Raw genomic sequence first — 227,206 nt, 5'->3', positions numbered from 1 at the left:
GTCAGCGCAACAGCGGCAGAAATGTTGTCCAGATCGACCGGCATCGGTGCCATGGGCTGGAGCTCCGCCGATCCGGCCAGCCCCCAGACGAAAATGCCGATAACAAGCACCAGCGGTATTACCTTGATTACCACCGATACCACCTGGACGCGGCCCGCCGATCGTGTCCCGAGCAGATTTACGCCAACCATCGCCCAAAGTAGGCCGAGAGCCACAAAAATGCTCACTCTCTGGTCTGGATCATCAAAAGCGAGGCTGGCAATGATTGAACCGCCAGCCAAAGACAGTGCGGCAATCGAAGTAAAACCAGCGGCCCAGTAGGCCCAGATACCAAGGAAGCCCGGAACCTCGCCCAGTACCCGCTCAATGTTGTGCTGAATCCCCTCGCCCGTTCCATCCATCAGGAAGCGGAATGTCATGGCAAGACAGATTGCTCCTGCCCCGCTGATGAGCCAGCCGATCACGGCGTTCCATCCCAGTGGCGCCAACGACGATGGCAGGAAGAAAATCCCCGCTCCGATCATCGTTCCGATGACCAACGAGATACTCATCAGCGGGCCCATCCCCCGCCGTGGTTGCGTGCTTGCCATTGATGCCCCCCAAGGCCGATCAGGCATGGCGCCTGGTCGACCTGCGCAGGCTAGGTCAGGACATCATCGCCGTCAAATTTCCACCTGGCTGCCCAGTTCCACCACGCGGTTTGTTGGCAGGCGGAAGAATTCCATCGGGGTGGCGGCATTGCGCATCATCCACGCGAACAGGCGTTCGCGCCAGATCATCATCCCCGGCTTTTCCGCGCTCAGGAGCGTCTGTCGGCTGAGGAAGAAGCTGGTCTTCATCATGTCGAACGGCCCGCCGCACATCTCGCGGCTGGATAGTGCCTTGGGCACGTCGGTCTCTTCCATGAACCCGTAATGCAGGATCACCCGGAAGAATCCGTCCTTCAGATCCATGATCTCGCAGCGCTCTGCCGGATCGATGTACGGCACGTCAGCAATCTGCACGGTGAGCACCACCACCCGTTCGTGCAGCACCTTGTTGTGCTTGATATTATGCAGCAGCGCCGAGGGTGTACCGCCGGAACCCGAGTTCATGAAGATCGCCGTGCCCGGCACACGCGCAGTGCTGGAGCGGGCGCTCTTGGCGAAGATGTCGAGCGGCAGGCTCATCTCGGTCATCCGCTCGCGCATCAGCTTGCGGCCCTTGGCCCAGGTGGTGAGGATAGTGAAAGCAACCGCGCCGATCAGCAGCGGGAACCAGCCACCGTCCAGCACCTTGGTCATGTTGGCAGCAAAGAATGCTCCGTCGACAATGAAGAACACCGCCACAATCGGGATCGCGACCCACCACTTCCATTTCCACACGGCGAGCATCAGAACCGCCATCAGGCATGTATCGATGAACATCGCCCCCGTCACGGCAATGCCATAGGCCGAAGCGAGGCTCGACGAGTTCTGGAAGAACAGCACCAGCAGGACTACGGCGACGCACAGCATCCAGTTGATCAGCGGGATGTAGATCTGCCCCTGTTGCGTATGGCTGGTGTGGAGGATCGACAGGCGCGGCACGAAGCCGAGTTGGATCGCCTGGTGCGTCACCGAGAAAGCGCCCGAAATCACCGCCTGACTGGCAATGAACGTGGCAGCTGTGGCGAGGAACACCAGCGGCAGCCGATAGGCTTCCGGAGCGAGGTAGAAGAACGGGTTCTCGATCGCCTCGTTTGCGGCGGCATCGGGCAGGCCGAGGATCATCGCCCCTTGGCCGAAATAGTTCAGCAGCAAGCAGGGCATCACAAATCCGAACCACGAAAGGCGCATCGGTCCGCGTCCGAAATGGCCCATGTCCGAATAGAGCGCTTCCGCCCCTGTCACCGCCAGCACCACCGAGCCTAGCGCGAGGAAGGCAAACCACTTGTCGGTGATGAAGAACTGGATCGCATACCAAGGGTTGAGCGCCCAAAGGATTTCGGGTGCAGCAAAGATATGTCCGATCCCCAGCATGGCCAGCACGGTGAAATAGATCAACATGACCGGTGCAAACAAAGCCCCGACTTTGGCCGTGCCGCGACTCTGCAAGATGAACAGCCCCACCAACAGCACGAGCGCAATGGGAATGACGAAGCGATCCAGCCGACTGTCGACGACTGTCAGACCCTCCACCGCCGAAAGCACCGATATCGCCGGGGTAATCATCGAATCGCCGTAGAACAGCGCCGTTGCGAAAACTCCGAGTAGGATGACCAGCCAGCCGTATCCGCTCTTGCCGATGCTCCGCGAGAGGAGCGCAACCAGCGCCAGACTGCCACCCTGCCCGTTATTGTCCGCGCGCATCAGGAAGGTGACATACTGAATCGAGACGATCAGTGTCATCGACCAGAAGATCAGGCTAAGCACACCCAGCACGTGCATATCGTCCAGCGGCAGTTCGTGCGCGCCGCGAAAAGTCTCGCGGAAAGCATAGAGCGGGCTGGTGCCGATATCGCCGAACACGATGCCGACTGCGCCGACAGCCAGCTTCAGCTTGGCCGATTCCCTGTTATCCGTGGCTGCGCTCATATGGATTTACGGCCCATTCGCTTGCTCGCCCCAACGCTACCATGCGGCGAAGGCGGCGCGATAGCAGCGTGCTGGCACGCTAGCAACATTGTGCAGCGCACAATCGCTTACTCTTCCGATGAGGCAGGAGCGGCAGGTGGCGTGGGCGGTTGTGGCGCAGCCTGCATCTGCTCCATTTCACGCATTGCGCCGAGCATACCGTCTAGCCGCCCGAGCCGCTCGGCCAAAGCCTCCCGTCCTGTCGCGCCTTCCGGCGTATTTTCCAGCGTCTGCGCCCAGATATCCTGCGCTTCGACGAGCCGACCCTGCCGGATCAGCGCCACTCCGAAGAAATAGCCGGGGCCGGGATGGTCCGGCCTGATCGTGGCGGCCTGCCGGTAGGCGTAGAGCGCGGGCGCGGTGAGCACGCCATTGGCGTGGTCGACCAGCGTGTTACCGAGAGCCAGCCAGGCTTCGAAATCCTGCGGGTTCTCCCGCGTTATGCCGGAGAGCAATTGCGAGCTCTCGATATAGCGCCCGTTCCGGGCCATCGCATCGGCGGTGAAGAGCAGGTCGGCCCTGCTGCGTTCGCTGTCGGCGATAAATTCGCGTCGTTGGGCGACGATATCGAACTCGCTCGGCGAGGTCGAAACAGCGGCAGCGGTAGGAGCGGAAGGGATATTTGTGCTGGCCTGCGTGGCGTAGCCTGCGAGACCGAACACCAAAACTGCGGCAAGACTGGTCCAGAGCGCGCGCGGCAGGCGGAAGGCGAACACGGCCACGGCAAAGGCAAGGATCGCCAGCAGTCCAACGAACAACATGACGATCATGGCGCGGCGCTCCTTCTGCCGCCCAGCCGCCGCCAGACGATCAGTCCCGCCACTAACAGCAGCAGCGCCGGAATGACGAATAGCGGCCAGGTGGTGGCGCTGATCGCGGGCTCATAACTCACGTAATCGCCGTAGCGCGCGACCAGCCAAGCGCGAACTGCTTCCGGGCTTTCCCCCGCCGCGATACGAGTGCGCACCTGGTGGCGCATATCGCCCGCCATCGGCGCGTCGCTGTCCGCAATCGACTGGCTCTGGCACTTGAGGCAGCGCAGCGTTTCCATCAGCTCGCGCGCGGCCAGTTCCTGTGCCGGATCTTCGAGCTGCTGATAGGCATAGGGTGCGGGCGGCATGGTATCCTGCGCGGCAAGCGGCTGTGCGAAAGCCAGCGCGATCAGGGCGAGGAAAATCCTCATGCCCCGGCCTTGCGCAGTTCTTCGAGCAGAAGCGGCACGTGTTCTGCCCGGATATCGCCGATATGCTGGTAAGTGATGGTGCCATCCCCCGAAACCACGAAGGTCTCCGGCACACCCGACGAACCGAGCGACAACTGCACCTCGGAAATATCGTCCTTGCCGATGCGGGTGAAGGGATTGCCGTAGGTCTCCAGGAACCGGTTCACATCTTCGGGCCGGTCGCGGATTGCGACCGCGACGATTTGCGCACCACTGCGCTCGAGAGCTTCGAGGTGAGGAGCCTCTGCCGCGCAGGGGATACACCAGCTGGCGAAGACATTCAGCAGTTTGGGCGTGCCATCGGCAAGGTCGCTGCTTGCCAGACCGGGGCGCGCTTCCACGGCGGGGGGCAGGTCGAATTCGGGGACCTTCTCGCCCACCAGCGCGCTTTGCACGAATTCGTCATTCGGCAGGGTAAGCTGATAGGCGAACAGGCCGAACAGCAGTGCCGCCAGCATGACGATGCCCCACAGGACTATCCGCAGCCGTTTCATGCCGGAACCACTTCAGGCGCATCGGGCCCTTCGTCCACCTCGCCCGGCCGCCGACGGCGCAGATCGGTCACCACACGCCCCACCAGCGCCAGTGCGCCGCCCAGCGCGATCAGCAATCCACCATACCAGATGAAAGTGACGAACGGCTTCCACCACAGCCGCAACTGCCAGCGCCCGTCCTCGCTCTGGTTGCCGACCGCGACATAGAGCTGCCCGTTCCAGCGGGTGAGCAGCGCCACTTCGCTGGTTTCCATCACCGGAGTCCAGAAATTGCGCGACTGCGGATGCGCCTCGCGCTCCGGTCCGCCTTCATAGGAGAGGTGCATGTTGGCCTGCATGGCGGTCCAGTTCTGCCCTGCCAGCGCGTTGACGCTGTCGAGCCGCCCGGTCCAGGGGCCGACTTCTACTGCATCACCAACCGCTGCTGCGACCAGCCGTTCCTGTTGGAATGCCGAATCCGCCGCCATCCCGAACACCGCCACCGCCACGCCGAAATGCGCCACGCACATGCCCCAGACCGCCAGCGGGGTCCGCCGCAGAGAACGCCCGAGCAGCGGCAGGAAACTTGCAACACCGACACCGAAGGCGGCGACCAGCCCGAGCAAGGGCAGGATCGGAATGTCATCATAGAACAGCGCACGGATCAGCACCGTCAGCATGACAGCGACAACCAGTGCCAGCGGCTTGACCAGTCGCCCGGACTCATCGCTCCGCCAGCGCAGCAGCGGTCCGACCATCAGCACCAAGAGCATTGGCAGGAAGAAGACCGCCCCCACCGGATTGAAATATGGCGGGCCGACCGAAACGCGCACGTCAAACGCCTCGGTCAGCAGCGGATAGAGCGTGCCCAGCAGCACGATCCCCAGGATAGCCGAGAGCGCGACATTGTTGATGACCAGCGCGCCTTCGCGGCTCAGAACGCTAAATCGCTCGCCTTCGGCAATGGTGTTGGCGCGGAGGGCAAAGGCCACCAGCGCGCCGCCGATATACAGCACCAGCAGCGCAAGGATGAAACTGCCACGTTCCGGATCGACCGCGAAGGCATGGACCGAAGTCAGGATGCCGGAGCGCACCAGGAAGGTGCCGACCATGCTCATCGAGAATGCGATAACGCCCAGCATGATCGTCCAGGTCCGCAGCGCATCGCGCGCCGCCAGCACGCTTGCCGAATGGAGTAGCGCGGTCGCCGCGAGCCAAGGCATCAGGCTGGCATTCTCGACCGGATCCCAGAACCACCAGCCGCCCCAGCCGAGCTCGTAGTAAGCCCAGTAGGAACCGGCGGTGATTCCCACCGTGAGGAATATCCACGCCGCCAGCACCCACGGGCGCATCACACGCGCAAAATTGGGGTTCACTTGCCGCGTCAACAGCGCCCCTAGTGCAAAGCTGAAGGCCACCGACAAGCCGACATAGCCGATGTAGAGCGTGGGCGGATGGAAGGCGAGACCGATATCCTGCAACAGCGGGTTGAGGCCGTTGCCCTCTGGCGGAATTTCCACCAGCCGCTCGAACGGGTTGGAAGATAGCAGAAGAAACGCATAAAATCCCAGCCCGACAAAGGCCTGTGCGGCCAGCGTCGCCATCATCGTGCGTTCGGGCAGGCGCCGCTCGATCAGCGCGATGGCCCCGCCCGCGATGGCCATGACAGTGATCCACAGCAGCATCGAGCCTTCGTGGTTGCCCCAGGTACCCGAGAGTTTGAAGATCAGCGGCTTCATCGAATGCGAATTGGTCGCCACCAGCTTCACCGACAGATCGGTAATCGCGAAGACATAGACCAGCGAGGCAAAGGCGATCAGGCACAGCACGCCCTGCACGGCAGCAGCGGGCCGGGCCAGCGCGGCGAAAGCCACGCCCTCCATCCGCGCCCCGGCGAACCCGGCAACCAGTTGCAGCAGGGCGAGCGCGGCGGCAAGCCACAGGGCGGCGAGACCGATTTCGGGGATCACTGAACCGTTTCCTGCACTTCCTCGCGCACTTCCGCGGTCGTCATGCCTTCCAGTTCGCGGGGCATGTAATTCTCGTCGTGCTTGGCGAGCAGCGTTTCGGCGACGAAGGTGCCGTTGGCGTCCATCCGCCCGTCAGCCACCACGCCCGATCCCTCGACAAACAGATCGGGCAGGATACCGGTGTAGGTCACAGGCACCCGCGCCTCGCCGTCCTGCACCATGAATTGCACCGTCACTCCGTCCGGTTGCGTCACCAGCGTGCCCGTCTCGACCATACCGCCGAGCCGGATCGCCTGCCCGGGCTCAGGCGGATTCTCTGCGAAATCGGTGGGAACGTAGAAATAGCTCGCCTGATCGCGCAGCGCGTAGATCGCCAGCAAGGTCGCCCCGATCAGTGCCGCCAGCGCCAGCAGGAGCAGTACCAGCCGCTGGTGTTTGGCCTTCAGTCCGCTTGTCACTTGTCCCTCGCCCCATCACGGGTCTTGTCCCGTCGTGCTTCGGCAGCCCGCATGGCGAACCAACTTTGCGCCACCAATGTCAGAGTGCCGACAACCGTCACCGCGTAGGCGGCGTAGACGAACAGCATCTGGTCGAGCGCTTCTCTCACTGGAACACCTCTCCCGTGGCCAGATCGGCCTGCATATCGGCCTTTTGCGCCTTGCGCCGCAGCCGCGCCTCGGCCTGCGTTGTCGCGAGGATAGTGCGCATTCGCGCCAAGACTACTCCGCCGAACAGCAGTGAAAAACCGAGCGTCGCCAGTAGTAGCGGAACGAGAAACACCGGATCAATGGCACTTTCGCCCATGGTGATGCTGGGCGGCTGGTGCAGCGAATTCCACCACACGACCGAACGGTTGATGATCGGCACGTTGATCGCGCCCACCAGCCCGAAAATCGCCGCGATGCGGCTGGATTGCCCCTCGCGCGCCAGCGAGGAGCTGAGCGCGATGTAACCGAAGTAGAGGAACAGCAGCACCAGCATCGATGTCAGTCGCCCGTCCCACACCCACCAGGTGCCCCAGGTTGGGCGGCCCCAGATCGATCCGGTGGCTAGGCAAATGAACGTAAACACGGCTCCCGGCACCGCGCTCGCCCGCGCAGCGATGGCGGCAAGCGGATGGCGCCAAACCAGTTCGATCAGGCTGGCCAGCGCAATCGCGGTCCACCCGCCCATGCCGAGCCAGGCAGCGGGAACATGGATGAACAGGATGCGCACCGTGTCGCCCATCAGCCGATCCGGCGGAACGTTGAAAAATCCCCACGCCAGCGCCCCGCTCGCAAGCAACAGGCCGCTCACCAGCAGCAGCGGGGTGAGCCACTTCGCGATCCTCAGGAATCGGGCGGGATTGGCGTAAAAATGCATGATCGGGCAAAATCAACTGTCGCCTCCGTTCTTGGCAGGAGGCGCGGCGGGCGGCAAGTGATTCCGGATGTCTCCCCTGGCTGTCAGCCCCTGCCGATCAGCGCCATCGCCATCGCATCGGCGACTTCATTCGAAGGACGGGCTTCTGCGTCGCTGGCGCTCCAGATCTGCTCCAGCCGCCCCGGTATCTGCGCGATCCGCTGGCGAACTTCGTTGATGTCGCAGGGCTCGCCCCGCTGGCGGCACAGATATTCCCAGGCGACATTGATGATCCCGCCCGCGTTGATGACGTAATCGGGGGCATAGACGATGCCGCGCTCGTGAAGCTGCTGGCCGTGTTCGGGCCGCGCCAGCTGGTTGTTCGCGCCGCCCGCCACGATAGCGCAATCGAGCCGGGCAATGCCCTCGTCATCGAGAATCGCGCCGAGCGCATTGGGGCTGAACACATCGCAGGGGGTGCCCATGATCTGGTCGGTCGAGACGGCTTCCCCTCCGGTCTCGCTCGCCAGCGCCTTGGCCCGCTTGGCATCGATATCGGAGAGCACCAGCCGCGCGCCGTCCTTGGCCAGCAGCCGGGCCACTCCACCGCCGACCGAGCCGCAACCCTGCACCGCCACGCGTACGCCCTGCATGGTCTGCCGGCCGAGCTTGTGCGCCACGGCTGCCTTGATGCCAAGATAGATGCCCATCGCGGTGAACGGGCCGGGATCGCCGCCCGCGTCGCCCTCGTTGGCCGGGAGCCCGCAGACATGCGCGGTACGCTGCGCAATGGCGACCATGTCCGCCTCGCTCGCGCCGACATCTTCTGCGGTGACGTAGCGACCGCCCAATTTCTCCACCGCATCGCCGAATGCCGACAGCATGGCTGGGGTCTTTGTGCCATCCGGGTCAAGCAGCACCACCGCCTTGCCACCGCCCATCGGCAGGCCCGCCATCGCATTCTTGAAGCTCATCCCGCGCGAAAGCCGCAGCGCGTCGCGCATCGCGCCTGCCGGATCGGCATAGTGCCAGAACCGCGTGCCGCCCGCGCCAGGGCCGAGGTGGGTGGAATGCAGCGCGATAATGGCGGTGAGGCCGGAGGCGCGATCATGCACCACCTGCACGCTTTCGTGTTCGTCCCAGTCGGCTTCGGTCCAGAAAGCGGGCATGGTTATTCCCCTGATGCCAATGGTGCAAGTGCCTGCAACAAGGGGAAAATGGGGCGATCGAGGGGTCTCGAACCCCCGACCTCCGGTACCACAAACCGGCGCTCTAACCAACTGAGCTACGATCGCCACACCCCTCACGCACGCATGCCGAGATGCGCGGCCATAGGGACCTGCGCCTGCCGGTCAAGCGGCTTCCGGCGCGGGAGGAGGCCTGTTGCACAACTTGCTTTTCGCGCAAAGCAAAAAGTGGTGCAGCAGCCTCTTGGCGAAAGATTGTTGCGTGGGCTTTTCGCTGGCGCCTCTGCGCCCTATCAATCGCTTGTGTCGAGTCTTTCCCCGAATCCGGAACTTCGTCCGGGCGAAACCTCCGCCCCCGCCCTGCTGCGCCACAAAGGGATGCGGCAGTTCCCCTCCCCGCGCCTCACCTTGCTCGATTGCCCGGCCTTCCTGCCCCCTGATCTGTGCGCACAATTGATGCAACTGATCGACAAGGACCGGCGCCCCTCCACGATCGCCGATGCCAACGGCGATCACTATTTCCGCACCAGCGAAACCTGCGATCTGGGAGCGGAGGAACCTGCAGTCCAGGAACTGGAGCGACGCCTGTTTGCGCTTAACGGGATCGACCCGGCACATGGCGAGCCGGTTCAGGGGCAGCGTTACGCGGTGGGGCAGGAATTCAAGGCCCATACCGACTTCTTCGAACCACAGGGTGCCGATTTCGCCAAGTACTGTTCGGTCGCCGGGAACCGCACCTGGACTTTCATGATCTACCTCAACGATGTCGAGGCCGGCGGCGCAACGCGGTTCAAGGTGGTGAACAAGGTGTTCCAGCCGGAAACGGGCAAGCTGGTCTGCTGGGACAACCACCGGGCAGACGGTTCGCTCAATCCGGCGACACTCCACCACGGGATGAAAGTGCGCAAGGGGGTGAAGTACGTGATTACGAAGTGGTATCGCGAAAGGCCGTGGGGATGATTGTGCGACAAGGCTCCTGCCACTGCGGCAGCGTGACATTCACCGCCGAGTTTCCGGACGAGCGACTGGTCGGATCACGCTGCAATTGTTCGATCTGCGCGATGAAGGGTTCTGTCGGCGTCTATATCCCGGTAGAGGCGCTGGCAGTGACCGGAGGGCAGGACAGGCTCTCCTGCTACCATTTCAACACCATGGCGGCGAAGCACCACTTCTGCGCGCGCTGCGGCATCCATTGCTTCCATCAGGCGCGGTCCGATCCGGACAAATTCGCCATCAACGCCGCCACGCTCGAAGGCGTCCGCCCTTACGAGGACTTTCCCCAAGTCCCGGTGTTCAACGGGCAAAGGCACGTCAACGATCACGGCGGCGAGCGCACGCAGGCGGGCCGGTTGCGGTTCGAGGAGACTCCCGGCGCGCCTTGGCCCGACGGGGTGATTTGATCCTCCAACGAAAAAGGGCGGCCCCGCAGGACCGCCCTTCTTGAATTTCGTTCCAGCTAAAGAGCTTAGCTCTTGCCGCCCAGCTTGATGCCGCCGAAGCGCTGGTTGAACTTCGCCACGCGGCCACCGTCCTGGATGCGCTGCGGGCCGCCGGTCCATGCCGGGTGGCTGGTCGGATCGATTTCCAGGTTCATGGTATCGCCTTCCTTGCCCCAGGTGGTGCGGGTCTGGAATTCGGTGCCATCGGTCATCTTGACCGTGATCATGTGGTACTCGGGATGGATATCGGCCTTCATGGCGTAGTCTCCGTAGCTTCGGATCGGTTCCGACCGGTCCAGCTGTGGGTTGGGAAAGGCGCGCCTCTAACGAGAGCGCCTTTCGAATGCAAGACCAAACGGCCCTGCTTGGGGCCGCAAGGCCGAACGGCCGCCCGGACCGGCCCCGCAGCGAAGCGGAGGGAACAGCCGGGAGGACGCTCGCCCGGAGGGGCGAGCGCAAGGAAAACTACGCAGGCGGATCGGCAATCATTGCGGTGAAGTTCACTTCGCAGGTCACCTTCCCATCTACACTCGCCTTGCCGGCAAACTTGCAGATCTTGCTGCGCTGCTGGACGAACTCGACATCGAGCATCAGCAGGCAGCCCGGCTCCACCGGGGCGCGAAACTTGGCACCCTCGATGGCCATGAAATAGACCAGCTTGCCGCTGTCCGCCAAGTCCATCGTCTCGATGCCGAGGATCCCGGCCGCCTGAGCCAGCGCCTCAATCTGCAAGACGCCGGGCATGATCGGCCTGCCGGGGAAATGTCCCTGAAAGAAGCCCTCGTTGAAACTGACTGCCTTCACCGCGCTGATCCGCTCGCCCTTCACCAGCTCGGCGACACGATCGACGAGCAGCATCGGGTAGCGGTGCGGCAGGGCCTTGAGAATGCGGGTGATGTCGTAGCTATCGCTCATGGCCCTGCCCCGAATTGCGGCGCTTAGCGACCGGAGGCGGCAGCCGGAGCTTCCACGGCAGCCGCCGCAGCCGCTTCTTGCTGCTCACGCAGTTCGCGCGGCAGCCACCCTGCGGGGGGCACAAGCTGGGCGGAAGGCAGCTGGGTGTTGAGCTGGTTCAGCACGGCCTGGTTCAGGTTGTGCGAAGCTTCGGCGTGCAGCACCACATCGGGGCTGATCACCAGCGTGACGCCCTGCGCGCGGGCCGCGGCTTCGATCGCAGCACCAAGCTGGTCCTGGATCTGTTCTTCGACATAGGCCTGGCTCAGCGCCACCGGGCCGAGGATCTGCTGCAATTCGGCCTGGCCCTGCTGCTGCAAGGTCTGGATCTGCACGGCCTGCTGCTGCAGCGCGTTCTGATCGGCGTTGGGCTGCGCGCGGGCGGCGTTGAACGCATTCACCATCGGCTCGATCTGCGCTTGCAGCGCCGCGCGGCGGGTCTCGGCCTGCTGCAACTGCGTGGCATAGGTGGTCTGGCGCTGGGTCTGCGCGGTCTGGTAAGCGGCGGAATTGACCACGACGGCAGGCACATTGACCACGCCAACGCGCTGGGCTTCCTGCGCCATAGCGGGCGTGGTGAGAGCGGGAGCGGCAAGCACGGTCGTAGCCAGAGCAGCGGCAAGCGCCGATTTGAACATGATTTTCATCAGAATTGGGTTCCTACATTGAACGAGAACAATTTGGTTTCGTCACCGCGCTCCTTGAGCAGCGCCGTGGCGACATCGATCCGGAACGGACCGAAAGGCGAGTTCCAGTTGACGCCGATGCCGACTGAAACGCGTGGCGAAATCGAATCGCCGACGAATTCCTCGACGAAGGGCGGCAATTGCGTGCCGAAAGGCGAATTGAGCGAGCCATCGGGCGCAATCGGGCTGATCACCAGATTGCTTCCGATCACCGTCCCGCTCGCGTCGCGGATCAACTGCGTATAGAGTTGATTGCCCTCGCCATCGCGCTGCGGGATGAACAGGCCATCGGGCAGACCGCTCTGCACCAGTGTCGGCGCGGAAATATCGAACACAGAACCAACATCGATGAATACCGACGGGCGCAGACCGAGTTCGCGGGCACCCGAACCGAGCGGAATTTCGATTTCCGCGCGGGCAAGGTAATAGGCATTGCCGCCCAGCGCATCGTCCTGGTTGCGGTCATCGCCGAGTGGCAGCAGATCAGCTTCGTCGAGCACACTGTCGCCGTTTTCATCGACGTAGAAGCGCCGCACCACGCGCGGGCCGACGCCGCGAATATCGAAGCCGCGCATCTGCCCTTCGCCGAGGAAGAAACGCTCGGTCAGCAGCACGTCCTCGTCGCCCCAGCCGTAGATGTAGCCGCCTTCGAGCGAGAGCGAGCCGATGAAGCCACTGCCAAGGTCCCAATACCTGGAGGCATTCAGCCGTGCTCGTGCATACTGGGTATCTCCGCCCAACCCGGCGAAATCGACCGAGATCGATGCGTTGGTCCCGCGCGTCGGACGAACGCGGCTGTTGAGCGTGTTGTAGCTTAGCGAAGCACCGAGAATCGATTGCAGTCGGTCGCCGATGGCATCGCACAGGTAACGACCCGCCAGCAGGGGCTCGCATTCGCGCACGCCATCACCGTCGAAATCGGAGAAGAACTGTGCCTCGTCGACCGTGACCTGCTGATAGTTTAGCGTGTAGCGGCCCAGCAGGCTGATATATTCCGAAATCGGCACACCAACGCGCAGGCCGAACCCGGTGGTCGCCTGTTCGTAGGTCGCGCTGTCGCGGTCGAAATAGCCGTTGTTGTAGTCCTGCCGGTAGATATCGAAGCCCAGCGCGATATCGCGATCGAACACCTTGGGTTCGGTGAAGCTGATATTGCCGGAGCGCGAATAGCGCGAATAGTTGATCCCCAGCCCGACCGTCTGGCCGCGGCCGCGGAAATTGTTCTGCCGGATCGAGCCGTTGAAGATGAACGATTCGAGGCTGGAGAAGCCCGCCGAAAGCGACAGTTCGCCGGTCGGCTCTTCCTGCACGTTGGCTTGCAGGATGATCCGGTCCGGCGCCGAGCCTTCGACCTGCTCGACTTCGAAATTCTCCTGGAAGTAACCCAGCGAATTGATGCGCGCGGTGGAGCGCGCGACCTGCAACGAACTGAAGGCGTCGCCTTCCGCGATGCGGAATTCGCGGCGGATCACCTTGTCCTGCGTCAGCGTGTTGCCGTTGACCTCGATCGCCTCGACATAGACGCGCGGCGCATCGGCCACGGTGAAGGTCACGTCCATCGTCCGGTCTTCGGGATTGCGGGTGATGCGCGGGCGGACATCGGCAAATGCGTAGCCGAAGGCGCCGGCGGTCTCGGTCAGCCCTTCCACCGTGTTGTCGATCTGCTCGGCGTTGTAGAAATCGCCGGTGCTCATCGTCAGACCGGCGGTCAGCGCCTCGCTCGAGAAATCGCGCAATTGGCTGATCACTTCGACATCGCCGAAGGTGTAGCGTTCGCCCTCTTCCACCACGTAGGTGATGATGAAATCGCGGCGGTCGGGCGTCAGCTCGGCAACGGCGGACACGATGCGGAAATCGGCATAGCCCTCGGTCAGGTAGAACTGGCGCAGCAACTGCTGGTCATAGGCCATCCGGTCCGGATCGTAGCTGGTATTGGAACTGAATAGCGCCAGCAGGCTGTCTTCCTGCGTCACCATTTCGTCGCGCAGGTCACCGTCCGAAAACACCTCGTTGCCGATGATGTTGATCTGGCGGACCTTGGACTTGGGGCCTTCGGTGATCTCGAAAATCACGTCCACGCGGTTCTGGTCGAGCATGACCATCTGCGGTTCGACCGTGGCGGCGAACCGGCCCTGGCGCTTGTACAGCTCGATAATCCGCGCCACGTCCGCGCGCACCCGGCTGCGGGTGAAGATCTGCCGCGGGGCGAGGTTGATTTCGGGGATGATATCCTCGTTATCGACCCGGCGGTTGCCTTCGAGGATAACGCGGTTGATGATCGGGTTTTCCTGCACCGTGATCGTCATCGTCCCGGTGCCTTCGTCGAAAGCGATCGAGAAATCGGCGAACAGTTCAGTATTGGCGAGCGCGATCAGCGCCGTATCGGCAGCAGCGGCGGTGTAGAAATCGCCCGGACGCAGCTGGATATAGCTGACAATGGTTTCGGGTTCGAGCCGCTGCGCGCCCGCCACCGCAATGGCGCGGATGACCTCGCCCTGCTGCTGTGACGCAACCGTGACAGGCACGGACGCGGGTGCCTCCTGCGCCGCCGGAGCGTTCTGTGCAGCCCCACCGTCCTGTGCAGCCAATGTCAACGGGAACCCCGCCAGCGTGGTGCAGCCCAGCAGGGCTGCGGCATAATGCTTTGCGGTGATAGTCCTGGCCTTGCTGGAACTCATTATCCGTCCACTCTAGTCGACAATTGCGCCCCAACTGATCTGCCCGCTCTGCCCTGCCCCCGCAGGAGCCGCAACCGGGCCGCTCGTATGGTCCTTAACGCGAAAAGGCGCCCTTGCCCGATGCCAGCAGGGCAATCAAGCAAGGCCTGCGCATTTTCGGCGGCTTTTGGCCGGATTTCGCGCTGAACCGTATCCCTTTCCCCGCCTAGCCGCCCCAGAAGGGCAGTTTGGCAATGTCGATCATCGTCACGAACACCATCAGCGCCAAGACAAGGGCGATGCCGGTGCGGAACGCGAGTTCCTGACTGCGGGCGCTGGCGGGTTTGCGGCGGATTGCCTCAACCGCGTAAAACGCCAGATGCCCGCCGTCGAGCGCCGGAATTGGCAGGAGGTTAATGAATGCCAAGTTAATCGAGATCAGGGCGGCGAAGAAGACGAAGGCCTGCAAGCCGAGGCTGAGCTGCTCGCCCGAATACTTGGCAATCGTGATCGGCCCGCCCAGTTCCTCGACCGAGCGCCTGCCGCTGACGATCTGCCAGATACCGGTCACCATCATGTCGAGGATCTGGCCGGTCTGATTTACTGCGAGCGTCACCGATTCCACCGGGCCCACGGAAACGAATTCGCGCGATTCCGAACCGATGCCGATCCGGCCGACCTTGTAGCTGTTGCCGAAGCGGTCGGTCTCTTCCGCGGTGGCGATGGTGATGGGGAATTCGAGCGTCTCGTTGCCGCGTTCGACCTTCACCTCGATCCGCTCGTCAGGAAACGGCGCGACCAGCGCGGCGACTTCGCTGAAATCCTCGATCGGGCGGCCATCTATGGAGAGGATGCGGTCACCCGCTTCCATCCCCGCCGCTGCCGCCGCGCCCTCTTCCACCAGCACTTCCACCACCGGCGGGGAAATGCCCTTGCCGTAGATCATGTTGAAGCTGGCGAGGATCGCGATAGCCACCAGCAGGTTCATTACCGGCCCTGCCGCCACGATCAGCGCCTTCTGCCACAGCGGCTTGGTCTGGAACGCGTCGGGCGGCGGCGGATTGTTCAGGTCCGGCACACTCGCCGGGTTCATGTCGCCCTTGAACTGGACATAGCCGCCGAACGGCAGTGCCGAGAGCTTCCAGCGGGTGCCGCGCTTGTCGGTGAAGCCCGCCAGCTCCTTGCCGAAGCCGACTGAGAAGGCATCCGCGCCGACGCCGAACCAGCGCCCGACCAGGTAATGCCCCAGCTCGTGCAGCACCACCAGCGGCCCCAGCATGGCGAGGAAGCCGACTATGTACATCCAGAACGGCAGGCTTTCGAATTCCACCTATTGAGGCTCCATCACTTCGCGCGCCCGAACCCGCGCCTCGGCATCGACAGCCAGCACGGCTGCGAGGTCCAGAGGCGCTTCGGGCGCGTATTTGTCGAGGGTTCTCGCAACAATTGCCGAAATTTGCGTGAACCTGATCTGACCGGCGAGAAAAGCGGTCACCGCCACTTCGTTCGCGGCATTGAGCACCGCAGGCGCGGCCCCGCCAGCGTGGGCGGCTTCGCGCGCCAGTCTGGTGGCGGGGAAGCGCTCCTCATCGGGCGCGAAGAAGGTGAGTTCGCCGATAGTTGCGAGATCGAGCGGCTTGCACCGCGTATCCATTCGCGCCGGGTGCGCCAGCGCCGAAGCGATGGGCACGCGCATGTCGCTGGGGCCGAGTTGGGCGAGCGTCGAGCCGTCGCGGTATTCGACCATCGAATGGATTACGCTCTGCGGGTGGACCACGATCCGCAATTTATCGAGTCCGACCGGGAACAGGTGGTGTGCCTCGATGAATTCCAGCCCCTTGTTGAACATGGTGGCCGAATCGACGCTGATTTTCGCGCCCATGTCCCAGTTGGGATGCGCCACCGCCTGCGCGGGCGTGACCGCTTCGAGCTCAGCGAGCGTCTTGGTGCGCAGCGGCCCGCCGCTGGCGGTGAGGGTGATCCAGCGCACGTCCGCGACCTGGTTGCCCTGGAGGCACTGAAAGATCGCGTTGTGCTCGGAATCGACCGGCAGCAGCGTGGTGCCGTGCTGCTCGACCAGCCGCGTCATCACCCCGCCCGCCGAAACCAGCGCTTCCTTGTTCGCGAGCGCGACGGTGTTGCCCTGTGCAATGGCGGCCATCGTCGGCGCCAGCCCCGCGCAACCGACGATAGCAGCGACGGTGATGTCGGCAGGGCGCGACGCGGCATCGCAAAGCGCCTGTGCGCCGCCTGCGGCTTCGATGCCTGTGCCGGAGAGGTGCTGGCGCAGTTCGGGGAGGCACTTGTCGTCGCCGACGACCGCGATCTCCGCGCCGAATTCGATGGCGAGCAGGGCCAGCTTCTCGGCCGAACAATTGGCGCTGAGCGCGACGACCTTCCAGTTGTCGCGATCATGGCGGATCAGGTCGAGCGTGGAATCGCCGATGGAACCGGTCGCGCCGAGGAGAGAGATGGTGCGGGTCATAGAACTACTGCCAGCCAATCTATCAAGCCCACCAATAAGAGCACAGGCAATAGTCCATCAACGCGGTCAAACAGGCCGCCATGTCCAGGGATCAGGTTGCCAGAATCCTTAACACCAGCCCGACGCTTCATCCAACTCTCAAAAAAGTCGCCAGCCTGTGCAACCACCGCGATAACAGCCCCAAGCAAAGTCGAGAAAAGTACGAAGCTCACTACTGTCTGGTCGTCGCCACGACCTTTCACCAAATTAATCGCTGCCAGCATCGCCCCGGCTGCCATCATTCCCCCGACAAGCCCCGCCCAGGTCTTTGATGGGCTGATCCTCGGTGCGATTTTCGGGCCACCGATGGTTCGTCCTGCGAAGTATGCTCCAATGTCAGTTGCAATTACCGGAAGGAGGATGCTCAGGACGGCCAGCCAACCCCTTTCTGCAAGTGCAGGTGAATTTCGCAGCAGCCAGAGGACTGCGGCTGCTCCCGCAACATAGAGGATACCTCCACCAAGCCAAACAAGTCGACCGAGAACAGATTTGGTGATCCTTTCGACAAGTCGCCACCATTCCCACAGCACACCCGAAGCAATGGCAGCGACGAATAATGTCCAAGCCCATCCGCCAGCCCAAAGCGCCACACCAGCCACAGCCACCATCACCACCGCACTCGCCGCGCGTTTGGGCAGGTCGCTCGTGCGCACCGACAGCGGGACGCGGACGGCCTTGCGGGCGAAGGCTTTCACCTTGTCGCGCTTGCGCTCCGGCGCGGGTGTGGGTTCGGGGGTCACCAGATCCTCCCCCCTTGGGGGAGGTGCCGAGCGAAGCGAGGCGGTGGGGGCCTGTCGCGCGGGCAATCCCCCTCCGTCAGCCCTGCGGGCTGCCACCTCCCCCAGAGGGGGAGGATTATATTAACGTCCGCCAAAACGCCGCTCCCTCTGCGCGAATTCTTCACAGGCCGCGCGCAGGTGGTCCTCGCCGAAGTCGGGCCAGAGCACATCCATGAACAGCATTTCCGCATAGGCCGCCTGCCATAGCAGGAAATTCGAGAGGCGCACCTCGCCGCTGGTGCGGATGAGCAGGTCGAGCGGAGGCAGGTCGGCGGTGTAGAGGTGCTTCTCCAGCGCCGCGCAGGTCACTTCACCCTCCCCCGCCGCCAGCCGGGCCGCGCGGACGATCTCCTGCTGTGCGCCGTAGTTCAGCGCCACCGCCAGCGTCCGCTCGCCGCCCGCAGTGCGGTCCAGCGCGTCTTCCAGCTTGGCGACGATATCCGGTGCAAAGGCCTTGTAATCGCCGATCAGCTTCAGCCGCACCCGGCGCTCGATCATGTCCTTCAGGTTGGCTTCGATGAACCGGCGCATCAGGCTCATCAGGTCGGAAATCTCCGCCTCGTCGCGCTTCCAGTTCTCGCTGCTGAAGGCGTAGAGCGTCAGGCATTCGAGCTCCAGCGCCCCGGCGGCTTCCACCGTGCGCTTGACCGCATCCCCGCCTGCCTTGTGGCCGAGCGCACGCGGCAGCCCGCGCGCCTTCGCCCAGCGCCCGTTGCCATCCATGATGATCGCCACGTGGCGGGGGTAATTGGCGGTCATCGGCTCGCCGTCACTGCGTCATGATTTCCTTGATCTTCGCCTCGGTCACCGAATCGATATCCGCCACGTGCTTGTCCGTCATCTTCTGGATTTCGTCCTCCAGCCGCTTGCGATCGTCTTCGGAAATTTCCTTCTTTTTCTCGTCTTCCTTCAGCGCCTCGTTCGAATCGCGGCGGACGTTGCGGATGGCGATCTTGGCCTTTTCGGCATAAGTGCCCGCCAGCTTGCTCAGTTCGCGGCGGCGTTCCTCGTTCAGATCGGGAAGCGGCAGGCGGATGGTCTGGCCGTCGGTCATCGGGTTGAGGCCGAGATTGGCCTTGGAAATGCCCTTCTCGACCGCGCTGACATTGGCCTTGTCCCACACCTGCACCGCCAGCATCCGCGGTTCGGGCGCGTTGACCGTGGCGACCTGGTTCAGCGGCATCATCGAGCCGTAGACTTCCACCACCACCGGATCGAGCAGCGCGGTATTGGCGCGGCCCGTGCGCAGGCCGCCGAGATCGCCCCGCAGGCTTTCCACCGCGCCGTGCATCCGGCGTTCCACATCGGCCTTGTCATATTTCGGCATCGTCTCAGTCCTTCTGCACTATTGTCTGCACGCCCTCGCCCGCCAGCACACGCGCCAGATTGCCCTTTTCGCGGATCGAGAACACCACAATCGGGATATCGTTGTCACGGCACAGCGCCACGGCGCTTGCGTCCATCACCTTGAGATTGTCGGCCAGCACCTTGCCATATGTGACCGTATCGAACCGCTGGGCGGCGGGGTTATGCTTGGGATCGCTGTCGTACACGCCATCCACGCTGGTGCCCTTGAGCAGCGCATCGCAGCGCATTTCCGCCGCGCGCAGGGCTGCGCCGGAATCGGTGGTGAAATAGGGTGCGCCGACACCGGCGGCGAAGATCACCACGCGGCCCTTTTCCAGATGCCGTTCCGCGCGACGGCGGATCACCGGTTCGCAGACCTGATCCATCTGGATCGCGCTCTGCACGCGGGTGTTCACGCCCAGCTTTTCCAGCGCGCTCTGCATCGCCAGCGCGTTCATCACCGTGGCGAGCATGCCCATGTAATCGGCCTGTGCCCGGTCCATCCCCTGCGCCGCGCCCGCCATGCCGCGAAAGATATTGCCGCCGCCCAGCACCAGGCAGATTTGCAGCCCGGTTTCCTTGGCCGCCTTCACTTCCTGCGCCAGCGCCTCGACCACGGCGGGATCGATGCCGAAGCCCTGCGCGCCCATCAGCACCTCGCCCGAAAGCTTGAGCAGGATACGCCGGGAATCGGGGAGCAGCATGGGGAAGTGAGTCCTCTCGGGGCAACGGAACAGCAAAGTTGCGCGGGCTTTAGAGCGCCCGGGCTGCACTGCCAAGTGCTGCGCGCCGGGTTTTCGCCACACCTGAGTCCCCGCGCAGGCGGGGACCTCGTTCGATCTCGCGGCAGGTCCCCGCCTGCGCGGGGACCCAGGGTTTGGCGAGAGAGCTTGCCTGACGCTGCGCCTCCCCTAAGCTCGTGCGCGATGGGGCGCGTTCTTTCCGCAGTGTGGCGATATCGCGGGCGGGTGGCGCTGCTGGTGCTGCTGCTCGGCCTGTTGCTGCTGGCGAAGGCGTGGCGCGATACCATGGCCGATCCTGTGGTGCTGGAAACCGAGGTCGCCTTGCCGGGAACGGCGGCTGATGCCGCGCCGGTGCGCGCGGTGCTGATATCGGACGTGCACGTGGCGGGGCCGGATATGCCGCCCGAACGGCTCGCCCGCATCGTCGCGCAGATCAATGCGCTCGAACCCGACGTTGTATTCATCGCGGGCGATCTGGTGAGCGACAAGCGCTTCGCCACGCATGTGTACACGCCTGCTGAAATCATCGCGCCGCTCGCCGAACTCGACGCAAGGCTGGGCGTGGTGGTGGTGCCGGGCAATCACGACCACTGGTTCGACTGGGAGGGCCTGCGCGCCGAACTCGACCGCCACGGCATCCGCGTGCTGCAAAACGAAGCCGCGCAGATCGGTCCGCTGGCGGTCGGCGGCGTGGACGATGCCTATACCCGGCGCGACGACCTGCCGCTGGTGGTGGAGGCGATGCGCGAACTGGAAGGCGGGCGGCTGATCGTGACACACTCGCCCGACATTACCCCGCAGGTCCCCGCCGATGTATCGCTGGTGCTGGCCGGGCACACCCATTGCGGGCAGATCAGCCTGCCGCTGATCGGTGCGCCTGCCTACATGTCGGCATATGGCGATCGCTATGCCTGCGGTGAGATAGTCGAGAACGGACGGACGATTATCGTCGGCGCGGGGCTCGGCACCAGCCTGCTGCCGGTGCGCTTCGGCACGCGCGCGGAGATCTGGCTGGTGACGCTGACCGCGCCATAGAAAAAGCCGCCGGAGCGCGAACTCCGGCGGCTTTTCTGTATCTCAGAGTCCCCGCGCAGGCGGGGGCCTCGTCGAAGTTGGCATGAGGTCCCGCCCGTGCGGGGACTCACACCGGACGATCAGCCCTTCACGGCCGCCGCGACTTCCGCCGCGAAATCGCTTTCTTCCTTCTCGATGCCTTCGCCGAGCTGGAAGCGGACATAGTCCTTCAGCACGATGGCAGTGCCCGCAGCCTTGCCCGCCTGCGCCACCACGTCCGAAATCGCGGTCTTGTTGTCCATCACGAACACCTGGCTGAGCAGGGCGTTTTCCTTGGCGTACTTCTTGATCGCGCCATCGACCATCTTCGCCTGCACGTCAGCAGGCTTGCCGGTTTCGGCAGCCTTCTCGGCAGCGATCTTCCGCTCGCGCTCGATCACTTCGGCGTCGAGGCTGTCTGCATCCAGCGCCAGCGGGAAAGCCGCGGCGATGTGCATGGCAAGCTGCTTACCGAGCGGTTCGAGCACGTCCGCACCCGCTTCGCTTTCGAGCGCCACCAGCACGCCGATCTTGCCGAGGTTCGGCGCGGCGGCATTGTGCATGTAGGGCACCACCATGCCGCTGGAGACGGCGACGTTCTTGATCCGGCGGACCTGCTGGTTCTCGCCGATGGTGGCGACGTTGTCGGTCAGCTTGTCGGCTACGGTGCCGCCATCGGGATAGGCCGCTGCTTTCACCGCATCGACATCGTTGCTGCCGAGGCCCAGCGCCACCGCAGTGGTCTTGCGGACGAAATCCTGGAACTGCTCGTTCTTGGCGACGAAATCGGTTTCCGAATTCACTTCGACGGCAACGCCCTTGGTGCCTTCGACAGCCACGCCGACGAGGCCCTCGGCCGCGGTGCGGCTGGACTTCTTCTGCGCAGTGGCGAGGCCCTTGGCGCGCAGCGCGTCAACCGCCGCTTCGATATCGCCATTGGCTTCTTCGAGCGCCTTCTTGGCGTCCATCATGCCCGCGCCGGTCTTCTCGCGCAGGGCTTTCACGTCGGAAGCGGTAAAAGCTGCCATGTCTCGTGTCCTTCTCAAATAATGGAACGGCGCCGGTCCACCTCTATCTTCCGGGGGAGGATGGACCGGCGCCTTGATCGCAATGTGTGACACGCGGGCGACAAATGCCCGCGCGGGGGGAAATCAGGCGGTAGCGCCAGCTTCCTCGGTAGTCGGGGCTTCCGCAGCGGGAGCTTCCTCGGCCAGCACTTCGGCGGGCGGCGCTTCCATCGCACCCACGTCGGCACCCGAATCGACCACACCTTCGCCACGGCCGCTCATGGCGGCCTGGGCAACGGCATCGCAATAGAGGCGCACGGCACGCGCCGCGTCGTCATTGCCGGGGATCGGGAAGGAAATGCCTTCGGGATTCACGTTGGTGTCGAGGATCGCCACCACCGGAATGCCGAGCACGTTGGCTTCCTTGATCGCCAGGTCTTCCTTGTTCGCGTCGATCACGAACATCACCGCAGGAATGCCGCCCATGTCGCGGATGCCGCCGAGCGAAAGCTCCAGCTTGTCCTTCTTGCGGGTCAGGTTCAGAATTTCCTTCTTGGTGAGGCCGCTGGCCCCGCCCGAAAGCTGCTCTTCGAGGTTCTTCAACTCGCGGATCGAGCCCGAGATCGTCTTCCAGTTGGTAAGCATGCCGCCCAGCCAGCGGTGGTTGACGAAGTGCTGGCCGCACTGGCGCGCAGCCTGGGCGATCGGCTCCTGCGCCTGGCGCTTGGTGCCGACAAAGAGCACCTTGCCACCGGCACGCACGGTCGACTGGATGAAATCCAGCGCGCGGGCGAACAGCGGGACGGTCTGCGAGAGATCGATGATGTGGACACCGTTGCGGTCGCCGAAAATGTACGGCTTCATGCGCGGGTTCCAGCGGTGGGTTTGGTGGCCGAAGTGTGCGCCGGCCTCGATCAATTGCTGCATCGTGACGGTGGGAGCCGCCATAGGGAATTCCTTTCCGGTTATGCCTCTGGATAACGGGGAACCGACAACGGCCTGCGAGAGGCCGAAAGCGGCACCGGTATGTGTGCCATCCATGTGGATTTGCTGGGAGCGCAACTTGCAGACGATCCGCAAGAGCCTTCCGGCGGGCGCGCCTTAGCGGCAGGGAGCGGCGAAATCCAGTGGAAAGATGGATGAAGGCGATGTCCGGCTATATCAACGAGAACATTGGCGGAACAAATGGCTTGACCGATTGGAACATTAATGGAACAAAAGCCTCGCAAGGCGCGATTCGGGAACGTCCCGCCGCTTTCGTGAATTTATCCAGAGGCTTTACAGCCAGTCACAAGGATCAGGCCATGCTGTTGTCGGTCGCCATTTCACTGTTCTTCGGTCTGGTTGCCGCGCTGTCGCTGGCATCCTGCCGCATGTCGCTGTCGCAGGCACTACGGCACTATCGCAGCATCCGCGCCGAACTCAGGGAACTGGATCGTGCCCTTGCAACGGGCGGGCGGCCAGCGCGCCTTCCACTTCGTCAACCGCGAGAGGCGCTCGCCCTGGCCCTGACGGCGTAGCCGCAGCAGCACGCCGCGCGGATTTTACCTTGCCGTAGCGAACAATGCTGAGCGGCATCAGCGCCAAGTAGATCACGCAGATCGCCACCAGCGTCCACCACGGTTCGGTCAGAAGGGCCGCCACGGTCAATCCGGCAAGCGCGATCGCAGGGATCCGAAAGTCGCTCGAAGGACGGATCGACTTCCAGCTCATGGTGGCCAGATTCGAGATCATCAGCACCGCGATCACCACGGTCCACAATGCAATCAGCAACGGTTCGCGCAGCCACCCGATTTCGCCATCGCTCGCCAGCCAGCCGTACATCGGCAGGAATGCCAGTCCGGCAGCCACGGGGGCGGGAATACCGGTGAGAAAACCGGCAGACTTGTGCGGCTGCTCCTCGACGTCGATCTGGGCATTGAACCGAGCCAGCCGCAAAGCGCAGCAGATGGCAAAGCCGAGCGCCGCAAACCAACCAAGCCGGGGCAAATCCTGCAAGGACCACAGGAACAGCACCAGCGCCGGGGCCATGCCAAAGCTCAAGCTATCTGCCAGACTGTCCAGTTCGGCCCCGAACCGCGATTGCGCCTTCAGCAGCCGGGCAATGCGCCCGTCGATCCCGTCAAGCAGCCCTGCCAGCAGGATCGCGAACAGGCATTTCTCCCAGTCGCCCTCGATAGCAAACCGGATGCCCGTCAGGCCCGAACACAACGCCGCCGCGGTGATCGCATTGGGCACCATCGCCCGCAGCGACAGGCCCTTGCCGCCCTTCGATTTGGTCACCCGCTCGTGTTCGCTGGCCTTGGGGCCCAGCCATGCCGGCCCGGGCGTGGCGGTCGCCTCGTCGTCAAAATAGTCTTCACCGGGTCGTTCGGAACTCACTGTGTCACACCCTCCAGCAGGCCCTGCGCGCCCAGCTCGGCCAGCACCGTTTCGCCTGCGATAACTCTTTGCCCCAGCAGCACCTTGGGTTCCGTTCCCGCCGGAAGATAGACGTCCACCCGGCTGCCAAACCGGATCAGCCCGACCCGCTGGCCCGCCGCCACCGTGTCCCCCGGCTTGATGAAGGGAACGATTCGCCGCGCGACCAGCCCGGCGATCTGGGTAAACCCTATCCGCGCGCCGTCCGCGCGCTCGACCAGCACATGCTGGCGCTCGTTCTCTTCGCTGGCCTTGTCGAGATCGGCATTCATGAAAGCGCCGGGGATATAGACGATCCGCTTCACCGTGCCTGCCACCGGCGAACGATTGATATGGACATCGAACACCGACATGAAGATCGAAACCCGCGTCAGCGGTTCGGTTCCCAGACCCTGCGATCCGTCAACATAGGTGCCCTGCAATTCGAGCGGAGGCGATACTCGCGCGATCAGCGACACCAGCCCATCTGCGGGGGATACCACCAGCCGGTCTCCCTGCGGCACCACCCGTTCCGGATCGCGGAAGAAAGCGAACACACCTGCCGACAGCAGGAGCAACGGCCAGCCGACAATTTCCCAATCGAGCAGCAGCAGGAAAACCAGCGCCAGGACGACAGCGATAATCCCGAACTTGCGCCCTTCGGCGTGAATCGGGGGAAGGCCCCACTCCGCATCGCCGCGCCCGCGATTGTCTCTCAAATCTCCAGCCATCTGTTCCGTCTAGGGCGTGTAACACGCGGTCACAACCCATGAAGCGCTCTCGCCAGATCGGCTATTCCATCGAAAAATCGAACGGCACCCCGCTTTCGCGGAACCGCACGGGGACGATTTCGCGCCCCATCGGTGGGGCGGAACGAGCCACGCAGCGCGGGCGATGACAGAGGCGACAGGTCACCCCGATCGGTGTCGGCGCGGTGCCGGAAAGGAGATCGCCATAGGCCAGCTTGCCCAGATGCGCGGTCGAACAGGCAATCGCCACCGAGCGGGTGACACTTGGCACGCCAAAGGCCCCGCCCCCACCCCGCACCGTGCGGGCGATGGACACATAGGTCTCGCCATCGGGCAGTTCGATCAGCTGCGCCTCCACCGTGTGCGGCCTGTCGAACACCGTGTGGACATTCCAAAGCGGACAGCCGCCCCCGTGTCGCGCGAAGGGGAAGCCTGCCCCGTCCAATCGTTTGGAAACATTGCCCGCACGGTCCACTCGCAGGAAGAAGAATGGGACGCCTTCTTCTCCCGGCCGCTGCAGGGTGGTGAGCCGATGCGCTGCCTGTTCGAAGCTGACGGCGAAACGCGAACATAGCGCCTCGACATCGTAGCGCATCTCCGCCGCCGCGCGCGCGAAGGTGCGGTAGGGCATCAGCAGCGCCGCCGCCCAATATGATTGCAATGCCCGCCGCACGAGCCGCTTGCCGTCCTCGCTGGTCAGGCGGCTTTCCGCCACCAGCGCGGCAATCGGCGCTTCCTGTTCGAGGATGGCGATCTGCAGCGCAGCCTGGAACCGTCGCCCCGCCTGGTCGATCCGCTCGGAGATATAGACCCGGCGGCGGTGATAATCGTGCCAGCGCAGTGCCCCGCGCAGCAGGCCGTCGTCGGTCAGCCGGAGGTCCAGCCCGTGGTGTTCGGCCAGATGATCGCGCATCGCCGCGAACGAATCGAGCTTGCGGGCGAGCGCGGCGGCGCTGTCGTCAAGCTCGGGGAAGCAGTTGCGGCGGGCGGCGAGAAAGGCGCGGGCTTCGCCAACCGGGTCACTCGGCGCCGTTGCGTCAGGAGAAGCCGCGCCATCGCCGCGGCGTTCGGCCAGCGCCAGTTGCTCCTCGCCGAAGGCGGTATGCAGCCGAAGCAGGGCCTCCGCAAAGCCGGGATAGCTGGTGGCGATATCGGACACATCGAGCGGTTCGATGGCAATATCGGCAAAGATCGGATCGCGCAGCGCGCCCTGTAATCGGGCGGTGGTCTCGTCCGCTCCGTCATCGGCCAGCGCGCCCACATCGATGCGGTAAGTGCTGGCGAGCTTGATCAGCATCTCGGCCGTGACCGGGCGCTGGTTGCGCTCCATTAGCGCGATGTAGCTGGGCGAGATATCCATATCCGCCGCCATGTTCGCCTGCGTCAGGCCAAGATCCCGGCGCAGTTTCTTGAGCCGGGGGCCGAGGTAGAGGGTCTTCGCGGCCATTCTGGCGATCTCCGTGGGAGCGTTACACCTATACAAGCATATCTTGTAAAGTTTGACAAGTTGACACCAGAACGCACGACTTCGGGCGAAAATCGGCGCAGCAAGGCTACAGCAACCCATTGGAGCAGCCATGACCTATTTCGCCGAAATCCACCGCCAGACCGGCATCAAGCACCGCGAAGGCGGTACGTGGCAGGGGATCGACCCTGAATTCGCAGCGCGCCTGCGCCTCCAGAACCGCTTCCAGACCGGGCTCGATATTGCCCGCTACACCGCAAAGATCATGCGCAACGATATGGCCGCCTACGATCGCGATCCTGCGGCCTACACCCAGTCGCTGGGCTGCTGGCACGGCTTCATCGGCCAGCAGAAGATGATCGCGATCAAGAAGCACTTCGGCACCACCAAGGGCAAGTACCTCTACCTGTCCGGCTGGATGATCGCCGCGCTGCGCAGCGAATTCGGTCCGCTGCCCGATCAGTCGATGCACGAAAAGACCAGCGTTCCGGCGCTGATCGAGGAACTGTACACCTTCCTGCGCCAGGCCGATGCGCGCGAACTGGGCGGCCTTTTCCGCGAACTCGACAAGGCGCGCGAAGCCGGAGACGAAGCTGCCGCCGCCCGCGCGCAACAGGCCATCGACGGACATGAGACCCACGTCGTCCCGATCATCGCCGACATCGACGCAGGCTTCGGCAATGCCGAGGCAACTTACCTGCTCGCCCGCAAGATGATCGAGGCCGGAGCCTGCGCGATCCAGATCGAGAACCAGGTCTCGGACGAAAAGCAGTGCGGCCATCAGGACGGCAAGGTGACCGTGCCGCACGAGGACTTCCTGCAGAAGATCCGCGCGGTCCGCTACGCCTTCCTCGAACTCGGCGTGCCCGATGGCGTGATCGTCGCGCGCACCGATTCGCTCGGCGCGGGGCTGACCAAGCAGATCGCCTACAGCCGCGAACCCGGCGATCTGGGCGATCAATACAACGCCTTCCTCGATTGCGAGGAAGTGGACATGGCGGCTGTGGGCAGCGGAGAGGTGCTGATCAGCCGCGAGGGCAGGCTGATGCGACCCCGTCGCCTGCCCTCGAACCTGTTTCAGTTCCGTGCTGGCAGCGGTGAGGACCGTTGTGTGCTCGATTGCATCACTTCGCTGCAGAACGGCGCGGACCTGCTGTGGATCGAGACCGAGAAGCCCCATATCGAGCAGATCGCCGGAATGGTCGACCGCATCCGCGAAGTCGTGCCCAATGCCAAGCTGGTGTACAACAATTCGCCGAGCTTCAACTGGACCCTGAACTTCCGCCAGCAAGTCTATGACAAGTGGTCGGAAGAGGGCCGCGATATGAGCGAATTCGAGCGCGACCGGCTGATGAGCCAGCACTACGACGACAGCGAACTGGCAAAGGAGGCCGACGAACGCATCCGCACTTTCCAGGCCGACAGCGCGAAGCGGGCGGGAATCTTCCACCACCTGATCACCCTGCCCACCTATCACACGGCAGCCCTGAGCACCGACAACCTCGCCAAGCGCTATTTCGGCGAAGAAGGAATGCTCGGCTACGTCAAGCAGGTCCAGCGCGAGGAAATCCGCCAGGGCATCGCCTGCGTCCGGCACCAGAACATGTCCGGATCCGACATCGGTGACGATCACAAGGAAGCCTTCGCCGGGGAAGCCGCACTCAAAGCCGACGGCGTGCATAACACGATGAACCAGTTCGCCGCGTAACCTGTTCAAATCAAGAGAGGAGTAATCGACATGACTCAACCCGCACTCGCCCGCCCGGTGTTCTCGACCGAGGACTTCGGCCTGATCCGCAACGCCCTCGCCACTGCCATCAAGGCGGGCGAGGACAACGCCGAAACCCGTAAGCTGGTGAACCTGCACCACCGCTTGGGACGGTTCGCGCGATGACCCTGCAGGCCTCGGCAGAACTCGATCGCCCGGTATCGGGTTGCGAGGCCTATTGCCTCCGCTCCTACCTGCGCGTTGATCGGGAACTGGTCGCCTTCATCGAGGACGAGGTGCTGCCAAGTACCGGGATCGCGGCGGACCGTTTCTGGCAGGGCCTTGTTTCCATCGCTGCGGAATTTGCCCCACGCAACCGCGCGTTGCTGGAAAAGCGCGAACACTTGCAGGCGCAGATCGACGACTGGCACCGGCAAAATCCGCAGGCGAAATCGGGCGCGCCGGAGAGTTTTCTGCGCGAAATCGGCTACCTGGTGCCAGAACCTTCGCCGTTCTTTATTGCCACCGATAGCGTGGATGCCGAGATCGCACGCACTGCCGGGCCGCAGCTTGTGGTGCCGGTGCTCAACGCGCGGTTCCTGCTCAACGCGATCAATGCCCGCTGGGGCAGTCTTTACGATGCGCTTTACGGCACCGATGCGTTGGATGGCTCGCCGCCCCCCGCCGGGCCCTACGATGCAGAACGCGGCGCGCGGGTCGTCGCTTGGGCGAAGGCATTTCTCGATGAAGCGGTGCCGCTGACGCAGGGGCGCTGGGCGGACTGGACCGGCGGCACTCCGACGCTCGCCGACCCGAAGCAGTTCGTATGCAGGACAGGCCAGAACTACCTGCTGAAAAACAATGGTCTGCATATCGAAATTGTCATCGATCCGCAGCACCCCATCGGCCAGACAGATTCCGCCCACGTGGCCGACATCCGGCTCGAAGCGGCGCTTTCCACCATTGTCGATCTGGAGGACTCGGTCGCCGCCGTTGATGCGGCGGACAAGGTTGCCGCCTATCGAAACTGGCTCGGAGCAATGCGCGGCGATCTTTCAGCGCAGTTCAGCAAGGGCGGCAAGACCGTCACCCGCAAGGCCAGTCCGGATCGCAAATACATCGACAGTGAATGCCATCCCCAGACCCTGCGCGCGCGCAGCCTGCTGCTGGTGCGCAATGTCGGCCACCTGATGACCACGCCTGCCGTGCTGCTGCCGGATGGCAGCGAGATGCCCGAAGGTATTTTGGACGCCGCGATAACCACCGCGATCGCACTCCACGATCAAGGTCGCAACAGCCGCACCGGCGCAATCTATATCGTCAAGCCGAAGATGCACGGGCCGGAAGAATGCTCTTTTTCCAATGACCTCTTCGATGCGGTTGAAGACCTGCTCGAACTCCCGCGCCACACCATCAAGATCGGCGTGATGGACGAGGAGCGCCGCACCAGCGCCAATCTCGCCGCCTGCATCCATGCCGTGCAGGACCGCATTTTCTTCATCAACACCGGCTTCCTCGACCGGACCGGCGATGAAATCCACACCTCGATGCTGGCCGGGCCGATGCTGCGCAAGGCGGGGATCAAGACAGCCGAGTGGATCGCCGCCTACGAGGATCGCAACGTCCAGATCGGGCTCGCCTGCGGATTTGCGGGCCGCGCGCAGATCGGCAAGGGCATGTGGGCCGCGCCGGACCGGATGGCGGCGATGCTGGCCGAGAAGGCGGGCCATCCCGCCAGCGGGGCCAGCACCGCCTGGGTCCCCTCGCCCACCGCCGCCGTACTCCACGCCACGCATTACCATCGCTGCAACGTCGCCCGGCGCCAGCGCGAACGGGCGGAAGAAAAGCTGATCCCGCTCGGCAAGCTGCTCACCGTGCCGCTGGCCGAGCAACCGCGCTGGACCGACGCCGAGATCACCGAGGAACTGCACAACAATGTGCAGGGTATCCTTGGCTATATGGTCCGTTGGATCGATCAGGGTGTCGGCTGCTCCAAGGTTCCCGACATTCACGATTTCGGGCTGATGGAGGATCGCGCCACGCTGCGGATTTCGAGCCAGCATGTCGCCAACTGGCTCAGGCATGGCATTGTCGACCAGTCGGCGGTGGAGGCGGCGCTGCACGCCATGGCGGCCAAGGTGGATGCGCAGAACGCAGGCGATCCGGCTTACCGCCCGATGATGGCAAACCCGCGCAGCTCGATTGCGCTGGCCGCCGCGCGCGAATTGATCGTCGAAGGGGCTAGTCAGCCTTCGGGCTATACCGAGCCGGTTCTGCACCGCGCGCGGGCCAAGGCAAAACTGGGGGCAAGGGCTCGGGCGGCCTGACCCCTCTTGCCCGCCGCGCGCCAAGGGTTAGGGTGCGCGGCATGAGCGATATCGTCCCCCACCCCGCGCCTCCCGCCGATACCCATTGCACGCCGGAACAGTACGAAACGCTGTATCGCCGCTCGGTGGAAGACCCCGATGGTTTCTGGCTGGAGCAGGCCGAACGGCTCGACTGGTACAATAGGCCCACGAGGGGCGGCGAATGGTCGTTCGATCCGGTGGAGATCACATGGTTCGCCGATGGCACGCTGAACCTGTGCCACAACGCGATTGATCGGCACCTGCCCGAACTTGCGGACCACACCGCATTCATCTTCGAACCCGACGATCCCGCCAGCCTTTCGCAAACCATCACTTATGCCGAACTGCACCGGCAAGTCGTGCGCATGTCCAATGCGCTCAAGGCGCTCGGCGCGGGCAAGGGCGACCGGGTCACCATATATATGCCGATGGTGGTCGAAGGCGCGGTGGCGATGCTCGCTTGCGCACGGATCGGGGCGATCCATTCGGTGGTGTTCGGCGGCTTCTCGCCCGAAAGTATCGCCGGGCGGATCGAGGCCTGCGACAGCCGCTTCGTCATCACTGCCGACGAGGGGCTGCGCGGCACCAAGAGCATACCGCTCAAGGCCAATGTCGACGCCGCGCTGGCCGAACCCGATCACCACACCCCGGTCGATGGCGTGCTGGTGATCCGCCACACCGGCGCAGACATTCCGATGGTCGAAGGGCGCGATCACTGGCTGGACGATCTCGCCAGCGACGATCCCTGTCCCTGCGAAGTGATGAATGCGGAAGACCCGTTGTTCATCCTCTACACCTCGGGCTCCACCGGCAAGCCAAAGGGCGTGCTCCACACCACCGGCGGCTATGCGCTGTGGGCGGCGGCGAGCTTCCACTACACTTTCGATTACCGACCCGGCGAAGTGTTCTGGTGCAGCGCCGATATCGGCTGGGTCACCGGGCACACCTATGTCACCTACGGCCCGCTGCTGAACGGCGGGACCAGCCTGATCTTCGAAGGCGTGCCCAACTATCCCGATCACGGGCGTTTCTGGCAGGTGATCGCCAAGCACAAGGTCAACATTTTCTACACCGCCCCCACCGCAATCCGCGCGCTGATGCGCGAAGGCGATGGCTGGGTAACGGCGCACGACCGCTCAAGCCTGCGCCTGCTGGGCACCGTGGGGGAACCGATCAATCCAGAGGCCTGGCGCTGGTATCATGACGTCGTCGGCGACGGGCGCCATCCGGTGGTCGACACCTGGTGGCAGACCGAAACCGGCGGCCACATGATCACCACCTTCCCCTACGCGCACGACATGAAGCCGGGCAGCGCGGGCAAGCCGTTCTTCGGAGTACAGCCGCTGCTGGTGGATGGCGAGGGGAACGAGCTCCATGGCGCTACCGAGGGCAACCTGTGCATCTCCGCCAGTTGGCCCGGACAGGCGCGCACCGTCTACGGCGATCACGCCCGCTTCCATGAGGCCTATTTCAGCACTTTCCCCGGCCGTTACTTCACCGGAGACGGGTGCCGCCGCGATGCGGACGGCTATTACTGGATCACCGGGCGAGTGGACGACGTGATCAACGTCTCGGGCCACCGCATGGGCACCGCCGAAGTAGAAAGCGCGCTGGTGCTGCATCCAAAGGTGTCGGAGGCAGCGGTGGTCGGCTATCCGCACGATATCAAGGGACAGGGCATCTATTGCTACGTCACGCTGATGGAAGGTGAGGCGGCGTCGGACGAACTGGCTGCTGAGCTCAGGCAATGGGTGCGCAAAGAAATCGGCCCGATCGCCACGCCCGATCACCTGCAATTCACCGACGGCCTGCCCAAGACCCGCAGCGGCAAGATCATGCGGCGGATCCTGCGCAAGATCGCCGAAAACGACTTTGGCGCGTTGGGGGATACTTCGACCCTGGCCGATCCTTCGCTGGTGGATGCGCTGGTTGAGGGACGGCAGAATCGTTAGGAAACCAAAGCTCGTCACCCTGGACTTGATCCGGGGTCCCGCTTCATCGGCAAAAGCAGCGGGACCCCGGCTCGGAGGCCGGGGTGACGAAAGGTGGCTAATGCATATGCGGCACTTCCGCCCCGCGCGGCACGCGGATTTTCTCCACCAGTCGGCCGATTTCGGCCGGCGGGCCCTTGGTCAGCAATGACACGCCGATAGCGAGCGCGAAGTTCACCAGCATCCCGATCACCCCGATCCCTTCGGGCGAAATGTCCAGCAGCCAGTTCTCCGCCACGTTCGCCTCCGGATTCACCAGCTTGAACCAGGCGATGTAGCTGAGCGTGAACGCCAGCCCGCCGAGCATCCCCGCAATCGCGCCTTCGCGGTTCATCCGCTTCGAGAAAATCCCCATCACGATGGCCGGGAACAGGCTTGCCGCAGCAATGCCGAAGGCGAAGGCCACTACCTGCGCCACCCAGCCGGGCGGGTAGATTCCGAGATAGCCTGCAACGAGAATCGCGGCAGTGGCCGCAAGCCGCGCCGCGCGCAACTCGCCCTTCTCGGTGATGTCGGGGCGAAACGTCTTCTTGAGCAGGTCGTGGCTGACACTGGAGGAGATCACCAGCAGCAGTCCCGCTGCCGTGGAGAGCGCCGCTGCCAGCCCGCCCGCCGCCACCAGCGCGATCACCCAGCCGGGCAGCTGCGCAATCTCCGGATTGGCGAGCACCATGATGTCGTTATCGACATAGACCTCGTTCTCGGTGTCGGTAGCGGGATTGCTCAGCAGCCTCTCGCCCGATGGCCCCGTCTCGCCTTCGGTGAACACCGGTGCTCCTTCAAACGCGGCACCGGGCCGGTATTGCATCGCCCCGTCGCCATCCTTGTCGCGCCATGCGAGCAGGTCGTTGGCTTCCCAATTGCCGAACCATGCCGGAGCTTCGGCGTATTCCGTCTCGTTCACCGTCTCGACGAAATTGAGCCGCGCAAACGCCCCCACCGGCCCCGCCGTGGTATAAAGCAAAGCGATGAACAGCAGCGCCCAGCCCGCCGATTTACGCGCGTCGCTCGCCTTGGGCACGGTGAAGAAGCGCACGATCACATGCGGCAGCCCAGCCGTGCCGACCATCAGCGCCAGCGTGATGCAGAACACGTCGATGGTGGACTTGCTGCCCGCTGTATAAGCCGCAAAGCCAAGGTCTTGCAGCACCAGATCGAGCTTTTGCAGCACGTAGAGCCCGCTGCCGTCCGCTACCTCTGACCCCAGCCCCAGTTGCGGCACCGGATTGCCCGTCACCATGAAGCTGATGAAGAAGGCGGGCACCAGATAGGCGAAGATCAGCACGCAGTACTGCGCCACCTGCGTGTAGGTGATGCCCTTCATCCCGCCCATCACGGCGTAGACGAACACGATCGCCATGCCGAAGACCACGCCCAGATCCACCGGCACATCGAGGAAACGCGAGAACACGATGCCCACGCCGCGCATCTGCCCGGCGATATAGGTGAAGCTGATGATGACGAGGCACAGCACCGCCACCACCCGCGCCACCTTGCTGTAATAGCGGGTGCCGATGAAATCGGGCACGGTGAACTCGCCGAACTTGCGCAGGTATGGTGCCAGCAGCAGCGCCAGCAGCACGTAGCCGCCGGTCCATCCCATCAGGTAGACGCTGCCGTCATAGCCCGCGAAGGCGATAATCCCGGCCATCGAGAGGAAACTCGCCGCACTCATCCAGTCGGCTGCGGTGGCCATGCCGTTGACCATCGGGCTGACCCCGCCGCCTGCGACGTAGAATTCCGCCGTGGAACCTGCCCGGCTCCAGACAGCGATCCCGATGTAGAGCGCAAAACTGACGCCGACGAACAGGTAAATGAGTGTCTGCGTGCTCATCAGTCGTTCAGATCGAAGCGGCGTTCGATCCTCCGCATGGCCACCGAGTAGATCACGATCAGGGCGAGGAAAATGTAGATCGAACCCTGCTGCGCGAACCAGAAGCCGAGCGGGTAGCCGCCGAGGCTCCACTGGTCGAGCCAGTCGCGGAGGATGATGCCGGCGCCGAAACTCGCTGCGAACCAGATCGCCAGCAGTAGGCCCAGCAGCTTGAGATTGGCGCGCCAATAGGCAGCGGCGTGCGCTTCCGCATCGGTCTCGATCGGCGATTCGTCCATCCGGCCCCTCCTCTGGTGCTCGCCAAGATTGCGCTACCAATCAGGCAATTGGCAATGACTTAGTGGCGTTAAGCCGTGGACAGCCAAACGGAGGATTGAGCCTTCGGGCAGAATCACCTACAACCGGACAAAATCAATTTGGGAGACCCGTCCGATGATCCGCCGCCCCCTGAGCCACACAATGCGAATGCTTGCCACAGCCTTGGCCGCCACCACCGCGCTGGCGCTCGCTGCCCCGGCCCTCGCCCAGCCGCGCCCGGTCGATCTCACCGAATTGCCTCCCGTCCCCACCGACTACGAGCCGGAGCGGCTGCCGTGGGGCGATTATGATTTCACCGGCACCTGGCCGATCGAGCGGATCAACGAAGGCCGCATCCTGTTCCAGCGCCCCGCTGCCTATGGCGACCGGTTCTGGGTGAATGACGAGGAATTCCAGCGCCGGGTCGATGCCGCCAACGGCAACGATGGCCGCTTCACCCAGGCGAACGAGGAAGGCATCGGCGCTTCGGGGACCGAGGGGCTCGCCGAGTGGTTCCAGAGCAACGACTTCGGCAAGCGCACCTCGATGCTCGTTTCCCCCGCTGACGGCCAGCTTCCCGCGCTCACCCCGCAGGCTATGGAGCTTTTCCGCGCCGGACGTTCGGGCTGGGTTCCCGGACAAGGCTATGACTGGGTGGACGATTTCGACAGCTGGGATCGCTGCGTCTCGCGCGGCTTCCCCGCCTCGATGTACCCGTTCCGCTACAACAACGGCATTCGCGTGTTCCAGTCCCCCGGCTATGTCACCATCGTGCTGGAAATGCTCGGAAACCGGGTGGTGAAGCTCTACGACAATGCGGAGGAAGCGCGCGCCGCCACCTGGGCGCCCAATGTCGAGGCGTGGATGGGCAATTCGCGCGGCTGGTGGGAAGGCCGCACGCTGGTGATCGAGACGACCAACATCGTCTCCGGCGATGCCGCGACCGAAGATGTCGCCCGCCGCTCCGCCAGCCCGCTCAACATGGCGACGCAGTTCACCGGCACGCTGGACGTGCCCGCCTTCAACACCGTGCCGATGAGTGCGCAGGCCTCGACGGTGGAACGGCTGACCATGACCGACGCCAACACGATCATGCACGAGCTGACCTACTCGGACCCGGAGGTCTACACCCAGCCGTGGACCACGCGCATCGCCTGGACCCGGGACGACAGCTACCAGTTCTTCGAATATGCCTGCCACGAAGGCAACTACATGCCGCGCGACTACATCAGCGCCAGCCGGGCGCAGCAGGAGCGGATCGCGCGCGGCGAGGAAGAGGCAGTGACGGCGGAGAATGACGACCGCAGCCGCTTTGCCCGCCCGTTCGACTGGGATCCCGGCACCGGCCCTCGTCCCGGCCCGCCGCCAGTGGGGTGAGGCGCCGTGGAGGTAACCACGCTATACCTCATCTGGTACGAGATTGGGAATGGCGAGGCGCTCAAGTTGAATTTCGATGGCGATGCGCATCCCGTGGCGGACTCGCTGTGGCTGGTGCGCTCGCCATTGTCGCGGTCCCGGCTATATCATGCGATCAAGCGGCAATTGCCGGTCGATACCGCGTTGCTGGTGGCGCCCTTGGACGATGATCCGGACGGCTGGCCCAAGTTCAAGGGCGGAGCACCGGGCGCGCTCGCCTGGCTCAGGAAGCACCCGCCTGATTAGCCTTATGCAAAAAAGGGGCGAGGTTTCCCCCGCCCCTTTGCGTCACTCACAGTCCGCCGGGACGATCAGTAGGCCGCTTCTGCGGCATAATCATAGCCTTCGGCACGCGCTTCCATGCCTTCCGTGATTTCCAGGGTATAGGCGCCGCCTGAACCGCCAAATCCCTGCACGCGGATGCGCAGCATATCGAGCAGGCCGGGCTGATCGGCAATCAGGCCCAGATCGACGGGCAGCATTGAATTGAGCGAGCCGGATCCGTCATCGTCGCTCATCGTTACGGCAAAGCCCAGCGGCGTATCGAAGCCGAGTTCGATGAAAGGGTCGATTTCCCCGCCGAAATCGGGATCGCCGCCTTCCATCGCGTTCATGCGGATCGTCACTTCGCCGTTGCCGCGACGGATCGCCGCCTTGGCCGCGTCGCTCAGCTGATACAGGATGCTCGACGGCATCACCGTGCCGGTGAGATAGGGCGCCGCCAATTCGCCGGTGGCAGGATCGCCGATGCCGATTACCTGCAAGGGCAATTGCGCCATAGCTTCGCGACGCTCGCGAATTCGCAGCGTATAGTCGCCGGTGCTCTCACCGTAACCCTGCGCTGCAATGGTATAGGTGCCCGCTTCGTCGAACACATGCGTAATTAGCGAATTGAGGCCGTTGCCGCCGTCGTCGTCGAAAGCGATGGTCTCGCCACGAGCATCCTGCAGTTCGAGATAGGGATCGAGCGAACCTTCGGACAACAGCGCTACCTGAATCATGTCCCCGGCATTCGCGCGGAAGGTGAACAGGTGCGGTTCACCGTTGAACGACCCGGTTTCGCGCGCGCCGTAGGTGACAGCGCGGGTCTGCGGAGCAGTGAAAGCGCTCGTCGAAAGCCGCAGGTCGAAGCTGCCGCCGTAGGTTTCGCCCGCTTCCACCCAGGTGGCATCGAAGCTGTCGACCGAAATCACGATCCGGCGGCCTTCCTCGCCGCGAATGCGCACGCGCGAATTGAGTTCGCCGCCGCTGTCGTCATCCTCGGCAATCACGTCGCCAGTGGCAGCATCAGTGACGGTGACAATCGGATCGAGATCGGACGTTGAAATCACGTCGATCTGCATGATCGAAGCAGCGGGCACGGTGACTTCGTAAGTTACCGCCTCGCCCTGCACGTTGCCCTGGAACACCCGCACGTCGCTTTCCGCCGCATCGAGGTTGACCTGCGCCATTGCCGTAGCAGGCATCATGATCATTGCCGCGCCGATAAGCAGTGCGGTCTTGGTGATTCCGAATCGCATGTAAGTCCCCCTTGTTGATCTGTTGCCCCGATACCTACCCACGGTATCACGCCGTTTCTAGCGTATCATTTCTGAATCGTTGCCGGATGCCCCGTTCACCTCCCGGTTAACCAGTGACCGGCCCGGTGAGAAATTCCACCAGCGCGCGCACCTTTTTCTGCCGCCATTGCGGGCGCGGGGCGAGCAGCCAGTAGGCGCGGCGGCAATCTTCCGGCTCCCCCAGTGTGACCAGCCGCCCGTCCGAAAGCGCTTCCTCGACCAGCGGCAACGGCAGCCACGCCCTTCCGATTCCGGCAATTGCGGAGCTGAGCACCTGCCCGGCATTGCCGACGGTCAGGACCGCACGCGCGCCTTCCGGAGGTTCATAGGTAGGCCAACTGATCCAACCCTCCGGAGCGTCAGGCGCAGCCACGCAAACCCTGCACCCGCCGGTCAGCATCGCGCCTTCCAGCTCGCCCGGGCCTTCGACCAGCCGGATCGCCAGATCGAGATTGGCTTCGGTAAAGTCCGCCTCCTCGTCTGCGGTCAATTGTATGGTTATATCCGGATAGGCCTGTCGAAAGGCTGCCAGCCGGGGCGCGAGCCATTGCGCGTAGAATTCGCGCGGCGCGGCGATGGCGTAATTGCTGCTCGCCTGTCCTGCCTGCATCGCCTGCACGCTATCCTCGAAGTTCAGGAAGCCCTGCCGCAGCGAGTCGAGCCCCGCCCCTGCCTCTTCGGTCAGTTCCAGCCCTTTGGAAGTGCGGCGGAACAACACCACGCCGAGCACATCTTCCAGTGCCCGGATCTGCTGGCCGACAGCGGCAGGCGTCACCGCCAGCTCGTCCGCCGCGCGGGTAAAGCTGAGGTGCCGCGCGGCGGCATCGAACACGCGCAGGGCGTTGAGGGGCAAATGGGTGCGTTTCATTCTATCGATCCTGTGTGCTTGCCAATATGGGGCGCTGCACGGCACCGCAAGCGGCTTGACCGCAAGGGGCGCGCCGCACACACAGGCAGCCAGTTGAATTCCTCCGGAGTTGTAGATGATCCGCACCCTGCTCGCCGCCACTTTCGCGCTGGCCGCGCTGCTTGCCGCACCCGCCCAGGCGCAGAGTATGCTGGAGGGCACGTTCGATCCGGCGATCCCGACGCTGGAGCAGGTGGCAGGCCATCGTTCGGGCGAGCAGATCACCCGTCCCGAAGTGGTGGTCGATTACCTCGAAGCACTCGCCGAAGCTGCGCCCGAGCGGGTTCGCCTCGTGCGCTACGCCACCAGCTGGGAAGGCCGCCCGCTCTATTTCGCCGTGCTCTCCAGCGCCGCCAACATGGCGCGCATCGATGCGATCCGGGCGGACGCGCAACGAATCGGCAACGGCGGCGCGCCGGGGCCGGACTCCGTGCCGGTGACCTGGCTCAGCTACGGCGTGCACGGGGATGAAATCAGTTCGACGGACGCAGCGCTGGTGCTGGCCTACCACCTGCTCGCTTCCGAGGGCGATCCGCTGGTGGACATGATCCTGGCCGAAAGCGTGGTCATCATCGATCCCTCGCAGAACCCGGACGGGCGCGCGCGCTTCACTAACAGTTTCTACGCGCAATTGGGCATCGAGGCATCGGGCAGCCGTTACAGCGCCGGGCCGGACCAGCCTTGGCCGGGCGGGCGGTTCAACCACTACCTGTTCGATCTCAACCGCGACTGGTTCGCCATGACCCAGCCCGAAACACGCGGCAAGGTGGCGGCAGTGCGCGAATGGCAACCAGTGGTGTTCGTCGATGCGCATGAAATGGGCGGGGATGAAACCTATTTCTTCCCCCCGAGCGCTGACCCGTTCAACCCCTACATCACTGCCGAGCAACGCGCCAGGCAGGGGCTGCTTGGCCGCAACAACGGAGCCTGGCTCGATCGGCTGGGGGTGCCCTATTTCACCCGTGAAATATTCGACGCCTTCTATCCGGGTTACGGCGATACCTGGCCGATGCTCAATGGCGCGGTGGCGATGACTTTCGAACAGAGCTCCGCACGCGGGCTGGTGTGGGAACGCAATGACGGCGACGTGCTTACCTACAGCGAAGGCGTGCGCAACCACTTCGTTACCACGCTGGCTACAGCGGAGACGGTAGCGCGCAACGCGGACATGTTCCTGAACGACTACGCCGAATACCGCCGCACGACCGCCGCCGGGGCCGTGGGCAACGGGGCCTATGTGATCGACCTCGCGCAGCGTCGCTGGAATGCCGAGGCGCTGGGACAGCGGCTGGTCGCGCAGGGCGTGGCCGTGGGCCGGGTGGCAGGACCGGTCTCGGCCTGCGGTCGCTCCTATCCCGAAGGCTACCTCTCGGTGTCGATGCGCCAGCCGACCGCACGGCTGATCCGCAGCCTGCTCGATGAGGATGTCGCGCTGCCCGCCGATTTCATCGCCGGACAGGAAGCGCGCCGCGCAAGCGACCTGCCGCACGAGATTTACGACACCACGGCCTGGTCGGTCGGACAGATGAGCGGGCTGGATGTGGCGCAATGCGCTTCGGCTGCTGCCGGAAGTGCGCTGGCAGCAGACGCGCCCATGCCCGATCGCGCCGAGCAGGCCGGGACCTTTGGCATTGCCGTGCCCTGGACCGACAGCGGGCAAGTGCGGCTTGTGGCGCTCGCCCTTCGCGAAGGCCTGCGCGGGCGCACCACCGATACCGCCTTTAGCGCCGGTGGTGAAGATTTCCCGCGCGGCACGGTGGTGTTCACCAATGCCGACAACGGCGGCATGCTCGACCGGCTGGTGGAACTGGCGCGCGAAATCGGCGCGGAAACCCGCCCGCTCGCTTCGGGCTGGGTCGACAGCGGACCGAACCTTGGCTCGGACAGCTTCCGCCTGCTCAGCGAACCGCGCATCGCCATGCTATGGGACGGCCGGATTTCGCCGCTCTCTGCCGGGGCTACCCGTTACGTGATCGAACAGCGCTTCGGCCTGCCCGTTGCGCCGATCCGGGCGGCGACGCTTGCGCGCGCGGACCTTGGCGATTTTGACGTTCTGATTGCGCCGGACAGCTTCGGTATAGGAGAAGCCGAACGCGGCGCGATTGCCCGGTTCGTCCAAGCTGGCGGGGTGTTGGTGAGCTACGGCGACTCGCTTGCAGCCTTCACCACCGGCGACAATGCGCTGTTCGCCACCCGGCGCGAAACGGTGTTGGGCGGCGAGCCTGACGAAGACGGGGATGGGGACGGCGATACCGCGCCCGGTACAGCCATCACCGACGAGGGAGAGTACCGCGAGGCCATCCTCGACGGATCGCGCCAGCCCGATACCCTGCCCGGTGCGCTGCTCAATACCGTGGTGGATGGCGAGAACTTCCTTGCCGCCGGGTACGACGGTGCTCCGCCAACGGTGTTTGCCGATGGCTCGCTGATCCTAACACCGCTGACGCTGACGGATGGTGTCAATGTCGTCCGCTACGCTGCCGCCGCCGATCTGGTTGCGGCAGGCTATGTGTGGGAGGAGAACCGCCGCCAGATGGCGTTCAAGCCTTACATGATCGCGCAGCCCAACGGTCGCGGCCTGGCCATCGGTTTTGCCCACGACCCGGCAGTGCGGGGGTATCTCGACGGGTTGGACCTGTTGCTGGCCAACGCTGTCATCGTCGCGCCGAGCAGGGTGAGGTAGGTTTTCCCCGGCCCGCCCGTCCGGGCGTGCCATCCTCGGTGCTATTCCCTCCGCTTCGCTACGGGGCACCTGCGGACGCGCGTTCGCGCTTGCGGTCGCAAGAGCGACCGGGAACTCTGGCCATGGAACGGGCCAAAGGCACGCAAGGGCGAATGCCCGCCTGGACCGGCCCCGAAGCGCAGCGAAGGGAACAGCCGGGAGGACGAAGCCGCGGACGCGGCTTCATGAAGAGAATCACACCTGCTCCGCCGGAGCAGCAAGAGGAAAATACGGGATCGCAACTTCGAACAGTGTCCCGTCGGCATGGGCGAAGGTGTAACGGCCTTCCATCGCGCCCATATTGGTATTGAGCTCGCAGCCGGAAACGTAATCGTGAGTCTGGCCGGGTTCGAGCGCCGGCGTTTCACCCACCACGCCTTCGCCGTCGACCACGTTCACCATCCCGTTCGAATCGGTGATGCGCCAGTGACGGGTCCGCAATTGCACCCGATCGTCCCGTCCGTTCTCGATGCGGATGTGATAGACCCAGAACCAGCGCCCCGCCCCGATCCGCGATTGTTCGGGCATGAAGTTGACCGCAACACGGACGGTGATGCCGTCAGTCACTGCGACGTGCTGGAACAGGGAAGCGATTGCATCGAAAGCCATACCCGCAAGGTAGCGCGAATTCGGGGAGCGACAAGGGGGGATACGGGGGAAAGGTTTTCACTCGCGGCTTAACTCCCCCAATCCGCGTGCTATCAGCAGGCCGTGCCGATCACGATCACCACCACCGAACTGTTCCTGCTGGCGCTGATCGTCATCTTCGGCTTGCCATGGCTGGTCTGGCGACTGGGGCGCACCGATTACTTCGCGCCACTGGTGGTGGTGCAGATCCTGTGCGGGATCCTGCTTGGCCCCGGCGTGCTGGGTGCCGTGTTCCCCAACGCCTACGGTTTCGTGTTCACGCCCGAAGTCATCACCGCCCTGAACGGGATCGCCTGGTGGGCAGTGATGCTGTTCGTCTTTGTCGCCGGGATCGAGCTGGACCTGAAGGCGGCCTGGCGCTGGCGCGGGGAAACCGGAGTGACAGCCGGACTGGCGCTGGGCATGCCGATGCTGCTGGGCTGCGGCGCGGCGTTTCTCATCCTGAAGATCGGTGCCCGCTCGGACTGGATCGGGCCGCTGGGGCGCGACTGGCAATTCGTGCTCGGCATGGGCATGGCCGCGGCCGTTACCGCGCTGCCGATCCTGGTGCTGTTCCTCGAAAAGCTGGCAATCCTGCGCAGCCCGCTCGGCCAGCGGATCCTGCGGTATGCCAGCCTCGATGACCTGTTGATCTGGGGTGTGCTGGCGCTGATCCTGCTCGATTGGGAGCGGGTCGGGCGGCAGGCGATGTTCCTCACGCTGCTCGTCCCCGCCGTATTTGCCATTCGCGCGCTGATGGCGCGGGTGGCAGAGAAGGACCGCTGGTACATCGGGCTGGTCTGGCTCGCGGCGCTCGGCTTCGCAGCGGATTGGGCGGGACTGCATTACATGGTCGGCGCGTTCCTCGCAGGGGTGGCGCTCGATGCCGAATGGTTCGGCTTGGAGAAAATGGACCGTTTCCGCGACACGATCCTCCTCACCATCATGCCGGTCTTCTTCCTTTCCACCGGCCTGCGCACCAACTGGGACGGCGGCGGCCCGGCGGTGTTCGCGGCGGCAGGCATCCTGCTGGTGGCATCGGTGGCGGGCAAGCTGGGCGGCGTGGCGTTGGCCGGACGTTATCTGAGATGGAAACCGGGAGAGGCGTGGCTGATCGGCTGGCTGCTCCAGACCAAGGCGCTGATCCTGATCATTTTTGCCAACGTGCTGCTGGACAAGCAGATCATTACCGGAGCGACCTTCACCGCCGTATTGCTTTGCGCGGTGGCGAGCACCATGCTGTCCATCCCGATGGCGACCCCTGCCCTGCATAAGCTGCGGGCGGGCCATGATTCAAATGCCGACCATGCCGCGTGAGACCCCCCCCACTTATCGTGTCACTTCGTTCGAAGTGGCCGAGCGAGCGGGCGTGAACCAATCTACCGTCAGCCGCGCGCTTTCGGGGGACCCCTCGATCACGCCGCAAACCCGCGACAAGGTGCGCGCTGCTGCCGACGCGCTGGGCTACCGCGTCGATTCCCGCGCGGCGCGGTTGCGCAGCGGCAAGACCCGCACGCTCGCCATCGTCGTCATCGCCCGCCCCGGCATGGGCGCGACCGAGATCAACCCGTTCCATTACAACCTCCTCGGCAGCACTTGCGCGGCGGCGGCGGAGAAAGGCTACCAAGCGCTGGTCTCGTTCCAGTCCGCGCCCGAACATTTCGACCGCGACTACGTCGAGACGCGGCAGGCCGATGCGGTGATCCTGCTCGGCACCAGCACCAACGATGCGGCGTGGGAATACCACCGCCCGCTGCTGGGCCGTGCGGATGTGGCAAGCTGGGGTTCCCCCTTCGCCGATCACGACCGGGTGGATTCGGACAATGTGCAAGGCGCGCGGCTGGCGATCGAGCGCCTGCTGGCGGGCGGCCATCGAGGGATCGTGTTCATCGGCAATACCGGCACCACCCAGAACCAGTTTCGCGAACGCTATCTCGGCTATCGCGCGATGCTGGCAAAGGCGGGACTTCACGCGGCGGAACCGGTGTTTGTCGACGCGCCGCTGCGGGTGGATCAGGGTCGCCACTCGCTTGATGCGCTGATCGCTAGCGGGCGCGTGTTCGACGGGATCTTCTGCGCCTGCGATGCGATTGCGCTAGGCGTGCTCAATCGGCTGCGCGAGCTTGGAATGGCGGTGCCGGGCGATGTCGGCGTGGTCGGCTTCGACGGGCTCGGCAGCGGTGCCTACAGCAACCCGCCTTTGACTACGATCGAGCCAGATTTCCGGCAGGCAGGCGTGCTGCTTGTGGAAGCCGCACTCGGCGGCGAGGCACAACCGGGCAAGGCACGCGCGCCAGTGCGGCTGGTGGAGCGCGGGAGCGTACGCAAAATCGATAGCTGAGGTCGGTCAGATTTTTCGCGTCAGCGAAAAATGGTCGGGGAGACAGGATTCGAACCTGCGACCCTCTGTTCCCAAAACAGATGCGCTACCAGGCTGCGCCACTCCCCGGACCGCTGTGGCCCTTAGGATTAGCACCGTTGCGGTGCAAGCAAGAAAGCCGATCATCGGTGGAGATCGCCCGCGCTTCCCCGCAATAGCCCTTAGGTTAAGTCTCCGCTTTGGCGCCTGATCCACGCGAAAGCGCACGGCCTTGCCGCCAATCTGGGAGGCATGATCGCCGAACTCGTCGCCCTCACACTCGCCTGCTCCGTCACCGACGGGGACACCATCCGCTGTGGGGACGAGCGAATCCGCATCACCGGGATCGATGCGCCCGAAACCCGCGCCTGCCGTCAGGGCCGGCAGTGCGTAGCAGGCGACGGGCAGGCATCGAAGCGCGCGCTGGAAGCGCTGGTGGACGGCGCGGCGCTCTCCATCGTCCGGCTGGGGCAGGACCGGTATGGCCGCACACTGGCGGTAGTCTATGCCGACGGGGCCAACATTGCCTGCGCGCAACTTGCGGACGGGCAGGCGCACTATGTGGCGCGCTGGGATGACGACGGGCTGGTGGCAGCGGATTGCCCCGCCCTCACCCACGCATGATTTCCCCAAAACGCACGAAGGCTGGTGGGCCCGGCAGGATTCGAACCCGCGACCTAGCCGTTATGAGCGGCCAGCTCTAACCGCTGAGCTACAGGCCCTTGACCAGCCATTCGTGCGCGCGTGCCCCTAAACCTTGCGCCGGTTCCCGGCAAGCGCGCTTGACCCAAGTCTATTGGGCCGCAATCGGATCTGCCCCCATGAAGGAGCCGGGATGATTGGCGAGCACGGCCGCCACTGCCGTCCACGCCGCCACGTTTTGCGCCAGTTCGCCCGGATCGACCTTGTCGAGCGTATCGTTGGCGGTGTGATGCAGGTCGAAATAGCGGCTGCCGTCCTGTTGCAGATCGATGATCGCCCCGCCCTGATCGCGCAGGATATTGAGGTCTGCCCCTCCCGTTGCGACGATTTGCGGCGCGGGCAGGACGCCGAAACCTTCCACGGCGCGCGCCAGTCGCGCGAACAGCGCCGGGTTGGAGCGGGAGAAGTTGGTCTCCAGCCGCCAGATCAGCCCGGCACCGAAATCGCTTTCCAGCCCGACGCCGATTTCCTCATCGGCATGGGCGGCGGAATAGGCGGCGCTGCCCCACAGTCCGGTCTCCTCCGCGCCCGCGAACAGCACCCGGATCGTGCGCAGCGGCTGGCCCTGCTCCGCAACCCGCAGTGCGGAAGCGGCGGCGATGGCGCAGCCCGAAGCGTCATCGACCGCGCCGGTGCCATTGTCCCAACTGTCGAGATGGCAGGCGAGCAGCACGGGCGGCAACGAGGGATCGCGCCCGACAATCTCGCCGGTTACATTGCCGCTCGGCGTCATGCCGAAGTGCTGCGGCGTGAGCAGCAGTTCGACCGACACTGGTGCGCCGCGTTCGAGCATCCGCTCCAGGTTGTCGGCATCGGGATTGCTCAGCGCGGCGGCGGGGATCGGTTCCACGCCTTCGGGCCAACTGGTCGCGCCGGTGTGCGGCAGGCGGTCATTATCGCTGCCGATCGAGCGGATCAGCACCGCCGCTGCGCCCTTCTGCGCGGCAATGCCGGGGCCCTGCCGCCGGGGCGAACCGAAATAGCCGTAATGCGATCCGTCCTGCGTGGCGCGCATTGCGTTGCCGAGATAGACGATCTTCCCCGCCAGACTGCCATCGGGAACCGCGCGCAATTCGTCGAGGCTGGCGAAATGTACAATTTCGCCGGTGATCCCCGCGTCGGGTGTCGCTCCACTGTATCCCAGCGCCGTCAGTACCAGCGGCTGCGCAAAGGCACCGATCACCCGCGCCCGCTCCTGCCCGCGCACCCAGGTGTTATGCATGAACGGCTCGTCCACGACATTGGCAAAACCGCGCGCGCGCAGCCATTCCACCGCCCAGGCCCGCCCGCGCGCCTCGTCGTCGGTCCCGGCAAGGCGCGGGCCGACTTCGGTCGTGATGCCTTCGAGAAAGTCCCAGGCGATCTCGTCATGGGCGCCCGGCTCCATGCCGTAGCGGCTGTCATAACGCTGGGCAGTTGCGGTGGCGGGAATGGCAAGCGAGAGCGCGGCAAGCGCGAGGAGAGTGTGCTTCATGCCAGGATGGCTAGGCGAGTTGGGGGACAGAAGGCAAGCAAGACTATCGACAGCGACCACCGAAAGGGCAGCGCGGCGCGCGGGTGCCAAGACTGTCGAACGTCCCGATCGTGCGGCCCCGAACTTGGTCACCGCCCGATTTAACCGACGCCAACGATTCGGAAAATATGACCATGGCCTAAAGTCTGTGTTCTCCCGGTCGCACATTGATGCGAGGCGAACCACACCGGAATATTTGCGAAACACACAGTAACGTTCTCCAAATAATATCTTGCATTAACAATACTTTGGCAATTTCTACTGCTGATAAATGCTTAACGGCAGATAACAGCTGCATTCAGCCTCCGCGCAATGTCGCAGGTTTAGCAAGTATTCAGGGATGGAGGTCCTGTAAACTCTTGAAGGAGACAAGTAATGGCTACTCGTTTTGGGACAGACGGCACCGATTTGATCTTCGGGACCGAAATTGATGATTTTCTCTATGGTTACGCTCGCGGGCGCAAGGCTTTCGATATCGGGGCCGACCGCATCGATGGCGGCAAGGGTAATGACTTCATCGACGGGGCTGGCGGTAATGACATTCTCGCCGGCGGAGAAGGCGATGACCGCATCTACGGCGGACTCGGCAACGACCGGATCGACGGCGGCAAGGATCAGGATCGCCTGTTCGGTGAAGCCGGGGCCGACCGCATCGCCGGGGGCGAAGGTCACGATCTGATCGATGGCGGCGACGGAAACGATATACTGAACGGCAACGACGGGGACGATATTGTCCGCGGCGGCACCGGGCGCGATTTCCTCTATGGCGACGATGGCGATGACCGGCTCGACGGCGGCATCGGCAACGATGTGCTGTTCGGCGGCGAAGGAACCGACGTGCTGCTCGGCGGTGCCGGGCGTGACGTCCTGAACGGCGGCATCGGCCAGGATTTCCTGAGGGGCGGTGCCGATGCCGATACCTTCGTCTTCCGAGGCCAATGGGATTTCGACACGATCATCGATTTCCAGAACGGACTCGACAAGATCGACCTGCGCGGCAACGGCCTGACCTTTGCCGACATGAACTTCGAAATGGTCGATGCCGACAGCGATGGCAATACCGACGATCTGCTGATCAAGAGCGACATCGGTGCGGTTGGCGAAATCGCGCTGCTCAATACGCCCATGGCGCAAATCGGGATCGAAGATTTCATCTTCGCCTGATCCCTCACAAACGAAAAGCCCCCGGAACGCAGCCTGCGTCCCGGGGGCTTTTTGTTGCCTGTCGCTGAGCGCGGCGCTTACTTGCTCACGTTCTCGCGGCGCTCGGCAATGCGGGCGCGCTTGCCGGTCAGCCCGCGCAGATAGTAGAGCTTGGCGCGACGCACCACGCCGCGGCGGACCACGGTGATGCTGTCCACGATCGGCGAGTAGAGCGGGAACACGCGCTCCACGCCTTCGCCGAAGCTCATCTTGCGGACGGTGAAATTGCTGTTGATGCTCCGGTTCGAGCGGGCGATGCACACGCCTTCGAAGTTCTGGATACGCTCGCGGGTACCTTCGATAACCTTTACGCCGACGCGAACGGTATCGCCGGCACGGAACGCGGGAATGTCTTTCCCGAGGGCCTGGATAGCTTCCGCTTCCAGCTGCTGAATCAGGTTCATGGCCTGTTGGTCCTAATCTTCATGCCGCGCGCCAGAGGCAGGCTGACCCGGAGTGCCCCCGTGGCGCTCCCAAAGATCGGGCCTGCGTAACCGTGTGTCTTCCTCCGCGCGGGCTTTCCTCCACGCGGCAATCCTCGCATGATCCCCCGATCGCAGCACTTCAGGGATCGTGCGCCCTTCCCATTCAACAGGTCGGGTATATTGCGGGTATTCGAGCAATCCGTCTTCGAAGGATTCCTCAGCCCCGCTGGAAGCCGCGCCCATTACGCCGGGAAGCAGGCGAATGCAAGCATCGAGTATGGCCAGAGCGGCGGGTTCTCCGCCCGAGAGGACGATGTCCGCCAGGCTGACCTGTTCGATCTGCGGCCGGGCCTCGAACAGGCGTTCGTCGAAGCCCTCGAACCGGCCGCAGAGCAGGACGATTCCGGGGCCGGAGGCGATTTGGCGCACGCGTTCCTGCGTGATCGGTTTGCCGCGCGGGGTCATGGCGAGAATGGGGCGATTCACTAAAAGCCCCTCCCGCTTGCGCGAGGGGTTGGGGTGGGCCTGTTCCTGAGCGGTTGCTTCAATCCCGACAGGCCCAACCCCGGCCTCTCCCGCAAGCGGGAGGGGAGTCAGCGAATCCAGCGCACTCGCCAGCACATCGGCCTTCAACACCATCCCCGCCCCGCCGCCTGCGGGCGTGTCGTCGACCGTGCGGTGCTTGTCAGTGGCGAAATCGCGGATCTGCACCGCCTCGCAAGCCCAGTCCCCCCGCTCCAGCGCGCGGCCTGCCAGCGATACGCCGAGCGGGCCGGGAAACATCTCCGGGTAGAGGGTGAGCACGGTGGCGGTGAAGGTCATGTCTCTTTCTGTCTGGTTGTGAACCACATGGTGACCGGAATTGAGATGCAAAGACTGAAGATCGGCCACAGAAGAATGAATTGGAAAGCGCTGTCGAAGCGTTCGAAATCAGGATCGCACCAAAATGCAAACGAGTTCTCACATGGTTCGGACAGGTAAAGTCTATAGAGACCGTATCCTATTGAAAGAAATGGCAGGGTGAGAAGGCTTGAAGCCCAGTAGCCAAATCCGGATGTCGATCTCAAAAGCCGTCGCCAGAGCACGTTAATCCAGTACGATGCCAAGACCGTCCCGACACTGATCGAAAGCCAGGTGAGGATCAATTGCGTCGAACTTAGCTCCATTTCACATCGACCATTTCTTCGCTCCGCAATCGGGCTTCAAGCCGTGGAAGAGAGAGAGAGCACGGTAGCGGCGTAGGTCATCGCATCGCCCTAACTTCGCCGGGAGCCATAAGCCAGCCCGCCCGTTATCACGCCATGGACGATTGCATCATCATCGGTGGTGGGCCGGCGGGGCTGACGGCGGCGATTTACCTGGCGCGGTACCTGCTCGATATCCGGCTGTTCGACTGCGGAACCAGCCGCGCCACGCTGATTCCGCGCACGCACAATCACGCGGGTTATCCTGATGGGGTGCCCGGTGCCGAGCTGGTCGGGAACATGATGCAGCAGGCGCTGAAGTTCGGAGTGGTGCGCGAGGAGAAGAGAGTGACCCATCTCGCCCGCGCGGACGATCACTTCATAGTCGGCACCGACGGGGGCGCCTTCACTGCGCGCACGGTGCTGCTGGCGACGGGCGTGTTCAATCGTCATCCCCCCGGCATGGCGGATGACCTGCACGATGAAGCGCTGGAGCGCGGCCTGCTGCGCTACTGCCCCGTGTGTGACGGATATGAAGTGATCGACCGCCGGGTGGGCGTGATCGGGACGGGGAAACACGGCACGGCCGAAACCTTGTTCCTGCGCGGCTTCACCCGCGACCTGACGCTGGTTTCTCCCGACAGCGCCCACGAGCTGCCCGATGAATGCCGCAAAGAGCTGGATGCAGCGGGAATCGACCGGGTGGCTGGCCCTTGCGGCGCCTACGCCATTCGCGGCGATCGGCTGGCTGTCGAGACTGCCAGGGGATGGCTCAGCTTCGAGAGCGTCTATCCAGCCCTCGGCAGCGATGTCCGGTCCGAACTGGCGCAGGCCGTGGGGGCGAAGGTGGGTGAAGGGGACTGCATCATCGTGGACCGGAAGCAACGCACCTCTGTGGCGGGGCTCTATGCTGCGGGAGATGTCACCATCGGCCTCGACCAGATCGGGCACGCGATGGGCGCAGCCGGGATAGCGGCGACCGATATCCGGAACATGCTTGCGGCAGAACGGCCTTTACGCCGCTAGGCAAAGGTATCCGGATCGATCGAAACGCTGTCTCCGATCCTGCGGGAAATAATGATCGCTCCTGGCAGCGAAGCTGCGGTGCCCGATGCAAGGACAAGGGCACAGATTACGGCCACAATTGCCAGGCTTTCGCCACCTTCAGACAAGACCGGCACGAGGATCAGAACCGTGGCGGCAATTCCCGCACCGAGGGCACCGAGTGCTGCACGCTTGCTCACGGTGGAACTGCCACCCCAGAGATGAATGCTGGCGACGACGCCCGCGGCAAAGCCGTTGAGGATCACGATGCCTATTGTCAGGGTCAATATCCCGACAAGCACTTCATTCCTCCGCGAAAGCTGCGGTCACCACCAGCTGTTCGGCATTCCACTCCGGCACGGCTTCGATCCGCATCGGGACCATGAATTTCTTGCCGTCGGGGCGCCGGATCTCGATCACGTCGCCCGCGCCGAAATCCTCGACCGCGATCACCTCCCCGAGCGGTTCACCGGCATCGGAGACCGCCGCGAGGCCCAGCAGATCGGCGTGATAATACTCGCCCTCCCCCAGCAGCGGCAGCGCGCTGCGAGGCACCGTCAGCACGGTGCTGCGCAGCCGTTCGGCCGTGGTGCGATCGGGGATCTCGGCGAACCGGGCAATCGCCCCGCCCTTTCCGTCGTCACGCAGCTTGGTGAGCGTGAAGGCGCCGTTGTTGAAGCTCTTGTGCGGCTTGAACGAGGCCAGCCCTTCGCCGAACAGCTTCAGCCGGACTTCGCCCGCCACTCCGTGCGCGCCAGCGATGGCGGCGAGAGTGACGGGCTTGTCCGTAACCAAGGGGATCAGCCCTCGGCCTTTTCTTCAGCAGCAGGAGCTTCCTCGGCAGGAGCAGCTTCTTCGGCGGCAGGCGCTTCTTCAGCTGCAGGCGCTTCCTCAGCGGCAGGCGCTTCCTCGGCGGCAGGTGCTTCCTCGGCGGCAGGTGCTTCCTCGGCGGGCGCTTCTTCCACGGTTTCTGGAGCCGGAGCTTCGGCCGCAGCCTTGGCAGCTTCCTCGGCTTCGGCAGCCTTGGCGGCCTTTTCTTCAGCGCGTTCCTTGGCGGCGTCGCCCGGTTCGCCCTTCTTCGGGTTGTTGCGTGCCGGACGCTCCTTGATGCCCGCGACATCGAGGAAGCGGGCCACGCGGTCGCTCGGCTGTGCGCCGACGCCCAGCCAGTAGCGGATGCGATCTTCAATCAGGCGCACGCGGTTCGTGTCATCCTTGGCGAGCAGCGGGTTGTAGGTGCCCAGCTGCTCCAGATACTTGCCATCGCGCGCGCGGCGACTGTCGGCCACGACGATGCGATAATACGGGCGCTTCTTGGCGCCACCGCGCGAGAGGCGGATTGAAACTGACATAGTCTATTACCTTTCCAAACTAAATTTCTGTAATCATTTCTTTTTCAAAAAGTCTTGCAGCTCGCTTGGCAGCTGACCGCCGGGCAGACCCGGCATTCCGCCACCTGGCAGGCCGGGCGCACCGCTCGGCGAGCCACCCATTCCACCCATGCCGCCGCCGAACATCGCCGCGAGGCCTTTCAGCCCGCCCATCTTGCGGATCTGCTTCATCGCGCGGCCCATTTCCTGGTGCATCTTGAGGATCTTGTTGACCTCCTGCACCGAGGTGCCGCTGCCTGCTGCCACGCGCTTCTTGCGCTTGGCGTTGAGCAGTTCGGGCTTGGCGCGTTCCTTTGGTGTCATCGAAGTGATGATCGCATCCATGTGCACCAGCACCTTGTCGTCCATGCCGCTGTTGGCCATGGCCGCCTTGGCCTTCTTCATGCCCGGCATCATGCCCGCGAGCATCCCCAGCCCGCCCATGTTCTGCATCTGCTGCAATTGCTTGCGCAGATCGTTCATGTCGAACTTGCCCGCCATCATGCGCTTGGCAAGTTCCTCGGCATCTTCCGCCTTGATGCTTTCGGCGGCCTTCTCGACCAGCGACACGACATCGCCCATGCCGAGGATCCGGTCGGCCACGCGCGCGGGGTGGAAGCGTTCGATCGCGTCGAGCTTTTCGCCGGTGCCCGCGAACTTGATCGGCTTGCCCGTCACCGCACGCATCGAGAGCGCCGCACCGCCGCGCGCATCGCCGTCCATGCGGGTCAACACTACCCCGGTCAGCGGCACTTCGCTGGAGAAGCTCTGCGCCACGTTGACCGCGTCCTGACCGGTCAGGCTGTCCACCACCAGCAGCACTTCGGCGGGCGTAGAAACACCGGCAACCGCCTTCATTTCCGCCATCAGTGCTTCGTCGACATGCAGGCGGCCCGCGGTATCGAGCAGCAGCACGTCGAAATTCTGCAGCCGCGCTGCATCGAGCGCGCGGCGGGCGATGTCCACCGGCTGCTGCCCGGCCACGATCGGCAGGGTGGCGACACCGGCCTGCTCGCCGAGGATCGCCAGCTGTTCCTGCGCCGCCGGACGGTTGACGTCGAGCGAAGCCATCAGCGGCTTCTTGCCCTGCTTTTCCTTCAGCAGCTTGGCGATCTTGGCGGTGCTGGTGGTCTTGCCCGACCCTTGCAGGCCGACCATCATCACCACGGCCGGGGGGCGAACATCGAAATTGAGCGGCACCGCATCGCCGGCACCGGCTTCGGAGCCGCCGAGCATTTCGACCAGCTCGTCGTTGACGATCTTGACGACCTGCTGCCCCGGTGTGACCGAGCGCAGCACTTCCTGGCCTACTGCCCGTTCGGTAACACGGGCAATGAAATCGCGCGCCACCGGCAGCGCCACGTCGGCTTCGAGCAGCGCCACGCGCACTTCGCGCATGGCATCGCGCACGTCCTGATCGCTGAGCGCACCGCGACCGCGCAGGCGGTCGAAGACCCCGTTCAGGCGATCGGACAGGCTTTCGAACATGCGTTCACTGCTCCACTGCCGCCTTCGGGGAGCAAAACGCACACCGAAAGCAAATGCCAAAAACGCCGGCGGACGAAACCTCGTCAGCCAGCGTGAGTCCGTAGACCCGCTCAAAACTATGCCCTGCCAGCGTGGCGGGGCGTTACTCGTCTCTATTCGATGGTGGAGCCTAGCGGGATCGAACCGCTGACCTCTACAATGCCATTGTAGCGCTCTCCCAGCTGAGCTAAGGCCCCGCGCCATCGATTTGGCCTGTCTAGCAGACAGGCATCCGACTGCCAATGCGGCCGGGAGGCAGGCCTTTATGGGCGAGCCGTTCCCGACGCAAGGGCAAATTAAGCGATCAAATCAGATTTCGTCTTCTTTCCCGTCATCGCCGGTATCGACTCCCAAATCGTCGTCGCCGCCAAGATCGACATCGTTGTCGGGCGAGACCTCGTCGTCATCGACGTCGATATCGTCCAGATCGTCGTCACCCAGGTCCGAATCGGATTCCTTCTCGACCTTTTTCTTCTCTTCCTCGAACGGGATCGGTTGCTTGGACTTCAGCACCGGCTCGGGCGTCCATTCGTTGCCGCATTCGATGCAGGTGACGGGATCTTCCTTGTTCAGATCGTAGAAGCGTTCACCGCATTTGGGGCAAGTGCGCTTGGTGCCCCATTCTGGCTTGACCATGTGTATGTCCTTAAAACTCGTCCGGAGGTTTCCGGGAAATTCGTATGCGGTCCGCTGGGCAGCGGATTCGCAGGCGGGCGCGCCTTGCCATAGGCCTATCGCACTGTCAAAGCCGCGCCGTCCATTCGCCAGATAGGTTGCCGCGTGAGCCATTCCAACCCGCCCTCCCCCAAGCGCTTTTCCGCCGCCGGTCCACTGACCGGGCGCATTGCCGTGCCGGGCGACAAGTCGATAAGCCACCGCTCGCTGATGCTCGGCGCGCTGGCGGTGGGCGAAACGCGGGTTTCCGGCTTGCTGGAAGGTGAAGACGTGCTCGCCACTGCCGCCGCGATGCGGGCAATGGGTGCGACGATTGTGCGCGAGACAGATGGCACGTGGAGCATTCACGGCGTCGGCGTCGGGTCGCTGCTCCAGCCGGAGCAGGCGCTCGACATGGGCAATTCGGGCACCAGCACGCGGCTGCTGATGGGTCTGGTCGCCAGCCATCCAATCCGCGCGGTGTTCACCGGCGATGCCAGCCTTTCCAAGCGCCCGATGGGGCGGGTGATCGAGCCTTTGAGCCAGATGGGCGCGGCGTTCGAAGCGAGCCCCGGAGGCACCCTGCCGCTGATGCTGCGCGGCATTTCGCCCGCCGTGCCGATCACCTATCGCCTGCCGGTGGCCTCTGCGCAGGTGAAAAGCGCGGTGCTGCTCGCCGGGCTCAACACCGCCGGCATCACCACGGTGATCGAACCCGTCCCCACCCGCGACCATTCCGAACGAATGCTGCGGGGTTTCGGCGCCAAGCTGGAGGTGGGCGAAGAAAATGGCGTGCGCGTGATCCGCATTCACGGCGAAGCGGAGCTGCGCCCGCAGACGATCGTGGTTCCCGGCGATCCCAGCTCCGCCGCCTTCTTCGCTGTCGCCGCCTTGCTGGTGCCGGGCAGCGACCTGCTGATCGCCAATGTCGGCCTCAATCCCACCCGCGCCGCGCTGTTCGACGTGCTGCGGGCGATGGGCGGAAGCATCGAGGAGCAGAACGTGCGCGAGGTGGGCGGAGAGCCGGTGGCGGACCTGCGCGTGCGGCATTCGGCGCTGACCGGGGTGGATGTCGATCCCGCCGTCGCGCCCGCCATGATCGACGAATTCCCCGTCCTGTTCGTCGCCGCCGCGCTGGCGCAGGGCACCACGACCACTCGCGGGCTGGACGAACTGCGGGTGAAAGAGTCGGACCGCCTCGCCGCGATGGCCGCCGCCTTGACGTTGGCTGGCGCGCGGGTGGAAGAGCGCGAGGACGGGCTGGTTATTGAGGGAACCGGCGGGGACCTGCTCCCCGGCACGCCCGAAGGCGCGGCAGTGGCGACGCACCTTGACCACCGGATCGCGATGAGCATGGCGGTAGCCGGGCTGGCGAGCCGCGATGGCGTGATGGTCGATGACACCGCGCCGATCGCGACGAGTTTTCCGACTTTTGAGAGATTGCTCGAAAGCGCTACCCAGTCCCCCTCCCGCTAGCGAAAGGGGTTAGGGGTGGGAGCGACCACCCGAGCGGTTTCAGGCCCACCCCCGACCGCTGGGGCTTCGCCCCCTCTTCGAGTCCCCGCTAGCGGGAGGGGAGGAAGTCTTACTCAAACCGGCGTCGAAAGCTTCATCAGCACCAGTCCGCCGACGATCATTACTGCCGCCACTACTCGCATCGCGGTCAGCGCTTCGCCCAACATGACGATGCCGAGAACAAACGCGCCCACCGCGCCGATGCCGGTCCAGATCGTGTAGGCGGTGCCCAGCGGCAATTGCTTCATCGCCAGCGCCAGCAGGGTGAAGCTGGCGATCATCGCGACGATCGTCACCACTGCGGGCACGGGACGGGTAAAGCCGTCCGACAGTTTCATCGAATAGGCCCAGACCACTTCGAGCAATCCGGCAACAAACAGGTAAATCCACGCCACGGCAGCCTCCTTCTCGGGCCGCCGGGCCGTCCCGGACTTGAACGCTCCGCCCCTTCGCTGGGGTGGAGCACGAGGGACGTGGCCGCCGCGCGCGCAAGATAGGGGTGATTTGGCGGTTCTCAAGACAGTGCAGGGCGGTTAGGGCCGCGAGGGTGTGCCACGCGAGAGGAACCACGCGAACCATGAGACTGCCCGCACTTGTCGCTGCCCTGTTGCTCGCCTTCGCTCCGGTCCCACTCGCTGCGCAGGATGTGGCGCTCCCCGCCACCCCCGCCGCATGGTCTGCACCTGATCGCGAGCTGATGGTGCCGGTCGAAGGCGGGCGGGTGTGGGTGCGGGTCAATGGCGACCTCGACGCCGGGGCCGAGCCGGCCATTTTCGTTCACGGCGGCCCCGGCGGCACGCATGACGTGTTCGGCGAAATTCTCCCGCTGGCGGACGAACGCGCGGTGATCCTCTACGACCAGCTCGACAGCGGCATGTCCGATCATCCGGGCGATCCGGCCAACTGGCGGGTCGAGCGGTTCGTGGCCGAGCTCGAGGCGATCCGGCAGGCGCTCGGCGTCGAACGCTGGCATGTGGTCGGCCACAGCTGGGGCGCGGCGCTGGCATTGGAATATGCCGCCGCCAATCCGCAGCACACCGCCTCTGCCGTGCTGGCTGGGACCTATATCTCCACCCCGCACTGGATCATGGGCACCAACCTGCTGATCCGCGAATTGCCCGATGCAGTGGCGAGCGATATCATCGCCTGCGAGGCTGAACGCGCTCCCGCCGAAACTGACTGCGCCGCTGCTACAAACGCCTTCTATGCCGAATTCAACGGTCGTGCGGACCGCCCCGCGACCTCTCCTCAGGCCCGCGAATACCGCCGCCGCTTCAACGGGCGCGGCTTCAACCCGGTGCTCTACAACGCGATGTGGGGCCCGAGCGAATTCTCCGCACGCGGCACGCTGGTCGGCTACGATGGCACCCCGCTGCTCGCCCGTGTTGACGGAAGCCGGGTGCTGTTCATGATCGGCCAGTACGACGAGGCGCGGCTGGATACGGTGCAGGATTTCCTTCGCCTCACGCCCGGCGCGGAAATGGCGGTAGTGCCCGGCGGATCGCACGCCTTCCCCATCGAACGCCCCCGCGAAACCGAGGCCCTGCTGCGCGGCTGGCTGGCGCGGAAGGATGCGCAATGATCATCGCCGTCGACGGACCGACGGCCTCGGGCAAGGGTACCATCGCCAGGGCGCTCGCCGCGCATTTCCGCCTGCCCCATCTCGATACCGGGCTGCTCTACCGCGCGGTGGGCTTCGAGGTCCGCGAACGTGGCGGCGATCCGGACGATCCCGCCGATGCGCTGGCCGCATGCAACTTCGCCGAGGAATTGCTCGGCCATCCCGAACTGCGCAGCGAAGCGAGCGGCGGCCTCGCCAGCCGCGTTTCGATCCATCCCGCCGTGCGCGATGCGCTGTTCGCCCGCCAGCGGCTGTTCGCCACCCAGCCCGGCGGAGCGGTGCTCGACGGGCGCGACATCGGCACGGTGATCGCGCCCGATGCCGACGTGAAGCTCTACGTCACCGCCAGTGTTGCCGAACGGGCCGCGCGCCGCTTTGCCGAAATGCGCGCGGCGGAGCGCGAAGTGACGCTGGAGGAGATCGTGGCGCAACTTGAACGCCGCGACGCGCGCGACATGGGCCGCGAGGATGCGCCGCTGGCGGTGGCGGCAGATGCCTACGTGCTGGATACTACCGAGCTTGATCGTGCTGCGGCGATTGCGGCGGCGATTGGGGTGGTTGAGGCGGCTGCCAAAGACCAGCCCTGACCCCTACCACTCCCGCTCATGCTGAGCTTGTCGAAGCACAGCCACCAAGGTTGCCCAACGGCTGGGCTGATCTAGTGGCTGCCCTTCGACAGGCTCAGGGTGAGCGGATGTGGGTAGAATCAACCCGCCCCCTCAACCTCCCTGCGCAGCCCCCGCATTAACCCCAAAGCAAACAGCCCTTCCGCCACCACGAACAGCGGCCCCACCAGCAAGCTGCGCAGATCGTCCACAAAAGCAGGCTTGCGGCCTTCGTAGTGGTGGCCAAGGAACTGCAAGGCCCAGCCGACCACGAACAGCCCGATCCCGCCACCCAGCCACGCCGTGTCCGAAATCGCCGCAATCTGGCTGCCCACGCTGACGAACAGCGCCAGCAGCAGGGTCATCAGCAGGCCCAGCTTCAGGTCGAGCCGCAGGTACCACACCGCCGCCAGCGCGCTCGCCACCACGGCAGGAGTCAGCGCAAAACCCGCAAGCGGCCATGCCGGTCGCGCCAGCAGCACTTCCAGTGCCAGCAAGATCATCGGAATGCCCAGCGCATGGGTCAGCACATTGCGCCGGTCGCGGTGGTATTCGCCATACCTGGCGATGGTCTGGGCAGCGGTCATGGCGCTTTCCTACAGCCAATCACCCGTGCGAGAAAGCGCCGCGATGTCTGTCCTTCTCACCTCCAGGCCGCACAAGTGGTTCCGGCACTACTCATCCTCCGCGACTTTTCTCCCCTTGAACCGTGTAACACCCGATCCATGTCTGCCTCTGGACTCGCGCGACAGCACCCCATTTCGCTTGCCTTTCACGCCCTTCTCGCCTAGGCGCGCGACCGTTCTCGAAGTCTTTGATCGAAGGAACCCGCGTGCAGGCATCCGGCCTTTCGCGGCAGCGGCCCTCTTGCTCCGTTGGCCCCGCAATCGTGCGGGAGACGGATAAAGACCCGGGTAAAACCCGTGGCCGGTAGCAAATGTGAAGGATACCCCAATCATGGCAACTTCTGCCAATCCCACCCGCGACGATTTCGCGGCAATGCTCAACGAACAGCTCGGCGGCGCCGATGAAGGCTTCGAAGGCCGCGTCGTCAAGGGCACCGTCACCGCCATCGAAAACGGCATGGCCGTCATCGACGTCGGCCTGAAGAGCGAAGGCCGCATCTCCCTGCGCGAATTCGAACGCGGCGAAGGTGATCATGGCCTTTCCGTCGGCAGCGAAGTCGAAGTCTTCGTTGACCGGGTCGAGAACGCCGACGGCGAAGCAATGCTCAGCCGCGACCGCGCCCGCCGCGAAGCCGCATGGGACAAGCTGGAAAGCGAATTCGGCGAAGGCAAGCGCGTCGAAGGCCGCATCTTCGGCCGCGTCAAGGGCGGCTTCACCGTCGATCTCGATGGCGCCGTGGCCTTCCTCCCCGGCAGCCAGGTCGATATCCGCCCGGTGCGCGACGTGCAGCCGCTGATGGACATGCCGCAGCCGTTCCAGATCCTCAAGATGGATCGCCGCCGTGGCAACATCGTCGTCTCGCGCCGCGCCGTGCTCGAAGAAACCCGCGCCGAACAGCGCAGCGAACTGATCGACAAGCTCGCCGAAGGCCAGATCACCGAAGGCGTGGTCAAGAACATCACCGATTACGGTGCTTTCGTCGATCTCGGCGGCATCGACGGCCTGCTGCATGTCACCGACATGAGCTACAAGCGCGTCAACCACCCCAGCGAAGTGATCGAAATCGGCCAGACCGTGGCCGTGCAGATCATCCGCATCAACCCTGAAACCCAGCGCATCAGCCTGGGCATGAAGCAGCTCGAAAGCGATCCGTGGGATGGCGTCGGTGCCAAGTATCCGGTTGGGGCAAAGGTTTCCGGCCAGGTTACCAACATCACCGAATACGGCGCCTTCGTGGAACTGGAAGCGGGCATCGAAGGCCTCGTCCACGTTTCGGAAATGAGCTGGACCAAGAAGAACGTCCACCCCGGCAAGATCGTCTCGACCTCGCAGGAAGTCGATGTGATGGTGCTCGAAGTCGATGCCGACAAGCGCCGCATCTCGCTCGGCCTCAAGCAGGCGCAGCGCAATCCGTGGGAAGAATTCGCCGATGCCAACCCGGTCGGTTCGACCGTCACCGGCGAAGTCAAGAACGCTACCGAATTCGGCCTGTTCATCGGCCTGCCGGGCGACGTGGACGGCATGGTCCACATGTCCGATATCGCTTGGGGCATTTCGGGTGAAGACGCGCTGGCACTGCACCGCAAGGGTGAAGAAGTGCAAGCCGTGGTGCTCGATGTCGATGTCGACAAGGAGCGCATCAGCCTCGGCATGAAGCAGCTCGAAAAGGGTGCTCCGGCCGAAGGTGGCCAGGCAGGCAGCCTGCGTCGCAACGAAGTCGTCACCGTCACCGTGCTCGAAGTCCGCGATGGCGGCCTCGAAGTGCAGGTGGGCGAAGATGGTGCAACCGGCTTCATCAAGCGCTCGGACCTCGGCCGCGACCGTGACGAGCAGCGTCCGGATCGCTTCCAGGCCGGCCAGCAGATCGATGCCATGGTCATCGGCTTCGACCGTTCGAAGAAGCCCAACTTCTCCATCAAGGCGCACCAGATCGCCGAAGAGAAGGAAGCCGTGGCCCAGTTCGGTTCCGCCGATTCGGGTGCATCGCTGGGCGACATCCTCGGCGCGGCGCTGAAGAAGGGCGAGTAACTCTCCCCTTCCCGCGAGGGAAATCAGAAAGGCCCGCTTGCCAATCGGCAGGCGGGCCTTTCCTACATCCGGCAACCGTGTAATCTGGCGCCACGATGCCCAAGCGCCACGCCAGTTGCCAATGCGGAGCCCTGACCGCCGAAATCACCGACAAGGCGGAAGCGACGACAGTCGTGTGCCATTGCCTCGATTGCCAACGTCGCACCGGCTCCGCCTTTGGCGTGATCGCCTATTACCCGAAGGACAAGGTTCGGCTGGCCGGAGAGGCTACCGAATTCACCCGGCCCACCGATGAAGGGCGCACCTTCACCCACGGCTTCTGTCCCGCTTGTGGCAGCACCGTCTGGGCCAAAGCCGACAAGCTGCCGACAATGATCGGCGTGCCACTCGGCGCCTTCGCCGATCCGCTGTTCGGCAAACCCGCGCGTTCGGTGTACGAGCGCAGCAAGCATTACTGGGTCGCGCTTCCGGCCAACGTGCCGCGTCATCCGATGGGGAGGAATACATGAGCACCGACATTGCGATCCACCAGTTCCCGTGCCTGAGCGACAATTACGGCTTCCTGGTCCATGACTTGGCCACCAAGCAGACCGCCTGCATTGACACGCCCGATGCCGCCGAATGCCTCGCCCAGGCGGAAAAGCGCGGCTGGACCATCACCCAGATCTGGAACACCCACTGGCATCCGGACCATGCGGGCGGGAACGAGGCGATCAAGGCGGCGACCGGCTGCACGATTATCGGCCCCAAGGCTGAGGCGGACAAGATCCCCGGCCTTGATCGCGGAGTGCGTGAAGGCAATCTGGTCAAACTCGGTAATCACACCGCGCAGGTGATCGATGTGGGCGGACACACCGGCGGACACATCGCCTACAACCTGATCGATTACGAAGTGGCTTTCGTTGGCGATGCGCTGTTCGCGCTGGGCTGCGGGCGGATGTTCGAAGGCACGCCGGAGCAGTTCTGGACCAGCTTGTCCAAGCTCAAGAAGCTGCCCGAAGATACTCTGCTGTTCTGCGCGCATGAATACACGCAGGCCAATGCCAAGTTCGCGCTGCACGCCGATCCGGACAACGAAGTGCTCAAGGAATATGCCGCATGGGTGGACACCAAGCGCGCCGAGGGGGCACCCACGGTGCCGTTCAGTCTGGAGCGCGAGCTGGAGACAAACCCCTTCCTGCGTGCCGACGATCCAGCGATGATGGCGCGCTGGGGCGGCACCACGCCGCCAGAGACCTTCGCGGCGCTGCGGGCGGCCAAGGATGCGTTCTGATCGACGCAATAGTCCTGTGCGACCATGATCCGGCGTGGGCGGAGCTGTTCGCCCACGAAGCTGCGGCGCTGCGTGATGTGCTCGCCCCGCTTGAGGTGACGCTCCACCATATCGGCAGCACCGCCGTTCCGGGGCTGTTGGCCAAGCCGGTAATCGATATGCTGATGGTTGTCGGGAGTATTGCCACTCTGGATGCCAACGCAGCGGCCCTCGAAAGGCTCGGCTATCAGGCCAAGGGAGAGAACGGGGTCACTGGACGGCGCTATTTCGTCCAACGGGGAGAGGATGGTGCGAGGCGCTTCCACCTCCACGCCTTCGCCGAAGGAGCGCCGCAGATTGCCGCGCATCTTGCCTTCCGGGACCGGTTGCGGGCCAATCCTGCCCTTGCCGACGATTATGCCATGCTGAAAGGCGCGATCCTCGCTGATGGTGCCCCCACCCGCGCGGACTACGAAGCGGCGAAGGCGGGCTTCATCACCCGCGTTATCGCCCTGCCCTGATCAGTCGCTTGCGGGAGCAAACAGGCCGCGATCGGTCATCCATTCGATGATACGTTCGGGCCAGTTCTGCAGGCTCACCAGATCGGTGGCTTCGCCCATGTTGTAAGCGTGGCCGCCCTCCTGATAGACGTGCAGCTCGACCGGGGCACCCGCTGCACGGTAGGCGAGGAACAGATCGATGGTCGGCTGCGCGCAGCATTCGTCGTCGTTGGCGACGGACAGCAACACAGGCGGCGCATCAGGAGTAATCGCTTCGTCAGCACTGTTGAGGGGGCCGGGGAACACAAGAATGCCGAAATCGGGGCGTGGGTCCAGTCGGTCGGTTGCATCGCCCGCACCCGGCGGCGTGACCGGCGGGCTCAGCATTGTCATCCGCGCCAGCTCGCCGCCGGCGGAAAAGCCGATTACGCCCACCCGCTCCGGGTCGATCCCAAACTCGCCGGAGCGCTGGCGGATAATCCGCATCGCCCGCTCGGCATCCTGCCGCGGGCTCTCGACCGTCCACGGGACACCCGGCTCACGGAACAGGCGATAGTAGAGCACGAAAGCGTCGACACCATGATCAGCAAACCAGCGCGCAACAGCCACGCCCTCGGTCGTGGTGACGAGGTTCTCGTGCCCGCCGCCCGGCATGATCAGCACCGCCGCCCCACTCCGCGCCCACGGCTGCGGGGCATAGTGCCAGATCGCGGGATCGTTGATCGAGCGGGTCCACCATTCGGCGGATTGTTCGGGAAGATCGCGGCGCTCCTCGAAGCCGGGGACGCCTTGTTCCCACAGTGCAATGCGCTCAGCGCCGGTGTGATCGGTCTGCGCAAGCGCCGTACCGGGCAAGCCCGCAACCAGCGCCAAAGCCAGACAGATAGCTGAGATCAAACGCATCAAGGCCTCCCCGAAGACCTGACGGACTGCGGGAAAGCCTGGGATGCGTCAATCGGCAAGTGCCGATGATCAGAAGTTGGCGATCACCTCGTCCGCCAGCGCGCGGTCGGCTGCGGCATTGTGGTGGCCCGCGATCAGCTTAGCCGCAGCGGCAGTGGAAGCGTCAGCGGCCTGCGCCCGCAACTCGGCAACTGCCTGGCGTTCGGCAGCGGCGATCTTGTCGGTCGCCATGCGTTCGCGGCGAGCGATCATCGCGGTGGTATCGTCCTGCGCCTTGGCGACAATCCCCTCGGCCTCGCGCCGCGCGTTGGCGAGCATGGCTTCGGCGTCCTTCTCGGCCCCGGCAATCTTGGCAGCATATTCGGCACGCAGTGCCTCGGCCTCGGCGCGAAGCTGCTTCGCTTCATCCAGATTGTCGCGGATGGCCTTGATCTTGTTGTCCAGCCCGCCGCCGATGACCTTGTGGACCTTGGCCCCCAGGAAAGCGATCAGCAGCAGTACCAGCATGGCCATCGAAACCCACTGGTAGGGCTCCAGTCCCAGCAGCGAAGGCGCGGCATGGGTTGCGGCCTCACCGTGTGCAGCGGCGAGAGTGTCCAGCATGTTAGCCACGAGCCATTACCTCCTGCACGGCAGCGCGCGCCGCTTCGGGAGCCACGCTGATATTGGCGATCCGCGCGGCGATATCCTGCGCGGCTTCGGCCGCCACGGTCTCAATTTCGGCCGCCGCTTCCGCGCGGCTGGCGGCAATGCGCGCTTCGGCAGCTTCAAGCTGGGTATCGATCCCGGCCTGCACCTGTGCGAGCTTGGCCTCGGTCGATTTCTGCGCCGCTGCCTTGGCTTCGTTCACCAGCGCCTGCGCCGCTTCGCGATTGTCGTTCTCGCGCTGACGCCAGGCAAGCTCCTGCTGGTCCGCCGCGTCACGTGCAGCCTGCGCGGCGGCAAGATCGCTGGCGATCTGGCTGTCACGCATGCCCACTGTGTCCATCACCTTGGGTAGCATACCCTTGCCGACAACGACATAGACAAGCCCGAAGATGACCAGCAGCCAGAACAGCTGGCTGGACCAGATTTCGGACATTTGGGCGATTTGGGGCATGGACGGATTCCGGGTGTAGGCAGGAAATCAGAACCTGGCCGGCCCGGCGATGATCGCCCGGCCGGCCGAATTCATCAAACGAAGAGGATGATCATCGCCACGACGAAGGCGAGCAGGCCGAGCAGTTCGGCGGCCGCGAAGCCGATGAACAGGCGGCCCTGCTGGCCGTCGGCCGCACCCGGATTGCGCAGCGCGCTTTCGAGGAACGAGCCGAAGACGTTGCCCACGCCGAGCGCAGCCATGCCCGCGCCGATTGCGGCGAGACCGGCACCAATCATCTTGGCAGCTTCGAGATCCATGAGATAATCCTTTCAAGTAAATTCGTTATGCGGGGAAGTTGAAACTCAGTGCAGGTGCTCGGCGTCGTTGATGTAGAGCGACGAGAGCAGTGCGAAAACGTAGGCCTGGATACCGGCGACGAGGATTTCCAGCGCGCAGATGGCGACCATCAGCAGGAAGCTGGGTACGCCCACCAGCAGGCCGAAACCCGCGCCGGCGTTCCAGCCGTCGATAACGAAGCTGGACAGCACTTCGAGCAGCACGTGCCCGGCCATCATCGCCACGAACAGTCGCAGGCCGAGGCTGAAGGGGCGGAACAGGAACGAGATGAACTCGATCGGCGCGATCACGAACACCATCGGCAGCGGGGTTCCGGCGGGCACGAACAGGCTGAAGAAGTGCAGCCCGTGCTTCCAGAAGCCGACGATCAGCACGATCGCAAAGCTCATGATCGCCATTACGCCGGTCACGGTGAAATGGCTGGTGAAAGTGAACGGGTGGACGCCGACAAGGCCCAGCGGCATCAGGCCGAGCAGGTTGGCGAACAGGATGAACATGAACAGGCTGAAGATATAGGGCACATACTTGCGCCCGGCCTTGCCCACATTGGCTTCCAGCATGTCGTCAATAAAGCCGGTGAAGGTTTCCACCATCATCTGCCAGCGACCGGGGACGAGCTGCTGCTTCATCCCGCCGATCATGAACACGAACAGCACCACCGCCGTGATCAGCATCCACAGCGCGGAGTTGGTGAAGGCCAAATTATAGCCACCCACCACGAACAGGTCCTCCGTACCGAGCAGCGGCTCGACGGTGAACTGGTGCATCGGATCAACCTTGGCCATTTCTGGGGCGGTTACCGGAGCCATTGCAGCTGCCACGACTGACAAATCCCTTGCGCTACTTAGTCGTCAGCGCCCGAATCAGGGCGCTGATTGGAAAGGCGGATAATATTCCTGAAGGCGACCACTATTCCGAGGACCAGGCCGCCCAGCAGGGCCCAGGGATTGATGTCGAAGAACCAGCCGATGGTCCATCCGACAACCGCTCCACCAAGAAGCCCACCGAGCAGGTCTGCCAGCGCCCGATTGCCCGCCTTGTAGCCGGAATCGGAGCCTTTGACCTGCGGCCGGTTGCGCTGTTCTTCCCGCTCGCGCGCGGCTTTCAGCCGCTCTTCGAGCGCGTCGATCCGCGCATCCTCACCGATGGGTTCCCGTGCGGGTTTCTCGTCGCTCATGCCGCCTCCTCTATGGCAAGGAAATGGCACACGCAATGAGGTGCCCGCCAAGGGCGCCGCCCCCTTAGGCGGGGGGTATGGGCGAGTCAACCGGTGGGGTGGGGGTTTCGGCGCGTTTCCATGCGACAAAGGCTATGTAGAGAGCAGCGAACAGCAATAACGTGGAAACGATTGCGTCGGGGGCTAGGTCGCTCGCAAAGCCGTCCATTTCAGTCGTCATGAGGAAAATAAAGAGCTGAACAAGATCCCAGCCGATCATAAGCGCCAGCACTGAAGAACCTACAACCACTGATCGCCATCGGGTAAGGCGAGAAAGTACGAACGAACCGATATAGATCGTGGTGGAAACGGCCCAGACGATATTTGCTTCAGGAAAATTGTAGGCGCTCGAGCCGATCCACAAATCCCGGATTGAGGACACAGCTAAGACTGCTGACAAGATTATCGTGATGGCTACCAGCACCGAAAAAACTGCAGCTTCGGTTCGAGTGCCACCCAACTCTAATCTGCCTCACGGACAGCGCGGATCGCGCAGCGGAGCCCCTGCTCCGCGCTGCTGCCAGGTACCATCGGGCGCCTGGTACATTTCTCCCGGCTCGGTGCGGGCAATCGCCAGACAACCAGCGGTGAAGGCGTATTCCTCCAGCGTCGCATTCTCCGCCTGCGCGCGTTCGGCGTAGACCGCGCGGCGGCGGATGTTGAGATCGTCCACCAGTGCCCGCAGCGCCGGCGTAGCGGCGCCGACGATGCCGAGATAGCCGTCCATCTTCTCGCCGATCTGCTGGCTGGCGCGCGCAGCGGAATAGGCCGGATCGCGCTGCGCCATGGCGGGCGAGGCGACCAGTCCGGCAGCCAATATCGCCCCGGCGGCGATGAGAATATTTTTGCGGATCGTCATCATTCAAACTCCAGAAAGCCGATCAGAAGATATCGGCGTTCGCATCAATCGTTTCCTCGGCATCCCCTGCGAGCCGGTAAATCACTTCCTGCGTGATGTTGATGTTGAGTTCGATCACGATCGGCTCGTCGGGTGCTTCCAGTGTAATGCACCCGGCCAGCGCTATCGCCCCCAGCATCGCCACCAGCCCCTTTGCGCGTCTGATCCCCGTCATCCGGGGACTATGCGCGCGGGGGCGCAGGCAAGTCAATTTCACACAGCTCATCGCATGGCCTCGCTTTCGGGGGGCTGAATATCGGGTTCATCGGTTTGGGGTGCTTCGAGCAGTTCGCGCATCGCCTCCTCGGCGGCGGCTTCGTCCAGAGCGTCGACAGTGTCCTGGTCCACCGTCTCGCGCAGTTGCGTGCCGTCATCGCGCACGAGGCCGAGATCGCGCGGGTCGCGCAGTGCGGCGGGATCGTACATGGCGCGCAAAGAGGTCATCAACTTGTAGAACGGCGCACGGATGTTGATCCGCAGCACGATCGGCAGGCCGGCAATGGCGCGGCTGACCATATTGCTTTCCGCCGTCTCCCCCTGCCGGATTCCGGCAAAGCGCACCTGCGTCACCAGTTCGCCGGTCAGCGGGCCGTTCATGTCGATTTCCATCCGGTCGTACTGCAGGTCGCGCAGGGTGCGGAAGGCGTAGTTGGCGAAGTAGCCCATGTCCTCGTAGGTGAGTTCGCCGACATAGGAGACATGGCCGCCGGGCGGGCGCGATCGCAGTTCGCCGCTGACCAGCTGGCCATTGCCGTCGGCATCGAAGATGATCGGGATTACCCCGTCGAAAGTGCCGCTGGCGGCAAGGTTGCCAAGTTCCATCCGCTCGACGAATTGCGAGGCTTGCAGCCCAGTGATTTCCATTACGTAGGCGCGGGTTTCCTGCACCCCGATATTGATCGCCACGGGACGCATGGTGAGGGTGCCGCCCATGAACGGCCAGCTGCCGCCGGTCACCTCGACGCGTTCGCCATCGATCAATTGGAAGCCGACTTCGCCGTTATTGATTTCGATCCCCGGATTGATCGCGGCAACGCGGATTCGCTGGTTGGGGGCGGTGGTTAGGCCAAGCAGGTCGGAGAACTCAACGATGCCGCTTGCCCCCTTGATCGGACCAAAGGCAGCATCGAGATCGAGCGAGGTGCTGGAAAAGCTGCCCCGGCTGGTGACGGCATCGGGGTTCCACTCGATCTGGCCTCTGCCCGTCACTGTGCCCCGGACATCGCTGACCACGCCCAGCGCAAGGCAGGTGAGGCCATTCTGCACGATTTGGCGTGCGAGATCGGGGCGCAGGCAGTGCGCGGCAGGTGGCGCGGGTTGCAGGTCGGGGCCGAAGGTCACGCCATCGATGAACAGATCGGCCTGTCCGGTGCCGCTGGTCAGATCGTGGGCAATCTCCAACCGACTGAGCACAGTATCGGTTGCCGGATGGCGCAGTACGGCATTGGCGGTGATGCGGCTGTCGGCCAGCGTCAGAGTTGCGCCCTTCGCCACCAGCGGTTCGAACCGGTCGGTCGCCTCGCGATCTTCCAATACGAACCCTGCATCAGTGAGCGACAGCACATCGGCATAACTCCAGTTGCCGCTGGCATCGAGCACGTCGAGCGGAACGCTGGCGAGGAAAATGTCGGCATCGGCGAAGGTGCCGCCCACGTCTCCGGGAGTTAGTCGCGCCTGCAGTTCGCTGATCGTGAAGCGCTGGGCATTGTCTTCCGGGCCGAGAGTGATGGCAAGATCGCGCGCGGACAGTGCGCCGGGATAGGCGAACCCGACTGCTCCGCTGCGCAAGGTAATCGGCGTCTCCGCCAGCTCGCCTGCCAGATCGAGCGAAGTCGCCCCCGCCGCGAGTTGCAGCCCGCCGCTGCCGTAGCGCAGGATCGGGCGGCCGGTGGGCGGGCACAGGGTGAGTGACTGGCGGCGCAGGGTGAGACTGGCCACGGTCAGACTGTCAAAGCCGACACTGCGGCAGCCGCTCCACAGTGCCAGTGCACCATCCGCGCTCACGGTACCGTCGATCGGTAGGACCAGCCCCTGAGCAAACCCGCCGGGTAGGGGTCCGCTGGCGAGCACCCTGCCCTCCAGCGCCAGCCGTCCGTCCCGCCCTTGCACCACGGTCATCGCCGGTACGGCAAGGCGCGCATCACCCGCCGCATATTCGCGCATCGCCAGCCGTAGCGAGAGGGCACCGTTGTGTGCCTGCTCCATCCGGCCGTCGATCTGCGGCAGACCATCGCCCCCGGTCGAAAGGTCGCCAGAGAAGCGCGGCAGTCCCTCAGCCGGGATCGCCAGCCGCGCGCGAGCCAGATTGACGAGCGTCGCCCGGCTGCCCCCGCGCAACCGCGCTTCGGGGATTACCACGCTGGTCAGGTCGCCGATCCGCCGCGCATCGAATCGCGCCACCAGCGTGCTGCCGCGCAGTTCTCGGGCAAGGTTGGCGGCGAACTTGTCCAGCAGCGGCGCGGCGAGCGTGCCTTCGCTGGCATCTGCCGCCCCGGCCAGCGCGCCTGCAAGATCGCCGCCCAGCGCCAGATCGCTGCCTGCAAGATCGCCTTCCACTTCGATCCGCGCGAACTGGTCCATCGCCCGAACCCGGCCCTCGGCGGTCAATTCGCCTGCGTTACCGGCGGCAGTCACGACATCGCTGGCGGCCAGATCGTAGAGCGCGGTCAGATCGCCTTCGCGCCAGCTGAACCGCCCTTCCCCGCCGATCCCTCCCGCGCTTATTGAGGCAATCTCACTGCGGCCCAGCGCGAGGACATAGGTGCCCTCAAATGCGGCAAATTCGCCGTCGGCCTGCCCGGCGATTTGCACCGTGCCATCCGCCAGCGCCACGCCCTGTGCCGCACAGTCGAGCGAACCGAACCGCAGCGGCCCAGCGAACTCCGGCTGCGCATCGGCGATGGAAACGCGACCATAGAGCGTTGGCGCGGCAACCGCGCAACCCGGAAGCGCCAGCCCTTCCGCCACCGCCGCCACTTCGGCGTTGAAGCCGTCCTGCAAGTTCCCGCCGCCGCCGATCTTCACGCCCACGCGCCCGTAATCGGTTTCCAGCAGTCCGCGCCCGTCCTCGATCACCACGTTCAGATCGGGAAGTTCGACCGGCCCCTCCTCCCCCGTGAACAGCAACGGATCGAGTTCGCCGAAGCTGAGCACTCCCTCGCGGTAACTGCCGTACAGGCGCGGGCGCACCAGTCGCAGCTCGTTGAGATCGGGAAAGCCGAATCGCGGGGTGATGTTCAGCTCCAGCCGCTCGATGGTCAGGTCCGGCGCGGCGGGATCGCCAATAACGATATTGGTCAGCACCTGCTGCTGCGGCGAAATGCTCTCGACCGTGTAAGTCGCGTCAATATCGTTCTGTTCGAAGGTGTCGGCGATGTAGCTGTCGGCAATCTGCTCGCGCTGGAACCAGATCGCGGCGACAAGCAGCGCCACCAGCAGCACGAACACGCCCACGCCGCCCAGCAGCCAGCGGCGCTTGCGTCCCCGGGGACGATCCTCCGCTGGTGGCACTTCTTCCTGCGTCATCGATGGTGAACTCTTGCGCGAGCGGCGCGCTAAAGGCAATGCAATGCCTGCAAGGGAGTGCTGACGGAATGTCGCAAAGTGCCGAAAATCCGCCCAAATCCGCGCCCGCCGGGGCGGCCGGCCATCGCGCGCGGCTGCGCGAGCGGCTGCTCGGCGGCGGAGCGGAGGCGCTCGCGGATTACGAAGTGCTCGAATACCTGCTGTTCGGCGCGCTGGCGCGCGGCGACACCAAGCCGCAGGCCAAGGCTCTGCTTGCCCGGTTCGGGACGCTCGCTGCGGTACTGAATGCGGAACCGGGGGCGCTGAAGCAGGTCAAGGGCGTGTCCGATGCCTGCGTCGGCCAGATCAAGATCGCTGCGCTGGTCGCCCGCCGCATGGCGCGCAGCGAAGTGGCGGACAAGCCGGTGCTCGGCAGTTGGCAGGCGCTGCTCGATTACCTCGCCATCGATATGGCGCACCTGCACCACGAACGGGTGCGGGTGCTCTACCTGAACACCAAGAACCGCCTGCTTCTCGATCATCTGGTGGGCGACGGCACGATCGACGAAGCCGCGATCCACCCGCGCGAAGTGATCCGCCGGGGGCTCGATTGCGGTGCTTCGGCGCTGATTCTCGTCCACAACCACCCCAGCGGCAATCCGGAACCGAGCCGCGCGGATATCCAGATCACCAAGGCAATTGCCGAAGCGGGGCGGCCCCTGGGAATTACCGTGCACGATCACGTGATCGTGGGACGTGAGGGGCATGTGAGCCTGCGGGCGAAGGGGGTAATTTGAGGCTTTGAGTGATCCCGACAACTCCCACGTCACCCCGGCCTCCGAGCCGGGGTCCCGCTGACTAGTCCGAGGAATAAGCGGGACCCCGGATCAAGTCCGGGGTGACGTGAAGCATTATGGGGTTACGACGAAGGCGGCAAAATCCCGTGCCGTGTGTAGAACTGCTCCATCTGCGGGGCCATTAGCAGGCCCGTCGCCATGTCCTCTCGCCCGCCAGCGTCATCCGCGTGCAAGCGCACAATCCCGCGCAGATAATGCGACTCAGCCAGATCGGGCTGAACTTCGAGCACCGCATCGAGATCGGCCAGCGCCGCCGAATAGTCGCCGAGCCGGAAATGGATCAGCGCGCGGCTGTCCAATGCCGCGGCGGGATTGCTCGCCCGCTCGACCGCCTGGGTACAGCGCGCCAGCGCGCTTTCCAGCGCCACCTGGAACAGCCCGCGAAACCAGCAATCGCCATTGAGCGCGGTGGCATTCTGCGGCTGGTCCGCCACCAGATCCTCGATCAGCGCATGGCCACCGGACACATCGCCCCCCAGCGCCATCACCGTTGCCAGCGCATCGGTATGATAGGGAAGGTCATCCTCGCCCACGGCCAGAACGTCGAGCAATTCCATCGCCGCCTGAACCTGCCCGTTTTCGGCCTGCATCGATGCCAGAGCACGGGCGTTCGCGTTGGAAGGCTCCAGGTCGTAAGCCGCCTGCAAATCGGCAATCGCTGCCTCGATATCACCGCGCGCTTCGTTGAGCCATGATCGTTGAGTGAACACCCATTCCGATGGAATTTCCTCAGCCAGATAATCGAAGTCGGCCAGCGCTGCGTCGAGATCGAAGACCGAGCGGGCAAACAGCGCCCGGTACATGCGCGGCAGGTGGTTGTCCTCGTCGGCGAATTCGATCGCGTCCTGATAGGCGGCAAAAATCGGCGCGGCGCGGGCCTGCCGCTCATCCGCGCTCAGTTCCCAGCGCCAGGTCACGTCCGACGGCGGCACCAGTTCGAGCGAATCGCTTTCCAGCCGACGAGCCGCGCGCTTGGCTGCCGGCAATTCGGTCGCGGAAATCTCGCCCAGCGTGGAAAACACTTCGCTCACCGCGCGCACCGTATCGCCTTCGATCGCGACCTCGCGGGTGATCCGGGTGTTGCCGAAGCCGCCCGCGAAATCGGAATTGCCCGCGAGCGAAAAGCCCAGCCCGCCTTGCGGCAGCACCATCGTCATCGCGCTCGCCTGCCGCAGCGGCCCTGCCGTCGCGACCGGGATATCCCGCCACGATGGCCGTGCCCGGTCCGGGTTGAAGCTGCTGAAATCCTGCGCCGAATTGAGCACGGTCCGGAGCCGCCCGTCTTCCCACTCGAAATCGGACGGGGCGATACCGTGCACGATCAGTGTGGCGACGGCTTCCTCCTCGTCGTAGGCAATCGAGAGACTGCTAACCTGCATCTCGTCCTGCTCGGAAAACTGCGCCGCCATCTGCCGCAGCGTTTCGGGATCGTCGGCATCGACCACCGCTTGCAATTGCGCGCCCGCCGCGCCGACCACGCGCATTTCCAGCGTGAAAAGCTGCGGAAAATCGACTCCGGCAGAATGATCGGCGCGCATCGTCATCGTCATCTGCGGAACGGCGGGATCGCGCGGTGTCATCGCGATCAGTCCCGCACCACCTTCGCGAAGCGGCAGCGCATGGTAGAACGGCGGCACATCGCCGATGGTGGCGAGGCGGGTAGCGGCGCTGGTGCCGTCCAGCCAGTAGTCGGTGCCGTCGATCACCGCGCGGATGATGACATGATCGAAGGCCGCAGGCAGCGGCAGCAGTTCGGGCACGGCATCGCCCATCCGCGTGCTCACCAGCACCGGCTCGGCTTCGATATCCATCGCCCGCAGCAGCGCCAGCAGCAGCACCGACTTGGCCTTGCAATCCCCGTAGCGAATGTTCCAGGTCTCCTCGGCGCTTTGCGGCAAGTAGTTCCCGCCATCGAGCCCATTGAGCAGGTAGCTCACCTCGTCCTGCACCAGCCGCACCGCCATGGCCGCGCGGGCCAGCGGATCATCGGTTGCTGCCATGATCTCGGCCGCCTGCGCCGCCACTGGCGAATCGGCCGCCAAGGCGGCGCCCGCTTCGTAATGCGGCGCCATCACCGCGCTCAGTTCGTCCCAAGTGGCGAAGCTGCCGACGCGCAACACCGCAGGCCGACGATAGCGGAACGGCGCATCGCCGGGCAGTGGATCGGGTTCGGCCAGCGGCAGATCGAGCGACAGATAGCGATAGCCGTCGCGTTCCACCGGCTCGCCCAGTTCTGCCCGGTCCTCCGCGTCCCAGTACATTTCCTCGTCCACAGGCCAACTCATCGCGACCCGCGCCGTGCCGACCTGCCACGGCGCGCTGGGGAGGAATTGCAGCGCCTGCACTTCGTCGCCCAGCGCCTGATCGGCAGTGGAAACCGAATGGGCGATCCGCAGCACGTCTCCTTCGTGCAGGCCGGGGACCGAGACAGTGGCGGTCAGTTCACCATCGAGCAGCCGGTTCTCCAGCCCCTGCTCGCGCCGCAGCACTTCAAACGTCACGCCCTGCGCGATCAGGTCTATCACTTCGCCGTCCCGAATGATCTCGAACCGGTGCACGGTGAGATCGCCCTTGTCGGGAAGCCAGGCCAGTGTTTGCGTGTTGGCCGCCATCAGCGCCTGCGGGTTGTCCACCCGGATGGCGCTATCGGAATAGGCGTAGACCACTCCGTCCTCGATCCGGTACTGCCAGTCGCGCAGCAGGTTGGCTGCCGTCCCATCCAGCTCCAACTCGGCAAGCTCCACGCTATCGACCCACTCGGGCGCAGGCGCATAAAGCGGCTCGGTCCCGGCATGGGCGGCGCTGGCCCACGCGAGCGCGAGCAGCGGCAGGGCGGCGAGTGATCTGTGCATGGTATACCCCTGTTGCAGCGCCGGATTCGCACTGCATCGCAGGGGACTATGCCAGTCAAATGCTTACGAAAGCAACGGCCTGTGCAGATGGCGGCAAGGCTGCCCTTGCCAAGCCGGAGCGAAGGCAATAGCCGCGCCGCAAACCTGCCCCTTCCTTACCGGAGTCTCCCGATGGTCCCCCGCTATTCCCGCCCGCAAATGTCCGCGATCTGGGAGCCGGAAGCGCGCTATCGCATCTGGTTCGAGATCGAGGCGCATGCGACGCAGAAGCTCGCCGATCTGGACGTAGTGCCGCAGAGCGCGGCGCAAGCACTTTGGGACTGGTGGGCAACCAATCCGGCCATCGATGTCGCGGCAATCGACGCGATCGAAGCCGTCACCAAGCACGATGTGATCGCCTTCCTCGACTGGGTCGCGCAGCAGGTCGGCCCCGAAGCCCGCTTCATGCACCAAGGCATGACCAGTTCGGACGTGCTCGACACGACGCTGGCGGTGCAACTGGCGCGCGCCAGCGACCTGCTGCTGGAGGATATGGACGCGCTGCTCGCCGCCATCGAGCGCCGCGCGCAGGAGCACAAGTACACCCCCACCATCGGCCGCAGCCACGGCATCCATGCCGAACCGACCACTTTCGGGCTCAAGCTGGCGCAGGCCTTTGCCGAGTTCTCGCGTTGCCGGGCACGGCTGGTGGCGGCGCGGGCGGAAGTGGCGACCTGCGCTATTTCGGGCGCGGTGGGCACTTTCGCCAATATCGATCCGGCGGTGGAGGAATATGTTGCGGACAAGCTAGGGCTGGCGGTCGAGCCGGTCTCCACGCAGGTGATCCCGCGCGATCGCCACGCGATGTTCTTCGCCACGCTGGCGGTGGTCGCCAGTTCGATCGAGCGGCTGGCGGTGGAAGTGCGCCACTTGCAGCGTACCGAAGTGCTGGAGGCGGAGGAGTATTTCTCGCCCGGACAGAAGGGTTCGAGCGCCATGCCGCACAAGCGCAACCCGATCCTGACCGAGAACCTCACCGGTCAGGCCCGGATGATCCGCGCCTATGCCCTCCCCGCGATGGAAAACGTGGCGCTGTGGCATGAGCGGGACATTTCGCATTCTTCAGTCGAACGCTTCATCGGCCCCGATGCCACCATCACTCTCGACTTCGCCCTCGCCCGGCTGACCGGGGTTGTGGACAAGCTGCTGGTTTATCCTGAGCGGATGCAGAAGAACCTCGACCGGATGGGCGGCCTCGTCCACTCGCAGCGAGTGCTGCTGGCGCTGACGCAGGCGGGGATCACCCGCGACAATGCCTACCGGCTGGTGCAGCGCAACGCGATGAAGGTGTGGGAAAGCGACGGCACGCTCTCACTGCTCGAACTGCTCAAGGCGGATGCGGAAGTGGCCGCAGCGATGAGCGCGGCGGAATTGGAGGACAAGTTCAACCTCGATTACCACTTCCGCCATGTCGATACAGTGTTCGCACGGGTGTTCGGCCAATAAAATCCTCCCTCTTCGCGCAGCGAATGGGGAGGTGGCGCGGCGCCGCAGGCGACGTGACGGAGGGGCCGGAGCGCAAGGCCCCTCCACCATCCTGCGGATGGTCCCCCTCCCCACGCCCGCGGCGCAGGGAGGACTTTACAAACCCTTCCCAAGCCGCGCCCTTCCGCCTAGCATTGCCGCCAACGAGAGCTGTGAAGGACAAGCCCCATGCAAATCATCCGCACCGCCATCTGGGTCCTGCTGCTGGTCGCGCTGCTGCTGTTCTCGATCGCCAATTGGGACCCGACCGTCACGGTGCGGATCTGGGACGGGATCGTGGTGGATACCAAGATTCCCGCCATCGTCATCGTCAGCTTCCTGATCGGTTTCGTGCCGATGTGGCTCTATCACCGGGGCAGCAAGTGGAAGACCAGCCGCAAGATCGCCAGCCTCGAGAACGCGGCGCGACTGGCTGCGGCAACTCCGGTGGCTAATTCAACAGCTACGACTGACACGACTCCGGCCACCCCGCCGCAGCCCGCCGAACCGGATACGCCGCTGCAACCGACCTACAGCGATGCCACCCTCGCCCAGCCTCCTTCGACGGCGGATGGCGACAAAGGGCCGCACACCGCATGAGCAATCCGGTCTATCTCGCGCTCGATCTGCCGCAGCTCGATGCGGCGAGGGCTCTGGCGGACAGGGTCAAGGGGCACATCGGCGGGGTCAAGCTGGGGCTGGAATTCTTCTGCGCCCACGGCCACCACGGCGTCCACGAGATCGCCCACCTGGGCCTGCCGATTTTCCTCGACCTCAAGCTGCACGATATTCCCAACACCGTGGCCGGCGCAATGCAGGCGATCCACGTGCTCGAACCCGCGATCGTCACCGTCCACGCCAGCGGCGGGCGGGCGATGATGGAAGATGCCAAGGCGGCGGCGGGAGAGAACACCAAGGTGGTCGCCGTCACCGTGCTCACCAGCCTCGACGATGGCGCGCTCCGGCGCACCGGCGTTGGCGGCACGGCGCACGATCAGGTGATGCGGCTGGCCGAGCTGGCCGAAGCAAGTGGGCTCGATGGCATCGTCTGCTCGGGGCACGAGGTGAAGGCGGTCCACGCACAATGGAAAAGGGGCTTCCTCGTCGTTCCCGGCCTGCGCCCGGCCGGGAAAGCTGTCGGCGACCAGAAACGCGTCGTCACCCCTCGCCAGGCGCGGGATGATGGCGCTAGCGTGCTGGTGATCGGCCGCCCGATCAGCCGCGCGGACGATCCGCTGGCCGCGGCGCGGGAGATTGAAGGGACGCTTTAGGATGGCGCAGGTCTGTCCCTTTGTCCCTTCGCAGGACATGGACATTTCGGTCGCGTTCTACGAAGCTCTCGGTTTCACCACGCAATTTCGCGACAAGACTATCGCGGTAATGGATTTCGAAGGCGCAACGATCCTGATTCAGCCTTACTGGGTGAAGGACTGGGCGCACAACTGGATGGCGCAACTGCGCGTGACCGATCTCGATGCGTGGTGGAAGCGGATTGCAGAGGTTCAAGCGACTTACAATCCGGGCGTTTGCAAGCCTCCTGAAGTTCAACCCTGGGGTTTGAAAGTGGCATTCCTTTCGGACCCGGCTGGCGTGCTGTGGCATGTGACTGAGGCTTAGCGAATCCGATGACCGACCACGCCACCCCCAACCTCCCCTCGCGCGATTTCCTCGCGACTGAGCGTTGGTACGGCAAGCTCGGCTTCAAGGCTTCGTATCGCTCCGGCCACTGGCTGATCCTCGAACGCGGCGGCGCAACGGTTGAATTCTTCCCCTGGCCCGATCTCGACCCCTACCAGAGCAATTTTTCCTGCTGCCTGCGGCTGGACGATCTCGATGCGATGGTGGCGCAATGCGGTGCGGCAGGCGTGCCCGAGGCGCGCACTGGCATTCCGCGCCTTGTCCCGCCGCAGAAGGATATCAGCGGGCTGACGATTGCCTATCTGGTCGATCCGGACGGCAGCCTGCTGCGGCTGGTGCGGAATCCGGTGGGGGATTAGCTTCTCGCCACCCGCGCAAATCCCGCTCATCCTGAGCTTGTCGAAGGACAGCCACTAGGCTTGCCCCACGGCTGGGCTGCTTGTGCGGCAGTGCTTCGACAAGCTCAGCATGGGCGGATGTAGTGATAGGTTTGGTCTCAACCTCAGGCGACTTAGCCCACCGGCTTAGGCGGTGCCGCTTCGGTAGCAGCCTGTGTCGGAGCCGCAGGCTTGCCGCCCGCCGGAGCGGGTGCCGGAGCAGCCTCGGCAGGCGCAGCGGCCTTGCCCGGCGCATCGGCGGGAGCTTCGGCAGCGACATCGGCAGCGGGCGCGGCGACATCGCCGGTCTGCTCGATCGTCCAGCCGAGCAAGGCCATATCCTCGCCCTCGCCCACGAAGATGAAGGTCTCGGTGGCGGTGCCGTTCTCGAAGGTCGAATCGTAGGTGATCTCGGTGGTGGTCACGCCATTCTCGGTGTTGATGTTGAAACCGGTCTGCTCGCCCGACATGAACGCACCGAAAGTCTCGCGCATCCGCACCATTTCGCCGTCGAACCCTTCGCGGGTGGTCGCCTCGCGCAGGCCGGCATCGGCCTGGTTGTAGATCGCTTCCCACTGATTGCCGTTGAAGGAGGAGTGGAACGCGGCGATCTCCTCGTCGGCGCTGTCCATCACGGCAAATGGATTGCACGCGGCCAGCAGCAGCGCGGCGATAACGGCGAACATTCTGCGCATGATTGGATTCCCCCCAAAGTTGCAGAAAATAGTCTGCCGCACTTTCGAACCGGAGTCGAATCCCCTAAGCGGCCCGCATGTCGCAAGTGCTCATAAAAATCTGCGGGCTGACCACGCCCGATGCCGTCGATGCCGCTGTCGATGCCGGGGCCACCCATGTCGGCCTCGTCCACTTCGAACCCTCGCCGCGCCATGTCTCGCTCAGCGATGCCGCCAAGCTGCGGGTGCGGGTGCCCGGCCACGTGAAGGTCGTGCTGCTGACGGTGAACATGGAGCCGCTCCCAACCGCCGAGGCCTTGCAGGAAGTGCAGCCCGACGTGATCCAGCTCCACGGCAAGGAAACGCCCGAATGGCTCGGCCTCATCAAGGCCAATTCGCAGATCGAGGTGTGGAAGGCGATTGGCGTGAAGGATCGCGCGGCGCTGGAAAAGGCCGAGCGGTTCAAGGATGCCGCGCACCGTTTGCTCTATGATGCGGCGGCGGGCGCATTGCCGGGGGGCAACGGACTGCTGCTCGACTGGCGGTTGCTGATGAACTATCGCCACGTCATGCCATGGGGACTCGCGGGCGGGCTGAACCCGGACAATGTTGCGGATGCGATCCGCTACACCGGGGCCGAACTGGTCGATGCTTCCTCCGGCCTCGAATCTGCGCCGGGAGTGAAGGATACGGCCAAAATACGGGCCTTCTGCAAGGCCGCGCAGGGCGCTAGGGCAGCGGCATGACAGAGAACACTCCCAATTCGTTCCGCGACCAGCCGCCCCCGAAAGCGAACAGCTTTCGACAAATGCCAGATTCGCGCGGCCATTTCGGCCAGTTCGGCGGGCGCTATGTCGCCGAAACGCTGATGCCGCTGGTGCTCGATCTGGAGCGCGAATACCGCCGCGCCCAGGCCGATCCGGCGTTCAAGGCGGAATTCGACGATCTGCTGGAGCATTACGTCGGCCGCCCCAGCCCGCTCTATTTCGCCCCGCGCATTAGCGAAGAACTGGGTGGCGCGCAGATCTGGTTCAAGCGCGACGAGCTGAACCACACCGGCGCGCACAAGATCAACAATTGCATCGGCCAGATCCTGCTCGCGATCCGCATGGGCAAGACGCGGATCATCGCCGAGACCGGCGCGGGGCAGCACGGCGTCGCCACCGCCACCGTCTGCGCGCGGTTCGGCCTGCCCTGCGTGGTCTATATGGGCGCCGAGGACGTGCGGCGGCAATCGCCCAACGTGTTCCGGATGAAGCTGCTCGGCGCCGAAGTGCGCCCGGTGACGGCGGGTCGCGGCACGCTGAAGGATGCGATGAACGAGGCACTGCGCGACTGGGTCGCCAATGTGCATGACACGTTCTACATCATCGGCACGGCGGCAGGGCCGCATCCCTACCCCGAACTGGTGCGCGATTTCCAGAGCGTGATCGGGCGCGAAGCACGGGCGCAGATGCTCAGCCGGACGGGCCGCCTGCCGGACCTGTGCGTGGCGGCCATCGGCGGCGGCTCCAACGCCATCGGCCTGTTCCATCCGTTCCTTGACGATCCCGAAGTTGCGCTACTCGGCGTGGAGGCAGCGGGCCACGGACTCGATGGAGACGAACACGCCGCCAGCCTCGCGGGCGGATTCCCCGGCGTGCTCCACGGCAACAAGACCTACTTGCTGCAGGACGAGGACGGCCAGATCACCGAAGGCCACTCGATCAGCGCGGGGCTCGACTATCCGGGCATCGGCCCCGAACACGCCTGGCTGAAGGAAACCGGGCGGGTGGAATATACCTCGGCCACCGATGTCGAAGCGCTGGACGCCTTCCAGCTGCTCTGCCGCACCGAGGGGATCATCCCGGCTTTGGAACCCGCCCACGCCATCGCCGCGATCGTGAAACGCGCGCCGACCATGCCGAAGGACGCGATCATCTGCGCGAACCTGTGCGGGCGGGGGGACAAGGATATCTTCACCGTCGCCGAGGCGCTGGGAGTGGAGATGTGATTTTTCGCTCAGCTTCCGTCATTGCGAGGAGCCGCAGGCGACGCGGCAATCCAGTCCCGATGGTTGCGCGTTTGTCCAAGGGCGGGACTGGATTGCTTCGCTTCGCTCGCAATGACGAAGGTGGGATTGTGACGGGAGTGGGGATGTGAGCGAGCCGACTCTTCGTGAAGATTGGAAAGACTTGCGTGAGAACTGGCATGATCCAGAGTATCGTCTAGGATTCTGGAAAGGTTTTATTCCGACCTTCTTGATCAGGTTTATCTTCGGAATAATTGGGGCTCTTTTCGCAATTTTCTTAGGCGGAATTCTCGTCCGTTTTCTTATCGCCGCTATAGAGTTGTATTTGTGACCCGCCTCTCCACCACCTTTTCCGCCCCGCACCCCGCGCTCGTCTGCTTCATCACTGCAGGCGATGGCGACACGGCGGCCAATCTCGATGCGCTTGTCAAAGGCGGCGCGGACGTGATCGAGCTAGGGATGCCGTTCACCGATCCGATGGCCGATGGCCCGGCGATCCAGGCGGCGAATATCCGTTCGCTCGGCGCGGGGACCAAGACTGCCGATGTGCTCGCGATTGCCGCTTCTTTCCGCGCGCGGCATCCCGAAGTGCCGCTGGTGCTGATGGGCTATGCGAATCCCATGCTGCGGCGCGGGCCGGAATGGTTTGCCGAGGCGCTTACGCAGGCGGGCATTGACGGAGTGATTTGCGTCGATCTCGCGCCGGAGGAGGACGAGGATCTCGGCCCCGCGCTGCGCCAAGCCGGGATCAGCCTCATCCGCCTCGCCACCCCCACAACCGACGCCGCGCGGCTGCCCGCCGTGCTCCACGGATCGAGCGGGTTCCTTTACTATGTCGCGGTGGCAGGGATCACCGGGATGCAGCAAGCCGCCATCGAATCGATCGAGGCGAATGTCGCGCGCATCAAGGCGCATACCGATCTGCCGGTCGCGGTCGGTTTCGGCGTGCGCGAGCCGGTACAGGCCGCCGCGATTGCCCGCGTGGCCGATGGGGTGGTGGTCGGCTCGGCGCTGGTCGAACTGGTGGCGAGGCACGGTGTCGATGCGCCGGAGCATTTGCGCGAATTGACCGCGAGGCTTGCTGAGGCTGTTCACTCCGCACGATAAACTCCCCTCCCGCTGGCGGGAGGGGCCGGGGGTGGGCCTGTCATGGCGAGCCCCACAAGCCCACCCCGCTGCGACTAAGCCTCACTTCGTTCGGCAAGTCTCGCGCCCCTCCCGCTTGCGGGAGGGGATGGATTGCGCTTAAGGAACTTCGCATGAGCTGGCTAACCCGTGTGCGCGAGCGCCTGCCTTTCGGCACGAAGCGCGAATCTCCCGATAACCTGTGGGTCAAATGCCCGCGCTGCCAGGAAATGGTCTTCGCCAAGGAGTACGAGGCGAACCTGTCGGTCTGCCCGAAGTGCGATCACCACGGGCGGATCGGGGCCGATGCGCGGCTGGCGCAATTGCTCGACGAAGGTTACGCGCTGCTCCCCGCGCCAAAGGTGGCCGAGGACCCGCTCGGCTTCAAGGATTCCAAGCGCTACCGTGACCGGCTGAAGGCCGCCCGCGCGAGCAATCCCCACCCTGATGCCTTCACTGCAGCCATCGGCACCATCGAGGGTCAGCCTGCCGTGGTCGGCGTGCAGGATTTCACCTTCATGGGCGGCAGCATGGGCATGGCTGTGGGCGATGCCTTTATCGCCGCCGCGCAGAAGGCGCTCGATGCGCGCTGTGCCTTCGTCTGCGTGACCGCAGCGGGCGGCGCGCGGATGCAGGAGGGCATTCTCAGCCTGATGCAGATGCCCCGCGCCACGGTAATGACGCGCCGCCTGCGCGAGGCGGGCCTGCCCTATATCGTCGTGCTGGCGGACCCGACCACCGGCGGCGTCACCGCCAGCTACGCGATGCTCGGCGATGTGCATCTGGCCGAGCCCGGTGCGCTGATCGGCTTTGCCGGGCAGCGCGTGATCCAGGAAACCATCCGCGAGAAGCTCCCCGAAGGCTTCCAGCGGGCGGAATACCTGCACAAGCACGGCATGGTCGACATGGTGGTGCGCCGCGCGGACCTGCGTGGGCGTCTGGCAGAGCTGCTTGGTTATCTGAGCCCGGCGCAGGCGGCGTGAAAACTCCCCTCCCGCTGGCGGGAGGGGTTGGGGGTGGGCCTGAGTCTGCACTAGGCTCGCTCCGCTCGCCCCCACCCCTAACCGCTGGGGCTTCGCCCCCTCTTCGAGTCCCCGCCAGCGGGAGGGGGATTTCGTGAAAGACTTCGCCCTTTCCGAAAACGAAGCGGTGCAGCGCCAGCTTGACCGGCTCGGCGCACTGCCGCTGCCCAAGGGCACTATCGGACTCGACACCACCCGCGCCTTGCTCGACCGCCTCGGCAATCCCGAGCGTGAACTGCCGCCGGTGTTCCACGTTGCCGGGACCAACGGCAAGGGTTCCACCTGCGCCTTCCTGCGCGCCATGCTGGAGGCGGAGGGATACAAGGTCCACGTCGCCACCAAGCCGCATCTGGTGCGCTACAACGAACGCATCCGGATTGCCGGGGAGCTGATTTCGGACGCACTGCTCGCAAGCCTGCTGGAGGAAGTGCTCGACGCTTGCGAAGGACTCAACCCCAGTTTCTTCGAAGTCACGACGGCGGCGATGTTCCTCGCCTTCCACCGCAACTCTGCGGATGCCTGCGTGATCGAGGTCGGGCTTGGCGGGCGTTTCGACGCCACCAATGTGCTCGAAAAGCCTGCCGCCTGCGGCATCGCCAGCCTCGGCATCGATCACGAGCATTTCCTGCTCACGCCCGACCCCACCGCCCCTAAAAGCCCGCTGGCCCGGATCGCTTTCGAGAAAGCAGGCATCGCCCGCCCCGGCGTGCCGCTGGTGACGATGGATTACCCGGACGAGGCCAACCAGGCCGTTTTCGCACAGGCAGAGAAGGTTGGCGCGCCGCTTTATCCCGCGGGCAGCCGTTGGCACTTTGCCGAAGGGATCGGCAAGCGCACCGGCTATCGCGATGCCAAGGGCTCGCTGTTCCTGCCCGAACCCCCGCTCGAAGGCTGGCACCAGCGCGTCAATTCTGCGCTGGCAGCCGCGATGCTGCGCCATCAGGACGTTCTTCCGGTTTCGGTTGCGTCGCTGAAAGCGGGAACACTCGCCGCACGCTGGCCCGCGCGGCTGCAAGTGCTCGGTCCCGGCCCGCTGACCGAACTGCTGCCCGCCCGGCGATTGCTGCTCGACGGCGGGCACAATCCCGATGCGGCGATGGCGCTGGCCGACTACTTTACCGAGAACAACACCGGCCCCATCGATGCGCTGATCGGGATGATGGCGCTGAAGGACGCGCGCAATTTCCTCACGATCCTCGCCCCCCACCTCGCCAGCGTGACGGCGGTGCCGATCGAGGGGAATGACCATCTTGCGCTCGATGTGCTGGAGGGATTGGCGAAGGAAGCAGGCGTGGCGCAGACTTCTTCCGCGCCCGATCTCGTCTCCGCGCTCGAAGCCCTGCCCCAGCGCAACGGCGGCACGGTGCTGATCGCCGGTTCGCTCTACCTGGCAGGCAAAGTTCTCGCGGCGAACCGCGAAGTGCCCGACTGAGCTACTCCGCCGGAACCGCCACCGGGTCAGGCGCAACCACGCCGGTATTCGCCCCCTTGCGCGTTACCCGCCACCATTCCAGCGCGCACAGCACCACCGCCACCGCACCGATCAGCGCCGTAAAGACGAAGACGTAGGCATAGCCCCGGTCTTCGATCATCTCGCCCAGCGCGCCGCGCCCCAGGGTCCCGACCAGCAGGGTGAGCGAGGACAGTAGTGCATATTGCACGGCGGAATACTTTTTCGACACGATCGAACTCAGCCACGCCACATAGGCCGCGCCGGCAATGCCGATGGCGAGGTTTTCCCACATGATCGTGAAGGTCAGCCGAGGCAGCGCATCGGATCCGAACGGAGCCATGAACTCGATCAGCGCGGAAAAGCCGATGGCATCGCTCGCCGCCTGCATGTTGGCGCCCCCGATGGCCATATCGGCATAAAGCAGATTGGTGGCCGCAGCGAGAACCGCGCCCAGGGTCAAAGTAGCCATTCGCCCGATCACCGTGATCAGATAGCCGCCGAACGCCAGGCCCGCGATAATCGCGCCGACGCCGAAGAACTTGGAAGCGAAGGCCACCTCGTCATTGGTATATTCCAGCTCGCCGAGATAGAACGGATAGGCAAAGGTACCCCAGATTGCGTCACAGATGCGGTATGTCAGCACCAGCGACAGGATCAGCACCAGCGACCAGCCCATCCGTCCGACGAATTCCACCAGCGGCATCACCAGCGCGCGATAGAGGTGATCCAACGCGTAGGAGCCGCCCTGACGCTCTGGCAAGTCCTCGGTCAGCAGGTGCGCACCCCTGGTCTTTTGCGCCGCCAGCCATCCGGCCACCAACGCCGGGACAACCACTGTAGCGACAATGATCCACGGCCCCCATTGCAGGGTGAAATCGGTCGGGTTCGGGCGATCTTCCGGCGCGTAGGTGAGCGACATGAACATGAAGATCAGCACCACCGCGATCGCAGCCGCCCACAGCAGGCCGACAATCGCCAGCGCGCGTGTGCGGATCGCGGGCTGCAATTCGCCCGCGCGGCGCAGGCTGAGCAGCAATTCGTCGTCTGCCGCCCCTTCGACCGGATCACCGACCTTGCTGTCCGGCGCCCACAGCCCGGCAATACCGATCAGCAGCAGGATACCGCCCATCACCAGATAGGTCTGCGGCCAGCCGATCCGCGCGGCGATAATCAGGCCCAGCGCGCCGCCCACCAACGCCGCCAGCCGGTATCCCATCTGGTAGATGGTCGAGAGGATATCGAGCGAGGCATCTTCATCCGCCACATCGATGCGCCAGGCATTGATGGCGATGTCCTGTGTCGCGCTCGCCAGCGCACCGATGCCCGCCAGCAGCGAGAACCAGCCCATGTTGCTGTCGGTCGGATTGCTCAGGCTCAGCGCGATCAGGATCACCCCCAGCAGGATTTGCGCGGGCACGATCCACTGCTTGCGCCTGCCCAGCTTCGAAAAGCCGGGGATTGTCACCTTGTCGATCAGCGGCGACCACAGGAACTGGAAGGCGTAGGCGAGCCCGATCAGCGAGAAAACGCCCATCGTTTCCAACTCGACTTCGGCCTCGCTCAACCATGCGTAGAGCGTGCCAAGGAACAGCGCAAACGGCAGGCCGCTGGCAAAGCCGAACAGCGCCATGTAGCCGCTCTTGGGATTGCGCAGCGAGCGGAACAGCGTTCCCCAGCCCGGTTTGGTCCCCGATTTGGTCTTTGCGGCTTCGGCCATACGATCCTCGGTCAATTGGTCTCTGCGGTGTCTAACCGTAACCGCTCGCAATGGAAGGCTGGATGAACGGGCCATCACCGACTAAGGCGCAGGGTATGTCGAAAGCACCGCACCCTGCCGGGAAACCCGAAGGCGACCGCCCCGAGGGCGACCGTATCGCCAAATTGCTCGCCCGCGCCGGAGTCGCCAGCCGTCGCGAGATCGAGCGGATGATCGAGGACAAGCGGATCAAGATCGGCGACGAGTTGGTCACTTCACCCGCCACCTTCCTCACCAGCCTGAAAGGCGTGACGGTGGACGGCAAGCCCGTCGCCGCGCCCGAACGCACGCGGCTGTTCGCTTTCCACAAGCCCACCGGACTGCTGACGGCGGAACGCGATTTCTCCGGCCGCCCGACGATCTACACCGCGCTGCGCAATGCCCTGCCCGCCAACACCCCGCGGCTGATGCCGGTCGGGCGGCTCGATCTGAACACCGAGGGCCTGCTGCTGCTCACCAATGACGGCGAGTTCAAGCGGCAGATGGAACTGCCCTCGTCCGAAATCCCGCGCACCTATCGCGCCCGCACTTTCGGCGATGTCTCGCAGGAACAGCTCGAAGCGCTGATGGAAGGCGTCGAGGTCGAAGGGATGCGGTACGACAAGATCAACGCCAATCTCGAACGCAGCACCGGCCGCAACCAGTGGATCGAACTGACGCTCACCGAAGGCAAGAACCGCGAAGTGCGCCGGGTGCTCGAATTTCTCGGGCTGGAAGTCAGCCGCCTTATCCGCATTTCCTACGGCCCGTTCCTGCTCGACAAGCTGGCGCGCGGCGCGGCGGTGGAAATCCGCAAGGAAGACATCGAGCGGTTCCGGAGTTCGATCAAGCAGGCCCGCAAGTGAGAATTATCGCCGGCGAATGGAAGCGACGGCAATTGCGCACGCCTGCGGGCGATGCCACCCGCCCCACGGCGGATCGCACCCGCGAGACTCTGTTCTCGATGCTCGTCAGTCGCCTCGGCACTTTCGAAGGGCTGAGTGTGGCGGACCTGTTCGCGGGATCGGGCGCGCTGGGGCTGGAGGCCTTGAGCCGGGGCGCGGCAAGCTGCCTGTTCGTCGAGCAGGATGCCGCCGCCGTCCGCGCCATCCGCGACAACATCGCCGCCCTGCGCGCGCAGAGCCGCTGCGAGGTGATCGCCGGATCGGCGCTTACGCTCGGCGCGGCCAAGGCCCCGCGCGATCTGGTGCTGCTCGATCCGCCCTACGGCACCAATGCGGGCGCGGTAACTATCGACCGCCTGGTGCGGCTCGGCTGGATCGGCGAAGCGACCTGGGTGGCGCTGGAAATCGGCGCGAAAGAAGACCCGCAGGTCCGCAGCATGGAAGTCGAAAGCGAACGCAAGGTCGGCCCCGCCAAGCTGGTGCTCCTGCGGATGCCCGGCAGCTAGCCTTCGGGTTGCTGCGGCGCTTCCGCTGGCAACGGGCCGTCAATTTCGCTCGCAGGCCGACCGGGCCAATAGTCGATGGGCACATTGCCGAAGTTCAATCCGGCTTCACGCGGATTGATGCAATCGTCTGCCTGATCACCTTCGCACACATCGTATTCGCGGCCATCAACCCTCACGCGGGTAGCGCGACCACGATCATCGCGCGCGATGACTTCGGCAACAGGTGTAGCTTGTCCGGCCTGGGGTTCCTGCTGGGCCTGGGGCGCAGCCAGCGCGGGAGCGGCAAAAGCCAGACCGCCTATGGCAAGGATGGCAAGGGTCTTCATCGGGTAAACTCCTTTCGAAGGATCCATTGAACCGCAAACGGACAAAGTCTGTGCAGGTTCCTTGCGCCGGTCGCCCTCGTTCCCTAACTGTTCGCCGGTGTCCCATCCCCCCGCCCCCTCCGACTCTGCCGAACTGGCGGAGATTCCCGAATGGCTCGCCAAGCTGAACACGCCGCAGCGCGCCGCCGTCATGGCGACCGAAGGCCCCGTGCTGATGCTCGCGGGTGCAGGCACCGGCAAGACTGCGGCGCTGACCCACCGCCTCGCGCACATCGTCCGCCAGCGGCTGGCCTGGCCGAGCGAGATTCTCTGCGTCACCTTCACCAATCGCGCCGCGCGCGAAATGCGCGAACGGGTAGGCAAGCTGACCGGCGGCGCGCTGGAGGGGATGCCGTGGCTCGGCACCTTCCACTCGATCGGCGCGAAGATGCTGCGCCGCCATGCCGAACTGGTGGGCCTGCAAAGCAATTACACCATCATCGATCCCGACGACCAGTTGCGCCTGCTCAAGACCCTGATCCGCGAAGCGGAACTGGATGAAAAGCGCTGGCCCCCGCGCCTGCTTGCCGGGCTGATCGACAGCTGGAAGAACCGCGGCCTCAATCCGGCGGACCTGACCGCGGTGGACAACGAAAGCTATGCCAACGGCAAGGGGCAGGAAATGTACCGCCTCTACCAGGCGCGGCTGATTGCGCTCAACGCCTGCGATTTCGGCGACCTGCTGCTGCACATGCTGACCATCTTCCGCCAGCATCGCGACGTGCTCGAAAGCTGGCAGCAGCGTTTCAAATACGTGCTGGTGGACGAATACCAGGATACCAACGCGGTGCAGTACCTGTGGCTGCGGTTGATCGCGCAGACCCGCAAGAATATCTGCGTGGTGGGGGATGACGACCAGTCGATCTATTCATGGCGCGGCGCAGAAGTGGCCAATATCCTGCGGTTCGAGAAAGATTTTCCCGGCGCGAAAGTGGTCAAGCTGGAGCAGAACTATCGCTCCACACCGCAGATCCTCGCCGCCGCCAGCGGACTGATCGCCAGCAACAGCCAGCGGCTCGGCAAGACGCTGTGGACCGAGCTTCCGGCGGGCGACAAGGTGCGCGTGATCGGCGTGTGGGACGCGCCCGAGGAAGCGCGCCGCGTGGGCGAAGAGATCGAGCGGCTGGAGCGCGAAGGCGCACCTCTGGAACAGGTCGCGATCCTCGTGCGCGCGCAATACCAGACCCGCGAATTCGAAGACCGCTTCATCCAGATCGGCCTTAGTTACCGCATCGTGGGCGGCTTCCGCTTCTACGAACGCGCCGAAATCCGCGACGCGCTCGCTTACCTCCGGGTAATCGCGCAACCGGCTGACGATCTCGCGTTCGAGCGCATCTACAACCAGCCCAAGCGCGGCCTGGGGGACAAGACGCTGGAGAAAATGTACCAACACGCCCGCCGCACTGCCCAGCCGCTCGCCGCCGCCGCGCTCGAACTGGCGGACAGCGACGAACTGCCCGCCCGGACGCGCGGCACGATTGCCGGGCTGATGCGCAACTTCCTGCGCTGGCAGGGCATGGCGGAAGCCGTCACGCCGTCGGAACTACTGCGCACGGTGATGGAGGAGTCCGGCTACGACGCCATGCTCAAGGCCGATCGCTCGGCGGAAAGCGCGGGGCGTGCAGAAAACCTCACCGAACTGGCACGGGCGATGGAGGAATATCCCACGCTCGGCGATTTCCTCGAACATGTCGCGCTGGTGATGGAAAACGACGCGGCGAGCGACGAGGAAAAAGTCACCATCATGACCATGCACGCCGCCAAGGGGCTGGAATTCGATCACGTGTTCCTGCCCGGCTGGGAAGAAGGCGTGTTCCCCAGCCAGCGTTCGCTCGACGAAGGCGGGCTGGCCTCGCTGGAGGAGGAACGGCGGCTGGCCTATGTCGCGATTACTCGCGCGCGGCGCCGCTGCACCGTGCTCCACGCGGCCAACCGCCGGATCTACGGCCAGTGGACCAGCTCGATCCCCTCGCGCTTTGTCGAGGAACTGCCCGCCGAACACGTGGCAGTGGAGACTACGCTGACCGGTGGGCGCTCGCTGTGGCAGGCGAACTGGAGCGAAAGCGAAGACCCCTTCGCGCATGTGTCGCAGTCACGCCCGGAACGCTCTTCGGCACGCGGCCCCGGCTGGCAGCGCGCGCTGGCGACCGGATACGAGACCAAGCAGGTGCGGGTAAAGGAATCCAGCCGCAGCGCCGCAAGCTTCGCCGCCAAGCCGCGCTCCGACGTGGAAGTGGGCGCGCGGGTATTCCACGAGAAGTTCGGCTATGGCCTCGTGACCGGGCAGGAGGGGAACAAGCTGGAGATCGATTTCGACAAGGCCGGGGTGAAGCGGGTAATCGATAGCTTTGTTACGGTGGCTTGATGCGCTTGGGGTTGGTTGCAGCACGCGGCCTTCGACAGGCTCAGGCTGAGCGGGTGTTTGTGCGAAACGGCAGGCACGACAGGACTGTTCGTTTAGCGACGATCCGGTGAAGAACGCTTAATCTCGCAAGCCTTTTCACATTTGCCCAGCTCAGCCTTAGCCTGTCGAAGGCCACGCGCAAACATCCGCCCCAAAGACCTATCCACCACGCGCCAATCGCGAAATTTCTTCCCAATCTCCTGCGATCAGCGCCTCTTTCTTAGCCCGACTCCAACCTTTGATCCTGCGTTCCGCAGCAAAGGCCTCGTCCCGCGTTGGAAAACACTCTGACCAGACGAGCTTCACGGGACGACGCCCAGCAGTGTAGCCTCGCAGCGTCCCACTCTGATGCTGCGCCAAACGCACATTGAGGTCGTCGGTATGCCCTGCGTACTAGCTGCCATCGTTGCAAAGCAGGAGATAGGCGTAGAAATCCATGCCCGCTGGATTAGCCTTTGCGCGTGGCCTTCCACAAGCTCAGGCTGAGCGAAGGTTAATGCGAATGTCCCCCACAATCGCACCCTGTTAATCCAATCGAGACACCCCGCCGCTACACCCGCCCCGTCAGGAGACTCCCCAATGAAATTCGTCAATCTGCCCTCGCGCGGCGGCAATTATCTTGTCGTGGCCAGCAATATCGCCTGGCTGCGGACCGGGGAGAACGGGCAGACGCTGGTCGGCATGGTCGGTGGCAGTCCGCTGCTGGTGACCGGTTCGATCGAGCACGTGGCGGGCGTAATCGGGGCGGCCTAATCCCCTCGAGCGGCGGCGGAAGGTTTCTCCGCTCCGCTCGCCATGCTACCGCGCTGCCCATGCCCTTCCGCGACATCGCCACCCTTGTCCTGCTCTGCGTGATCTGGGCCGCGAATGTCATTGTCAGCCGGATTGTCGTCACCGACATGGCCATCCCGCCGCTGTACTACGCTGCGCTCCGGTCGCTGCTGGTGGTTGCGGTGCTCGTGCCGTGGCTCAAGTGGCCGGGGAAGGACTGGTGGCGGGTGGCGCTGGTGACGACTTCGGTGAGCGGCGGCGGGTTTGCGCTGCTGTTCGTCGGGCTGCAGGATGCCACGCCCTCTTCCTCCGCCATCGTCCAGCTCTCAGGCGCACCGATGACGGTGCTGTTCGCCATCGTAATCCTGAAGGAACAGGTGCGCTGGCGGCGCGGAATCGGGATTGCGATGGCGCTGGGCGGGGTACTGCTGGCGGTCGCTTCCCCCACCGGGTGGGAGAACAGCGCCGGGCTGCTGTGGGTGTTCGCGGGCGCGCTAGTGGGGGCGCTGGGATCGGTTTACCTGAAGACCATCGAACTGTCCGCGCTGCGGCTGATGGCCTGGGCGGGGTTCTTCTCCAGCCTGCTGCTGTTTCCGCTGAGCATGGCGCTGGAAAGCGGCCAGATCGCCGCCTCGCTCGCCATGCCGTGGGAACTGGCGGGGGCAACGCTGTTTTCGGGCCTCGTCGTCTCGGTGCTGGCGCACACGCTCTATTTCCGCATCCTGCAGGCGAACGAGGCAGGCGTGGTCGCGCCGATCACCCTGCTGACGCCGGTGTTCACAATCCTGATGGGCGCGACGATCACCGGCGACGAAGTGAGCCTGCTAATGCTCGCGGGCGCGGCACTGGCAGTGGCGGGCGTGCTGGTGATCGCGGTGCGACCGAGCACAGCGATGTTCAAGGGGCTGCTAGTGCGGCCCCGGCTATAAAGCCTCAGTCGAAGCCGACGCCGAGGAAGCCCGGCATCGGGCCGTTCCACTCGCCTGCAGGCACCGGGGCATCGTCCTGGTCGCGATAGCGCTGCTTGCGTTCGTCCTTGCGGGACTCGTCACGCGGTTCCGGGCGAGCCTCGCGCCGGGCGGGAGCGGGCTTTTCGGCGCGCTCCGGCCTTGCTTCACGTTCCGGCCTTGCGTCACGCTCTGGCCGTTCCGCACGTTCTGCTCGCTCTGCACGTTCGGGCCGAGCCTCACGCTCCGGCTTCCGGCGAGCGCCACGCTTCGGCTTTTCGGCAGCTTCCGCTTCCGGCTCGTCCGCATCATCTGGCGCAGCCTGCTTGGCCGCCGCCTTTACGGCAGCTTGCGGCAATTCAACCCGCACGTCCTTCTTGCCGAACACCGGAATAACCGTGCCGGTCAGCTTCTCGACATTGTCGATGGCTTCCTGGTCGCCCTCGGCCACGAAGGTAAAGGCGCGGCCCTTGTTCCCGGCGCGACCAGTGCGACCCACGCGGTGGACGTAATCGTCCGGGTGCCACGGGGTGTCATAATTGAAGACGTGCGATACGCCCTTGATGTCCAGCCCGCGCGCGGCGACATCGCTGGCGACGAGGATGTTGATCGTCCCGTCCTTGAACCGCTGCAATTCGGCATTGCGGCTGGCCTGATCGATATCGCCGTGGATCTCGCCCGAACGGAACCCGTCGCGCTGCAACGCCTTGTTGAGCTCGCTCACGGTCGTCTTGCGGTTGGAGAAGATGATCGCGGTTTCGACCAGATCGTTGCGCAGCAGCCACTTGAGCGTGCCCTGCTTCTCGCGCGCCTTTACCGGCAGCTTGAAGGCCGTGATGTTCTCGTTGGTGCTTGCCGCGCGGTTGACTTCGATCCGCTTGGGATTGCTGAGGAAAGTCTTGGCCAGCTTGGTGATCGGCGGCGGCATCGTGGCCGAGAAGAGCAGCGTCTGCCGGGTTTCGGGCAGCTTGGAACAGATGAATTCGATGTCCGGGATGAAGCCCATGTCGAGCATCCGGTCGGCCTCGTCGATCACCAGCAGCTCGCAGCCGTTGAGCATGATCTTGCCGCGTTCGAACAGGTCCATCAGGCGGCCCGGCGTGGCGATCAGCACATCCACGCCGTCGTTCAGTGCCTTGATCTGATCGCCCATCTGCACGCCGCCGATCAGCAGCGCCATCTTGAGGTCGTGGTTCTTGCCGTACTTTTCGAAATTCTCCGCCACTTGCGCGGCGAGTTCGCGGGTCGGCTCCAGAATCAGCGAACGCGGCATCAGCGCGCGGCGGCGGCCGCTGGCGAGCACATCGATCATCGGCAGCACGAAGCTGGCGGTCTTGCCGGTGCCCGTCTGGGCAATGCCGATGATGTCCTTCATCATCAGCACGGCGGGAATCGCCTCCGCCTGGATCGGCGTGGGCGTAGTGTATCCCGAAGCTTCCACAGCCTGGAGCAATTCGGGAGAAAGGCCGAGATCGGCGAATGTTGTCAAAATATATGTTTCCGGAAAAAGAGCCTGCGCGCACCTGCACGTAAGCGTTGTGGCGCGCCCTAGGCCGCGAGGAGGCGAAAAGTCAAGATTTGCGGACGGAGGACCGCCTTTCGGCAGGCGCGCTGTGCCTAGTTGGCAACGGCCACCAGCCGGGTGAATTCCTCCACCTGGCAACTGGCCCCGGCGCGTGACTGCAACCGGTCCCGATCGACGCACAGCCGCGCATCGTCGCTGCGTTCGATGTAGAACCCCGCGTAGAAGGCCCGGGCAGAACAGCCGTCTTCCAGTTCGGCGGCGATGATCTGGTTCGCATTGGTGAAGAACAATAGCCGGTTGTCTGCCGTCGGCTGCACGCCGACCACGCCTTCGGCATCGATGCAATCGCTGTGATCGACTTCGGCATAGCGGGTGCGCATCGGGCGGCGCGGCAGATCTGCCAGCATCTGCGTGCGCGCCTGCGCAGGAGCGGGAGAAATGCGGATCACCACGCGCTGTTGCACCCGCACCTGGTGCTGGTGCTGCGGCTGGCGCGCGCGTTCAAGCGTGTCGAACGGCGGCTCTGCATCGGGATCGAAGCCGAGCACCGGCGACGGCAGCGGCACCGATTGCCCCGGCACATCGGGCGCGGCGTCCTGCGCTTCGACGCGCACGGCTCCCTGCATCGCCAGCAAAGGGGCGAGCAGCGCGGCAGGCGCAAGGAAGGCGAAAAGGCGTTTCATGTGCTAATGCGTTCAAACCCCGAGGGAATATTCCCCATCTATCCCCTGCCCTGCACCCTCTCATAGACCACGGGATTGAATGTCGGCTTAACTGATACTTGGCAAGCAGGCCCTTGGGCTGGCATCAAGCTCGCCATGAACGATAGCGATACCTTCCTCGATTCCGCCGCGCAGTTGCTCGGTCCGCGCGGGCTGGCGACCGATCCCGATCTGGTGACGCCGTGGCTGACCGACTGGCGCGGGCGCTATACCGGGCGCGCGCTTGGGCTCGCCTCTCCTGCTTCGACAGCGGAAGTCGCCGGGCTGGTCAAGCTCTGCGCAAAGCACGGGGTGCCGATCGTCCCGCAGGGCGGCAACAGCGGGATGTCGGGCGGGGCGACTCCCGACGCCAGCGGGAATGCCATCGTGCTCTCGCTGCGGCGGATGAACACGATCCGCCGCTTCGATGCCGAGGCGGGCGAAGTGACCTGCGACGCCGGGCTGATCCTCCAGATCTTGCACGAAGCGGCGGAGGCTCACGGTCTGCGCTTTCCCCTGACGCTGGGCGGCAAGGGTTCGGCCACCATTGGCGGGCTGATTTCGACCAATGCCGGGGGAACGCAGGTGCTGCGCCACGGATCGATGCGCGCGCAGGTGCTCGGGCTGGAAGCCGTGCTGGCGGACGGATCGGTGTTCGATTGCCTCACCCCGCTGAAGAAGGACAACCGCGGGTTCGACCTCAAGCAATTGCTGATCGGTTCGGAAGGCACGCTGGGGATCGTCACCGGGGCGACCCTGCGCCTGCTTCCCGCGCTGGCGGACCGGGCGGTGCTGTGGGCGGGGCTGGCCGACATCCGCGACGCGCGCAAGCTGCTGCTCCACGCACAGCGCCATGCAGGGGGTGCGCTGGAGGGCTTCGAGGTGATGCCGCAGCATTCGCTCGCCGCTGTGCTGGCGCACACGCCGGGGGCACGATCGCCCTTGCAGGACCAGCACGAATGGAATGCCCTGATCGAGCTGACCGCCGATGCAAGCGGAGCCGATGCCCTGCCCGCGCTCGCCCAGACGCTGCTCGAAAGCGCGTTCGAGGCCGGGCTGGTGGAAGACGCCACCATCGCCGCCAACGAAAAACAGGCCGAGGAATTCTGGCTGCTGCGTGACGAGATCGCTCCTGCCGAACGCGCACTCGGCCCGGCAATGCAACACGACATTTCCGTACCCGTCGCCACGATGGCCGACTTCGTGACCGAAGCCGTGCCCAAGGTCGAAGCTGCCTTTCCCGGCTGCCGCGCCGTCGCATTCGGCCACCTGGGAGACGGCAACGTGCATTTCCACGTCCTCGCTCCTGCGGGCGCGGTGGCAGGGAAGTGGGAAGCCAGCGAAGGCAAGGCGATCAGCACCTTCGTGCATGACGAAGTAACTGCATGGGGCGGATCGATCAGCGCCGAACACGGCATCGGCCAGATGAAGCGCGGCGAACTGGCGCGGCTGGCCGATCCGGTGCACCTGGCGATCCTCCGCTCGGTCAAGCGCGCGCTTGACCCGGCCGGGTTGCTCAATCCGGGCAAACTCGTGCCATTGGATGACGAGGTGCCAGTGCAACTTGCGTCGGCAAGCGGCACGCATTAAGGCCCGCCCGCATTATTACGGTATCCCGGCGGGGGAGCGATCCCTGCAGTTGGCGATGCCATCCAGACAATCCTGACCGGAGAGACCACTATGGCCAGCGCGCCCAATTCCAGCCTGCCCGTTCTTTACAAGAGCCTCGTGCCGCTCAACAGCAACGATCACGCCAGCTGGAAGGGCCGCACCACCGACAAGGCGCCGTGGGTTGCCGGCCAGCACGCCATTCCGCTGACGGTGGAGGAATTCCCCGTTGCCCAGCGCGACTATCCGATCGTATTTTCCGCCGGGGATCGCCCGGTGCCGCTGGCGCTGATGGGCCTCAACGAAGGCGTCAACGTGTTCTTCAGCGATGATGGCACGCCCGTTGGCACGCCCTATGTGCCCGCCTATGTCCGGCGCTACCCCTTCCTGCTGGCGCGCTTGCAGAAGGATTCGGACAATCTTTCGCTATGCTTCGATCCGTCGAGCGACCTGGTGGGCGAATTCGACGAAGGCCAGGCGCTGTTCACCGAAGACAAGCAACCCAGCGAACACACCCAGAGCCTGCTGCAATTCTGCGAGAAGTTCGAGGAAGCGGGCAACCGCACCCAGCTGTTCATGGACGAACTGCAGAAGCACGACCTGCTGATGGACGGGGAAATCGCCATCCAGCGTCGCGACAAGCCGGACCAGCCCTTCACCTATCGCGGCTTCCGCATGGTGAACCAGGAAAAGCTGCGCGAATTGCGCGGTGACCAGTTGCGCACGTGGAACCAGAACGGCCTGCTGCCGCTGATCTTCGCGCACCTGTTCTCGCTCGATCTGATGCGGACGATTTTCGCCCGCCAGGCCGAACAGGGCAAGGGCCCTCTGGCGGCTGAACTTGCCAACGGCGCAGCGGCGATCCCGCCTGCCAAGTAACGGCTGATCGGCCCCGGAAGCGGGATAAAATGCGAAAGGCGCGGCCCGGAAAGTGGGTGCGCCTTTTTCGTAGCACTTGCAACGAACACGGCCCGATCCTATCTGGTTTCTCGTCCGGTCGGCGCTCCCCTCATGGCCCGGCTGGATCGGTGTACTTCGGTACACCTCCTCCCTGAACCTTGGCCGCTCCGTGCATTGCGCACGGGGCGGTTTTTTCTTGGTTATTCAGCAGCCTCGGCCAGCCCGGTTGCAGAACCGGCCAATTCATCGGCGAAGCGACGCACGAGTCCGGTTACCGTCTGCACTACGTCGTCAAGTCCCGGTCCGGGATGGCGCATGTCGCGGTCGAGATAGGCGGTGCGGCACACTTCCAGTTGCAGCGCGCTGATCCCGCGCCCCGGTGCGCCATGTCGATCGAGCACATAGCCACCGGCATAGGGCTGGTTATGCGCAGCGCGGGCGCCGCTCTTTTCGAGATGATCGAACCCGGCCAGCACCAGCCGGTTGTCGCAAGACCCGCCAAAGCGATCACCTATCACGTAGTCCACCGCCGGATCGTCGCCCGTCTTCGGACCCAGCGGCGGCATCGAGTGCAAGTCGACCAGCAGCGCCGCACCCCAGCGGTCGCGCATGGTTTCCAGCGTTTGCGAGAGAATGGTGTGATAGGGCTGGTGGATCGTCTCGATCCGCTCGCTCAGCTCGGCGCGAGGAAGAGGCGCAATCCAAAGCTCGCCTAGCCCCGGCAACCGCCGTGGTACCAGCCCCAGCCCGCCCCGCGCGCGCCTGCCCACGGCCAGCCGCGAGCGAATCTTGCTGCCGCCACCGGCGACCATCTCCCAGTCGACATCGTCGGGCGAGCGATTGAGATCGATCATCGCCCGCGGGGCATGGGCCACCAGCAGCGCCGCCCCGGTATCCCGCGCCACCGCATGGCCGACCAGATCGACCAGCCGGTCTTCGAGCCGGTGCGGCGCATCGTCGGGATGGCGCAGGCGGCGCAGCAATGCGGGAGGATATTCGCGCCCGGCGTGAGGCACAGCGATAAGGACCGGAATCGCCATTGCGCGGCGACGGATCAGCGAGAAAGCGGCCAGGCCTTCGCTCCCGGGGATCAGTCCCCCTCCGCGTTCGGGCGAATCGCTGCGCGCTGTCTCGATCGCTGTCATCGTGCGCATAGCTGGCCGCGAAAGCGTCCTGTGTCAAAGCAGGTCACCTCGATCTGGCAACAAGACTTTGTTACAAATTGGTGGCTAGAGGGGCGGCGAGTCAAACACACCAAACCGAGGAAGAGGCATGATCCGGATCCTGCTGGCCGAAGACGACACGGCGATGCGCACCTACCTGAAGCGCGCGCTGGAAAAGGCCGGCTACTCCGTGATGGCCGTGGGTTCGGGGACCGATGCCCTGCCGCTGCTGCGCACCGAAATCTACGACCTGCTGCTGTCCGATATCGTGATGCCGGGGATCGACGGGATCGAGCTGGCGCAGCATTGCGCCGAATTGAGCCCGACGACGAAGGTGATGTTCATCACCGGATTCGCCGCCGTTTCGCTGCGCGCCAGCCACGATGCGCCCAAGGCGAAGATGCTCTCCAAGCCGTTCCACCTGAAAGACCTGGTAATGGAAGTGGAGCGGATGTTCGAAGACGTGGCCTTCGCCACGCTCTGACGATCAGGTAGGCACTTGCCAGCCAGCCAAGGCGGCGCTAGATGGCCCGCCTGCCGCCCCGATGGGTCGGCCACGCGAATGGTGCGGGCGTATAGCTCAGTGGTAGAGCACTATGTTGACATCGTAGGGGTCGCAAGTTCAATCCTTGCTACGCCCACCATTCGTTTCCGCTGAAAATCCGGCCCGCTCAACCCGCCAGCCGCGCGATATGCGCGTTGGCCTGGGCCTCGATCGTTTCCAGCTCGCCGATGGTCTGCTCGATCGCCTCGCGCTGCTGCCGCAGTTCGCCCAGCCGGTCGGTCACTCGCCCCACCAAGTGGCGCATCTGCCCCAGCTGCTGCTGGTCGGTATCGTAGAGCGAGAGGAATTCGCCGATCTCGCGAATCGAGAAGCCCAGCCGCTTGCCGCGCAGGATCAGCATCATCCGGCCCATTTCGCGCCGCGAATAGACGCGCATTGTGCCCACCCGCTGCGGCGCGATCAGGCCCTTGTCTTCGTAGAAACGCAGGGTGCGCTGGGTCACGCCCAGTTCCTCGGCGGCTTCGGCGATGCTTTTCAGGCTCTCGTCGCCGTTGTCCGCGAGGGGCGACCCGGTGCCCAGCGGGCTGATGTCGACATTGCTCATGCGCTTGCCCCCCCCGCTTCCTCGGCCCTGCTGGCCTCAGCCTTGGCTCGTTCCTCTGCAACCAGCGCCTTCTTTTCCAGCTTGCCCACCAGCGTCTTGGGCAATTCGTCGCGAAATTCGTAGGCGTCGGGCATTTCAATGGGACTGAGCCGCATCTTGAGGAAAGCGTGCAGCGTCGCCGCGTCGAGGTCCTCGCCCGGGTGCAGGGCAATGAACAGCTTGGGTGCCTCGCCCCGGTAATCGTCGGGAATGCCGATCGCGACGGCTTCCTTCACCGCCGGATGCTCATAGGCCGCGTCCTCGATCACGCGCGGATAGACGTTGTAGCCCGAACACAGGATCAGGTCCTTGATCCGATCGACAATGAACAGGTAACCGTCCTTGTCGAGATAGCCGATGTCGCCCGTTTTCAGCGCACCATCGACGAAAGTTGCAGCGGTTGCCTCCGGCTGGTTCCAGTAACCCTTCATTACCTGCGGCCCGCGCGCGCAGATCTCGCCCTTCTCGCCCACGCCCACGCAGCATTCGCCGGTTTCGGGATTGCGGATTTCGATAATGGTGTGCGGGAAGGCTGGGCCGGCTGAATTGTCCTTCACCGGCTGGCGGCCGAGCAGCGGATTGCTGGTGATGATTGGCGAGGCTTCGGTGAGGCCGTAGCCCTCCGACACCGGCGATCCGGTGCGCTTTTCGTATTGCTGGCGAATCTCCAGCGGCAGCGGCGCGCCGCCGGATATGCTGGTGCGCACGGCGGAGAGATCGGGCACCTTGTCGTCGGGCAGCGAGCCGAGAGCATTGTAGATCGTCGGCACCCCGAAAATCTGCGTCGGCGGCTTGCGGCGGATCGTTTTCAGCACTTCGTCCATTTCGAAACGCGGCAGCAGCACCAGTTCGGCGGCGGTATCGACGCCGAAATTGAGCACGCAGGTAAGCGCGAAGACGTGGAACAGCGGCAGCACGCCAAGGGTGCGCTCCTGCATGTCGCGCTCTTCGCCCACGTGCAGCATCATCTGCGCCGAATTGGCGGCCAGATTGGCGTGGGTGAGCATCGCCCCCTTGGGCCGCCCGGTGGTGCCGCCGGTATATTGCAGCACCGCCACATCGTCCGGATGCTGCTCCACCTTTTTCGGAGCGGCGGGATGCGCGGCCAGCGCACGGTAATCGAGGTAGCCCACACCCGCGCGCCGCTTTGCGAGCGCCGACCGCTTCAGTGTTCGCAGGCCGACGCCTTTCCAGAACGGCAGCACATCGGCCATCGGGCAGAGCAAGATCTTTTCGAGCGAAACCTTACCCGCTTCATCCGCCTTGCCCCAGGCCACTGCCACCTTGCCGTGCAGCAATTCCAGATCGGGCACCGCCACCATCTTCGCCCCCGAATCGGTGACGAGGAACTCCACCTCGCTTTCCGAATAGAGCGGGTTGATATTCACGACGGTGGCACCGGCGCGCAGCACCGCGAAATAGAGGATGACCGAATAGGGGGTGTTGGGCAGGCACAGGCCGAATCGGTCCCCCTGCCCCAGCCCTTCTGCCTGCAATCCGGTCGCGATCCGATCAACCAGTTCGCCGATATGGGCGTAGGTCCACTCGCGCCCGAGAAAATCGACGCAGACCCGCTGCGGAAACTTTGCCACCGCATGGTCGAGCAGTTCGGTCAGCAGGCGTGGGCGCAGATTGCCCTGCGCATCGAGGATGCGGCTGGTATCGAGCGGGTGCGAGGGCGCATCGACGGCAGGCATTTGTTTCCTTTCCCTGACGCTGCACTTGTCCAAAGCTGCTAAGGCTACGGGCGAAAGAGCGTCTTGATTCCATCCTGCTTAACGTATAGGTCAAGCAACAGACTTTATCGTAATCATTCGGCGCAAAAGGTCAATCGCCCCGAAACGCCCGCGATAAACGCAAAAACAAGAGGAAAGGCAAAGCCACCATGACTGATGTCGTCATCGCCGGATACGTCCGCTCCCCCTTCCACCCCGCCTATCGCGGCGCCCTCGCGAAGGTCCGCCCGGATGATCTCGCCGCCAACACGATTCGCGGGCTGATCGAACGCACTGGCGTGAAGGCTGACGATATCGAGGACATCGTGATGGGCTGTGCCTTCCCCGAAGGCGAACAGGGCTTCAACATCGCCCGCCTGGTCGGCCTGCTCGCCGATCTGCCCTTGAGCGTTGGCGGCATCACGATGAACCGCTTCTGCGGCTCGTCGATGAGCGCGATCCACTATGCCGCCGGGCAGATCGCAATGGGCGCGGGCGACGTGTTCATATGCGCCGGTGTCGAAGGCATGAGCCGCGTGCCGATGACCGGGTTCAACCCCATGCCCAATCCCGCGCTCGCCAAGAAGAGCGCCGCCTATCTCGGAATGGGTGACACGGCGGAAAACGTGGCGAAGAAGTATTCGCTCAGCCGCGCCGATCAGGAGGCCTTCGCGGTCGCCAGCCAGCAGAAGACCGGAGCAGCGATGGCCAAGGGTTCCTTTGCCGATGAAATCGTGCCCTACACCCTTCCCGATGGAACGGTGATCGACAGCGACGGCACCCCGCGCCCTGAAACCACAGCCGAAGGGCTTGCAGGCCTGAAGCTGGCCTTCGACCAGGAAGGCACTGTCACCGCCGGAACCTCCTCCCCGCTCACCGACGGCGCGACCGCGGTGCTGGTGTGCAGCGCCGACTATGCTGCGGCCAACGGCCTCAAGGTGATGGCGAAAATCAGGAGCATGGCGATTTCCGGCTGCGCACCCGAAATCATGGGCATCGGTCCGGTCGAAGCCAGCCGCAAGGCACTCGCTCGCGCGGGGCTGACGATGGACGATATCGACATTGTCGAACTGAACGAAGCCTTCGCCAGCCAGTCGCTCGCCTGCATTGCCGATCTCGGCATTCCGCTCGAGAAGATCAATCTGGATGGCGGCGCGATTGCCATCGGCCACCCCCTTGGCGCCACCGGCGCTCGGATCGTCGGCAAGGCCGCCAGCCTGCTCCAGCGTGAGGGCAAGACATATTCGCTCTCCACCCAGTGCATCGGCGGCGGACAGGGCATCGCCACCATTCTGGAGGCCGCATGATGGCTGACAATACGATCAAGAAGGTCTGCGTGATCGGCGCAGGCACGATGGGTGCGGGGATCGCTGCGCAAGTCGCCAATGCCGGCGTGCCGGTGCTGCTGCTCGACATCGTCCCCAAGGACGGCACCAACCGCAATGCCATTGCCGAAGGCGCAGTGGCAAAGATGCTCAAGACCGACCCTGCCCCCTTCATGGGCAAGCGCGCGGCCGGGCTGGTCGAAACTGGCAATATCGAGGATCACCTTGGCCGGGTCGCCGAGTGTGACTGGGTGGTCGAGGCGATCATCGAACGGCTCGACATCAAGCAGAGCCTCTATGCCAAACTCGAGGAAGTGCGCCGTCCAGGTACGGCGGTGTCGTCCAACACCTCCACCATCCCGCTGGCGCAACTGACCGACGGCCGTTCGGACCAGTTCAAGCAGGATTTCCTCATCACCCACTTCTTCAATCCGCCGCGCTACATGCGGCTGATCGAAATTGTTGCGGGGCCGCAGAGCAATCCGGCCACGGTGAAAATGGTCTCCGATTTCGTCGATCGCCAGCTCGGCAAGAGCGTGGTCGATGCCGAGGATTCGCCCGGCTTCATCGCCAATCGCATCGGCACCTTCTGGATTCAGGCCGCGGTCAACGCGGCTTTCGATCTGGGGCTGAGCGTGGAAGAGGCGGACGAGATTGTCGGTCGCCCGATGGGCGTGCCCAAGACCGGCGTGTTCGGCCTTGTCGATCTGGTCGGCATCGATCTGATGCCGCACCTGATGGCCAGCCTCACCAGCACCCTGCCGAAGGACGATCCCTACCAGGCGATTGCCCGTTCGGAACCGCTGATCGAAGCGATGATTGCAGACGGCTACACCGGGCGCAAAGGCAAGGGCGGCTTCTACCGCATGGCCAAGGGCGCCGACGGTTCGAAGGTGAAAGAGGCCAAGGACCTCAAGAGCGGCGAATATCGTGCCGCCGCCCGCCCCGCTAATGTTCGCGGACCCGCTGCCAAGGGTGACCTGAAGGCGCTGATTTCGGACAAGGGCAAGGTCGGCGATTACGCCTGGGCCGTGCTTGGCCCGACGCTCTCCTACGCGGCCTCCATCGTTCCCGAAGCGACCAAGACCGTGGTCGGCGTCGACGATGCGATGAAGCTGGGCTACAACTGGAAGGCCGGTCCGTTCGAGATGATCGACGCTATCGGCGCCGCACATCTGGTTGAACGTTTGCAGGCTGCGGGCCTGCCGGTTCCGGCGATATTGCAACAGGTTGGCGACCAGACCTTCTACCGCATCGAGAACGGCAAGCGGCAGTATTTTGGCACCGACGGCCAGTACCACGATGTCGTGCGCCCCGAAGGCGTGTTGCTGCTCGAGGATATCAAGCGCACGACCAAGCCGCTGCTCAAGAACGGCTCGGCTTCGCTGTGGGATGTGGGCGATGGCGTCGTCGCGCTCGAATTCACCGGCAAGATGAACGCGCTGGACGAGCAGGTGATGAAGCTGATCCAGCAGGCCATCGGTCTGGTGAAAAGCGATTACAAGGCGCTGGTGGTCTACAACGAAGGCTCCAATTTCTCTGCCGGGGCAAACCTCGGCCTTGCCATGTTCGCGCTCAACATCGCTGCCTGGAGCGAAGTCGAACGCTTGGTGAAGGGCGGACAGGATGCCTACAAGGCGTTGAAATATGCGCCCTTCCCCGTCGTCTCGGCTCCGTTTGGGATGGCGCTGGGCGGCGGCTGCGAGGTGTGCCTCAATTCCGATGCGATCCAAGCCCATGCCGAAACCTATATCGGGTTGGTCGAGACCGGCGTGGGGCTGATCCCCGGCTGGGGCGGCTGCGGCGAAATGCTCACCCGCTGGCTGGAGAACCCGCGCCAGCCCAAGGGTCCGATGCCTGCCGTCTCCAAGGCGTTCGAGATCATTTCCACCGCCACGGTCGCCAAATCGGCGGCGGAAGCGAAGGATCTGGGCTTCCTACGTCATAAGGACGGGATCACGATGAACCGCGATCGCCTGCTCTACGATGCCAAGCAGCGCGCGCTGGCGATGGTGGAAGGTTACACTCCGCCCGAAAAGCCCGAATACCGCCTGCCCGGCCCGAGCGGTGCGGCCGCGCTCAAGCTGGCAGTCGATTCGTTCCGCAAGCAGGGCCTGGCAACCCCGCACGATGAAACGGTGGCGGGCGAGCTTGCCCATATCCTGACGGGCGGCCACACCGACATGATGGACGTGACCACCGAGGCGCAATTGCTCAAACTCGAAGTCGAGTCTTTCATGCGCCTCGTCCGCAACCCGAAATCACAGGCCCGGGTCGAGCAGATGCTCGAAACCGGCAAGCCGCTCCGAAACTGAACCTGAAAGGATTTGTCCGATGCAAGTCTATGAAGCCCCCATCCGCGACATGCGCTTTGTGCTGGAAGAACTGCACACCGACGACGGGTTCGGCGATCTCGAAGGGTTCGAGGATTTCGATGCCGACACCACGGTGGCGATCCTTGAAGAAGCCAACAAGCTGTGCCGTGACGTGCTGCTGCCGATCAACTGGCCCGGCGACCAGGAAGGCTGCCGAATCGAAAACGGCGTGGTCCGCACGCCCAAGGGTTTTCAGGAAGCCTACAAACACTTCTGCGAAGGCGGCTGGGCGGGCCTCGGCGCGAAGCCTGAGTACGGCGGCCAGGGCGCCCCGCATTCGGTGGGCAAGATGGTCGAGGAAATGACCTGCTCGGCGAACCTCTCGTTCGGACTCTATCCCGGTCTGACCAACGGGGCGATGGTCTCGCTCGACGCCTATGGCAGCGAGGACCAGAAGGCCTTTTATCTGCCCCGCATGGCGAACGGCGAATGGTCGGGCACCATGTGCCTGACCGAACCGCATTGCGGCACCGATCTGGGGATGCTGCGCACCAAGGCCGAGCCGCAGGAAGACGGCAGCTTCCTGATTTCGGGCAACAAGATCTTCATCAGCGCCGGCGACCACGACCTGACTGAGAACATCGTTCACCTCGTGCTCGCCCGCCTGCCCGATGCGCCGACCGGGGTGAAGGGGATCAGCCTGTTCCTGGTGCCCAAGTACCTGCCCAACGAAGACGGTTCGCTCGGCAATCACAACAATGCCCGTCCCACCGCGATCGAACACAAGATGGGCCTCAAGGCGTCCGCTACCTGCCAGATGACTTTCGAGGAATCGAAGGGCTGGCTGGTCGGCCAGCCGCACAAGGGGCTCGAAGCGATGTTCGCGATGATGAACACCGAGCGCGTTGCCGTGGGCATCCAGGGGCTTGGCGTGGGCGAGATCGCTTACCAGTCGGCCGTCTGGTACGCCAAGGACCGGCTGCAAGGCCGCTCGCTTTCGGGCGTCAAGAACCCCTCTGGCCCCGCCGATCCGATCATCGTCCACCCCGATGTGCGGCGGATGCTGATGACGATGCGCGCCTATAACGAAGGCTGCCGGGCACTCACCGCATGGGTCAGCCGCGCGCTCGATGCCGAACACGCGGCGAAGGAGCCCGAAGCACGGGCGCGGGCGAAGGATTTCGTCGCGCTGATGACTCCGGTGGTGAAGGCCCTGTTCACCGATCTCGGCCATGAAAGCGCGCATCTCGCGGTGCAGGTCTACGGTGGCCACGGCTACATCCAGGAAACCGGGGTGGAGCAGTTCGCCCGCGATGCCCGGATCGCAATGATCTACGAAGGCACCAACGGCATCCAGGCGCTCGATCTGGTCGGCCGCAAGCTGCCCGACCGGATGGGCCGCAACCTGCGCGCCTTCTTCCACCCGGTGTCGCAGTTCCTTGAGGACAATGCGCAGGACGCGCAGATCGGCAAGCTGGTCGGTTCGCTCCAGCAGAGCTTCGGCGCGCTGCAACTGGCGACGGGGCACATTGCCCAGAAGGGCCTGAGCGATCCCGATGAAGCGGCGGCAGCTGCGACCGATTACCTGCGCCTGCTCGGCTTCGTGGCGATGGGCTACTGCTTTGCCAAGGCGGCCAAGGTGGCTCATGCGAAGCTGGCCGAAGGCACCGGAGAAGAGCAGTTCTACAAGGCCAAGATCACCACAGCGCAGTTCTTCTTCAACCGGCTGCTGCCTCCCGCCACGGCACAATTCATGGCGATCCGCAGCGGCAAGGCGAGCATGATGGATATGCCGGAGGAAGCGTTTTGACGGTCGAGGAGTTCAAGGCGCGGCTCAGCGTCCCGGCCATTGCCGCGCCGATGTTCCTCGTTTCCGGCCCCGATCTGGTGGTGGAGACCTGCAAGGCGGGTATTTGCGGGACTTTCCCGGCCCTTAACCAGCGCACCTCCGAAGGGTTCGAGGACTGGCTCAACGAAATCGAGGACCGGCTCGGCCCCGATGATGCGCCCTATGGCGTCAACCTGATCGTCCACCAGTCGAATCCGCGGGTGATGGCCGATCTGGAACTGTGCGTGAAGCACAAAGTGCCGCTCATCATCACCTCGCTCGGCGCGGTGCCCGATCTGGTGGCGGCGGTGCATTCCTACGGGGGCCTCGTGTTCCACGATGTGATCCAGCGCCGCCATGCCGAGAAAGCGGTCGAAGCAGGCGTCGATGGCATCATTGCCGTGGCAGCGGGCGCAGGTGGCCATGCCGGTACCTACAGCCCCTTTGCCCTCGTGTCGGAAATCCGCGAGTTCTATGACGGCGCGATCATCCTTTCGGGCAGCATGAGCCACGGCGGGCACATTCTCGCCGCCGAAGCGATGGGGGCTGATTTCGGCTATTTCGGCAGCCATTTCATCGCCGCCGCCGAAAGCATGGCGCCGGATGGACAAAAGGACATGATGATCGGCGCCTCCGCAAAGGATATCACCTATACTGACAAGGTGACCGGCGTCGGCGCGAATTTCCTCACGCCCAGCCTCGCCGCGGCGACCCTTCCCGAACATGCCGGGCAAATGTCGCTCAACGAAGAGGCGAAGGCATGGAAAACCATCTGGTCTGCCGGGCATGGCGTCGGCGCAGTGCGCGAAGTGCGCCCCGCCAGCGCGATATGCGAACAGATTATCGCCGAATATACCGAATCGAAGGCGAAAATCTGCGGTTGATTGGCACGATTGCCCCTTGCTCCCGTTGGCAGGTTCATGGGTAGCAATCAGTATCAGCTAACACCGCGCATCAACGCGATAGCGACAGTCCTGCCTTCGTGCGATGTCCACGCGGCCTACACCGGTTGGGCCGAACGGCAGTTGCCGCCGCGCGAAGCAGCCGTGTTCCGGCGAATGGAAGCTCGCGGTGGCATCGCCCATCGCTTCTCGGTGCTGGCGGGCAGCGACGCGGCGCTCGATTTCGGCAGCTTCTACATGCGGGACACGCCACCCGGCACGGCCGAGCGGATGCACCGCTATGCACAGTCCGCCCCCGATCTGGCGCTGGAGGCGATTGCCGCCCTGCCCTCAACCGAAGGCGTAACCCACCTTGTGGTCGCCAGTTGCACCGGCTTCATGGCGCCCGGTCTGGATCAGGTAATCGCCCGTCGGCTTTGCCTTTCCGCCGATGTCGAACGCGTCAGCATCGGCTTCATGGGCTGCTACGCGGGTGTGACCCTGCTGCGCACCGCCGCGCATATCGTCCGCTCGCAACCGCAGGCGCGGGTGCTAGCCGTATCGGTAGAACTCTGCTCGCTGCACTTACAGGAAAGCGTCGATATCGAAAGCCTGCTGGCGATGGGTCAGTTCGCCGATGGTGCCGCCGCAGCGCTGGTGAGTGCCGAGGGTGATGGGCTTGCGCTGGGAGCGGGACTTTCCGCCGCGCTGGAGGAAAGCGATCACCTCATCACCTGGACCGTCGGCGATACCGGGTTCGAAATGCAGCTTTCCGGCGCAGTGCCGGGGCGGCTGGCGGAGGCGCTGGACGATCCCGCACTGCAAGCCAGGATCATCGGCAATGCGCCACCGGCGGCATGGGCGGTGCATCCCGGCGGGCGCTCGGTGCTAGATGCGGTGGAGCGCGGGCTAAGCCTGCCGGCCGAGGCGCTGGTGACCTCACGCGCGGTGCTGAACGACTGCGGCAATATGTCCTCGGCCACGGTGCTCTTCGTGCTCGAACGGCTGATGCAAGAGAAGCCGCAAAGCGGCGTCGCGCTCGCCTTCGGCCCCGGTCTGGCAATGGAGGGCCTGCGGTTCGGCTGGACAGGTGGCACAGATGCTGACTGAACGCCTCCAGGCCCGCGAACTTATGGACGACGCGGCGCTGCCTGAGTCCACCTATCGCGCCGTGCTGATGGACCTTGCCAAGGTCAACCGGGTCACGATGGCCTATCGCCCGACGCTGCAATTCCTCGAACGCGCGCTGGCAAGACGCAAGAGCTTCCGGCTGCTCGATGTCGGCTTCGGAAATGGGGATATGCTGCGCGAAATCGCGCACTGGGCCGAGCAACGGGGGATAAAGGCCGAGCTTCTTGGCGTGGACCTCAATCCCCGCAGCGAAAAGGTCGCCCGCGACGCGACGCCATCCGAATTGCCGATAACCTACCGCGCCGGGGACTATGCCGATCATATCGGCGGTGATTGGGATGTCGTCGTCTCCAGCCTTGTCGCGCATCACATGACCCATCCGGAACTGCTGCTGTTCCTTCGTTTCATGGAGAGCGAGGCGCGGATCGGCTGGTTCGTCAACGATCTTCACCGCCATGCCTTCAGCCACGCGGGTTATCCGGTGCTGGCCTTCCTGATGGGCTGGCACAAGATCGTGCGGCTGGACGGGCGCACTTCGATTGCGCGTGCCTATCGGCCCGAGGAATGGGCACCGATCCTGGCCGAGGCGGGCATCACACAGGCGCAGGTGAAGCGGTATTTCCCCTTCCGCCTCTGCGTGTCGCGGGTGCAGTGATGGACTCGCCGCTGATCCTCGGCGCAGGCCCCGCCGGATGTGCAGCGGCCATCGTGCTAGCGAACAATGGTGCGCAGCCGCTGCTGCTCGACCGCGACGAGGCGGTGGGCGATCCGCTGTGCGGCGGGTTCCTGAGCTGGCGGACGCTGGAGCAATTGCAGGCGCTCGGTATCGATGCCCTAAAACTGGGAGCGCATCGCGTCTCGCACTTGCGCCTGTTCGATGGCGAGCGCGACGTTGTGCTGCCCCTGCCCCATGCCGCTGTAGGCCTTTCGCGCCACGCGCTCGATACCGCCTTGCGCGAAGTGGCATTGGCACGCGGCGCAATGATCGCTTTCGACCGGATCGGCGGGCTGACCAACGGGGTGGCTCAGGGCCAATCCCAGAAATGGCGTTCCGACAGTATTTTCCTCGCCACCGGCAAGCACGACCTGCGCGGCCATTCGCGCCCGCGCCACGCCAAGGATACCACGCTCGGCCTGCGCCTGCGCCTGCCCGCCTCCCCGGAGCGCACGGCCCTGTTGGGCGGTGCAATCGAATTGCACCTGTTCAAGGGCGGCTATGCGGGAATCGTCCTGCAGGATGGCGGCAGCGCCAATGTCTGCCTCGCGCTGCGCAAGTCCGCGCTCGCCCGTTCTGGCAGTTCGCCCGAAGCACTGTTCGGCTGGCTTGCCGCGCAAAGCCCTGCCCTCGCCGCACGGCTGGAGGACGACTGGCGCACAATACGCAGTGATACCATCGGCGCCGTGCCTTATGGCTGGATCGGCAGCGAAACGACCACAGGCCTGTTCCGCCTCGGCGATCAGGCGGCGGTGATTCCCTCGCTCGCAGGCGAAGGCATTTCCATTGCCCTTGCCAGCGGGAGCATGGCCGCGCGCTACTGGCTGGAGGGTGGCGCATCCGCCGCACCCAAATACCAGCGCGCATTCGCCATCAAGGCGCGCAAGCCGATCCGGCTCGCCTCGCTGGCCTGGCACCTGGCCGAAACCCGCCTCGGTGCCCGCGCCGCGCTGGCCCTCGCCCGCATCGCCCCGGCAGTCGTCGCGCAATTCGCCGAAATGGCGCGAATTGCCCCCGCCCCTTCCCTTGCGCCACGATAAGGCTCTGCTAGGACGCGGCCAAATCCAACGCATTCACAGACGAAAGACAGGGAAGCCCCATGGCGAAAATTCAGGTCAAGAACCCCATCGTGGAAATCGACGGCGACGAGATGACACGGATCATCTGGCAGTGGATTCGCGAGCGGCTGATCCTGCCGTACCTCGATGTCGACCTGAAGTATTACGATCTGTCGGTCGAAAAGCGTGACGAGACCGAAGACCAGATCACCATCGATTCCGCCCACGCCATCCAGAAGTACGGCGTCGGCGTGAAGTGCGCCACCATCACCCCGGATGAAGCGCGGGTGGAGGAATTCGGCCTCAAGAAGATGTGGCGTTCGCCCAACGGCACGATCCGCAACATCCTCGGCGGGACCATCTTCCGTGAACCGATCGTGATAGACAATGTCCCCCGGCTCGTCCCCGGCTGGACCGATCCCATTGTCGTCGGCCGCCACGCCTTCGGCGACCAGTATCGCGCCACCGACACCCTGATCCCCGGCGCAGGCAAGCTGCGGCTGGTGTTCGAAGGGGATGATGGCCAGACCATCGATCTCGACGTCCACACCTTCGACCAGCCCGGTGTGGCCATGGCGATGTACAACCATGACGAATCGATCCGCGATTTCGCCCGCGCCAGCTTCAACTACGGGCTGGATCGCGGCTGGCCGGTGTACCTTTCCACCAAGAACACCATCCTCAAGGCCTATGACGGGCGCTTCAAGGACCTGTTCCAGGAAGTGTTCGACACCGAAGGCTTCAAGGAGAAGTTCGCCGAAGCCAAGATCATCTACGAACACCGCCTGATCGACGACATGGTCGCCGCCGCACTCAAGTGGAGCGGCAAGTTCGTCTGGGCCTGCAAGAACTACGATGGCGACGTGCAGTCGGACGTGGTGGCGCAGGGCTTCGGCTCGCTCGGGCTGATGACCTCGGTGCTGATGAGCCCGGACGGCAAGACCGTGGAAGCCGAAGCTGCTCACGGCACCGTCACCCGCCACTATCGCCAGCACCAGCAGGGCAAGGCAACCTCGACCAATCCGATCGCCTCGATCTTCGCCTGGACTCGCGGCCTGATGTATCGCGGCCGTTTCGACAACACGCCCGATGTGGTGGCCTTTGCGGAGACTCTGGAACGGGTGTGCATCAGGTGCGTCGAACAGGGCAAGATGACCAAGGATCTCGCGCTGCTGATCGGACCCAGCCAGAGCTGGATGACCACCGAGCAGTTCTTCGAAGCGATTGTCGAAGGACTGGAAGCGGAAATGAAGGCGCAGGGGCTGGCGTGATCGCGATGGCGGGCCCGAAGTTATGACCAAGGCCCGCCTCGAAGTGCGGCAGGCGGAAGTCGGCGATATCCGCCGCATCGCCGCGCTCGCCAAGCGCGTTTACGAGGATTTCGTCCCCTATACGCAGGGCGAGATTCGCGGGCAGTTGAACAACTATCCGCAGGGCTGCTTCGTTGCCGTGCTCGATGACAAACTCGTCGGTTATTGCGCCACCATGCGCATTGCCGGAGACAAGGCGCTCCGCCCGCACAGCTGGGACGAGATCACCGGCAACGGTTATGGCAGCCGCCACGATCCCAACGGCGACTGGCTCTACGGCTACGAGATGTGCGTCGATCCCAAGGTCCGCGGCACCCGGATCGGGCGGCGGCTGTACGAGGAACGGCGCTTTCTCGCCGAACAGAGCGAGTTGAAAGGCATCGTCTTCGGCGGACGGATGCCCAACCTTCGCAAGAGCTGGCGTCGGGTCGAGGGGCCCGAAGACTATCTCGAAAAGGTGATCGCCGGGCGCATCCACGATCCGGTGCTGCGGTTCCAGCTCGCCAACGGGTTCGAGCCCATCGGCATCCTGCCCGGCTACCTGCCCGAAGATACGCGCAGCCGTGGCAACGCGGTGCAGATGGTCTGGCGCAACCCGTTCGTCGACCAGGAAGCCAGCCCACAGGCCCGCGTGCCGCGCGGGGTCGAGAACGTCCGCGTTGCCACCTGCCAGTTGCAGGCCCGCGCGGTAAAGGATTTCGACGAATTCATCGGCCAGATCCGCTATTTCGTCGATGTCGCTGCCGATTACGAAGCGGACTTCATTCTGTTTCCGGAAATGTTCACGCTGATGCTACTGAGCGCGGAAGCGGAGGAGCTGTCCCCGCTCAAAAGCATCGAGCTGCTGTCCGAATATACCCCGCGCATCCGCAAGGCGCTTTCGGAAATGGCGCTCAAGTTCAACATCAACATCATCGGCGGATCGCACCCGACGCGGATGGAGGATGGCGACATCCACAACGTGGCGATGGTGTGCCTGCGCGACGGATCGATCCACGAACAGGAAAAGATCCACCCCACCCCCAACGAAGCCTACTGGTGGAACATCCGCGGCGGCGATGCGGTGGACGTGATCCAGACCGACTGCGGCCCCATCGGCGTGCTGATCTGCTACGACAGCGAATTCCCCGAACTGGCGCGGCGGTTGGTGGACGAAGGCGCGCGGATCATCTTCGTGCCGTTCTGCACCGACAGCCGACAGGGCTACATGCGCGTACGTTACTGCGCGCAGGCCCGCGCGATCGAGAACCAGTGCTACGTGGTGATGAGCGGCAATGTCGGCAACCTGCCCAATGTCGCCAACATGGACATCCAGTACGCGCAAAGCTGCATCCTCACCCCGTGCGATTTCCCCTTCGCGCGGGACGGGATTGCCGCCGAAGCCACCGAGAATGTCGAAACCCTCACGATCAGCGACGTCAACCTCGCCGATCTCGCCTGGGCCCGCGCCGAAGGCACTGTCCGCAACCTGGCCGACCGCCGCTTCGATCTCTACCGCATCGAATGGGACCACCGCGAAGGCGCGACCCAGGCCGAACCCGGCGGCCCCCCGCCTACGCGACAGCATGGGCCGGGCGGGGGCTGACCACCGCATAAAGGTCATGTTTGAGGCCGGTCGGAACGCTCGTAGGCTCGGCGCCTGCTTGTGGAGGACGCACTTGACGATGCTGCCCTGCTGAATGATGTTAACATCGCGAGGGGAAGGAGTCGGGAGATGCTTCAGGGGTTAGCCACTATCGCCGGCAACGAAGGCTGGATCGGCTGCATAACCTACAAGAGCCGGGCTACGGCCACTCCCAGCCCCTCCGATCTCCACTCGCTGGTCGGCAAGGCGCGCGCGCGCAACCGGAAACTCAATGTCACCGGTATGCTGCTGTATGAAAACGGTTCGTTCCTGCAAACGCTCGAAGGCCCGCCGGACAAGCTCGATGCGCTGTGGGCGTCGATCAAGCAGGATAGCCGCCACGACCATATCGAGGTGCTCAGCGAGCACGTTGTCCCCGCGCGGGTGTTTTCCAACTGGGACCTGCTGCTCCACAGCCACCTCGACAAGCCGTCCGCATCGGCGGTCGCGGCGCGTTCGGTGCCCGAGGCGGTGGACGGCTATATAAAGAGCCTGGTCCGGCTGGCGCTCGAAGCCAACGATATCGGTCTCGGCAAGCTGATCGACTCGCTGGCGGAACGCGGCTGGAAAAGCGGTGCCATCGTCACCCTGCTGATCGAGCCGGCGGCGCGCGCACTGGGCGATGCCTGGCTGGCCGACGAATGCAGCGAGCTCGATCTCACCATCGGCCTCAGCATGCTGCAACTCGCCGGTCACGAGGTGCGCTACGAAGCGAGCGGGCAGAGCCTGCGCAACGGGCGCTACTCGATCCTGCTGGCCACGGCTCCGGGCGAAGCGCATATGCTCGGCACTTCGCTGCTGGCGGACCAGTTCACCGATGCGGGCTGGGATGTCGAAATGGCCTTCCCCGACAGCGACGAGGCGCTGGCCAACCAACTCAGCGCGCAGCATCCCGACGCGGTCGATATCGCCCTCTCGGACGCTTTCATGCGACAACACACGTTGGGCCAATTGCGAGCGACGGTGGAGCACAGCCGCCTCGCTTCTCCCGATCAGCCCACGGTGATTTCGGTGGGCGGACGCCTGTTTGCCGAAGCTGCGGCAACGGCCAAGTCGGTCGGCGCAGACCACGCGCGGATGACGGCGGCGGGGGCGAGCATTCGCATGGCGGAGCTCGTGCGGCAGAGCCGGGTGCGGCGGGCTGATGGGGATGGGTTGGTGGAAGGGTCGACTCCACATTAGAAGCATTCCTTGAATGTCGGCCAGATGACGACAGGCTGAGCCGATGTCGCTCTACATGAAGTCCTGGTTATTCATCGGATATGTGCTGATTGTATTTTTCAGCTTCCCGATCTGGATCTCATTTTTGCACGATCGCTTCGGCAGCATCGGGTTCATTCTCGGACTAGCATTCTGGCTAAGTCATGGCCTTGCCAGCTTGCTGCTATTTCGGTGTCCCGACTGCGGACTCACGCCGTTCAAGACGAACAAGGGTTTCATGGCGTTCAGTACGCCTTGGCCAAGAAAAATATGCGGTCATTGTGGACACGACCACTCTTCGTCACCCCGGACTTGATCCGGGGTCCCGCTAACTTCCTAGTCCAAGCGAAACCTGTGTTTCATCCGGTCTAGTTTAGCGCGCGACGCGATCCTATTTCCGTTTTCGACCAGATCACTCAAGCGGGACCCCGGATCAAGTCCGGGGTGACGATACGGCGCTATTCGCTCCACCCGTCACCAAACTCACCCCCCAGATCGCCAGCCAAGCCGCGACAAACCCCGGAATGATCTCGTAAACCCCCGGCCCGCCCATGAACTCCGCGTTCCAGCCGAGCCAGATCCACGCCATCACCACCACCGCCCCCGTCACCAGCCCGGCCACTGCGCCCGCACCCGTCATGCGCTTCCACGTCAGCGCCAGCACGATCAGCGGGCCGAAGGCGGCGCCGAAGCCGGCCCAGGCGTTCGCCACCAGCGCCAGCACGCCGCTTTCGGGATCGCTGGCGATCACGATCGCCGCCACCGAGACCAGCGCCACGCAGACCCGGCCGACATTCACCATCTCCCGCTCGCTTGCCTGCTTGCGCCAGAACAGACGGTAGAAGTCCTCGGTCAGCGAGCTGGAGCTCACCAGCAATTGCGAGCTGATGGTGGACATGATCGCCGCCAGCAGCGCTGCCAGCAGGAAGCCGGTGACGAAGGGGTGGAACAGCGTATTGGCGAGCAGGATGAAGATCGTTTCCGGATTGTCGAGCACGATGCCCGGATTGCGCTCGACATAGGCGCGGCCCGCCAGTCCGATACCCAGCGCGCCGACCAGCGCCACTGCCATCCAGCTCAGCCCGATGGCGCGCGCCATCGGCACCCCGCCCTCGCGCACTGCCATGAAGCGGACGATGATGTGCGGCTGGCCGAAATAGCCCAGCCCCCAGGCCACGGCGGACAGGAAACCGATCACGGTCAGCCCGCTGGTCCAGCTGAGGAATGACGGATCGAGCGTGCCGAGCGTCTCGGTCATCTGGCTGATCCCGCCGCCGCCCGCACCGTAAAGCACCACCAGCGGCATCAGCACCAGCGCCACCACCATGATGCAGCCCTGCACGAAATCGGTCAGGCTCACCGCGAGGAACCCGCCCACCATCGTATAGGCCAGCACCACCAGCGCGGTGAGCAACACCCCCGCCATATAGGGGCTGAGGCCCAGCAGCGGCGCGTCGATAAAGGTGCTGGCGAACAGCAGCCCGCCGCCCACCAGCCCCGCCGCCGAATAGACCGCGAAGAACACCACGATGATGATCGCGGAAGTGACCCGCAGCGCCACGGCCTTGTCCGGAAAGCGGTTGGCGAGGAATTGCGGGATCGTCAGCGCATTGCCGTAGGATATGGTCTGTGCGCGCAGGCGCGGCGCGACCACGAACCAGTTGACCACCGCGCCGATGAACAGGCCGATGCCGATCCACGCCTCCACCAGCCCGGTGGCATAGAGCGCGCCGGGCAGGCCGAGCAGTAGCCAGCCCGACATGTCGCTCGCCCCCGCGCTGAGCGCCGCTACCGCCGGATGCAGGTTGCGCCCGCCGAGCAGGTAGCCCTCGCTGTTCTCGGTCGATCGCTTCCAGGCATAGAGCCCGATGACGAGCATGAGGACGAAATAGGCGGCTAGGGCGATGATCGTGGCTGTCTGCATACCCCATGCATAACGATTGTGGGCGCTGTGTCACGGGTAGCGGGGGATGTGCTCCATAATTGCCTGCGCAGCGTGCGGGCTTTCCTACATGGCGGGCGCCGTGCTTGATCGAGCGCGTGTTGAATGCCTGTTTTCCCCTGCGGCCCCCTGCTTTTCAGGAGCACCATACGAAGAGAGGTTTTTCTTCTCCAGAACAGTGCTCCATGTGCTCCATAATTGCCCCACCTCCGTGCCGCGCGCCCATTTCGCAGTTGCAGCAAGCGCAATGCCTCTGTCATAGGTCCATTCATGCACCACGCCGAAATCTCCCCCTGGATGAGCGATGCGCTGGTGATCCTCGGCGCAGCAGGCATCATCATCCCGCTGTTCGCCCGTTTCCGGGTGACGCCGATCATCGGCTTCATCCTCGTCGGCCTGCTGGTCGGCCCGTTCGGGCTGGGGCGGATGGTGGTGGAATACGACTGGCTGCGCCATGTCACCATTACCGATCCCGAACAGCTGGTGCCTTTCGCCGAATTCGGCATCACCCTGCTGTTGTTCTCGATCGGGCTGGAACTGAGCTTCAACCGGCTCTGGCAAATGCGGCGCATGGTGTTTGGACTGGGCGCTCTGGAGCTGATCGTGATCGGATTCCTGCTCGCCTCCGTGTTCATGCTGTCGGGACAGTACTGGACCGGCGCACTGGCGCTGGGACTGGCGCTGGCATTTTCCTCCACCGCGCTGGTGCTGCCGATATCGGGCACCCACACGCCGGTGGGCCGCGCCGCGCTCTCGATGCTGCTGTTCGAAGATATCATGATCGTGCCGCTCATCTTCCTCTTCAGCGCGCTGGCACCCAATGCCGGTGCCGAGGGCTGGGATGGTTTGCTGACCACGCTGTGGCAGGGCGGACTGGTGGTGGCGGTGCTGATGGTGGCCGGGCGCTTCCTGCTGCCGCACCTGTTCGCCCAGGCGGCGCGCACCAAGAGCCCGGAATTGTTCCTCGCGGCAACCCTGCTGGTGGTAATCGGATCGAGCCTTGCCACTGCGCTGGTCGGCCTCTCCCCCATCGTCGGCGCGCTGATCGCCGGTCTGCTGATCGCGGAAACCGAGTACCACACCGAAGTCGAAAGCATCATGCAGCCGTTCAAGGGCCTGGCACTCGGCGTATTCCTGATTACCGTCGGGATGAGCATCGACCTGGGGACTGTCTGGAGCAACCTGGGGATGATCGTTCTGGCAGTTGTCGGCGTACTCACCCTGAAGGCCGTTGTGACCGGCATCCTGTTGCGCCTGATGGGCGCGCGGCGGGCAACCGCAGTCGAGACGGGTATCCTGATGGCCAGCCCGTCCGAAACCACGCTGATCGTGATGGCCGCTGCCGCGAGCGCATTGCTGATCGCGCCGGAGACCGCGCAGTTCTGGCAGATCGTCACCGCCATCGGCCTCACCGTCACTCCACTGCTGGCCATGCTCGGCAAACGGGTGGCCCGGCAGGTCGAGCCCGCTCCGGCGCTGGACGAGATCGAGGGCGATGGCGATGTGCCGCGCGTCGTCATCGTCGGGCTGGGCCGGGTCGGGCGGCTGGTGGCGCAGATGATGAAGCGGCACAACCAGCCCTATATTGCCATCGATGCCGATCCGGACCTGATCGAACAGGCGCGGCGAGACGGCTACTACGCGGTGTTCGGCAATGCATTGCGCGAAGATGCGCTGGACAAGCTCGGCATCGACCGGGCGCCGGCCGTCATCCTGACGATGGACGAACATATCCTCGCCCAGCGGATGGTGCGCAAATTGCGCGCTGCCCATCCCGACCTGCCGATCATCGCTCGCGCGCGGGACAGCTTCCACGCCGCCGAACTTTACCGCAGCGGGGCGAGCACCGCCGTTCCCGAAACGCTCGAGAGCTCGCTCCAACTGTCCGAAGCAGCGCTGGTCGATATCGGCGTGCCAATGGGCCCGGTAATCGCCTCGATCCATGAAAAGCGCGACGAATTCCGCGAGGCAATCCAGCAAGGTGCGGCGCTGGAGCACAAGCCGAAACTGCGCACCAGCACACTGGAAGGATGAGGTTCCCCGGATAAAGTCGCGGCTTCGCGCATTGGTATGGGGAAGGAGAATTCCCATGAGCAAGCAGCAAGACCCGACAAAGCCGGTTTCGAATTCCGAGAAGTTCAAGCCGAAGAATGTCGCTTCAGACGAAGATCACGGACGGAACGTGCGCAATATGGACGATGTCCCGCGCGGCAGCGAGGGCGACCGCAGGCGGTCCGCGCAGAACCGGGTGGACTGAACCAGCCTGCCGCGCGTTCAGTCAGGGCTAAGCAATGAGGCGCAAGGAGAATGCCAGGCTTCAAACGGGGGAACGCGCGATGAAGAATTCGTCTTTGGCAGTATTGGCAATTATCAGCGGACTTTGCCTGTCTGCTCCAGCCAGAGCATCGATCAACGATCAGTTCGCCTGCGAAACCAGCGGTTCGGCTGGCGAGCTATTCGTGACCATCATGGCCATGCAACCTGGCGTGGCAATAGTGCAGGACTCGCGCGATGTGAGCGGAGAAGTCACTCAGATTGTGCTCGAAGGAAGCCAGATTGAGGGGCATTTTGCATTTCTCGGGCATGGCGCTTCGTTCGTCGGTAGTGGCAATAGCGGAAGGCTTTTCTATGAAGCGGACATCTATGTATGCGTCTTCCCGCTCGATGAAGAGCTCGGCCTCGAATCCGGTCTGACAGATTAGCGGAAGTCGCCCCGTCAGACGGTCTCACGCATGAGAACACGCCTGATTGCGGCGATAGCCTCGTCACCCTTGTCACCATCCGGCCCCCCGCCTTGCGCCATGTCCGGGCGACCACCGCCGCCTTTGCCGCCCACGGCCTCGACTCCCGCGCGCACCAGATCGACGGCGCTGAACCGGCCAAGCAGATCTTCGCTGACCGTAACGGCCACCGCCGCCTTGCCTTCGTTCACCGCGACAATGGCCGCCACGCCCGATCCCATCCGCGCCTTCGCGCCATCGAGCAATCCGCGCAGTTCGCGCGGGTCCATGCCTTGCATTACTTGGCCGGAGAAAGCCACGCCCCCGACATCCTCGTCCGCCGCCGGGGCCGCCCCGCCAGAACCGCCGCCCAGCGCCAGCGCCTTCTTCGCCTCGGCCAGCTCGCGTTCCAGTCGCTTGCGCTCGTCAACGAGTGCGGCGACCCGCTCTTCAACCTCGTCGGGCGCGGTGCGCAGTGTCGCGGCCACTGACTTTAATGCCTCGTCGCGGCTTACCAGCCATTGCCGCGCAGCCTCGCCCGTCAGTGCCTCGATACGCCGCACGCCCGAAGAGACCGCGCTTTCGCTGACAATGCGGAACAGTCCGATGTCCCCCGTGGCGCGCACATGGGTGCCGCCGCACAGCTCGACCGAGTAGTTGCGCCCCGAACCATCCCAATTGGAACGGCCAATCGAGAGCACCCTGACTTCTTCGCCGTATTTCTCGCCGAACAGCGCCATCGCCCCTGCCTCGATGGCGTCATCTGGGCTCATCAATTGCGTGCGGACTTCATCATTTGCGCGGATTTCGGCGTTCACTTCGGCTTCGATTGCGGCAACCTCCGCCGCCGAAAGCGGCTTGGGATGCGAGAAATCGAAGCGGAAACGGTCCTGCGCCACCAGCGAACCCTTCTGCGTCACATGCCCGCCCAAATGGTTGCGCAGCGCCGCATGGAGGAGGTGGGTTGCCGAATGGTTGGCCCGGATCGCATCGCGCCGCACGGCATCGATGGCGAGATGGACGGTATCGCCCACGGCAATCCGGCCCGACTTGATCGTGCCATGGTGCGCGTGCAGCCGCCCGAGTGGCTTGGCCGTATCGCCAACGGCGATGTGCAAGCGGTGATCGCCGGTGATGGTTCCCGCATCGCCCATCTGCCCGCCGCTTTCGCCATAGAACGGAGTCTGGTTGGTGAGGACGATCACTTCCTGCCCGCTATCAGCAGAAGAGACTTCCTTGCCCTCCACCACCAGCGCCACCACCCGGCCCTCACCTTCGTTGGCGCTATAGCCCGTGAATTCGGTCGCGCCTTCGCGCTCGGCAATGTCGAACCAGACCTCGCTGTCGGCAGTCTGGCCCGAACCCTTCCATGCGGCACGCGCAGCGGCCTTTTGTAGCGCCATCGCGGCATCGAAACCGGCCTTGTCCACACCGATGTTGCGCGCGCGCAGCGCGTCCTCGGTAAGGTCGTAAGGAAAGCCGAAGGTGTCGTAGAGCTTGAACGCGGTTTCACCGGGCAGGCTGTCGCCCTCGCCCAGCCCCGCGCTTTCCTCTTCGAGCAGGCGCAAGCCCTTGTCCAGCGTCTGGCGGAAGCGGGTCTCCTCGCGCTCCAGCACCTCGGTAATCAGCGCCTGCGCGCGCGGCAGATCGGGATAGGCCTGCCCCATCTCGCTCACCAGCGTCGGCACCAGACGGTGCATCAGCGGCTTTTCCGCGCCGAGTAGGTGTGCGTGTCGCATGGCGCGGCGCATGATCCGACGCAGCACATAGCCGCGTCCTTCGTTCGACGGCAGCACACCATCTGCGATGAGGAAACTGGTGGAGCGCAGGTGATCCGCAATCACGCGATGACTGGCGATGGTGCTTTCGTCTGCCTTCGCTTTCACGCCCTCTTCGCTGGCATCGATCAGCGTGCGGAAGGTGTCGGTCTCGAACACATTATGGACGCCTTGCATGACTGTCGCCATGCGTTCCAGCCCCATTCCGGTATCGATGCTGGGGCGAGGCAGGTTGCCGACGATCTCGTCTGCCGCCTGGATATGCTGCATGAACACCAGATTCCAGATCTCGACGAAGCGGTCGCCATCCTCTTCGGGCGAGCCGGGTGGACCACCCGCAACCGCTGGACCATGATCCCAGAAGATCTCCGAGCACGGGCCGCAAGGGCCATCAGATCCCATGGCCCAGAAGTTGTCCTTGGTGGCGATACGAATGATCCGCTCTTCGGGTAGCCCCGCGATCTTGCGCCACAGATCGAACGCCTCGTCATCGGTGTGGTAAACGGTGACAGTCAACCGGTCCTTTGCCAGCCCCAGCTCCCGGGTGACCATACCCCAAGCCAGTTCGATCGCACGTTCCTTGAAGTAATCGCCGAAGCTGAAATTGCCGAGCATTTCGAAGAAAGTGAGGTGCCTAGCGGTGTAGCCGACATTGTCGAGATCGTTGTGCTTACCCCCGGCTCGGACGCATTTCTGGCTGCTGGCAGCGCGCGGCGCAGGCGGGGTCTCGACCCCGGTGAACACATTCTTGAACGGCACCATCCCTGCGTTGACGAACATCAGCGACGGGTCGTTGTACGGCACAAGCGGTGCCGAGGGCACCACCTGGTGATCGGCGGTCCCGAAATAGTCGAGAAAGGCGCGGCGGAGGTCGTTGGTCGAATGCATCGCAGCGAATTAGGCGCTCACTCGCGCGGCGACAAGCGCAATGCGGCACTTACTGTGGGCGACGCAGGCGATCAGGGGGCGCGTGCTATCGGGCATCCTGTCACCCCTTGCGCGCTGTTACGATCCACGCGGCAGCGGGTAGCGCCACTATCCCGCCGTGTTCATGGCGTTCGGCAAGGGCGCGGATACGCTTGAAAAAGCGTTCACGCGCTTCCGGCTCCATCTGCGCCGCCGCCTTTGCTGCCGGGCCGATGCGGGAAAAGTATGTCACAGCTTCGCCAACGGGATCGGCTCCAGTGCCGGCAATCATCGGGAAATCGACCGGAGTCACCGAAATCTGGCTCCACCCGCTCTCACTCAGGATTGCGTGGACACGCGTGCCATCGGCGAAGGCAAAAGGTCCGGGTGCGAGCGGGTCGCCGCGCTCGGGGGGATCGGGAAGCAGGCGGACAACTTCGCTGAAGAAGGGATTTTCGCTGGGCGAGCGGAAACAGGAGAACAGCATTCCCGCCTTGGGTGCAGCTTGTGCAGCGAGATGGGCAAAGGCTGCGGGCGGGTCGTCGAAGAACATTACCCCGTGGCGGGAAACGAGAAGATCGGGCGCTACGGAAGGATCGCATCGCCATTGCGCGGCATCGGCGAGTTCGAACTGGACATTGGCAAGGTGCGAAGCGCGTTCTCGCGCGACGTCAACCAGTTGCGGCGACACGTCGACCCCGATGACCGATACATCGGGCCTGCCGCGCGCGATGGCCAGCGACAATTCACCCGCCCCGCAGCCGACATCGAGAACTCTGGAGAAGACGAAATGTCGCGTAAGAGCGAGCAATTGCTCGGTGAGTTGGCTGAAGCTGCGATCTGTGCGGCGGTACTCTTCGGCCCACGTGGTACCTACATTGCCTTGCCACTCGCTCTTGTCCGTCATCCCCAATTCCCCGATATGCGGATCGAGCGATAGCAGGGGAATGGTTGCAACAATATCAAAAGCGAAGAAGCCGGCTCTGGCGGGCGCAAGTCCCGCCGTCGCCGGCTCCGGTTTCGCAAGGCTGGTGGATCAAGTACATCCCCGTGCGATGGATGTACCTGCACCTGCCTTCTTGAGGATCAGTCTTCGGAGTCCGCGTCCGGCTCTGCCAACATCACCTCGGCGACCGCGTCGGTTTTGCTGCGGATGGCAGCTTCCAACTTGGCGCAAAGCTCTTCGTTTTCCTTGAGGAAAGTCTTGGAATTCTCGCGGCCCTGGCCGATCCGGATGCTATCGTAGCTGAACCACGATCCGGACTTTTCGACGATCCCGGCCTTCACTCCGAGATCGAGAATCTCGCCGATCTTGGAAATGCCCTCGCCGTACATGATGTCGAATTCGACCTGCTTGAACGGCGGGGCGACCTTGTTCTTGACCACTTTCACGCGGGTGGTGTTGCCGATCACCTCATCCCGGTCCTTGATCTGGCCGGTGCGGCGGATATCCAACCGGACCGAAGCGTAGAACTTCAGCGCGTTGCCGCCGGTGGTGGTTTCCGGATTACCGTACATCACCCCGATTTTCATGCGCAGCTGGTTGATGAAGATCACCATGCACTTCGAACGGCTGATCGAACCGGTGAGCTTGCGCAAGCTTTGCGACATCAACCGCGCCTGCAGGCCGACGTGGCTGTCGCCCATTTCGCCCTCGATTTCGGCGCGCGGAACCAGCGCGGCGACCGAATCGACCACCAGCACGTCGATAGCGTTCGAGCGCACCAGCGTGTCGACGATCTCGAGCGCCTGTTCGCCAGTATCGGGCTGCGAGACGATCAGCTCATCGATATCGACGCCCAGCTTGCGGGCATAGACGGGATCGAGCGCGTGCTCGGCATCGATGAAAGCCACCGTGCCGCCCGCCTTCTGCGCTTCGGCCAGCACGTGCAGCGCCAGCGTGGTCTTGCCCGAGCTTTCCGGCCCGTAAACCTCAATCACCCGGCCTTTGGGAAGGCCGCCGATGCCGAGCGCGATGTCGAGCCCCAGCGACCCGGTGGAGATCGCCTCCACATTCATCGCTTCCTTGCTGCCCAGCTTCATTGCCGAGCCCTTGCCGAACGCGCGATCTATCTGCGCGAGGGCTGCTTCGAGCGCCTTCTGACGGTCCACACTGGATTCCTTTTCCACAAGCTTCAGGTTACCACTCGCCATGACACGGCCTCCGTCAGTTCGCCAGAGCTCCCATGAACTCTTCAACTGATGGTGATGTACCCAGTTTGTTCCATAAGAACAAGAGTGGAACGGAATTTTTGTTGGATTTGTGCTGACGCGGAAATTTCTCGCCAGGTTTCAAGGCAAAGTTGCCTAGTCGTTCACCGGCCGAACCCGCCAGCCCACCGTCCGCGTTCCATTGGCAGGAACGGTTGCTTCCACGATTCGCTGCCCCTCGTCCAGTTCCTCTCCCGCGCCGCTGAAATGCCATTGTGCGGGAAAGCCGAGGTAGAGCCGCACCGTTACCGGAACCGGATTGGCATTGCTCAGCGTCGCTTCCATCCTGGCCCAGCCGCCCTTGCCCTCGCGCGGATCGACACCGTCCACGGCGCGGCAGGTGGAGAAGACCTGCGTACTGGAACCCAGCCGGATGTCGACATCCTGCCCGCTCGCGTAATCGCGCAGCGAATCTTCAGCCACCAGCATCTCGCCGAGCGGCCCGCGCTCGAACACCGTCAGTTGTCCACTTGGCAGGGCAACGCCCAGCCCGTGCTCTTCGTCGTTGACCGTCTCCAACCGCATCCCCGTCGGCACCGGGCCGGTATTGCCCCAATCCCAGCCACTGCACGTGGCATCGTAAACCAATTCGCCTTCGACATTCTCTTCCTGCAGGAAGGCAACCTGCTTCAGGCCTTGCGCGTTCACGTCGACCGGCAGAGGGATGCGATAGAGCTTGAGGTCGCCCAGCGCTTCTTCCTCGGCTTGCATGGCTACGCCGACGACCATTTCCATCGCATCGGCCGCCCGCATCCGGGCGCCGGTCACCACGATCGGAGCAGACATCGGGGGGGGTGCGGGAGGCGGCGGCGGTGGCGGAATCCGAACCGGCGATCCTGCTGCCGTGCTCCCCAGCGGATAGCAGGTCAGCCGCAAGGGCCGCGCATCGGGTGGATCGGACAGTCCCTGAAAATTGCTTACCACGTTGAGCGTGCCCGCCACGGCCATCAGTTCCGCGCCGGGAAAGCTCTGGCCGTTGTCGTTGAGGATGGTCAGCCAGCTGGTCAGATCGAAACGCAGATCTTCCGCCTCGCGGCCTTCATGGATAGTGGCGACGTAGCTGGCTTCCCAGTCGAAACCCCAGGCGAGATAGGTGAGCGTGACCGTGTAGGTGCCACCGCTCTCATCTGCCGTATCGATGGTGAAGACCGGATTGGCGGAAAGCCCCTCCGGCACTCCGTCAAAGGTCAGGCGTTCGGGCAGGCCGGAACAGCGCACCGCCTCGTAACCCTCCGCCGTTTGCAGCACCAGCCCGCCATCGGCGCGGGTGCGGACTACGGCGCTTTCGGCCTGTTCCTCGCCCGTGGCGGGATCGGTGCGGGTGATCGTGACGCGGTTGCCCAGCATCCCGTCCACCAGAGCAGCGGGGCTGAGCAGGTCGGCGTTGCGGTTCTTTTCGATTGTCCCTCCGGGCAGGCCAGTGACGATCGCGGAGACCGCGACCATCCCCTCGGCCACACCGTCGAAGCGGATCGTCGAGCGGCCCGGCGGCAGCGTAACACTGCGGGTCTCGGAAATCATCGCGAAGCCCTGCGGCCAGTTCACGTTCATTGCCTGCCCGGTGCCGCGATTGGGATCGCGATAGACGGTGACGGCGAGACTTTCGGGCGCGGATGCCTCGACTACGGCGCGATCCTGCGCGGCTGCCGGCAAACTGACAAAAGCCGCGACGGAAATGAGCAAGGCCGTGATGCGGCGCACCGCCCCGCCCCTAGTACCGCGACTCGTAAGTCACGCGCACCACGCGCTCGCCATTGGCGGGCACGGTGACGCGGTAGAGGCGTTCACCGAAATTGATCTGCTCGCCTGCAATATCCTCCGAAACAACCCGGAAGTCGCGGCCCCACCAGCCCTGATCGAGCCCGCCTTGCGTCAGTTCGACCTCCACCGGCTCGGGCTTCGCATTGGTGAAGGTATAGCGCATGGTGGTGCGGTAGTAATCGACCGAGCGATCCACCTGCACTTCGCGCACCAGCTCGCCATCTTCGAACACGCGATAGCGGGCGCTGCGTTCGTATTCGGCGGCGGTGATGACCGCGCGGTTCTCCACCTCGGCCTGCATGTAGACATCGAAGGCATCGCCGGTGCGCAGGCTGAGCGTGCTGCCCATCGGCGTATGGCCGATGCCGTTCTCGCCGATGAATTGCGGATTACCCTCCGCATCGTTCTGGTAAAAGCGCACCGTTCCTGCGGGAAGCGCATCGCCCAGCCCGCCCTCACGGCTGGAATTGAAGCTGATCGCGGTGGAAGCGGGGCGGAAATCGCTGTCGCTCTGCAACCAGCCGCTGCCAATCGAATAGACGCGCCGTGCGGGCACGGCCTGGACATCGAGGAAGCTGACCTGCTTGGTCTGGGCATTGGCAATCGTGGTGCGGCCCTCGATCGGGTAGAGGTAGAAATCGCCCAACCGTTCGCGGTCGGCGGTTTGCGTGCCAGGGCGGACCAGATCGGGACGCGGTCGCCCGCCACTGCCGGCATTGGGATTGCCTGCCACCAGCAGCGTATCGGCGTTGTGGAAGGTGGTGCCGGTGTTGTTGGTCAGCGTCACCCATCCCTGCATGTCGACCGTTCCGCGCGTCTCGTCATAGAGCGCGACATAGTCGCTGCTCCAGCCGAGGCCCGGCGTCAGGTAGCGGATCGAGGCTTCGCGGGTGCCACCGCGTGTCGAATCCAGCGTGACCGATAGCGTCGGGCGGGCGCGCAGGTTGGGCGGCACGCCGTCGAAGATCACCCGCACCGGCAGGCCATCGTCGCGCAGCACTTCGATCCGCTCGCCGATCCGCACCACCACCCCGCCAGCGGTGGAAAGCACTTCGGCCTGTTCGCGGGTTTCTACTCCGGTGGCGGGATTGGTGCGCACCAGTGTCACCGTCTGGCCGATGGCCTTTTCCATCAGCTTGGCCGGAGTGAGCAGGTCGAAATCGAAGTTCTGTTCGATGATCCCGGTGCCATCGGCGGCGAAACTCACTGTCTGCGGGCGGATCTGTGCCGAGACATCGGGGAATTCGATGCGGGTGCGACCGCGCGGGATGTTCAGCTGGCGAACATCCTGCACCAGCGCCTGGTTGTTCTGGTAGATCGTCACCGAGACATCGCCCTGCGCGGTTTCGCCGGAGCCGGGGTCTGCCTGGTCCTGCGCGAACGACGGGGCGGCGAGTGCCGATGCTGTGAGCAGTGCGGCGGCGAACAGGCGCTTGGTCATCTGGATTCCCCTCTGGCAGGCGATCCCGCAGGGCCGCATTCTTTGATATAAGGTATCACGGCCTGTATGGTCGATGAATGGCAGAGTGACGCAAGCTTGAGGGGCAGGCAATCGCGAATTTCAGAAGCAGGAGCCTTCGCGCTCGCGGGGAAGAAGCTGCACCCGAGGTGCCTGACAGGATCAGTTCCGCGACACTTTCCCCAGGACAGCGCCCACCTTCTCGCCGATCTGCTTTACGCTGAAGGGCTTGGCGATGAAGTGCATGTTTTCGATGTCGATCTCGCTGCGCAACTGTTCCTCGGCATAGCCGGACATGAAGAGGATCGGCAGCTGCGGCTTCTGCTTTCGTATCTCCCTTGCCATTGCCGGGCCGTCCATGCTCGGCATGACGACATCGGTCAGAACCATGTCGAAGCGATCGGGTGCCGCGCGGAACGCTTCGAGACCTTCATCGCCGTCGCTCGCGGTAACTATCATGTAACCCTGCCGCGCCAAGGCCCGTTCGGCCACCGCGCGGACCATGTCCTCGTCCTCGACCAGCAGGATCGTGCCGCCGCCGGACCATTCGCGCACCTGCTCTTCCGTCTCGATCTTTTTCAGATCCTCCTCGGTCATGTGGTGCACCGGCAGATAGATGGTGAACCGCGCTCCCCTTACCTTGCCGTCCGGCCCCTTGGCATTGCTGGCAAAGATGAACCCGCCAGATTGCTTGACGATTCCATAGACTGTGGACAACCCCAGCCCGGTGCCCTTGCCCTGCTCCTTGGTGGTGAAGAAGGGTTCGAAGATCTTGCCCAGCACGTCGGGCTTGATCCCGCCACCGGTGTCCTCCGCGATCAGCACGGTATAATCGCCCGCCGGGATGATTTCGCTGCCCATGCGCCGGATGTCGCGCGCTTCCACACGGCGGGTGGCAAAGGTTAGCGTGCCCGCCGATCCTTCACCGCCACCCGCGGTCTGGATTGCATCGCGCGCGTTCACCGCCAGATTGATGATGACCTGCTCCAGCTGGCGCGGATCGGCGCGGACATGGCCGAGATCGCGGTCATGCCGGACGTTGAGCGTGATCTTCGCGCCGAGCAGTCGCTTGAGCAACTGGCTGACTTCGGAAATGATATCCGGCAGCTGGATTACTTCGGGTTGCAGCGTCTGCTGGCGACTGAAGGCGAGCAACTGCCGGGTCAGGCTGGCCGCGCGGTTGGAATTGGCCTTGATCTGCTGGATATCGTCGTAATCGCTGTCACCGGGCGTGTGCCGCAGCAGCATCAGGTCGCAATAGCCGATGATCGCGGTCAGCACATTGTTGAAATCGTGCGCCACCCCGCCTGCAAGCTGTCCGACGGCCTGCATCTTGGTCGCCTGCGCCACCTGCCGCTTCAGGCGCGCTTCCTCGGTGGTGTCGGCGAGGCTGATGAGCACGGCAGATTCGCCCAGCCCGCGCACACCGGCCATGCCCATGCTCACCGGCTCATCCGGATCGCTGCGCAGCCGCACGGCGATATCGCCCGCGCTGGCAGGGCCTTGGCCATAACGGCGCACCGCATCGGAAATCGCCGTCTTGTCGCGCGCCACCACGATATCGCCGGGATATGGCGGCAAGTCACCCGCATCCAGACCCGCCGCACGGCGGAAAGCGGGATTGGCGTAAAGGAAATGACCGTCACGGTCGGTGGTTGCAAGACCAAGCGGCAATTGTTCGAGCAGGCTTTCCAACTGTGCCGCCTGCCCCTTTGCCTCCCCGCTCCAGCCGCCCAGCCCTATCCCCGCATCGATCAGCAACATCAGCGATGGCGCCTGCGCTGCAGCCTTGCCCGGCACGCTTTCGCGCGCTGCCTCACCGGGGTCGGCGAGGGGTACCTGCACCAGCGTTTGCGGGCTGCCCTTCTTGCCTTCGCGGGCGAAATAGATCCGCTCGCGCTCGTCGGAGCGCAGCAGGCGGACGAATTCCTGTCCGGTCATCCGCGCGGTCTCGTCCCCAAAAGCGCGGCGTGCCAGCGCCGGGTTGCCTGCCCGCACCAGCCCGTCAGCGGAGACGAGCGCAACCGCAATCCCCGCCGCATCGAGCACGCGGCCAAACACACCGGTGATATGCTTGCCAATGGCCACAAGCGGCTCTGCCCGCACGATCGGGGCGAACCGCCAGATCAGGTAATCCTCCGCCCGCCCCGCGCGCACGGCGGTGGCAGTCCAGCTGTTGTCCTCGTCGGCAATGGTGACGGCATCGCTCTTGCCATCGCGCCAGACGGTCCGCGCCAGCCGCGCGAGCAAATCGGCGCTGGCCCCGTCCACCGGCAGCCGCGGCGGGCCGTTGGCCGAACCAAACCACAGTTCGAAGGCGGAGTTGGCGCAGACCAGCCGGTTGGCGCGATCGGTAATGGCAATGGCCAGATCGGGCTGCTCGATCGCTGCCACGGTCACCGCCCAATCGGGCATGTCGGCCTGCTGGGTCGTGACGTTCCCGGCTGGCAGGCGACCGGCCACGAAGCCGACCAGACCGAGCACTACCAGTCCCCCGGCATAGGCCAGCGTCGCGGTGAGGCTGCCGGTCGCATACTGCACCAGCGCCACACTGGCGAGCACGGCGGCGGCAACGGCCAAACCGTCCACCAGTCGCCGCGATTCCTGCATATTGACCAGATTCATTCGGCGGGCTGTACCAGCCTGCGTCGCGCAGGTCGCCTGGTCCATCTACGCGCGACCACGACCCTCCACAGGACGCTTGAGACCAGATAGCCGACCGCTGCCGTAACTACCGAGAGTACAATAAACCCGAAGGCAGTGACCCCGGCGGTTTGCAGCCACCAGCCGAAATCGACCCACGGACTCTGCTCAAGCGCTGCCTTGGCATTGCCGAAGGTCTGCGGATCGACTTTCAGCGTAAACCGCCCGACCTTGTTTGCCACCACCAGCCAGAACGGCACGGTGAACGGATTGGTGACAAAGGTAATCAGCGCCGCCACTGGCACATTCGCCCGCGCCGGAAGTGCAAGGAAGGCGGCAAGGAAAATCTGCCCCAGCGGAATGATGAAACCGGCAAACAGCCCCAGCGCCACGCCGCGCGGAACCGAACGGCGGGTAAACCGCCACAATTCCGATCGCCCGAAGCGGTGGGCAATGGGCGCAAGGTATTTGTTGCGCTCCATATCGGAACGCTCCGGCATTTTCGGCACCTTCGCCGAAAGCCATCTGATCGCCTTGCTAACCATAAAATCGCCAAAAATCCGCCTGAGCGCCTTACACCTTTCGGAACCCAATCCAAGGTGGGGATAGACGAGAGGATAACAATGTCAGCTTAACGGCGCGCGTAGATTTGCGACAGCGCCCGAAAAAGACCGGATCAGGCCTTTTCGCGCATGATCCGCGCCTTGTCGCGCTTCCAGTCGCGGTCCTTGATCGTCTCGCGCTTGTCGTGCGCCTGCTTGCCCTTGGCCAGCGCCAGTTCCACCTTGGCCCGACCCTTACCATTGAAATAGACGCTCAGGGGCACCAACGTCATTCCCTTGCGCTCCACCGCGCCGAACATCTTGTTGATTTCGCGTTCGCTGAGCAGCAGCTTGCGCGGGCGCTTGGGTTCGTGGTTCTCGCGGTTGCCGTGGCTGTATTCGGGAATGTTGGCGTTGATCAGCCAGACCTGCCCGTCGCGCACTTCGGCATAGCTTTCGGCAATCGTACCCTCGCCGCCGCGCAGCGCCTTCACTTCGGTGCCCTGCAAGGCCAGCCCCGCCTCGAACACATCCTCGATAAAGTAATCGAACCGCGCGCGGCGGTTTTCGGCAACGATCTTCTGCTTGTCGAACACGGGCGGTTTGGGGCGGGCCATAGCGGGGCCATGTAGGCGCTCGCAGGCGTTGTGCAAACCCCGCCGCGCGCGAGCCGTCAGCGCACCACGATGGAGCCCGACATGCCGAGCACCGAATGGCCAAGATGGGTGCAATCGAGATCGTAGCCGCCCGCCGCCGGGATCAGCCGCAGTTCCACCCTGCCCCCCGGGGCAACCTCCACCTCGCCATCGGTAATCACCGCTGCATCGCTCGCCGCGATCTGCGCCGCCGCAAAGAAGCCGGGTGCAGAGAAATTGTGCCCGCCGCTCGCGTTGTTCACCAGCACCAGCACCACCGGCCTATCCGCCGCCAGCGAGATCGTGCGCGGTTCGAAGGCGAAAGAGTCGAGCACCACTTCCACCCGCTGTGCCTCGGCAAAGGCCACCGAAGCGGGTGCAATGCGCGGGGTGATGGTCTGCGGAATGCCGCAGGAAGCGAGCAGCGCGATGAGCGGCAGGGCGATGAGGCGGGGGGTGAGAATGATCAAACTCCTGTAATCCAGCGCCCCTGCTTTGGATTGCTCTACGTCCTCACCGCTTCGGGTGCTAGTTCAAATCATCCGGCAGAGGTGGAGTGGTCAAGATCGCCATAGGCTGATGCCCCAAGTAGCCATATCCGCACCGCCCGCTCACACTCTACTTTCCCCTTGAGCAGCAGGGCTCTACAGCATTCATAATGCCGCAACTTCCGGACTTGTTTTAGGGGAAAATCTTCAATGCTATTGTCAGCCTTGTTACTCGCCCAGTCCTTCAATGCGCTTGCCGTGATGAATGACGCGCAGTTCTGCGAGGTGTTCCAGCGCAATATCGGGCAGCTTGCCGACCAGAACTCGGCGCCTTTTTTCATCCCTCGCCCCAGCGTCGATTGCCCCAACAAGCGCATTGCCGTCACGATCCACATTGCCTCAAGCGGAAACGACTTCACTTCGCTTCACCAGAATTTCGTGGCCAATGCCCGGTCGGGCATATGCAACCTGTCCGATCCTACAATGGCCACATTCCACGAACGCGGTTGGCGATATGCATATCGCTTCGTGGCTCAGAATGGGGAAATGGTGAACGTTACGCTCAATTGCTGAGTGTAACTCCACCGCGACTTTGCTTCACATACCGGGTGAGGCGTCACGACAGGCAAAGCTTAGTCAATCGTGGCGGCTATGCTTCGACAGGCTCAGCATGAGCGGAAGTGGTGAGTTGCCATGCAAGACTCACTACCGCAAATCCTCCGGCAGCGTCGGCGTGTTCAGGATTCCGATGAACCGCTCCCACCGCTTCGCCATGTCCGCCCCGCCCGCTTCCACCGCGTTGCCGACGATCTCCTGCCCCAGCCCGTAGTTGATCACGTAGCTGCGGTAGGTATCCATGAACCGCAGCGACTGGACTGCACGTTCGCGGCTCATCAGGCGGTATCGCATCGAGGCTTCGATCGCCTGCTCGCGGGTCATCGTGCCGTCGAGATAGCCCGCGGCGATGGTGTAATAGGCGCCGGAAAGCCTGTCGGTCGCTTCGCGCAGGTCGTAGTAGGCCTGCAACTGGCTCACATCGATTCCCGCCATTGGCGCGAGAACGTCTCGCTCGTATTCGAGCTGGCTGTCGCCGGGAAAGGCCAGTTCCACCCCGTATTCGGCGCTGCCTTCGGATATGATCGCGCGCGGCGAATAGAGCGGCAGCAGGGTATATTCGATCTGGCCGAGCGCATTCACCCGGTCCCGCTCGATCAGTGTGGAATAGACGTGGTGGCCGGGGTAGGCCTCGTGGCAGCCGACATCCACCGCGCGGTCGAGCCGGGTGGGCAGATCGGTGTTGATCTCGATCACCGAGTGATAATCGCCCTGGTAATAGTTGAACCCGCCCCACGGCTTGTCGGTGACAAGGCTGAGCTCGAAACTCTCGCTTGCAGGCAGCGGGATATGCGGCAGGGTACGGGCGCGGCATTCGGCCACGGCGGCGTCGATAACGCTACGCAGTCGATCGTTCGGGATGATGAAGCGATCCTGGAAGGCATTGACCCTCTCATGAAGCGGGACGTTCTCTCCTTCTGGGCCGGGGACAAGTCGGTCGATCTCGGCAAGCACCGGATCGAGCGTGGTCAGGTCGATCAGTTCGGGCCGGACGCCGAACAGGCCCTCGGCCTCGTCCTGAAACGGGATTTCCTCCCCGCGCAGCATCCGCAGCCGGACCTTGGCGCTGCCCAGCATGGCGCGCAGGTAACGCACCCTCTCGGCCTCGGCACTGCCCGGCGCTACCCGCAGCGAACCCAGCGTGGTATCGAGCGCCAGCACGCGGGCCTGCAGGATCGGCAGCGTGGTCTCGGCATCCTGCGCGGCGGCGGCACTGGCCAATTCCTCCGGCCCGTAATAGGCATCGACATAGCCCGGGTCCTTTTCCCCGATGGCAAGCTGCACGGCGAGATACTGCCGCGCAAGCTCGTCGAGCGCGGGCGGCGGGACGTTCATCGTCGAGCAGGATGCGAGCGCGAGGGCGACGGGGGCGAGGAGGAGGTTTTTCATACAGTATTTCCCTGACTTCGTCATTGCGAGGAGCCCGTAGGGCGACGCGGCAATCCATCTCCCAACGTTTCGATCGCAGGCAACGACGGGAGATGGATTGCCGCGTCGCTTCGCTCCTCGCAATGACGAGGCTTATACAAGTCCAGCAATCTCCATCGCCGCGTCCACCGCCGCTTTCGCCGCATCCGAACACTCGATAATCGGCAGCCGAACTTCGGGGGAGAACCAGTCGAACAGCTTGCCCAGAGCGTATTTGGCGGGTGCGGGGGAGGCGTCGGCAAACATTGCCTTGTGCAGCGGATAAAGCTTTTCGTTGAGTTCGCGCGCGGTCGCGTAGTTCCCCGAAGCCGCCGCAGCGTGGAAATCTGCGCACAGCTTCGGCGCGACATTGGCGGTTACCGAAATGCAGCCCACCTGCCCCAGGGCATAGCCCGCCAGCACCAGCGGATCGTCGCCCGAAAGCTGGCAGAATTCTGGCCCCGCACCCATCCGATGCTGGACCACGCGCTGCAGATCGCCGCTGGCATCCTTCAGCGCCACGATCTTGCCGGGAAAGCGCCGCGCCAGTTCCACCACCGTATCGGGCTGGATATCGGTCACCGTGCGCCCCGGCACGTTGTAGAGCACGATCGGCAGGTCGGCACGCTCGGCCAGGTAGCTGAAATGCGCCAGCAGCCCCGCCTGGCTCGGGCGATTGTAATAGGGCGCGACCAGCAGCAGCGCGTCGGCCCCGGCGATCTGCGCTTCCTTGATGTGCCACAGCGCGGTCTGCGTATCGTTGCTGCCGGCCCCGGCAATCACCGGCACCCGCCCCGCCGCCTGCTCGGCACAGGTCTTGATGATGAGGTGATGCTCGTCATTATCGAGCGTCGCGCTTTCGCCGGTTGTCCCGCATGGCACCAGCCCGGAGGAGCCGCTTTCGATCTGCCAGTCGATAAATTTCCGATAGGCCGATTCGTCGAACGCTCCGTCCCTGAAGGGGGTTGCCAGCGCGGGTATCGATCCTGAAAACATGGTATGGCCGCTCCCGGCTTTGCAAAAATTGATCTATTCATGGCCTGATAAGGAGAGGCCAAGCAGTATGTCCAGCATGGTTCGACATTCCCTTTACGCGCTTCTCGCCGCCACCGCCATCTCTGCTCCCGCCACTGTGCTCGCACAGGATGCGGGAGAGTGGGACCGCAACCGTGCCAGTCTGGTCGCCCAGCAGCCGGGGCCGATGGCGGGAGAGATCGCCCGCTGGGAACGATTGTGGGAAGACAGCCGCCGCCGTTCGGGCGGTGATCCCGATCCGCAGATTTCTTTCGCTGAATACGCGCGTTTCCTGAGCGCCAATCCCGGCTTCCCGGAAGAACTGGCATTGCGCGCCGCTGCCGAACATCGATTACGCAGCGAATTCACCGATCCGCAGACGCTGACCGGCTTCTTTGCCGGGCGCGATCCGGTCACCAATCACGCCCGTGCGCATTATGCCCTCGCGCTAAGCGGGCAGGATCAGGCAGCTGCGCAACGCTGGGCGCTTGAGGCATGGCGCGGTGGGGAAATGAGTCCGACCGCCGAAGCGGCGATCTATTCGATGTTCGGCAACCAGTTCACGCAGGATGATAACGACCACCGGATGGATGCCCTGCTGTGGCAGCGCGATCCCGATTCCGCCGTGCGCCAGCTCGACCGCGTCTCGCCCGACAGCCGCCGCCTGTTCGCCGCGCGGCTCGCCATTTTGCAGGGCGGCGACGGGGCGACCGATGTCGCCTTTGCGCGCAGCGATCCCGGCTATCTCTACAACCGCAGCCGCGAATTGCGGCAGGAAGGTCGTGCGGGGGAAGCGGTGCGGATGATCGTGGACGGGCCGCCACTCGCCGCCCTGCCCTTCGACCGCACGCTGTGGATCACCGAGCTGCTCGCCGTTGCGCGCGAGGCAGGACGCGCCGATTCGGTACGCATTGCCGCCCGCGCGCAGGAAGCCTTCGCGCCGGGCGAGGATATCTCCGGCATGGCCTACAGGCTGCGCGACGATTACACCTCGCTGATGTGGCTGGGCGGGACCAACGCACTCTGGCACCAGGGCGACGGGGCCACTGCCGCGCCGCTGTTCTATCAGTACGGTGCCGCGGCACGCACCAGCCAGACCCGCTCCAAAGGCTTTTTCTGGGCGGGCGAAGCCTACCGGCAAGCAGGCATGACCGCCGAGGCTAACCGCCTCTACGAAATGGCGGCGCAATATACCGACCGGTTCTACGGCCTGATGGCGCTCGAACGGCTGGGCCGCGAAATTCCCGCCTATGCCGAAGCGCCTGCGGGAGAGCCTACTCCGGAAGAACGGCAGGCCTTCCTTGCCAAGCCGATCACCCGCGCCACTGCCGAAGTCGCGCGCGATGCGCCGTGGTCCACCGGCATCCGCTTCTACCGCGCGATTGCCGATCAGGCCGAGACCGTGGGCGAACACGTGCTGGTGGCTGACCTTGCGCGCGAAATCGGGCGGCGCGATCTGGCGGTGAACCTCGCCGATGCTGCGGCAGCAGACGGCCACCACGGCTTCACCCGCATCGGCTTCCCCACGCTGCAAACCCCGCCGGGAGCCAACTGGACGCTGGTCCACTCGATCGCGCGGCAGGAAAGCCAGTTCGCGCTGAACGCGATCAGCCATGCGGGCGCACGCGGCTTGATGCAGTTCATGCCCGCCACCGCGCAGGAAGAGGCGCGACGCGCGGGCGTGCAGTACTCGGCCAGCGCGCTGATGGACGATCCCGAATATGCGATGCGGCTGGGGTCGAACCATATCGAGCGGCTGGTGAGCTATTACGACGGCAGTTACCCCCTCGCCATCGCCGCCTACAACGCCGGACCGGGCAACGTGAACCGCTGGCTGCGCGAAAACGGCGATCCGCGAACGGGCTCGGTCGACTGGCTGCGCTGGATCGAGGAAGTCGGCTTCTTCGAGACCAAGAACTACATCCACCGGGTGATCGAAAACGCGGTGGTCTATGAGCAGCTCTATCCGCAGAACGCGAGTATGGGTCGGAGCCGGGATGTCAGCGATTTCCTGAGGTGAGGTAGTCCGTCAAGAAAGAGCAATGCTTGACCTCCGTCAATGTTGCGCCTGTTCGCCCCGGCTAGCCATGCTGCGGGGAGGAATGGGGTATGAAAACAGAGGCTGTTCCGGTGCGCTTTGCGGTAGCCGAGGACCTGACCTTTGCCGATCTTCGCGCAGCCCTCGCCGCCGGATGGGCGGACTATCGCGCGCATCCGCTGTTCGGGCTGTTCTTCGCCGCGATCTACGTCATCGCCGGGATGGCACTGGTGCAAGCCTTGCAGAGCCGCGGGGCGTTCATGTGGTGGATGGCGGCCATCGCGGGCTTTCCCCTCCTCGCCCCCTTCACTGCCGTCGGTCTTTACGAGGTCAGCCGCCGACGCGAGGCTGGCTTGCCGCTGCACTGGAGGCCGGTTCTCGGCGCTCTGCGCGGACGCGGGGACGAGCAACTGCTGCTGATGGGCGGCATCCTGTTCGTCGGCTTCAGCTTCTGGGTGATCCTGGCGCACGGGATTTTTGCCATCTTCATGGCCGATGCGGGCATGGGAGGGGAATCGCTGGCGGCGCTGCTGAGCCCGGCAGGCATCGCCATGCTGGCAGTGGGCAGCGCGGTTGGCTCACTGGTCGCCCTGTTCTTCTACGCGATCACCGTGATCAGCCTGCCGATGCTGGTTGATCGCGACGTCGACTTCATCACCGCGATCATCGCCAGCCTTGCCACGTTGCGGGCGAATACCGGCGTGGTGATTGGCTGGGGCGTGCTGATTGCGGCAATCCTGTTCGTGTCGATGCTCCCCGCCTTCCTGGGCTTGCTGGTGACATTGCCGGTACTCGGCCACGCGACCTGGCACCTCTATCGCCGCGCCGTGCGCTAGGCTAACCGCCGGGGAATGTCCGACAAGACCTCCCCCATCACCCCCGCAGGCCTTGCCGCATTGAAGGCGCGGTACGACCACCTGCTCGGCACCGAGCGGCCCGCAATCGTCGAGATCGTCAGCTGGGCGGCGGGGAACGGGGATCGCAGCGAGAACGGCGATTACCTCTACGGGCGCAAGCGAATGCGCGAAATCGATCGCGAACTGTCCTATCTCGCCAAGGTGATGAAGCATGCCCAGGTGGTCGATCCGCGCCGCCAGCCGGACAAGAGCCGGGTGTTCTTCGGCGCAACCGTGACCATTGCGGATGAGGACGATGCGGAGCGGGTGCTGACCATCGTCGGCGACAAGGAGCAAGATGCCAGCGCGGGACTGGTCGGCTGGTCCAGCCCGATTGCGCGGGCCTTGCGCGGGGCAAATGTGGGGGACTTGCGGACTGTTGTGCTGCCGGGCGGGACCAAGGAATGGGAAGTGCTGGCGATCGCCTACCCCGAAGACTAACAAAAATAATTCGCGCCGACGTGTAAGACTTCCCCCGCCGCAGCGACTACCTTTGCATGGCACGAGGGGAAAACAGTTTGGAACCGACCGCAACAACGCAGGACGTGCGCTATCGCGAAGCGGCCCGGACTTACGCCGCCGCCATAGAACGGCTGGCGCGGGGCTATGAAGCGGATGCCGATCTGGCGCGCGATCTGGTGCAGGATATCCACGCCGCGCTCTGGCGCAGCTTCGCCTATTTCGAGGGCCAGTGCTCGCTGCGCAGCTGGGTCTACCGGATCGCACACAACGTGGCGGTAAGCCACATCCAGGCCGCGCGGCGCGCTCGTCCGGCCTCCGGGCGTTGCGGACTGGAGGAAATCGACCAGCTCGCCGCGCCCGACGATATCGAGCGCGAAGCGAGCGAGAGCCAGCTTGCCCGGCGCCTGCTCGCCACGATCCACCGGCTGAAGCCCGCCGACCGGCAAGTGATGCTGCTCTATCTCGAAGAACTGACCGCCGAGGAAATCGGCGATGTGACCGGCCTTTCGGCGGGCGCGGTCGCCACCCGCATTCACCGCCTCAAGTCACTGCTGGCAGAGGCATTCCAAACCGAGGAGTTCGACGCATGACCCCTGAAGAATTCGCCCGCGAAAGCTGGCGGGCCGGAGCGCCTGCCGCCCCGCTCCCCTCGCTGGAAGAACTGCGCGCCCGCGCCGACCGGTTTCGCCGCAAGATAGTTTGGCGCAACTGGATCGAATATATTGCCGGGGCCGTCGTGATCGTGGCCTTCCTCGCCATGGCGATTTTCGTCCCGCTTCCCGCCTTGCGGATCGGCGCAGCGCTCATCATCGGAGGAACGGGCGTGGTAATGTGGCAATTGCACCGGCGCGCAAGTCCGCTCACACCGATGGAACACGGCGGACAGTATTCGCTGCTCGACTATCAGCGGCGCGAGCTGGTGCGCCAGCGCGATGCTATCGACAGCGTGTTCACCTGGTACCTGTTGCCGTTAATCCCCGGCATGGCCGTGGTGATGGCGGCGCCGCTCCTCTCCACTCCCTTGAACCGGTGGGCAATGCCCCCGGCGGACGCCTTGATGTCGATGGGTTTCGTGGTGGGAGTATTTGCGGCAATCTACGCGCTCAACAAGTGGGGCGCACGACAGCTCCAGCGCCAGATCGACGAGATCGATGCGATGCGTTCCGCCTGAAGCACCAAGCATACAAAAAAGGGAGCGCTGGCACGATCCAGCGCCCCCATTCTTGGATTCTATCGTCAGGTCTATTCGGCGACCTCCGTTTGGTCTGCGTCGTCAGCCTTCTTCGCCCGGCCGCGTGGCTTTTCCGGCGAGAACAGGCTCGGCGTATCCTCGACGTCCGCCAGCGATGGCATGACTGCCGAATGGCTCAGCGCCGCGCCTTCCACCAGCTTGCCGAGCGAGCTTCCGTCCAGCCCAAGTTCCTTCATCAGTCCGTCCAGCACCGGCGCCTGCGCGCGATAAGCCAGCGCTGCCGCTACCGCGTCGTTGGCCAGATTGCCCGATCCGCCGCCCGCACCGCTGCCGTTGCCAGAACCGGCAGGGCCGGTGCGCTGGGTCAGACCATCGACCTGCACGATCTTGATCGAATCGATGGCTTCCATCGGCTTCGCGCTTTCGCGGATCACTTCCGGCAGTACTTTCAGCAGCGCCAGCTTGGTCTGCAGGCTGATCTGCTCCATCGAGAGGATGTTCGCTGCCTCGTTGATGGCCCGCTGGCCCGCCGCCTCGACTTCGAAGCGCACGCGCGCAGCATCGGCGCGCAGCTTCTCGGCATCGGCCTCACCCTGGGCTTCGAACTTGACAGCGGCGGCGCGGTTGGTGGCAGCGTCCTTTTCTGCCTCGGCTTCTACCTTGATCTTGATCGCATCGCGCTCGGCGATCTTGGCGGCTTCGATCAGCTCGATCTTCTTCTGCCGCTCGGCGATCTCGCTTTCACGCGCTGTGGCGACCTGCTCCTCTGCCTGCACAGCCAATGCGCGCGCTTCGTCGGCTTCGGCCCGCGCCTGGCTTTCCTCGCGGCTCTTGTTCTGCACCGCGATCTGCTGTTCCTGCCGGGCGATCTCGAGCGCGCGAACCTGATCGATGCGGGCTTCCTCCACCAAGCGGTCGGCCTCGATCTGCTGCGCGTCGACCTGCTTCTTGGCTTCGATCCGCGCCGCGTCGGCTTCGCGCTGGCGCTCGGCCTGCTGGCTGGCGATTTCAGACATCTGCGAAGCGCGGCGGATTTCCACCTCGCGCTCCTGCTCCAGCCGCGCATATTCCTGATCGCGCTTGATCTGGAAGCTCTTCTGGTCCGCCTCCAGGTTCTTGGTTTCCATCTGCACGCGGGTGTCCTGCTCGATGTCATTGCGCAGCTTCTTGCGCGCTTCGATCTGCTCGGTCAGCTTCGTCAGGCCCTCGGCGTCGAAGGCGTTGTTGGCGTTGAAGTGCTCGATGGAGGTCTGGTCGAGCCCGGTGAGCGAGACCGATTCCAGCTCCAGCCCGTTCATGGCGAGATCGTTCGAGGAGACCTGCTGCACCTTCTGCACGAAGTCGGCGCGCTGTTCGTGCAGCTCGTTCATCGTCATCCCCGCCGCGACCGAGCGCAGCGCATCGACGAACTTGCCTTCGACCAGATCCTTGAGCATTTCGGGCTGCATGGTGCGCTGGCCCAGCGTCTGCGCCGCCATCGCAATCGCGCTCGCATCGGGACGCACACGGACGTAGAATTCGGCCTTCACGTCGATCCGCAGGCGATCGAGCGTGATCAGTGCCTCGCTGTCGCGGCGGATCACCGGCAGCACCAGTGTGTTCATGTTGACGGGCATGGTTTCGTGGAACACCGGCAGCACCAGTGCGCCACCGTTCATCACGACCTTTTCGCCGCCCACGCCGGTGCGCACGAAGGCCGTTTCCTTCGAGGCCCGCCGGTATAGCTTGGCGAGGAACATGAGGATCGCGAGGACCGCGACTACCAACAGGACAATGCCGATCATTCCGGCGTCGAACAGAAATTCCATGTCGTCTCCTCGCTTTCAAACTTTTATACTGACCTTGCTCAGTTGAGCGGGGCCAAACTACGTTCCGCCAAAGGTACCCCGAAAAACTTTTCCCCCTCGCGTCGCACCAGCAGCACATCGTCGCCCGCCGGGATCACGCTGGCATCTTCGTGCGGCTCCACCATGACATAGTGCGCCAGGCCGTGGCGATCGTGGACGCGCGCGCGGGCAGGCGAATTGCGCGCCGACTTACCCTCAGTAATCTGCGCGCGCCGCCCGACCAGGCTGTCGAGCCCCACGGCACTCGTCTCGTCCTGTGGCATGATCCGCCCCAGCGGGCGCACCAGGGCGGAGGTGAATGGCAGGCTCGCGCCGCCTGCGATCACTGCGGCAAGCCAGGCGTAGAGCGGCGCGCCGGTCAGTTCTTCAGCAAAGCCCTGCACGCCCAGCCCGATCACCGCGAACAGCAGCAGGAAAACCATCAGCCAGACGAAAAACGGCACCCTGCCAAGTCCGAGCAATGTCGCCAGCGCCCCGCCCAGTCCTGCGGAGGTGGGGTCGGCCATGCCGTCCGCATCGACATCCGCATCGGCGAGGAAATCGAAATCCCCCAGCCCGATCACCTGCAAAAGGCCGAGCAACAGCATGGCCCCCGCGGCAATCGCGAAGGGCAGGTTGTGATCGGCAAGCAGGCTCATTTCTCTCACCGCCAACCGCACTTTGCCGGGTGGCGCCTTTCTGTTGTCGGGTTTTCAGGAGAACCCCCTCCGTCCAGAAGGGTGTAGGATAAATGCGCAAAATGCGCCAGAAAAACCGGACAATGCCGCTGTCGATTTTCGGGGTTCCGCCCAGTCCTCCGCGTCCCCTATAAGTGGTGCCCGTGCTGCGCCTGCTTCCCCTCCTGCTGCTCCTGTCCTCCGCTCCGCTCTGGGCGCGCGACAGTCTGGGCGTGTTCGGCGATTGGGGTGCTTTCCGCGATCCGGAAGTGCCGCGCTGCTATGCCATTGCAGAAGCGGAGAGCAGCAGTGCGCGGCGGGACTTCCAGCCCTTCGCCAGCGTCGGCAATTGGCCGTCTCGAAGCATTCGCGCACAAGTGCACTTCCGTCTCAGCCGGGAATTGGCCGACAGCCCCCGGGTCCAGCTCGCCATTGGCGGGGAACGGTTTACTCTTACCGCTGGTGACGGCGATGCCTGGGCCACCGATGCCCGCGCCGATGCCGCTATCGTCGCCGCGATGCGCTCGGCCAGCCGCATGAGCGTGAGCGCCTCCGACAGGCGCGGTAATCGCTTTACCGATCGCTACAGTCTCGATGGCGCGGCCACAGCCATCGATGCGGCTGCAGTGGGTTGTGCGCGGCGCTCCTGAACCGCCTTATTATTGGGCGCACAAAAAGGGCCGGAGGATTGCTCCCCCGGCCCTTTCTCGACGATCTGACCGAAATCAGAAGCGCAGGCCAACGCCCGCCATCACCTGATGACGATCAACGTCGATATCGAATTCGCGCAGCGGATCGGAGCTATCCTCGTAATTGACTTCGGCATCCGAGTAATTGGAATAGCGATACTCCACCTTCACGAAGGCATTTTCGCTGACTGCCTGCTCGACACCGGCACCGATGCGGAAGCCGTCGGTGTCGACGTTGCGGCTGAGTTCGGTCTCTCCATCTCTGGCAAGGGTGTCGAACCGGGCGTTGGTATAGCCACCCTTGACGTAGGCCAGCGTGCTCGGAGTCGCGAGGATGCCCGCCCGGGCGCCCACGTAGATGTCCCGACCTGCGCCAACGCGGCCGAGGCCGAAGTTGCCGAAATCGCCGTCTTCGTTGAATTCGGCATCGGCAGTCGAATCGGTCAGTTCAGCTTCGAGCCCGAGGACGACGCCGCCGACGGCCATGTCATAGCCGACGCCCACGCCGTAGACGAAGCCTTCGGCGCTCTGGTCATCGTTTTCGTTCATGTCGTTATCAATGCTGCTGCCGGCCTGCGAAATGTCGAAACCGCCCACGCCTTCGACGCGAAGGCCGGTAAAAGGCGAATTGTCCTGTGCCGCAGCGGGAACCGCCAGCGAAGCTGCAATACCCGACGCGAGGATGAGTGCGAAACCCTTTTTCATAAATACTCCATGTGTTTGCCGTCCGGCCAAATCGTCCGGACGTGGAACAGCAGAATGCGGCAGGAGAAGCTCTGTTTCATGAACCTCATACAACGCGAAAGGTGTTGCGTATCAGCAACATAATGATGCGACAGGGGGTGCTCCGATTACGGCAAGCCGGAGGAACGAAAGCGACTGAGGAGCTGTTCGCGCGCGCTCGCCAGTCCATAATCTGTTCAACCGCCACTGCCTTTGCAAAGTGGCCGCTCTCGCTTATATGCGCGGCTCCCATGACCGATACGACACTCATGAGCATTCCGGGGCAAGTGGACCCGGTTCCCGTCGCGCGTGACATCACGCCGCGCGCCGATGGCCGCGTGGACCTGATCGGCCTGCCCCGCCAGCAGATCGCCGACCTCTTCGCCGAAGCCGGGCTCGACGCGAAGCAGGCCAAGCTGCGCGCACGGCAGGTGTTCCATTGGCTCTATCATCGCGGCGTCACCGAATTCGACGGCATGACCGACATCGCCAAGACCATGCGGCCATGGTTGGCCGAGCGGTTCGTGATCGGGCGGCCCGAAGTTGTCCAGGCGCAGCACAGCACCGACGGGACGCGCAAGTGGCTGCTGCGCACCGCCGATGGGCACGATTTCGAAATGGTGTTCATTCCCGATGCGGACCGGGGCACGCTGTGCGTGTCCAGCCAGGTGGGATGCACGCTCAACTGCACCTTCTGCCACACCGGAACGATGCGACTGGTGCGCAACCTGACGCCGGGCGAGATCGTCGGCCAGGTTATGCTGGCGCGCGATGCACTGGGCGAGTGGCCCAAGGCGGGCAACTCCAGTCATCCGAGTCCCCGCGCAGGCGGGGACCTCAGGTCAACTGGTGCTGAATCTCCTGAGACCCCCGCCTACGCGGGGGATCACGATGCGTGGGATGACGACGATGGCAGCGACTACACCGCCGATGGCCGCCTCCTCACCAACATCGTGATGATGGGCATGGGCGAACCGCTCTACAATTTCGACAACGTCAAAGGCGCGCTCAAGCTGGTGATGGATGGTGACGGGCTGGCCCTGTCGCGCCGCCGCATCACGCTTTCCACCAGCGGCGTGGTACCGATGATGGGCCGTTGCGGCACGGAAATCGGAGTAAACCTCGCCGTCTCGCTCCACGCCGTCACCAAGGACATTCGCGACGAGATCGTGCCGATCAACCGCAAGTACGGGATCGAGGAACTGCTTCAGGCCTGCGCCGACTATCCCGGTGCCAGCAATGCGCGGCGGATTACCTTTGAATACGTGATGCTGAAGGACAAGAACGACAGCGATGCCGATGCGCGCGAGCTGGTGCGGCTGCTGAAGGCCTACAAGCTACCCGCGAAGGTCAACCTGATCCCGTTCAATCCGTGGCCGGGCACGCCATACGAGTGCTCCACTCCTGCGCGGATCAGGCGGTTTTCCGAAATCGTTTTCGAAGGCGGCATTTCCGCCCCTGTCCGCACTCCGCGCGGGCGCGATATCGATGCCGCCTGCGGCCAGCTGAAAACCGCCGCCGAGAAGAAGAGCCGCGCGCAGGTCGATCGCGAGGCACTGGCGCTCGCCACCGGTGAGTGATCCGGCCACCCTCGCCTACTACGAGAAAGCCGCACCGCGCTACACGCTGAGCTTCGGGCAGGCGCCCAGCCGCCATCTCGACGCGTTCCTCGACCTGCTGGAGCCGGGCGCAGAAATTCTCGAACTCGGTTGCGGCGGCGGGCGGGATGCGGCGCGGATGGTGGAGCGCGGCTTCCGCGTTTATGCGACAGACGGCGTTGCGGCAATGGTGCGCAAGGCGAATGAGCGCTTCGCCGTTGGCGCGCGACAGATGCGGTTCGACGAACTGGTGGCGATCGAGCGATACGACGCGGTCTGGGCGCACGCTTGCCTGCTGCACGTTCCCAGGGCGGACCTGCCAGACGTGCTCGCAGCGATCCAGCGCGCCTTGCGCCCCAACAGCTGGCACTACGCCAGCTTCAAGCTCGGTGACGGCGAAGGGCGCGATCTGCTGGGTCGCTTGCACAATTTCCCCGATCCCGACTGGATAGCCGCTGCATATCGCGACTCAGGCTTCCTGATCGAAAAGGACAAGACATGGACCGGCGAAGGCGCAGACGGCACGGTACGTGACTGGATCTCGCTCATCACCCGCAAGCACGGCTGACCGCAACAGGTGAACGGTTCGTCCCTGAATGGGATTCCCAACGAAGCGTTCATCTCCGGTTGGGATTACCTGAACGATAACCAATGACGGCAACCAGACAAATGCCCGAATCGGAAAGGTAGAAACGCCATGAACAAGACCCTGCTTGCATTAGCCGCGGCCACCTCGCTGGCCCTCCCCGCCGCGCCCGCGATGGCGCAGGGCGGCCCCCCTTCCTGGGCACCCGCGCACGGCTATCGCGACAATGATCGCGGTTACGACCGGTATGATCGGTACGACCGCCGCGACCAACGTCGCGATCGCCGCGATCGGCGCCATGCCCGCAATGACCGCTATGACGACTACGGCCGCTACCGCGAACCGCGTCGCATCAACCGTGGTGACCGCGTTTGGCGCGGCAACGATGGCCGCTATTACTGCCAGCGTGACAATGGCACCACCGGCCTGATCATCGGCGCTGCCGGCGGAGCCCTGCTCGGCCGCGAGATCGACGGCGGACGCGATCGCACCGTCGGCACGATCCTCGGTGCCGCGCTCGGTGGCCTGCTGGGCCGCGAGATCGACCGGGGTGAAGCGCGCTGTCGCTAAGCGCTCTTCCTAAATGACGAAATAGCGCCACTGCTCTCTTCCCCTCCGAGCAGTGGCGTTTTTCGCATAGATTGCTTCGCTTTTTACGCACAGGTCGCAATTCTGCGCTAATGCCGGAACATGACCGAACGGACGCACCCCTTCTTCGACATGCACATGCACGGCTTCGTGCGCGTCGCCACCAGCACTCCCAAAACCCGCACGGCCGACGTCACCTACAATGTGGCCGGGATCATCGATCAGGCGCAGGCCGCGCATGAGCGCCACGTCGACCTGCTGCTCTATCCCGAACTGACCGTATCGTCCTACGCGATCGATGACCTGCACATCCAGGCGGCGCTGCTCGAAGCGGTGGAGGCCGGGATCGAGAACGTCCGCGCGGCCAGCGAGGACCTGACACCCGTGCTTGTGATCGGCGCCCCGCTGCGGCGGAACGGGCGGATCTACAACTGCGCGGTGGTAATCGCGCAGGGCGAAATTCTTGGCGCTGTTCCCAAGAGCTACCTGCCCAATTACCGCGAATTCTACGAAAAGCGCTGGTTCGCGCGCGGCAACAAGTGCCGGAACCTGTGGATCGGCGTGAACGGCGAAGAAGTGCCGTTCGGTGTGGACCTGATCTTCGCCGCGAGCAATCTGCCCGGCTTCACTTTCGGCGTGGAGATCTGCGAGGATTTCTGGAGCCCCACCCCGCCCGGCACCATGGCAGCGCTGGCCGGCGCGACGATCCTGCTCAACCTTTCGGCCAGCAACATCACCATCGGCAAGTCGGACGAGCGGCACATGCTCTGCCGCTCCAGTTCCAGCCGCAATGTCTGCGCTTACGCCTATTCGGCCAGCGGCTTTGGCGAAAGCACGACCGATCTGAGCTGGGACGGCCAGGGCATGATCTACGAACTGGGTGACCTGCTGGTGGAAAGCGTCCGGTTCGAGCTGGAGCCCGAACTGTGCCTGGCCGATGTCGATACCGCGCGCATTCTCAACGACCGGATGCGGATGGGCACTTTCAACGATGCCGCCGAAGATGCCGGGCGACCCGAGGACAGCTTCCGCACTATCGGCTTCGAACACGCTTGTGCCGAAGGCGATATCGGGCTGAAGCGGGCCATCCGCCGTTTCCCTTTCGTCCCCAACCGGCTCGAAAAGCTCGATCAGGACGCTTACGAGGCGTTCAACATCCAGGTCGATGCGCTGATGCGCCGAATGATGGCGACGCGATCGAAGGCGCTGGTGATCGGCATTTCGGGCGGGCTCGATTCGACCCATGCGCTGATCGTGGCGGCCAAGGCCTGCGACACGCTGGGCCTGCCGCGCAGCACAATCCACGGCTATACCATGCCCGGTTTCGCTACTTCGGAAGGGACGAAATCAAACGCGTGGAAGCTGATGCGCGCCTTCGGGATCACGGCGGAGGAAATCGACATCCGCCCCGCCGCGCGGCAGATGCTCGCCGACATGAACCACCCCTTCGCTGACGGCGAGCCGGTGCACGACGTGACTTTCGAGAACGTGCAGGCGGGACTGCGCACCGATTACCTGTTCCGGCTGGCCAACCATCATCACGGCTTCGTGATCGGCACCGGCGACCTGTCCGAACTGGCGTTGGGCTGGTGCACCTATGGCGTGGGCGACCAGATGAGCCATTACGCGGTCAATTCGGGCGTGCCGAAGACGCTGATCCAGTACCTGATCCGCTGGGCGATCCGCAGCGAGCAGTTCGATGCCGAGGTCGACGCGGCGCTCGAAGAAGTCCTGTCGATCGAAATCAGTCCGGAACTGGTCCCTCCCGGCGAGGACGGCGCGATACAGTCGACCGAAAGCATCATCGGCCCTTACGAACTCAACGATTTCTTCCTCCACCACGTGATCCGCTGGGGTCATTCGCCCAGCCATGTCGCCTTCCTGTGCTGGCATGCGTGGAAGGACGCCGCGGAAGGGGAATGGCCGCACGAATTCCCTCACGCGAAGAAGAACGCCTACGATCTGGCGACCATTCGCGGCTGGCTGGAGAAATTCCTCCTGCGGTTCTTCCAGACCAGTCAGTTCAAGCGCAGCGCCTTGCCCAACGGGCCGAAGGTGAGCGCGGGCGGCGCGCTCTCCCCGCGCGGAGACTGGCGCGCGCCGAGCGATTCGGTGGCCGATGTGTGGCTGGCGGAGTTGCGCGGAAAGGTGCCGGAAAGCGATTAACCGCGCGGTGTGACGCGCACCAGAGCGCCGTCCACCTGGTCGGTCAGCAGGTAGAGCGCCCCGTCTGGTCCCACCTGCACATCTCGCCAGCGCTGGCCGAGTTCGCGCAGCAGCACTTCCGGCTCGCCCACCGGACTGCCCATGGCATCGGTTTCGTAGCGCAGCACTCCCTGGGTGAAGCTGGCGAGCAAGAGGTCGCGGTTCCAGTCGGGGAAGGCCTCGCCCGCGTAAAAGGCAAGATTGCCAGGATTGAAGCTCGGCGGGCCGAACACCAGAACCGGATCGATTATGCCCGCCACGTCGCGCACGCCTGCGGCGGGTTCGTTGTTGTAATGCTGGCCCTGCGTCACGCTCATCCAGCCGTAATTGCCGCCGCGGAGGATGCGGTTGACTTCGTCCCCGCCGCGCGGGCCGAATTCGCTTTCCCAAAGCTCTCCGGTGAAGGGATTGATCGTCAGGCCCAGCGGGTTGCGATGGCCGGTGGACCAGGTGCGCGGCTCATGCCCCTCGCGTCCTACCCACGGGTTGCCGGGTGGAACCGAGCCATCGTCGTTCAGCCGGAAAATCTTGCCATACTGGTTCGCCGGGTCCTGCACCCGTTCGCCCCAGTTGCGATCGCCGCTGGAAACGAACAGGTAGCCATCGGCATCGAACAGGATACGCCCGCCGTAGGAACCGAAGGCCGGTCCCTGTCCGCAGCAGCGTTCCGGCAGCGGCATCGCCCCGTACCAGGTATTGGCGACGAAGATGTCTTCCACCTGCGTCAGTTCGTGCGACCCAGCCTCCCATCGCCCGCGCATCACTGCCAGTGTGGAGACGCTCGGATCGTTAGGATCGATCTTGGAATAGGCCATGTAGACCAGCCGGTTGCTGGCGAATCGGGGATGCAGGGCAATGCCCTTCAGTCCGGCAATTCCCACCGTGTACATGGCGGGCAGTCCGGTAATCGGATCGGGATCGAGATTGCCTGCTGCATCGATATGGCGCAGCCGTCCGACCCGTTCGGTCACCAGCATCCCGCCTTCGGGCAGGAACACCATGCCCCAAGGCCGCTCCAACCCGCGCACCAGCACTTCGGCGTGGATCGACGCTTGCGCTGTCTCGTAGTCCCACGGCCCTTCACCAAGCGCAGCACTCTGGAAAGGCGGCGGACCGGGCGGCGGAGTGATCTGCGGTGCGGGCGCATCCTGCGCGGTAGCGCAACCACTCGCGAACAAAAGAACAGCCGTGCAAGCGATCATCGCCTTGCGTATCATGCAAACCTCTCCCAACGCGGGTATTGCGTGCCCCGCGCATGTTTCTATCGTGGGGTATGTCCCCGCCCGTTCCATTGACTTTGTCCATTTTTCGCTGATGCGCAAGTCTGTCCTCGTCACCGGCGGTGCGAAACGTGTGGGCAAGGCGATCTGCCAGCGGTTTGCGGATGCCGGCTGGCACGTGGTGATCCACGCCAATCGCTCGACCGAAGCGGCGCAGGAGCTGGCGGACACCCTCCCCGATGCCGAAGTGGTGCAGTGCGACCTGGCCGATACACGCGCAGCCGAAGCGCTGGTGCGGGAACTCGCCGCCCAGTTGGAGGACTGGCGCTGTCTCATCAACAATGCCTCGGTGTTCGAACTCGACCATGTAACCGCGCTCGATCCGGCAGCGAATGCACGGGCGATGACGATCAACGCTGCCACTCCCGCGCTGATGGCGCAGGCCTACCTTGCCCATGCGAGGAGCCGCAAAGGTCGGCGCGTGGTGCAGGTGACGGACCAGAAGCTGGCCAACCTCAATCCCGATTTCTTCAGCTACACCATGAGCAAGGCCGCTGCCGAGGTGGCCGCGCGGATGCTGGGTATGGCATGCGCGGGTGAGGACAGGGTGTATACGCTGGCTCCCGGCGCCATCCTGCCCAGTCATGACCAGACCGAGGACGAGGCGGAGCGCTCACACCGGCTGAACCTGCTCCAGCGTCGCACAAACGTAACGGAAATTGCAGAAGCTGCCCTGTTCCTGGCGGAGGGACCGCTGGCCTCGGGGCAATCGGTGTTCGTCGATTCCGGCCAGCACTTGCTGCGTCAAGACCGCGATGTGATCTATCTCGAACGTGGGGGAAGCTCCGGATGAACGATGCGGCCAAACCGAGAAAGCGGCACGCGCTCAGCACCCGGCTGTGGCACTGGATCAACGCCGTCAGCATCATCATCCTGTTCATGAGTGGGCTGAATATCTCGAACGCCCACCGCTATCTCTACTGGGGCGACTGGGGCTTCGCGCCCGAACAGGCGTGGCTGGCGGTGCCGCGATTCCCCGGCTGGATGACGATCCCCAATTACTACAGTCTGGCGGGAGCGCGTGACTGGCACGTGCTGTTCGCGCTGGTTTTCGGCTTCAGCCTGCTCGCTTTCATGATCGCGGCGCTGCTCAACGGGCACATGGTCCGCGACCTGTTCGCCCGCGCGCGCGCATGGAAGCCGTCTAACGTGTGGCACGATGTGAAGCAGCACCTGCGCTTCAATTTTGAGCACGGTGACGGCAAGTACAACATCCTCCAGAAGATCGCCTATGCGGGCGTGGTGTTCGTGCTGCTGCCGCTGATGATCTTCACCGGAATGGTGATGAGCCCCGGCATGGAAGCCGCCTGGCCGTGGCTGACCGACATTTTCGGCGGTCGGCAAAGCGCCCGCTCGCTGCACTTCATTGCCGCCTGGTTGCTGTTCGGCTTCTTCGTGGTTCATGTAGCGCTGGTGCTGTTGTCCGGCCCCTTCGGGCAGGTGCGGGACATGATTACCGGGGGGAAAGAGCCATGAAGCGGCGCAATTTCCTCGTCGCGGGGGCAGCGGCCTTCCTCGCGGGGTGCACCAAGATTGGTGACACCCCTTGGTTCGAGAAGCTGGTCGATGGGGTGGAGGGCTGGCATCGCGGCCTGCACCGCGCGCTCGGCATCGGGCGCATCCCAATGGCCCCCGAATATGCCCGAAGCGACATCTCGCCGTTCTTTCGCGGCAACGGCAACCAGACGGTGGATACCGATGCCTATCGTGCATCAGAGGCGGAGGGGTTCGCCAATTGGCGGCTGTCGGTCGGCGGGCTGGTGGACAATCCGCTGGACCTGAGCTTGGACGACCTTCGCGCCCTCCCCCAGCGCACCCAGATCACCCGCCACGACTGCGTCGAAGGGTGGAGCGCAATCGGCGAATGGACCGGGCCGCAGCTATCCAGCATTCTCGAGGCGGCGCGGGTGCAGCCCCAAGCACGCTTCGTGATATTCCGTTGCGCCGACAGTTTCGCGCAAGGAGCCTACTACGAAAGCTGCGATCTCGACGACGCGCTGCATCCGCAAACCATCGTCGCGCACCAGCTCAACGGCGAGCCGCTGCCGGTCATCAACGGAGCGCCGCTACGGCTGCGACTGGAACGGCAGCTTGGCTACAAACATGCGAAGTATCTCACCGGGATCGAACTGGTGGCCAGACTCGACGAAATCGGTGAAGGCAAGGGCGGCTATTGGGAAGATCACCATGGCTACCAATGGTATGCCGGGATCTGATAGTCACGCGGATGGATAAAGCCTGTTCATCGCGTCCCAGTTCAGCCGCACCAGTTCCTCCAGCACGCCCAAATCCACGTCGGCCAGTTTGTTGATGTAGAGACAGCTTTTGCCCGTCGAATGCTTGCCCAGCCGCGCCAGCAATTCGGCGTTCTTCTGGCCCGTCTGCTCGTCACAATACCCACCCGTCAGATAGATCGAGTGCTTGGCCTTGCGCGGGCTGAAGCCGGTTCGGAAAAAGTCACCTTCGAGACCGCTGTCGTACTTGTAGTGATAGCTGCCGTAACCAATCATGGACGGCCCCCAGATCTGCGGCTCCTCCCCCGTAACATTGCGGAACAGGGCATCGAGCACTTCCGCATCGGCGCGTTTGCCGGGGTGGTCTACCGCCGCAATGAATTGCTCCACCGTCTCTGATGTGGGCCTGGTCTTGGCTTCGCTCATGGGGATGACTTTATCCCAGAATTGACTTCGCGCCAATCGCTGCGCAAACCCCTGGGCTGATATTGGGACAACACTAATCGTGGAGACGTAAGCCTTATGTGGCTGCTCGACAAATTCCTGCAAAAAGCAATCAAGCGCGGCCGGCTGGTCATCACCGATTACGATGGGAAGGTTTACGAATACGGCCCCGGCGTCGATCCGACGCTGCACGGGATGGATCGCGGGCCGATCAAGGTCCGCCTGACGGACAAGAAGGCCGCCAACCACATCGCTCGCTATCCGCAGTGCGGGGCGGGCGAAGCCTTCATGTGGGGCTGGCTGGTTGTTGAAGAGCCGCACGATATCCGCGACATGATCCTCTATGTCACCCAGAACGCCAAGAAGCTGGGCGACACGCCGCTCAAGCCGCGCGGGGCGATCCGCACCGCGATACAGAAGTCGATCGCCAAGGCCGACAGCATCAACCTGCCGGGCAAGGCGCGCAAGAATGCCGAGCATACCTACAACCTGACCCGGCGGCTCTACGAGCTTTTCCTCGACGAAGGCCGGCAATACACGATGGGGTACCACCGCGATCTGAACGACAGCCTGGAAAAAGCCCAGCTCGACAAGAAGGCGCATATCGCCGCCAAGCTCAACATCACGCCCGAAAACGGCCCCTCCATGCGCGTGCTGGATATCGGCTGCGGCTGGGGTGGCCTCGCGCTCTATCTGCACCGCACCTATGGTTGCGAGGTGCTCGGCGTGGCGCTGGCGCCAGACCAGATCGCCTTCTGCAAGGAACGCGCTGCGGAAGCCGGGGTGTCCGACAAGGTCAAGTTCGCGCTGATGGATTACCGCGAGGTCGAGGGCAAATTCGACCGGATCACCAGTGTCGGACTGCTGGAACATGTCGGCACGCCGCACTATCCGCAATTCTTCGAGCACACCAATCGGCTGCTGAAGAAGGACGGGGTGATGTTCAGCCACTGCTGCGGTCGTGCAGGGCGTCCGGGCTTCACCGACGCCTGGACCCGCAAGTATATCTTCCCCGGCGGTTACATCCCCGCGCTGTCGGAACTGGTCACGCAGAGCGAGCAGTATGGCTGGCAGGTGATGGACGTGGAGGCGATGCGCTTCCACTACTGCTACACACTGGAAGAATGGTACAACCGCACCGTCATGCACAAGGACGAGATCGTCGAGATGTACGACGAGGTGTTCTACCGCATGTGGCTGTTCTACCTGGCGGGCGCGGAACAGAGCTTCCGCAACGGCAATATGATCAACTGGCAGATTCTCTACGTGAAGGATCGCACCGCAATTCCCATGACCCGCGATTACATGTATGAAGAGTCGGCGCGGCTGCGCGGGCTGGAGGAGCCGCCCGCGTGGCATCTCGATCCGGCGCTGAAGGAGGCGGCTGAATGACCTATGCGGGCCTGTATCGTGCGAATGTCGAAGACAGCATGGACCCGCAGGCCCGATCCCGCGTCAAGGTAAGTGTTCCCAGCGTTGGCCTGCAATCGAGTTGGGCGGAAGCCTGCCTGCCGGGCGGTGCCAACGCTGCGCTGCGGGGGGCCAATCTGCCGTCCCCCGGCAGCCGCGTCTGGGTGATGTTCGAAGGCGGCGATGCGAACCGCCCGGTGTGGATGGGGCAGGCGGTCTAGCAACCCTGCCCATTGCTTTGGGCGTCAGCGACCGAAAGTAATCTCTACCCGCCGGTTCTGCGGGTCACTCGCGTCTTCGTCTGTCGCCACCCGAAGCTGCGACCGACCGAAAGCCTCGCTTGAAATCGAGCCACTCGGAACCCCGCGCGAACCCAGATACTGCGCCACGCTGGCCGCCATCCGTTCTGACAGGCGAACAGCCTGGCGACGGCCACTACCCTCGTCGGTGTGGCCCGCCAGCGAGACACTGGCTCCCTGGCAATTGAGCCGATAATGCTGCGCGACCCGGTTGAGCGTTTCGGCAGCACTGGCGTTGACGCTGGAACTGTCGGAATCGAAGTACACGGTATATGGCCCGCTTATGCAAACCCCGCGTGGTGGCGGGGGATCTCCCGGGGCGGCAGTAGCTGTGGCGGTAACGGCGGGAGCAGGCCGGGGATCGGAGTCGGTGGTTGCTGGGGGCGTCGCGGCATTCGCAGAAGCTTCCGCTTCTTCCGCTGCTTCCAGTGTCTTCGCCACCGCGTTCTCGCCCCCGATAAACACCAGCGTCCCGCCATTGCCATTGGTCCTGACCATGGCGGCCACCCGCGTGTCCTTGGGCGGATCGTCGCCCGCGACGGAAGCACTGGCCTCCTCGCCCGGAATCAACATCATGGAGATGGAATAGCCGCCTGCGAGCAGGACCAGCATCGCCAAAGCACCCAACAGGAAATTCTTCATCTCGCCGCCCCCCAGCTTTACCTGTTGCCATGATTGCTTCCCTCAGGCGTGAACACAAGCAATGTTTGCGATCATCCCTTGGCAGCTTGCCTTGGCGGTCGGACGCAGCAACAGAGGCCGGGTGACCAGCCCCTCCCCCCGCCCACTCACCCGCGCCAGCGTGTTCGCGCAGGCGTGGCCGATCATGCTCGGGCAGGCATCGGTGCCGCTGGTGGGGATTGTCGATACCGCCGTGATCGGGCGCACGGGGGATGCAGTGGCGCTGGCAGGGGTGGCGCTGGGCGCGGTGATCGCCAATCTGGTGTTCTGGAGCTTCGGCTTCCTGCGCATGGGGATGACGGGGCTGACCGCGCAGGCCAACGGCGCGGAGGACCGGAGCGAGGTCGAGGCGCTGCTGCTGCGCGCACTGGGCATCGGCATGGCACTCGGTCTGTTGATCCTGGCGCTGAGCGTGCCGCTCGGCCAGCTCGCCTTTGCCCTCTTGTCCGGATCGGAGGCTGTAACGGGCGAGGCATCCGGATACCTGCAGGGCCGCTTCTACGGCGCGCCAGCCGCGCTGGCGGTCTATGCCATCAACGGCTGGCTGCTCGGCCTGGGCCGCACGCGCGAAGCGCTGGCGATCCAGATCGTGATGAACATGGCCAATGTTGCCCTCGATGTCTGGTTTGTCTGGGGGCTGGATATGGGTGCCTATGGCGTCGGCCTGGGCACTGCCTGCGCGGAATGGATTGCGCTGGGGCTGGGGCTGGTCGTGGCCGGACGGGTAGCGGGTCCGAATATGCTCGCCCTCGCCCGCCGCACCCCGCGCAAGCTGCTGCTGGACCGGGCGCGGCTGTTGCAGCTGTTCGCCGTCAACCGCGACATCATGATCCGCACCGTGGCGCTGCTGATCCTGTTCACCTGGTTCGCCAATGCCGGGGCAAGGATGGGGGCGGAAACACTGGCGGCCAACCATGTGCTGCTGCAATTCGTCAGCGTGGCGGCCTTCATCCTCGATGCCTTCGCCTTCACCGCCGAAGAGCGCGTCGGGCAAGCCTGGGGCGCGCATGACCGCCAGCGATTCCTGCGCGCGATCCGCCTGACTGGCGAATTCGCGCTGGCCAGCAGTATTGTGTTCGCGCTCGCCTTCTGGCTGGTGGGCGGCGCGGTGATAGACCTGCTGACCACCGATCCGCAGGTGCGACAAACGGCGCGCAAGTTCCTGCCTTTCGCCGCGCTGGTGCCGCTGGTGGGAATGCCAAGCTGGATGCTCGACGGGGTGTTCATCGGCGCCACGCAAGGCCGCGCGCTGCGCAACGCGGGCGTTGCCGCGACGTTGCTCTATATTGCGCTCGATCTCGCACTGCGGTCGTTCGGCAACTGGGGCGTATGGATCGCGATCACCGCCAGCTACCTGTTGCGCGCAGGTGGGCTGGCGTTGTATTTCCCCGGCCTGTTGCGCCAGGTGTCGCGCCCGATTGCGGGAAGCGCCCGGCGCTGCTAACCGCCGCGACGCAATTTCTGCCGACGGGATTTTTCGATGTCTGATGTGAAACGGGTCGTCCTCGCCTACTCGGGTGGCCTCGATACCAGTGTAATCGCCAAATGGCTGATGACCGAACGCGGGCTGGAGGTCGTCACCTTCACCGCTGATCTCGGCCAGGGCGAGGAGATCGAGCCCGCGCGGGAGAAGGCGCGGCGCATGGGCATCCCGGATGAGCACATCTTCATTGAGGACCTGCGCGAGGAATTCGTCCGCGATTTCGTCTTCCCGATGATGCGCGCGAATGCCCGCTATGAAGGCGATTACCTGCTCGGCACTTCCATCGCCCGCCCGCTGATCTCCAAGAGACTGGTCGAGATCGCCCGCGAGACCGGTGCCGATGCGATTGCGCATGGCGCGACCGGCAAGGGCAACGATCAGGTGCGGTTCGAGCTTTCCGCCTATGCCCTCGCCCCCGATATCAAGGTGATCGCCCCGTGGCGCGAGTGGGACCTGACCAGCCGCACCGCGCTGATCGCCTGGGCGGAGCAGCACCAAATCCAGGTGCCGAAGGACAAGCGCGGCGAAAGCCCGTTCTCCACTGATGCCAACCTGCTGCACACCTCCTCCGAGGGCAAGGTTCTCGAAGATCCGTGGGAAGAAGTGCCCGACTACGTCTATTCGCGCACCGAGCATCCCGAAAGCGCGCCTGACACTCCCGAATATATCACCATCGATTTCGAACGCGGCGACGGGGTGGCACTGAATGGCGAAGCGCTGAGCCCCGCCGCGCTGCTCACCGCGCTCAACGAGCTGGGCCGCCGCCACGGGATCGGGCGGCTCGATCTGGTCGAGAACCGCTTCGTCGGCATGAAGTCGCGCGGGATGTACGAAACCCCCGGGGGCGAGATCTACGCCCGCGCGCATCGCGGGATCGAGCAGATCACGCTGGATCGCGGCGCGGCGCATCTCAAGGACGAGCTGATGCCGAAATATGCCGAGCTGATCTACAATGGCTTCTGGTTCAGCCCCGAACGCGAGATGCTACAGGCGGCGATCGACCTGTCGCAGGCCAAGGTGAGCGGCACGGTGCGGCTGAAGCTGTACAAGGGCCAGGCCAGCGTGGTGGGGCGCAAGTCTTCAAACTCGCTCTATTCGGAAGCGCACGTCACCTTCGAGGATGACGCGGGTGCTTACGACCAGGCCGATGCGGGCGGCTTCATCAAATTGAACGCCCTGCGGCTGCGGTTGCTGGCTCAGCGGGACCGCCGCTAGGCCTTTTTCGCCACATTCCGGGCAAAACTGCACGTCAACGGCGAGCCTTGCGGTGAGCCGTTGACTTATCCACCCTTGTCCACTGGCAATTGCGCCAGAAGTGGATAAGTGCACGCTCGCGCCCTTGCCCGACTCAGTCGCCGCGCGCATTCTCCAATCATCGAAGACGGAAAGTCTCCACCACGAAGGATCGCTTGCCGATCCGGATACAGGAGAGACCGGACGAAATCGACGCGATGGTAGCAACCGCGCGGAGGAGGAAAGGGCGGCAGATCGCTTCTTCGGAAGCAGGACACCAAACGGACTGTTGAGACCGCAGGCGGCAATCATCGGGAAAGGCCGGAGGAGAAATCCGGTGCCGAGGAAATGGAGACACTCCGGTGTCGAAAGGACCGCTTGAAGCACCAGAGGACACAACCGGTCTCGGACGGGTGGAAAGATGGGCTGAGATCGCTTTGCGGTATCGCCAATCGGAAAATCCGCTCCGGCACCGGCGCGAGCGCCGGGCGACATATCCGGACAGCACCGGGCCTTCGGGCAACGGCTGCAAGGAGACACGCCAGGCGCCAAGCATCCCTTCGGGGGTCCACACGCCGGTGAGAGTGGGGTCGGCAGCAATGCCGGCCCCATTTCTGTTTGGGGGGGGATCTCGCCGGGCTTTCCCTCCTTCCGCTAGCGCTGCAACCGAGTCGTTTGGCCTCAGAACGACCTGTTTGGCCTCGGTGAGACCAAGTAGGAAAGGGCACTTCGCCCCATTTCGGCCACCATTTCACGGCGAACCGCCCCTCCTCATCGGCCAGGCGTTCACCCGGTTTGGGAACCCTTACCGCAGCGGGGTATGGGCGGCGCCATGGACGGCAAGACCAATTTCAAGGCCACGCGCCACGCCCGCACTTTTCCGCGGGTGCTCGGCGGACTGGCCGCACTCGCGCTTTTTTCCGCTACCGGCGCGGGCTTTGCCCAGCAGGACCAGCGCGCGGAACTCGCCCCCACCACCGCCTCTCCCGCAGCGGCCGGGCCGGTGTTCGTGCCCAGTGAGCAGGCGCAGTTCGAAGAAGCCTTCGCCGCGTTCGAAACTGCCCCCGAACCCGCGCTCTCCGCCGGAGCGGTGGACATCACCACGATCGAACCGGCCCAGTCGGAAGGCACATCGCTCGGCAGCGGGATCGCTTCCTACTATGCCAACCACTTCAACGGCCGCCGCACCGCCAGCGGGGAGACCTTCTCCAACGCGGAGATGACCGCCGCGCACCGCACCCTGCCCTTCGGCAGCCTTGTGCGGGTGACCAATCCGCGCACCGGCGCATCGGTTGTCGTCCGCATCAACGATCGCGGGCCGTTCACGCGGGGCCGCACCATCGATCTCAGCCGCGCCGCTGCCGAGACGGTCGGCCTGGTCCGCGCCGGGCACGGCTCGGTCGAGCTGGAGCTGCTCGACTCCTAATCGCTCAACTGGCCGCGCACCGCACCAGCGGGGAAGCGGCGGCTGGCGATCTGGATGTAGAACTCCGGCGGATCGGCCACCACTTCGCCCAGCACCGCCGCATCGGCAGTCACGCAGACCTCGTCCCCATCCGGACCGGGCAGTTGCAGCGGCAGCACTTCCACCCCCGCATCACCCTCCCCGCCGCGATAGAGCGCCACGCCGCTGGCGTCGTCCAGGTCGTTCAGGTCGAGGTAGTAGCACAGCCGCGCGCCCCCTGCTTCGGCCCCGGTGCCAGAACCCGTAAACACCTCGGCGTTCCAGTCGGCGGAGGCGTCCTCGTCCCCCTCGCCGCCCGCCACGGACTGGCCGTAGAGGTTGGCGCTCAGCAGCGCGCTGTCCTGTGCCGCCGCTCCGCCCGCCAGGCCTATGGCCAGGACACCCCCGAAGACTCCCCCGAACACCCGCACGCAAACCGCAACCCGGCGCGCGATCGCATCCCACTGCGTCATCGTCACTCTCCCACTCTCTTCCCAAGTGGCGGCCACGACGACTCCAGCCGGGCCGCTGGGGAGAGTCTACGCCGATTGCGCCGCGCTGCAATCCTCCCCCGCACCTGCTGCATCCAGCTCTGCACTGTCCAGCCAATCGTCGGCAAACGGATCGACAACCCCCGCCAGCCACCATTCGTCCTCCCCCTTCTCGAAGGCGAGCAGCTGGCGCGCTTCGATCCGGCCCGCTTCGGCGGTACCGCGGGCGAGCTCGTACGGCTCCTTCGCCCCCGCCGGGCGATGGGCATCCATCCGGTCGATCCGGTTGCCCAGCCACATGCAGTCGTGGGGGCTGAGTTCGGCGGCGGGATCGAGGCACAGCCCCTCGCATTCGGGACACGGCGGGTAGGTGCCGGGGGGAGACATGGACCGGGTGTTACACGGTTCATGGCCCGAAAACGACGGCGCAGCCTGGGCGGCGGCAGGATCGGCAGCCGCTTCCGCCAGCAATTCCTCGCCGCGTTCGAAGGCCGCGAGCGCTTCGTCGAACCGCCCGGCAAAGGCCTGCGCGCGCGGATTCTCCGCCAGCCGATCGAGCCGGGCGAGGTGCGCGAGCAGCAGGCGGCTGCAGAAGCGGGTGCGGGTGGCAACCTCCTCGCCGTGGTAGAACACGCTCTCCTCCACCCCGTCGATCGCGCGCGCGGCGAGCACCGCCTCGGCATTGGCCCGCGCCACCACCAGCGCCGCATCCCACGCGGTGCGGAACGCGCCGGTCGCCCGCCGCGCGCGATAGACGGTCTGATGGCTGACCCCGGCAGCGGTAGCGGCCGAGCGCACCGATCCGGTGACCGAGAGATTTTCGAGAAACCTGACCTGCCGCTCGCGGATGAATTCGGTTTGCGGCGCGCGGGTGTGATCGCCGGGGAGCGCGGCCACGAGCGCGGGGAGCTGGCGCGCGAACTGGGCGGGATCGGGGTGGTTCATGGGCTATGCCTCGTGAGCGGTGGGGGACGGAACCGCGCAGTAGGGCATGGAATGGGGGATGTAGGAAAGGGGGGCAAAATTGTGTCGAACCCGCGCCGGCTAACTATGCCGCTAAATCCCATTGACGAACCGCACGGCCTCGGTAACTCATGCTTATCTGGAGGATATTTATGCGCGAGCCGCGAAAATTCACAATAAAGCAACTTGTAAGCTCAAACTCACAGTTTGTGATCCCACGGTATCAGAGAGGCTACGATTGGAAAGGTGACACGCAGGTAAAGGATCTCTTTACTGATCTGATACAGTGCCTAGAATCGAACTATGATCAAGACCTCTTTCTCGGCAGTATGATATTTGATGTCGCCGATGAAAAAAGTGGGAATCAAGTAGAAATTATCGACGGTCAACAACGATTTACGACAATAATCATTGCTCTAATTGCTGCACGAGATTTTGCTAAAAATGTTTTGCAAAATCCGCAGCTTGCACTTAACATACAGAACGATATTCAAAATTCTGATGTTGTACTTGGAAGTAGCTTTAACAGGTTGAAAGCGTCTGAGACGATTCGTGACGTTTTCGACATCATGTGCGCTCCCGATTGGGATACTTCTTTTCCCGACTCAGTCTTCGATTCCAAAACTAAGAAAACTCGGTCGATTCGTCGCCAAGTTTCCCGAGTTGAACCGATTTATAAGTATGCAGCTACCCAAATCAGTGATCTTTGCGAGGGCAAGGGGCAAGAAGCATTCATAAAATTTGTAAAGCAGTTACAGCATCAGACCTACATTATCAGAATTGACGTCGACGACAAATCTGAAGCGTTTGAGATATTTGAGCGCACTAATGCCCGTGGAAAGCCACTTGAGGTCTCAGATCTCCTTAAAAACTTCCTGTTTTCCAGAAGCAAAGAACTCGACGACGCAGCAGAGGAAATCTGGGACCGTGTGTCCGAATACGCAGGGAATAACATTCTCCGCGTTCTAAAGTATTTTTGGATCTCACGCAGAGGCCCAGTTGCAAATAGAGATTTGTACCGAAATCTGCGGAGTTATGCGGCCGAAATCGGAGTAAATGAATTCGTCAATGAACTCCAGAATTTCAGCGAATACTACGCAGCTTTTTATTCCAACGAGAGAAAGACCTTTCCTGACTGGATGATGGGTGTCGGTGTCGCGACCAACATGATGTATCTGACGGAGATATCTCGATCAGTCGCCGCTCTACGACTCTTTAACGTGACGCAACCCCTGCCCCTTATTTACGCCGCAGTCAGCGCGTTTACGAACCTGCCTCAAGATGGAAGAGACCCTAAAGACCTCATCAATTTGGTTCGCTATCTCGAGTCATACCACTACATTAATAATAAAATTTGCCGTCGCATCGGAAATGAAGTCGAAAGAACTTATGCATCGCATTCTGACCGACTTTACAACGGTGACGACTTTAAGGCAGGTGTAAACTCTCTTTTAGAGGAACTGAAGGAGCGTACAGCGAGTCGAGAAGAGTTTTCTGCAAACTTCGGTTATTTGAGTTATGAAAGCTTAAATGATCGGGCGATCATCAGATATACGTTTGATAGAATCGCCAATAAGGCCGTCAAAGAGGGTCAGAGAATTAGCTTGGTCGATTTTTATGGCGCCGAAGCCGGCGCGGTTAGTGAATTCGATATCGAGCATTTATTGGCGCAATCCAGTGCCACCGATGAAGATTCTGTGGTTCATGACATTGGCAACCTCATCGTAATGCCGAAGCAAATAAATGGCATTCTCGGAAGTGATAGTCCTGAACAAAAAATCGAGAAGCTTTTACATCCTGCAAATTTTTCGAACAACATTAAGAATGTCCCCCAGTATATATATGAATTTGCGGAGTATGCCCAAAAGTTTGGTTCGTGGGATGAAAACGCAATAAAGGAGCGGACGCATTACTTGGCCGACCAGGTTTACCAAGATGCGCGTTTTGGCTACGCTTACAAATGACTGTTCGCAGACGAGGATTATGAGGGAGAACCATCGGCAGCGCTTCCTTCGCCTCGCTCCCAATCTCGTTGCTACTAGTGTCCACTCCGAAAAATGGTGGTGGCAGACGCAATGCTCACGGTGGGGCCGGGTATCGCTGGGTGTTGGCGCAGGGTTAGCACCTAACGGATAGCGGCCCCTCCACCACCTTCGGTGGTTCCCCTCCACGTTCCGGAGAGGATTTACTCCCCTAAACCCGCGCTTCCAGTATCGCATCGGCAATCCGCTCGCGCGCGATGCCGCCTAAGCGGTCGCGCTCGATCAGCAAGAAGCCCTCCGGATCGGCGCAGCGCGAGGCCATGCGGGGCTCGCGCAGCACCGGGGCGTTCTCCGCCGCCAGTTGCGGGTGGCGGATAGGGCGGCTTCTGCGCAGAGGCTCTCCGCGTCTCTGCGTCTCTGCGTGGAACCTGACTGCGCGGTTTATGCGGGGTAGCGGGAATTGTGATGGAGGCACCTGCCCCTCCACCATCCTGCGGATGGTCCCGCTGGCGCTTCGCGCCCTCTGCGAGTCCCCCCCGACTTTGTCGCGGGGAGGATCTTAGGTTTACTCCGCCGCCGCCTGCGCGGGGGCGCGCCCGGAGGCTTTCGCCAGCATCGGCGCGAGGTAGGCGCCCGTGTAGCTCCCCGGCGTGGCCGCGACCTTTTCCGGCGTGCCTTCGGCCACCACCTCGCCGCCGCGCACGCCGCCGTCCGGGCCCAGGTCGAGCAGCCAGTCGGCGGTCTTGATCACGTCGAGGTTGTGTTCGATCACCACCACCGAATTGCCCTGCTCCACCAGCCGGTGCAGCACTTCGAGCAGTTTGCGCACGTCTTCGAAGTGCAGGCCGGTGGTCGGTTCGTCGAGGATGTAGAGCGTCTGCCCGGTGGAGCGGCGGGCCAGTTCCTTCGCCAGCTTCACCCGCTGCGCCTCCCCGCCCGAAAGCGTGGTCGCCTGCTGGCCGACCTTGACGTAGCCCAGCCCGACCTCGTTGAGCATGTGCATTTTCTCGCGGATCGAGGGCACCGCCTTGAAGAAGACCTCGGCATCCTCGATCGTCATGTCGAGCACGTCGGCGATCGAGAGGCCCTTGAACTTTACTTCGAGCGTTTCGCGGTTGTACCGCTTGCCGTGGCATTCCTCGCAGGTGACGTAGACATCGGGGAGGAAGTGCATTTCGATCTTGATCAGCCCGTCGCCGCTGCACGCCTCGCAGCGCCCGCCCTTGACGTTGAAGCTGAAGCGGCCCGGCTTGTACCCGCGCGCGAGGCTTTCGGGCAGGCCGGCGAACCAGTCGCGGATCTGGGTGAAGGCGCCGGTGTAGGTGGCCGGGTTGGAGCGCGGGGTGCGGCCGATGGGCGACTGGTCGATCTCGATCACCTTGTCGCAATGATCGAGACCCGTCACCTTGTCGTGCGCGCCGGCGATCACCCGCGCGCCGTTTAGGTGCCGCGCGGCGGCGGCGTAGAGCGTGTCGATGGTGAAGCTGGACTTGCCGCTGCCGCTTACCCCCGTCACGCAGGTGAAGGTGCCGAGCGGGATGGAGGCGGTGACGTTGCGCAGGTTGTTCGCCCGCGCGCCGTGGACGGTCAGCTTCTTGCCGTTGCCCTTGCGGCGCTTGGCCGGGACGGCGATTTCGCGGCGGCCGGTGAGGTAATCGGCGGTGAGGCTGCGTTTGGCCTTGAGGATCTGCTTGAGCGTCCCCTCGGCCACCACCTCGCCGCCGTGCACCCCTGCGCCGGGGCCGAGATCGACGATATGATCGGCGGCGCGGATCGCGTCCTCGTCATGCTCGACCACGATTACGGTGTTGCCGAGATCGCGCAGGCGCTTGAGCGTTTCCAGCAGCCGGTCGTTATCGCGCTGGTGCAGGCCGATGCTCGGCTCGTCGAGCACGTAGAGCACGCCGCTGAGGCCGGAGCCGATCTGGCTGGCGAGGCGGATGCGCTGGCTCTCCCCGCCGGAGAGGGTGCCGCTGGTGCGATCGAGATTGAGGTAATCGAGCCCGACATTGTTGAGGAACCCCAGCCGCTCAACGATTTCCTTGAGGATGGCGCGGGCGATCTGGTTCTGGGTGTCGGTCAGGCTGTCGGGCAACGCGGTGAACCAGGCGAGCGCGTCGGACACCGAGAAGCGCACCGGCTGGCTGATGTCGACACCGCCCGGCAGCTTCACCGCCCGCGCCTTCTCGTTCAGCCGCGCACCGTCGCAGGTCTCGCACGGCTGCGCGGTCTGGTAACGGCTCAGCTCCTCCTGCATCCACGCGCTTTCGGTCTGCACCAGGCGGCGGTTGAGATTGCCGATCACCCCTTCGAACGGCTTTTCGACGGTATATTCCTTGCGCCCGTCCCTGAAGGTGAGCGGCACCCGCTTGCCCCTGGTGCCGTAGAGGATGACGCTGCGGTTCTCCTCGCTGAGCGCGTTCCACGGGGTGTCGAGATCGAAGCCATAGGCCTTCGCCAGCGATCCCAGCACCTGCATGTAGTACGGCGAGGGCGGATTGCTTTTCGCCCAGGGCACCACCGCGCCTTTCTTCAGCGTCAGCTCCTCGTTGGGAACGACGAGTTGCGGATCGAACAGCATCTTCTCGCCCAGCCCGTCGCAGGTTGGACAGGCCCCCTGTGGCGCGTTGAACGAGAACAGCCGGGGTTCGATTTCCTCGATGGTGAAGCCGCTGACGGGGCAGGCGAACTTTTCGGAGAAGACGATGCGGTTGGCGGGGATGCCGGCGCCTTTTAGTCCCCCCTCCCGCTTGCGGGAGGGGTCAGGGGTGGGCGTGTCCGAAGTGCTGCCCTCGACAGGCCCACCCCCAGCCCCTCCCGCCAGCGGGAGGGGAGCTACCACCCCATCCGCCAGATCCACATAAGCCAGCCCCTCGGCCAGCTTCAGCGCCTGTTCGAAACTCTCGGCCAGCCGCGTTTCCAGCCCCGGCTTTACCGCCAGCCGATCGACCACCACCTCGATATCGTGCTTGAACTTCTTGTCGAGCGCGGGCGCGTCTTCGATGCCATACATCTCGCCGTCGATCCGCACGCGGGTGTAGCCCGCCTTCTGCCACTCGGCCAGTTCGCGCCGGTACTCCCCCTTGCGCCCGCGCACCGCCGGGGCGAGCAGGAACAGCCGCGTCCCTTCGGGCAGCGCCATCACCCGGTCGACCATGTTGGAGACGGTCTGCGCCTCGATCGGCAATCCGGTGGTGGGCGAATAGGGCACGCCGACGCGCGCCCACAGCAGCCGCATGTAATCGTAGATCTCGGTGACGGTGGCCACGGTGGAGCGCGGATTGCGGCTGGTAGTCTTCTGCTCGATCGAGATCGCGGGGCTCAGCCCGTCGATATGCTCGACATCGGGCTTCTGCATCATTTCGAGGAATTGCCGCGCATAGGCGGAAAGGCTCTCGACATAGCGCCGCTGCCCCTCGGCATAGATGGTATCGAAGGCGAGGCTCGACTTGCCGCTGCCCGAAAGCCCGGTGATGACGATCAGCGAATCGCGCGGCAATTCGATATCGATGCCCTTGAGATTATGCTCGCGGGCGCCTTTGACGGAAATATGCGTCAGCATACGGAACACCTATGCTGAGTGATGTGGGTGAGAGCCATAGGCGGTCCAAGTGGGGGCTGGAGGGGGCTGAGTCCAGAGGGGCGGAGGGTGGTATGTTGGGCGGGGATTACTGACACGCTTTGTTCACGAAATGTTCGAGTGAGTCAAGCGGTGCTAACGGCGTGGTAATTTCGATAAATATATTAACTTTATTTATAAAATGGCAGCTTGCTATTGACACGGCAAGGAGCATGATCGAAAATGCTGTTCCCCTATCGCTCATCTTCGAATACTCCCGGAGGCCTATTCTCTTGCCGAATGTCGTACTCGTTTCAATCGACGACTTGTTCTCTATTAACGCCTGGCCCGAACTAGCCGATCTAGTAAAGACGCCACATCTGGACGCCTTCGCAGCTCAGTCGAACAACTTCATCAATGCATTTGCCCATGTGGCACTCTGCAACCCCTCGCGCTCTTCGATTTTGTCTGGACGCGATAGCTGGGATACGGGGATCGTCGACAATGCAGTGCCAATCTTCGAACGCGTAGCAGTCGAAGACGTGCTTTTCTCGCGGCTCGACGCCGGCGGTTATGACGTTGTTATGGGCGGCAAGGTATTTCATCGGCCTTACTACCCGGAAATGGATCAGTTCGTTTCGCGGTTTCTTGACTGGTCGGGATTTTCCAACGGGACTGTTCCGGGCGGAAGTAATGTTGCCGGAGTCGCGTATGGCAGTTCGGGTGATTTAACGCTGGCAGATACCGTCCTGACCGAGCAAGTGGTGGGCTTCCTTCAGGAAAGCCATACAAACCCTTTCGCACTGGCAGCCGGCATCTATCGCCCTCATATCGACTGGATCGTGCCACAGGAGTTTTTCGACCTCTACGATCCGAATGATATTACTGTCCCCTATTTTGGCGACGACACTGCCGGTATGGCGGATTTTTATTATGCTATGACTGGCAGCGCCTTCCACGGGCTCGTGCTTGACAATGATGCCTGGGTGGAACTCATCCACGCCTATCTGGCCTCCGTTTCCTATGCAGATTCGCTATTTGGCAAGATGATCGGGGCCCTCGATGCGTCACCTTATGCCGACAACACGGACGTCGTCCTCTTTTCCGATCACGGGTACCACCTCGGAGATCGCGGACTGTGGAGCAAATTCACACTGTGGGAGGAGTCCGGTCGTGCTCCGCTAATGATCCGCGAAGCTGGTCAAACCGAAGGCAGGGTGGTGGGCACCGTGGTAAGCCTCTCGGACATATATCCGACAGTGCTTGATCTCGCCGGTGTGGAGGGGGGGTTTCGCGGTTCGGGTAATACCTTGCTGCCGCTGATGGAGGGCGGCGATCCATCACAATATGCCGGGGATGGTGCCTTCACCTGGGTCTATGGTGATTACAGCTATCGCACGGATGAGTTCCGCTACATCCGCTATGCCGACGGAAAGGAAGAATTCTACAATATATTGGCAGATCCGCACCAACTTTCCAATCTGGTCGACGATCCGGACTCGCAGGTGCAACTGGACGAACACCGCGCGGCGGTGCCCGATCTGGACAAGCTGACATTGTTTCTTGGCAGTAGCGCAGATGATAGCCTGACCGGCACTGCAGGCGATGACTTGTTCATCCTCGGAGGAGGCCGCGATACGGCAAGTGGTGGCAGCGGAAATGACAAATACTTCGTTCAGTCCCCGGCGGAGATCATCGAGGCAGAAGACGGCGGAACAGACACGATCGTTTCATCACTGGCCGTTACCGTCGCGCCAGCAAATGTCGAAAATATCCAACTGATTTTTCAGATCGGCATTCCTACCACTCTCTTCGGAAATGAACTGGCAAACGCAATCTTCACCGGCGTCGGCCGCAGCACTGTTTACGCTGGCGACGGGAATGATTCGGTCGTTTCATTATCGGGGGCGGATACGCTCTTTGGCGGGGCCGGCGATGACAGGATGCTGGCAGGGGGAAGCAACGACTTTCTCTACGGGGGCGATGGCGACGATCACCTCGAAGGTGAAAGAGGTGACGACTTCCTGAGCGGTGGCACCGGCAATGATACGCTGATCGGCGGCCTTGGGAACGATGAGCTTTATGGCGCAGTCGGCGACGATCTGTTGCATGGCAATCATGGCAACGACTTTCTCGATGGAGGCTCAGGTCACGATCTGCTGGACGGCGGCCATGGCGATGATCGGCTTCATGGGGGTGTCGGCGATGACCTGATCTATGGTGGGCCTGGCCACGATTACCTCCACGGTGGGATCGACAATGATACGCTGTACGGCGGCAGCCATGACGATACATTGCGGGGCGGGGACGGCGACGACAATCTGTTTGGGAATTCCGGCGACGATAATCTGAATGGTGGCCGTGGGGCCGACCGATTGGACGGCGGCATAGGTAACGATTTCCTTCTCGGCTGGGATGGCAATGATTACCTCGAGGGAGGTGCGGGACGCGACCATCTTGATGGCGGGAACGGAAGTGACAACATTTTCGGAGGCGGCGGCAACGATTTAATTTACGGCGGGAATGGCCATGATGCCGTAAAGGGCGGTAGCGGGGATGACCGGATTTTTGGAGACGCCGGACGGGATTTCCTCGTTGGCGAGGGCGGAAACGACCAAATTTTTGGCGGCCTGGACGACGATATACTGCGCGGGCTCACAGGTAATGACAAACTTTGGGGCGAGCAGGGGGACGACCAACTATTCGGCGGCGAAGGAAACGACCATCTGGACGGCGGATCGGGCCAGGACATCATGCGGGGGGGTATCGGGGACGACAGCTACGTCGTTGATGATCCGGACGATGTCGTCATCGAACTGGCCAAGGAAGGAGTCGATTCCGTGCTTTCCACAGTCGATTACACTCTTGGCGCGCACATCGAAAATTTGCGCCTCGCCGGATCAGCCGCTGTCGGAACCGGTAACGCGCTCGCCAACAGGATTTTCGCGGGAATCGCGGGCGCGACGCTCTCCGGGCTTGATGGCGACGATACCATCTATGGCAGCAACACCGCCGATTCGATCTACGGTGGTAACGGAGCGGATCGACTCGTTGGCAATGCTGGCGAAGACACCATCCACGGCGGCCAAGGCGACGACATCATCAATGGCGGCTCCAATATCGATACGCTCCACGGCGATGGCGGCAATGACCTGATACTGGGCGGCGTTGGCAATGATGTCCTCTACGGCGGTACCGGAAACGATACGCTCCGCGGAGGAGCCAATATGGATACGCTGCACGGCGAGGACGGGGCGGACATCCTTGATGGCGGCGACGGGGTGGACCTGCTGATCGGCGGTGCCAATCGCGATGTAATGACCGGTGGGCTGCGGGCAGACGTGTTCGCTTTCGATGACGGCGACTTTGCCGGACTGGCTGCCAACACTGCGGACCGGATCAAAGACTTCAACAGGCTGGAAGGCGACAATATCGATCTCTCTGCCGTCGATGCGATCCTCGGCGGCGCGGACGATGCCTTCGATTACATCGGCAGCGATGCCTTTTCGGGCACCGCAGGGGAGCTGCGCTGGGAGCATGTCGGGAGCAACACGATGATCTTTATGGACGTCGATGGCGATGCTTTGGCCGACTACGCCATCCGCCTTGACGGCACGATCAACCTGGCGGAATCGGCCTTTATTCTATGACCCCCCTACCCCGCGCTTAACCTTCCCTCGCAAGCCGCTGTTCAGCCGCCCCTGGCATGGTAGTATCGCACAACCGCGCCAGCACTTCCGGGGATCACCGCCATGCCGCCTACCGCTCACGAACAGCTGATGCTGGAGCTTATCAACCGCCTGCGGATGGACCCGGACGGGGAATATGCGCGGCTGACCAGTGCTGCCTTCCTCGCCGAAATCCAGGGAGCGATCAATTATTTCGGGGTCAATCTCGCCTCGTTCCAGGCGGCGCTGCTGACCTACAATCCGGTTGCCCCGCTGGCATGGAGTACCACGCTGGCGCAAGCCGCCCTCACCCACAACCAGGCGATGATCGCCGCCGATACGCAGAGCCACCAGTTGCCGGGCGAGCCGGGCCTCGGCACCCGTGCCACCAATGCGGGCTATACCGGCTGGAACGCGCTGGGCGAGAATATCTATGCCTATTCGGACAGTGTCGAATACGGCCACGCGGGCTTCGTGATCGACTGGGGCTATGATGTCGAGGATTTCAACGGCAACACCCTGTACCCCGACTGGCAGATCCGCGGCGACGGGATCCAGGACCCGGCGGGCCACCTCAACAGCCTGATGAACGGCACTTTCCGCGAGATCGGCATCGCCATCACGCAAGAAAACAACGCCGCTACCGATGTCGGCCCCTTCGTCATCACGCAGGATTTCGGCAGCCGCTTCTCCTATGCCGCGCAGTTCGTCGGCGTGGTGATCGACGATGCGGACAACGACGACTTCTACGACGTTGGCGAAGGCCTGGGCGGAGTCACCGTCCGGCTGAGCGGCACTGCAGGGATCTTTACCACCACCACCTGGGAAGCCGGCGGCTGGCAGATCGCCGTGCCTGCGGGCACTTACGACATCAGCTTCAGTGGCGGGGGGCTCTCGGGGTCGATCAGCCGGTCGGCCACGCTCGGCACGGCCAACGTGAAGCTGGATGTGGAAGCAGCCGACGCGGTCGTCACCGGCAATACCCAGAACGGCACGCCGGATAACGATGAGCTGACCGGAACCGGGGCGATCGACATTCTCAACGGACTTGGCGGGAACGACAGGCTCTACGGACTTGGCGGCGACGACCGGCTGGATGGCGGCATTGGCGATGACACGCTGGTGGGCGGCCAGGGGAACGATACCTACCTGATAGACAGCATAGGTGACGTGGTCACCGAACTGCTGGGCCAGGGCTTCGACCGGGTCATCAGCACCGGCAATTTTACCGCGAATGTGGTGCGGTTTCGCAATGTCGAGGCATTCGAACTGGCGGGTTCCGCAACGGAACTTGTCGGCAACCAGCTTGGCAATGAACTTGTCGCCAACGCGGTGCTGGGCAGCCAGCTGCTTGGCTTGGGCGGCGCTGATGTGCTGATCGGCGGTGCCGGAAACGATATCCTCAATGGCGGGATCGGCAACGACACCATGCAGGGCGGCGCGGGGGACGATAGATACTTCGTCTATGAAACAGGCGATGTGATCATCGAACTGGCGGGCGAGGGAATCGATTTCGTCCTTTCCGCCTTGAACTATACGCTTGGCGCCGATGTCGAGGATCTGCGGCTGGCGGGAGCTGCCGCCACTGTTGGCACCGGCAATGCATTGGCCAACCGGATCTTCGGCGGCAGTGCCGGTGCAACGCTTTCCGGGCTCGACGGAGACGATACGATCTACGGCAGCAATGCATCCGACATCATCATGGGCGGCAACGGTGCCGACCGGCTGCTCGGCAATTCCGGGGCAGACACCATCCACGGCGGTGAAGGCGACGATGTTCTGAACGGGGGTAACAGTAACGATACGCTCCATGGTGATGGCGGCAATGACCTGATCCTGGGCGGCAGCGGCAACGATGTCCTCTACGGAGGTACCGGCAATGATACGCTCCGCGGCGAAGCCAGCAGCGATACGCTGTATGGTGGGGCCGGAGCTGATATCCTCGACGGCGACGACGGGCTGGACCGGCTGATCGGCGGGGCGGACCGCGATGTGATGACCGGCGGACTGCGCGCAGACGTATTCGCCTTCGATGACGGCGACTTTGCCGGACTGGCCATCAACACCGCCGACCGGATCACCGACTTCGACCGGGCGCAAGGCGACAAGATCGACCTGTCCGCCGTCGATGCCATCTTTGGCGGCGAAGACGATGGCTTCGACTATATCGGCAGCGTTGCCTTCTCCGGCACGGCGGGCGAGCTGCGCTGGGCACACGAGGGTGGCAACACCATGATCTATATGGACGTGAACGGTGACGCGCTGGCTGATTACGCGATCCGGCTGGATGGCACGATCAATCTCGTGGAGGCGAGTTTCATCCTCTGATTGAAGCGGTTATGGCGAGTCCATGCCTTGCCACCGTCTTTTTGTCGCCCTGCCCCTGCCCGAAGCGGTCCGCGATGCCCTGCTCGATGTGCAGGAGGGCATCTCCGGTGCGCGCTGGCAGGAGGCGGATAACCTGCATCTGACGCTGCGGTTTGTCGGCGAGGTGGATCGGCATCAGTTTGACGATCTGGCCACCGCGTTGGAGTCTGTGCCGTTCCGCCCCTTCACGCTCGCCATCAGCGGGGTCGGGCATTTCGAGCGCAAGGGGCACGGCAAGGCGGTATGGGCGGGCCTAACGCGCTCCAGCGCGCTCGCAGACTTGCAGTACAGCGTGGAAATGGCATGCCGCCGTGCCGGCGTGCCTGCGGAAACGCGCAAGTTTGTGCCCCATGTCACCCTCGCGCGGCTGAATTCGGGGAGCGGGCCGATTGGCGACTGGCTGGCCGCGCATGGCGATCTGGCGGCCGGGCCGTGGCTGGTGGAGGGCTTTTCGCTCTGGGAAAGCAATCTCACGCCGAACGGCGCGCTCTATTCGCGGCTGCTGGACTTCCCGCAGGGCGCGCCAATCGACCAACCGCTTTAACAACCCGTTCAGCGCCTTGGCAGCTTTGTCTGCTAGGAGTAAGGCATTCGTTTCACCGGCAACCAGGCCCGACCGGGCGCGTTGCCGCACCAATTGACAGACAGAAAGAGGTCGCCCACCATGAAATCGCGCCTGCTCGCCACCACTATGATCGCTGCCCTGGCATCCGCCTGCACCACCACTCCGGAGACCGATGTGGCATCCATCCCGCAAGCCGTCGAATACAATCCGGAAATCCCGCAGGCGACCAGCGTATTCGCCGAACTGTCCCCGCTCTATATGCACGCGCCGCAGTTTGACCAGGTTACCGACGCGCAATGGCAGGGCATCATCGAGGAAGCGATCGCCATCCAGATCGCCGAAATCGAAGCCATCGCCGAGAATCCCAATCCGCCCACTTTTGCCAACACGCTGGTCGAGATGGAGAAGTCCGGCCAGGTCTTCTCGCGCGCCTATGGTGCCTTCAGCCAGGTCGTCTCGGCCAATATCAACGATACCATCGCCGCCACTGATGAAGCGCTGGCGCCGCAAATTGCGGGCATGAGCGACAGCATCTACCTGAACCCGGCGCTGTTTGCGCGGGTGCAGGCGATTTACGACAATCGCGCTGCCATGGCGATGACGGCGGAAGACGCGATGCTGCTGGAAACCACCTATGATCGCTTCGTGCATCGCGGTGCGCAGCTGGGCGCGGCGGAACAAGCCGAACTGCGGCAGATCAACGAGCGGCTGTCCTCGCTGTCCTCGCAGATTTCGCAGCTGATCACGCAGGGGCAGAACGACGCCTCCATCGTGGTGGACACGCGCGAGGAACTGGCGGGCCTCTCCGAAGGGCAGATTGCTTCAGCCGCCGCGCTGGCCAGCGAAAACGGCCATCCAGGCAAGTTCATGCTCACCGTCAGCAACACCACCGGCGTGCCGCAACTGGCGCAACTGCACAATCGCGATGTGCGTGAACGGCTGCACCGCGCCAGCGTGGATCGCAACCAGACGGGCGAGAATTCCACCCTGCCGCTGGTGCGCGAGACGATTGCCCTGCGCAACCGCCGCGCGGCGCTGTTCGGTGAAGCGACCCATGCAAACTGGCAGATGTACGACCGCATGGTTTCCGATCCGGCGCAGGCCATCGGCTTCATGGCCGACATGGTCCCCGCACTGCGCGCTACGCAGGAGCGCGAGGCCGCACTGTTGCAGGCGCGCGCCGAGCAGGACGGGCATGACTTCACCCTGGCCGCGTGGGACTGGCCTTATTATGCCGAGATCGTCCGGCAGGAACGCTACGCGCTGAACAACGAGGAGATTAAACAATACTTCGTGGTGGACCGGGTGTTGGAAGACGGCGTGTTCTACATGGCCGGGGAGCTTTACGGGCTGACCTTCGAACAGCGCAGCGACATTCCCACCTATCACCCCGATGTCAGCGTCTACACCGTGTTCCACGATGGTGAACCGATTGCGCTGTTCTACTTCGATCCGATGCAGCGCGAGAGCAAGCGCGGCGGGGCGTGGATGAGCAATTTCATCGAGCAGAGCCACCTGCTCGGCCTGCGCCCGGTGGTCACCAACACCCAGAACATTGCCCCGCCCGCGCCGGGTGAACCCGCGCTGGCGACCTGGGACGATGTTGAAACGATGTTCCACGAATTCGGCCACGCGCTGCACGGCATCTTCGCTGATCAGCAATATCCGTCGCTGTCGGGCACCAACACGGCGCGCGACTGGGTGGAATTCCCCAGCCAGTTCCACGAAAACTTCGCCGCGCTGCCGGAGGTTTTGCAGCGCTATGCGCGCCATCACGAAACCGGCGAAGTGATCCCGATGGAGCTGGTCGAAGCGATCAACCGCGCGGGCCAGTTCAACCAGGGCCACGGCTTCGGGGAAGTGATCGCCGCGAGCCTGCTCGACATGGAATGGCATTCACTCGATCCCAGCGAGCCTGCACCAGCCGACGTGATGGCTTTCGAGGAAGCCGCGCTGGAGCGGATCGGGCTGCGCTCCGACCTCGTCCCGCCGCGCTATCGCACGCCGTACTTCCGGCACATTTTCGAGCACGGCTACGATGCGGGCTACTACGCCTACACATGGACCGAAATGCTGCACCATGATGCCTACAGCTATGTCGAGGCGAACGGCGGCATGACGCGCGAGATGGGCGACCGGATCGTCGACACCTTCCTCGGCCAGGGCCATTCGAAGACCTACGAACAGATGTTCCGCGACTTCACCGGCCGCGATCCGCGCGTGGAACCGTTGCTCGAAGCACGCGGGCTGATCCCGGGTGACACCGAACCTGCAGGGGCTGAGGGCGTTCTCTAAGAGATTGCGGTAAGCTTTCGAAGGGGCCGGAGTGAGAATTCCGGCCCCTTTTCTGCGTCTTACGCGAATTTCCCGGGCAGATCAGTAAGCCAGAGCGCGCGAACCTGCTGCACCGATCCAGCGCGCCTCAACGCCCCACACCCGCGCGATCACTTCCTCGGACAAAGCCTCCGGAGAAGTGCCGTCGGCTACCAGCCGCCCTTGTTCCAGAACCAGCACCCGGTCCGCGTGGTTCATCGCCAGCGCCAGATCGTGCAGCACGAGCACAACCCCGCAGCCTGACTCGGCTTCATCGCGCAGTACCCGCAGCATCGCCAGCTGATGCGCGATGTCGAGCGCCGCCAGCGGCTCATCGGCGAGCAGCCATTGCGGCGTTCCTGCCAGCACCCGCGCCAGCAGGGCGCGGGCCTTCTCGCCGCCACTCAGCGTCGAGGTGGGGCGGTCGCGGAATCCCTCCAGATCGCAAGCGTGGAGGGCCTGCGTAATCTCCCCCTCACCCCTGTCGCGGTGCGGCAGGCGGCCCAGCGCGACGAGGTTGGCGACCGACACGTCCCACGCGATTTCCGCCGCTTGCGGCAGGTAGCCGATGTTGCGCGCGCGGGTGAGCGGATGCATCGCCGGGAGCGGCTTGTCGCTCAGCGTCACCGTGCCTGCTTCGGGCGGGACGAGGTTGGCCAGCGCCGCCAGCAAGGTCGATTTTCCCGCGCCGTTGGGGCCGCAGATGGCGGTGATGTCACCGGGCATCAGACCGGCGCTGACGGAGTCGAGCACCCGCTTGTCGCCGCGCAGCACCGACAGGTTTTCGCAGGCGAGAATCACGCCAGCCCTCTCCGCATCCGCAGCAGCAGCCACAGGAAGAACGGCGCACCGATCAGGCTGAGCGCGATGCCCAGCCGCAGTTCCGTCACCAGCGGCAGAATGCGGCACACTACGTCGGCCACCAGCAGCAGCAGCGCTCCCGCCAGCGCGCTGGGCACGATCAGGCTCGACGGGCGTCTGTCGGTCAGCGGGCGCACGAGGTGCGGCACGATCAGCCCGACAAAGCCGATGATCCCCGCCACCGCCACGCCGGTGCCCACGGTCAGCCCGGTGCCAAGCACCATTATCGCCATCAACCGCCGCGGATCGACGCCGAGCGAGCGCGCGGCCGCCTCGCCCAGAGTCAGCGCATCGAGCGCACGGCCCGCGCGCCACAGCACCAGAATGCCCGCCAACGTGAGCGGCGCGGCGAGCCAGACGTCGTCCCAGCTGCGATCGGTCAGCGCGCCCATCAGCCAGGTGACGATGCTGCTCATGGCGAAGGCATTGGGGGCGAGGCTGATGGCCAGCGCGGTCAGCGCGCCTGCGAGGCTCGCGATCATCATCCCCGCCAGCGTGAACAGCGCAATGCCGTTTGCGGGGCTGGCGGTGCGCCCGGCGATCAGTCCCAGCAGCGCCATCGCCCCGCCCGCTCCCGCCAGCGCGAAGCCGGGCAGCAGCAGCGTGCCCGCCATGCCGAGATGTATCGCCATCACCGCGCCGAGTGCAGCGCTGGGGGCAATGCCGAACAGTCCGGGATCGGCGAGCGGATTGCGTAGGTAACCCTGCATGGCAGCGCCCGCAGCACCCAGCCCCGCTCCGAGGATAATGGCGAGCAGTGCGCGCGGCAGGCGCAGTTCGGCAAGGATCAACGTTGTGTTGGCCGTTTCGCCCGAAGGATCGAGCCACACCCGCCCCGCGAGCAGCGATAGCGGGATTGCCAGCGTTAGAAGCGCGGCGAAGAGGGGGATCGGGCGAACCATTAGAGGTTCCCCTCCCGCTTGCGGGAGGGGTTAGGGGTGGGCCTGTTGTGCGATTCTGGCCCTGCTTCAGGCCCACCCCCAGCCCCTCCCGCAAGCGGGAGGGGAGAAGTGAAGTCTCGGCGTATCTCCCCCAACCTTGCCAGCGCGCGCGGGATCGTCGGCCCGCCGCAATAGAGCAGCGCCGGATCGAGTGTGGCGTGCTGCACCCCGGCAACCTGCGCGAACACCGGATGATGCAGCATCGGCTCGTCCCCCGCCGCGATCACCAGTTGCGGCGGCTCGGCGAGCACCTGCTCGAGCGGCAGGTAAGCCCCCTGCCCCAGCCCGCGCGCGGCCGAGTGGCTGGCAAAGCCTGTCTGTTCAAGCAGCGCGAAAGCCAGCGAGCCCTCGCCCGGCACGATCCCGCCGGACTGCCAGAGTAGCGTATCGACTTGTGGACCTGCCGCGCGCGCGGCGTCCCATGCGGCGGCGATTTCCTCCGCCAGCGCCTCCGCATGCGCGGACTGCCCGGTCACTTCGCCGAGCTGGCGGATCTGCGCGAGGCTATCCTCCAGCGAAGCGGTTATCCCGATCTGCGCCACCCGGATGCCGGCGTCCTCCAGCGCCCGTTTGGTCGAAGCGGCAAGGAAGGTATCCGCCACCACCACATCGGCAGCCAGCGCCAGCACTTCCTCCGCCGTCCCGCCCGTAGTCGCATAGCGCTGCGCCACCTCCTGCGGCAGCGAACTGGCCCTCGGATCGTGGCTGTAGTGCGACAGCGCCAGCACCTGCCCCGGCGCTGCAATTTCGGCGAGGATCGCATCGGCACAGGGGTTCAGGCTCACGATGGTGGGCTGTTCCGGCAGGAGCGGCGGCGGGGGAAGTGTCTGCGCGCATCCCCCCAGCACCAGCAACAGGGCAGGAGCCAGCTTCATAACGCCAACCGCGCCCCGACGAAGGCCGCGCGCCCGCGCGTGCCGTATCCGGCGGCGGTCTGGTATTGTTCGTCCCAGACATTCTCGACCCGGCCGAACAGTTGCACCGTGTCCGACACGTCGAAAGCCGCGCGCAAGGTCAGCACCTCGTAGCCATCCAGTCGCACGAAATTGCCTGCATCGTCGAAGCTGTCGGATACGATCCGCACATCCGCGCCCAGCGTCAGCGAGTATGTTGCCTGCCATTCGCCCGTCAACGTCGCAGCATGGCGCGGGCGTCGGGCGAGACTGTTGCCGGTGGCGCGGTTTTCGGTGTCGGTGAAGGCATATGCCGCGCCGAACACCAGACCCTCGGCCACCCGCGCGCGGAATTCCGCTTCAACTCCCTGCGCGCGGGTTCGGGCAATGTTGTCGTAAGTCCCGAAGGGGCGATCGGTGCAGATGCCGCCGGTGACCCCGAAGCATGAAACGAAGGCGATCTGGTCGCTCGTATCGCGGCGGAACAGCGTTACTGCGCCGTAATAGGGGCTGCGCCAGTTGTGGAACAGCGCGCGATCGCCATAGGCTAGGCCGAGATCGAAGCTGGTCGCGCGTTCGGGGGTGAGCGAAGCATTGCCGAAATCGGACAGCAACTGGAACAGGCTGGGAGCCTTGAACCCCTCGCCAATACTCGCGCGCAGCCGCCAGTTCTGCGCCACTTCGTAGCTGACATCCGCGCCGAAGCTGACATCGCTGCCGAAATCGGCATGATCGGTAAACCGCGCGCCGATGTGGCCGGAAATCCCCCGCCACTCGATCCCGCCTTGCGCATAGGCGCCGAAAATCCGTGTGTTATCGCCCGGTTCGAACAAAGTTTCGTAACTTGTCCACTCGTTCTCTGCGCCAAAGTTGAGCAGTAGCGGCCCGATCGGGCGCCATTCGCCGCGCACCGAGACAACGTCCGAGCGGCCCTCGCTGGTGAAGGTCTCTGCGCCCGAACTGTCCAGATTATCGCGCGCGGTATCGGCGAAGGCGTAGCTGGCCTGCACGAACAGCGGCCCGCTGTCGTAGACCGCACCCGCCGAACCGAAGGTCTGCCGCGTGTCCTGCACCTCGTCGGTATCGGCGAGCGAATATGTGGGCGCGGGGAAGCCGTCGATATCCAGCGTTCCCTCGACCTGCCGCAGCCGCGCGAACACCTCGAAGGTATCGGAGAAATAATAGCGTCCGTGGCCCTCCAGCACCCATTGTTCGAACCCGTCGGCCTCGGTCCCGCTGGCAGCAGCGGAATAGCCATCGGTACGCACATAGCTGGCCGATGCGCCGAGGAAGCCGGTGTCTTCGTCCGACACTCCGCCCGATGCAGCGGCGGTAAGGCTGTCGTCCGCACCATATTCGGCGCTGGCGGCAAGTTCGCTGGCAGCGCGGGTCGAGGCGACGATCACCCCGCCCAGCGCGTCGGACCCCCAGATCGTGGAATTGGAGCCGCGCAGCACGTCCACCTTGGCGAGGTTGCCGCTCAGCAGGTTGCCGAAATCGAACCCGCCCGATGGCGAGGCGGGGTCGGCCACCCGCACCCCGTCCAGCACAACCAGCACCTGCTCGGCCTCCGCCCCGCGCAGCCGTACTCCGGTGAAGCCGCCCAGCCCGCCGTTGCGGCTGATCGCGAGGCCAGGCACGCGTTCGAGCACGCGGGTGAGGTCCGGGCCTTGCAGGCTGCGGATTTCGTCCTCGCCGAGCACCGTGATGGCTTGGCCGGTATCTTCCACCTCGATGCGGGTGCCGGTGGCGGTGACGGTAATGGTAGCTTCGTCAGTTCGAATGACATCGGCGATTGTTACAACGTCGGACTCTTCCTGAGCCACCGCAGGAACAGCAGACAGCGCCGCAAGAGAAACACCGAAAAACAGATATTTGTACACGAAACCTCCTATCACAAGCGAAACGCCGCTCATGACGGAGGGAGCGCCGGACATGGCGCTCTCCCGTTAGCTGTCGGTACACCCCGCCCGCAGCCCGAACGACCGTCATCGGCAGGTCTCCTGGCTCCCGGATCATCGGTCCGCCCCCGCCTTCCCGCACCGGTCGAAACCGGCACAGTGGCATTGTGGAAGCGGCCCTCCCCGGTCACAGTTGCGGGGGCAGCGCGGGCATCGTACCCGCTTCCCTCTTAGGCCTGCACTGGCATAGACCAGCACCGGCAACCCATGACGTGGTGCGGCCTTTAGGCCGTATCCCGCGCGGCGACAAGGCCCGCTGCGGCAGGGTTAATCCGCCTTAACCGCCGTCCCGCTTCGATACAGCGGCAGCGTGGCGCGTGTCCGGCGGGAGCGATAGGCTTATGAACGCGGGGTGTCGCAGCCCTCCTCCACCTTGCCCTTGACCGCCACGCCACGGCGCGATTTCCGTACGCGGCGCACACCCTTGCGCGAACGGGTGATGCCGCTGGCGAAGAAGCTCGGCGTGCTGGCCGTGGCGATTGCCGTGCCGACACTCGCCGCTCCCGGCACCATCGCCGCGCTGCAGCCGGGGCCGGAAAGCGCCGATGTGGCGCCGATGCCGTTCGAGACTGCCGGGGAGAGTTTTCCGGGTTCGGCCTTCTACTATCTCGAAGACACCCCGCAACTGATCGAGGCCGAAGGGTGGGATCGCCCGATCCAGGTGATCGGCGGTTCGCAGTTCGCCGCTGCCGCTACCGCTGATGGGATCGCCGACCTCCCGCTCGCCGCGCGACCCTTGCGGATCGTCGGCTCCGACCGCGATCATATGCGCGCACAGCAATGCATGGCGCAGGCGATCTATTACGAAGCCGCCAGCGAAAGCGACGCCGGCCAGCGCGCGGTGGCGCAGGTGGTGCTCAATCGCGTGGCGCATCCGGCCTACCCGAACACCGTGTGCGGCGTGGTCTATCAGGGCAGCGAGCGGCGCACCGGCTGCCAGTTCACCTTCACCTGCGACGGGGCGCTGGCGCGCACGCCATCGCAATCGGGCTGGAGCCGCGCCAGCCGCATCGCGCGCGAGTCATTGGCAGGCGTGGTCTATGCCCCCGTCGGCACGGCGACGCACTACCACACGCTTGCGGTCAATCCCTACTGGGCAAGCAGCCTCGATACCGTGGGCGTGATCGGCGCGCATATCTTCTACCGCTGGAAAGGTGCGGCGGGCCAGCCTGCCGCTTTCCGCTCCGGTTACGCCGGGGCCGAGCCTGCCCCGGCCCGCTCCCGCGCTGCCACGCCCGAAGCTCCCGATCCGGTGGAAGCACCGGTGATGGCGGACTATGCCGCGCCTGCTCCGGCACCGTCCAGCTATGCCATTCCCACAGCCGCTCCTGCGCAAGTGGCGGAAGAACGCTCCGACATCCTTCCGCAGAGCGGCGATGTGCGCAGCGAATATGCCAACAGCGGGCGCTGGCTCACCCGCCCCTGAGGCCTGACCAACAAGGCTAAGAAAGTGGCAACCATGCTGTCACACCTTCGCTTAGCGGGTTGATTTTACATGAGCTGACAGTCGCATCTGCGGCCAACCTTTTGTCAGTCGCAGGACCCCTACTCATGTCAATCCGCTTTGCCGCCCCTCCTGCTGCCTGCCGCGTCCGGATGACACCGGCGCGGGTGCAGGCTTGCCATCCGGTGGCGGCGAACGACAACGGCGGAAGTCCTGGAAACTCCCACCTCTCCGCCGCACTCCGCCACTTCGCCAGGCACGGCATCGCCGCCGCACTACACGCCCGCGAGCAGGCAATTGCCGCGGGCCGCGCGGGGGACCGGCAGACCTTCGAATGGTGGCTGGAAGTGTGCCGCGCGCTGGACCGGCGGATGGCCCGTGCCATTGTGTCGCCCATCACCAGTTCGGCGGGCTGACAGGCAGGAATAGATTACCAATTTCAATAACGTTTGTTAGGGTTGCCACCGAGTATCGCGTAACCACCGGGTGATCTCGCTTTGCTGTAATCGGCGGTCATGTCGCAAGCATCGGAAAACCCTGAAATACCGGGCCGCTCATGGTCGTGCTGGACCTATGCCCTGCTTGGCCTTCTCCCTTTTGGCGGGACAATCGCGCTGACCGATCTTTCGCTCCCGACCCGGTTGCTCGCCGTGCTTGCGGTCGGGCTCGGGTTTGCGCTGGCCATCAAGGCGGTGTTCAAGGCCATTGCCGAACAGCAGCAGATCGCCCGGGAGGCAAGGGACGAGGCCGAAATGCTGCGCGAACAGGCGCGCCACGATCCGCTGACGGGGCTCGCCAATCGCATCGGCTTCGACCTCTTGCTGGCGCAGATGGCGATGGACCTGCTGCCCGAAGAAAAACTGCTGCTGCTGCTGATCGACCTCCGCGGCTTCAAGCAGACCAACGAGATGCTGGGCCATCCGGTGGGTGACGAGGTTTTGCGCACCGTGGCAAAGCGGATGGTGCAGAGCGCGCCCGAAGGCGCGGCGCTCGGGCGTTTGGCCGGTGATGAATTCATGCTCGCAGTCCCCGTCCCCGCGCGCGGGCAAGCCGAGGCGATTGTCACGCAGATGGGCGAAGCCATTGCCAAACCGATGCGGGTCGATGGCCACCGGATTGTCAGCCAGGCCTGTCTGGGCGCGGCACTCCTCCCCGATGATGCGGAGACGCCCGACAAGCTGATCGTTGCGAGCGACCTGGCCCTGCATCACGCCAAGGCCAGCCGCCAGGGCATTGCGCGGTTCTTCAACCGGGCGATGACCCGCGAAGTGGCGCGCAAGAAGGAGATGGAGTCCGACCTGCGGACGGCTCTGCAACGCGACGAACTGGCGATCTATTTCCAGCCGATCATCGATCTGGGCACCGGAAGGATCCGCGCCTTCGAGGCTCTAGCGCGCTGGTTCCATGCCGAAAAGGGCGAGATTCACCCCGCACAGTTCATCCCGGTTGCCGAAGAAAGCGGCCTGATCGTGGCGCTGGGAAACTGGGTGACGGCAGAAGCTGCGCGGATCGCTGCGGGCTGGCCGGCGGAGGTAACACTCTGCGTCAATCTCTCCCCGGTGCAGATCGTGGCCCCCGGCTCGGCGCTCGGCATCCTTTCCGCACTTAACGAGGCCGGGCTCGATCCGGCGCGGCTTGAACTCGAAGTGACCGAGGCCTTGTTCGCGCAGGGCGATCAGGACGCATCCGCCTTCATGCACACGCTGGCCCGCCACGGCGTGCGGTTTGCGCTGGACGATTTCGGAACCGGTTATTCGTCGGTGCGGCACCTGCATCTCTACCCGTTCCGCACCCTGAAGGTGGATCGCAGCCTCGTTTCCGGTCCCGGCAGCAATGCGCGCAGCGACACGGTGATCCGGGCGATGGCCGAAATGGGGCAGACGCTGGGGATGAACGTGGTGGCAGAAGGGCTGGAAACGATCGAACAGGTCCGCGCAATGAAGGCGGCGGGCTGCACGCTCGGCCAGGGCTGGCACTTCAGCCGCGCCGTGCCGGACTATACGGCCATGCTCATGCTCGCCGATGAAGCGGAACGGCTGGCCGAAGGCGACTTGTGGAACCCGCGTCAACTGGCCAGCTAGGGAAGTCTCCTTATACCGCTGCCATCTGTGTTCCATGCGGCAAATCGCGACCCTTTTGCTACTGCGAACTGTTTGCAAAAACAATTGGCTAAACCCTGTTGCAAAGCCGGTTTCGCGGTTCTAGGGCAAGCGTCGAATCCGGCGCGCGGCCCCTTCGGGGCGCATGGCTGAGTGCCCGGAATACCTTGTGGATGCGCCCGAGGCACAAAGGACTTCAGGTTACCCCATGGCCCATACTCACGGACGCAAGAAGATCGCGCTCATCGGCGCCGGCATGATCGGCGGCACGCTCGCCCACCTCGCAGCCAAGCACGCGCTGGGCGACATCGTCCTGTTCGACATTGCCGAAGGCATGCCGCAGGGCAAGGCGCTAGACCTGAACCAGTGCGCGCCGATCGAAGGCTTCGATGCCAATGTCATGGGCACCAATGACATCGCCGATATCGCCGGGGCGGACGTGATCATCGTCACCGCCGGAATCGCCCGCAAGCCGGGGATGAGCCGCGACGACCTGCTCGGCATCAACCTCGGCGTGATGAAGTCGGTCGGCGCAGGGATCAAGGAACACGCGCCCGATGCTTTCGTGATCTGCATCACCAACCCGCTCGACGCGATGGTGTGGGCGCTGCGCGAATTTTCCGGCCTGCCGACCCACAAGGTGGTGGGCATGGCGGGCGTGCTGGACTCGGCGCGGTTCGCCACGTTCCTCGCGTGGGAATTCGGCGTGAGCGTGAAGGACGTGAACGCCTTCGTGCTCGGCGGGCACGGCGATACGATGGTGCCGGTGCTGTCCTATTCGACGATCAACGGCATTCCGGTGGCGGACATGGCCAAGATCAAGGGCGTGGATGAAGCGCGGCTGGGCGAAATCGTCCAGCGCACCCGCTCGGGCGGCGGCGAGATCGTCGCCCTGCTCAAGACCGGTTCCGCCTATTACGCCCCCGCCACCAGCGCCATCGCGATGGCCGAAGCCTACCTCGGCGACCAGAAGCGCATCCTGCCCTGCGCGGCCTTTGTCGAAGGCAAGTACGGCGTGGACGGTCTCTATGTCGGCGTCCCCTGCGTGATCGGCGCGGGCGGGATCGAGGACGTGATCGAGATTTCGTTGTCCGACGAGGAAGCGAACAACCTCAAGGTAAGCGTCGAGGCGGTTGAGGAACTGCTGGTGGCTTGCAAGGCGATTGATAGTTCGCTGGGGTAATGGACGCCCGAACCCTCCTATTCGTGCTTGCGTGTGGCGCAGTTCCTTTGATTGTGGTGCTGCTTGTTTTCCGTTTTGCTCGCGCAAAAGGAGCGATTGCGGTTGGCTTTTTGCTTCTGGCCGGATCCATAATTCTTCTAAGTTATATTGGGATGGGTCCGCACGGCTACATTTTGTTTGTATTCTTTCCCTTTTGGGCCGGTTGCGTGATTGCGCTGGCTATTGTCGTCACTGCATTTGTGCGCGGGCGCGACGCCAAAACTGATAAGGCTGGAAATCCATGAGCATCCTCGTAAACAAAGACACCAAGGTCATCACCCAGGGCATGACCGGTGATACCGGCACCTTCCACACCCAGCAGGCGCTCGATTACGGGACACAGATGGTTGCTGGTGTCACCCCCGGCAAAGGCGGGACTACGCATATCGGACTGCCGGTGTTCAACACCGTGGCCGAAGCGGCGCGTGAAACCGGGGCGACCGCCAGCGTGATCTACGTGCCGCCACCCTTCGCGGCGGACTCGATCCTCGAAGCCATCGAAGCGCAGATCGAACTGATCGTCTGCATCACCGAAGGAATCCCGGTGATGGACATGGTGATGGTCAAGCGCGCGCTGAGCGGCACCAAGAGCCGCCTGATCGGCCCCAACTGCCCCGGCGTCCTGACACCGGGCGAATGTAAGATCGGCATCATGCCGGGTTCGATCTTCCAGAAGGGCACTGTCGGCGTGGTCTCGCGGTCGGGCACGCTGACCTATGAAGCCGTGCACCAGACCACCGCAGTGGGCCTCGGCCAGACGACCGCGGTGGGCATCGGCGGTGATCCGGTGAACGGGACAAACTTCATCGACGTGCTCGACCTGTTCCTCTCCGATGACGAGACCAAGTCGATCATCATGATCGGCGAGATCGGTGGTTCTGCGGAGGAGGAAGCAGCGGAATTCATCAAGGCGGAAGCGGCTAAAGGTCGTTCCAAGCCGATGGTCGGCTTCATCGCCGGCCGCACAGCTCCTCCCGGCCGCCGCATGGGCCATGCCGGCGCGATCGTTTCGGGCGGCAAGGGCGATGCGGACAGCAAGATCGCGGCGATGGAAGACGCAGGCATCCGCGTGGCGCAGTCGCCCAGCGAACTGGGCACCACGCTCGATGCGCTGTTGAAGGAACTGGCGTAGCTCTCGCACGCTCCCTCCTCATGAGGAATGGTAATGGGTAACGAACCGCGCAATTTCCTTCCCGAGCTGCCGTCGCAGGAAAGCGCGCAGGCGGGGCCGAGCTGGCATAATCCGCGCTGGCCGCTGGCTGAGGCGGCGGGCGATCTCGCGTCGGCGATGGACCCGACCGATATGGCGATTGCCGTGCAGGCCGCGGCGGCCAAGGTGGGCAAGCCCGTCGATGCCGCGAGCATCGAAGCGGCGGCGAGCGACTCGATCCGCGCGATGATGCTGATCCGGCTCTATCGCGTGCGCGGACATCTGGCCGCCGATCTCGATCCGCTCGGCCTCTCGCACCAGAACGAGCCGGAAGAGCTTACTCTCGCCTGGCACGGCTTTGCCGGGCAGGAGAGCAAGGAAGTCTATGTCGGCGGCGCGTTCGGGTTCGAATGGGTCAAGGTCGGCGATCTCTACGCCGCGCTGCGCAGCACCTATTGCGGGCATGTCGGCCTCGAATACATGCACATCGCCGATACCGAGGAACGGCGCTTCCTGCAGGAAAAGTTCGAAAAGCCCGAAGAAACGATCCAGTTCACTCCCGAAGGCAAGAAGGCCATCCTGCAGGCGGTGATCCGGGGCGAGGAATACGAGAAGTTCCTCGGCAAGAAATACGTCGGCACCAAGCGCTTCGGGCTCGACGGCGGGGAATCTATGATCCCGGCGCTGGAAGCGGTGATCAAGTACGGCGGTTCGCTCGGAATGCGCGAGATCGTTTACGGCATGGCCCATCGGGGGCGGCTGAACGTGCTCGCGAACGTGATGGCCAAGCCGTACAAGGTGATCTTCCACGAATTTTCCGGCGGCAGCGCCAATCCGGACGATGTCGGCGGTTCGGGCGATGTGAAGTATCATCTCGGCACCAGCACCGATCGCGAGTTCGACGGGATCAAGGTGCACATGAGCCTGGTGCCCAATCCCTCGCATCTCGAAACGGTCAATCCCGTGGTGCTCGGCAAGGTGCGCGCGCAGCAGGCGGTGCGCGACGATCTGAGCCAGCACGAACAGGTGCTGCCGGTGCTGATCCACGGTGACGCGGCCTTTGCGGGCCAAGGCGTGGTATGGGAATGCCTCGGCCTTTCGGGCGTGCGCGGCTACAATACCGGCGGCTGCCTCCACTTCGTCATCAACAATCAGATCGGCTTCACCACCAGCCCCAAGTTCGCGCGCAATTCGCCCTATCCCAGCGACGTCGCCAAGGGCGTGCAGGCGCCGATCCTCCACGTCAACGGCGACAATCCCGAAGCAGTGACTTTCGCCTGCAAGCTGGCTGTTGAATACCGGCAGATGTTCAAGCGCGACATCGTGATCGACATGTGGTGCTACCGCCGCTTTGGCCACAACGAGGGCGACGAACCAAAGTTCACCCAGCCGCTGATGTACAATGCGATCGGCAAGCACCCGCGTGTCAGCGACATCTATTCGGAACGGCTGCTGGGCGAAGGCGTGATCGATCCGGGCACTGCGCCCGCTATCCGCCAGGCCTTCATCGAACATCTCGAAGGCGAATTCGAAGCTGCGAAGAGCTACCTGCCCAACGAGGTCGACTGGTTCGCCGGTCGCTGGAGCGGGCTCCACAAGCCGGCCGATCCCGAAAGCGCGCGCCGCAACGTGGATACCGCGATCCCGAAGAAACTGTTCGATAGCCTCGGTCGCACCCTCACCACCGTTCCCGGCGATCTGGCAATCCACAAGACGCTCGCCCGCGTGATCGATGCCAAGCGCGAAATGTTCGCCAGCGGCACCGGGATCGACTGGGCGACGGCGGAAGCGCTCGCTTTCGGCAGCCTTGTCACCGAAGGATTCGGCGTGCGACTGTCCGGGCAGGACAGCGGTCGCGGCACGTTCAGCCAGCGGCACGCGATCTGGATCGATCAGGCCAGCGAGCAGAAATACATTCCGCTCGCCAGCCTGCCGCACGGCAAGTTCGAAGTCTATGACAGCACGCTGAGCGAATACGGCGTACTCGGCTTCGAATACGGGTTCGCGATGGCCGATCCGAAAACGCTGGTTTTGTGGGAAGCGCAGTTCGGCGATTTCGCCAACGGCGCGCAGATTATCATCGATCAGTATATCGCGGCGGGCGAGGCCAAGTGGCTGCGCGCCAACGGGCTGGTGCTGCTGCTGCCGCACGGCTTCGAAGGTCAGGGCCCGGAGCATTCCTCGGCGCGGCTCGAACGCTTCCTGCAACTGTGCGCGAACGACAATATCCAGGTCTGCAACATCACCAGCCCGGCCAACTACTTCCACGTGTTGCGCCGCCAGATGCTGCGCCCGTTCCGCAAGCCGCTCGTCATCATGACACCCAAGAGCCTCCTGCGCCATCCGATGGCCAAAAGCGACGCGATCCGGTTCATGGACGACAGCCATTTCCGCCGCATCCTTTCGGACAAGGTGGAGATTGCCGACAGCAAGGTCCGCCGCCTGGTGCTCTGTTCGGGCAAGGTCGCCTACGACCTGATGGAAAAGCGCGACGACGAAGGGCTCGATGACGTGTCCATCGTCCGCATCGAACAGCTCTATCCCTTCCCCGGCGAACCGCTGGCGGTGCGCCTGCAGCGGATGACCAATCTGGAAGAAGTCGTCTGGTGCCAGGAAGAACCGAAGAACAACGGTGCGTGGTTCTTCGTTGAAAGCCGGATCGAGGACGCGCTGATCGCCGCCGGTCACAAGGCCATGCGTCCGCGTTATGCCGGGCGCGAGGAATCGGCCTCCCCCGCCACCGGTTTCGCCAAACGCCATCAGGCGCAGCAGGAAGCGCTGGTCTCGGTCGCGCTGGGCCTGTCCAGCCACGGCAAGTCCGCCGCCGCCCGCGATGCGCGCTCCACCACCAAATCAAGCTGAGGAACCCAAGCCGATGACCACCGAAGTCAAAGTCCCCACACTGGGCGAATCGGTCACCGAGGCCACGATCGGCGAATGGCTGAAGAAGCCCGGCGATGCCGTGGCGCTGGATGAGCCGATTGCCAGCCTCGAAACCGACAAGGTGGCAGTGGAAGTCCCTTCGCCCGTCGCGGGCGTAATCGGCGAACTGAAGGCCGAAGTCGGCGCGACAGTGCAGGTCGGCGCGGTGATCGCGACGGTGGAAGCTGGCGATGGCGCGGTAGCGGCCAAGCCCGCCGCCGCCCCTGCTGCTGCCCCGGCCCCCACGCCCTCCCCCGCCCCGGCGGCGGCCAAGGCGGACGATAGCGCCAGCACATCCGAAGTCTCCATGTCTCCCGCCGTGCGCCGCGCAGTGATCGAACACGGGGTCGATCCTACCGCGATCAAGGGTAGCGGCAAGGACGGACGGCTGACCAAGGAAGACGTGCTCGCCGCCGCCGAAGCGAAGAAGGGTAGTGGCAGCGCGCCTGCTGCTCCGGCTCCCGCACCTGCCTCCGCGCCCGCGGCGCAGACCGGCGCGCGGCGCGAGGAGCGCGTCAAGATGACGCGGATGCGCCAGACCATCGCCCGCCGCCTGAAAAGCGCGCAGGAAGAGGCGGCGCTGCTCACCACTTTCAACGATTGCGACATGACCGCCGTGATCGAAGCGCGCGAGGCCTACAAGGACCTGTTCGCGAAGAAGCACGGCATCAAGCTCGGCTTCATGTCGTTCTTCGCCAAGGCTGCGGCGCTGGCGCTGAAGGATGTGCCTGCGGTCAACGCGCAGATCGACGGGGACGAGATCGTCTATCACGATTACGTCGATCTCTCGGTCGCGGTCTCCGCCCCCAATGGGCTGGTGGTGCCGGTGGTGCGCAATATCGACACGATGAGCTTTGCCGAGATCGAGCTCGCCATCGCCGATTTCGGCAAGCGGGCGAAAGACGGAGCGCTGACGATGGAAGACATGCGCGGCGGCACCTTCACCATTTCCAACGGCGGCGTGTTCGGATCGCTGATGAGCACCCCTATCATCAATCCGCCGCAGAGCGCGGTGCTCGGCCTGCACCGCATCGAGGACCGCCCCGTCGCCCGTGACGGCCAGGTGGTGATCCGCCCGATGATGTATCTGGCGCTGAGCTACGATCACCGCATTATCGACGGGCGCGAGGCGGTGACGGCCTTGAAGATCATCAAGGAAGCGATCGAGGATCCGATGCGGATGCTGATCGATTTGTGAGGCAGACGTTGCACATGATCCTTCGACAGGCTCAGGATGAGCGGATTGTGTGCCGTGACAGAATGAACCCAAACCCGCCCAGCCTGAGCTTGTCGAAGGCCGCGCGCGACGGAGGCCAGAATGGCTGAATACCAATACGACGTCCTCATCATCGGCGCCGGTCCCGGCGGCTATGTCGCGGCGATCCGCGCGGCGCAATTGGGGCTGAAGGTTGCCTGCGCGGAAAGCCGTGAGACGCTGGGCGGGACTTGCCTCAATGTCGGCTGCATTCCGTCCAAGGCGATGCTCCACGCCAGCGAATTCTTCGATGCCGCCGCCAATGGCACGATGGCGAGCATGGGCGTGGAAGTAACGCCGAAGCTCAACCTGCCCAAGATGCACGAACAGCGCATCGACGCGGTGGACGGGCTGACCAAGGGCATCGAATTCCTGTTCAAGAAGAACAAGGTGGACTGGAAGAAGGGTTACGCGACGTTTGTCGATGCGCACACGGTAAAGGTTGGCGAGGAAACGATTACCGCCAGGGAAGTGGTGATCGCCACGGGTTCTTCCGTCACGCAGTTGCCCGGAGTGGAAATCGATAACGCCAAGGGTGTCGTAGTCGATTCCACCGGCGCGCTCGAGCTGGCCTCGGTGCCCAAGCGGATGGTGGTGATCGGTGGCGGGGTGATCGGGCTGGAGCTGGGTTCGGTCTGGCGGCGGCTTGGCGCGGAAGTCATCTGCGTCGAATTCCTCGACGAGATCCTGCCCGGGATGGACGGCGACGTGCGCAAGGAAGCGCGCAAGATCTTCAAGAAGCAGGGCATCGACTTCCGCCTTTCGACCAAGGTCACGGGAGTGACGGTAAAAGGCAAGAAGGCCACGCTGACGCTTGAGCCCGCAGCCGGCGGCGCGGCGGAAACGCTGGAAGCCGATTGCGTGCTGGTGAGCATCGGTCGGCGCCCCAATACCGAAGGCCTCGGACTCGAAAACATCGGGCTGGAATTGAACAAGCGCGGGCAGATCGAAGTCGATCATGAATTCCGCACTGCCGTGGCTGGCGTCCGCGCCGTCGGCGATGTGATCCCCGGCCCGATGCTGGCACACAAGGCCGAGGATGAAGGCATCGCGGTGGCCGAATGGATCGCCGGACAGACCGGGATCATCAATCACGCGGTCATCCCCAGCGTCGTCTATACCTGGCCGGAAATCGCCGGGGTCGGACTGACCGAGGAGCAGGCGAAGGAGCGCGGCGCGATCAAGTCGAGCAAGTTCCCGATGATGGCCAACAGCCGCGCCAAGACCAATCACGAGCCCGACGGCTTCGTGAAAGTCATCGCCGATGCCGAGACCGATCGCGTGCTCGGCGTGTGGGCGATTGCCAGCGTGGCCGGGACAATGATCGCCGAAGCCTGCATTGCGATGGAATTCGGCGCGACGAGCGAGGACATCGCCTACACCTGCCACGCCCACCCGACCCACGCCGAAGCGACCAAGGAAGCGGCAATGGGCGTGCGCGGCAAGCCGATCCATATGTGATTTGCCGCTACGGGAACGCCTTCCCGCTGTACTCGCGCTGGCGGTTCCGGTGCTGGCGGGGGCGCTGTACATGGCGCTGGCCGGCGCGCCCTCGCATTATGCGCTGGTCAACCTTGCTGCACTGGCGCTGGCCTGCCTCTTCATCCTGATCGGGCGGGGGCCGCATACGGCGCCCAGCCGCCATTTGCTGGTCATCGCGCTGGTAGTTTTCATGCTCAGCCCCTTGGTGGTGGGGCCGGAATTGACGTCCATCACCGGGGATCGGGTGGTGCGCTGGTTCCCGCTTGGCCCGATTGCCCTGCACACCGGAATGTTCGCCGCCCCGGCGCTGTGCGTGCTCGCCGCCCGTAACCGCAAGCTCGCCGCGCCGATTTTGCTGGTCGCGCTGGCCGCAGCGCTGTTTCAGCCTGACGCGGGAACCGGCTTCGCGCTCACATTCGCCGCTGTCGGGCTGCATCACGTGACGAAAGACTGGAAAGTGGGCGCGGTGGCTGTGCTCGGCTTCTTCGCTTCGTTGCTGATGGCGGTGCGCGGGGAACTCGCGCCGCAGCCGTTCGTGGAGCGGGTCCTGATGGACGCAGCAGAGCACAGCGTCATCGTAGCGATCGCCCTCGCCCTCTCGCTCGCCGCTACCTTCGCACTGATCCTGTTTGCCATTCCCTTCGATCGCGCCAAGCGGTTCGCGCTCGCGGGCCTGTTCTTCGGTTATGCCGTGATGTCACTGATGGCCCCTTACCCCGCGCCGTTGATCGGCTATGGAGCGGCACCTATACTCGGCTTCGGCCTTGCGCTCGGCCTGCACAGGATACCTTCCCGATGAGTGAGCTTTCCCCTTTCCACCTCGCCTTCCCGGTCGATGATCTTGTCGTGGCACGGCACTTCTGGGGCACGGTGATGGGCTGCCCCGAAGGGCGCAGCAGTGACGAATGGATCGATTTCGATTTCTACGGCCACCAGATCGTCGCCCACCTGGCCCCTCGCGCGGGTGATGCGGCAGCAAACCCGGTGGACGGGCATGACGTGCCGGTGCCGCATTTCGGCATCGTGCTGGGCATGGCCGAGTGGCAGGCACTGGCCGAGCGGCTGCGTGTCGCGGGCGTCGCCTTTGCTATCGAACCGCATATCCGCTTTGCCGGGCAGCCGGGCGAGCAGGCGACCATGTTCTTCCGCGATCCGGCGGGCAATGCCATCGAGATGAAAGCCTTTGCCGACCGCTCCAAACTGTTTGCGAGGGATTGATGGCGCGCGGACACTTCATGCGCCGCTTCGCCAAATGGCACATCTGGCTCGGCTGGCTGGTCGGCGTGCCGATCCTGATGTGGACCGTCACCGGCCTGATCATGGTGTGGCACCCAATCGAATATGTGCGCGGCGATCACTTGCGCAACGAATTGCCGGCTGTTTCGACCGAGCTTCTCATCGTGCCGCAACTGCCGCCCAGCGTGCGCAGCGTCACCCTGCAGGGCTTTGCCGACGGGCCGGGATGGATCGTGGTCGAGGAGGACGGCGGTCGCTATCGCTATTCCGCGCTCGACGGACGGCTCTACAATCCGGTGCTGCAAGAAGGCGCGCGCGAAATTGCCGAGGCGACCTATGCCGGTGAGGCGGCGCTGGAGGCGGTGACATATTTTCCCGGTGATGCCTCCCCGATGGACCTGCGGACACCGTTAAACGCCTGGCAGGCGCGCTTTGCCGACGATACGCATATCTACATCGCCGCGCAGACCGGTGAAGTGCTGGCGGTGCGCAGCGGCTGGTGGCGGACTTTCGATTTCATGTGGGGCCTGCACATCATGGACCTGCAGGAGCGTGAGGATACCAGCCATCCGATCCTCATCCTGTTCGCGGCTTTGGGGGTGATCGGATCGCTGCTCGGCTGCGTGCTGATGTTCCGGCGGCGGAAGGCCAAGGTTAGGGCACCCGTAGAGGTTCCGGGATGATTGGCGCAGACATCACCGGGCCGGTGCTGCCGCCCTTTGTCGATCTGGGCGGCACGGCAGTGTTCGCGCTTTCGGGCGCGCTGATGGCGGCGCGGCTCAACCAGACGTTCGTCACCTGTGCCTTTTTTGCGCTGCTGACCGGAGTGGGCGGTGGATCGGTGCGCGATGCGCTGCTGGGCGCGCCCGCCTTCTGGCTGCGCGATTTCTGGGTTGCGCCGGTGGTGCTCGCCACCGCGCTGTTCGCGTGGTTCCTGCCGCGAAAATGGTGGGAAGGCCGCTGGCTGGAATGGGCCGATGCGCTCGGTCTCGCAGTGTTCGCGGCGCTGGGCACGGCGAAGGCACTGGCCTTCGATGTCGCTCCGATTGCTGCAGTTATCCTCGGCGTGGTGACCGGCTGCGTGGGGGGGATTATTCGCGACGTAATTGCAGGAGTGCCATCGATCCTGATGCGGCCGGAGCTTTACGTCACGGCAGCCGCGTTTTCAGCGGCATTGTGCGCCGGACTGCTGCTGCTCGGCGTGGTCCAGCCGCTGGCAATGGGAATTGCCGCGCTGGCAGGCTTTGCCCTGCGCGGCGCGGCGATGGTCTGGTCTATCGAGCTGCCCGCTTATTCGCGGGAAGCTTAAGCTCAGTTGCCGGACTGACTGAAGTCCGGCGCTTCCCCGGCTGAATAGCGGCCATCGCCCTGCCATTCGGGTGCATCGGCGTAGGGATCTTCCTCACCCGGCAGAGGACCGCCGGGATAGGCGGGCTGCGGGCCGTCGGAGTTCGGAGCGGCTGCTCCGCGCGACTCATCACGATAGGTGTAGCCTTCCTGCGCCGGGGTGCGGACACTCGCACGGGCACTGGCATAGGCACTGTCGTCCCATTGCTCGCCCGATGCGGGCGCATAGCGCGGCTCGCCATCGTTGGCCGAGTAGCCTGACGCCCCGAGATCGACGTTGCGGATGCGGCCGTCATTGTCGATCCAGCAGCTCCAGCCCTCGCCGCTGCGCAGCGTACCCGCAACGCGCCAGCCGTCGGCAGTGCGGCGCGCATCGGAGACATCCTCGACCCGGTCACGCCCGCGCTCGACCTGCTCGACACACATGTCGGCAGCGCGTTCCATGCCGTCGCTGTTGTAGCTCCCGCGGCGATCATCGCGATAATCACCGTCCCGATAGTCCCGGTCACGATAATCGCGGCGGTCATCACCGTCACCGTCGAACGCACCCGCAATCGCGGCAATAGCGCCCAGCACGACTACGCCGGCAACCACGTCGCCCGCGTCGATACCGTTGTCCCGATGGCGGCGATGGCGCCAGCGGTGCTGGTTCGCGTCCTCCGCCGCACCGGTCACCACGGCGACCTCGCTGGCGGAAACAGCAGGCAGTTCAACCGCTGCTGCGGGAGTGGCTGTCAGGCTCAGCACCGCAGCGATCGCGGCGACACTGGCAAATGCGGTAGGCTTGGCAATCATGGTCCCTTCCCCCTTCGGTATGGGTAGTACACGCGGTTAGGCGGCCCAGACTGTCAACAGCCTGAACCGCCCTTCCCTATCAGTTACGCAGCAATCCAGTGAGCATCAGAGCCCGCGAATGCCGCTGAAATCGACATCGACCACCCGGCCGTTGCGATATTCGCATTCGAAGCGGCCTTCGCGCCAGCCGTCGTTGCGATAGCCCCGACGGTAGTCGCGGCGGTCACGATAGCCATCGCGCACGGCGATCCGGCCCTCGATCTCGTAACCGCGCCGTTCGCGATCTACATCGCGAATCTCGTAAACTTCGGCGCGCGAGCCGGTGTAGCGCTGGGCGGTCCGTTCGGCAGCGGCGACGCACTGCTGGATTGCACGGCGGCTGGCATTGCGGCCGTAGCCGTCATAACCGTTGTAATTGCCGCGATAGTTGCGATCGCGGTAGCGGCGGTCGTTGCGGTCATAGCGATCGTCGTTGTCGGCCGAGGCGATAATCGCCGCGATGCCGCCGAGCACCACGGCACCGGCAATGATCTCGCCCGCACTAATGCCGTCGTCGCGATCATGGTCGCGGTAGCGATCCTGCGCGGCGGCGGGAGAGGCTGCGGACAGCGCCATCGCGCCAGCCGCGACGGTTGCGAACGTGCCTTTGGCCAGGGCTTTGGTCAGGGTCTTCATCAGGCTTCTCCTTCAATGCCGGTGACACCACTGCCACCGACAACGAAGGTTCTAGCCGAGTCGCGCTGAGAAGACGCTGAACCCGGCTGTTAGGAAACGTTCAGAAATATCCATCTTTTTCTGAACGCCCCGATTCCTTTCTAGTCCTGCGGGTTCAGCCCTGTCCAGTAGGCAAGGAAGGCTGCAATATCAGCGGCTTCCTCGATCGCCTTGTCGGTAGGCTTGCCCGAACCGTGGCCGGCGCGGGTTTCGATCCGGATCAACTGTGGGCGATCTCCCAGCTCTGCGGCTTGCAGGGCGGCGGTGTATTTGAAGCTGTGCCCCGGCACCACGCGGTCATCGGTATCGGCCGTGGTCACCAGCAGCGCCGGATAATCGGTGCCGGAACGGATGTTGTGCAGCGGGGAATAGGCGCGCAAAATCCGCCAGTCTTCCTCACGCTCGGGATAGCCGTAATCGTCCACCCAGTAGCGTCCGGCGGTCCAGCGATCGAACCGCAGCATGTCCATCACGCCCACAGCAGCATTGCCCGCCGCGAACAGATCCGGCCGCTGGTTCGCCACCGCACCCACCAGCAGCCCGCCGTTGGAGCCGCCCTGGATCGCCAGCCCGTCTTCCGGAGTAATCCCCTGCGCGATCAGGAATTCGCCCGCCGCGATGAAATCGTCGAACACGTTCTGCTTGTTCGCGCGCCGCCCGCCATCGTGCCATGCACGGCCATATTCGCCGCCGCCACGGATGTTCGCCATGACGAAAGCGCCGCCCGCTTCGACCCAGGCCAGGCGGCTGGGCGAGAAGCCGGGAGTAAGCGAAATGTCGAACCCGCCATAGCCGTAGAGCAGCGTCGGCACGGCTTCACCGCTTGCGGCAATATCCGCACGGCGGACGATGAACATCGGCACCCGCGTGCCATCCCGGCTTTCGTAGAAACGCTGCTCGACGGCAAAGGCTTCGGGATTGAAAGTGATTTCGGGCGCGGCGAAGACCGAGCTTTCCCCGGTCGCGACATCGTAGCGGTAGATCGTGCCGGGGCGGTTGAAGCTGGAGAAGCTGTAGAACGTCTCGTTGCTGTCCGGCCCGCCGCCGAAACCGCCGGCGCTGCCCAGCCCGGCAAATTCGATTTCGCGCACCGGCTCGCCTTCGCGGGTCATCACATAAGCGCTGGAGCTGGCGTCCTCCAGGTAGGTGACCACCAGATGCTCGCCGATCATCGAGGCACCGGCGATCGGCTGCTCGCGCTCGGCGACCACTTCGGTCCAGCCAGCGCTCCGGTTGGCCATGTCGATCGACACCACGCGATAGAGCGGGGCGTCCTGATTGGTGACGAACCACAGCCGCGAACCGACACTGTCGATCAGGCTCCAGCTATGCTCGAACCCAGTGACCAGCGGGACCGGGGTCCAGCCGTTGGTCTCGCGCGCAGCGAGATCGATGGCGTGGACCTCGTAACGCGAGTCGGTGCCGGTGGAGGAGGTGACGATTACCCAGCGGCCATCGTCGCTGGTCTGCGCAGTGTGGTTGCGTTCGGGATGATCGGGAGTGGCGAAAACCAGTTCGTCCGCCGCCTGTTCGGTGCCGAGGCGGTGGAAATAGACTTCCTGATTGAGATTGAGCGCCTGGAAATCCGCACCCTCCTCGGGCTCGGGGAAGCGCGAATAGAGGTAGCCTTCCTCGCCCACCCAGCTGAGGCCGGAGAATTTCACCCAGCGCGTCTCGCCGCCGATCTGCTCGCCGGTGGCAACATCGAGCACGCGGACGATCCGCCAGTCGCTGCCGCCATCCTGCACCGAATAGAGCAGCTTGGTGCCATCGGGTGACGGTACCCAGCTGTCGAGCGCGGTCGCGCCGTCGTCGGCCCATTCGTTGGGATCGATCAGCAACCGCGCCTCGCCGTCCAGCCCGTCACGCACATAGAGCGGCGACTGGTTCTGCAGGCCCGAATTGCGGGTGTAGAAATAACGCCCGCCCGCTTCGCGCGGGGTGGAGAAGCGTTCATAATCGTAGAGTTCGCCGATCCGGTCGGCAAACCAGGTGCGCGCGGGCAGGCGAGCGAGATATTCGTCGGTCACCGCGTTCTGCGCTTCGACCCAGGCGGCGACTTCCTCGCTGTTGCGCGCGTCTTCCTCAAGCCAGCGATAGGGATCGGCCACGTCCTCGCCAAAATAAGGTTCGACGACTTCGCCACGGCGGGTTTCGGGATAGGCAGGTGCGTTCATATCCTGCGCCGTAGCGGGAATGGCAAGCGTGGCAAACAGGGCTGTAGCGGCAAGGAGATGACGGTTCATGGAGTTTCCTGAAGTGATCGGGAGATGGACATATAGTTGGCGATGAAACCTTTGCGATGCAAGCGGTTGCTCGCGCACTATTCCTCCAGGGCGGCGAGCACATCGCGGGTGAAAGCTGCGATGTCGAACCCGCTGCCGCCCGCCGGGTCCTCCCCGCGCCGCACGATCACCACGCTTCGGCTCGGCACGACCACGACATATTGCCCGCGATTGCCATTGGCGAAGAAGGTATCAGGCGGCACGCCTGCGGAATTGTTCATCAGCCACCACCCCGCGCCATAGCCGAACGCCCCCGGCGGCTGCGGGCCGGAGGGGGTGGTGACGTAGTCGACCCAGCCTTCGGGCAAAATGCGGGTGCCATCGGGCAGCACGCCATCGTTGAGGTGCAGCTGGCCGAGGCGCAGCAAGTCCACCCCCGTCGACCATACTTGGCTGGAGAGGATGTAATTCCCCTGCCAATCGGTTTCGGCAACGGTGCGATCCATCCCGAGCTGGGCGAACAGTTCGGCGGGCGGATGATCGGCAAAAGTGTGCTCAATCGCCTGCACCGCCGCCAGCGTATCGTTGTTGGCATAGCGATAGGTGCTTCCCGGCGCGTGGATCAGCGGCCAGTCCAGCGCCACCTCATCCACCGTCGCGCCGCCGAAGTAGAGCGGATCGGTGCGGTTGCCGGGCGTGTCGGTATAGCGACCCGATGCCATGCGGAGGAGGTTATCGATAGTGATAGCGCGGCGCGGATCGGTCTCGCTTTCGCCCAGCCCTACGCTGGCGGTGACATCAGCCTCTCCGCGCTGCACCGCCGCGCCGATCAGGGTGGCAGCAATGCTCTTGGCGACGGACCATGTACGCTGGGGTGTGAATGGATCAAAGTCCTCATCGAAGTCCCACATTACCCGGTTTTGTGAATCATCGACTATTAGCGCAGTTGTTCGGGAGTCCGCTCCGTAGGTCCCGGAAAATGCGGCATCGAAAACTGCTCGCATGTAGTCGGGCGTTGTGTCGTGCCAAACTTGGATTCTCCTTTCTGGCTCCGGCCAATCACCCTCTTCCAAAACGGGTAATGCCAACGGGTCGAAGCCGATTGGTTGGATTGCGCATCCCTCACCCGGGGCATTCACGGCAACTCGATCCGGTAATTCTGCTGACCAGTTGGCGGTGACATAATAGACCTCGCCATTGGGCGCGCGCACGACTTCGTAAGGCACCCAGCCTACGATCTCGTCGAGCGGATCCTGGATGCCTGCCATTTCCCATTCCATGACGCTTTCAGCATTGCGCCGGATTCCCGCGCGCTCGGCATTGGCAATCGCCCCGCACAGCATCAGCGCCTTGTATCCCGCCGCCAGCGCGCGAGCATAGCGGGCGTCGAGTTCGACTTGCGCCACGTTCTGCGCAGCGGCGGGGAGCGGGGCGAGGAGCAGCGCTGCGGCTGCCAGCATGGTGGGGCGGATCATGTTTATCAGCCTAGCCACCAATCTGCGCAAGGCAACACGGCTCTGCGGTCCATGGCCTTGCCTTTCGCCAAACCACAGATAGTTTGCCGCCTGAAATATCGAGGTTCGCGCATTGCCCAGAGCACTTTTCCTGATTGCCCTCGCCTGCACCGCCCTGCTGGCGCTTCCGGTGCAAGCTCAGGTTTTCGCCACTCCGGGCCAGGTTGTTGCGAATACGCATGGCATCGACGCGACACACAACGCGCTGCTCGATCGTCTGGACGCTACCATGCGCGTCGATCCCGCTGCCCGCGACGCGGAGAGTATCGCTCAGCTGCTGCAGATCGCCGCCGATGCCGAAGTCTGGCGGGCCGGGCTGGGAGGAAACCGCGCACAGGAAGTCGTCGCCATCGATCTGATCGGTTCGGTCTACGCCCTTGCCGCCTTCCGTCTGGGGCGGGATGGCTACGACGAGGAGACCTTCGAGCAGTTGCTCGAGTACCGGCAACGGGCGCTCGCCAACCTGCGCATATCGGTCAGGGAAAGCCCTGAAGACCAACGGCCGATCATGGACTACCGGGACATTGCGGAGCGGCTGACCGAGATGGCGCACTATGCGCAGTTGCCGCAAGCGGAGGAGTGGTCGGCGGAATGGCTGGCAGCGGAGCGCCTCGTTGCCGAGGCCATGCGCGAATTGCGCGACGCACCAGCGATGAACCTGGCGCGCGCGCTCAATGCGCATGGCTGGCTGACATCCGACGCGGCGCTGCTTGCCGAGGCCGAGGCGATCTATACCAGCGCTCCCGACCAAATGGGGTGGCGCCTGCAAATGCAACTTGATGCGATGGCTGCGGGCATTGCACCCTACAATGCGCCGGGGGAACAGTTCTTCTTCTATCGTGCCCAGCCGGGGGACTGACAGGAAAAGGGCCGCCGGATTGCTCCGACGGCCCTTCGTTTGTCTCGTGCGGCGCGCTTACGCGTCGGCGTATTCGTCGTCCGTCATCACCGGGCCGGAATCGAGGCCCTTGGCGTCCATGTCGCGGTCGACCAGTTCGATCACCGCGATCGGGGCGGCGTCGCTCTTGCGGTAGCCGGCCTTGATGATGCGGGTGTAGCCGCCGTCACGATCCGCGTAACGCTCGGCCAGAACTTCGAACAGCTTCTTTTCCTGCGCATCGTCCAGCATCCGGCTGTGCGCGAGTCGGCGGTTCGACAGGCCGCCACGCTTGGCCAGCGTGATCAGCTTTTCGACGTAGGGACGCAGTTCCTTCGCCTTGGCGGTGGTGGTGGTGATCTGTTCGTGCTTGATCAGCGCGGCGGCCATGTTGCGGAACATGGCGGTGCGGTGCTGCGATTTGCGGCTCAGCTTGCGGCCGTGAATACCGTGACGCATTGTATTTTACTCCGTTCGTAGGGGGGCCGTGCGAGGTACCCCGATCCCGGTGGCGATTAAGGGGTGCCACCATGCCCCCTTGCGTGAGTCCCCGCGGAGGCGGGGACCTGTTCAAATCCTGGCGCGAAGCCCAGTGAGGTCCCCGCCTGCGCGGGGACTCACAACCTGCGTCAGCCGAGCAGTTCCTGCTCCAGCTTCTTGGCCATTTCCTCGATATTCTCGGGCGGCCAGCCGGGGATGTCCATGCCAAGGCGCAGGCCCATGCTGGACAGCACTTCCTTGATCTCATTGAGCGACTTGCGGCCGAAATTCGGGGTGCGCAGCATCTCGGCTTCGGTCTTCTGAACCAGATCGCCGATGTAGATGATGTTGTCGTTCTTGAGGCAGTTGGCCGAACGCACCGACAGTTCCAGTTCGTCCACCTTCTTGAGGAGGTAGCGGTTGAGCTGGTTGGTGTCCGATTCCTGCGGCTCTGCGGCTACGCCGATCATGGTACCCTGCGGCTGCGGGACGCCATCTTCGAAGTGGACGAACAGCGTCAGCTGGTCCTGCAGGATGCGCGCGGCATAGGCCACGGCATCTTCCGGGGTGACAGTGCCGTCGGTTTCGACCGTCAGGCTCAGCTTGTCGAAATCGAGTTCCTGCCCGACGCGGGCATTGTCGACCTTGTAGCTGACCTGCTTGATCGGCGAATAGAGGCTGTCCACCGGGATCAGGCCGATCGGCGCATCGATGGGACGGTTGGCAACGGCGGGGACATAGCCCTTGCCGGTATCCGCCGTCAGTTCCATGTTCAGCGTCGCGCCTTCGTCCAGGTGGCAGATCACCAGGTCCTTGTTGAGGACTTCGATGTCACCCGAAACGGCAATATCGCCCGCCTTGACGGGGCCGGGGCCGGTGGCGGAAAGCTGGAGCCGCTTGGGGCCTTCACCTTCCATCTTCAGCGCGATCTGCTTCACGTTGAGGACGATATCGGTCACATCCTCGCGGACGCCGGCAAGACTGGAGAATTCGTGCAGCACGTTCTCGATCTTGATCGAGGTGATGGCTGCGCCCTGCAAGCTGGACAGGAGCACGCGACGAAGCGAATTGCCGAGCGTCAGGCCGTAACCGCGTTCGAGCGGCTCGGCGACGAAAGTGGCCTTGCGCTTCTTGTCGCTGCCTTCCTTGATGTCGAGGGTGATGGGCTTCTTCAGTTCCTGCCAGTTCTTCGTATTGACGGACATGGACTTCCCCTAAAGGTATGTAATGGCGCATCGGCTGCGGGGCGCTGGTACCGCCGTGACCGATGCGAATGACTGTTGTGCGTCAGGCCGGATGCCCGACGCGCAGGCTTCGATCAGACGCGGCGACGCTTGGACGGGCGCACGCCGTTGTGCGGGATCGGCGTCACATCGCGGATGGATGTGATGTTGAACCCCACCGCCTGCAAGGCCCGGAGCGCAGATTCACGGCCCGAACCCGGACCCTTGATCTCGACTTCCAGCGTCCGCACGCCGTGTTCGGCGGCCTTCTTGCCGGCATCGTCGGCAGCGACCTGCGCAGCATAGGGAGTCGACTTGCGGCTGCCCTTGAAGCCCATCGTGCCGGCCGAAGACCAGCTGATCGCATTGCCCTGGGCATCGGTGATGGTGATCATGGTGTTGTTGAAGCTGGCGTTGACATGGGCAACGCCGCTGGAGATGTTCTTCTTGTCACGGCGCCTGATGCGGCCTGGTTCGCGTGCCATCGTATATATTCCTCGTGTCTCGAAAGAAGGAAAAAGCGGGACTGGTAGCCCTGCTTACTTCTTCTTGCCGGCGATCGGCTTGGCCTTGCCCTTGCGGGTGCGGGCGTTGGTGTGGGTGCGCTGGCCGCGGACCGGCAGGCCCTTGCGGTGGCGCAGGCCACGATAGCAGGCGAGATCCATCAGGCGCTTGATGTTCATCGCCGTGTCGCGGCGAAGATCGCCTTCCACGGTGAGATCGGCATCGATGGTTTCACGGATCTGCAGCACTTCCGCGTCCGTCAGGTCCTGCACCCGGCGGGCATGATCAAGGCCGAGCTTGTCGACGATCTTGCGCGCAGTGGTGGGGCCAATTCCGTGAATGTAGGTGAGCGCGACAATAACGCGCTTGTTGGTGGGGATGTTCACCCCGGCAATACGAGCCACTTGTATTCTCCATGCTCCACAGGGCTCCGGCTGGCTCCACTTGCGTGGAGGGCGCGACCCTATCTCATAGCGGTTTATAATCGAACGACTGCGCGGAAATGTGAGGCGAGGAGCGAGCATCGGGATGACGCCTGCCCTACAAGCCGTTGCAATTGGACGATTGGTACGCGCAGATAGGGTGATTCTCCCTCCGCGTCAACAGGCGAAAGCGAGCATGCGAAGCATCGCTGCCCGTTCCGGTTCTCCCGATCTGTGATACTGCCTATAGCGCAGCAAACGGCGCTAGTCAAAAGTGTCGTTAACCTTCTTCGATTGCCCCGCCAAGCCGGGCCGCGAGCCCGCCTAGGAACTCCGCCTGCACCCCGTCCACCAGCGGGCCGAACTGCTCCATCGGGAAGCGCGCCTGCCCGCCGAAGATGTAATCCCAGGTGATCAGCGTACCTTGCTCGTGCTCGAACAGGGTGACGGTGAGAGTTCCTGTCAATCCCTCCGATTGCAGCGGGCCGAGCGCGCCGGACATTCGCAGCACGCTTCCCGGCATGACCGTTACCACGCGCATGTGCTCCACCGATCCGGCGGGCCAGCCATCAGCGGCGGGGAGTGTTTCACAGAAACAGGCGCCAGCCTGGGGGTCGAGCCGCAGGTTGGCAGAATTCCCCGACCAGGTGTGGCTCCACCAGTCCTCCGGATGCACCAGCGCCTGCCACACCGCCGCGCGGTCGGCAGCCACCAGGACGCTGTGGGTGCTGGAGAACCCGCCGTGCTCGCTTTCTACGATCTCTGCCTGCGCGGGCGCGGCAAGGCCGAAAGCAACCGCAGCGATTATGGATTTGGCAAATGTCATCGATCCCTCCCGTTACCTTTCAGGCCAAGGGATAGAGCCAAGCCTAGCCCGAAGCGAGAACCTTCTCGATCGCTGCCGTCACATCGTCGATGGCGGCCATGCCGTCCACCCGCTGGACAATCCCGCGCGCTTCGTAGGTCGGAAGGATCGGCGCGGTCTTGGCGCGGTATTCGGTCATGCGAGTGCGGACGGTTTCTTCGGTGTCGTCCGGGCGGCGCTTGAACTCGGTGCCGCCGCACTTGTCGCACACACCATCGACGGCGGGCAGCTTGTGCCGGTCATGATAACCTTCGCCGCAAGTGGTGCAGGTGAAACGCCCGGTGACGCGGTCTACCAGTGCTTCCTCGTCCACCAGCAGCTCGATCACATGGTCGAGCTTGCGGCCATGCCGGGAAAGAATATCGTCGAGCGAATGGGCCTGCGCCTCGGTGCGCGGGTAGCCGTCGAATATCGCGCCGACTTCATCGGCCATGCCGGCGAGTTCCTCATCGATCAGCGCGGAGACGATTTCGTCGGAAACAAGCTCGCCGCGCTCCATCACCGCTTTCGCCTGCACGCCCACCGGGGTCTGCGCCTTCACGGCCGCGCGCAGCATATCGCCGGTCGAAAGCTGGCGCATCCCGTGGTGTTGGACCAGCAGGTTCGCCTGCGTGCCCTTGCCCGCGCCCGGCGGGCCCAAAAGAATGATATTCATGCTAAAATCGGCTCCCCCGATGTGAGCAGGCCCAGCGCAGACCTAGCGCGTGCGGCCCTTCAGCTTGGCCTTCTTGATAAGGTCGCCATACTGGTGTGCCAACAGGTGAGACTGGATCTGGCTGATTGTGTCCACTGTTACATTCACCACGATCAGCAGGCTGGTGCCGCCAAGGAACAGCGGCAATCCGGTTTGTGCGATGCCCCATTCGGGAATGACGCAGACCAGCGTAAGGTAGATCGCGCCGACCACGGTGATGCGCGTGAGCACGTAGTCGAGATAGTCGGCAGTGCGCTTCCCCGGACGGATGCCGGGGATGAAACCGCCCTGCTTCTTCAGGTTCTCCGCCGTGTCTTCCGGATTGAATACCACGGCAGTGTAGAAGAAGCAGAAGAAGATGATCCCCGCCGCATAGAGCGCCATGTAGAGCGGCTGCCCGTGGGCGAGATACTGGTTCAGCTGCTGCACGAAGGCACCGGTGCCCGTGGTCGTATCGATCGAATTGCCCGCGAACTGGGTAATCGTCAGCGGCAGCAGCAGCAGTGAACTGGCGAAGATCGGCGGAATCACGCCCGCGGTGTTGAGCTTCAGGGGCAAGTGCGAGCGGTCCGCCTGCATCCCGCCGCGCTGGGTGGCGCGCTTGGGATACTGGATCAGCAACCGCCGCTGCGCGCGTTCGAAGAAGCAGATCACCAGGATCAGCGCAATCAGCATCACGACCAGGCCACCGATCAGCACGCCGCTGATCGAGCCCGACCGGCCGCCTTCGAAAAGGTTGGCGGTAAAGGTAGGGAACTGGGCGACGATACCCGCCATAATGATGAGCGAGACGCCATTACCGATGCCTCGACTGGTGATCTGTTCGCCCAGCCACAGCAGGAACATCGTCCCGCCGACGAGGTTGATGACGGTGACGATCTTGAACATCAGGCCGGGGACGACCACTGCCTGCAAACCGCTCGATGCGCCGTAGGCTTCGAGACCGGTGGCAAGGAACCAGCCTTGGATCGCACAGAGGAATACCGTGCCGTAGCGGGTGTACTGGTTCAGCTTCTTGCGCCCTGCCTCACCTTCCTTCTTGATCGCCATCAGCGTCGGATGGAGCGAGGAGGCCAGCTGCACCACGATCGATGCGGTGATATAGGGCATCACGCCAAGCGCAATCAGGCTCATCCGTTCCAGCGAACCGCCGGAGAACATGTTGAACATGTCGAGGATGCCGCCGCGTGTCTGGTCATACAGCGTTTCGAGGATCAGCGGGTTTACACCCGGCAGCGGCACGAAGCTGAGGAAGCGGAACACGATCAGCGCACCGATGGTGAACCAGATGCGCTGCTTGAGCTCGGTTGCCTTGGAGAAGTTGGCAAAGCTCAGCGAGCTTGCGATATTGTCGGCGCGGGATGCCATAGAATGCCTTTGATCCTGGTTCTTGCGCCGGTCCCTCCCGGCTCAGGAGAGCTAGATAGGGAGGCGCGGGCCCGATGTCGAACCCGCGCCGTCCATTTTACCGATTAACCGTGCTTGGCGGCCTTGGCGGCCTTGTTGGCCTCGCGGCGCTCAAGCTTCTTTTCGTGCTCGGGCTTGCCCTTGTCGATCACTTCGACCTTGCCGCCGGTCTTTTCGACCGCTTCGATCGCGCCCTTGGACGCACCGGCAACGCTGAAGGTCAGCTTGGCGGTCAGTTCACCCTTGCCGAGCAGGCGCACGCCGTCCTTGCCACCGCGCGCCACACCGGCTGCCTTGAGCGCCGCATGGTCCACAGTGCCCTTGGCATCGAGCTTGCCGTTATCGACCAGCTTCTGGATCTGGCCCAGGTTCACTTCGGCATAGTCCTTGCCGAACGGATTGTTGAAGCCGCGCTTCGGCAGGCGCATGTGCAGCGGCATCTGGCCGCCTTCGAAGCCCTTGATGGAAACGCCCGAACGGCTCTTCTGGCCCTTCTGGCCGCGCCCCGAGGTCTTGCCCTTGCCGGAACCGATGCCGCGTCCGACGCGCATACGGCCCTTGCGGGCGCCATCATTGTCACGGATGTCGTTCAGTTTCATGTCTTGCACTCGCTTTCGCTATGTTCGCGCTGGTAAAATGGAAGCGGCCCGCTAGTCCAGCGGGCCACCACCGTCAATTTGTTTCGGTGCGGTAGAGAGGCTTAGTCCTCTACGATCTGCACCATGTGCGGCAGCTTGCGGATCGCGCCGCGAACTTCCGGGGTGTCCTGCAACTCGACGACCTTGTGCATCTTGTTGAGGCCCAGCCCGATCAGCGTTTCGCGCTGATCCTTGGGGCGGCGGATCGGCGAACCGATCTGCTTGATCTTGATGGTTTTCTTATCGGCCATCGTTCTTACTCCACCAGAGCCGCAGCGTCGGCTTCCGCCTCGACCACAGTAGCACCACCGCGACCCAGAAGATCGGCGACCTTCTTGCCGCGACGCTGGGCAACCGACTTCGGCGAAGACTGGTTGACGAGAGCATCGAAGGTAGCGCGGATCATGTTGTAGGGGTTCGACGTGCCGATCGACTTGGTCACCACGTCGGCAACGCCAAGGCTTTCGAACACGGCGCGCATCGGGCCACCGGCGATGATGCCGGTACCGGCAGGCGCCGAACGCACGTTCACCCGGCCGGCGCCAAAGTGGCCCATCCCGTCATGGTGCAGCGTGCGACCTTCCTTCAGCGGCACGCGGATCATGGCCTTCTTGGCCGCCGCAGTCGCCTTGTTGATCGCTTCGGGAACTTCGCGGGCCTTGCCGTGGCCGAAGCCGACGCGGCCCTTGCCGTCACCCACCACGACCAGCGCGGCGAAACCGAAGCGCTTGCCGCCCTTCACCACCTTGGCGACGCGGTTGATGTGGACGAGCTTTTCAATCAGCTCCTCACCACCGTCGTCGTCTCCGCCACGACCGCCACGGCGATCGTCACGACCGCGACCACCGCCACGATTGTCACGGCCGCCACCGCCGCCGCGATTGTTGTCACGGCCACCACCGCCGCCACCACGGCCACCACGACCGCGCGGAGCAGTATCGGTTCCGCCAGCGGACGACTGGTTGATGAACGCCTCGCTTGGCGCAGTGGTGGGCGTCGGGGTCGAACCCGCGTTGTCCACCTTCACATCTTCGTTGTTGGTTTCGTCAGCCATAATCAGAACTCCAGCCCGCCTTCGCGGGCGGCATCGGCCAGCGCCTTGACGCGGCCATGGAACAGGAACCCGCCGCGATCGAACACGACAGTGGTCACGCCAGCCTTCTTAGCAGCTTCGGCAATATCCTTGCCGACCTGCGAAGCGGCATCGACGTTGGCACCCGATGCCTTGCTGCCCAGCGTGCTGGCGGCAGCAACGGTACGACCGTCCTTGTCATCGATGACCTGCGCATAAATGTGCTTGCCGGTGCGGTGCACCGACAGCCGCGGCTTGCCACCGGCACGCGCACGGAGCGCAGTGCGCACCCGGCGACGGCGACGTTCAAAGAGAGAGAGCTTTGCCATCTTACTTCTTCTTCCCTTCCTTGCGGAAGATAAACTCGCCGCGATACCGCACACCCTTGCCTTTGTAGGGCTCCGGCTTGCGCCATTCGCGGATCTCGGCAGCAAACTGCCCGACCTTCTGCTTGTCGATACCGGAAATCTCGATCGTGGTCTGATCCGGGGTCTTCACTTCGAGACCCTCGGGAACGTCCAGATCGACATCGTGGCTGAAACCGAGCTGCAACTTGATCTTATTGCCCGTTGCCGAAGCACGATAGCCGACGCCGGTGATGTTCAGGACCTTGGTGAAACCTTCGGTCACACCATCGACAAGGTTCTGCACCAAAGTGCGCTGCATACCCCAGAACTGCCGGGCCTGCTTGGTCTTGTTGATAGGGTTGACCTGGATTTCGTCGCCTTCGATCTTGTATTCGATCAGGTCGAACATCGACATGGTGAGCTCGCCCTTGGGGCCCTTCACGCTCAACACGCCGTTCTCCGCCTTGGCGGTGACCCCGCTGGGGATCGCCACCGGCTTTTTGCCGATGCGGCTCATCAGAACACCTCCGCCAGCACTTCGCCACCGACGTTTTCGTTGCGCGCTTCGTTATCCGAAAGCACGCCCTTGGGCGTCGAGACGATGGTGATGCCAAGACCGTTGCGCACGTTCGGGATTTCCTTCGAACCCGAATAGATGCGGCGGCCAGGGCGGGACACGCGGGCGACATGCTTGATCGCAGGTTCGCCTTCGAAATACTTCAGTTCGATCCGCAGCGCCTTGTGCTTGCCGCTCGTGTCTTCGGAATAGCCACGAATGTAGCCTTCCCGCTGAAGCACTTCGAGGACGTTAGCACGCAGCTTGCTGGCGGGCGAAAGGACGGAATCCTTCTTCGCCTGCTGGCCGTTGCGGATACGGGTGAGCATATCACCCAGGGGATCGGTCAATGCCATGGTTCAGATCCTCACCAGCTCGACTTGGTCACGCCCGGGATCAGGCCCTTGTTGGCCAGATCGCGGAGTTCGATGCGGCAAAGCCCGAACTTGCGGTAATAGCCGCGCGGGCGGCCGGTGGTGTTGCAGCGGTTGCGCACCCGGGTCGGGTTCGCGTTGCGCGGCAGTTCGGCCATCTTCAAGCGGGCCATGAGGCGCTCGGTTTCGTCGAGCGATTCATTGTCGGCCACGGCCTTCAGCTTGGCGTACTTGCCAGCGTACTTCTTGACGAGGAGCTTGCGCCGCTCGTTCTTGTTGATGGAACTCAGTTTCGCCATTGGACTTAAGCTCTCTTCTTTTCTCTATCCAGCAAGGGGACGGCTTACGCCGCCGCCTTTTCTTCTTCAGCCGCTTCTTCGAGCGGGAACGGGAAACCGAACAGGCGCAGCAGTTCGCGCGCCTCGTCGTCGGTCTTGGCGGTGGTGGTCACGATGATATCCATCCCGCGCACCTTTTCGATCCGGTCGTAGCTGATCTCCGGAAAGATGATCTGCTCCCTGATGCCCATGGCGTAGTTGCCCTGGCCGTCGAACGACTTGGGGTTCACGCCGCGGAAATCGCGGATGCGGGGCATGGCGATGGTCACCAGGCGGTCGAGGAATTCGTACATGCGATCGCGGCGCAGGTTGACCTTGCAGCCGATCGGCATGCCATCACGCAGCTTGAACTGCGCGATCGACTTCTTCGCCTTGGTAATCACCGGCTTCTGACCGGCGATCAGTTCCATTTCCTCGGCTGCGGTCTGGACCTTCTTCTTGTCCTGGCTCGCTTCGCCCACGCCCATGTTGAGCGTGATCTTCTCGATCCGCGGAACCTGGAGACGGTTGGTGTAACCGAACTTCTCGGTCATCGCCGCAACGATTTCATCCGCATACTTCTGCTTCATGCGGGGGGTATAATCAGCCATCGATAGTCTCCCCGGACTTGACGGCAACGCGCACCTTCTTGCCGTCCTTGGTTTCAAACCGGACGCGGGTGGGCTTGCCATCCTTGGGATCGGCAACAGCAACCTTGCTGATCGCCAAAGGCGCCGGAACCCGGTCGATCCCGCCCTGCGGGTTCGCCTGACTCGGCTTGCGGTGACGGGTCATCACGTTGACGCCATCGACCAGGACCTTGCCATCCTTCGGCATGACCTGCTGGACAGTGCCAGTCTGGCCCTTGTCCTTACCCGACAGCACGACAACCTTGTCGCCCTTCTTGATCTTGGCAGCGCCCATCACAGCACCTCCGGCGCGAGCGAGATGATCTTCATGAAACCACGACCCCGCAGTTCACGGACCACCGGGCCGAAGATACGGGTGCCGATCGGCTCCTCGTTCTTGTTGACCAGCACTGCCGCGTTTGAATCGAAGCGGATCACGCTGCCATCCGGGCGGCGCACGTCCTTGCGGGTGCGCACGATCACCGCACGGTGAACGTCACCCTTCTTCACACGGGCGCGTGGCTGGGCTTCCTTCACGGAAACCACGATCACGTCCCCGACACTCGCGGTCCGGCGCTTCGACCCACCCAGCACCTTGATGCACTGGACGCGCTTTGCGCCGCTGTTGTCCGCGACGTCGAGATTGGATTGCATCTGGATCATCGATCCGTCTTCCTTCTCATTGGCTTGCCGAGACTATGGCCGAAACCAGCCCGACAGTTCCTAACGTCTGCCCGCCACCTGTGTGGCGAGCCAATTCTCATGCTTCGGCTTCAGCCTTGGCGGGCTTCTTGTCACCCTGCTTGTCAGCAGGCGCACCGGTCGGCATCGATTCCTTGACATCGAGCTCGGCCTCGACGGCCTGGCCCTTGCTCGCAACCAGACGATCCTTGACCGCCCAGGTCTTGGTCTTCGAAATCGGCCGTGTCTCTTCGATGCGGACCTTGTCGCCCACTACGAATTCGTTGGCTTCATCGTGCGCGTGATACTTCTTCGAACGCTTGATGATTTTCCCGTACAACGGGTGCTTCACGCGGCGTTCGACCAGCACGGTCACGGTCTTGTCGGTCTTGTCGGAGGTGACAGTCCCGGTGAGGATACGCTTGGGCATCGTTTGCTCCTTAAGCCTTCGCGGCTTCGGACTGAGCGCTCTTGGCGCGCTCACCCTGAAGCGTCTTGATCTGCGCGATCTCGCGGCGGACCTGGCGGACGCGGGCAGCGCCCTCAAGCTGGTTGGTCGCAGCCTGGAAGCGCAGATTGAACTGCTCCTTCTTCAGCTGCACCAGCTGTACGTCGAGCTGATCGTCGGTCTTCGTACGAAGGTCTTCTATCTTCGCCATTACTTGTCTCCGCCCAGGTGCGAGGTATCGCCCAAGCGCGCGATCACCTTGGTCTTGATCGGCAGCTTCATCGCCGCACGCTCGAATGCCTCAGCGGCCAGCGGGCCGGGAACGCCATCGAGTTCGAACAGCACGCGGCCGGGCTTGACGCGGGCGGCCCAGAATTCGATCGCGCCCTTGCCCTTGCCCTGACGGACTTCGGCGGGCTTTTTCGTCACCGGCACATCGGGGAACACGCGGATCCACAAGCGCCCCTGGCGCTTGATGTGACGCGTGATCGCCCGGCGGGCGGCTTCGATCTGGCGCGCTGTGATACGCTCGGGTTCCAGGGCCTTGAGGCCGTAGGATCCGAAATTCAGATCCGTCCCGCCCTTGGCCTTGCCATGGATCTTGCCCTTGAAGGCCTTGCGGAACTTGGTTTTCTTCGGTTGCAGCATGTTATCTACTCACCTCAACGCGCTGGCCGGACGCCGGACGTCTGCGATTCCATCATCAGGCGGTCCTGCGAGGTCGGATCGTGACCCAGGATTTCGCCCTTGAAGACCCACACCTTGATGCCGATGATGCCATAGGCAGTAAGCGCCTCGGCTTCGGCATAATCGATGTTGGCGCGCAGCGTATGCAGCGGCACGCGGCCTTCGCGATATTGTTCGACGCGGGCGATTTCCGCCCCGCCGAGACGACCGCCGCACATGATCTTGATGCCTTCGGCACCCAGACGCATGGCAGACTGCATCGCGCGCTTCATTGCCCGGCGGAACGCCACACGGCGCACCAGCTGATCGGCAATGCCCTGTGCCACAAGCTTGGCATCGACTTCCGGCTTGCGGATTTCGACGATGTTCAGCTTGACGTCGCTGGCAGTCATCGTGGCCAGCTTTGCGCGCAGCTTTTCAATGTCTGCGCCCTTCTTGCCAATGATCACGCCGGGGCGCGCAGCATAGATGGACACGCGACACAACTTTGCCGGACGCTCGATAACGATCTTCGAAATCGCTGCCTGCGGCAGGGTCTCGACGATGTACTTGCGGATCAGGATGTCTTCCTTGAGCAGCTTGGCGTATTCACCGCCTTCGGCGTACCACCGGCTGTCCCAGGTGCGGTTGATCTGCAGGCGCAGACCGATCGGATTGCTCTTATGACCCATCTTACGCCTCTTCCTGCTCGCGCACGACGATCCGCAGCCGGCTGAACGGCTTGAGGATGCGCGTGGACTTGCCGCGACCGCGCGTGGCGAACCGCTTCATCGTAACCGACTTGCCGACACTCGCTTCGGCGACGACCAGCGCGTCGACATCGAGATCGTGGTTGTTTTCCGCATTGGCGATAGCCGAAGCCAGCACCTTGCTGGCGTCGCGGGCCATTGCACGCTTCGAGAAGGAGAGGATGTTCAGTGCATCTTCGGCCTTCTTGCCACGGATCAGCGCCGCCACGAGATTCAGCTTCTGCGCCGAACCACGAATGGTGGTGCCGACGGCCAGCGCCTCGTTTTCGCCGACGCGGCGGGGGGACTTGGTCTTGCCCATTACCTTTTACCCTTCTTGTCGGCAGCGTGGCCGGGGAAGGTGCGCGTTGGCGCAAATTCGCCGAGCTTGTGGCCGACCATTTCCTCGGAAACCGAGACCGGGATGAACTTGTGGCCGTTATAGACGCTGAACGTCAGGCCCACGAAATCCGGCAGGATAGTGGAGCGGCGCGACCAGGTCTTGATCGGCTTCTTGGTGCTTTCTTCCTGCGCGGTCTGTGCCTTCTTCAACAGGTGAAGATCGACGAACGGACCTTTCCAGACGGAACGTGCCATGTGGCCTTACCTCTTCTTCTTGGCGTGGCGCGAACGGATGATCATCTTGTCCGTCTGCTTGTTGCTGCGGGTACGGGCGCCCTTGGTCGGCTTGCCCCACGGCGTAACCGGGTGACGACCACCGCTGGTGCGGCCTTCACCGCCGCCGTGCGGGTGATCGACCGGGTTCTTGGCCACACCGCGCGTCAGGGGCTTCACACCCATGTGGCGCTTGCGACCGGCCTTGCCGAGGTTCTGGTTCTGGTTGTCGGGGTTCGACACCGAACCGACCGTCCCCATGCAATCCGAACGCAGGTAACGCTGCTCGCCAGAGTTCAGGCGAACGATCACCATCCCGCGGTCACGACCGACGAGCTGCACGTAAGTCCCTGCCGAACGAGCGATCTGCCCACCCTTGCCCGGCTTCATCTCCACATTGTGGATGATGGTGCCGACTGGCATCTGGCCCAGCAGCATCGCGTTGCCCGGCTTGGTATCGACCTTCTCGCCAGCGATAACCTTGTCGCCGGGGGCGACACGGTTCGGCGCAATGATGTAGGCGAGTTCGCCATCTTCATACTTGAGCAAGGCGATGAAAGCGGTGCGGTTGGGATCGTATTCGATCCGCTCCACGGTGGCTTCCATGTCCCACTTGCGCCGCTTGAAATCGATGAAGCGGTACTTCTGCTTGTTGCCGCCACCACGGCCGCGCGAAGTCACGTGGCCCTTGTTGTTGCGGCCACCAGTCTTGCGCTTGCCTTCGCTCAGCGACTTGACCGGGCCACCCTTGTGGAGGCCGGTCTTGTCGACCAGAACGAGCGCGCGCCGGGACGGGCTAGTCGGCTTGTAATTCTTGAGTGCCATGTCTTAGTTCCTGTCCCTGGCCTCAGATGGTGCTCGTGAAGTCGATCGGGTCCTGGCCTTCGGCCAGACGAACAATCGCCTTCTTGAAGTCGGACCGCTTGTAGGGCTTGCCCTTCCAACGCTTGGTCTTGCCCTTCACCACGATGGTGTTCACGCCCAGGACCTTGGTGTCGTAGATCGCTTCCACGGCTTCCTTGATCTGCGGCTTGGTCGCATCATTGGCGACCTTGAACACGATGGCGTTGTTCTCGCCCGCCATCGTCGATTTCTCGGTGATGTGCGGGGCAACGATCACGTCATAATGACGGGCAGCGATTTCCTGCTTCTTAGCCATTGAAACGCGCCTCCAGCTTTTCGACAGCGTCCTTGGTGAGGACCAGCGTGTCGTGGTTGAGGATGTCATAGACGTTCGCACCGACAGCCGGCATCACGTTGACACCCGGCAGGTTGCGCACGGCCTTGGCAAAACCATCACTGACGCTTTCGCCACCGATCACCAGCACCTTGCGGTTCCAGCCGTTCTTGTCGAAGTGGCCCTTGAGCGCCTTCGTCTTGGCATCGGACAGATCGAGGCTGTCGACGATCACGAGACCGTCCTTTGCCTTGCTGCTCAGTGCCATCTTGAGGCCGAGCGCGCGGATCTTCTTGTTCAGCGAAGGCTCGAAGTCACGCTTGCGCGCACCGTGGGCCTTACCGCCGCCGATGAAGATCGGGGCGCGACGGTTGCCGTGGCGAGCGCCGCCGGAACCCTTCTGCTTGCCGAACTTCTTGCCGGTGCGGGCAACATCCGAACGCTCGCGCGTCGGACGGGCGGTGCCGCGGCGCTTTTCGAGCTGCCACGTTACCACGCGGTGCAGGATATCAGCGCGTGGCTCGACACCGAAGACGGCATCGTTGAGTTCCACGTCGCCGGCAGCCTTGCCGTCGATTTTCTGGACCTTGACCTTCACGATCAGGACTCCCCATTTTCAGATTTTGGGCTTTCGTCCGAGCCGGTGTCGGCTGCGGGCGCATTGTTCTGGTCGTCTGCCGGGGCTTCCACGGCATCGGCACCGGACTGCTGCTCTTCAGCAAGCCGCTCCTGCGTCGCCACGTCCACTGCGGGGTTCACTTCATGCTCGGCGGCCGATTCGACCATGCCGGGCACAGCATCATCGCTTGCGGTTTCAGCAGCGTTGCGACGCATTGCGCCGGGGAACGGCACGCCTTCAGGCAACGGGATCTTGACCGCGTCCTTGACCAGCAGCCAGCCATTCTTCGCGCCGGGCACCGAGCCCTTGACGAAGATCAGGCCGCGATCGGCGTCGGTGCGCACGACTTCGAGGTTCTGCTGGGTGCGCTGACGATCGCCCATGTGGCCAGCCATCTTCTTGTTCTTGAAGACCTTGCCCGGATCCTGGCGCTGACCGGTCGAACCGTGCGAACGGTGCGAGACGGAAACACCGTGCGATGCGCGCAGGCCACCGAAGCCCCAACGCTTCATGACACCGGCAAAACCCTTGCCGACGGTGTGGCCGGTGACGTCGACCATCTGCCCAGCAATGAAGTGATCAGCCGTGATCGTCGCGCCGACGGGAAGGAGACCCTCCTCGTTCGCGACGCGGAATTCGGCAACCTTCTGCTTCAGGCCGACTTCGGCCTTGGCGAAAGCTTCGCGCTGCGGCTTGTTGACATTCTTGTGCTTGGCATCGCCCGCGCCGAGCTGGACGGAGAAATATCCATCACGATCGGCGGTGCGATTCCCGGTGACCTGGCAGCCTTCCAGCGAAAGAACGGTCACGGGAACGTGACGTCCATCCTCCTGGAACAGGCGGGTCATCCCGACTTTCTTAGCGATCACGCCACTGCGCATCACGCAAACTCCTTACAGAGGCACAAGAGGACCATCCCCAGGTGCATGTCAGCCCGAATTTTCGAAACGCCGCCCCGTCCGGGCTGAATTGCGCAAACTGCCGGGTGGCGGCTTGAGCGAGACGGGGGACGCGGCCCGGACCATGTTCTCCCGAAGGAGGGCCCGGCGGTATCCCTATGTCTTGCCGGTCTGGAACCGGCGGGGCCATAGAGCCCCGAAATTCTCGGTCCGTTTAAAGTCCGGACCGGAGGACTATCAGCGCATCAAGCGAGCTTGATTTCCACGTTCACGCCGGCGGCGAGATCGAGCTTCATTAGCGCGTCCACCGTCTGGGCGTTGGGCTGCACGATGTCGAGCAGCCGTTTGTAGGTGCGCACCTCGAACTGCTCGCGCGACTTCTTGTCGACGTGCGGACCACGGTTCACGGTGAACTTCTCCATGCGCGTCGGAAGCGGAATCGGACCACGAATAAGCGCGCCAGTACGCTTTGCAGTATCCGCGATCTCTCCAGTTGCCTGGTCGAGCACGCGGTGATCGAAAGCCTTGAGGCGAATACGGATATTCTGTGCGTCCATGTTCCACTACCGATGCGAAAGAGCCAAGCGGCCTGTTGCCAAACCGCAAAAAACAAAGGCCCGCCCCGCTATCCCCGGTTTCCCGGAACGGGCGGCCTTCGAAAAATTTCAATCGGCGGAAACGAATCTCCGCCTGTGAGGGCGCGTATACGGTGGAGACCCCTCGCTGGCAACCCCCGAAATCGGTGAATTTCACCGGCCTCGATTGCCTCGCGCCAAGCCGCCCTGCCCGCAAGCAGCGCCTTCAAAAAAAGGGCCCGGCACTCAATTGGAGTGCCGGGCCGCTTTTGCTCCGCTGCGCCGGTTGGCGCGGCAGGAACTACTTGGTGATCTTCGCCACGACGCCCGAACCAACGGTACGGCCACCTTCACGAATGGCGAAGCGCAAGCCTTCGTCCATCGCGATCGGCGCGATCAGCTTGACGCCGATCGAAACGTTGTCGCCCGGCATCACCATTTCGGTGCCTTCGGGAAGCACGACTTCGCCGGTCACGTCGGTGGTGCGGAAGTAGAACTGCGGACGGTAGTTGGCGAAGAACGGCGTGTGACGGCCACCTTCATCCTTCGACAGCACGTAGACTTCGGCATCGAAATCGGTGTGCGGGTTGACCGAGCCGGGCTTGGCGAGGACCTGGCCACGCTCCACCGCTTCACGGGCAACACCACGGATCAGCGCGCCGATGTTGTCACCGGCTTCACCGCGATCGAGCAGCTTGCGGAACATTTCCACGCCGGTCACGACCGTCTTCTGGGTGTCCTTGATGCCGACGATTTCGACTTCGTCACCCACGTTGACGATGCCGCTTTCGACACGGCCGGTCACCACGGTGCCGCGGCCAGAGATCGAGAACACGTCTTCGATCGGCATCAGGAACGGACGGTCAACCGGACGCTCGGGCTGCGGGATGAACTGGTCAACAGCATCCATCAGCGCGATGATCGAGCTTTCGCCGATTTCCGGGTTACGACCTTCGAGAGCGGCCAGCGCCGACCCCTTGACGATGGCGATGTTGTCGCCGTCGAAGTCGTAGGAGGAAAGCAACTCGCGCACTTCCAGTTCGACGAGTTCGAGGATTTCCTCGTCGTCCACCTGATCGACCTTGTTCATGTACACCACCAGCGCGGGCACGCCGACCTGGCGGGCGAGCAAGATGTGCTCGCGGGTCTGCGGCATCGGACCGTCGGCAGCGTTCACCACCAGGATCGCGCCGTCCATCTGCGCGGCACCGGTGATCATGTTCTTCACATAGTCGGCGTGGCCGGGGCAATCGACGTGCGCATAGTGGCGCGCGGCGGTCTCGTATTCGACGTGCGCGGTCGAAATGGTGATGCCTCGCTCACGCTCTTCGGGAGCCTTGTCGATGTTCGCGAAATCGACAGCCGCACCGCCATGCTTTTCCGCCATCACCTTGGTGATCGCGGCCGTCAGCGTGGTCTTGCCATGGTCGACGTGACCGATGGTGCCGATGTTGCAGTGCGGCTTGTTCCGCTGGAATTTTTCCTTAGCCATTTCTCAAAAACCTCTGTCTGTAAAAAGTGAATCACACCGGGAGAGGAAGCGGCACCCGTTGAAACAGGCGCCGCCCCTAGACGCTTGCCTGACCTTAGGCAAGCTTCTCCTTGATCTCCGCCGCCACGTTGGACGGGACTTCGTCATAGTGGCTGAACTGCATCGAGTAGTTGGCCCGGCCCTGGGTGAAAGAGCGCAGCTCGTTCACGTAGCCGAACATGTTGGCGAGCGGCACATTGGCTTCCACCGCCTGGGCATTGCCCCGCGTGTCGGTGCCCTGGATCTGGCCACGCCGCGAGTTGAGATCGCCGATGACATCGCCGAGGTAATCCTCGGGAGTCACGACCTCGACCTTCATGATCGGTTCGAGCAGCTTGATGCCTGCCTTTTCCGCCACTTCGCGCATTGCGCCACGGCCGCAGATTTCGAACGCGATCGCGCTGGAGTCGACGTCGTGGTAGGCGCCGTCGGTCAGCTTGATCGTGAAGTCGATCAGCGGGAAGCCGATCAGGTGACCGCTTTCAGCCTGCTCGCGCATGCCCTTCTCGATCGCGGGGATATATTCCTTCGGAATGTTACCGCCCTTGACCTCGTCCGAAAAGATGATGCCCTGGCCGCGCTCGCCCGGTGTTACCGTAACCTTGGCACGACCGAACTGGCCCGAACCACCCGACTGCTTCTTGTGAGTGTAATCGACATCCACGGCACGAGCCAGCGATTCACGGTAGGCCACCTGCGGTGCACCGACATTGGCTTCCACCTTGAATTCACGGCGCATGCGATCGACCAGAATGTCGAGATGCAGTTCACCCATGCCCTTGATGATCGTCTGGCCCGATTCGTGATCGGTTGAAACGCGGAACGAGGGATCCTCGGCAGCAAGACGATTGAGCGCAACGCCCATCTTTTCCTGGTCGGCCTTGGTCTTGGGCTCCACCGAAAGTTCGATCACCGGCTCGGGGAATTCCATCCTCTCAAGAATGATCGGATTCGCCATGTCACACAGCGTATCGCCGGTGGTGGTGTCCTTCATACCCGCCAGCGCGACGATGTCGCCCGCGAAGGCTTCTTCGATATCCTCGCGGTTGTTCGAGTGCATCAGCAGCATGCGGCCGATCTTTTCCTTCTTGTCCTTCACCGAGTTCAGGACCTGACCCTTGGTCAGCTTGCCCGAATAGATGCGGGTGAAGGTGAGCGAACCGACGAAGGGATCGTTCATGATCTTGAACGCCAGCGCGGAGAACGGCGCGTCGTCGCTCGACGGACGCTCGGCTTCCTCGTCGCTGTCGGGCAGCACGCCCTTGATCGCGGGAACGTCGAGTGGGCTCGGCATGTAATCGACCACAGCGTCGAGCAGCGGCTGGACGCCCTTGTTCTTGAACGCCGAACCGCAGGTGACGGGCACGAACTTGCGATCCATAGTGCCCTTGCGGATCAGGCTCTTGATCGTCGCCACGTCGGGCTCGTTGCCTTCGAGGTAGGCTTCCATGATCTCATCGTCCTGTTCGACGACGAGTTCGATCAGCCGCTCACGGTATTCGGCGGCCTTGTCGGCCAGGTCTTCCGGAATATCGATGAACTCGTACTTCGCGCCGAGATCTTCCGCCTGCCAGACGATGCCGCGGTTGTTCACCAGATCGACCACGCCCTTGAGGCTGCTTTCCGCGCCGATCGGCAGGTAAAGCACCAGCGGGGTCGCGCCGAGGCGATCGATGATCGACTGCACGCAGTAGTAGAAGTCGGCGCCGGTGCGGTCCAATTTGTTGATGAAGCACATCCGGGGGACGCCGTACTTGTCGGCCTGGCGCCAGACGGTTTCGGACTGCGGCTCAACCCCGGCTACACCGTCGAACACGGCCACAGCTCCGTCGAGCACGCGCAGCGAGCGTTCGACTTCGATGGTGAAGTCCACGTGGCCGGGCGTGTCGATGATGTTGATGCGGTACTTCGGCATCTCCGCACGCAGGTCATCGGGAGCCGAGCGCGGATCCATCGTCGGATCCTCGGGCGTCCAGAAGGTGGTCGTCGCGGCGGACGTAATGGTGATCCCGCGCTCCTGCTCCTGTTCCATCCAGTCCATCGTCGCCGCGCCATCGTGCACTTCGCCGATCTTGTAGGACTTGCCGGTATAATACAGGATGCGTTCGGTCGTGGTGGTCTTGCCGGCATCGATGTGCGCCATGATGCCGATATTGCGATAGCGGTCGAGCGGATACTCGCGGGCCATGTGGATTTCCTTAGCGTTTCGGAGGAGCGAACGGATCGCGCCCCCTCCATATAGTATCGAATGTGACAGCTTGAAGGCCGCCCTTCGACAGGCTCAGGATGAGCGCCGCCAAAGGGAGGCCTACAAGCTAATCCCGACTACCAGCGGTAGTGCGAGAAAGCGCGGTTCGCGTCCGCCATGCGGTGCGTGTCTTCGCGCTTCTTCACCGCGTTGCCGCGATTGTTGGCCGCATCCATCAGCTCGCCCGAAAGGCGCGCGCTCATGGTGGTTTCGGCGCGACCGCGCGCGGCGGTGATCAGCCAGCGGATCGCCAGCGCCTGGGCACGCTCGGGGCGAACCTCCACAGGCACCTGGTAGGTGGCACCACCGACACGGCGGCTGCGCACTTCGACCTGCGGCTTCACATTGTTCAGCGCATCGTGGAACAGCGCGATCGGATCGGCCTTGGCCTTGGCCTGCACCACGTCGAGCGCGGTGTAGACGATACCTTCGGCAACGGCTTTCTTCCCGTCGAGCATGAGGTTGTTCATGAACTTGGACAGGATCTGATCCCCGAACTTGGGATCGGGCAGGATGACCCGCTTTTCGGGACGACGACGACGTGACATCTTCTTAATTCCTTCGGAATGCGGCGACCCGTCCGGGTCGCCTTGCGGCACCAGCCCGCTCCCCCACCCGGCCACCCAGAGACTACCAGAGGTATGGTGTCCGGGTGGGGGAGCGGGCCGCCGCCGCGACTAGACCTTACTTCGGACGCTTGGCGCCGTACTTCGAACGGCTCTGCTTGCGGTCCTTCACGCCCTGCGTGTCGAGCACGCCGCGCAGCACGTGGTAACGCACGCCGGGAAGGTCGCGCACACGGCCGCCGCGGATCAGCACCACGGAGTGTTCCTGCAGGTTGTGGCCTTCACCGGGGATGTAGGCGATCACTTCGCGCTGGTTGGTCAGGCGGATCTTGGCCACCTTGCGCAGCGCCGAGTTCGGCTTCTTCGGGGTCGTCGTATAGACGCGCGTGCAAACACCGCGCTTCTGCGGGTTGGCTTCCATCGCCGGCACTTTGGACTTGGCCTTGACGGGCTTGCGCGGCATCCGCACCAGCTGGTTGATAGTCGGCATTGATTTCTCTTCACCTTGTTTTCTGGCCCGGCCTTATTGCCGAGCCAGCGCGCCCCTTCCGGGCGCAAAACCGGTTCCCACTTTTGCTGAAGGGAGCGCGGCGCAAACCGCAATCCTTCCACGCGAGGCGGGAGCCTGTCTCGAGGTGCCGACTGGCAGGCGGAATGGAGGTGAGGACCATGCCAAGGCCCGCTCGTCCCGAACCTGTCGAAGGACATTGTCCTTGACGGTGCCGGACTGGCGAACCTGCACGAGCCTGAAACACTCCACCCATCCGCATTGCGGCACCGGGTTACTTTGACGGCTGCCCCCAGCCTTGCTCTCTTGCGAAAGCCGCGGCTGCAATAGAAAAGAGCCCCTCGCTTGTCAGTGAGGAGCCCCGGGACGTAACCGGCAATGTTCAGCTCTATCTGTCCAAGGCTGGCCGCAAGGGCTGGCTCCGGATGGGGGTGCCCTTAGTGGGGTTTGGGGTGGGGGTCAAGGGTTGGAGGACGTGTAGCATCCTTTGGGCATCGCAGTTGGTCGAAGAGTCGCAGGTGATAAGCGCGCTGATGAAGCTGAATTCTTCGGTGCACTAGCGAAAGTGAAACGTAGCCGGATGAGGGAGAAATCAATCACGTCCCAAGGAGCGAATTCGCCTGTATAATCCTCCTTTCAACTTAGGCGAATTCAGTGAAATTGCTGCCTTGATGAGTGAAGATGATTCGATAACGTCTGGCTGCGACAGACGTGAAGCCGATGTAAAAGCGAACATCAACGGTTTGCATTCGCGCGGGCGCGGTTGCCAACTCAAGATGCCGACTATAATCTCGGCTGCGAACTGCATTCAGAACAATGATTTTAGGAACGATGTTATGACGAGAAAGCGCTGTACCGTGCAGTATCGACAGACCAAGCTGGACGACCTAACCGATGATTTCGTTCTGAAAAACTCGATTGTAGATGCTCTTCTGGGAGTTCATGACGGCCAGCAAGTTGGAGCAAATGCGCGCGCGCGAATTATCGACCTCGATCAAGACGGCTCATTTGTAATTCTCAACAAGGTCTCCGAGCCCGACAGTTGGGAGAATCGTTTCTTTTACGGGCAGCTCATCCACCTTACAGAAGGCGCTGATGTGGCTGCTGTGCTCGACTCTTTAGAAAACGACACTGAAGAGTATCTTCTTGAGCAAGTAAACATCGGAGATGATGCGCGTGTTCTGAAAGGAGTTCTTTACTTCGCGGTTGTGGATAATCATGTCGGCCTAATCGAAAATCAATCCGTCAAGGGAAAGACGCTTGAGAGATATTTAACTGCTCTCTTGCAACGAGATAGACAGCTTCAACCTGGCGAAGCTGTTATTCTGAATGCTGAGTTTCTGGCTGCCGATGGACGCGAGCTTCCCGCTACCGCTGAACTTACAGTTAGCGCCGAGCCGAATCGCGGAGCGATGCTCGAAGAGGTTGGGAGAGTAATCGAAGATGAGGCAGCAAGAGCGAGGCGCGAGGGGGCAACCGTGCTCGATGTCTTGCGCACACTCGGCTGGGACGACGCTGCAATCGCCGCGATTGAAGATGAGGTGCCCGACGACGGATGGCTAGAAGGGTTCTTCAAAGTCGTTATAAAGCGTAAGGGGCGACGTCGCGCGATTTCGCGCGCAACGATAAACGAAGCATTGCGAAACATCGACGCGGACGATCTGGGGCTGCGCGGCCCCGATGGAACCGAAAAAGGAGGGTTGCGCAAACTCACCTCCACTTGCCAAGTCGACGCCGAAGGAACCTTGCTCGATCCGTCACATGCTGTAGAACAGATTGTGAACACGCTGAGAGATTGGGCAGCGGAAGGGAAAATTGATTGCAATCTCGACGGTGGATAACGTGGGCGAGCGTCGGGGCAGTGGGTCTGCTTGCCGGCCTAATTTCGCCTGCTCATTTCTCCGCAGACACAGCGCGGATTTGCGTTACCTTCCTGGGGCTTTTCGCAGCGGGAATATTGCCAACGATTTCGCTCCTCCTGCAAGGAGTTAACTCAAGCGGGAAATCCGTTTACAAGATTGATGATCTCCAAAGAGAAATATCCGAGGCAATCGATGATTTGTTTCGCATATTAGGAAGTGCAGGCATTGCAACTTTTATATTGATGACTTTGACAATTGAGACCCCAGTTATGCTTAATTTTTTGCAGACTGAGTCTGCTTTACAGAGAATTGGAAATGCATCGGTCGCGGCTTTGGTTGTCTACATTGTATCCCGGGCTGGGCGCATTCCGTCCATAATTCGCCGCGCGCTCTCTATCCGCTTTGAGCAAGCACGCTTTGAAGCGAAGCAAACAACTCGAGATGCGGCGCCGGGACGATTAGAAATAAAGTCAGCGTTCCCGAAAAAAGAAGGGTTTGGGGCATCCCGTTCGCTCAAGGAAGTAAAGTCCACAAAGCCAGATGGAGATTGATCCAATCAACCTCACATCTAGGTACACCGCCACGAGCCATCTTGAGAAACGACTTTCCCCCAATTTGAAGACTATGCATTCCAATTGCTAGCGGGGACCTTGCGCAAGCCCTAACATACGCTGTTGACCAAACCCCTTTCCTACACCCCCTCCCCCATGCTCCACCCCCGCGCATGAGTCGCGCCGACAAACTCCCCGCCACCCGCACCCGCGCCATCCCCCGGCCTGCTGGTGAAGAAGCGCCCGAAGACCGTCCCCCTGTAGCCGAGACCCCGGCACTTCCCCTCCCCGCGAAAGGCTATAATCCGGCAGTGCGCGCGCGGGCGCGGGCAACGAGCTATGTCACCGCGCCCGTCGAGCCCCTCCCCGACAGCGATCCGCTGCTCGGCTTCGCGCCCGTCCCCCATGTCGCGCCGCGCCGCAATTCGATCACGCCCGATCGCCAGCGCGCCTTCATCGCCCATCTCGCCGCTACCGGCATCGTCAAGCAGGCGGCGCTCCACATCGGGGCCAGTCTGGAAGCGCTCTACAAGCTGCGCCAGCGGCCCGGGGCGGAAGGCTTCTGCTCGGCGTGGGACCGGGCGGTGGATTACGGGGTGCAGCGGCTGGAGGACTGCGCGCTCGCCCGGGCGATCGAGGGGGAGGAGCGGCTGGTGGTCTCCTCCGGCCAGCTGATCGGCACAGAACGGAGGCATAATGAGGCGCTGGTGATGTTCTTCCTGCGCCATCGCCGCGCGGAACGCTACGCCGCCGAGATCCGCCCCGGCCACCCGCTCTACGAACGCGTGCGCGCCGAGCTTCTCGTCGAGCTGGAGCGCGAATTTGCCTTGCGCGCAGAGGAGGACGAGGAGGAAGTGCTCGCCAGCCTCACCGCCAAGCTGGAGGACATGCGCAACCGCCAGATCGCCGCCGACGCCCTGCGCGCGGAACTGGGGCTGGGGCCGGAAGAGGATGAGGCCTGATAGCGGTGCTGAGACAGGCTTGAGGTTGGGGTGGGTGGCGGCGTCTCCTCCCCCCTCGTCTTCCCGGACTTGATCCGGGATCCCGCTTCCTTCTTCATTGCTGCGGCGCCGACAAGCGGGACCCCGGATCAAGTCCGGGGTGACGCAATACGGCGGGGCGCGGGGGCTGGATTGGCCTGCGGCCGTCTCCGCTGTGCTCCGACTCCGAACCAGCGCCGCCGGCGCTTGCGCACCGAACGCTGGTTCCCGACCTTCTCGCCTGGGGTGCGCCTGTGCGCTCAATCTGATGGCGGCGGTGGTGGACAGGGCTGGATGTCTCCGCTTCGCTCCGACTCCGCCCCAGCGCCATCGGCGCTGCGCGCCGAACGCTGGTTCCCGACCCTCGCGCTTGGGTGCGCTTGTGCGCTCAATCTGATGGCGGCGGTGGTGGACAGGGCTGGATTCGAACCAGCGTACGCTTGCACGGGCAGATTTACAGTCTGCTGCCTTTAACCACTCGGCCACCTGTCCATACCGGTGCCGGAATGCGGGGTTTCGCCCGCGAGAGTGGCCCGCCGCGAAGGGGGCCGTCCAGCCGAGAGGCGCCCCTTTGGCGAAGCACCGCTTGCCTGTCAATGGGGGTGCTGGCACTAGGCCCGAAACCCCGCGCCTTTCGCGGGTAAATCGAGGAAATCATGGTCAAGGACAGGAACAGGATGCGCGGGCGCGCCGGGCGGATGCAGGGCGGGCGCGGATCGGGGCGGACGAGCAAGACCGCGGTGCGGATCTGGGGCCGGCATCCGGTCGAGGCCGCGCTGATGAACCCGCGCCGCGAACACCGCAAGCTGTGGGCGACGCTCGACGGGCTCGATTCGCTCTCCGGCACGCTGCCCGACGGCTTCCCGCTCGAACGCGCCGAAGTGGCGGACCTCGCCCGGCTGGTCGCCCGCGATGCGCCGCACCAGGGGCTGGTGCTGGAATGCGAGCCATTGGACGACCTGTTCCTCGCCGACGTGATGGATGCCGAGAGCGCGCGGCCGATCGTCGTGCTCGACCAGGTGACCGATCCGCATAATGTCGGCGCGATCCTGCGTTCCGCCGCCGCGTTCGATGCGGCCGCGATCGTCACCCAGGATCGCCACGCCCCGCCCGAAAGCGGCGTGGTGGCAAAGAGCGCCTCGGGCGCGCTGGAGATCGTGCCGTGGATCCGGGTGGTCAACCTCGCCCGCGCGCTGGAGGAGCTGGCGGAAGCGGGCTACTGGCGGATCGGGCTGGCAGGCGAGGCCGAGGCCAGCTTTGCCGAGGTGCTGCCCAGCGGGCCGGTGGCGGTGGTGCTGTGGGCGGAAGGCGAAGGGATGCGGCACAATGTCGCCCAGCATTGCGACGCGCTGGCGCGGCTGCCGATCAGCCCGGCGATGGAAAGCCTCAACGTCTCGAACGCCGCCGCGATCGCGCTCTACGCCTTGGCTACGCGGGGCTGATTTATTTCGCCAGCCGCCGCCGGTTGGCGCTCACGGTGCGCGAATAGTGGCGGATGCTGCCGCGCATCACCGCTTCGGGACTGGTGCCGTACTTGCCGCTCGCCAGCGCGAGCCCCAGCTTCATGTTCGAGGCGATTTTCTCGCAGACCATCAGCTCGGCCTCCCTGGCCGCAGCCGGACCGCCCAGCGCCAGCGCGCCCATCCGCATGCCGATCACCATGTTCGATTCAGCGGCCAGCGCCCAGGCATCGAAGCCGAGAGTAAACCAATTGGCGGATTTTGTTTTGCGAGCCATAAGTTCCCAACCGTCGACCGAGGAGTTCGGCACCGCGTTCCTGAAGGTATTCCGCAAAAGGAAAGGGCCGCCCCACATGCGGCCCTTCCTTGCTGGTGACAGCGGTCGCCCCGCTGCCGCAGCGATACCTGCTTAGTTGACCGAATCCTTCAGGCCCTTGCCGGCCTTGAACTTGGGCTGGGTGCTGGCCTTGATCGTCATCGGTTCGCCCGTCCGCGGATTGCGGCCCGTCGATGCCTTGCGCTTGGCCACCGAGAAAGTGCCGAAGCCCACCAGCCGCACTTCGTTCCCCTTGGAAAGCGTGGTGGTGATGGTGTCGAAAACCGCTTCCACGGCCTTGGTCGCATCGTTGCGCGAAAGGCCGCTGGCGTCGGCCACGGCCCCGATCAGTTCGTTCTTGTTCATTGTCTGGAAGACCCCCTCACTGATTGTGATGTTTTGATGGCGACGGTGAATCGCCCGGCGACAGCGCGCGAATTGAGCGAGTTTTGCGAGCGCTGTCAAAGGCAATCCCTCCCGAACCGCCCTTTTTCAGGATGAAGCGAGGAATCGGGCGCGCAGACGGGAGATTCCCGCCACGCGCGCCCGGTTGCCGAAGCACTCAGTGGGCGGTGGTCACGCTCGCCACGTCCGGCCCTGCGCCGCCCGGCTGGGCGTGCGGCTGGCTGGCGAGATCGTCCGCCTCGGTCCACTCGATCGGCACCGGCGCGGAGGTCAGCGCCACGGCCAGCACCTGATCGACATGGCTGACGGGGATGATCTCCAGCCCCGCCTTCACGTTGTCGGGTATCTCGGCGAGATCCTTCTCGTTTTCCTCGGGGATCAGCACCGTCTTGATCCCCCCGCGCAGCGCGGCGAGCAGCTTTTCCTTCAGCCCGCCGATGGGCAGCACCCTGCCCCGCAGGGTGACTTCACCCGTCATCGCCACATCGGGGCGCACGGTAATGCCCGTCAGCGTCGAGACGATCGAGGTGACCATCCCGATCCCCGCGCTCGGCCCGTCCTTGGGTACGGCGCCTTCGGGCAAGTGGATGTGGACGTTCTTGCGCTGGAACAGGCTCGGCTTGATGCCATAGGCCGGCGCGCGCGCCTTTACGAAGCTGAAAGCGGCAGCGATGCTTTCGTTCATCACTTCGCCCAGCTTGCCGGTGGTCTTCACTTCGCCCTTGCCCGGCGTGGTGACACTTTCGATGGTCAGCAATTCGCCGCCCACCGATGTCCAGGCCAAGCCCGTAACCGCGCCGACCTGCGCCTCATCCTCGGACATGCCGTGCTTGAACTTGCGCACCCCGGCATAGTCGCCAAGGTTCTCCGGCGTCACGGTAACGCTTTCGACTTCCTTTTCTAGGATCTTGCGCAGGGACTTGCGCGCCAGCCGGGCAATCTCGCGTTCCAGCGTCCGCACCCCCGCCTCGCGGGTGTAATAGCGGATGAGGTCGCGCAAGGCCTCCTCGGTCAGCGTGAATTCGCCTTCGGTCAGGCCGTGTTCTTCCACCGTCTTGGCGATCAGGTGGCGCTGCGCGATTTCCACCTTCTCGTCCTCGGTATAGCCTTCGAGCCGGATGATCTCCATCCGGTCGAGCAGCGGCTGTGGCAGGTTGAGGCTGTTGGCCGTGGTGACGAACATCACGTCCGACAGGTCGATATCCAGCTCCAGATAGTGATCCTGGAACTTGCTGTTCTGTTCCGGATCGAGCACTTCGAGCAGCGCCGAAGCCGGATCGCCGCGGAAATCCTGCCCCAGCTTGTCGATCTCGTCGAGCAGGAACAGCGGATTGCTGGTTCCCGCCTTCTTGAGGTTGGACACGATCTTGCCGGGCAGAGAGCCGATATAAGTGCGGCGGTGGCCGCGAATTTCGGCCTCGTCCCGCACCCCGCCGAGCGACTGGCGGATGAATTCGCGCCCCGTAGCGCGCGCGATCGACTTGCCCAGGCTGGTCTTGCCCACGCCGGGAGGGCCGACGAGGCACAGGATCGGACCCTTCAGCTTGTTGGTGCGTGCCTGCACCGCAAGGTATTCGACGATCCGGTCCTTGACCTTTTCCAGCGCATAGTGATCGGCATCGAGCACCTGCTGCGCCTTGGCGATATCCTTCTTGATCTTGCTCTTCTTGCCCCAGGGCAGGCCGAGCAGCACATCGAGATAGTTGCGGATCACCGTTGCCTCGGCGCTCATCGGCTGCATCGAGCGCAGCTTCTTCAGTTCGCTTTCGGCCTTGGCCCGGGCTTCCTTGGAAAGCTTGGTGGCAGCGATCTTCTTCGCCAGTTCGGCCAGTTCGTCGCCATCCTCGCCGTCACCGCCCAGTTCGCTCTGGATCGCCTTCAACTGTTCGTTGAGGTAATATTCGCGCTGGGTCTTTTCCATCTGCCGCTTCACCCGGCCACGGATCTTGCGTTCGACCTGCTGCACGGAAAGCTCGCTTTCCATCAGCGAGAAGACCATTTCCAGCCGCTTCAGGGCATCAATCTCGGCGAGCAACTGCTGCTTGGTATCGACCTTGGCGGCGAGGCTGGCAGCGATGGCATCGGCCAGTTGCCCGGCATCCTCGATCTCGGCCAGCTCGGCCTCGATATCCTCGGGCAGCTTCTTGTTCACGCGGGCATATTCGCCGAACTGTTCGAGCGCGCTGCGCATCATCGCATCGACTTCGGTGCCGCTGGCGGTCGTCTCGTCGAGCGCTTCGGTCTGCGCGAGGTAGAACGTGCCGTCGAGCCGCATCTCGCCCATCCGGGCGCGCGTCTGCCCTTCGACCAGCACCCGCACGGTGCCATCGGGCAATTTGAGCATCTGCTGCACCTGCGCGATCGTGCCGATATCGTAGAGCTCGTCGCGCTCCGGATCGTCGGTGCCGGGATCGCGCTGGGCGATCAGGAAGATATCGCGATTGGCCTCCATAGCCGCTTCGAGCGCCGCGACCGACTTGTCGCGCCC

The 227,206-nt window shown here is 63.8% G+C and carries 221 protein-coding genes, 6 tRNA genes, 3 pseudogenes and 1 riboswitch (2 of these 231 only partly in view); of the genes and pseudogenes, 101 read left to right on the top strand and 129 right to left on the bottom strand.

The annotated features are described in order from the left end of the window. The 11 genes from JY451_12795 to JY451_12745 all read right to left on the bottom strand — a co-directional run. Nucleotides 1-551: the start of an amino acid permease gene (locus JY451_12795; GenBank protein QZH74531.1), read on the bottom strand. The gene continues 739 nt to the left of window position 1, outside the view; only the first 551 of its 1,290 coding nucleotides appear in the window; its start codon is at nt 549-551; the stop codon falls past the left edge of the window. 111 nt (nt 552-662) lie between these two features. After that, complete coding sequence (locus JY451_12790) at nt 663-2,555, bottom strand: potassium transporter Kup (GenBank protein QZH74530.1); 1,893 nt, start codon at nt 2,553-2,555, stop codon at nt 663-665. Nucleotides 2,556-2,662: 107 nt separating this feature from the next. Then, complete coding sequence (locus tag JY451_12785) at nt 2,663-3,364, bottom strand: cytochrome C biosynthesis protein (protein QZH74529.1); 702 nt, start codon at nt 3,362-3,364, stop codon at nt 2,663-2,665. Then, the gene (locus tag JY451_12780) at nt 3,361-3,777 is read right to left on the bottom strand and encodes a cytochrome c-type biogenesis protein CcmH (GenBank protein ID QZH74528.1); all 417 of its coding nucleotides are present in this window, start codon (nt 3,775-3,777) and stop codon (nt 3,361-3,363) included. The genes JY451_12785 and JY451_12780 overlap by 4 nt, the downstream gene beginning before the upstream one ends. Next, a complete protein-coding gene (locus tag JY451_12775; protein ID QZH74527.1) occupies nt 3,774-4,310 on the bottom strand; it encodes a redoxin family protein in 537 nt (178 codons plus the stop codon). Before JY451_12775 ends, JY451_12780 begins: the two co-directional genes overlap by 4 nt. Beyond that, a complete protein-coding gene (locus JY451_12770) occupies nt 4,307-6,259 on the bottom strand; it encodes a heme lyase CcmF/NrfE family subunit (protein QZH74526.1) in 1,953 nt (650 codons plus the stop codon). Before JY451_12770 ends, JY451_12775 begins: the two co-directional genes overlap by 4 nt. Continuing rightward, a complete protein-coding gene (gene ccmE, locus JY451_12765) occupies nt 6,256-6,705 on the bottom strand; it encodes a cytochrome c maturation protein CcmE (protein ID QZH76722.1) in 450 nt (149 codons plus the stop codon). Before ccmE ends, JY451_12770 begins: the two co-directional genes overlap by 4 nt. Before the next feature lie 8 nt (nt 6,706-6,713). Next, nucleotides 6,714-6,866 (bottom strand): hypothetical protein, encoded by a 153-nt coding sequence (locus tag JY451_12760; GenBank protein QZH74525.1) that lies wholly within the window; start codon nt 6,864-6,866, stop codon nt 6,714-6,716. Then, on the bottom strand, nt 6,863-7,621 hold the full coding sequence (gene ccsA, locus JY451_12755; protein ID QZH74524.1) for a cytochrome c biogenesis protein CcsA: 759 nt from the start codon (nt 7,619-7,621) through the stop codon (nt 6,863-6,865). Before ccsA ends, JY451_12760 begins: the two co-directional genes overlap by 4 nt. Before the next feature lie 83 nt (nt 7,622-7,704). Further along, a complete protein-coding gene (locus JY451_12750; GenBank protein ID QZH74523.1) occupies nt 7,705-8,769 on the bottom strand; it encodes a Glu/Leu/Phe/Val dehydrogenase in 1,065 nt (354 codons plus the stop codon). Between the two features lie 49 nt (nt 8,770-8,818). Beyond that, a tRNA-His gene (locus JY451_12745) sits at nt 8,819-8,895 on the bottom strand. Nucleotides 8,896-8,913: 18 nt separating this feature from the next. Between JY451_12745 and JY451_12740 the strand changes: the two genes are divergently transcribed. Beyond that, nucleotides 8,914-9,747: a 2OG-Fe(II) oxygenase gene (locus JY451_12740; protein QZH74522.1), complete on the top strand. Its 834-nt coding sequence runs from the start codon at nt 8,914-8,916 to the stop codon at nt 9,745-9,747. Nucleotides 9,748-9,779: 32 nt separating this feature from the next. Continuing rightward, nucleotides 9,780-10,187, top strand: a complete 408-nt coding sequence (locus JY451_12735; protein ID QZH74521.1) for a GFA family protein — start codon at nt 9,780-9,782, stop codon at nt 10,185-10,187. A gap of 65 nt (nt 10,188-10,252) precedes the next feature. Here JY451_12735 and rpmE read toward each other — a convergent pair whose 3' ends face one another. From rpmE to JY451_12685, 10 genes are all read right to left on the bottom strand, one after another. After that, nucleotides 10,253-10,483 (bottom strand): 50S ribosomal protein L31, encoded by a 231-nt coding sequence (rpmE, locus tag JY451_12730; protein ID QZH74520.1) that lies wholly within the window; start codon nt 10,481-10,483, stop codon nt 10,253-10,255. A 208-nt stretch (nt 10,484-10,691) separates the two neighbouring features. After that, complete coding sequence (gene fabZ, locus JY451_12725; GenBank protein QZH74519.1) at nt 10,692-11,141, bottom strand: 3-hydroxyacyl-ACP dehydratase FabZ; 450 nt, start codon at nt 11,139-11,141, stop codon at nt 10,692-10,694. A 23-nt stretch (nt 11,142-11,164) separates the two neighbouring features. Next, nucleotides 11,165-11,827, bottom strand: a complete 663-nt coding sequence (locus JY451_12720) for an OmpH family outer membrane protein (GenBank protein QZH74518.1) — start codon at nt 11,825-11,827, stop codon at nt 11,165-11,167. Then, nucleotides 11,827-14,544 carry an outer membrane protein assembly factor BamA gene (bamA, locus tag JY451_12715; GenBank protein ID QZH74517.1) on the bottom strand — a complete coding sequence of 906 codons (2,718 nt, stop codon included), beginning with the start codon at nt 14,542-14,544 and terminating at the stop codon, nt 11,827-11,829. The genes JY451_12720 and bamA overlap by 1 nt, the downstream gene beginning before the upstream one ends. Nucleotides 14,545-14,749: 205 nt before the next feature. After that, a complete protein-coding gene (rseP, locus tag JY451_12710) occupies nt 14,750-15,826 on the bottom strand; it encodes an RIP metalloprotease RseP (protein QZH76721.1) in 1,077 nt (358 codons plus the stop codon). A gap of 27 nt (nt 15,827-15,853) precedes the next feature. Then, nucleotides 15,854-17,008 (bottom strand): 1-deoxy-D-xylulose-5-phosphate reductoisomerase, encoded by a 1,155-nt coding sequence (locus JY451_12705; protein QZH74516.1) that lies wholly within the window; start codon nt 17,006-17,008, stop codon nt 15,854-15,856. Then, nucleotides 17,005-17,655 (bottom strand): phosphatidate cytidylyltransferase, encoded by a 651-nt coding sequence (locus tag JY451_12700; GenBank protein ID QZH76720.1) that lies wholly within the window; start codon nt 17,653-17,655, stop codon nt 17,005-17,007. The genes JY451_12705 and JY451_12700 overlap by 4 nt, the downstream gene beginning before the upstream one ends. A 252-nt stretch (nt 17,656-17,907) precedes the next feature. Then, nucleotides 17,908-18,585, bottom strand: coding sequence for a di-trans,poly-cis-decaprenylcistransferase (uppS, locus tag JY451_12695; GenBank protein QZH74515.1), 678 nt, complete (start codon nt 18,583-18,585; stop codon nt 17,908-17,910). Between the two features lie 10 nt (nt 18,586-18,595). Further along, nucleotides 18,596-19,153, bottom strand: a complete 558-nt coding sequence (gene frr / locus JY451_12690) for a ribosome recycling factor (protein QZH74514.1) — start codon at nt 19,151-19,153, stop codon at nt 18,596-18,598. A gap of 4 nt (nt 19,154-19,157) precedes the next feature. Further along, nucleotides 19,158-19,877 (bottom strand): UMP kinase, encoded by a 720-nt coding sequence (locus tag JY451_12685; GenBank protein QZH74513.1) that lies wholly within the window; start codon nt 19,875-19,877, stop codon nt 19,158-19,160. A 222-nt stretch (nt 19,878-20,099) separates the two neighbouring features. Here JY451_12685 and JY451_12680 point away from each other — a divergent pair, with 222 nt between their 5' ends. Continuing rightward, a complete protein-coding gene (locus tag JY451_12680) occupies nt 20,100-20,951 on the top strand; it encodes a metallophosphoesterase (GenBank protein QZH74512.1) in 852 nt (283 codons plus the stop codon). Between the two features lie 119 nt (nt 20,952-21,070). Here the strand turns inward: JY451_12680 and JY451_12675 are convergent, their stop codons facing one another. Continuing rightward, a complete protein-coding gene (locus JY451_12675) occupies nt 21,071-21,997 on the bottom strand; it encodes an elongation factor Ts (GenBank protein QZH74511.1) in 927 nt (308 codons plus the stop codon). Nucleotides 21,998-22,120: 123 nt separating this feature from the next. Next, nucleotides 22,121-22,924: a 30S ribosomal protein S2 gene (gene rpsB, locus JY451_12670; protein QZH74510.1), complete on the bottom strand. Its 804-nt coding sequence runs from the start codon at nt 22,922-22,924 to the stop codon at nt 22,121-22,123. 191 nt (nt 22,925-23,115) lie between these two features. Between rpsB and JY451_12665 the strand changes: the two genes are divergently transcribed. Beyond that, nucleotides 23,116-23,496 (top strand): hypothetical protein, encoded by a 381-nt coding sequence (locus tag JY451_12665; protein QZH74509.1) that lies wholly within the window; start codon nt 23,116-23,118, stop codon nt 23,494-23,496. Here JY451_12665 and JY451_12660 read toward each other — a convergent pair. The 3 genes from JY451_12660 to JY451_12650 all read right to left on the bottom strand — a co-directional run bounded on the left by JY451_12660 (nt 23,399) and on the right by JY451_12650 (nt 26,572). Next, nucleotides 23,399-24,217, bottom strand: a complete 819-nt coding sequence (locus JY451_12660) for a phosphatidylcholine/phosphatidylserine synthase (GenBank protein QZH76719.1) — start codon at nt 24,215-24,217, stop codon at nt 23,399-23,401. The genes JY451_12665 and JY451_12660 overlap by 98 nt on opposite strands. Before the next feature lie 137 nt (nt 24,218-24,354). Beyond that, entirely contained in the window at nt 24,355-25,107 is a 753-nt protein-coding gene (locus JY451_12655) for a phosphatidylserine decarboxylase (protein ID QZH74508.1), read from the bottom strand. Nucleotides 25,108-25,168: 61 nt separating this feature from the next. After that, the gene (locus JY451_12650; GenBank protein ID QZH74507.1) at nt 25,169-26,572 is read right to left on the bottom strand and encodes a DUF2083 domain-containing protein; all 1,404 of its coding nucleotides are present in this window, start codon (nt 26,570-26,572) and stop codon (nt 25,169-25,171) included. Between the two features lie 130 nt (nt 26,573-26,702). Between JY451_12650 and JY451_12645 the strand changes: the two genes are divergently transcribed. The 4 genes from JY451_12645 to acs are packed head-to-tail and all read left to right on the top strand — an operon-like array spanning nt 26,703 to nt 32,598. Continuing rightward, the gene (locus tag JY451_12645) at nt 26,703-28,298 is read left to right on the top strand and encodes an isocitrate lyase (GenBank protein ID QZH74506.1); all 1,596 of its coding nucleotides are present in this window, start codon (nt 26,703-26,705) and stop codon (nt 28,296-28,298) included. Between the two features lie 30 nt (nt 28,299-28,328). After that, entirely contained in the window at nt 28,329-28,484 is a 156-nt protein-coding gene (locus JY451_12640; protein ID QZH74505.1) for a hypothetical protein, read from the top strand. Next, nucleotides 28,481-30,625 (top strand): malate synthase G, encoded by a 2,145-nt coding sequence (locus JY451_12635; protein QZH74504.1) that lies wholly within the window; start codon nt 28,481-28,483, stop codon nt 30,623-30,625. Before JY451_12640 ends, JY451_12635 begins: the two co-directional genes overlap by 4 nt. A gap of 41 nt (nt 30,626-30,666) precedes the next feature. After that, the gene (gene acs, locus JY451_12630; protein QZH74503.1) at nt 30,667-32,598 is read left to right on the top strand and encodes an acetate--CoA ligase; all 1,932 of its coding nucleotides are present in this window, start codon (nt 30,667-30,669) and stop codon (nt 32,596-32,598) included. Nucleotides 32,599-32,695: 97 nt separating this feature from the next. On the opposite strand, the gene JY451_12625 is transcribed toward acs, so the two are convergent. Both JY451_12625 and JY451_12620 read right to left on the bottom strand, forming a co-directional pair. Further along, entirely contained in the window at nt 32,696-34,471 is a 1,776-nt protein-coding gene (locus JY451_12625; GenBank protein ID QZH74502.1) for a cation acetate symporter, read from the bottom strand. Next, nucleotides 34,471-34,749 carry a DUF4212 domain-containing protein gene (locus tag JY451_12620; GenBank protein ID QZH74501.1) on the bottom strand — a complete coding sequence of 93 codons (279 nt, stop codon included), beginning with the start codon at nt 34,747-34,749 and terminating at the stop codon, nt 34,471-34,473. The genes JY451_12625 and JY451_12620 overlap by 1 nt, the downstream gene beginning before the upstream one ends. A gap of 154 nt (nt 34,750-34,903) precedes the next feature. On the opposite strand from JY451_12620, the gene JY451_12615 reads away from it, so the two are divergent. Next, a complete protein-coding gene (locus JY451_12615; GenBank protein QZH74500.1) occupies nt 34,904-36,145 on the top strand; it encodes a hypothetical protein in 1,242 nt (413 codons plus the stop codon). A gap of 6 nt (nt 36,146-36,151) precedes the next feature. Beyond that, the gene (locus tag JY451_12610; protein ID QZH74499.1) at nt 36,152-36,430 is read left to right on the top strand and encodes a hypothetical protein; all 279 of its coding nucleotides are present in this window, start codon (nt 36,152-36,154) and stop codon (nt 36,428-36,430) included. A 65-nt stretch (nt 36,431-36,495) separates the two neighbouring features. On the opposite strand, the gene JY451_12605 is transcribed toward JY451_12610, so the two are convergent. Together JY451_12605 and JY451_12600 are read right to left on the bottom strand one after the other, a co-directional pair. Beyond that, the gene (locus tag JY451_12605; protein QZH74498.1) at nt 36,496-37,704 is read right to left on the bottom strand and encodes a pre-peptidase C-terminal domain-containing protein; all 1,209 of its coding nucleotides are present in this window, start codon (nt 37,702-37,704) and stop codon (nt 36,496-36,498) included. A 106-nt stretch (nt 37,705-37,810) separates the two neighbouring features. Then, nucleotides 37,811-38,611 (bottom strand): LysR family transcriptional regulator, encoded by an 801-nt coding sequence (locus JY451_12600; protein QZH74497.1) that lies wholly within the window; start codon nt 38,609-38,611, stop codon nt 37,811-37,813. A 115-nt stretch (nt 38,612-38,726) separates the two neighbouring features. Between JY451_12600 and JY451_12595 the strand changes: the two genes are divergently transcribed. Beyond that, the gene (locus JY451_12595; GenBank protein ID QZH74496.1) at nt 38,727-41,333 is read left to right on the top strand and encodes a carboxypeptidase; all 2,607 of its coding nucleotides are present in this window, start codon (nt 38,727-38,729) and stop codon (nt 41,331-41,333) included. A gap of 234 nt (nt 41,334-41,567) precedes the next feature. On the opposite strand, the gene apaG is transcribed toward JY451_12595, so the two are convergent. After that, nucleotides 41,568-41,966, bottom strand: coding sequence for a Co2+/Mg2+ efflux protein ApaG (gene apaG, locus JY451_12590; GenBank protein ID QZH76718.1), 399 nt, complete (start codon nt 41,964-41,966; stop codon nt 41,568-41,570). 129 nt (nt 41,967-42,095) lie between these two features. Between apaG and JY451_12585 the strand changes: the two genes are divergently transcribed. Then, nucleotides 42,096-43,316, top strand: coding sequence for a cation:proton antiporter (locus JY451_12585; GenBank protein QZH76717.1), 1,221 nt, complete (start codon nt 42,096-42,098; stop codon nt 43,314-43,316). Further along, nucleotides 43,306-44,340 (top strand): LacI family DNA-binding transcriptional regulator, encoded by a 1,035-nt coding sequence (locus JY451_12580; GenBank protein ID QZH76716.1) that lies wholly within the window; start codon nt 43,306-43,308, stop codon nt 44,338-44,340. The genes JY451_12585 and JY451_12580 overlap by 11 nt, the downstream gene beginning before the upstream one ends. Nucleotides 44,341-44,371: 31 nt before the next feature. Here JY451_12580 and JY451_12575 read toward each other — a convergent pair. Next, a tRNA-Pro gene (locus JY451_12575) sits at nt 44,372-44,448 on the bottom strand. 162 nt (nt 44,449-44,610) lie between these two features. Here JY451_12575 and JY451_12570 point away from each other — a divergent pair. Then, on the top strand, nt 44,611-44,982 hold the full coding sequence (locus JY451_12570) for a thermonuclease family protein (GenBank protein ID QZH74495.1): 372 nt from the start codon (nt 44,611-44,613) through the stop codon (nt 44,980-44,982). 22 nt (nt 44,983-45,004) lie between these two features. Here JY451_12570 and JY451_12565 read toward each other — a convergent pair. Both JY451_12565 and JY451_12560 read right to left on the bottom strand, forming a co-directional pair. Continuing rightward, a tRNA-Ile gene (locus tag JY451_12565) sits at nt 45,005-45,080 on the bottom strand. Between the two features lie 71 nt (nt 45,081-45,151). Next, a complete protein-coding gene (locus JY451_12560; protein QZH74494.1) occupies nt 45,152-46,534 on the bottom strand; it encodes a M20/M25/M40 family metallo-hydrolase in 1,383 nt (460 codons plus the stop codon). Nucleotides 46,535-46,948: 414 nt separating this feature from the next. On the opposite strand from JY451_12560, the gene JY451_12555 reads away from it, so the two are divergent. After that, nucleotides 46,949-47,737 carry a hypothetical protein gene (locus JY451_12555; GenBank protein QZH74493.1) on the top strand — a complete coding sequence of 263 codons (789 nt, stop codon included), beginning with the start codon at nt 46,949-46,951 and terminating at the stop codon, nt 47,735-47,737. A 77-nt stretch (nt 47,738-47,814) separates the two neighbouring features. On the opposite strand, the gene rplS is transcribed toward JY451_12555, so the two are convergent. Together rplS and trmD are read right to left on the bottom strand one after the other, a co-directional pair. Further along, the gene (gene rplS / locus JY451_12550) at nt 47,815-48,171 is read right to left on the bottom strand and encodes a 50S ribosomal protein L19 (GenBank protein ID QZH76715.1); all 357 of its coding nucleotides are present in this window, start codon (nt 48,169-48,171) and stop codon (nt 47,815-47,817) included. Between the two features lie 21 nt (nt 48,172-48,192). Further along, a complete protein-coding gene (trmD, locus tag JY451_12545; protein ID QZH74492.1) occupies nt 48,193-49,023 on the bottom strand; it encodes a tRNA (guanosine(37)-N1)-methyltransferase TrmD in 831 nt (276 codons plus the stop codon). A gap of 479 nt (nt 49,024-49,502) precedes the next feature. Here trmD and JY451_12540 point away from each other — a divergent pair, with 479 nt between their 5' ends. Beyond that, nucleotides 49,503-50,411 (top strand): NAD(P)/FAD-dependent oxidoreductase, encoded by a 909-nt coding sequence (locus tag JY451_12540; GenBank protein ID QZH74491.1) that lies wholly within the window; start codon nt 49,503-49,505, stop codon nt 50,409-50,411. On the opposite strand, the gene JY451_12535 is transcribed toward JY451_12540, so the two are convergent. From JY451_12535 to JY451_12510, 6 genes are all read right to left on the bottom strand, one after another. Further along, the gene (locus tag JY451_12535; GenBank protein QZH74490.1) at nt 50,408-50,716 is read right to left on the bottom strand and encodes a hypothetical protein; all 309 of its coding nucleotides are present in this window, start codon (nt 50,714-50,716) and stop codon (nt 50,408-50,410) included. The two genes, JY451_12540 and JY451_12535, sit on opposite strands and share 4 nt — an antisense overlap. A 16-nt stretch (nt 50,717-50,732) precedes the next feature. Then, a complete protein-coding gene (rimM, locus tag JY451_12530) occupies nt 50,733-51,224 on the bottom strand; it encodes a 16S rRNA processing protein RimM (GenBank protein ID QZH74489.1) in 492 nt (163 codons plus the stop codon). A gap of 5 nt (nt 51,225-51,229) precedes the next feature. Continuing rightward, entirely contained in the window at nt 51,230-51,781 is a 552-nt protein-coding gene (gene rpsP / locus JY451_12525) for a 30S ribosomal protein S16 (protein QZH74488.1), read from the bottom strand. Between the two features lie 33 nt (nt 51,782-51,814). Continuing rightward, on the bottom strand, nt 51,815-53,287 hold the full coding sequence (ffh, locus tag JY451_12520; GenBank protein ID QZH74487.1) for a signal recognition particle protein: 1,473 nt from the start codon (nt 53,285-53,287) through the stop codon (nt 51,815-51,817). Nucleotides 53,288-53,447: 160 nt separating this feature from the next. Next, nucleotides 53,448-53,523, bottom strand: a tRNA-Ala gene (locus JY451_12515). 112 nt (nt 53,524-53,635) lie between these two features. Then, complete coding sequence (locus tag JY451_12510; protein QZH74486.1) at nt 53,636-53,962, bottom strand: TIGR02300 family protein; 327 nt, start codon at nt 53,960-53,962, stop codon at nt 53,636-53,638. A gap of 144 nt (nt 53,963-54,106) precedes the next feature. Between JY451_12510 and aroA the strand changes: the two genes are divergently transcribed. Further along, entirely contained in the window at nt 54,107-55,456 is a 1,350-nt protein-coding gene (gene aroA / locus JY451_12505) for a 3-phosphoshikimate 1-carboxyvinyltransferase (GenBank protein QZH74485.1), read from the top strand. Between the two features lie 113 nt (nt 55,457-55,569). Here aroA and JY451_12500 read toward each other — a convergent pair whose 3' ends face one another. Further along, entirely contained in the window at nt 55,570-55,890 is a 321-nt protein-coding gene (locus JY451_12500) for a multidrug efflux SMR transporter (protein ID QZH74484.1), read from the bottom strand. Between the two features lie 182 nt (nt 55,891-56,072). Here JY451_12500 and JY451_12495 point away from each other — a divergent pair, with 182 nt between their 5' ends. Both JY451_12495 and JY451_12490 read left to right on the top strand, forming a co-directional pair. Beyond that, nucleotides 56,073-57,077, top strand: a complete 1,005-nt coding sequence (locus JY451_12495; protein ID QZH74483.1) for a proline iminopeptidase-family hydrolase — start codon at nt 56,073-56,075, stop codon at nt 57,075-57,077. Next, complete coding sequence (locus tag JY451_12490) at nt 57,074-57,703, top strand: (d)CMP kinase (GenBank protein ID QZH74482.1); 630 nt, start codon at nt 57,074-57,076, stop codon at nt 57,701-57,703. Before JY451_12495 ends, JY451_12490 begins: the two co-directional genes overlap by 4 nt. Nucleotides 57,704-57,822: 119 nt before the next feature. On the opposite strand, the gene JY451_12485 is transcribed toward JY451_12490, so the two are convergent. After that, a complete protein-coding gene (locus tag JY451_12485; protein ID QZH74481.1) occupies nt 57,823-58,308 on the bottom strand; it encodes a DUF962 domain-containing protein in 486 nt (161 codons plus the stop codon). A 370-nt stretch (nt 58,309-58,678) separates the two neighbouring features. Between JY451_12485 and rpsA the strand changes: the two genes are divergently transcribed. The 4 genes from rpsA (at nt 58,679) to JY451_12465 (ending at nt 62,149) form a co-directional block, all read left to right on the top strand. Continuing rightward, on the top strand, nt 58,679-60,376 hold the full coding sequence (gene rpsA / locus JY451_12480) for a 30S ribosomal protein S1 (GenBank protein QZH74480.1): 1,698 nt from the start codon (nt 58,679-58,681) through the stop codon (nt 60,374-60,376). Between the two features lie 95 nt (nt 60,377-60,471). Beyond that, a complete protein-coding gene (locus JY451_12475) occupies nt 60,472-60,885 on the top strand; it encodes a GFA family protein (GenBank protein ID QZH74479.1) in 414 nt (137 codons plus the stop codon). Then, nucleotides 60,882-61,649, top strand: coding sequence for a hydroxyacylglutathione hydrolase (gloB, locus tag JY451_12470; GenBank protein QZH74478.1), 768 nt, complete (start codon nt 60,882-60,884; stop codon nt 61,647-61,649). The genes JY451_12475 and gloB overlap by 4 nt, the downstream gene beginning before the upstream one ends. Nucleotides 61,650-61,726: 77 nt before the next feature. Beyond that, nucleotides 61,727-62,149, top strand: a complete 423-nt coding sequence (locus JY451_12465; protein ID QZH76767.1) for a GrpB family protein — start codon at nt 61,727-61,729, stop codon at nt 62,147-62,149. Here the strand turns inward: JY451_12465 and JY451_12460 are convergent, their stop codons facing one another. The 10 genes from JY451_12460 to JY451_12415 all read right to left on the bottom strand — a co-directional run bounded on the left by JY451_12460 (nt 62,150) and on the right by JY451_12415 (nt 70,108). Next, nucleotides 62,150-63,031: an alpha/beta hydrolase gene (locus JY451_12460; protein ID QZH74477.1), complete on the bottom strand. Its 882-nt coding sequence runs from the start codon at nt 63,029-63,031 to the stop codon at nt 62,150-62,152. Nucleotides 63,032-63,100: 69 nt separating this feature from the next. Then, nucleotides 63,101-63,634 carry a hypothetical protein gene (locus JY451_12455; GenBank protein QZH76714.1) on the bottom strand — a complete coding sequence of 178 codons (534 nt, stop codon included), beginning with the start codon at nt 63,632-63,634 and terminating at the stop codon, nt 63,101-63,103. A 1-nt stretch (nt 63,635) separates the two neighbouring features. Further along, entirely contained in the window at nt 63,636-64,130 is a 495-nt protein-coding gene (locus JY451_12450) for an ATPase (protein QZH74476.1), read from the bottom strand. Between the two features lie 74 nt (nt 64,131-64,204). Then, complete coding sequence (locus tag JY451_12445; GenBank protein QZH74475.1) at nt 64,205-64,429, bottom strand: F0F1 ATP synthase subunit C; 225 nt, start codon at nt 64,427-64,429, stop codon at nt 64,205-64,207. A 45-nt stretch (nt 64,430-64,474) separates the two neighbouring features. After that, nucleotides 64,475-65,254, bottom strand: a complete 780-nt coding sequence (locus JY451_12440) for a F0F1 ATP synthase subunit A (protein ID QZH74474.1) — start codon at nt 65,252-65,254, stop codon at nt 64,475-64,477. A gap of 59 nt (nt 65,255-65,313) precedes the next feature. Further along, nucleotides 65,314-65,646, bottom strand: a complete 333-nt coding sequence (locus tag JY451_12435; GenBank protein QZH74473.1) for an AtpZ/AtpI family protein — start codon at nt 65,644-65,646, stop codon at nt 65,314-65,316. 64 nt (nt 65,647-65,710) lie between these two features. Next, complete coding sequence (locus tag JY451_12430) at nt 65,711-66,109, bottom strand: hypothetical protein (GenBank protein ID QZH74472.1); 399 nt, start codon at nt 66,107-66,109, stop codon at nt 65,711-65,713. Between the two features lie 48 nt (nt 66,110-66,157). Beyond that, nucleotides 66,158-66,547, bottom strand: a complete 390-nt coding sequence (locus JY451_12425; GenBank protein ID QZH74471.1) for a YdbL family protein — start codon at nt 66,545-66,547, stop codon at nt 66,158-66,160. A gap of 19 nt (nt 66,548-66,566) precedes the next feature. Then, on the bottom strand, nt 66,567-66,758 hold the full coding sequence (locus tag JY451_12420) for a YnbE family lipoprotein (GenBank protein ID QZH74470.1): 192 nt from the start codon (nt 66,756-66,758) through the stop codon (nt 66,567-66,569). A gap of 47 nt (nt 66,759-66,805) precedes the next feature. Then, nucleotides 66,806-70,108 (bottom strand): YdbH domain-containing protein, encoded by a 3,303-nt coding sequence (locus JY451_12415; protein QZH74469.1) that lies wholly within the window; start codon nt 70,106-70,108, stop codon nt 66,806-66,808. Between the two features lie 68 nt (nt 70,109-70,176). On the opposite strand from JY451_12415, the gene radC reads away from it, so the two are divergent. Further along, nucleotides 70,177-70,884 carry a DNA repair protein RadC gene (radC, locus tag JY451_12410; protein QZH74468.1) on the top strand — a complete coding sequence of 236 codons (708 nt, stop codon included), beginning with the start codon at nt 70,177-70,179 and terminating at the stop codon, nt 70,882-70,884. Nucleotides 70,885-71,006: 122 nt separating this feature from the next. Here radC and JY451_12405 read toward each other — a convergent pair whose 3' ends face one another. Continuing rightward, nucleotides 71,007-73,796 carry a DUF3857 domain-containing protein gene (locus JY451_12405; GenBank protein QZH74467.1) on the bottom strand — a complete coding sequence of 930 codons (2,790 nt, stop codon included), beginning with the start codon at nt 73,794-73,796 and terminating at the stop codon, nt 71,007-71,009. Nucleotides 73,797-73,967: 171 nt separating this feature from the next. Between JY451_12405 and JY451_12400 the strand changes: the two genes are divergently transcribed. From JY451_12400 to JY451_12380, 5 genes are all read left to right on the top strand, one after another. Beyond that, a complete protein-coding gene (locus JY451_12400) occupies nt 73,968-75,281 on the top strand; it encodes an adenylosuccinate lyase (protein ID QZH74466.1) in 1,314 nt (437 codons plus the stop codon). 207 nt (nt 75,282-75,488) lie between these two features. Next, on the top strand, nt 75,489-75,899 hold the full coding sequence (locus JY451_12395) for a LapA family protein (protein ID QZH74465.1): 411 nt from the start codon (nt 75,489-75,491) through the stop codon (nt 75,897-75,899). Further along, a complete protein-coding gene (gene pyrF, locus JY451_12390; protein QZH74464.1) occupies nt 75,896-76,570 on the top strand; it encodes an orotidine-5'-phosphate decarboxylase in 675 nt (224 codons plus the stop codon). The genes JY451_12395 and pyrF overlap by 4 nt, the downstream gene beginning before the upstream one ends. A gap of 1 nt (nt 76,571) precedes the next feature. Next, a complete protein-coding gene (locus JY451_12385; GenBank protein QZH74463.1) occupies nt 76,572-76,916 on the top strand; it encodes a glyoxalase in 345 nt (114 codons plus the stop codon). 8 nt (nt 76,917-76,924) lie between these two features. Then, entirely contained in the window at nt 76,925-77,296 is a 372-nt protein-coding gene (locus JY451_12380; protein ID QZH74462.1) for a bleomycin resistance protein, read from the top strand. 152 nt (nt 77,297-77,448) lie between these two features. On the opposite strand, the gene JY451_12375 is transcribed toward JY451_12380, so the two are convergent. Beyond that, complete coding sequence (locus tag JY451_12375; GenBank protein QZH74461.1) at nt 77,449-78,009, bottom strand: hypothetical protein; 561 nt, start codon at nt 78,007-78,009, stop codon at nt 77,449-77,451. Between the two features lie 77 nt (nt 78,010-78,086). Here JY451_12375 and JY451_12370 point away from each other — a divergent pair, with 77 nt between their 5' ends. From JY451_12370 to JY451_12345, 6 genes are all read left to right on the top strand, one after another. Then, the gene (locus tag JY451_12370) at nt 78,087-78,734 is read left to right on the top strand and encodes a phosphoribosylanthranilate isomerase (GenBank protein QZH74460.1); all 648 of its coding nucleotides are present in this window, start codon (nt 78,087-78,089) and stop codon (nt 78,732-78,734) included. Next, entirely contained in the window at nt 78,731-79,981 is a 1,251-nt protein-coding gene (gene trpB, locus JY451_12365) for a tryptophan synthase subunit beta (GenBank protein QZH74459.1), read from the top strand. The genes JY451_12370 and trpB overlap by 4 nt, the downstream gene beginning before the upstream one ends. A 145-nt stretch (nt 79,982-80,126) precedes the next feature. Next, a complete protein-coding gene (locus tag JY451_12360; protein ID QZH74458.1) occupies nt 80,127-80,330 on the top strand; it encodes a hypothetical protein in 204 nt (67 codons plus the stop codon). Continuing rightward, on the top strand, nt 80,327-81,106 hold the full coding sequence (trpA, locus tag JY451_12355) for a tryptophan synthase subunit alpha (protein QZH74457.1): 780 nt from the start codon (nt 80,327-80,329) through the stop codon (nt 81,104-81,106). The genes JY451_12360 and trpA overlap by 4 nt, the downstream gene beginning before the upstream one ends. A gap of 152 nt (nt 81,107-81,258) precedes the next feature. After that, entirely contained in the window at nt 81,259-82,107 is an 849-nt protein-coding gene (locus JY451_12350; protein QZH74456.1) for an acetyl-CoA carboxylase carboxyltransferase subunit beta, read from the top strand. A gap of 133 nt (nt 82,108-82,240) precedes the next feature. Then, the gene (locus tag JY451_12345; protein QZH74455.1) at nt 82,241-83,578 is read left to right on the top strand and encodes a bifunctional folylpolyglutamate synthase/dihydrofolate synthase; all 1,338 of its coding nucleotides are present in this window, start codon (nt 82,241-82,243) and stop codon (nt 83,576-83,578) included. 1 nt (nt 83,579) lies between these two features. Here the strand turns inward: JY451_12345 and JY451_12340 are convergent, their stop codons facing one another. Next, entirely contained in the window at nt 83,580-85,316 is a 1,737-nt protein-coding gene (locus JY451_12340; protein ID QZH76713.1) for an MFS transporter, read from the bottom strand. Between the two features lie 50 nt (nt 85,317-85,366). Here JY451_12340 and JY451_12335 point away from each other — a divergent pair, with 50 nt between their 5' ends. Further along, on the top strand, nt 85,367-86,200 hold the full coding sequence (locus JY451_12335) for an rRNA pseudouridine synthase (GenBank protein QZH74454.1): 834 nt from the start codon (nt 85,367-85,369) through the stop codon (nt 86,198-86,200). Beyond that, nucleotides 86,197-86,745, top strand: coding sequence for a 16S rRNA (guanine(966)-N(2))-methyltransferase RsmD (gene rsmD, locus JY451_12330; protein QZH74453.1), 549 nt, complete (start codon nt 86,197-86,199; stop codon nt 86,743-86,745). The genes JY451_12335 and rsmD overlap by 4 nt, the downstream gene beginning before the upstream one ends. On the opposite strand, the gene JY451_12325 is transcribed toward rsmD, so the two are convergent. Continuing rightward, nucleotides 86,742-87,071 carry a hypothetical protein gene (locus JY451_12325; protein QZH74452.1) on the bottom strand — a complete coding sequence of 110 codons (330 nt, stop codon included), beginning with the start codon at nt 87,069-87,071 and terminating at the stop codon, nt 86,742-86,744. The two genes, rsmD and JY451_12325, sit on opposite strands and share 4 nt — an antisense overlap. Nucleotides 87,072-87,168: 97 nt before the next feature. Between JY451_12325 and JY451_12320 the strand changes: the two genes are divergently transcribed. Beyond that, nucleotides 87,169-89,475, top strand: a complete 2,307-nt coding sequence (locus JY451_12320) for a UvrD-helicase domain-containing protein (protein QZH74451.1) — start codon at nt 87,169-87,171, stop codon at nt 89,473-89,475. 198 nt (nt 89,476-89,673) lie between these two features. Here the strand turns inward: JY451_12320 and JY451_12315 are convergent. Then, nucleotides 89,674-89,952, bottom strand: a pseudogene (locus JY451_12315) (GIY-YIG nuclease family protein). Nucleotides 89,953-90,093: 141 nt separating this feature from the next. On the opposite strand from JY451_12315, the gene JY451_12310 reads away from it, so the two are divergent. Further along, nucleotides 90,094-90,267, top strand: a complete 174-nt coding sequence (locus JY451_12310; protein QZH74450.1) for a hypothetical protein — start codon at nt 90,094-90,096, stop codon at nt 90,265-90,267. Nucleotides 90,268-90,326: 59 nt separating this feature from the next. After that, on the top strand, nt 90,327-91,214 hold the full coding sequence (locus JY451_12305; protein ID QZH74449.1) for a DMT family transporter: 888 nt from the start codon (nt 90,327-90,329) through the stop codon (nt 91,212-91,214). Between the two features lie 4 nt (nt 91,215-91,218). On the opposite strand, the gene JY451_12300 is transcribed toward JY451_12305, so the two are convergent. Next, the gene (locus JY451_12300; GenBank protein ID QZH74448.1) at nt 91,219-92,721 is read right to left on the bottom strand and encodes a DEAD/DEAH box helicase; all 1,503 of its coding nucleotides are present in this window, start codon (nt 92,719-92,721) and stop codon (nt 91,219-91,221) included. Between the two features lie 128 nt (nt 92,722-92,849). Beyond that, on the bottom strand, nt 92,850-93,440 hold the full coding sequence (locus tag JY451_12295; GenBank protein ID QZH74447.1) for a hypothetical protein: 591 nt from the start codon (nt 93,438-93,440) through the stop codon (nt 92,850-92,852). A 135-nt stretch (nt 93,441-93,575) separates the two neighbouring features. On the opposite strand from JY451_12295, the gene JY451_12290 reads away from it, so the two are divergent. Together JY451_12290 and JY451_12285 are read left to right on the top strand one after the other, a co-directional pair. Continuing rightward, on the top strand, nt 93,576-95,048 hold the full coding sequence (locus tag JY451_12290) for an FAD-binding oxidoreductase (GenBank protein QZH74446.1): 1,473 nt from the start codon (nt 93,576-93,578) through the stop codon (nt 95,046-95,048). A 90-nt stretch (nt 95,049-95,138) separates the two neighbouring features. Beyond that, nucleotides 95,139-95,945: a SapC family protein gene (locus JY451_12285; protein QZH74445.1), complete on the top strand. Its 807-nt coding sequence runs from the start codon at nt 95,139-95,141 to the stop codon at nt 95,943-95,945. A gap of 221 nt (nt 95,946-96,166) precedes the next feature. Here JY451_12285 and JY451_12280 read toward each other — a convergent pair whose 3' ends face one another. Next, nucleotides 96,167-97,111, bottom strand: a complete 945-nt coding sequence (locus JY451_12280; GenBank protein QZH74444.1) for an N-formylglutamate amidohydrolase — start codon at nt 97,109-97,111, stop codon at nt 96,167-96,169. Nucleotides 97,112-97,238: 127 nt separating this feature from the next. Between JY451_12280 and JY451_12275 the strand changes: the two genes are divergently transcribed. Both JY451_12275 and JY451_12270 read left to right on the top strand, forming a co-directional pair. Beyond that, complete coding sequence (locus JY451_12275) at nt 97,239-97,613, top strand: response regulator (protein QZH74443.1); 375 nt, start codon at nt 97,239-97,241, stop codon at nt 97,611-97,613. Between the two features lie 85 nt (nt 97,614-97,698). After that, nucleotides 97,699-97,773, top strand: a tRNA-Val gene (locus JY451_12270). A gap of 27 nt (nt 97,774-97,800) precedes the next feature. On the opposite strand, the gene JY451_12265 is transcribed toward JY451_12270, so the two are convergent. Continuing rightward, on the bottom strand, nt 97,801-98,238 hold the full coding sequence (locus JY451_12265; protein QZH74442.1) for a MerR family DNA-binding transcriptional regulator: 438 nt from the start codon (nt 98,236-98,238) through the stop codon (nt 97,801-97,803). Further along, complete coding sequence (locus JY451_12260) at nt 98,235-99,974, bottom strand: long-chain fatty acid--CoA ligase (protein QZH74441.1); 1,740 nt, start codon at nt 99,972-99,974, stop codon at nt 98,235-98,237. Before JY451_12260 ends, JY451_12265 begins: the two co-directional genes overlap by 4 nt. 188 nt (nt 99,975-100,162) lie before the next feature. On the opposite strand from JY451_12260, the gene JY451_12255 reads away from it, so the two are divergent. The 10 genes from JY451_12255 (at nt 100,163) to JY451_12210 (ending at nt 113,361) form a co-directional block, all read left to right on the top strand. Then, complete coding sequence (locus JY451_12255) at nt 100,163-101,299, top strand: thiolase family protein (protein ID QZH74440.1); 1,137 nt, start codon at nt 100,163-100,165, stop codon at nt 101,297-101,299. Further along, on the top strand, nt 101,299-103,632 hold the full coding sequence (locus tag JY451_12250) for an enoyl-CoA hydratase/isomerase family protein (GenBank protein ID QZH76712.1): 2,334 nt from the start codon (nt 101,299-101,301) through the stop codon (nt 103,630-103,632). Before JY451_12255 ends, JY451_12250 begins: the two co-directional genes overlap by 1 nt. A 19-nt stretch (nt 103,633-103,651) precedes the next feature. Then, entirely contained in the window at nt 103,652-105,442 is a 1,791-nt protein-coding gene (locus tag JY451_12245) for an acyl-CoA dehydrogenase C-terminal domain-containing protein (GenBank protein QZH74439.1), read from the top strand. Nucleotides 105,443-105,492: 50 nt separating this feature from the next. Beyond that, nucleotides 105,493-106,344, top strand: a complete 852-nt coding sequence (locus JY451_12240; protein ID QZH76711.1) for a nitronate monooxygenase — start codon at nt 105,493-105,495, stop codon at nt 106,342-106,344. A gap of 36 nt (nt 106,345-106,380) precedes the next feature. Beyond that, on the top strand, nt 106,381-107,451 hold the full coding sequence (locus JY451_12235) for a type III polyketide synthase (GenBank protein QZH74438.1): 1,071 nt from the start codon (nt 106,381-106,383) through the stop codon (nt 107,449-107,451). Beyond that, nucleotides 107,441-108,127 (top strand): methyltransferase domain-containing protein, encoded by a 687-nt coding sequence (locus JY451_12230; GenBank protein QZH74437.1) that lies wholly within the window; start codon nt 107,441-107,443, stop codon nt 108,125-108,127. Before JY451_12235 ends, JY451_12230 begins: the two co-directional genes overlap by 11 nt. Continuing rightward, nucleotides 108,127-109,227: an FAD-dependent monooxygenase gene (locus JY451_12225; protein QZH74436.1), complete on the top strand. Its 1,101-nt coding sequence runs from the start codon at nt 108,127-108,129 to the stop codon at nt 109,225-109,227. Before JY451_12230 ends, JY451_12225 begins: the two co-directional genes overlap by 1 nt. 59 nt (nt 109,228-109,286) lie before the next feature. Next, a complete protein-coding gene (locus JY451_12220; GenBank protein ID QZH74435.1) occupies nt 109,287-110,516 on the top strand; it encodes an NADP-dependent isocitrate dehydrogenase in 1,230 nt (409 codons plus the stop codon). Nucleotides 110,517-110,538: 22 nt separating this feature from the next. Next, nucleotides 110,539-112,140: a GNAT family N-acetyltransferase gene (locus JY451_12215; protein ID QZH74434.1), complete on the top strand. Its 1,602-nt coding sequence runs from the start codon at nt 110,539-110,541 to the stop codon at nt 112,138-112,140. 129 nt (nt 112,141-112,269) lie between these two features. Continuing rightward, on the top strand, nt 112,270-113,361 hold the full coding sequence (locus JY451_12210; GenBank protein QZH74433.1) for a BLUF domain-containing protein: 1,092 nt from the start codon (nt 112,270-112,272) through the stop codon (nt 113,359-113,361). Between the two features lie 451 nt (nt 113,362-113,812). On the opposite strand, the gene putP is transcribed toward JY451_12210, so the two are convergent. Beyond that, a complete protein-coding gene (gene putP / locus JY451_12205) occupies nt 113,813-115,303 on the bottom strand; it encodes a sodium/proline symporter PutP (protein ID QZH74432.1) in 1,491 nt (496 codons plus the stop codon). Between the two features lie 288 nt (nt 115,304-115,591). Between putP and JY451_12200 the strand changes: the two genes are divergently transcribed. From JY451_12200 to JY451_12190, 3 genes are all read left to right on the top strand, one after another. Beyond that, nucleotides 115,592-117,355 (top strand): cation:proton antiporter, encoded by a 1,764-nt coding sequence (locus JY451_12200; protein ID QZH74431.1) that lies wholly within the window; start codon nt 115,592-115,594, stop codon nt 117,353-117,355. Nucleotides 117,356-117,410: 55 nt separating this feature from the next. After that, nucleotides 117,411-117,578: a hypothetical protein gene (locus tag JY451_12195; protein QZH74430.1), complete on the top strand. Its 168-nt coding sequence runs from the start codon at nt 117,411-117,413 to the stop codon at nt 117,576-117,578. Nucleotides 117,579-117,657: 79 nt separating this feature from the next. Beyond that, nucleotides 117,658-118,023: a hypothetical protein gene (locus tag JY451_12190; GenBank protein QZH74429.1), complete on the top strand. Its 366-nt coding sequence runs from the start codon at nt 117,658-117,660 to the stop codon at nt 118,021-118,023. 14 nt (nt 118,024-118,037) lie between these two features. Here the strand turns inward: JY451_12190 and alaS are convergent, their stop codons facing one another. From alaS to JY451_12145, 9 genes are all read right to left on the bottom strand, one after another. Further along, the gene (alaS, locus tag JY451_12185) at nt 118,038-120,707 is read right to left on the bottom strand and encodes an alanine--tRNA ligase (GenBank protein QZH74428.1); all 2,670 of its coding nucleotides are present in this window, start codon (nt 120,705-120,707) and stop codon (nt 118,038-118,040) included. Between the two features lie 100 nt (nt 120,708-120,807). Then, complete coding sequence (locus JY451_12180; GenBank protein QZH74427.1) at nt 120,808-121,632, bottom strand: class I SAM-dependent methyltransferase; 825 nt, start codon at nt 121,630-121,632, stop codon at nt 120,808-120,810. A 179-nt stretch (nt 121,633-121,811) separates the two neighbouring features. Further along, nucleotides 121,812-122,879: a recombinase RecA gene (gene recA / locus JY451_12175; protein QZH74426.1), complete on the bottom strand. Its 1,068-nt coding sequence runs from the start codon at nt 122,877-122,879 to the stop codon at nt 121,812-121,814. Between the two features lie 153 nt (nt 122,880-123,032). Continuing rightward, nucleotides 123,033-124,637 (bottom strand): hypothetical protein, encoded by a 1,605-nt coding sequence (locus tag JY451_12170; GenBank protein QZH74425.1) that lies wholly within the window; start codon nt 124,635-124,637, stop codon nt 123,033-123,035. Between the two features lie 10 nt (nt 124,638-124,647). After that, on the bottom strand, nt 124,648-126,138 hold the full coding sequence (locus tag JY451_12165) for a DUF4139 domain-containing protein (protein QZH74424.1): 1,491 nt from the start codon (nt 126,136-126,138) through the stop codon (nt 124,648-124,650). Between the two features lie 180 nt (nt 126,139-126,318). After that, entirely contained in the window at nt 126,319-128,766 is a 2,448-nt protein-coding gene (locus JY451_12160; GenBank protein ID QZH76710.1) for a response regulator, read from the bottom strand. 11 nt (nt 128,767-128,777) lie between these two features. After that, a complete protein-coding gene (locus JY451_12155) occupies nt 128,778-129,299 on the bottom strand; it encodes a DUF2062 domain-containing protein (GenBank protein ID QZH74423.1) in 522 nt (173 codons plus the stop codon). A gap of 176 nt (nt 129,300-129,475) precedes the next feature. Then, nucleotides 129,476-129,958 (bottom strand): SsrA-binding protein SmpB, encoded by a 483-nt coding sequence (gene smpB / locus JY451_12150; GenBank protein QZH74422.1) that lies wholly within the window; start codon nt 129,956-129,958, stop codon nt 129,476-129,478. Nucleotides 129,959-130,014: 56 nt separating this feature from the next. After that, complete coding sequence (locus JY451_12145) at nt 130,015-130,446, bottom strand: copper-binding protein (protein QZH74421.1); 432 nt, start codon at nt 130,444-130,446, stop codon at nt 130,015-130,017. A gap of 228 nt (nt 130,447-130,674) precedes the next feature. On the opposite strand from JY451_12145, the gene JY451_12140 reads away from it, so the two are divergent. Next, a complete protein-coding gene (locus JY451_12140) occupies nt 130,675-131,037 on the top strand; it encodes a hypothetical protein (protein ID QZH74420.1) in 363 nt (120 codons plus the stop codon). A gap of 132 nt (nt 131,038-131,169) precedes the next feature. On the opposite strand, the gene JY451_12135 is transcribed toward JY451_12140, so the two are convergent. Together JY451_12135 and JY451_12130 are read right to left on the bottom strand one after the other, a co-directional pair. Beyond that, entirely contained in the window at nt 131,170-132,414 is a 1,245-nt protein-coding gene (locus JY451_12135) for a hypothetical protein (GenBank protein QZH76709.1), read from the bottom strand. 186 nt (nt 132,415-132,600) lie between these two features. Beyond that, nucleotides 132,601-133,482, bottom strand: coding sequence for a 4-hydroxy-tetrahydrodipicolinate synthase (locus tag JY451_12130; protein ID QZH74419.1), 882 nt, complete (start codon nt 133,480-133,482; stop codon nt 132,601-132,603). Nucleotides 133,483-133,549: 67 nt separating this feature from the next. Here JY451_12130 and JY451_12125 point away from each other — a divergent pair, with 67 nt between their 5' ends. The 5 genes from JY451_12125 to JY451_12105 all read left to right on the top strand — a co-directional run bounded on the left by JY451_12125 (nt 133,550) and on the right by JY451_12105 (nt 138,067). After that, nucleotides 133,550-135,520 carry a lytic transglycosylase domain-containing protein gene (locus JY451_12125; GenBank protein QZH74418.1) on the top strand — a complete coding sequence of 657 codons (1,971 nt, stop codon included), beginning with the start codon at nt 133,550-133,552 and terminating at the stop codon, nt 135,518-135,520. 89 nt (nt 135,521-135,609) lie between these two features. Then, nucleotides 135,610-136,374 (top strand): DUF2189 domain-containing protein, encoded by a 765-nt coding sequence (locus JY451_12120; GenBank protein QZH74417.1) that lies wholly within the window; start codon nt 135,610-135,612, stop codon nt 136,372-136,374. A gap of 15 nt (nt 136,375-136,389) precedes the next feature. After that, complete coding sequence (locus JY451_12115; GenBank protein ID QZH74416.1) at nt 136,390-136,875, top strand: GreA/GreB family elongation factor; 486 nt, start codon at nt 136,390-136,392, stop codon at nt 136,873-136,875. A gap of 56 nt (nt 136,876-136,931) precedes the next feature. Then, the gene (locus JY451_12110; protein QZH74415.1) at nt 136,932-137,486 is read left to right on the top strand and encodes a sigma-70 family RNA polymerase sigma factor; all 555 of its coding nucleotides are present in this window, start codon (nt 136,932-136,934) and stop codon (nt 137,484-137,486) included. Further along, the gene (locus JY451_12105; protein QZH74414.1) at nt 137,483-138,067 is read left to right on the top strand and encodes a hypothetical protein; all 585 of its coding nucleotides are present in this window, start codon (nt 137,483-137,485) and stop codon (nt 138,065-138,067) included. Before JY451_12110 ends, JY451_12105 begins: the two co-directional genes overlap by 4 nt. Before the next feature lie 71 nt (nt 138,068-138,138). Here JY451_12105 and JY451_12100 read toward each other — a convergent pair whose 3' ends face one another. Next, complete coding sequence (locus tag JY451_12100) at nt 138,139-139,896, bottom strand: flotillin family protein (GenBank protein QZH74413.1); 1,758 nt, start codon at nt 139,894-139,896, stop codon at nt 138,139-138,141. Between the two features lie 38 nt (nt 139,897-139,934). Continuing rightward, complete coding sequence (locus JY451_12095) at nt 139,935-140,573, bottom strand: YqiJ family protein (GenBank protein QZH74412.1); 639 nt, start codon at nt 140,571-140,573, stop codon at nt 139,935-139,937. A gap of 182 nt (nt 140,574-140,755) precedes the next feature. Here JY451_12095 and JY451_12090 point away from each other — a divergent pair, with 182 nt between their 5' ends. Then, the gene (locus tag JY451_12090; GenBank protein ID QZH76708.1) at nt 140,756-141,241 is read left to right on the top strand and encodes a hypothetical protein; all 486 of its coding nucleotides are present in this window, start codon (nt 140,756-140,758) and stop codon (nt 141,239-141,241) included. A gap of 75 nt (nt 141,242-141,316) precedes the next feature. On the opposite strand, the gene JY451_12085 is transcribed toward JY451_12090, so the two are convergent. Beyond that, nucleotides 141,317-141,985, bottom strand: coding sequence for a porin family protein (locus JY451_12085; protein QZH74411.1), 669 nt, complete (start codon nt 141,983-141,985; stop codon nt 141,317-141,319). Between the two features lie 269 nt (nt 141,986-142,254). On the opposite strand from JY451_12085, the gene JY451_12080 reads away from it, so the two are divergent. From JY451_12080 to JY451_12065, 4 genes are all read left to right on the top strand, one after another. Continuing rightward, on the top strand, nt 142,255-143,583 hold the full coding sequence (locus tag JY451_12080) for a 23S rRNA (adenine(2503)-C(2))-methyltransferase RlmN (protein QZH74410.1): 1,329 nt from the start codon (nt 142,255-142,257) through the stop codon (nt 143,581-143,583). Beyond that, the gene (locus tag JY451_12075; protein QZH74409.1) at nt 143,576-144,169 is read left to right on the top strand and encodes a methyltransferase domain-containing protein; all 594 of its coding nucleotides are present in this window, start codon (nt 143,576-143,578) and stop codon (nt 144,167-144,169) included. The genes JY451_12080 and JY451_12075 overlap by 8 nt, the downstream gene beginning before the upstream one ends. Nucleotides 144,170-144,298: 129 nt before the next feature. Then, a complete protein-coding gene (locus JY451_12070; GenBank protein ID QZH74408.1) occupies nt 144,299-144,757 on the top strand; it encodes a glycine zipper 2TM domain-containing protein in 459 nt (152 codons plus the stop codon). A gap of 120 nt (nt 144,758-144,877) precedes the next feature. Continuing rightward, complete coding sequence (locus tag JY451_12065) at nt 144,878-146,941, top strand: NAD(+) synthase (GenBank protein ID QZH74407.1); 2,064 nt, start codon at nt 144,878-144,880, stop codon at nt 146,939-146,941. On the opposite strand, the gene JY451_12060 is transcribed toward JY451_12065, so the two are convergent. Then, nucleotides 146,938-148,197 carry a PQQ-dependent sugar dehydrogenase gene (locus JY451_12060; GenBank protein ID QZH74406.1) on the bottom strand — a complete coding sequence of 420 codons (1,260 nt, stop codon included), beginning with the start codon at nt 148,195-148,197 and terminating at the stop codon, nt 146,938-146,940. The genes JY451_12065 and JY451_12060 overlap by 4 nt on opposite strands. A 97-nt stretch (nt 148,198-148,294) precedes the next feature. Here JY451_12060 and JY451_12055 point away from each other — a divergent pair, with 97 nt between their 5' ends. The 3 genes from JY451_12055 to JY451_12045 are packed head-to-tail and all read left to right on the top strand — an operon-like array spanning nt 148,295 to nt 150,476. Beyond that, nucleotides 148,295-149,053: an SDR family oxidoreductase gene (locus JY451_12055; GenBank protein QZH74405.1), complete on the top strand. Its 759-nt coding sequence runs from the start codon at nt 148,295-148,297 to the stop codon at nt 149,051-149,053. Further along, nucleotides 149,050-149,736, top strand: coding sequence for a cytochrome b/b6 domain-containing protein (locus JY451_12050; GenBank protein QZH74404.1), 687 nt, complete (start codon nt 149,050-149,052; stop codon nt 149,734-149,736). The genes JY451_12055 and JY451_12050 overlap by 4 nt, the downstream gene beginning before the upstream one ends. Continuing rightward, on the top strand, nt 149,733-150,476 hold the full coding sequence (locus JY451_12045) for a molybdopterin-binding protein (protein ID QZH74403.1): 744 nt from the start codon (nt 149,733-149,735) through the stop codon (nt 150,474-150,476). The genes JY451_12050 and JY451_12045 overlap by 4 nt, the downstream gene beginning before the upstream one ends. Before the next feature lie 3 nt (nt 150,477-150,479). Here JY451_12045 and JY451_12040 read toward each other — a convergent pair whose 3' ends face one another. Continuing rightward, nucleotides 150,480-150,920, bottom strand: a complete 441-nt coding sequence (locus JY451_12040) for a DUF1801 domain-containing protein (GenBank protein ID QZH74402.1) — start codon at nt 150,918-150,920, stop codon at nt 150,480-150,482. 96 nt (nt 150,921-151,016) lie between these two features. Between JY451_12040 and JY451_12035 the strand changes: the two genes are divergently transcribed. Next, nucleotides 151,017-152,330, top strand: a complete 1,314-nt coding sequence (locus JY451_12035) for a class I SAM-dependent methyltransferase (protein ID QZH74401.1) — start codon at nt 151,017-151,019, stop codon at nt 152,328-152,330. Continuing rightward, nucleotides 152,327-152,569, top strand: a complete 243-nt coding sequence (locus JY451_12030) for a hypothetical protein (protein QZH74400.1) — start codon at nt 152,327-152,329, stop codon at nt 152,567-152,569. The genes JY451_12035 and JY451_12030 overlap by 4 nt, the downstream gene beginning before the upstream one ends. A 24-nt stretch (nt 152,570-152,593) precedes the next feature. Here the strand turns inward: JY451_12030 and JY451_12025 are convergent, their stop codons facing one another. Then, complete coding sequence (locus tag JY451_12025) at nt 152,594-153,289, bottom strand: OmpA family protein (GenBank protein QZH74399.1); 696 nt, start codon at nt 153,287-153,289, stop codon at nt 152,594-152,596. A gap of 184 nt (nt 153,290-153,473) precedes the next feature. Between JY451_12025 and JY451_12020 the strand changes: the two genes are divergently transcribed. From JY451_12020 to JY451_12010, 3 genes are all read left to right on the top strand, one after another. Then, nucleotides 153,474-154,772, top strand: coding sequence for an MATE family efflux transporter (locus JY451_12020; GenBank protein ID QZH76707.1), 1,299 nt, complete (start codon nt 153,474-153,476; stop codon nt 154,770-154,772). A 36-nt stretch (nt 154,773-154,808) separates the two neighbouring features. Continuing rightward, nucleotides 154,809-156,026 carry an argininosuccinate synthase gene (locus JY451_12015; protein QZH74398.1) on the top strand — a complete coding sequence of 406 codons (1,218 nt, stop codon included), beginning with the start codon at nt 154,809-154,811 and terminating at the stop codon, nt 156,024-156,026. Between the two features lie 850 nt (nt 156,027-156,876). Further along, nucleotides 156,877-157,470, top strand: coding sequence for a septal ring lytic transglycosylase RlpA family protein (locus tag JY451_12010; protein QZH74397.1), 594 nt, complete (start codon nt 156,877-156,879; stop codon nt 157,468-157,470). On the opposite strand, the gene JY451_12005 is transcribed toward JY451_12010, so the two are convergent. Both JY451_12005 and JY451_12000 read right to left on the bottom strand, forming a co-directional pair. Then, nucleotides 157,467-157,997: a CHRD domain-containing protein gene (locus JY451_12005; protein ID QZH74396.1), complete on the bottom strand. Its 531-nt coding sequence runs from the start codon at nt 157,995-157,997 to the stop codon at nt 157,467-157,469. The genes JY451_12010 and JY451_12005 overlap by 4 nt on opposite strands. A gap of 30 nt (nt 157,998-158,027) precedes the next feature. Then, nucleotides 158,028-158,924, bottom strand: coding sequence for a hypothetical protein (locus JY451_12000; protein ID QZH74395.1), 897 nt, complete (start codon nt 158,922-158,924; stop codon nt 158,028-158,030). A gap of 170 nt (nt 158,925-159,094) precedes the next feature. Between JY451_12000 and JY451_11995 the strand changes: the two genes are divergently transcribed. Then, nucleotides 159,095-160,906, top strand: coding sequence for a DUF262 domain-containing protein (locus JY451_11995; GenBank protein ID QZH74394.1), 1,812 nt, complete (start codon nt 159,095-159,097; stop codon nt 160,904-160,906). Between the two features lie 583 nt (nt 160,907-161,489). On the opposite strand, the gene uvrA is transcribed toward JY451_11995, so the two are convergent. Next, on the bottom strand, nt 161,490-164,486 hold the full coding sequence (gene uvrA, locus JY451_11990; protein QZH74393.1) for an excinuclease ABC subunit UvrA: 2,997 nt from the start codon (nt 164,484-164,486) through the stop codon (nt 161,490-161,492). A gap of 230 nt (nt 164,487-164,716) precedes the next feature. On the opposite strand from uvrA, the gene JY451_11985 reads away from it, so the two are divergent. The 6 genes and pseudogenes from JY451_11985 (at nt 164,717) to JY451_11960 (ending at nt 173,378) form a co-directional block, all read left to right on the top strand. Continuing rightward, nucleotides 164,717-168,133, top strand: a complete 3,417-nt coding sequence (locus tag JY451_11985; protein ID QZH74392.1) for a sulfatase-like hydrolase/transferase — start codon at nt 164,717-164,719, stop codon at nt 168,131-168,133. Between the two features lie 102 nt (nt 168,134-168,235). Further along, a pseudogene (locus JY451_11980) lies at nt 168,236-168,823 on the top strand (hypothetical protein). Between the two features lie 363 nt (nt 168,824-169,186). Further along, nucleotides 169,187-169,603: pseudogene (locus tag JY451_11975) on the top strand (hypothetical protein). Further along, nucleotides 169,580-170,479: a calcium-binding protein gene (locus tag JY451_11970; protein QZH76706.1), complete on the top strand. Its 900-nt coding sequence runs from the start codon at nt 169,580-169,582 to the stop codon at nt 170,477-170,479. Before JY451_11975 ends, JY451_11970 begins: the two are co-directional and overlap by 24 nt. A 22-nt stretch (nt 170,480-170,501) precedes the next feature. Then, nucleotides 170,502-171,062, top strand: coding sequence for an RNA 2',3'-cyclic phosphodiesterase (gene thpR / locus JY451_11965; protein QZH74391.1), 561 nt, complete (start codon nt 170,502-170,504; stop codon nt 171,060-171,062). 120 nt (nt 171,063-171,182) lie between these two features. Further along, entirely contained in the window at nt 171,183-173,378 is a 2,196-nt protein-coding gene (locus tag JY451_11960) for a M3 family metallopeptidase (protein ID QZH74390.1), read from the top strand. Nucleotides 173,379-173,459: 81 nt separating this feature from the next. Here the strand turns inward: JY451_11960 and JY451_11955 are convergent, their stop codons facing one another. The 4 genes from JY451_11955 to JY451_11940 are packed head-to-tail and all read right to left on the bottom strand — an operon-like array spanning nt 173,460 to nt 177,974. Beyond that, nucleotides 173,460-174,197: an ABC transporter ATP-binding protein gene (locus JY451_11955; protein QZH76705.1), complete on the bottom strand. Its 738-nt coding sequence runs from the start codon at nt 174,195-174,197 to the stop codon at nt 173,460-173,462. Beyond that, nucleotides 174,194-175,159 carry an iron ABC transporter permease gene (locus tag JY451_11950; protein QZH74389.1) on the bottom strand — a complete coding sequence of 322 codons (966 nt, stop codon included), beginning with the start codon at nt 175,157-175,159 and terminating at the stop codon, nt 174,194-174,196. Before JY451_11950 ends, JY451_11955 begins: the two co-directional genes overlap by 4 nt. Next, nucleotides 175,159-176,073, bottom strand: a complete 915-nt coding sequence (locus tag JY451_11945; GenBank protein QZH74388.1) for an ABC transporter substrate-binding protein — start codon at nt 176,071-176,073, stop codon at nt 175,159-175,161. Before JY451_11945 ends, JY451_11950 begins: the two co-directional genes overlap by 1 nt. Then, complete coding sequence (locus JY451_11940) at nt 176,070-177,974, bottom strand: TonB-dependent receptor (protein QZH74387.1); 1,905 nt, start codon at nt 177,972-177,974, stop codon at nt 176,070-176,072. The genes JY451_11945 and JY451_11940 overlap by 4 nt, the downstream gene beginning before the upstream one ends. Nucleotides 177,975-178,066: 92 nt before the next feature. After that, a riboswitch (cobalamin riboswitch) is annotated at nt 178,067-178,269 on the bottom strand. A gap of 222 nt (nt 178,270-178,491) precedes the next feature. Here JY451_11940 and JY451_11935 point away from each other — a divergent pair. From JY451_11935 to JY451_11875, 13 genes are all read left to right on the top strand, one after another. After that, nucleotides 178,492-179,478 (top strand): cell wall hydrolase, encoded by a 987-nt coding sequence (locus JY451_11935; protein ID QZH76704.1) that lies wholly within the window; start codon nt 178,492-178,494, stop codon nt 179,476-179,478. 125 nt (nt 179,479-179,603) lie between these two features. Then, nucleotides 179,604-179,912, top strand: a complete 309-nt coding sequence (locus tag JY451_11930; protein ID QZH74386.1) for a hypothetical protein — start codon at nt 179,604-179,606, stop codon at nt 179,910-179,912. Nucleotides 179,913-180,011: 99 nt separating this feature from the next. Next, entirely contained in the window at nt 180,012-181,577 is a 1,566-nt protein-coding gene (locus JY451_11925) for a bifunctional diguanylate cyclase/phosphodiesterase (GenBank protein QZH74385.1), read from the top strand. Between the two features lie 226 nt (nt 181,578-181,803). Next, entirely contained in the window at nt 181,804-182,778 is a 975-nt protein-coding gene (gene mdh, locus JY451_11920) for a malate dehydrogenase (GenBank protein QZH74384.1), read from the top strand. Beyond that, entirely contained in the window at nt 182,778-183,062 is a 285-nt protein-coding gene (locus tag JY451_11915) for a hypothetical protein (GenBank protein QZH74383.1), read from the top strand. Before mdh ends, JY451_11915 begins: the two co-directional genes overlap by 1 nt. Then, entirely contained in the window at nt 183,059-183,949 is an 891-nt protein-coding gene (gene sucD, locus JY451_11910) for a succinate--CoA ligase subunit alpha (GenBank protein ID QZH74382.1), read from the top strand. Before JY451_11915 ends, sucD begins: the two co-directional genes overlap by 4 nt. 33 nt (nt 183,950-183,982) lie before the next feature. After that, nucleotides 183,983-186,829 carry a 2-oxoglutarate dehydrogenase E1 component gene (locus JY451_11905; GenBank protein QZH74381.1) on the top strand — a complete coding sequence of 949 codons (2,847 nt, stop codon included), beginning with the start codon at nt 183,983-183,985 and terminating at the stop codon, nt 186,827-186,829. Between the two features lie 13 nt (nt 186,830-186,842). Beyond that, nucleotides 186,843-188,087: a 2-oxoglutarate dehydrogenase complex dihydrolipoyllysine-residue succinyltransferase gene (gene odhB, locus JY451_11900; GenBank protein QZH74380.1), complete on the top strand. Its 1,245-nt coding sequence runs from the start codon at nt 186,843-186,845 to the stop codon at nt 188,085-188,087. A gap of 120 nt (nt 188,088-188,207) precedes the next feature. Next, entirely contained in the window at nt 188,208-189,605 is a 1,398-nt protein-coding gene (gene lpdA / locus JY451_11895; GenBank protein QZH74379.1) for a dihydrolipoyl dehydrogenase, read from the top strand. 1 nt (nt 189,606) lies between these two features. After that, complete coding sequence (locus JY451_11890; protein QZH74378.1) at nt 189,607-190,425, top strand: hypothetical protein; 819 nt, start codon at nt 189,607-189,609, stop codon at nt 190,423-190,425. Beyond that, entirely contained in the window at nt 190,422-190,844 is a 423-nt protein-coding gene (locus tag JY451_11885; protein ID QZH74377.1) for a VOC family protein, read from the top strand. Before JY451_11890 ends, JY451_11885 begins: the two co-directional genes overlap by 4 nt. Next, nucleotides 190,844-191,545: a PepSY domain-containing protein gene (locus tag JY451_11880; protein QZH74376.1), complete on the top strand. Its 702-nt coding sequence runs from the start codon at nt 190,844-190,846 to the stop codon at nt 191,543-191,545. Before JY451_11885 ends, JY451_11880 begins: the two co-directional genes overlap by 1 nt. Then, nucleotides 191,542-192,171, top strand: coding sequence for a TRIC cation channel family protein (locus JY451_11875; protein QZH74375.1), 630 nt, complete (start codon nt 191,542-191,544; stop codon nt 192,169-192,171). The genes JY451_11880 and JY451_11875 overlap by 4 nt, the downstream gene beginning before the upstream one ends. Nucleotides 192,172-192,173: 2 nt before the next feature. On the opposite strand, the gene JY451_11870 is transcribed toward JY451_11875, so the two are convergent. The 4 genes from JY451_11870 to JY451_11855 all read right to left on the bottom strand — a co-directional run bounded on the left by JY451_11870 (nt 192,174) and on the right by JY451_11855 (nt 197,418). Then, nucleotides 192,174-193,004: a hypothetical protein gene (locus JY451_11870; protein ID QZH74374.1), complete on the bottom strand. Its 831-nt coding sequence runs from the start codon at nt 193,002-193,004 to the stop codon at nt 192,174-192,176. Nucleotides 193,005-193,109: 105 nt separating this feature from the next. Then, nucleotides 193,110-193,679: a hypothetical protein gene (locus JY451_11865; GenBank protein ID QZH74373.1), complete on the bottom strand. Its 570-nt coding sequence runs from the start codon at nt 193,677-193,679 to the stop codon at nt 193,110-193,112. Between the two features lie 140 nt (nt 193,680-193,819). Continuing rightward, nucleotides 193,820-195,964, bottom strand: coding sequence for a S9 family peptidase (locus JY451_11860; GenBank protein QZH74372.1), 2,145 nt, complete (start codon nt 195,962-195,964; stop codon nt 193,820-193,822). A gap of 77 nt (nt 195,965-196,041) precedes the next feature. Further along, nucleotides 196,042-197,418, bottom strand: a complete 1,377-nt coding sequence (locus tag JY451_11855) for a serine hydrolase (GenBank protein ID QZH74371.1) — start codon at nt 197,416-197,418, stop codon at nt 196,042-196,044. A gap of 112 nt (nt 197,419-197,530) precedes the next feature. Between JY451_11855 and JY451_11850 the strand changes: the two genes are divergently transcribed. Next, nucleotides 197,531-198,316 carry a hypothetical protein gene (locus tag JY451_11850; GenBank protein ID QZH74370.1) on the top strand — a complete coding sequence of 262 codons (786 nt, stop codon included), beginning with the start codon at nt 197,531-197,533 and terminating at the stop codon, nt 198,314-198,316. Nucleotides 198,317-198,373: 57 nt separating this feature from the next. On the opposite strand, the gene rplQ is transcribed toward JY451_11850, so the two are convergent. The 32 genes from rplQ to rpsL all read right to left on the bottom strand — a co-directional run bounded on the left by rplQ (nt 198,374) and on the right by rpsL (nt 219,126). After that, the gene (rplQ, locus tag JY451_11845) at nt 198,374-198,793 is read right to left on the bottom strand and encodes a 50S ribosomal protein L17 (protein QZH74369.1); all 420 of its coding nucleotides are present in this window, start codon (nt 198,791-198,793) and stop codon (nt 198,374-198,376) included. Nucleotides 198,794-198,963: 170 nt separating this feature from the next. Continuing rightward, nucleotides 198,964-200,019: a DNA-directed RNA polymerase subunit alpha gene (locus JY451_11840; GenBank protein QZH74368.1), complete on the bottom strand. Its 1,056-nt coding sequence runs from the start codon at nt 200,017-200,019 to the stop codon at nt 198,964-198,966. Between the two features lie 113 nt (nt 200,020-200,132). Further along, nucleotides 200,133-200,522 carry a 30S ribosomal protein S11 gene (rpsK, locus tag JY451_11835; protein ID QZH74367.1) on the bottom strand — a complete coding sequence of 130 codons (390 nt, stop codon included), beginning with the start codon at nt 200,520-200,522 and terminating at the stop codon, nt 200,133-200,135. Between the two features lie 54 nt (nt 200,523-200,576). After that, nucleotides 200,577-200,945, bottom strand: a complete 369-nt coding sequence (rpsM, locus tag JY451_11830) for a 30S ribosomal protein S13 (GenBank protein QZH74366.1) — start codon at nt 200,943-200,945, stop codon at nt 200,577-200,579. A 298-nt stretch (nt 200,946-201,243) separates the two neighbouring features. Further along, nucleotides 201,244-201,789, bottom strand: coding sequence for an SRPBCC family protein (locus tag JY451_11825; protein QZH74365.1), 546 nt, complete (start codon nt 201,787-201,789; stop codon nt 201,244-201,246). A 43-nt stretch (nt 201,790-201,832) separates the two neighbouring features. After that, nucleotides 201,833-202,483, bottom strand: a complete 651-nt coding sequence (locus tag JY451_11820; GenBank protein QZH74364.1) for an adenylate kinase — start codon at nt 202,481-202,483, stop codon at nt 201,833-201,835. Between the two features lie 42 nt (nt 202,484-202,525). Then, complete coding sequence (secY, locus tag JY451_11815) at nt 202,526-203,890, bottom strand: preprotein translocase subunit SecY (protein QZH74363.1); 1,365 nt, start codon at nt 203,888-203,890, stop codon at nt 202,526-202,528. A 104-nt stretch (nt 203,891-203,994) separates the two neighbouring features. Continuing rightward, nucleotides 203,995-204,528, bottom strand: a complete 534-nt coding sequence (locus tag JY451_11810) for a 50S ribosomal protein L15 (GenBank protein ID QZH74362.1) — start codon at nt 204,526-204,528, stop codon at nt 203,995-203,997. Between the two features lie 101 nt (nt 204,529-204,629). Continuing rightward, complete coding sequence (rpmD, locus tag JY451_11805; GenBank protein QZH74361.1) at nt 204,630-204,818, bottom strand: 50S ribosomal protein L30; 189 nt, start codon at nt 204,816-204,818, stop codon at nt 204,630-204,632. A 5-nt stretch (nt 204,819-204,823) separates the two neighbouring features. Beyond that, the gene (gene rpsE, locus JY451_11800) at nt 204,824-205,351 is read right to left on the bottom strand and encodes a 30S ribosomal protein S5 (protein ID QZH76703.1); all 528 of its coding nucleotides are present in this window, start codon (nt 205,349-205,351) and stop codon (nt 204,824-204,826) included. Between the two features lie 272 nt (nt 205,352-205,623). Continuing rightward, the gene (gene rplR, locus JY451_11795; protein ID QZH74360.1) at nt 205,624-205,968 is read right to left on the bottom strand and encodes a 50S ribosomal protein L18; all 345 of its coding nucleotides are present in this window, start codon (nt 205,966-205,968) and stop codon (nt 205,624-205,626) included. 1 nt (nt 205,969) lies between these two features. Continuing rightward, a complete protein-coding gene (rplF, locus tag JY451_11790) occupies nt 205,970-206,503 on the bottom strand; it encodes a 50S ribosomal protein L6 (protein ID QZH74359.1) in 534 nt (177 codons plus the stop codon). Further along, the gene (gene rpsH / locus JY451_11785; GenBank protein QZH74358.1) at nt 206,503-206,898 is read right to left on the bottom strand and encodes a 30S ribosomal protein S8; all 396 of its coding nucleotides are present in this window, start codon (nt 206,896-206,898) and stop codon (nt 206,503-206,505) included. Before rpsH ends, rplF begins: the two co-directional genes overlap by 1 nt. 11 nt (nt 206,899-206,909) lie before the next feature. Further along, a complete protein-coding gene (gene rpsN / locus JY451_11780) occupies nt 206,910-207,215 on the bottom strand; it encodes a 30S ribosomal protein S14 (GenBank protein ID QZH74357.1) in 306 nt (101 codons plus the stop codon). Between the two features lie 44 nt (nt 207,216-207,259). After that, on the bottom strand, nt 207,260-207,844 hold the full coding sequence (rplE, locus tag JY451_11775) for a 50S ribosomal protein L5 (protein QZH74356.1): 585 nt from the start codon (nt 207,842-207,844) through the stop codon (nt 207,260-207,262). After that, the gene (gene rplX, locus JY451_11770; protein ID QZH74355.1) at nt 207,837-208,157 is read right to left on the bottom strand and encodes a 50S ribosomal protein L24; all 321 of its coding nucleotides are present in this window, start codon (nt 208,155-208,157) and stop codon (nt 207,837-207,839) included. Before rplX ends, rplE begins: the two co-directional genes overlap by 8 nt. Further along, entirely contained in the window at nt 208,157-208,525 is a 369-nt protein-coding gene (gene rplN, locus JY451_11765; protein ID QZH74354.1) for a 50S ribosomal protein L14, read from the bottom strand. Before rplN ends, rplX begins: the two co-directional genes overlap by 1 nt. Nucleotides 208,526-208,622: 97 nt before the next feature. Beyond that, a complete protein-coding gene (gene rpsQ / locus JY451_11760) occupies nt 208,623-208,973 on the bottom strand; it encodes a 30S ribosomal protein S17 (protein QZH74353.1) in 351 nt (116 codons plus the stop codon). 10 nt (nt 208,974-208,983) lie between these two features. Then, a complete protein-coding gene (rpmC, locus tag JY451_11755; GenBank protein QZH74352.1) occupies nt 208,984-209,202 on the bottom strand; it encodes a 50S ribosomal protein L29 in 219 nt (72 codons plus the stop codon). Further along, nucleotides 209,202-209,639 (bottom strand): 50S ribosomal protein L16, encoded by a 438-nt coding sequence (rplP, locus tag JY451_11750; GenBank protein ID QZH74351.1) that lies wholly within the window; start codon nt 209,637-209,639, stop codon nt 209,202-209,204. The genes rpmC and rplP overlap by 1 nt, the downstream gene beginning before the upstream one ends. A 14-nt stretch (nt 209,640-209,653) precedes the next feature. Continuing rightward, nucleotides 209,654-210,349, bottom strand: coding sequence for a 30S ribosomal protein S3 (rpsC, locus tag JY451_11745; GenBank protein QZH74350.1), 696 nt, complete (start codon nt 210,347-210,349; stop codon nt 209,654-209,656). Between the two features lies 1 nt (nt 210,350). Further along, nucleotides 210,351-210,728, bottom strand: a complete 378-nt coding sequence (gene rplV / locus JY451_11740; GenBank protein QZH74349.1) for a 50S ribosomal protein L22 — start codon at nt 210,726-210,728, stop codon at nt 210,351-210,353. Continuing rightward, nucleotides 210,728-211,003 (bottom strand): 30S ribosomal protein S19, encoded by a 276-nt coding sequence (gene rpsS, locus JY451_11735; GenBank protein QZH74348.1) that lies wholly within the window; start codon nt 211,001-211,003, stop codon nt 210,728-210,730. The genes rplV and rpsS overlap by 1 nt, the downstream gene beginning before the upstream one ends. 6 nt (nt 211,004-211,009) lie before the next feature. Beyond that, nucleotides 211,010-211,846 (bottom strand): 50S ribosomal protein L2, encoded by an 837-nt coding sequence (gene rplB / locus JY451_11730; protein QZH74347.1) that lies wholly within the window; start codon nt 211,844-211,846, stop codon nt 211,010-211,012. Nucleotides 211,847-211,868: 22 nt separating this feature from the next. Beyond that, on the bottom strand, nt 211,869-212,180 hold the full coding sequence (locus JY451_11725; GenBank protein QZH74346.1) for a 50S ribosomal protein L23: 312 nt from the start codon (nt 212,178-212,180) through the stop codon (nt 211,869-211,871). Then, a complete protein-coding gene (rplD, locus tag JY451_11720) occupies nt 212,173-212,796 on the bottom strand; it encodes a 50S ribosomal protein L4 (protein QZH74345.1) in 624 nt (207 codons plus the stop codon). Before rplD ends, JY451_11725 begins: the two co-directional genes overlap by 8 nt. Before the next feature lie 2 nt (nt 212,797-212,798). Then, nucleotides 212,799-213,698, bottom strand: coding sequence for a 50S ribosomal protein L3 (rplC, locus tag JY451_11715; protein ID QZH74344.1), 900 nt, complete (start codon nt 213,696-213,698; stop codon nt 212,799-212,801). A 263-nt stretch (nt 213,699-213,961) separates the two neighbouring features. Beyond that, on the bottom strand, nt 213,962-214,273 hold the full coding sequence (gene rpsJ / locus JY451_11710) for a 30S ribosomal protein S10 (GenBank protein ID QZH74343.1): 312 nt from the start codon (nt 214,271-214,273) through the stop codon (nt 213,962-213,964). A gap of 319 nt (nt 214,274-214,592) precedes the next feature. Continuing rightward, entirely contained in the window at nt 214,593-215,783 is a 1,191-nt protein-coding gene (tuf, locus tag JY451_11705; protein ID QZH74342.1) for an elongation factor Tu, read from the bottom strand. A gap of 94 nt (nt 215,784-215,877) precedes the next feature. Continuing rightward, entirely contained in the window at nt 215,878-218,010 is a 2,133-nt protein-coding gene (fusA, locus tag JY451_11700) for an elongation factor G (protein QZH74341.1), read from the bottom strand. A 137-nt stretch (nt 218,011-218,147) separates the two neighbouring features. Next, entirely contained in the window at nt 218,148-218,618 is a 471-nt protein-coding gene (gene rpsG, locus JY451_11695) for a 30S ribosomal protein S7 (protein QZH74340.1), read from the bottom strand. A gap of 136 nt (nt 218,619-218,754) precedes the next feature. Further along, a complete protein-coding gene (gene rpsL / locus JY451_11690) occupies nt 218,755-219,126 on the bottom strand; it encodes a 30S ribosomal protein S12 (GenBank protein ID QZH74339.1) in 372 nt (123 codons plus the stop codon). Nucleotides 219,127-219,815: 689 nt separating this feature from the next. Between rpsL and JY451_11685 the strand changes: the two genes are divergently transcribed. The 3 genes from JY451_11685 (at nt 219,816) to JY451_11675 (ending at nt 222,519) form a co-directional block, all read left to right on the top strand. Further along, nucleotides 219,816-220,985: a hypothetical protein gene (locus JY451_11685; GenBank protein QZH74338.1), complete on the top strand. Its 1,170-nt coding sequence runs from the start codon at nt 219,816-219,818 to the stop codon at nt 220,983-220,985. Between the two features lie 20 nt (nt 220,986-221,005). Next, nucleotides 221,006-221,557 carry a hypothetical protein gene (locus JY451_11680; GenBank protein QZH74337.1) on the top strand — a complete coding sequence of 184 codons (552 nt, stop codon included), beginning with the start codon at nt 221,006-221,008 and terminating at the stop codon, nt 221,555-221,557. A gap of 311 nt (nt 221,558-221,868) precedes the next feature. After that, nucleotides 221,869-222,519 carry a hypothetical protein gene (locus tag JY451_11675; protein QZH76702.1) on the top strand — a complete coding sequence of 217 codons (651 nt, stop codon included), beginning with the start codon at nt 221,869-221,871 and terminating at the stop codon, nt 222,517-222,519. Nucleotides 222,520-222,943: 424 nt separating this feature from the next. On the opposite strand, the gene JY451_11670 is transcribed toward JY451_11675, so the two are convergent. Next, nucleotides 222,944-223,029 (bottom strand) — tRNA-Tyr (locus tag JY451_11670). Between the two features lie 164 nt (nt 223,030-223,193). Between JY451_11670 and JY451_11665 the strand changes: the two genes are divergently transcribed. Continuing rightward, entirely contained in the window at nt 223,194-223,979 is a 786-nt protein-coding gene (locus JY451_11665) for an RNA methyltransferase (GenBank protein QZH74336.1), read from the top strand. Nucleotide 223,980: 1 nt separating this feature from the next. Here the strand turns inward: JY451_11665 and JY451_11660 are convergent, their stop codons facing one another. The 3 genes from JY451_11660 to lon all read right to left on the bottom strand — a co-directional run. Continuing rightward, entirely contained in the window at nt 223,981-224,274 is a 294-nt protein-coding gene (locus tag JY451_11660) for a hypothetical protein (GenBank protein QZH74335.1), read from the bottom strand. 132 nt (nt 224,275-224,406) lie between these two features. Further along, nucleotides 224,407-224,679, bottom strand: a complete 273-nt coding sequence (locus tag JY451_11655) for an HU family DNA-binding protein (GenBank protein ID QZH74334.1) — start codon at nt 224,677-224,679, stop codon at nt 224,407-224,409. Nucleotides 224,680-224,875: 196 nt separating this feature from the next. Further along, nucleotides 224,876-227,206 carry the 3' portion of an endopeptidase La gene (gene lon, locus JY451_11650; protein ID QZH74333.1) on the bottom strand. The gene runs 72 nt beyond the window's last position, so the window shows 2,331 of its 2,403 coding nt (coding positions 73-2,403); the start codon falls outside the window, past its right edge; it ends in the stop codon at nt 224,876-224,878.

Origin of the sequence: Erythrobacter sp., assembly GCA_019739335.1 — a bacterium.
Lineage (GTDB): Bacteria > Pseudomonadota > Alphaproteobacteria > Sphingomonadales > Sphingomonadaceae > Alteraurantiacibacter.
The sequence above is the reverse complement of the archived record's forward strand: the minus strand, read 5'-3'. Positions and strand labels throughout refer to the sequence as shown.

Excerpts from the sequence above, each read along its gene's own strand:
- JY451_12790 (QZH74530.1), bottom strand. The coding sequence starts at position 2,555 with ATGAGCGCAGCCACGGATAACAGGGAATCGGCCAAGCTGAAGCTGGCT.
- JY451_12785 (QZH74529.1), bottom strand. The coding sequence starts at position 3,364 with ATGATCGTCATGTTGTTCGTTGGACTGCTGGCGATCCTTGCCTTTGCC.
- JY451_12780 (QZH74528.1), bottom strand. The coding sequence starts at position 3,777 with ATGAGGATTTTCCTCGCCCTGATCGCGCTGGCTTTCGCACAGCCGCTT.
- JY451_12775 (QZH74527.1), bottom strand. The coding sequence starts at position 4,310 with ATGAAACGGCTGCGGATAGTCCTGTGGGGCATCGTCATGCTGGCGGCA.
- ccsA (QZH74524.1), bottom strand. The coding sequence starts at position 7,621 with ATGCATTTTTACGCCAATCCCGCCCGATTCCTGAGGATCGCGAAGTGG.
- JY451_12750 (QZH74523.1), bottom strand. The coding sequence starts at position 8,769 with ATGCCCGCTTTCTGGACCGAAGCCGACTGGGACGAACACGAAAGCGTG.
- JY451_12740 (QZH74522.1), top strand. The coding sequence starts at position 8,914 with ATGCCGAGATGCGCGGCCATAGGGACCTGCGCCTGCCGGTCAAGCGGC.
- rpmE (QZH74520.1), bottom strand. The coding sequence starts at position 10,483 with ATGAAGGCCGATATCCATCCCGAGTACCACATGATCACGGTCAAGATG.
- fabZ (QZH74519.1), bottom strand. The coding sequence starts at position 11,141 with ATGAGCGATAGCTACGACATCACCCGCATTCTCAAGGCCCTGCCGCAC.
- JY451_12720 (QZH74518.1), bottom strand. The coding sequence starts at position 11,827 with ATGAAAATCATGTTCAAATCGGCGCTTGCCGCTGCTCTGGCTACGACC.
- bamA (QZH74517.1), bottom strand. The coding sequence starts at position 14,544 with ATGAGTTCCAGCAAGGCCAGGACTATCACCGCAAAGCATTATGCCGCA.
- rseP (QZH76721.1), bottom strand. The coding sequence starts at position 15,826 with ATGTACATAGTCGGCTTCCTCGCCATGCTGGGGCCGCTGGTGGTGCTG.
- JY451_12705 (QZH74516.1), bottom strand. The coding sequence starts at position 17,008 with ATGACCCGCACCATCTCTCTCCTCGGCGCGACCGGTTCCATCGGCGAT.
- JY451_12700 (QZH76720.1), bottom strand. The coding sequence starts at position 17,655 with ATGGTGGCTGTGGCTGGTGTGGCGCTTTGGGCTGGCGGATGGGCTTGG.
- uppS (QZH74515.1), bottom strand. The coding sequence starts at position 18,585 with ATGACCGCCAATTACCCCCGCCACGTGGCGATCATCATGGATGGCAAC.
- frr (QZH74514.1), bottom strand. The coding sequence starts at position 19,153 with ATGCCGAAATATGACAAGGCCGATGTGGAACGCCGGATGCACGGCGCG.
- JY451_12685 (QZH74513.1), bottom strand. The coding sequence starts at position 19,877 with ATGCTGCTCCCCGATTCCCGGCGTATCCTGCTCAAGCTTTCGGGCGAG.
- JY451_12680 (QZH74512.1), top strand. The coding sequence starts at position 20,100 with ATGGGGCGCGTTCTTTCCGCAGTGTGGCGATATCGCGGGCGGGTGGCG.
- JY451_12675 (QZH74511.1), bottom strand. The coding sequence starts at position 21,997 with ATGGCAGCTTTTACCGCTTCCGACGTGAAAGCCCTGCGCGAGAAGACC.
- rpsB (QZH74510.1), bottom strand. The coding sequence starts at position 22,924 with ATGGCGGCTCCCACCGTCACGATGCAGCAATTGATCGAGGCCGGCGCA.
- JY451_12665 (QZH74509.1), top strand. The coding sequence starts at position 23,116 with ATGAAGGCGATGTCCGGCTATATCAACGAGAACATTGGCGGAACAAAT.
- JY451_12660 (QZH76719.1), bottom strand. The coding sequence starts at position 24,217 with ATGGTGCCCAATGCGATCACCGCGGCGGCGTTGTGTTCGGGCCTGACG.
- JY451_12655 (QZH74508.1), bottom strand. The coding sequence starts at position 25,107 with ATGGCTGGAGATTTGAGAGACAATCGCGGGCGCGGCGATGCGGAGTGG.
- JY451_12650 (QZH74507.1), bottom strand. The coding sequence starts at position 26,572 with ATGGCCGCGAAGACCCTCTACCTCGGCCCCCGGCTCAAGAAACTGCGC.
- JY451_12645 (QZH74506.1), top strand. The coding sequence starts at position 26,703 with ATGACCTATTTCGCCGAAATCCACCGCCAGACCGGCATCAAGCACCGC.
- JY451_12640 (QZH74505.1), top strand. The coding sequence starts at position 28,329 with ATGACTCAACCCGCACTCGCCCGCCCGGTGTTCTCGACCGAGGACTTC.
- JY451_12635 (QZH74504.1), top strand. The coding sequence starts at position 28,481 with ATGACCCTGCAGGCCTCGGCAGAACTCGATCGCCCGGTATCGGGTTGC.
- acs (QZH74503.1), top strand. The coding sequence starts at position 30,667 with ATGAGCGATATCGTCCCCCACCCCGCGCCTCCCGCCGATACCCATTGC.
- JY451_12625 (QZH74502.1), bottom strand. The coding sequence starts at position 34,471 with ATGAGCACGCAGACACTCATTTACCTGTTCGTCGGCGTCAGTTTTGCG.
- JY451_12620 (QZH74501.1), bottom strand. The coding sequence starts at position 34,749 with ATGGACGAATCGCCGATCGAGACCGATGCGGAAGCGCACGCCGCTGCC.
- JY451_12615 (QZH74500.1), top strand. The coding sequence starts at position 34,904 with ATGATCCGCCGCCCCCTGAGCCACACAATGCGAATGCTTGCCACAGCC.
- JY451_12605 (QZH74498.1), bottom strand. The coding sequence starts at position 37,704 with ATGCGATTCGGAATCACCAAGACCGCACTGCTTATCGGCGCGGCAATG.
- JY451_12600 (QZH74497.1), bottom strand. The coding sequence starts at position 38,611 with ATGAAACGCACCCATTTGCCCCTCAACGCCCTGCGCGTGTTCGATGCC.
- JY451_12595 (QZH74496.1), top strand. The coding sequence starts at position 38,727 with ATGATCCGCACCCTGCTCGCCGCCACTTTCGCGCTGGCCGCGCTGCTT.
- JY451_12580 (QZH76716.1), top strand. The coding sequence starts at position 43,306 with ATGCCGCGTGAGACCCCCCCCACTTATCGTGTCACTTCGTTCGAAGTG.
- JY451_12570 (QZH74495.1), top strand. The coding sequence starts at position 44,611 with ATGATCGCCGAACTCGTCGCCCTCACACTCGCCTGCTCCGTCACCGAC.
- JY451_12560 (QZH74494.1), bottom strand. The coding sequence starts at position 46,534 with ATGAAGCACACTCTCCTCGCGCTTGCCGCGCTCTCGCTTGCCATTCCC.
- JY451_12555 (QZH74493.1), top strand. The coding sequence starts at position 46,949 with ATGGCTACTCGTTTTGGGACAGACGGCACCGATTTGATCTTCGGGACC.
- trmD (QZH74492.1), bottom strand. The coding sequence starts at position 49,023 with ATGACCTTCACCGCCACCGTGCTCACCCTCTACCCGGAGATGTTTCCC.
- JY451_12540 (QZH74491.1), top strand. The coding sequence starts at position 49,503 with ATGGACGATTGCATCATCATCGGTGGTGGGCCGGCGGGGCTGACGGCG.
- rpsP (QZH74488.1), bottom strand. The coding sequence starts at position 51,781 with ATGTCAGTTTCAATCCGCCTCTCGCGCGGTGGCGCCAAGAAGCGCCCG.
- ffh (QZH74487.1), bottom strand. The coding sequence starts at position 53,287 with ATGTTCGAAAGCCTGTCCGATCGCCTGAACGGGGTCTTCGACCGCCTG.
- JY451_12510 (QZH74486.1), bottom strand. The coding sequence starts at position 53,962 with ATGGTCAAGCCAGAATGGGGCACCAAGCGCACTTGCCCCAAATGCGGT.
- JY451_12495 (QZH74483.1), top strand. The coding sequence starts at position 56,073 with ATGAGACTGCCCGCACTTGTCGCTGCCCTGTTGCTCGCCTTCGCTCCG.
- JY451_12490 (QZH74482.1), top strand. The coding sequence starts at position 57,074 with ATGATCATCGCCGTCGACGGACCGACGGCCTCGGGCAAGGGTACCATC.
- JY451_12485 (QZH74481.1), bottom strand. The coding sequence starts at position 58,308 with ATGACCGCTGCCCAGACCATCGCCAGGTATGGCGAATACCACCGCGAC.
- rpsA (QZH74480.1), top strand. The coding sequence starts at position 58,679 with ATGGCAACTTCTGCCAATCCCACCCGCGACGATTTCGCGGCAATGCTC.
- JY451_12475 (QZH74479.1), top strand. The coding sequence starts at position 60,472 with ATGCCCAAGCGCCACGCCAGTTGCCAATGCGGAGCCCTGACCGCCGAA.
- gloB (QZH74478.1), top strand. The coding sequence starts at position 60,882 with ATGAGCACCGACATTGCGATCCACCAGTTCCCGTGCCTGAGCGACAAT.
- JY451_12460 (QZH74477.1), bottom strand. The coding sequence starts at position 63,031 with ATGCGTTTGATCTCAGCTATCTGTCTGGCTTTGGCGCTGGTTGCGGGC.
- JY451_12455 (QZH76714.1), bottom strand. The coding sequence starts at position 63,634 with ATGCTGGACACTCTCGCCGCTGCACACGGTGAGGCCGCAACCCATGCC.
- JY451_12450 (QZH74476.1), bottom strand. The coding sequence starts at position 64,130 with ATGCCCCAAATCGCCCAAATGTCCGAAATCTGGTCCAGCCAGCTGTTC.
- JY451_12445 (QZH74475.1), bottom strand. The coding sequence starts at position 64,429 with ATGGATCTCGAAGCTGCCAAGATGATTGGTGCCGGTCTCGCCGCAATC.
- JY451_12440 (QZH74474.1), bottom strand. The coding sequence starts at position 65,254 with ATGGCCAAGGTTGATCCGATGCACCAGTTCACCGTCGAGCCGCTGCTC.
- JY451_12435 (QZH74473.1), bottom strand. The coding sequence starts at position 65,646 with ATGAGCGACGAGAAACCCGCACGGGAACCCATCGGTGAGGATGCGCGG.
- JY451_12425 (QZH74471.1), bottom strand. The coding sequence starts at position 66,547 with ATGATGACGATCCGCAAAAATATTCTCATCGCCGCCGGGGCGATATTG.
- JY451_12420 (QZH74470.1), bottom strand. The coding sequence starts at position 66,758 with ATGACGGGGATCAGACGCGCAAAGGGGCTGGTGGCGATGCTGGGGGCG.
- JY451_12415 (QZH74469.1), bottom strand. The coding sequence starts at position 70,108 with ATGACGCAGGAAGAAGTGCCACCAGCGGAGGATCGTCCCCGGGGACGC.
- radC (QZH74468.1), top strand. The coding sequence starts at position 70,177 with ATGTCGCAAAGTGCCGAAAATCCGCCCAAATCCGCGCCCGCCGGGGCG.
- JY451_12405 (QZH74467.1), bottom strand. The coding sequence starts at position 73,796 with ATGCACAGATCACTCGCCGCCCTGCCGCTGCTCGCGCTCGCGTGGGCC.
- JY451_12400 (QZH74466.1), top strand. The coding sequence starts at position 73,968 with ATGGTCCCCCGCTATTCCCGCCCGCAAATGTCCGCGATCTGGGAGCCG.
- JY451_12395 (QZH74465.1), top strand. The coding sequence starts at position 75,489 with ATGCAAATCATCCGCACCGCCATCTGGGTCCTGCTGCTGGTCGCGCTG.
- pyrF (QZH74464.1), top strand. The coding sequence starts at position 75,896 with ATGAGCAATCCGGTCTATCTCGCGCTCGATCTGCCGCAGCTCGATGCG.
- JY451_12385 (QZH74463.1), top strand. The coding sequence starts at position 76,572 with ATGGCGCAGGTCTGTCCCTTTGTCCCTTCGCAGGACATGGACATTTCG.
- JY451_12380 (QZH74462.1), top strand. The coding sequence starts at position 76,925 with ATGACCGACCACGCCACCCCCAACCTCCCCTCGCGCGATTTCCTCGCG.
- JY451_12375 (QZH74461.1), bottom strand. The coding sequence starts at position 78,009 with ATGCGCAGAATGTTCGCCGTTATCGCCGCGCTGCTGCTGGCCGCGTGC.
- JY451_12370 (QZH74460.1), top strand. The coding sequence starts at position 78,087 with ATGTCGCAAGTGCTCATAAAAATCTGCGGGCTGACCACGCCCGATGCC.
- trpB (QZH74459.1), top strand. The coding sequence starts at position 78,731 with ATGACAGAGAACACTCCCAATTCGTTCCGCGACCAGCCGCCCCCGAAA.
- JY451_12350 (QZH74456.1), top strand. The coding sequence starts at position 81,259 with ATGAGCTGGCTAACCCGTGTGCGCGAGCGCCTGCCTTTCGGCACGAAG.
- JY451_12340 (QZH76713.1), bottom strand. The coding sequence starts at position 85,316 with ATGGCCGAAGCCGCAAAGACCAAATCGGGGACCAAACCGGGCTGGGGA.
- JY451_12335 (QZH74454.1), top strand. The coding sequence starts at position 85,367 with ATGGAAGGCTGGATGAACGGGCCATCACCGACTAAGGCGCAGGGTATG.
- JY451_12325 (QZH74452.1), bottom strand. The coding sequence starts at position 87,071 with ATGAAGACCCTTGCCATCCTTGCCATAGGCGGTCTGGCTTTTGCCGCT.
- JY451_12310 (QZH74450.1), top strand. The coding sequence starts at position 90,094 with ATGAAATTCGTCAATCTGCCCTCGCGCGGCGGCAATTATCTTGTCGTG.
- JY451_12305 (QZH74449.1), top strand. The coding sequence starts at position 90,327 with ATGCCCTTCCGCGACATCGCCACCCTTGTCCTGCTCTGCGTGATCTGG.
- JY451_12295 (QZH74447.1), bottom strand. The coding sequence starts at position 93,440 with ATGAAACGCCTTTTCGCCTTCCTTGCGCCTGCCGCGCTGCTCGCCCCT.
- JY451_12290 (QZH74446.1), top strand. The coding sequence starts at position 93,576 with ATGAACGATAGCGATACCTTCCTCGATTCCGCCGCGCAGTTGCTCGGT.
- JY451_12285 (QZH74445.1), top strand. The coding sequence starts at position 95,139 with ATGGCCAGCGCGCCCAATTCCAGCCTGCCCGTTCTTTACAAGAGCCTC.
- JY451_12280 (QZH74444.1), bottom strand. The coding sequence starts at position 97,111 with ATGACAGCGATCGAGACAGCGCGCAGCGATTCGCCCGAACGCGGAGGG.
- JY451_12275 (QZH74443.1), top strand. The coding sequence starts at position 97,239 with ATGATCCGGATCCTGCTGGCCGAAGACGACACGGCGATGCGCACCTAC.
- JY451_12265 (QZH74442.1), bottom strand. The coding sequence starts at position 98,238 with ATGAGCAATGTCGACATCAGCCCGCTGGGCACCGGGTCGCCCCTCGCG.
- JY451_12260 (QZH74441.1), bottom strand. The coding sequence starts at position 99,974 with ATGCCTGCCGTCGATGCGCCCTCGCACCCGCTCGATACCAGCCGCATC.
- JY451_12255 (QZH74440.1), top strand. The coding sequence starts at position 100,163 with ATGACTGATGTCGTCATCGCCGGATACGTCCGCTCCCCCTTCCACCCC.
- JY451_12250 (QZH76712.1), top strand. The coding sequence starts at position 101,299 with ATGGCTGACAATACGATCAAGAAGGTCTGCGTGATCGGCGCAGGCACG.
- JY451_12245 (QZH74439.1), top strand. The coding sequence starts at position 103,652 with ATGCAAGTCTATGAAGCCCCCATCCGCGACATGCGCTTTGTGCTGGAA.
- JY451_12240 (QZH76711.1), top strand. The coding sequence starts at position 105,493 with ATGTTCCTCGTTTCCGGCCCCGATCTGGTGGTGGAGACCTGCAAGGCG.
- JY451_12235 (QZH74438.1), top strand. The coding sequence starts at position 106,381 with ATGGGTAGCAATCAGTATCAGCTAACACCGCGCATCAACGCGATAGCG.
- JY451_12230 (QZH74437.1), top strand. The coding sequence starts at position 107,441 with ATGCTGACTGAACGCCTCCAGGCCCGCGAACTTATGGACGACGCGGCG.
- JY451_12225 (QZH74436.1), top strand. The coding sequence starts at position 108,127 with ATGGACTCGCCGCTGATCCTCGGCGCAGGCCCCGCCGGATGTGCAGCG.
- JY451_12220 (QZH74435.1), top strand. The coding sequence starts at position 109,287 with ATGGCGAAAATTCAGGTCAAGAACCCCATCGTGGAAATCGACGGCGAC.
- JY451_12215 (QZH74434.1), top strand. The coding sequence starts at position 110,539 with ATGACCAAGGCCCGCCTCGAAGTGCGGCAGGCGGAAGTCGGCGATATC.
- JY451_12210 (QZH74433.1), top strand. The coding sequence starts at position 112,270 with ATGCTTCAGGGGTTAGCCACTATCGCCGGCAACGAAGGCTGGATCGGC.
- putP (QZH74432.1), bottom strand. The coding sequence starts at position 115,303 with ATGCAGACAGCCACGATCATCGCCCTAGCCGCCTATTTCGTCCTCATG.
- JY451_12200 (QZH74431.1), top strand. The coding sequence starts at position 115,592 with ATGCACCACGCCGAAATCTCCCCCTGGATGAGCGATGCGCTGGTGATC.
- JY451_12195 (QZH74430.1), top strand. The coding sequence starts at position 117,411 with ATGAGCAAGCAGCAAGACCCGACAAAGCCGGTTTCGAATTCCGAGAAG.
- JY451_12190 (QZH74429.1), top strand. The coding sequence starts at position 117,658 with ATGAAGAATTCGTCTTTGGCAGTATTGGCAATTATCAGCGGACTTTGC.
- alaS (QZH74428.1), bottom strand. The coding sequence starts at position 120,707 with ATGCATTCGACCAACGACCTCCGCCGCGCCTTTCTCGACTATTTCGGG.
- JY451_12180 (QZH74427.1), bottom strand. The coding sequence starts at position 121,632 with ATGACGGACAAGAGCGAGTGGCAAGGCAATGTAGGTACCACGTGGGCC.
- recA (QZH74426.1), bottom strand. The coding sequence starts at position 122,879 with ATGGCGAGTGGTAACCTGAAGCTTGTGGAAAAGGAATCCAGTGTGGAC.
- JY451_12165 (QZH74424.1), bottom strand. The coding sequence starts at position 126,138 with ATGACCAAGCGCCTGTTCGCCGCCGCACTGCTCACAGCATCGGCACTC.
- JY451_12160 (QZH76710.1), bottom strand. The coding sequence starts at position 128,766 with ATGCAGGAATCGCGGCGACTGGTGGACGGTTTGGCCGTTGCCGCCGCC.
- JY451_12155 (QZH74423.1), bottom strand. The coding sequence starts at position 129,299 with ATGCCGGAGCGTTCCGATATGGAGCGCAACAAATACCTTGCGCCCATT.
- smpB (QZH74422.1), bottom strand. The coding sequence starts at position 129,958 with ATGGCCCGCCCCAAACCGCCCGTGTTCGACAAGCAGAAGATCGTTGCC.
- JY451_12140 (QZH74420.1), top strand. The coding sequence starts at position 130,675 with ATGCTATTGTCAGCCTTGTTACTCGCCCAGTCCTTCAATGCGCTTGCC.
- JY451_12135 (QZH76709.1), bottom strand. The coding sequence starts at position 132,414 with ATGAACGTCCCGCCGCCCGCGCTCGACGAGCTTGCGCGGCAGTATCTC.
- JY451_12130 (QZH74419.1), bottom strand. The coding sequence starts at position 133,482 with ATGTTTTCAGGATCGATACCCGCGCTGGCAACCCCCTTCAGGGACGGA.
- JY451_12125 (QZH74418.1), top strand. The coding sequence starts at position 133,550 with ATGTCCAGCATGGTTCGACATTCCCTTTACGCGCTTCTCGCCGCCACC.
- JY451_12120 (QZH74417.1), top strand. The coding sequence starts at position 135,610 with ATGAAAACAGAGGCTGTTCCGGTGCGCTTTGCGGTAGCCGAGGACCTG.
- JY451_12115 (QZH74416.1), top strand. The coding sequence starts at position 136,390 with ATGTCCGACAAGACCTCCCCCATCACCCCCGCAGGCCTTGCCGCATTG.
- JY451_12110 (QZH74415.1), top strand. The coding sequence starts at position 136,932 with ATGGCACGAGGGGAAAACAGTTTGGAACCGACCGCAACAACGCAGGAC.
- JY451_12105 (QZH74414.1), top strand. The coding sequence starts at position 137,483 with ATGACCCCTGAAGAATTCGCCCGCGAAAGCTGGCGGGCCGGAGCGCCT.
- JY451_12100 (QZH74413.1), bottom strand. The coding sequence starts at position 139,896 with ATGGAATTTCTGTTCGACGCCGGAATGATCGGCATTGTCCTGTTGGTA.
- JY451_12095 (QZH74412.1), bottom strand. The coding sequence starts at position 140,573 with ATGAGCCTGCTTGCCGATCACAACCTGCCCTTCGCGATTGCCGCGGGG.
- JY451_12085 (QZH74411.1), bottom strand. The coding sequence starts at position 141,985 with ATGAAAAAGGGTTTCGCACTCATCCTCGCGTCGGGTATTGCAGCTTCG.
- JY451_12080 (QZH74410.1), top strand. The coding sequence starts at position 142,255 with ATGACCGATACGACACTCATGAGCATTCCGGGGCAAGTGGACCCGGTT.
- JY451_12070 (QZH74408.1), top strand. The coding sequence starts at position 144,299 with ATGAACAAGACCCTGCTTGCATTAGCCGCGGCCACCTCGCTGGCCCTC.
- JY451_12065 (QZH74407.1), top strand. The coding sequence starts at position 144,878 with ATGACCGAACGGACGCACCCCTTCTTCGACATGCACATGCACGGCTTC.
- JY451_12060 (QZH74406.1), bottom strand. The coding sequence starts at position 148,197 with ATGATACGCAAGGCGATGATCGCTTGCACGGCTGTTCTTTTGTTCGCG.
- JY451_12055 (QZH74405.1), top strand. The coding sequence starts at position 148,295 with ATGCGCAAGTCTGTCCTCGTCACCGGCGGTGCGAAACGTGTGGGCAAG.
- JY451_12050 (QZH74404.1), top strand. The coding sequence starts at position 149,050 with ATGAACGATGCGGCCAAACCGAGAAAGCGGCACGCGCTCAGCACCCGG.
- JY451_12045 (QZH74403.1), top strand. The coding sequence starts at position 149,733 with ATGAAGCGGCGCAATTTCCTCGTCGCGGGGGCAGCGGCCTTCCTCGCG.
- JY451_12040 (QZH74402.1), bottom strand. The coding sequence starts at position 150,920 with ATGAGCGAAGCCAAGACCAGGCCCACATCAGAGACGGTGGAGCAATTC.
- JY451_12035 (QZH74401.1), top strand. The coding sequence starts at position 151,017 with ATGTGGCTGCTCGACAAATTCCTGCAAAAAGCAATCAAGCGCGGCCGG.
- JY451_12030 (QZH74400.1), top strand. The coding sequence starts at position 152,327 with ATGACCTATGCGGGCCTGTATCGTGCGAATGTCGAAGACAGCATGGAC.
- JY451_12025 (QZH74399.1), bottom strand. The coding sequence starts at position 153,289 with ATGAAGAATTTCCTGTTGGGTGCTTTGGCGATGCTGGTCCTGCTCGCA.
- JY451_12020 (QZH76707.1), top strand. The coding sequence starts at position 153,474 with ATGCTCGGGCAGGCATCGGTGCCGCTGGTGGGGATTGTCGATACCGCC.
- JY451_12015 (QZH74398.1), top strand. The coding sequence starts at position 154,809 with ATGTCTGATGTGAAACGGGTCGTCCTCGCCTACTCGGGTGGCCTCGAT.
- JY451_12010 (QZH74397.1), top strand. The coding sequence starts at position 156,877 with ATGGACGGCAAGACCAATTTCAAGGCCACGCGCCACGCCCGCACTTTT.
- JY451_12000 (QZH74395.1), bottom strand. The coding sequence starts at position 158,924 with ATGAACCACCCCGATCCCGCCCAGTTCGCGCGCCAGCTCCCCGCGCTC.
- JY451_11995 (QZH74394.1), top strand. The coding sequence starts at position 159,095 with ATGCGCGAGCCGCGAAAATTCACAATAAAGCAACTTGTAAGCTCAAAC.
- uvrA (QZH74393.1), bottom strand. The coding sequence starts at position 164,486 with ATGCTGACGCATATTTCCGTCAAAGGCGCCCGCGAGCATAATCTCAAG.
- JY451_11985 (QZH74392.1), top strand. The coding sequence starts at position 164,717 with ATGATCGAAAATGCTGTTCCCCTATCGCTCATCTTCGAATACTCCCGG.
- JY451_11970 (QZH76706.1), top strand. The coding sequence starts at position 169,580 with ATGCAGGGCGGCGCGGGGGACGATAGATACTTCGTCTATGAAACAGGC.
- thpR (QZH74391.1), top strand. The coding sequence starts at position 170,502 with ATGCCTTGCCACCGTCTTTTTGTCGCCCTGCCCCTGCCCGAAGCGGTC.
- JY451_11960 (QZH74390.1), top strand. The coding sequence starts at position 171,183 with ATGAAATCGCGCCTGCTCGCCACCACTATGATCGCTGCCCTGGCATCC.
- JY451_11950 (QZH74389.1), bottom strand. The coding sequence starts at position 175,159 with ATGGTTCGCCCGATCCCCCTCTTCGCCGCGCTTCTAACGCTGGCAATC.
- JY451_11945 (QZH74388.1), bottom strand. The coding sequence starts at position 176,073 with ATGAAGCTGGCTCCTGCCCTGTTGCTGGTGCTGGGGGGATGCGCGCAG.
- JY451_11935 (QZH76704.1), top strand. The coding sequence starts at position 178,492 with ATGCCGCTGGCGAAGAAGCTCGGCGTGCTGGCCGTGGCGATTGCCGTG.
- JY451_11930 (QZH74386.1), top strand. The coding sequence starts at position 179,604 with ATGTCAATCCGCTTTGCCGCCCCTCCTGCTGCCTGCCGCGTCCGGATG.
- JY451_11925 (QZH74385.1), top strand. The coding sequence starts at position 180,012 with ATGTCGCAAGCATCGGAAAACCCTGAAATACCGGGCCGCTCATGGTCG.
- mdh (QZH74384.1), top strand. The coding sequence starts at position 181,804 with ATGGCCCATACTCACGGACGCAAGAAGATCGCGCTCATCGGCGCCGGC.
- JY451_11915 (QZH74383.1), top strand. The coding sequence starts at position 182,778 with ATGGACGCCCGAACCCTCCTATTCGTGCTTGCGTGTGGCGCAGTTCCT.
- sucD (QZH74382.1), top strand. The coding sequence starts at position 183,059 with ATGAGCATCCTCGTAAACAAAGACACCAAGGTCATCACCCAGGGCATG.
- JY451_11905 (QZH74381.1), top strand. The coding sequence starts at position 183,983 with ATGGGTAACGAACCGCGCAATTTCCTTCCCGAGCTGCCGTCGCAGGAA.
- odhB (QZH74380.1), top strand. The coding sequence starts at position 186,843 with ATGACCACCGAAGTCAAAGTCCCCACACTGGGCGAATCGGTCACCGAG.
- lpdA (QZH74379.1), top strand. The coding sequence starts at position 188,208 with ATGGCTGAATACCAATACGACGTCCTCATCATCGGCGCCGGTCCCGGC.
- JY451_11885 (QZH74377.1), top strand. The coding sequence starts at position 190,422 with ATGAGTGAGCTTTCCCCTTTCCACCTCGCCTTCCCGGTCGATGATCTT.
- JY451_11880 (QZH74376.1), top strand. The coding sequence starts at position 190,844 with ATGGCGCGCGGACACTTCATGCGCCGCTTCGCCAAATGGCACATCTGG.
- JY451_11875 (QZH74375.1), top strand. The coding sequence starts at position 191,542 with ATGATTGGCGCAGACATCACCGGGCCGGTGCTGCCGCCCTTTGTCGAT.
- JY451_11870 (QZH74374.1), bottom strand. The coding sequence starts at position 193,004 with ATGATTGCCAAGCCTACCGCATTTGCCAGTGTCGCCGCGATCGCTGCG.
- JY451_11865 (QZH74373.1), bottom strand. The coding sequence starts at position 193,679 with ATGAAGACCCTGACCAAAGCCCTGGCCAAAGGCACGTTCGCAACCGTC.
- JY451_11860 (QZH74372.1), bottom strand. The coding sequence starts at position 195,964 with ATGAACCGTCATCTCCTTGCCGCTACAGCCCTGTTTGCCACGCTTGCC.
- JY451_11855 (QZH74371.1), bottom strand. The coding sequence starts at position 197,418 with ATGATCCGCCCCACCATGCTGGCAGCCGCAGCGCTGCTCCTCGCCCCG.
- rplQ (QZH74369.1), bottom strand. The coding sequence starts at position 198,793 with ATGCGTCACGGTATTCACGGCCGCAAGCTGAGCCGCAAATCGCAGCAC.
- JY451_11840 (QZH74368.1), bottom strand. The coding sequence starts at position 200,019 with ATGTCCGTCAATACGAAGAACTGGCAGGAACTGAAGAAGCCCATCACC.
- rpsK (QZH74367.1), bottom strand. The coding sequence starts at position 200,522 with ATGGCACGCGAACCAGGCCGCATCAGGCGCCGTGACAAGAAGAACATC.
- JY451_11825 (QZH74365.1), bottom strand. The coding sequence starts at position 201,789 with ATGACATTTGCCAAATCCATAATCGCTGCGGTTGCTTTCGGCCTTGCC.
- JY451_11820 (QZH74364.1), bottom strand. The coding sequence starts at position 202,483 with ATGAATATCATTCTTTTGGGCCCGCCGGGCGCGGGCAAGGGCACGCAG.
- secY (QZH74363.1), bottom strand. The coding sequence starts at position 203,890 with ATGGCATCCCGCGCCGACAATATCGCAAGCTCGCTGAGCTTTGCCAAC.
- JY451_11810 (QZH74362.1), bottom strand. The coding sequence starts at position 204,528 with ATGAAACTGAACGACATCCGTGACAATGATGGCGCCCGCAAGGGCCGT.
- rpmD (QZH74361.1), bottom strand. The coding sequence starts at position 204,818 with ATGGCCGATAAGAAAACCATCAAGATCAAGCAGATCGGTTCGCCGATC.
- rplR (QZH74360.1), bottom strand. The coding sequence starts at position 205,968 with ATGGCAAAGCTCTCTCTCTTTGAACGTCGCCGTCGCCGGGTGCGCACT.
- rplF (QZH74359.1), bottom strand. The coding sequence starts at position 206,503 with ATGAGCCGCATCGGCAAAAAGCCGGTGGCGATCCCCAGCGGGGTCACC.
- rpsH (QZH74358.1), bottom strand. The coding sequence starts at position 206,898 with ATGGCATTGACCGATCCCCTGGGTGATATGCTCACCCGTATCCGCAAC.
- rpsN (QZH74357.1), bottom strand. The coding sequence starts at position 207,215 with ATGGCGAAACTGAGTTCCATCAACAAGAACGAGCGGCGCAAGCTCCTC.
- rplE (QZH74356.1), bottom strand. The coding sequence starts at position 207,844 with ATGGCTGATTATACCCCCCGCATGAAGCAGAAGTATGCGGATGAAATC.
- rplX (QZH74355.1), bottom strand. The coding sequence starts at position 208,157 with ATGGGCGCTGCCAAGATCAAGAAGGGCGACAAGGTTGTCGTGCTGTCG.
- rplN (QZH74354.1), bottom strand. The coding sequence starts at position 208,525 with ATGATCCAGATGCAATCCAATCTCGACGTCGCGGACAACAGCGGCGCA.
- rpsQ (QZH74353.1), bottom strand. The coding sequence starts at position 208,973 with ATGCCCAAGCGTATCCTCACCGGGACTGTCACCTCCGACAAGACCGAC.
- rpmC (QZH74352.1), bottom strand. The coding sequence starts at position 209,202 with ATGGCGAAGATAGAAGACCTTCGTACGAAGACCGACGATCAGCTCGAC.
- rplP (QZH74351.1), bottom strand. The coding sequence starts at position 209,639 with ATGCTGCAACCGAAGAAAACCAAGTTCCGCAAGGCCTTCAAGGGCAAG.
- rpsC (QZH74350.1), bottom strand. The coding sequence starts at position 210,349 with ATGGGTCATAAGAGCAATCCGATCGGTCTGCGCCTGCAGATCAACCGC.
- rplV (QZH74349.1), bottom strand. The coding sequence starts at position 210,728 with ATGGGCAAGACCAAGTCCCCCCGCCGCGTCGGCGAAAACGAGGCGCTG.
- rpsS (QZH74348.1), bottom strand. The coding sequence starts at position 211,003 with ATGGCACGTTCCGTCTGGAAAGGTCCGTTCGTCGATCTTCACCTGTTG.
- rplB (QZH74347.1), bottom strand. The coding sequence starts at position 211,846 with ATGGCACTCAAGAATTACAAGCCGACTAGCCCGTCCCGGCGCGCGCTC.
- JY451_11725 (QZH74346.1), bottom strand. The coding sequence starts at position 212,180 with ATGGCTAAGAAGCAGGAAATCGCTGCCCGTCATTATGACGTGATCGTT.
- rplC (QZH74344.1), bottom strand. The coding sequence starts at position 213,698 with ATGCGCAGTGGCGTGATCGCTAAGAAAGTCGGGATGACCCGCCTGTTC.
- rpsJ (QZH74343.1), bottom strand. The coding sequence starts at position 214,273 with ATGGACGCACAGAATATCCGTATTCGCCTCAAGGCTTTCGATCACCGC.
- tuf (QZH74342.1), bottom strand. The coding sequence starts at position 215,783 with ATGGCTAAGGAAAAATTCCAGCGGAACAAGCCGCACTGCAACATCGGC.
- fusA (QZH74341.1), bottom strand. The coding sequence starts at position 218,010 with ATGGCCCGCGAGTATCCGCTCGACCGCTATCGCAATATCGGCATCATG.
- rpsG (QZH74340.1), bottom strand. The coding sequence starts at position 218,618 with ATGTCACGTCGTCGTCGTCCCGAAAAGCGGGTCATCCTGCCCGATCCC.
- rpsL (QZH74339.1), bottom strand. The coding sequence starts at position 219,126 with ATGCCGACTATCAACCAGCTGGTGCGGATGCCGCGCAAGCCCGTCAAG.
- JY451_11685 (QZH74338.1), top strand. The coding sequence starts at position 219,816 with ATGAGTGAAGATGATTCGATAACGTCTGGCTGCGACAGACGTGAAGCC.
- JY451_11665 (QZH74336.1), top strand. The coding sequence starts at position 223,194 with ATGGTCAAGGACAGGAACAGGATGCGCGGGCGCGCCGGGCGGATGCAG.
- JY451_11660 (QZH74335.1), bottom strand. The coding sequence starts at position 224,274 with ATGGCTCGCAAAACAAAATCCGCCAATTGGTTTACTCTCGGCTTCGAT.
- JY451_11655 (QZH74334.1), bottom strand. The coding sequence starts at position 224,679 with ATGAACAAGAACGAACTGATCGGGGCCGTGGCCGACGCCAGCGGCCTT.